General features: G+C 67.8%; 215 protein-coding genes and 3 riboswitches (2 of these 218 running past the window's edge). Of the genes, 120 read left to right on the forward strand and 95 right to left on the reverse strand.

All coding sequences use genetic code 11. From position 1 onward, the window contains the following. A protein-coding gene (locus tag FOE78_RS10630; RefSeq protein WP_168207468.1) for a M16 family metallopeptidase crosses the window boundary here: on the forward strand, positions 1-179 show its 3' end. The gene continues 1,114 nt to the left of window position 1, outside the view; the window shows 179 of its 1,293 coding nt (coding positions 1,115-1,293); its start codon lies beyond the left edge, outside the window; it ends in the stop codon at positions 177-179. A 19-nt stretch (positions 180-198) separates the two neighbouring features. On the opposite strand, the gene FOE78_RS10635 is transcribed toward FOE78_RS10630, so the two are convergent. The 5 genes from FOE78_RS10635 to FOE78_RS10655 form a co-directional block, all read right to left on the reverse strand. Beyond that, positions 199-1,152 carry a hypothetical protein gene (locus tag FOE78_RS10635; RefSeq protein ID WP_143986260.1) on the reverse strand — a complete coding sequence of 318 codons (954 nt, stop codon included), beginning with the start codon at positions 1,150-1,152 and terminating at the stop codon, positions 199-201. 82 nt (positions 1,153-1,234) lie between these two features. Next, positions 1,235-1,594, reverse strand: coding sequence for a PadR family transcriptional regulator (locus FOE78_RS10640; RefSeq protein WP_228266148.1), 360 nt, complete (start codon positions 1,592-1,594; stop codon positions 1,235-1,237). Positions 1,595-1,618: 24 nt separating this feature from the next. After that, on the reverse strand, positions 1,619-2,002 hold the full coding sequence (locus FOE78_RS10645; protein ID WP_143986261.1) for a VOC family protein: 384 nt from the start codon (positions 2,000-2,002) through the stop codon (positions 1,619-1,621). A 381-nt stretch (positions 2,003-2,383) separates the two neighbouring features. Then, complete coding sequence (locus FOE78_RS10650; protein ID WP_168207469.1) at positions 2,384-3,622, reverse strand: MFS transporter; 1,239 nt, start codon at positions 3,620-3,622, stop codon at positions 2,384-2,386. Next, positions 3,619-4,263: a winged helix-turn-helix domain-containing protein gene (locus tag FOE78_RS10655; protein WP_168207470.1), complete on the reverse strand. Its 645-nt coding sequence runs from the start codon at positions 4,261-4,263 to the stop codon at positions 3,619-3,621. The genes FOE78_RS10650 and FOE78_RS10655 overlap by 4 nt, the downstream gene beginning before the upstream one ends. Before the next feature lie 184 nt (positions 4,264-4,447). Here FOE78_RS10655 and dapB point away from each other — a divergent pair, with 184 nt between their 5' ends. Together dapB and FOE78_RS10665 are read left to right on the forward strand one after the other, a co-directional pair. Then, positions 4,448-5,188, forward strand: coding sequence for a 4-hydroxy-tetrahydrodipicolinate reductase (dapB, locus tag FOE78_RS10660; protein WP_143986264.1), 741 nt, complete (start codon positions 4,448-4,450; stop codon positions 5,186-5,188). After that, positions 5,188-6,117, forward strand: a complete 930-nt coding sequence (locus tag FOE78_RS10665) for an LmeA family phospholipid-binding protein (RefSeq protein ID WP_143986265.1) — start codon at positions 5,188-5,190, stop codon at positions 6,115-6,117. Before dapB ends, FOE78_RS10665 begins: the two co-directional genes overlap by 1 nt. A 7-nt stretch (positions 6,118-6,124) precedes the next feature. Here the strand turns inward: FOE78_RS10665 and FOE78_RS10670 are convergent, their stop codons facing one another. Further along, positions 6,125-6,688, reverse strand: a complete 564-nt coding sequence (locus FOE78_RS10670; protein ID WP_228266149.1) for a GNAT family N-acetyltransferase — start codon at positions 6,686-6,688, stop codon at positions 6,125-6,127. Positions 6,689-7,096: 408 nt separating this feature from the next. Between FOE78_RS10670 and FOE78_RS10675 the strand changes: the two genes are divergently transcribed. Continuing rightward, positions 7,097-8,782, forward strand: a complete 1,686-nt coding sequence (locus FOE78_RS10675) for a ribonuclease J (protein WP_143986267.1) — start codon at positions 7,097-7,099, stop codon at positions 8,780-8,782. Between the two features lie 299 nt (positions 8,783-9,081). Here FOE78_RS10675 and rpmB read toward each other — a convergent pair whose 3' ends face one another. The 6 genes from rpmB to FOE78_RS10705 all read right to left on the reverse strand — a co-directional run bounded on the left by rpmB (position 9,082) and on the right by FOE78_RS10705 (position 13,695). Continuing rightward, the gene (gene rpmB / locus FOE78_RS10680) at positions 9,082-9,267 is read right to left on the reverse strand and encodes a 50S ribosomal protein L28 (RefSeq protein ID WP_143986268.1); all 186 of its coding nucleotides are present in this window, start codon (positions 9,265-9,267) and stop codon (positions 9,082-9,084) included. Positions 9,268-9,421: 154 nt separating this feature from the next. Beyond that, on the reverse strand, positions 9,422-10,162 hold the full coding sequence (locus FOE78_RS10685) for a TenA family protein (RefSeq protein WP_143986269.1): 741 nt from the start codon (positions 10,160-10,162) through the stop codon (positions 9,422-9,424). Further along, positions 10,159-10,968 (reverse strand): bifunctional hydroxymethylpyrimidine kinase/phosphomethylpyrimidine kinase, encoded by an 810-nt coding sequence (gene thiD, locus FOE78_RS10690; RefSeq protein ID WP_210414920.1) that lies wholly within the window; start codon positions 10,966-10,968, stop codon positions 10,159-10,161. Before thiD ends, FOE78_RS10685 begins: the two co-directional genes overlap by 4 nt. Before the next feature lie 2 nt (positions 10,969-10,970). After that, a complete protein-coding gene (gene thiE, locus FOE78_RS10695; RefSeq protein WP_228266201.1) occupies positions 10,971-11,633 on the reverse strand; it encodes a thiamine phosphate synthase in 663 nt (220 codons plus the stop codon). A gap of 2 nt (positions 11,634-11,635) precedes the next feature. Next, the gene (gene thiM / locus FOE78_RS10700; protein ID WP_143986271.1) at positions 11,636-12,466 is read right to left on the reverse strand and encodes a hydroxyethylthiazole kinase; all 831 of its coding nucleotides are present in this window, start codon (positions 12,464-12,466) and stop codon (positions 11,636-11,638) included. After that, positions 12,455-12,552: riboswitch (TPP riboswitch) on the reverse strand. It overlaps the preceding gene by 12 nt. 87 nt (positions 12,553-12,639) lie before the next feature. Further along, the gene (locus FOE78_RS10705) at positions 12,640-13,695 is read right to left on the reverse strand and encodes an NYN domain-containing protein (protein WP_143986272.1); all 1,056 of its coding nucleotides are present in this window, start codon (positions 13,693-13,695) and stop codon (positions 12,640-12,642) included. Positions 13,696-13,773: 78 nt separating this feature from the next. Here FOE78_RS10705 and FOE78_RS10710 point away from each other — a divergent pair, with 78 nt between their 5' ends. From FOE78_RS10710 to mutM, 8 genes are all read left to right on the forward strand, one after another. Next, positions 13,774-16,017: an ATP-dependent DNA helicase RecG gene (locus tag FOE78_RS10710; RefSeq protein ID WP_228266150.1), complete on the forward strand. Its 2,244-nt coding sequence runs from the start codon at positions 13,774-13,776 to the stop codon at positions 16,015-16,017. Further along, on the forward strand, positions 16,014-16,592 hold the full coding sequence (gene rsmD, locus FOE78_RS10715; protein ID WP_143986274.1) for a 16S rRNA (guanine(966)-N(2))-methyltransferase RsmD: 579 nt from the start codon (positions 16,014-16,016) through the stop codon (positions 16,590-16,592). The genes FOE78_RS10710 and rsmD overlap by 4 nt, the downstream gene beginning before the upstream one ends. Next, a complete protein-coding gene (gene coaD / locus FOE78_RS10720) occupies positions 16,589-17,149 on the forward strand; it encodes a pantetheine-phosphate adenylyltransferase (RefSeq protein WP_228266151.1) in 561 nt (186 codons plus the stop codon). The genes rsmD and coaD overlap by 4 nt, the downstream gene beginning before the upstream one ends. A 103-nt stretch (positions 17,150-17,252) precedes the next feature. Then, a complete protein-coding gene (locus FOE78_RS10725; protein WP_143986275.1) occupies positions 17,253-17,768 on the forward strand; it encodes a hypothetical protein in 516 nt (171 codons plus the stop codon). Positions 17,769-17,879: 111 nt separating this feature from the next. Further along, positions 17,880-18,440, forward strand: a complete 561-nt coding sequence (locus tag FOE78_RS10730) for a YceD family protein (protein ID WP_210414921.1) — start codon at positions 17,880-17,882, stop codon at positions 18,438-18,440. A gap of 66 nt (positions 18,441-18,506) precedes the next feature. Next, positions 18,507-18,695 carry a 50S ribosomal protein L32 gene (rpmF, locus tag FOE78_RS10735; protein WP_143986276.1) on the forward strand — a complete coding sequence of 63 codons (189 nt, stop codon included), beginning with the start codon at positions 18,507-18,509 and terminating at the stop codon, positions 18,693-18,695. Positions 18,696-18,731: 36 nt separating this feature from the next. Beyond that, positions 18,732-19,487 carry a ribonuclease III gene (gene rnc / locus FOE78_RS10740; RefSeq protein ID WP_210414922.1) on the forward strand — a complete coding sequence of 252 codons (756 nt, stop codon included), beginning with the start codon at positions 18,732-18,734 and terminating at the stop codon, positions 19,485-19,487. Further along, the gene (gene mutM / locus FOE78_RS10745) at positions 19,471-20,325 is read left to right on the forward strand and encodes a bifunctional DNA-formamidopyrimidine glycosylase/DNA-(apurinic or apyrimidinic site) lyase (RefSeq protein WP_143986277.1); all 855 of its coding nucleotides are present in this window, start codon (positions 19,471-19,473) and stop codon (positions 20,323-20,325) included. Before rnc ends, mutM begins: the two co-directional genes overlap by 17 nt. A gap of 3 nt (positions 20,326-20,328) precedes the next feature. Here mutM and FOE78_RS10750 read toward each other — a convergent pair whose 3' ends face one another. Next, positions 20,329-20,667 carry a carboxymuconolactone decarboxylase family protein gene (locus FOE78_RS10750; protein WP_143986278.1) on the reverse strand — a complete coding sequence of 113 codons (339 nt, stop codon included), beginning with the start codon at positions 20,665-20,667 and terminating at the stop codon, positions 20,329-20,331. A gap of 159 nt (positions 20,668-20,826) precedes the next feature. Here FOE78_RS10750 and FOE78_RS10755 point away from each other — a divergent pair, with 159 nt between their 5' ends. From FOE78_RS10755 to FOE78_RS10765, 3 genes are all read left to right on the forward strand, one after another. After that, positions 20,827-21,261 carry a cupin domain-containing protein gene (locus tag FOE78_RS10755; RefSeq protein WP_143986279.1) on the forward strand — a complete coding sequence of 145 codons (435 nt, stop codon included), beginning with the start codon at positions 20,827-20,829 and terminating at the stop codon, positions 21,259-21,261. Continuing rightward, entirely contained in the window at positions 21,258-22,115 is an 858-nt protein-coding gene (locus FOE78_RS10760) for an aldo/keto reductase (protein ID WP_143986280.1), read from the forward strand. Before FOE78_RS10755 ends, FOE78_RS10760 begins: the two co-directional genes overlap by 4 nt. Positions 22,116-22,191: 76 nt before the next feature. Next, positions 22,192-23,115 (forward strand): YwqG family protein, encoded by a 924-nt coding sequence (locus FOE78_RS10765; protein WP_143986281.1) that lies wholly within the window; start codon positions 22,192-22,194, stop codon positions 23,113-23,115. A 133-nt stretch (positions 23,116-23,248) separates the two neighbouring features. On the opposite strand, the gene FOE78_RS10770 is transcribed toward FOE78_RS10765, so the two are convergent. Further along, positions 23,249-24,064, reverse strand: coding sequence for an endonuclease domain-containing protein (locus FOE78_RS10770; RefSeq protein WP_143986282.1), 816 nt, complete (start codon positions 24,062-24,064; stop codon positions 23,249-23,251). 311 nt (positions 24,065-24,375) lie between these two features. Here FOE78_RS10770 and FOE78_RS10775 point away from each other — a divergent pair, with 311 nt between their 5' ends. The 5 genes from FOE78_RS10775 to ftsY all read left to right on the forward strand — a co-directional run bounded on the left by FOE78_RS10775 (position 24,376) and on the right by ftsY (position 31,282). Further along, positions 24,376-24,900: a GNAT family N-acetyltransferase gene (locus FOE78_RS10775; RefSeq protein WP_228266152.1), complete on the forward strand. Its 525-nt coding sequence runs from the start codon at positions 24,376-24,378 to the stop codon at positions 24,898-24,900. 121 nt (positions 24,901-25,021) lie between these two features. Beyond that, positions 25,022-25,696 (forward strand): GtrA family protein, encoded by a 675-nt coding sequence (locus tag FOE78_RS10780; RefSeq protein WP_143986284.1) that lies wholly within the window; start codon positions 25,022-25,024, stop codon positions 25,694-25,696. Between the two features lie 200 nt (positions 25,697-25,896). Then, positions 25,897-29,484, forward strand: a complete 3,588-nt coding sequence (gene smc / locus FOE78_RS10785; RefSeq protein WP_143986285.1) for a chromosome segregation protein SMC — start codon at positions 25,897-25,899, stop codon at positions 29,482-29,484. Positions 29,485-29,769: 285 nt separating this feature from the next. After that, complete coding sequence (locus FOE78_RS10790; RefSeq protein WP_143986286.1) at positions 29,770-30,000, forward strand: hypothetical protein; 231 nt, start codon at positions 29,770-29,772, stop codon at positions 29,998-30,000. 61 nt (positions 30,001-30,061) lie between these two features. After that, positions 30,062-31,282 (forward strand): signal recognition particle-docking protein FtsY, encoded by a 1,221-nt coding sequence (ftsY, locus tag FOE78_RS10795; protein WP_143986287.1) that lies wholly within the window; start codon positions 30,062-30,064, stop codon positions 31,280-31,282. Positions 31,283-31,303: 21 nt separating this feature from the next. Here the strand turns inward: ftsY and FOE78_RS10800 are convergent, their stop codons facing one another. Next, on the reverse strand, positions 31,304-33,103 hold the full coding sequence (locus FOE78_RS10800) for a cation:proton antiporter (protein WP_143986288.1): 1,800 nt from the start codon (positions 33,101-33,103) through the stop codon (positions 31,304-31,306). Positions 33,104-33,327: 224 nt separating this feature from the next. On the opposite strand from FOE78_RS10800, the gene ffh reads away from it, so the two are divergent. Together ffh and FOE78_RS10810 are read left to right on the forward strand one after the other, a co-directional pair. Next, positions 33,328-34,905, forward strand: coding sequence for a signal recognition particle protein (ffh, locus tag FOE78_RS10805; protein WP_143986289.1), 1,578 nt, complete (start codon positions 33,328-33,330; stop codon positions 34,903-34,905). A gap of 951 nt (positions 34,906-35,856) precedes the next feature. Continuing rightward, a complete protein-coding gene (locus FOE78_RS10810; protein ID WP_228266202.1) occupies positions 35,857-36,975 on the forward strand; it encodes an amidohydrolase family protein in 1,119 nt (372 codons plus the stop codon). Positions 36,976-37,044: 69 nt separating this feature from the next. Here the strand turns inward: FOE78_RS10810 and FOE78_RS10815 are convergent, their stop codons facing one another. From FOE78_RS10815 to FOE78_RS10825, 3 genes are read right to left on the reverse strand one after another with little or no spacing between them, the layout of a single operon-like run. Further along, the gene (locus tag FOE78_RS10815) at positions 37,045-38,829 is read right to left on the reverse strand and encodes a type 2 periplasmic-binding domain-containing protein (protein ID WP_168207472.1); all 1,785 of its coding nucleotides are present in this window, start codon (positions 38,827-38,829) and stop codon (positions 37,045-37,047) included. A 51-nt stretch (positions 38,830-38,880) separates the two neighbouring features. Beyond that, positions 38,881-39,900, reverse strand: coding sequence for an ABC transporter permease (locus FOE78_RS10820; protein WP_228266153.1), 1,020 nt, complete (start codon positions 39,898-39,900; stop codon positions 38,881-38,883). Continuing rightward, positions 39,897-40,859 (reverse strand): carbohydrate ABC transporter permease, encoded by a 963-nt coding sequence (locus FOE78_RS10825; protein WP_228266154.1) that lies wholly within the window; start codon positions 40,857-40,859, stop codon positions 39,897-39,899. The genes FOE78_RS10820 and FOE78_RS10825 overlap by 4 nt, the downstream gene beginning before the upstream one ends. Positions 40,860-41,315: 456 nt before the next feature. On the opposite strand from FOE78_RS10825, the gene rpsP reads away from it, so the two are divergent. The 7 genes from rpsP (at position 41,316) to FOE78_RS10860 (ending at position 46,767) form a co-directional block, all read left to right on the forward strand. After that, positions 41,316-41,774: a 30S ribosomal protein S16 gene (gene rpsP, locus FOE78_RS10830; protein ID WP_143986293.1), complete on the forward strand. Its 459-nt coding sequence runs from the start codon at positions 41,316-41,318 to the stop codon at positions 41,772-41,774. 2 nt (positions 41,775-41,776) lie between these two features. Next, the gene (locus FOE78_RS10835; RefSeq protein WP_143986294.1) at positions 41,777-42,052 is read left to right on the forward strand and encodes an RNA-binding protein; all 276 of its coding nucleotides are present in this window, start codon (positions 41,777-41,779) and stop codon (positions 42,050-42,052) included. Between the two features lie 23 nt (positions 42,053-42,075). Continuing rightward, the gene (gene rimM / locus FOE78_RS10840; RefSeq protein ID WP_143986295.1) at positions 42,076-42,678 is read left to right on the forward strand and encodes a ribosome maturation factor RimM; all 603 of its coding nucleotides are present in this window, start codon (positions 42,076-42,078) and stop codon (positions 42,676-42,678) included. Then, positions 42,675-43,856 carry a tRNA (guanosine(37)-N1)-methyltransferase TrmD gene (gene trmD / locus FOE78_RS10845; protein ID WP_143986296.1) on the forward strand — a complete coding sequence of 394 codons (1,182 nt, stop codon included), beginning with the start codon at positions 42,675-42,677 and terminating at the stop codon, positions 43,854-43,856. Before rimM ends, trmD begins: the two co-directional genes overlap by 4 nt. Positions 43,857-43,886: 30 nt before the next feature. Continuing rightward, positions 43,887-44,873, forward strand: coding sequence for an NAD-dependent epimerase/dehydratase family protein (locus FOE78_RS10850; RefSeq protein WP_143986297.1), 987 nt, complete (start codon positions 43,887-43,889; stop codon positions 44,871-44,873). A gap of 107 nt (positions 44,874-44,980) precedes the next feature. Continuing rightward, entirely contained in the window at positions 44,981-45,937 is a 957-nt protein-coding gene (locus FOE78_RS10855; protein WP_143986298.1) for an ATP-binding cassette domain-containing protein, read from the forward strand. Then, positions 45,934-46,767 (forward strand): ABC transporter permease, encoded by an 834-nt coding sequence (locus tag FOE78_RS10860; protein ID WP_143986299.1) that lies wholly within the window; start codon positions 45,934-45,936, stop codon positions 46,765-46,767. Before FOE78_RS10855 ends, FOE78_RS10860 begins: the two co-directional genes overlap by 4 nt. Here FOE78_RS10860 and FOE78_RS10865 read toward each other — a convergent pair. After that, positions 46,764-50,132, reverse strand: a complete 3,369-nt coding sequence (locus FOE78_RS10865; RefSeq protein WP_168207473.1) for a BTAD domain-containing putative transcriptional regulator — start codon at positions 50,130-50,132, stop codon at positions 46,764-46,766. The genes FOE78_RS10860 and FOE78_RS10865 overlap by 4 nt on opposite strands. Positions 50,133-50,352: 220 nt before the next feature. On the opposite strand from FOE78_RS10865, the gene FOE78_RS10870 reads away from it, so the two are divergent. After that, positions 50,353-51,870 (forward strand): sensor histidine kinase, encoded by a 1,518-nt coding sequence (locus FOE78_RS10870; RefSeq protein ID WP_143986301.1) that lies wholly within the window; start codon positions 50,353-50,355, stop codon positions 51,868-51,870. Here FOE78_RS10870 and FOE78_RS10875 read toward each other — a convergent pair. Then, complete coding sequence (locus FOE78_RS10875) at positions 51,765-52,520, reverse strand: response regulator transcription factor (protein ID WP_143986302.1); 756 nt, start codon at positions 52,518-52,520, stop codon at positions 51,765-51,767. The two genes, FOE78_RS10870 and FOE78_RS10875, sit on opposite strands and share 106 nt — an antisense overlap. 354 nt (positions 52,521-52,874) lie before the next feature. On the opposite strand from FOE78_RS10875, the gene FOE78_RS10880 reads away from it, so the two are divergent. From FOE78_RS10880 to FOE78_RS10915, 8 genes are all read left to right on the forward strand, one after another. Beyond that, complete coding sequence (locus FOE78_RS10880) at positions 52,875-53,804, forward strand: DUF559 domain-containing protein (RefSeq protein WP_143986303.1); 930 nt, start codon at positions 52,875-52,877, stop codon at positions 53,802-53,804. A 295-nt stretch (positions 53,805-54,099) separates the two neighbouring features. Beyond that, the gene (frdA, locus tag FOE78_RS10885; protein ID WP_228266155.1) at positions 54,100-55,854 is read left to right on the forward strand and encodes a fumarate reductase (quinol) flavoprotein subunit; all 1,755 of its coding nucleotides are present in this window, start codon (positions 54,100-54,102) and stop codon (positions 55,852-55,854) included. A gap of 3 nt (positions 55,855-55,857) precedes the next feature. Continuing rightward, entirely contained in the window at positions 55,858-56,610 is a 753-nt protein-coding gene (gene sdhB / locus FOE78_RS10890; protein ID WP_143986304.1) for a succinate dehydrogenase iron-sulfur subunit, read from the forward strand. A gap of 49 nt (positions 56,611-56,659) precedes the next feature. Further along, positions 56,660-57,067, forward strand: a complete 408-nt coding sequence (locus FOE78_RS10895) for a fumarate reductase subunit C (RefSeq protein WP_143986305.1) — start codon at positions 56,660-56,662, stop codon at positions 57,065-57,067. Further along, positions 57,060-57,446 (forward strand): fumarate reductase subunit FrdD, encoded by a 387-nt coding sequence (frdD, locus tag FOE78_RS10900; RefSeq protein WP_143986306.1) that lies wholly within the window; start codon positions 57,060-57,062, stop codon positions 57,444-57,446. The genes FOE78_RS10895 and frdD overlap by 8 nt, the downstream gene beginning before the upstream one ends. A gap of 110 nt (positions 57,447-57,556) precedes the next feature. Continuing rightward, positions 57,557-58,306 carry a succinate dehydrogenase cytochrome b subunit gene (locus tag FOE78_RS10905; RefSeq protein ID WP_143986307.1) on the forward strand — a complete coding sequence of 250 codons (750 nt, stop codon included), beginning with the start codon at positions 57,557-57,559 and terminating at the stop codon, positions 58,304-58,306. Between the two features lie 21 nt (positions 58,307-58,327). Beyond that, a complete protein-coding gene (locus FOE78_RS10910) occupies positions 58,328-60,352 on the forward strand; it encodes a fumarate reductase/succinate dehydrogenase flavoprotein subunit (RefSeq protein ID WP_143986308.1) in 2,025 nt (674 codons plus the stop codon). A gap of 55 nt (positions 60,353-60,407) precedes the next feature. Next, positions 60,408-61,163, forward strand: coding sequence for a succinate dehydrogenase/fumarate reductase iron-sulfur subunit (locus FOE78_RS10915; RefSeq protein WP_143986309.1), 756 nt, complete (start codon positions 60,408-60,410; stop codon positions 61,161-61,163). 599 nt (positions 61,164-61,762) lie between these two features. Here FOE78_RS10915 and FOE78_RS10920 read toward each other — a convergent pair. Continuing rightward, a complete protein-coding gene (locus tag FOE78_RS10920; RefSeq protein WP_143986310.1) occupies positions 61,763-62,926 on the reverse strand; it encodes an ROK family transcriptional regulator in 1,164 nt (387 codons plus the stop codon). 179 nt (positions 62,927-63,105) lie between these two features. Here FOE78_RS10920 and FOE78_RS10925 point away from each other — a divergent pair, with 179 nt between their 5' ends. From FOE78_RS10925 to FOE78_RS10955, 7 genes are all read left to right on the forward strand, one after another. Further along, on the forward strand, positions 63,106-64,815 hold the full coding sequence (locus FOE78_RS10925) for an ABC transporter substrate-binding protein (protein WP_143986311.1): 1,710 nt from the start codon (positions 63,106-63,108) through the stop codon (positions 64,813-64,815). Between the two features lie 43 nt (positions 64,816-64,858). Then, a complete protein-coding gene (locus tag FOE78_RS10930; protein ID WP_143986312.1) occupies positions 64,859-65,845 on the forward strand; it encodes an ABC transporter permease in 987 nt (328 codons plus the stop codon). A gap of 8 nt (positions 65,846-65,853) precedes the next feature. Then, positions 65,854-66,747: an ABC transporter permease gene (locus tag FOE78_RS10935; protein ID WP_143986313.1), complete on the forward strand. Its 894-nt coding sequence runs from the start codon at positions 65,854-65,856 to the stop codon at positions 66,745-66,747. Further along, on the forward strand, positions 66,744-67,706 hold the full coding sequence (locus FOE78_RS10940) for an ABC transporter ATP-binding protein (protein WP_143986314.1): 963 nt from the start codon (positions 66,744-66,746) through the stop codon (positions 67,704-67,706). The genes FOE78_RS10935 and FOE78_RS10940 overlap by 4 nt, the downstream gene beginning before the upstream one ends. Next, positions 67,703-68,557 (forward strand): ABC transporter ATP-binding protein, encoded by an 855-nt coding sequence (locus FOE78_RS10945; RefSeq protein WP_143986315.1) that lies wholly within the window; start codon positions 67,703-67,705, stop codon positions 68,555-68,557. The genes FOE78_RS10940 and FOE78_RS10945 overlap by 4 nt, the downstream gene beginning before the upstream one ends. A 10-nt stretch (positions 68,558-68,567) precedes the next feature. Further along, complete coding sequence (locus FOE78_RS10950; protein WP_143986316.1) at positions 68,568-69,383, forward strand: LacI family DNA-binding transcriptional regulator; 816 nt, start codon at positions 68,568-68,570, stop codon at positions 69,381-69,383. A 74-nt stretch (positions 69,384-69,457) separates the two neighbouring features. Further along, positions 69,458-70,447: a Rossmann-fold NAD(P)-binding domain-containing protein gene (locus tag FOE78_RS10955; RefSeq protein WP_143986317.1), complete on the forward strand. Its 990-nt coding sequence runs from the start codon at positions 69,458-69,460 to the stop codon at positions 70,445-70,447. Here FOE78_RS10955 and FOE78_RS10960 read toward each other — a convergent pair whose 3' ends face one another. Beyond that, a complete protein-coding gene (locus tag FOE78_RS10960; RefSeq protein ID WP_143986318.1) occupies positions 70,448-70,999 on the reverse strand; it encodes a DUF4232 domain-containing protein in 552 nt (183 codons plus the stop codon). A 241-nt stretch (positions 71,000-71,240) separates the two neighbouring features. Between FOE78_RS10960 and FOE78_RS10965 the strand changes: the two genes are divergently transcribed. After that, the gene (locus FOE78_RS10965; protein ID WP_143986319.1) at positions 71,241-72,917 is read left to right on the forward strand and encodes an ABC-F family ATP-binding cassette domain-containing protein; all 1,677 of its coding nucleotides are present in this window, start codon (positions 71,241-71,243) and stop codon (positions 72,915-72,917) included. Positions 72,918-72,924: 7 nt separating this feature from the next. Here the strand turns inward: FOE78_RS10965 and FOE78_RS10970 are convergent, their stop codons facing one another. Beyond that, on the reverse strand, positions 72,925-73,347 hold the full coding sequence (locus tag FOE78_RS10970) for an NUDIX domain-containing protein (RefSeq protein WP_143986320.1): 423 nt from the start codon (positions 73,345-73,347) through the stop codon (positions 72,925-72,927). A gap of 176 nt (positions 73,348-73,523) precedes the next feature. Between FOE78_RS10970 and rplS the strand changes: the two genes are divergently transcribed. The 4 genes from rplS to FOE78_RS10990 all read left to right on the forward strand — a co-directional run bounded on the left by rplS (position 73,524) and on the right by FOE78_RS10990 (position 75,849). After that, on the forward strand, positions 73,524-73,889 hold the full coding sequence (gene rplS / locus FOE78_RS10975) for a 50S ribosomal protein L19 (RefSeq protein WP_143988737.1): 366 nt from the start codon (positions 73,524-73,526) through the stop codon (positions 73,887-73,889). 127 nt (positions 73,890-74,016) lie between these two features. Next, complete coding sequence (gene lepB / locus FOE78_RS10980; protein WP_228266156.1) at positions 74,017-74,790, forward strand: signal peptidase I; 774 nt, start codon at positions 74,017-74,019, stop codon at positions 74,788-74,790. Then, positions 74,790-75,545: a ribonuclease HII gene (locus FOE78_RS10985; RefSeq protein WP_143986321.1), complete on the forward strand. Its 756-nt coding sequence runs from the start codon at positions 74,790-74,792 to the stop codon at positions 75,543-75,545. Before lepB ends, FOE78_RS10985 begins: the two co-directional genes overlap by 1 nt. After that, complete coding sequence (locus FOE78_RS10990; protein WP_143986322.1) at positions 75,526-75,849, forward strand: DUF2469 domain-containing protein; 324 nt, start codon at positions 75,526-75,528, stop codon at positions 75,847-75,849. Before FOE78_RS10985 ends, FOE78_RS10990 begins: the two co-directional genes overlap by 20 nt. Here the strand turns inward: FOE78_RS10990 and FOE78_RS10995 are convergent, their stop codons facing one another. From FOE78_RS10995 to FOE78_RS11010, 4 genes are all read right to left on the reverse strand, one after another. Then, positions 75,850-76,971: a phosphotransferase enzyme family protein gene (locus FOE78_RS10995; RefSeq protein ID WP_143986323.1), complete on the reverse strand. Its 1,122-nt coding sequence runs from the start codon at positions 76,969-76,971 to the stop codon at positions 75,850-75,852. It abuts the gene before it with no gap. Positions 76,972-77,183: 212 nt separating this feature from the next. After that, entirely contained in the window at positions 77,184-77,417 is a 234-nt protein-coding gene (locus tag FOE78_RS11000; RefSeq protein ID WP_228266157.1) for a hypothetical protein, read from the reverse strand. 37 nt (positions 77,418-77,454) lie between these two features. Beyond that, a complete protein-coding gene (gene gdhA / locus FOE78_RS11005) occupies positions 77,455-78,795 on the reverse strand; it encodes an NADP-specific glutamate dehydrogenase (RefSeq protein ID WP_210415002.1) in 1,341 nt (446 codons plus the stop codon). 38 nt (positions 78,796-78,833) lie between these two features. After that, complete coding sequence (locus FOE78_RS11010) at positions 78,834-79,874, reverse strand: aldo/keto reductase (RefSeq protein WP_143986325.1); 1,041 nt, start codon at positions 79,872-79,874, stop codon at positions 78,834-78,836. Between the two features lie 222 nt (positions 79,875-80,096). Here FOE78_RS11010 and FOE78_RS11015 point away from each other — a divergent pair, with 222 nt between their 5' ends. Genes FOE78_RS11015 through FOE78_RS11035 form a run of 5 tightly spaced genes read left to right on the forward strand, consistent with a single transcriptional unit; the run spans position 80,097 to position 85,449 of the window. Beyond that, positions 80,097-80,522 (forward strand): YraN family protein, encoded by a 426-nt coding sequence (locus FOE78_RS11015; RefSeq protein ID WP_143986326.1) that lies wholly within the window; start codon positions 80,097-80,099, stop codon positions 80,520-80,522. Further along, positions 80,519-82,078 (forward strand): YifB family Mg chelatase-like AAA ATPase, encoded by a 1,560-nt coding sequence (locus FOE78_RS11020; RefSeq protein WP_143986327.1) that lies wholly within the window; start codon positions 80,519-80,521, stop codon positions 82,076-82,078. Before FOE78_RS11015 ends, FOE78_RS11020 begins: the two co-directional genes overlap by 4 nt. 1 nt (position 82,079) lies before the next feature. Further along, positions 82,080-83,216 (forward strand): DNA-processing protein DprA, encoded by a 1,137-nt coding sequence (dprA, locus tag FOE78_RS11025; RefSeq protein ID WP_143986328.1) that lies wholly within the window; start codon positions 82,080-82,082, stop codon positions 83,214-83,216. Positions 83,217-83,258: 42 nt separating this feature from the next. After that, positions 83,259-84,590: an ABC transporter substrate-binding protein gene (locus FOE78_RS11030; RefSeq protein ID WP_143986329.1), complete on the forward strand. Its 1,332-nt coding sequence runs from the start codon at positions 83,259-83,261 to the stop codon at positions 84,588-84,590. Between the two features lie 55 nt (positions 84,591-84,645). Beyond that, positions 84,646-85,449 (forward strand): 2-keto-4-pentenoate hydratase, encoded by an 804-nt coding sequence (locus FOE78_RS11035; protein WP_143986330.1) that lies wholly within the window; start codon positions 84,646-84,648, stop codon positions 85,447-85,449. Positions 85,450-85,476: 27 nt separating this feature from the next. On the opposite strand, the gene FOE78_RS11040 is transcribed toward FOE78_RS11035, so the two are convergent. From FOE78_RS11040 to eda, 4 genes are read right to left on the reverse strand one after another with little or no spacing between them, the layout of a single operon-like run. Beyond that, the gene (locus tag FOE78_RS11040; RefSeq protein WP_143986331.1) at positions 85,477-86,097 is read right to left on the reverse strand and encodes a bifunctional 4-hydroxy-2-oxoglutarate aldolase/2-dehydro-3-deoxy-phosphogluconate aldolase; all 621 of its coding nucleotides are present in this window, start codon (positions 86,095-86,097) and stop codon (positions 85,477-85,479) included. 40 nt (positions 86,098-86,137) lie between these two features. Continuing rightward, positions 86,138-87,106, reverse strand: a complete 969-nt coding sequence (locus FOE78_RS11045) for a sugar kinase (protein ID WP_143986332.1) — start codon at positions 87,104-87,106, stop codon at positions 86,138-86,140. Positions 87,107-87,114: 8 nt separating this feature from the next. Next, positions 87,115-88,215: a sugar kinase gene (locus FOE78_RS11050; protein WP_143986333.1), complete on the reverse strand. Its 1,101-nt coding sequence runs from the start codon at positions 88,213-88,215 to the stop codon at positions 87,115-87,117. 58 nt (positions 88,216-88,273) lie between these two features. Next, entirely contained in the window at positions 88,274-88,912 is a 639-nt protein-coding gene (eda, locus tag FOE78_RS11055) for a bifunctional 4-hydroxy-2-oxoglutarate aldolase/2-dehydro-3-deoxy-phosphogluconate aldolase (protein ID WP_143986334.1), read from the reverse strand. 131 nt (positions 88,913-89,043) lie between these two features. Here eda and FOE78_RS11060 point away from each other — a divergent pair, with 131 nt between their 5' ends. Further along, a complete protein-coding gene (locus tag FOE78_RS11060) occupies positions 89,044-90,024 on the forward strand; it encodes a LacI family DNA-binding transcriptional regulator (RefSeq protein ID WP_143986335.1) in 981 nt (326 codons plus the stop codon). A gap of 21 nt (positions 90,025-90,045) precedes the next feature. On the opposite strand, the gene FOE78_RS11065 is transcribed toward FOE78_RS11060, so the two are convergent. Next, on the reverse strand, positions 90,046-92,016 hold the full coding sequence (locus FOE78_RS11065) for a penicillin-binding transpeptidase domain-containing protein (RefSeq protein ID WP_228266158.1): 1,971 nt from the start codon (positions 92,014-92,016) through the stop codon (positions 90,046-90,048). Beyond that, positions 92,013-92,798 (reverse strand): methyltransferase domain-containing protein, encoded by a 786-nt coding sequence (locus FOE78_RS11070; RefSeq protein ID WP_143986336.1) that lies wholly within the window; start codon positions 92,796-92,798, stop codon positions 92,013-92,015. Before FOE78_RS11070 ends, FOE78_RS11065 begins: the two co-directional genes overlap by 4 nt. 474 nt (positions 92,799-93,272) lie before the next feature. Here FOE78_RS11070 and mtrA point away from each other — a divergent pair, with 474 nt between their 5' ends. From mtrA to FOE78_RS11090, 4 genes are all read left to right on the forward strand, one after another. After that, positions 93,273-93,914: an MtrAB system response regulator MtrA gene (mtrA, locus tag FOE78_RS11075; RefSeq protein WP_210415003.1), complete on the forward strand. Its 642-nt coding sequence runs from the start codon at positions 93,273-93,275 to the stop codon at positions 93,912-93,914. 10 nt (positions 93,915-93,924) lie between these two features. Next, a complete protein-coding gene (mtrB, locus tag FOE78_RS11080) occupies positions 93,925-95,706 on the forward strand; it encodes an MtrAB system histidine kinase MtrB (protein ID WP_228266159.1) in 1,782 nt (593 codons plus the stop codon). After that, on the forward strand, positions 95,703-97,475 hold the full coding sequence (locus FOE78_RS11085; protein ID WP_143986337.1) for an LpqB family beta-propeller domain-containing protein: 1,773 nt from the start codon (positions 95,703-95,705) through the stop codon (positions 97,473-97,475). The genes mtrB and FOE78_RS11085 overlap by 4 nt, the downstream gene beginning before the upstream one ends. Before the next feature lie 63 nt (positions 97,476-97,538). Beyond that, a complete protein-coding gene (locus FOE78_RS11090; protein ID WP_168207474.1) occupies positions 97,539-98,285 on the forward strand; it encodes a ComF family protein in 747 nt (248 codons plus the stop codon). Here FOE78_RS11090 and FOE78_RS11095 read toward each other — a convergent pair. From FOE78_RS11095 to FOE78_RS11105, 3 genes are read right to left on the reverse strand one after another with little or no spacing between them, the layout of a single operon-like run. Continuing rightward, positions 98,255-99,643: an ABC transporter substrate-binding protein gene (locus tag FOE78_RS11095; RefSeq protein ID WP_143986339.1), complete on the reverse strand. Its 1,389-nt coding sequence runs from the start codon at positions 99,641-99,643 to the stop codon at positions 98,255-98,257. The genes FOE78_RS11090 and FOE78_RS11095 overlap by 31 nt on opposite strands. Beyond that, entirely contained in the window at positions 99,640-100,545 is a 906-nt protein-coding gene (locus FOE78_RS11100; protein WP_143986340.1) for a carbohydrate ABC transporter permease, read from the reverse strand. Before FOE78_RS11100 ends, FOE78_RS11095 begins: the two co-directional genes overlap by 4 nt. After that, entirely contained in the window at positions 100,542-101,486 is a 945-nt protein-coding gene (locus tag FOE78_RS11105; protein ID WP_143986341.1) for a carbohydrate ABC transporter permease, read from the reverse strand. Before FOE78_RS11105 ends, FOE78_RS11100 begins: the two co-directional genes overlap by 4 nt. Positions 101,487-101,740: 254 nt before the next feature. Between FOE78_RS11105 and FOE78_RS11110 the strand changes: the two genes are divergently transcribed. After that, on the forward strand, positions 101,741-103,015 hold the full coding sequence (locus FOE78_RS11110; protein WP_210414923.1) for an MFS transporter: 1,275 nt from the start codon (positions 101,741-101,743) through the stop codon (positions 103,013-103,015). Between the two features lie 11 nt (positions 103,016-103,026). Beyond that, positions 103,027-103,665 (forward strand): GntR family transcriptional regulator, encoded by a 639-nt coding sequence (locus FOE78_RS11115; protein WP_143986343.1) that lies wholly within the window; start codon positions 103,027-103,029, stop codon positions 103,663-103,665. Between the two features lie 5 nt (positions 103,666-103,670). On the opposite strand, the gene FOE78_RS11120 is transcribed toward FOE78_RS11115, so the two are convergent. Continuing rightward, positions 103,671-105,176 (reverse strand): ankyrin repeat domain-containing protein, encoded by a 1,506-nt coding sequence (locus tag FOE78_RS11120; protein ID WP_143986344.1) that lies wholly within the window; start codon positions 105,174-105,176, stop codon positions 103,671-103,673. Between the two features lie 178 nt (positions 105,177-105,354). On the opposite strand from FOE78_RS11120, the gene FOE78_RS11125 reads away from it, so the two are divergent. Both FOE78_RS11125 and FOE78_RS11130 read left to right on the forward strand, forming a co-directional pair. After that, positions 105,355-105,708, forward strand: coding sequence for an ArsR/SmtB family transcription factor (locus FOE78_RS11125; protein WP_143986345.1), 354 nt, complete (start codon positions 105,355-105,357; stop codon positions 105,706-105,708). Next, on the forward strand, positions 105,705-106,127 hold the full coding sequence (locus FOE78_RS11130) for an SRPBCC family protein (protein ID WP_143986346.1): 423 nt from the start codon (positions 105,705-105,707) through the stop codon (positions 106,125-106,127). Before FOE78_RS11125 ends, FOE78_RS11130 begins: the two co-directional genes overlap by 4 nt. Before the next feature lie 36 nt (positions 106,128-106,163). Here the strand turns inward: FOE78_RS11130 and FOE78_RS11135 are convergent, their stop codons facing one another. Both FOE78_RS11135 and FOE78_RS11140 read right to left on the reverse strand, forming a co-directional pair. Next, positions 106,164-107,597: an MFS transporter gene (locus FOE78_RS11135; RefSeq protein ID WP_228266160.1), complete on the reverse strand. Its 1,434-nt coding sequence runs from the start codon at positions 107,595-107,597 to the stop codon at positions 106,164-106,166. A 44-nt stretch (positions 107,598-107,641) separates the two neighbouring features. Then, complete coding sequence (locus FOE78_RS11140; protein ID WP_266095013.1) at positions 107,642-107,818, reverse strand: VOC family protein; 177 nt, start codon at positions 107,816-107,818, stop codon at positions 107,642-107,644. A gap of 29 nt (positions 107,819-107,847) precedes the next feature. On the opposite strand from FOE78_RS11140, the gene FOE78_RS11145 reads away from it, so the two are divergent. Further along, positions 107,848-108,270, forward strand: a complete 423-nt coding sequence (locus FOE78_RS11145; RefSeq protein ID WP_168207475.1) for a TetR/AcrR family transcriptional regulator C-terminal domain-containing protein — start codon at positions 107,848-107,850, stop codon at positions 108,268-108,270. Between the two features lie 256 nt (positions 108,271-108,526). Beyond that, positions 108,527-109,159, forward strand: a complete 633-nt coding sequence (gene hpf / locus FOE78_RS11150; RefSeq protein ID WP_143986349.1) for a ribosome hibernation-promoting factor, HPF/YfiA family — start codon at positions 108,527-108,529, stop codon at positions 109,157-109,159. Between the two features lie 18 nt (positions 109,160-109,177). Here hpf and FOE78_RS11155 read toward each other — a convergent pair whose 3' ends face one another. Continuing rightward, positions 109,178-110,017, reverse strand: a complete 840-nt coding sequence (locus FOE78_RS11155) for a MerR family transcriptional regulator (RefSeq protein ID WP_228266204.1) — start codon at positions 110,015-110,017, stop codon at positions 109,178-109,180. 32 nt (positions 110,018-110,049) lie between these two features. Here FOE78_RS11155 and FOE78_RS11160 point away from each other — a divergent pair, with 32 nt between their 5' ends. From FOE78_RS11160 to secA, 5 genes are all read left to right on the forward strand, one after another. Further along, a complete protein-coding gene (locus tag FOE78_RS11160; RefSeq protein WP_143986351.1) occupies positions 110,050-111,066 on the forward strand; it encodes a GNAT family N-acetyltransferase in 1,017 nt (338 codons plus the stop codon). Positions 111,067-111,076: 10 nt separating this feature from the next. Then, positions 111,077-112,354, forward strand: coding sequence for a winged helix-turn-helix domain-containing protein (locus tag FOE78_RS11165; RefSeq protein WP_143986352.1), 1,278 nt, complete (start codon positions 111,077-111,079; stop codon positions 112,352-112,354). Between the two features lie 26 nt (positions 112,355-112,380). Beyond that, positions 112,381-113,313 carry a hypothetical protein gene (locus tag FOE78_RS11170; RefSeq protein WP_143986353.1) on the forward strand — a complete coding sequence of 311 codons (933 nt, stop codon included), beginning with the start codon at positions 112,381-112,383 and terminating at the stop codon, positions 113,311-113,313. Between the two features lie 9 nt (positions 113,314-113,322). Beyond that, on the forward strand, positions 113,323-114,504 hold the full coding sequence (locus tag FOE78_RS11175; RefSeq protein ID WP_143986354.1) for a WD40 repeat domain-containing protein: 1,182 nt from the start codon (positions 113,323-113,325) through the stop codon (positions 114,502-114,504). Between the two features lie 72 nt (positions 114,505-114,576). Continuing rightward, positions 114,577-117,456 carry a preprotein translocase subunit SecA gene (gene secA / locus FOE78_RS11180; protein WP_456082784.1) on the forward strand — a complete coding sequence of 960 codons (2,880 nt, stop codon included), beginning with the start codon at positions 114,577-114,579 and terminating at the stop codon, positions 117,454-117,456. A 12-nt stretch (positions 117,457-117,468) separates the two neighbouring features. On the opposite strand, the gene helR is transcribed toward secA, so the two are convergent. Then, on the reverse strand, positions 117,469-119,634 hold the full coding sequence (helR, locus tag FOE78_RS11185; RefSeq protein WP_143986355.1) for an RNA polymerase recycling motor ATPase HelR: 2,166 nt from the start codon (positions 119,632-119,634) through the stop codon (positions 117,469-117,471). A 99-nt stretch (positions 119,635-119,733) separates the two neighbouring features. Between helR and FOE78_RS11190 the strand changes: the two genes are divergently transcribed. After that, positions 119,734-120,747, forward strand: a complete 1,014-nt coding sequence (locus FOE78_RS11190) for a Gfo/Idh/MocA family protein (RefSeq protein ID WP_168207476.1) — start codon at positions 119,734-119,736, stop codon at positions 120,745-120,747. On the opposite strand, the gene FOE78_RS11195 is transcribed toward FOE78_RS11190, so the two are convergent. Both FOE78_RS11195 and kdgD read right to left on the reverse strand, forming a co-directional pair. Continuing rightward, entirely contained in the window at positions 120,737-121,867 is a 1,131-nt protein-coding gene (locus tag FOE78_RS11195; protein ID WP_143986357.1) for an L-talarate/galactarate dehydratase, read from the reverse strand. The genes FOE78_RS11190 and FOE78_RS11195 overlap by 11 nt on opposite strands. A 2-nt stretch (positions 121,868-121,869) precedes the next feature. Next, the gene (gene kdgD / locus FOE78_RS11200) at positions 121,870-122,784 is read right to left on the reverse strand and encodes a 5-dehydro-4-deoxyglucarate dehydratase (RefSeq protein ID WP_143986358.1); all 915 of its coding nucleotides are present in this window, start codon (positions 122,782-122,784) and stop codon (positions 121,870-121,872) included. Between the two features lie 126 nt (positions 122,785-122,910). Here kdgD and FOE78_RS11205 point away from each other — a divergent pair, with 126 nt between their 5' ends. Then, positions 122,911-123,927: a DUF3048 domain-containing protein gene (locus FOE78_RS11205; RefSeq protein WP_143986359.1), complete on the forward strand. Its 1,017-nt coding sequence runs from the start codon at positions 122,911-122,913 to the stop codon at positions 123,925-123,927. Here the strand turns inward: FOE78_RS11205 and FOE78_RS11210 are convergent. After that, a complete protein-coding gene (locus FOE78_RS11210) occupies positions 123,911-124,549 on the reverse strand; it encodes an Rv3235 family protein (protein WP_143986360.1) in 639 nt (212 codons plus the stop codon). The genes FOE78_RS11205 and FOE78_RS11210 overlap by 17 nt on opposite strands. Positions 124,550-124,602: 53 nt before the next feature. Between FOE78_RS11210 and FOE78_RS11215 the strand changes: the two genes are divergently transcribed. Next, entirely contained in the window at positions 124,603-125,097 is a 495-nt protein-coding gene (locus FOE78_RS11215) for a phosphoribosyltransferase (protein WP_143988745.1), read from the forward strand. Between the two features lie 2 nt (positions 125,098-125,099). Continuing rightward, positions 125,100-125,882: a polyprenol monophosphomannose synthase gene (locus FOE78_RS11220; protein WP_143986361.1), complete on the forward strand. Its 783-nt coding sequence runs from the start codon at positions 125,100-125,102 to the stop codon at positions 125,880-125,882. On the opposite strand, the gene FOE78_RS11225 is transcribed toward FOE78_RS11220, so the two are convergent. Beyond that, on the reverse strand, positions 125,857-126,369 hold the full coding sequence (locus tag FOE78_RS11225; RefSeq protein WP_143986362.1) for a MarR family winged helix-turn-helix transcriptional regulator: 513 nt from the start codon (positions 126,367-126,369) through the stop codon (positions 125,857-125,859). The two genes, FOE78_RS11220 and FOE78_RS11225, sit on opposite strands and share 26 nt — an antisense overlap. A gap of 44 nt (positions 126,370-126,413) precedes the next feature. Then, a riboswitch (cobalamin riboswitch) is annotated at positions 126,414-126,617 on the forward strand. A 43-nt stretch (positions 126,618-126,660) separates the two neighbouring features. Between FOE78_RS11225 and metE the strand changes: the two genes are divergently transcribed. After that, complete coding sequence (gene metE, locus FOE78_RS11230; RefSeq protein ID WP_143986363.1) at positions 126,661-128,958, forward strand: 5-methyltetrahydropteroyltriglutamate--homocysteine S-methyltransferase; 2,298 nt, start codon at positions 126,661-126,663, stop codon at positions 128,956-128,958. Between the two features lie 53 nt (positions 128,959-129,011). On the opposite strand, the gene FOE78_RS11235 is transcribed toward metE, so the two are convergent. The 3 genes from FOE78_RS11235 to FOE78_RS11245 form a co-directional block, all read right to left on the reverse strand. Beyond that, positions 129,012-130,001, reverse strand: coding sequence for a ribonucleotide-diphosphate reductase subunit beta (locus FOE78_RS11235; RefSeq protein WP_143986364.1), 990 nt, complete (start codon positions 129,999-130,001; stop codon positions 129,012-129,014). Positions 130,002-130,057: 56 nt separating this feature from the next. Further along, complete coding sequence (locus tag FOE78_RS11240; RefSeq protein ID WP_143986365.1) at positions 130,058-132,676, reverse strand: ribonucleoside-diphosphate reductase subunit alpha; 2,619 nt, start codon at positions 132,674-132,676, stop codon at positions 130,058-130,060. 138 nt (positions 132,677-132,814) lie between these two features. Next, positions 132,815-133,041: riboswitch (cobalamin riboswitch) on the reverse strand. Positions 133,042-133,142: 101 nt separating this feature from the next. Beyond that, positions 133,143-135,113: a hypothetical protein gene (locus tag FOE78_RS11245; protein WP_143986366.1), complete on the reverse strand. Its 1,971-nt coding sequence runs from the start codon at positions 135,111-135,113 to the stop codon at positions 133,143-133,145. Positions 135,114-135,372: 259 nt separating this feature from the next. Between FOE78_RS11245 and FOE78_RS11250 the strand changes: the two genes are divergently transcribed. Both FOE78_RS11250 and FOE78_RS11255 read left to right on the forward strand, forming a co-directional pair. After that, the gene (locus tag FOE78_RS11250) at positions 135,373-135,873 is read left to right on the forward strand and encodes a 2'-5' RNA ligase family protein (protein WP_143986367.1); all 501 of its coding nucleotides are present in this window, start codon (positions 135,373-135,375) and stop codon (positions 135,871-135,873) included. A gap of 15 nt (positions 135,874-135,888) precedes the next feature. Next, positions 135,889-137,424 (forward strand): S53 family peptidase, encoded by a 1,536-nt coding sequence (locus FOE78_RS11255; protein ID WP_143986368.1) that lies wholly within the window; start codon positions 135,889-135,891, stop codon positions 137,422-137,424. Between the two features lie 27 nt (positions 137,425-137,451). Here FOE78_RS11255 and FOE78_RS11260 read toward each other — a convergent pair whose 3' ends face one another. Further along, a complete protein-coding gene (locus tag FOE78_RS11260; protein ID WP_143986369.1) occupies positions 137,452-138,039 on the reverse strand; it encodes an AAA family ATPase in 588 nt (195 codons plus the stop codon). Positions 138,040-138,062: 23 nt separating this feature from the next. Between FOE78_RS11260 and FOE78_RS23600 the strand changes: the two genes are divergently transcribed. Further along, positions 138,063-138,200, forward strand: a complete 138-nt coding sequence (locus FOE78_RS23600; protein ID WP_168207477.1) for a hypothetical protein — start codon at positions 138,063-138,065, stop codon at positions 138,198-138,200. A 25-nt stretch (positions 138,201-138,225) separates the two neighbouring features. Here FOE78_RS23600 and FOE78_RS11265 read toward each other — a convergent pair whose 3' ends face one another. Both FOE78_RS11265 and FOE78_RS11270 read right to left on the reverse strand, forming a co-directional pair. Then, complete coding sequence (locus tag FOE78_RS11265; protein WP_143986370.1) at positions 138,226-138,867, reverse strand: response regulator; 642 nt, start codon at positions 138,865-138,867, stop codon at positions 138,226-138,228. Continuing rightward, complete coding sequence (locus FOE78_RS11270; protein WP_168207478.1) at positions 138,858-140,027, reverse strand: sensor histidine kinase; 1,170 nt, start codon at positions 140,025-140,027, stop codon at positions 138,858-138,860. The genes FOE78_RS11265 and FOE78_RS11270 overlap by 10 nt, the downstream gene beginning before the upstream one ends. An 87-nt stretch (positions 140,028-140,114) precedes the next feature. On the opposite strand from FOE78_RS11270, the gene FOE78_RS11275 reads away from it, so the two are divergent. Next, on the forward strand, positions 140,115-140,771 hold the full coding sequence (locus tag FOE78_RS11275; protein WP_143986372.1) for a DedA family protein: 657 nt from the start codon (positions 140,115-140,117) through the stop codon (positions 140,769-140,771). On the opposite strand, the gene FOE78_RS11280 is transcribed toward FOE78_RS11275, so the two are convergent. After that, positions 140,758-141,930, reverse strand: a complete 1,173-nt coding sequence (locus FOE78_RS11280) for a Gfo/Idh/MocA family protein (protein WP_228266161.1) — start codon at positions 141,928-141,930, stop codon at positions 140,758-140,760. The two genes, FOE78_RS11275 and FOE78_RS11280, sit on opposite strands and share 14 nt — an antisense overlap. Positions 141,931-141,995: 65 nt before the next feature. Between FOE78_RS11280 and FOE78_RS11285 the strand changes: the two genes are divergently transcribed. From FOE78_RS11285 to pruA, 5 genes are all read left to right on the forward strand, one after another. Further along, positions 141,996-142,235, forward strand: coding sequence for a hypothetical protein (locus tag FOE78_RS11285; RefSeq protein ID WP_143986374.1), 240 nt, complete (start codon positions 141,996-141,998; stop codon positions 142,233-142,235). Positions 142,236-142,301: 66 nt separating this feature from the next. Then, complete coding sequence (locus FOE78_RS11290; protein ID WP_143986375.1) at positions 142,302-143,720, forward strand: wax ester/triacylglycerol synthase family O-acyltransferase; 1,419 nt, start codon at positions 142,302-142,304, stop codon at positions 143,718-143,720. 2 nt (positions 143,721-143,722) lie between these two features. After that, positions 143,723-144,220 (forward strand): DUF6912 family protein, encoded by a 498-nt coding sequence (locus FOE78_RS11295; protein ID WP_143986376.1) that lies wholly within the window; start codon positions 143,723-143,725, stop codon positions 144,218-144,220. A 59-nt stretch (positions 144,221-144,279) separates the two neighbouring features. Next, positions 144,280-145,098 carry a non-homologous end joining protein Ku gene (gene ku / locus FOE78_RS11300; protein WP_143986377.1) on the forward strand — a complete coding sequence of 273 codons (819 nt, stop codon included), beginning with the start codon at positions 144,280-144,282 and terminating at the stop codon, positions 145,096-145,098. Positions 145,099-145,139: 41 nt separating this feature from the next. Then, positions 145,140-146,765 carry an L-glutamate gamma-semialdehyde dehydrogenase gene (gene pruA / locus FOE78_RS11305; RefSeq protein ID WP_143986378.1) on the forward strand — a complete coding sequence of 542 codons (1,626 nt, stop codon included), beginning with the start codon at positions 145,140-145,142 and terminating at the stop codon, positions 146,763-146,765. 12 nt (positions 146,766-146,777) lie between these two features. Here pruA and vapC read toward each other — a convergent pair whose 3' ends face one another. The 3 genes from vapC to FOE78_RS11320 are packed head-to-tail and all read right to left on the reverse strand — an operon-like array spanning position 146,778 to position 147,928. Further along, positions 146,778-147,188, reverse strand: a complete 411-nt coding sequence (gene vapC, locus FOE78_RS11310; RefSeq protein WP_168207479.1) for a type II toxin-antitoxin system VapC family toxin — start codon at positions 147,186-147,188, stop codon at positions 146,778-146,780. A 1-nt stretch (position 147,189) separates the two neighbouring features. Further along, positions 147,190-147,402: a type II toxin-antitoxin system VapB family antitoxin gene (locus FOE78_RS11315; protein WP_168207480.1), complete on the reverse strand. Its 213-nt coding sequence runs from the start codon at positions 147,400-147,402 to the stop codon at positions 147,190-147,192. 55 nt (positions 147,403-147,457) lie between these two features. Then, positions 147,458-147,928, reverse strand: a complete 471-nt coding sequence (locus FOE78_RS11320; protein ID WP_168207481.1) for a DUF2505 domain-containing protein — start codon at positions 147,926-147,928, stop codon at positions 147,458-147,460. A 204-nt stretch (positions 147,929-148,132) separates the two neighbouring features. Between FOE78_RS11320 and FOE78_RS11325 the strand changes: the two genes are divergently transcribed. Further along, positions 148,133-152,968, forward strand: coding sequence for an NAD-glutamate dehydrogenase (locus FOE78_RS11325; protein ID WP_143986381.1), 4,836 nt, complete (start codon positions 148,133-148,135; stop codon positions 152,966-152,968). On the opposite strand, the gene FOE78_RS11330 is transcribed toward FOE78_RS11325, so the two are convergent. Next, on the reverse strand, positions 152,965-153,861 hold the full coding sequence (locus tag FOE78_RS11330; RefSeq protein WP_168207482.1) for a MerR family transcriptional regulator: 897 nt from the start codon (positions 153,859-153,861) through the stop codon (positions 152,965-152,967). The genes FOE78_RS11325 and FOE78_RS11330 overlap by 4 nt on opposite strands. Before the next feature lie 90 nt (positions 153,862-153,951). On the opposite strand from FOE78_RS11330, the gene FOE78_RS11335 reads away from it, so the two are divergent. Continuing rightward, positions 153,952-155,364 carry an MFS transporter gene (locus FOE78_RS11335; protein ID WP_143986383.1) on the forward strand — a complete coding sequence of 471 codons (1,413 nt, stop codon included), beginning with the start codon at positions 153,952-153,954 and terminating at the stop codon, positions 155,362-155,364. A gap of 21 nt (positions 155,365-155,385) precedes the next feature. Here the strand turns inward: FOE78_RS11335 and FOE78_RS24790 are convergent, their stop codons facing one another. From FOE78_RS24790 to FOE78_RS11355, 5 genes are read right to left on the reverse strand one after another with little or no spacing between them, the layout of a single operon-like run. Beyond that, a complete protein-coding gene (locus FOE78_RS24790) occupies positions 155,386-155,514 on the reverse strand; it encodes a nuclear transport factor 2 family protein (protein WP_210415004.1) in 129 nt (42 codons plus the stop codon). A gap of 9 nt (positions 155,515-155,523) precedes the next feature. Beyond that, the gene (locus FOE78_RS11340; protein WP_210414926.1) at positions 155,524-155,784 is read right to left on the reverse strand and encodes a hypothetical protein; all 261 of its coding nucleotides are present in this window, start codon (positions 155,782-155,784) and stop codon (positions 155,524-155,526) included. A 49-nt stretch (positions 155,785-155,833) separates the two neighbouring features. Then, positions 155,834-157,432: a copper resistance CopC/CopD family protein gene (locus FOE78_RS11345; protein ID WP_143986384.1), complete on the reverse strand. Its 1,599-nt coding sequence runs from the start codon at positions 157,430-157,432 to the stop codon at positions 155,834-155,836. A 10-nt stretch (positions 157,433-157,442) separates the two neighbouring features. Then, on the reverse strand, positions 157,443-158,108 hold the full coding sequence (locus tag FOE78_RS11350) for a YcnI family copper-binding membrane protein (protein ID WP_210414927.1): 666 nt from the start codon (positions 158,106-158,108) through the stop codon (positions 157,443-157,445). Positions 158,109-158,140: 32 nt separating this feature from the next. After that, complete coding sequence (locus FOE78_RS11355; RefSeq protein ID WP_168207483.1) at positions 158,141-158,806, reverse strand: DUF5134 domain-containing protein; 666 nt, start codon at positions 158,804-158,806, stop codon at positions 158,141-158,143. A gap of 151 nt (positions 158,807-158,957) precedes the next feature. Between FOE78_RS11355 and FOE78_RS11360 the strand changes: the two genes are divergently transcribed. The 4 genes from FOE78_RS11360 (at position 158,958) to FOE78_RS11370 (ending at position 161,433) form a co-directional block, all read left to right on the forward strand. Continuing rightward, positions 158,958-159,812 (forward strand): PHP domain-containing protein, encoded by an 855-nt coding sequence (locus tag FOE78_RS11360; RefSeq protein ID WP_143986387.1) that lies wholly within the window; start codon positions 158,958-158,960, stop codon positions 159,810-159,812. 245 nt (positions 159,813-160,057) lie between these two features. After that, positions 160,058-160,264, forward strand: a complete 207-nt coding sequence (locus FOE78_RS23605; protein ID WP_168207484.1) for a hypothetical protein — start codon at positions 160,058-160,060, stop codon at positions 160,262-160,264. Positions 160,265-160,380: 116 nt separating this feature from the next. Beyond that, complete coding sequence (locus FOE78_RS24415; RefSeq protein ID WP_266095014.1) at positions 160,381-160,503, forward strand: hypothetical protein; 123 nt, start codon at positions 160,381-160,383, stop codon at positions 160,501-160,503. Positions 160,504-160,554: 51 nt separating this feature from the next. Further along, positions 160,555-161,433, forward strand: a complete 879-nt coding sequence (locus FOE78_RS11370; protein ID WP_210414928.1) for a helix-turn-helix transcriptional regulator — start codon at positions 160,555-160,557, stop codon at positions 161,431-161,433. On the opposite strand, the gene FOE78_RS11375 is transcribed toward FOE78_RS11370, so the two are convergent. Continuing rightward, complete coding sequence (locus tag FOE78_RS11375; RefSeq protein WP_407662654.1) at positions 161,357-162,916, reverse strand: DEAD/DEAH box helicase; 1,560 nt, start codon at positions 162,914-162,916, stop codon at positions 161,357-161,359. The genes FOE78_RS11370 and FOE78_RS11375 overlap by 77 nt on opposite strands. 236 nt (positions 162,917-163,152) lie before the next feature. On the opposite strand from FOE78_RS11375, the gene FOE78_RS11380 reads away from it, so the two are divergent. Further along, a complete protein-coding gene (locus FOE78_RS11380) occupies positions 163,153-163,803 on the forward strand; it encodes a ferritin-like fold-containing protein (protein WP_143986390.1) in 651 nt (216 codons plus the stop codon). A gap of 33 nt (positions 163,804-163,836) precedes the next feature. Here the strand turns inward: FOE78_RS11380 and FOE78_RS11385 are convergent, their stop codons facing one another. From FOE78_RS11385 to FOE78_RS11405, 5 genes are read right to left on the reverse strand one after another with little or no spacing between them, the layout of a single operon-like run. Continuing rightward, positions 163,837-164,073, reverse strand: a complete 237-nt coding sequence (locus tag FOE78_RS11385; protein ID WP_143986391.1) for a DUF3107 domain-containing protein — start codon at positions 164,071-164,073, stop codon at positions 163,837-163,839. Positions 164,074-164,131: 58 nt separating this feature from the next. Next, complete coding sequence (locus FOE78_RS11390; protein WP_143986392.1) at positions 164,132-164,599, reverse strand: FHA domain-containing protein; 468 nt, start codon at positions 164,597-164,599, stop codon at positions 164,132-164,134. Then, entirely contained in the window at positions 164,596-165,276 is a 681-nt protein-coding gene (locus tag FOE78_RS11395) for a TetR/AcrR family transcriptional regulator (protein WP_228266162.1), read from the reverse strand. Before FOE78_RS11395 ends, FOE78_RS11390 begins: the two co-directional genes overlap by 4 nt. 28 nt (positions 165,277-165,304) lie before the next feature. Continuing rightward, a complete protein-coding gene (locus FOE78_RS11400; protein ID WP_143986393.1) occupies positions 165,305-165,736 on the reverse strand; it encodes a type II toxin-antitoxin system VapC family toxin in 432 nt (143 codons plus the stop codon). Next, positions 165,733-165,999 (reverse strand): type II toxin-antitoxin system VapB family antitoxin, encoded by a 267-nt coding sequence (locus tag FOE78_RS11405; protein WP_143986394.1) that lies wholly within the window; start codon positions 165,997-165,999, stop codon positions 165,733-165,735. Before FOE78_RS11405 ends, FOE78_RS11400 begins: the two co-directional genes overlap by 4 nt. A gap of 149 nt (positions 166,000-166,148) precedes the next feature. Between FOE78_RS11405 and moeZ the strand changes: the two genes are divergently transcribed. The 4 genes from moeZ (at position 166,149) to FOE78_RS11425 (ending at position 168,652) form a co-directional block, all read left to right on the forward strand. Further along, positions 166,149-167,324, forward strand: coding sequence for an adenylyltransferase/sulfurtransferase MoeZ (moeZ, locus tag FOE78_RS11410; RefSeq protein ID WP_228266206.1), 1,176 nt, complete (start codon positions 166,149-166,151; stop codon positions 167,322-167,324). A 117-nt stretch (positions 167,325-167,441) separates the two neighbouring features. Beyond that, positions 167,442-167,660 carry a type II toxin-antitoxin system VapB family antitoxin gene (locus FOE78_RS11415; protein WP_143986395.1) on the forward strand — a complete coding sequence of 73 codons (219 nt, stop codon included), beginning with the start codon at positions 167,442-167,444 and terminating at the stop codon, positions 167,658-167,660. 8 nt (positions 167,661-167,668) lie between these two features. Continuing rightward, positions 167,669-168,085 (forward strand): PIN domain-containing protein, encoded by a 417-nt coding sequence (locus tag FOE78_RS11420; protein WP_210414929.1) that lies wholly within the window; start codon positions 167,669-167,671, stop codon positions 168,083-168,085. 69 nt (positions 168,086-168,154) lie between these two features. Continuing rightward, a complete protein-coding gene (locus tag FOE78_RS11425) occupies positions 168,155-168,652 on the forward strand; it encodes a CAP domain-containing protein (protein WP_143986397.1) in 498 nt (165 codons plus the stop codon). Between the two features lie 31 nt (positions 168,653-168,683). On the opposite strand, the gene FOE78_RS11430 is transcribed toward FOE78_RS11425, so the two are convergent. Genes FOE78_RS11430 through FOE78_RS11445 form a run of 4 tightly spaced genes read right to left on the reverse strand, consistent with a single transcriptional unit; the run spans position 168,684 to position 172,540 of the window. Next, positions 168,684-169,439, reverse strand: coding sequence for an SDR family NAD(P)-dependent oxidoreductase (locus tag FOE78_RS11430; protein WP_143986398.1), 756 nt, complete (start codon positions 169,437-169,439; stop codon positions 168,684-168,686). 11 nt (positions 169,440-169,450) lie between these two features. Beyond that, the gene (locus FOE78_RS11435) at positions 169,451-170,317 is read right to left on the reverse strand and encodes a phosphogluconate dehydrogenase C-terminal domain-containing protein (RefSeq protein ID WP_143986399.1); all 867 of its coding nucleotides are present in this window, start codon (positions 170,315-170,317) and stop codon (positions 169,451-169,453) included. Continuing rightward, positions 170,310-171,110: a sugar phosphate isomerase/epimerase family protein gene (locus tag FOE78_RS11440; RefSeq protein ID WP_143986400.1), complete on the reverse strand. Its 801-nt coding sequence runs from the start codon at positions 171,108-171,110 to the stop codon at positions 170,310-170,312. The genes FOE78_RS11435 and FOE78_RS11440 overlap by 8 nt, the downstream gene beginning before the upstream one ends. Next, a complete protein-coding gene (locus FOE78_RS11445) occupies positions 171,107-172,540 on the reverse strand; it encodes an MFS transporter (protein WP_143986401.1) in 1,434 nt (477 codons plus the stop codon). Before FOE78_RS11445 ends, FOE78_RS11440 begins: the two co-directional genes overlap by 4 nt. A 112-nt stretch (positions 172,541-172,652) precedes the next feature. Between FOE78_RS11445 and FOE78_RS11450 the strand changes: the two genes are divergently transcribed. Genes FOE78_RS11450 through FOE78_RS11460 form a run of 3 tightly spaced genes read left to right on the forward strand, consistent with a single transcriptional unit; the run spans position 172,653 to position 176,160 of the window. Next, entirely contained in the window at positions 172,653-173,570 is a 918-nt protein-coding gene (locus FOE78_RS11450; RefSeq protein ID WP_228266163.1) for a nucleoside hydrolase, read from the forward strand. 5 nt (positions 173,571-173,575) lie between these two features. After that, entirely contained in the window at positions 173,576-174,316 is a 741-nt protein-coding gene (locus tag FOE78_RS11455; RefSeq protein ID WP_143986403.1) for a FadR/GntR family transcriptional regulator, read from the forward strand. Continuing rightward, positions 174,313-176,160, forward strand: coding sequence for a hypothetical protein (locus FOE78_RS11460; protein ID WP_143986404.1), 1,848 nt, complete (start codon positions 174,313-174,315; stop codon positions 176,158-176,160). Before FOE78_RS11455 ends, FOE78_RS11460 begins: the two co-directional genes overlap by 4 nt. Positions 176,161-176,223: 63 nt before the next feature. Here FOE78_RS11460 and FOE78_RS11465 read toward each other — a convergent pair whose 3' ends face one another. Both FOE78_RS11465 and FOE78_RS24155 read right to left on the reverse strand, forming a co-directional pair. Continuing rightward, positions 176,224-176,427 carry a cold-shock protein gene (locus FOE78_RS11465; RefSeq protein ID WP_091413209.1) on the reverse strand — a complete coding sequence of 68 codons (204 nt, stop codon included), beginning with the start codon at positions 176,425-176,427 and terminating at the stop codon, positions 176,224-176,226. 194 nt (positions 176,428-176,621) lie between these two features. Next, positions 176,622-176,936, reverse strand: coding sequence for an MGMT family protein (locus FOE78_RS24155; protein ID WP_228266164.1), 315 nt, complete (start codon positions 176,934-176,936; stop codon positions 176,622-176,624). A 64-nt stretch (positions 176,937-177,000) separates the two neighbouring features. Here FOE78_RS24155 and serB point away from each other — a divergent pair, with 64 nt between their 5' ends. The 9 genes from serB to FOE78_RS11515 all read left to right on the forward strand — a co-directional run bounded on the left by serB (position 177,001) and on the right by FOE78_RS11515 (position 189,487). After that, on the forward strand, positions 177,001-178,212 hold the full coding sequence (gene serB / locus FOE78_RS11475) for a phosphoserine phosphatase SerB (protein WP_228266165.1): 1,212 nt from the start codon (positions 177,001-177,003) through the stop codon (positions 178,210-178,212). A gap of 2 nt (positions 178,213-178,214) precedes the next feature. Further along, positions 178,215-179,024: a carbon-nitrogen hydrolase family protein gene (locus FOE78_RS11480; protein WP_143986407.1), complete on the forward strand. Its 810-nt coding sequence runs from the start codon at positions 178,215-178,217 to the stop codon at positions 179,022-179,024. A gap of 35 nt (positions 179,025-179,059) precedes the next feature. Then, on the forward strand, positions 179,060-179,512 hold the full coding sequence (locus FOE78_RS11485; RefSeq protein WP_143986408.1) for an NUDIX hydrolase: 453 nt from the start codon (positions 179,060-179,062) through the stop codon (positions 179,510-179,512). A gap of 54 nt (positions 179,513-179,566) precedes the next feature. Next, entirely contained in the window at positions 179,567-182,908 is a 3,342-nt protein-coding gene (locus FOE78_RS11490) for an ATP-dependent helicase (RefSeq protein ID WP_143986409.1), read from the forward strand. Then, the gene (locus FOE78_RS11495; protein ID WP_143986410.1) at positions 182,905-186,297 is read left to right on the forward strand and encodes an ATP-dependent DNA helicase; all 3,393 of its coding nucleotides are present in this window, start codon (positions 182,905-182,907) and stop codon (positions 186,295-186,297) included. Before FOE78_RS11490 ends, FOE78_RS11495 begins: the two co-directional genes overlap by 4 nt. 5 nt (positions 186,298-186,302) lie before the next feature. Further along, on the forward strand, positions 186,303-187,226 hold the full coding sequence (gene nudC, locus FOE78_RS11500) for an NAD(+) diphosphatase (protein WP_168207485.1): 924 nt from the start codon (positions 186,303-186,305) through the stop codon (positions 187,224-187,226). Between the two features lie 5 nt (positions 187,227-187,231). Next, a complete protein-coding gene (locus FOE78_RS11505; RefSeq protein WP_143986412.1) occupies positions 187,232-188,014 on the forward strand; it encodes a DUF4111 domain-containing protein in 783 nt (260 codons plus the stop codon). 7 nt (positions 188,015-188,021) lie between these two features. Then, on the forward strand, positions 188,022-188,594 hold the full coding sequence (locus tag FOE78_RS11510; protein ID WP_168207486.1) for a uridine kinase family protein: 573 nt from the start codon (positions 188,022-188,024) through the stop codon (positions 188,592-188,594). Between the two features lie 86 nt (positions 188,595-188,680). Continuing rightward, positions 188,681-189,487, forward strand: a complete 807-nt coding sequence (locus FOE78_RS11515) for a nucleotidyltransferase family protein (protein ID WP_143986414.1) — start codon at positions 188,681-188,683, stop codon at positions 189,485-189,487. 16 nt (positions 189,488-189,503) lie between these two features. Here FOE78_RS11515 and FOE78_RS11520 read toward each other — a convergent pair whose 3' ends face one another. The 7 genes from FOE78_RS11520 to FOE78_RS11550 are packed head-to-tail and all read right to left on the reverse strand — an operon-like array spanning position 189,504 to position 201,651. Continuing rightward, entirely contained in the window at positions 189,504-190,598 is a 1,095-nt protein-coding gene (locus tag FOE78_RS11520; RefSeq protein ID WP_143986415.1) for a HoxN/HupN/NixA family nickel/cobalt transporter, read from the reverse strand. A 38-nt stretch (positions 190,599-190,636) separates the two neighbouring features. After that, entirely contained in the window at positions 190,637-192,640 is a 2,004-nt protein-coding gene (gene recD / locus FOE78_RS11525; protein ID WP_143986416.1) for an exodeoxyribonuclease V subunit alpha, read from the reverse strand. Then, positions 192,637-196,233, reverse strand: coding sequence for a UvrD-helicase domain-containing protein (locus FOE78_RS11530; protein WP_143988748.1), 3,597 nt, complete (start codon positions 196,231-196,233; stop codon positions 192,637-192,639). Before FOE78_RS11530 ends, recD begins: the two co-directional genes overlap by 4 nt. A gap of 2 nt (positions 196,234-196,235) precedes the next feature. Next, positions 196,236-199,688 carry an exodeoxyribonuclease V subunit gamma gene (gene recC / locus FOE78_RS11535; protein WP_143986417.1) on the reverse strand — a complete coding sequence of 1,151 codons (3,453 nt, stop codon included), beginning with the start codon at positions 199,686-199,688 and terminating at the stop codon, positions 196,236-196,238. 38 nt (positions 199,689-199,726) lie between these two features. Continuing rightward, positions 199,727-200,671: an aminoglycoside phosphotransferase family protein gene (locus FOE78_RS11540; protein WP_143986418.1), complete on the reverse strand. Its 945-nt coding sequence runs from the start codon at positions 200,669-200,671 to the stop codon at positions 199,727-199,729. A 4-nt stretch (positions 200,672-200,675) separates the two neighbouring features. Next, positions 200,676-201,362 (reverse strand): HAD family hydrolase, encoded by a 687-nt coding sequence (locus FOE78_RS11545; protein WP_168207487.1) that lies wholly within the window; start codon positions 201,360-201,362, stop codon positions 200,676-200,678. Positions 201,363-201,408: 46 nt separating this feature from the next. Then, a complete protein-coding gene (locus FOE78_RS11550; protein ID WP_143986420.1) occupies positions 201,409-201,651 on the reverse strand; it encodes a mycoredoxin in 243 nt (80 codons plus the stop codon). Positions 201,652-201,738: 87 nt separating this feature from the next. Here FOE78_RS11550 and FOE78_RS11555 point away from each other — a divergent pair, with 87 nt between their 5' ends. From FOE78_RS11555 to FOE78_RS24165, 4 genes are all read left to right on the forward strand, one after another. Continuing rightward, complete coding sequence (locus FOE78_RS11555) at positions 201,739-203,859, forward strand: ATP-dependent DNA helicase UvrD2 (RefSeq protein WP_210414537.1); 2,121 nt, start codon at positions 201,739-201,741, stop codon at positions 203,857-203,859. 255 nt (positions 203,860-204,114) lie between these two features. Then, entirely contained in the window at positions 204,115-204,456 is a 342-nt protein-coding gene (locus tag FOE78_RS11560) for a hypothetical protein (RefSeq protein ID WP_143986421.1), read from the forward strand. A gap of 144 nt (positions 204,457-204,600) precedes the next feature. Next, the gene (locus tag FOE78_RS24900) at positions 204,601-205,053 is read left to right on the forward strand and encodes a WhiB family transcriptional regulator (protein ID WP_143986422.1); all 453 of its coding nucleotides are present in this window, start codon (positions 204,601-204,603) and stop codon (positions 205,051-205,053) included. Next, positions 205,050-205,163: a DNA recombination/repair protein RecA gene (locus tag FOE78_RS24165; RefSeq protein WP_143986423.1), complete on the forward strand. Its 114-nt coding sequence runs from the start codon at positions 205,050-205,052 to the stop codon at positions 205,161-205,163. The genes FOE78_RS24900 and FOE78_RS24165 overlap by 4 nt, the downstream gene beginning before the upstream one ends. 119 nt (positions 205,164-205,282) lie before the next feature. On the opposite strand, the gene FOE78_RS11575 is transcribed toward FOE78_RS24165, so the two are convergent. From FOE78_RS11575 to FOE78_RS11590, 4 genes are all read right to left on the reverse strand, one after another. Continuing rightward, on the reverse strand, positions 205,283-205,660 hold the full coding sequence (locus tag FOE78_RS11575; RefSeq protein WP_143986424.1) for a VOC family protein: 378 nt from the start codon (positions 205,658-205,660) through the stop codon (positions 205,283-205,285). Positions 205,661-205,730: 70 nt separating this feature from the next. After that, positions 205,731-207,053 carry an ABC1 kinase family protein gene (locus FOE78_RS11580; protein WP_143986425.1) on the reverse strand — a complete coding sequence of 441 codons (1,323 nt, stop codon included), beginning with the start codon at positions 207,051-207,053 and terminating at the stop codon, positions 205,731-205,733. A gap of 99 nt (positions 207,054-207,152) precedes the next feature. Then, positions 207,153-208,148: a ThiF family adenylyltransferase gene (locus tag FOE78_RS11585; protein ID WP_143986426.1), complete on the reverse strand. Its 996-nt coding sequence runs from the start codon at positions 208,146-208,148 to the stop codon at positions 207,153-207,155. A 200-nt stretch (positions 208,149-208,348) separates the two neighbouring features. After that, positions 208,349-208,510: a DUF5679 domain-containing protein gene (locus FOE78_RS11590; RefSeq protein WP_228265796.1), complete on the reverse strand. Its 162-nt coding sequence runs from the start codon at positions 208,508-208,510 to the stop codon at positions 208,349-208,351. 973 nt (positions 208,511-209,483) lie between these two features. Between FOE78_RS11590 and FOE78_RS11595 the strand changes: the two genes are divergently transcribed. Both FOE78_RS11595 and FOE78_RS11600 read left to right on the forward strand, forming a co-directional pair. Next, positions 209,484-210,215, forward strand: coding sequence for a M48 metallopeptidase family protein (locus FOE78_RS11595; RefSeq protein WP_228265797.1), 732 nt, complete (start codon positions 209,484-209,486; stop codon positions 210,213-210,215). Continuing rightward, the gene (locus FOE78_RS11600) at positions 210,212-210,844 is read left to right on the forward strand and encodes a hypothetical protein (RefSeq protein WP_143986428.1); all 633 of its coding nucleotides are present in this window, start codon (positions 210,212-210,214) and stop codon (positions 210,842-210,844) included. Before FOE78_RS11595 ends, FOE78_RS11600 begins: the two co-directional genes overlap by 4 nt. Before the next feature lie 31 nt (positions 210,845-210,875). On the opposite strand, the gene FOE78_RS11605 is transcribed toward FOE78_RS11600, so the two are convergent. The 5 genes from FOE78_RS11605 to FOE78_RS11625 all read right to left on the reverse strand — a co-directional run bounded on the left by FOE78_RS11605 (position 210,876) and on the right by FOE78_RS11625 (position 216,031). Beyond that, complete coding sequence (locus FOE78_RS11605) at positions 210,876-211,433, reverse strand: NUDIX hydrolase (RefSeq protein WP_228265798.1); 558 nt, start codon at positions 211,431-211,433, stop codon at positions 210,876-210,878. Further along, positions 211,430-212,299 carry an oxidoreductase gene (locus FOE78_RS11610; protein ID WP_143986429.1) on the reverse strand — a complete coding sequence of 290 codons (870 nt, stop codon included), beginning with the start codon at positions 212,297-212,299 and terminating at the stop codon, positions 211,430-211,432. Before FOE78_RS11610 ends, FOE78_RS11605 begins: the two co-directional genes overlap by 4 nt. Then, a complete protein-coding gene (locus FOE78_RS11615; protein WP_143986430.1) occupies positions 212,296-213,867 on the reverse strand; it encodes a zinc-dependent metalloprotease in 1,572 nt (523 codons plus the stop codon). The genes FOE78_RS11610 and FOE78_RS11615 overlap by 4 nt, the downstream gene beginning before the upstream one ends. Before the next feature lie 154 nt (positions 213,868-214,021). Then, positions 214,022-215,335, reverse strand: a complete 1,314-nt coding sequence (locus FOE78_RS11620) for an ABC transporter substrate-binding protein (protein WP_143986431.1) — start codon at positions 215,333-215,335, stop codon at positions 214,022-214,024. 210 nt (positions 215,336-215,545) lie between these two features. Beyond that, complete coding sequence (locus FOE78_RS11625) at positions 215,546-216,031, reverse strand: DUF1269 domain-containing protein (protein WP_143986432.1); 486 nt, start codon at positions 216,029-216,031, stop codon at positions 215,546-215,548. A gap of 213 nt (positions 216,032-216,244) precedes the next feature. On the opposite strand from FOE78_RS11625, the gene FOE78_RS11630 reads away from it, so the two are divergent. The 5 genes from FOE78_RS11630 to FOE78_RS11650 all read left to right on the forward strand — a co-directional run bounded on the left by FOE78_RS11630 (position 216,245) and on the right by FOE78_RS11650 (position 221,688). Then, positions 216,245-216,685 carry a molybdenum cofactor biosynthesis protein MoaE gene (locus FOE78_RS11630; RefSeq protein ID WP_143986433.1) on the forward strand — a complete coding sequence of 147 codons (441 nt, stop codon included), beginning with the start codon at positions 216,245-216,247 and terminating at the stop codon, positions 216,683-216,685. Beyond that, positions 216,682-217,728, forward strand: a complete 1,047-nt coding sequence (locus FOE78_RS11635; RefSeq protein WP_143986434.1) for a YlbL family protein — start codon at positions 216,682-216,684, stop codon at positions 217,726-217,728. The genes FOE78_RS11630 and FOE78_RS11635 overlap by 4 nt, the downstream gene beginning before the upstream one ends. A gap of 203 nt (positions 217,729-217,931) precedes the next feature. After that, a complete protein-coding gene (locus tag FOE78_RS11640; RefSeq protein WP_228266207.1) occupies positions 217,932-218,456 on the forward strand; it encodes a PPA1309 family protein in 525 nt (174 codons plus the stop codon). 21 nt (positions 218,457-218,477) lie between these two features. Further along, positions 218,478-221,339, forward strand: a complete 2,862-nt coding sequence (locus FOE78_RS11645) for a UPF0182 family membrane protein (RefSeq protein ID WP_143988753.1) — start codon at positions 218,478-218,480, stop codon at positions 221,337-221,339. Positions 221,340-221,412: 73 nt separating this feature from the next. Further along, positions 221,413-221,688: an SGNH/GDSL hydrolase family protein gene (locus FOE78_RS11650; RefSeq protein WP_143986435.1), complete on the forward strand. Its 276-nt coding sequence runs from the start codon at positions 221,413-221,415 to the stop codon at positions 221,686-221,688. A gap of 166 nt (positions 221,689-221,854) precedes the next feature. Here the strand turns inward: FOE78_RS11650 and FOE78_RS11655 are convergent, their stop codons facing one another. The 5 genes from FOE78_RS11655 to FOE78_RS11675 all read right to left on the reverse strand — a co-directional run bounded on the left by FOE78_RS11655 (position 221,855) and on the right by FOE78_RS11675 (position 226,940). Then, entirely contained in the window at positions 221,855-222,751 is an 897-nt protein-coding gene (locus tag FOE78_RS11655; protein ID WP_143984784.1) for an IS3 family transposase, read from the reverse strand. Next, entirely contained in the window at positions 222,748-223,038 is a 291-nt protein-coding gene (locus FOE78_RS11660; RefSeq protein ID WP_143984785.1) for a transposase, read from the reverse strand. Before FOE78_RS11660 ends, FOE78_RS11655 begins: the two co-directional genes overlap by 4 nt. Positions 223,039-223,650: 612 nt before the next feature. Continuing rightward, positions 223,651-225,018, reverse strand: coding sequence for a M16 family metallopeptidase (locus FOE78_RS11665; protein WP_143986436.1), 1,368 nt, complete (start codon positions 225,016-225,018; stop codon positions 223,651-223,653). After that, a complete protein-coding gene (locus FOE78_RS11670; protein WP_143986437.1) occupies positions 225,015-226,343 on the reverse strand; it encodes a M16 family metallopeptidase in 1,329 nt (442 codons plus the stop codon). The genes FOE78_RS11665 and FOE78_RS11670 overlap by 4 nt, the downstream gene beginning before the upstream one ends. 18 nt (positions 226,344-226,361) lie before the next feature. Beyond that, positions 226,362-226,940 (reverse strand): mismatch-specific DNA-glycosylase, encoded by a 579-nt coding sequence (locus FOE78_RS11675; RefSeq protein ID WP_143986438.1) that lies wholly within the window; start codon positions 226,938-226,940, stop codon positions 226,362-226,364. Between the two features lie 155 nt (positions 226,941-227,095). Here FOE78_RS11675 and FOE78_RS11680 point away from each other — a divergent pair, with 155 nt between their 5' ends. Continuing rightward, complete coding sequence (locus tag FOE78_RS11680; protein ID WP_143986439.1) at positions 227,096-230,554, forward strand: proline dehydrogenase family protein; 3,459 nt, start codon at positions 227,096-227,098, stop codon at positions 230,552-230,554. On the opposite strand, the gene FOE78_RS11685 is transcribed toward FOE78_RS11680, so the two are convergent. After that, positions 230,555-230,686 carry the 3' end of a class I SAM-dependent methyltransferase gene (locus FOE78_RS11685; RefSeq protein WP_143986440.1) on the reverse strand. 552 nt of this gene lie beyond the right edge of the window, so 132 of the gene's 684 nt are visible here — the last part of the coding sequence; the start codon falls outside the window, past its right edge — the gene reads right to left on this strand; the stop codon is at positions 230,555-230,557.

Genomic DNA, 230,686 nt, shown 5'->3' on the forward strand with positions numbered 1-230,686 from the left:
TGGGCACCGCCGAGCTGACCGGCGACAATCGTACGGTGTCGCAGATCCTGGACACCTACGATCATGTGGACACGGCCGAGATCGGCCGCATCGCAGCCACCTTGCTGACCCGCCCTGCGGTCCTCGGCCTGGTCGGTCCGAAGCGCCCCACCAAGCGACTGGAGAAGTTGATCAACTGAGATTGTCGGGCGGGCCGGATCAGCGGGCGGGTGCCGGACGGCGGAGCAGGATCCGTCGCTGGGCGATCTTGATCACCGCGAGGTTGATCGCGAGGCAGAGCGCCGGCCAGACCCAAACGGTCAGGGGATTCGACTCGACCGTCACCGCACTGGCATGCAGGACGGTGACCACTTGCGCGCCGAGCATGATCAACAAGAGACCGCCGATCCGGTGGCGGCGAACCGCTGCGTACACGGCAGTTGTGATGGCGATCAGGATCACCGCTGCGATTACCGCATAGCTCACCAGGGCCGCGGTCAGCGACAGTGTGCCCGGTAGCGGCAGCCAGCCCGGAGTGCCGGTGATCACCGCCGACAGCACCAGACCCGTCCCGCCGAGAACGATCACGATCAGTCCCGCCAGGCGACGAAACAGTCGTGCGCGGCGGTCGCCGGGATCGAGCCCGGTCAGGCCGACGATGCCGAGAACGGCCAGCACGCCGGTGTAGGCGGCCGGCGGTTGGGGATAGGGCAGGAGACCGGTCGGCACGGTCATCCACAGCGCCAGGATCGTGGTGGCAAGCAGCGTGACCCGTGCCCACTGAATTCGACCGGAGACCAGGATCGCCATGGTCAGCATGAATCCGATGTCGATGCCGACACCGATGGTCAGGAACGGCCCGCTGATGAACATGACCTGATACGGCGGGACGGCCGGGCGGTGCAGCGCGCCCGACACCTCGCCGGCGAACATGATCATCGAGGCCGCAGTGGCGATGGTCAGGGCGATCAGGCCGGGAACCGCTCGCGCAGCGCCCGGCAGCCGACCCAGCAGTGGTGCTGCCGCCGTGTCCAGCCGCGCCATGATCGCCTGCAGCACAAGGTCTGTGCTGTCGGCCCAGCTGATTCGGCCGTCGCGGTCCCGGGCGCGCTCAACCAGGATCGCTCGGGCCTCCTCGCCGTGGCGGTTGCGCCAGGACCGCGGATACAGCATCAGCAGCAGCTGGTAGGTCGCCTCGGTCCGATCCAGCAGCGTCGTCCGCCCCCGACCTTGATCTGGCGCCGACGTGCCCGCCTCATGCCGACGCCTCGTTCGCGCGGAACCTGCGCAGTCCGGCCTCGGCTCGGGAGGCGTTGGCCCGCATCCGCTGCACCTCGGCCGCCAACCGCTCGACGCCGAGCGAGGTCAGCGCGTAGTACTGGCGCGCTCGACCGTCCACGACCTCCTCGCCGGCCCCACGGATGAGCCCGGCGTCGGCCAGCCGATCCAGAGTCGCGTACAAGCTGCCCGGTCGCAGCCGGACGGCTCCGTCCGACAGATCCTCGACCGACTTCATCACCGCGTAGCCGTGCTGGCGGCCGTCGGCCAGCGCGGTCAAGATCAGGAACGACGGCTCCCGCATTCCGTAGAACACCATGACCGGGACAATACTCACCTAAGGTGAGTATGGGAACAGTCGTCAGCCGGCCATCGCGATCGGAGTGCTGACCTCGACCGTTGTCCCGGCCGGATCGCGAGTAACGAAGCGACGTTGCCCGTACGGCTCGTCGCGCAGTTCGATGATCAGCTCCAGCCCGCGTCGGCCGGCCTCGGCGTACAGCTGGTCGACGTCGTCGACCACGACGTCGATCATCACACCCTGCGGCTGCCCGGCCAGGCCCGGCGGCACCAGGTCATGATCGGCGCGCCAGATCCCGATCTCGAGCAACGGCTCCTCCGAGGCCTGAAGGTCGATGAACCAGTCGCTGTCGAACACCGCCACGAACCCGAGGAAGTCGACATAGAACTGCTTCACCGCTTCGAGATCGTCGGCGGCGATGATCGGAAACGTCCTCTTGATCACGGTTCCTCCTTATCCAGGCTTAGCCAGGCTCAGGTCGCGATTCCCTGACGACGCTAGCGGTTCACGCCCGCCGTTGGTAGCCGGTGTCGCACGCGTGGCGCAGGCGCCGGTGCGAGGCAGGTGTGGCGCGGCGGTCCGGGGCCCGACGTCGTTCGGTAACCGGCGCTGCTATCCATCGGGTCGCGCGTGGCTGCCGAGCCGCTGCGCAGCACGGGGTCGGGGAGATGGCGCCGCCGTGGGGTGGAGCGCCGTACGCTTCTCAACCGGAGTGGGGTTCGGCGCCGCCGTCGCGGGAAGCCGCTCACGTTTCCCAACCCTGGTTGGGAAACGTACGCCCGGAGCGCGGGCCACCCGATCAAAGACGTCCACCGAAGACCCGAGTCATTCCAGAGTGCGGATTTCGCGGCGGGTGGCGACGATCAGGCAGAGCAGGGACATCGCGGCACCGCAGGCGACGGTGGCTGCCAGCACACTGCTGGCGCCGGCGACGAGACCGAACAGCGGGGTCATCATCGGGGTGATGGCCAGATCACCGAGCCGGGTCAGTGACGACACCCGACCCAGATAGTCCGGGCTGATCTCCCGCTGGAACACGCCGGAGATCCATACCGACGCCAACCCCGCAGTCAGCCCGACCAAGATCATCCCGCCGACCAGCGACGGCAACGCCGGGACACCGACGAGGGTCAGCCCGGCGCCCTGCAGCACCAGCACCCAGAAACCGCGCCGGGCCAGATGCGTTCCCCGCCAGCGGATCGCGATCATGCTGCCGACGATCGCGCCGATCGCCAGCGACGCCTCACTGACGCCGACCCAGGTCGCGCTCCAGCCGGAGTGCGACACCCGCAACGAGACACCGATCGCGGTGACCGGCGTGATGAACACGTTCAGCGAGCAGATGCCCAGCGTGAGGGTACGTTGCCGGCGGTGCCGTGCGAGGTGGCTGAAGCCGTCGCGCAGATTGCTCCAGGCCGATCCCTGCCGCTGCCGGGGCAGCCGGTAGCGGAACCGGATCACCACGATCAACACCAGCGCGATCAGCAGGAAGGTGCCGGCGTCGATCAGCATCGCCATGGTCAGACCAGCGGTGGCCACCACGATCGCGCCGGCCGGCGCGCCACCGAGCACGGCCAGTCGGCCGCCGATCTGCATCCATCCGCTGACCTCGACCAGGTCGTCGGGCCGCACCAATTGCCGTACCAGGGTCGAACGAGCGGGCGCACTCAACCCGACCGCGATTCCGAACAGCAACTCGACCATGATCAACAACGTCGCGGTGTGCAGCCCCGCCTGCCAGCAGATCGCCGCACCGAGCAGCACGGCGGCTCGGAAGAACTCGCCGATGATCATGATCCTTCGGGTGTCCAACCGATCGGCGATCACGCCACCGAACAACATCAACAGCGCCTGCGGCACCATGCCGATCGCCACCACCAGACCTGCCATGCCCGGGTGCAACTCACGGACCGCGGTCCAGGCCAACGCCACGCTGAAGACCGAGTCGCCGAACCCGGAGACGGTGGCGAAGATCACCCAGCACCAGGTCACCGGGTCGCGCCGAATCGGCGGCGGTTCGGCGCCGACCAGTTGCACCTCACTGGCCGATGCCGGGGCACTCATGCGGCCCCCGGGTCGCTGGGGAAGGCCCGGCAGACGATCCGGACCGGCATCCGCTCGACATCCGGGTGGTCCTCGGCGTCGGTGCGGCAGCGTTCCTGCCACCGGGACAGCAGGTCCCCAAGCTCTTGCTCCAGCTCGGCGAACTGATCCGGGGTGACTCGGTCCAGGCCGTCCTGGGAAAAGCCGAGTTCGTTCCACGGCGCGGGATAGCCGGAGCGGTCGCGCATCCATGCCGCGGTGGTCCGGGTGTGATGCTCGAGGTTGTTGCGTTCGGCGACGTCGGCGATGTCCCGAGAGATGCTGCCGGGCAGGAAGTCGTCGGCCGACCAGGCCAGCCGGCGGCGTACGCCCCGCCACCAGGACTGCCGAGTGTCCTGTGCCAGCTCGGGTGCGGGCAGCACGAAGCCGGCTCGATGCAACCGCTTGAGATGGTGGCTGACCGAACCGACCGCCATGCCGGTGCGCTGGGCCAACTGGCCCACGTTGGCCGGGCCGTCGACGGCGAGAATCTCGTACAGCCGCCGCCGGGCCGGGTGGTGGACGGCGATCAGGGCGTCGATCAGGTCGCCGCCCGACGGTGGCCAGTCCTGGTCGGCCGGGGCCGAGTCGAGGTGCCGTTCGGCGGCTGGTTTTCGGGTCACCTGCAGCAGTCTGGACGGTGCGTGCAGTATCTACAAGACTTCTTGTATAACTCGCACCCGAGAGTCCCGCGTCCTCCTGCCCCGGGTGCGACGCGATGGGGGAGACTGTCGCTTGACTCGGCGGTTCGGTGCCGATTCCGAAACGATGGCCGAAGCCCGAACGATGATCAACAGGAGGACGCGGATGGCGATCAAGGTGGCGGTGCTGGGATCCCGAGGCCGGATGGGCTCGGAGACCTGTCGGGCGGTCGAGGCCGCCGACGGACTCGACCTGATCGCCGGCATCGGCTCCGATGATGATCTTGATCGGGCCGCCGCGGCGGACGTGGTGGTCGACTTCACTCGGCCGGCCGTGGTGATGGACAACCTGCGCTGGTGCATCGACCACCGGATCCATGCAGTGGTCGGCACCACCGGATTCACCCCGGAGCGTCTGGATTCCCTGCGTGACTTGCTGAAGGGGACCGACGTCGGTGTCCTGATCGCGGCCAACTTCTCCATCGGTGCGGCGCTCACGATGCACTTCGCCCAGCAGGCCGCAGCCTTCTACGAGAGTGCCGAGATCGTCGAGTTGCATCACCCCGACAAGGCCGACGCTCCCTCCGGTACGGCGGTGGCCACGGCCGGCAAGATCGCGGCCGCCCGCGCGGAGGCCGGCCTCGGCGACGTACCGGATGCCACCAGCAGTGGGCTCGATGGTGCCCGCGGTGCGGTGGTGGACGGCATCCACATCCACGGCGTACGACTCCGCGGGCTGGTGGCGCACCAGGAGGTGCTCTTCGGGGCAGAGGGAGAGACCCTGACCATCCGGCACGACTCGCTGGACCGGGCCTCGTTCATGCCCGGCGTGATCGCAGCCGTACGTGCCGTCGGCGATCGGCCGGGACTGACCGTGGGCATCGAAGAGATCCTGGGGATCGGCTGATGTCCGATCCGACCGGTCCGGAAGATTCCAGCCCCTGGCGGCCCGCCGATCCGCCGGGCGAGGGCATGGGGCAGCCGGCCGGGCCGAGCTTCCAGCACGGCCAACCCGCGGCCCCGCCGCCCGGCGGTCCGGGCATCGAGGGTCCGGCCAGCCAAGCCACCGCGCCGATCCACTGGGCACAGCCGCCGGACGGGCCGTCCACCCCGGTCGAGCCCACCATGGTGGTGCCGATCGGGCCGCCGCCCGCGGCCAAGGTGCCGCAGCGACGCCGGCGCGGCCTGGTGATCGGCATCGTGGTGGTCGTAGTTCTCGCGGCCCTGGTGGCCGCCGACCGGATCACCCCGATCGTGCTCGGCCGTTCCGTCGGCCACAGCCTGCAATCCGAGCTCGGCACCAGCACGGCGCCACAGGTCCGCTTCGACGGATTCCCGTTCCTGAACCAGCTGGCCACCAAGAACTTCCGCGAGGTCGAGGTCACCGCCCACGACGTGACCAGCCAGCAACTGCCCGGCGCCATCACCGTCCGTACGGTGACTGCCGACCTGCACGGCGTGACGGTGTCCGACAACCAGATCAAGATCGACTCCGCCGACGGTTCGGCACTGCTGGACTACCAGGCCGTCTCGACCCTGGTCGGGCACACGGTCAGCTACGCCGGCGACAACAAGATCAAGATCAACCTGCTGGCCGGGGTCGCCATCACCGCATCGGTCGGAGTTGATCAACAAGAGCAGCAGGTCGTGCTGAGCGACGTGAAGCTGGACTCCGCGAACACCCCCGGATTCGCCAACCAGCTGGTCGAACGCATCGTCAACTCGTTGCTGCCCGCGCTCAGTCTGCCGACCGGTATCAGGCTGACCGGCATCCAGGTCGGCGACGACGGAGTCCGCGTTCAGGGCACCGGCGAGAACCTCACCATGCCCCGTTGAACCGTGATCAGCTCTCGGTGATGTCGGTGTGCAGCCGGATCTGCTTGATCCGATGGCTGCCGTCCTCGGTGCCGATCTCGCGGTGGGCTCCGTCGGGTGCCCAGCCGGCCTCTTGCAGGAACCGGCGGGTGATGTCGTCGGTCGAGACAAGCCACCAGCGTGCGTGGGTGAAGCCGTCGGCGCGCAGCGTGTCGGCGCAGGCGTTGAGCAGTCGCGATCCGTGCCCCTGACGCTGCGCCGGACGGTCGATCACGAACTCGTCGATCGCACCGTCGGTCTGCGGATGCGCGTCGGTGTCCGGGCTCGGAGTGGTGGTGGCGAACCCGACCAGCTGCTCGTTGCCGATGGCCACCAGGACTCGGTAGCGCGCCTGCGGCGGCCGGCTGATGGCCTGTTCCCACAGCTCGGCCATCTGCTCCAGGTCCGCTTGGCCGAGCAACTGCTCGCTGACGGGTTCCGGCAGCCGCTCCGGCCAGCTGCGCCGCTGGATCGCGGCGATGGCCGCCGCCTCGGCGGGTAGTGCCAGCCGTACGGAGTCGGCGATCGGATGCGGATCGGAGTGCGCGGTCACGGCAGGCGATGTTACCCGTGATGCAATTGTGATCCATTTCACAGAGACGGGGTGGCGGTGAGTGGCCTCCATCCGCCATGATGAACACGAAGTCCGTGGTTACCTGAACCCCCGAGCAGGCAACCACGGACTTCGTTTATCTGGGGGCCCGAGCCCCCAAGCCCCCACGTTCCTACCGTGTCGAGTTGGGCTCTCGTACGATTTTCTGGCGATTTTCGGCGCCGCGGGCGCCGAAAACCACGCTGCCGCTGCGGATAGCGAGGTCTCGGGGACCAGGGCATTTGAGCGGTGATCTGTTCGGTTGGCACTCACTCGACCGGGGTCCTGAGCTTGTCGAAGGATCGGGACGGCGGCTGGGCGAGAATGTGCAGGTCGGGGGATTCTCTGGGGCACCGATAGGATCGGCGGGTGGCTGCCTCTCGACTGCAAACCCCGCCCAAGCTTCGGCACGGAACGTTGCGGGTGATTCCGCTCGGCGGGCTGGGGGACATCGGCCGCAACATGGCGGCGCTGGAGATCAACGGGCAGCTGCTGCTGATCGACTGCGGGGTGCTGTTTCCCGAGGACGACCATCCCGGGGTCGACCTGATCCTGCCGGGCTTCGACGCGATCGCGGATCGACTTGACGACGTGGTGGGGCTGGTGCTCACCCACGGTCACGAGGATCACATCGGCGGCGTCCCGTACCTGTTGCGGCAACGGTCCGACATCCCGATCATCGGCTCCCGGCTGACCCTTGCGCTGGTCGCCGAGAAGGTCAAGGAACATCGCTTGTCCGGGGTCCAGCCACGACCCGTGGCCGAGGGCGACCGAGTCGAGCTGGGCGAATTCGATCTCGAGTTCGTCGCGGTCAACCACTCCATCCCGGACGGGCTGGCCGTCTTCGTACGCACTGCCGGCGGGACCGTGCTGCACACCGGCGACTTCAAGATGGACCAACTGCCGCTGGACGGCCGACTGACCGACCTGCGCGCCCTGGCCCGGCTCGGTGAGGAGGGCGTCGATCTGCTGATGATCGACTCCACCAACGCCGAGGTGCCCGGCTTCACCACGCCGGAGAAAGACATCCTGCCGGCGCTGCAGCGGGTCTTCGCGACCAGCAAACAGCGGCTGATCGTGACCAGCTTCGCCTCCCACGTACACCGGGTACAGCAGGTGCTCGACACCGCCGTCGCGTACAGCAGGAAGGTCGCCTACGTCGGCCGGTCGATGGTCCGCAACATGAACATCGCCAGGGATCTCGGCTACCTGAAGGTGCCGGAGAACACCGTGATCGAGCTGCGCGAGCTGGACAACTACCGACCCGACCAGGTGGTGCTCGTCTCCACCGGTTCCCAGGGCGAGCCGCTGTCCGCCCTGGCCCGGATCGCCAACCGCGAGCATCCGGCCATCCAACTGGAGCCCGGCGACACCGTACTGCTGGCCAGTTCACTGGTCCCGGGCAACGAGAACGCGGTCTACCGGGTGATCAACGGGCTGACCCGGTTGGGAGCTCGGGTGGTCCATCGCGGCAACGCGCTGGTGCACGTGTCCGGCCATGCCAGTGCCGGCGAGCTGCTCTACGTCTACAACCTGCTCAAGCCGGCCAACGTGATGCCGGTACACGGCGAATCCCGGCACCTGATCGCCAACGCCGACCTGGCGGTGTCCACCGGCGTGCCGCGCGATCACACGATCATCGCCGAGGACGGCACCGTGGTGGACCTGAAGGATCACCGGGCGAAGGCGGTCGGCCAGATCGAGTGCGACTACATCTTCGTCGACGGTTCCACCGTGGGCGACATCAGCCAGAGTTCACTGACCGACCGGCGGATCCTCGGCGAGGAGGGCTTCATCTCCGTGGTCGCGGTGGTGAACCTGCGCTCCAAGAAGGTGCTCAGCGGCCCGGACATCCACGACCGCGGATTCCTGGAGGATCCGAGCATCTACGAACCGGTACGGGAACGGATCGCCCAAGCGCTGACCGATGCGTTGGAGGACGGTGTCGACGACACTCACCGGCTGCAGCAGGTGATCCGCCGCCAGATCGGCAAGTGGGTCAGCGACACCTACCGCCGCCGCCCGATGATCATCCCCGTCGTCGTCGCCGTCTGACCCATCAGCCGCACCCGAAACCTGCCGCCGCACCCGAATCCAGCCCGGAACCCATCAGCCGCACCCGAAACCTGCCGCCGCACTCGAAACCGGCCCGGGACCCATCAGCCGCACCCGAAATCTGCCGCCGCACTCGAAATTCCGGGTGCGGGAGAAGGTTTCGCGCGCGGCTGTTGCGGCTGTGGGCGGTATCGGGTGCGGGAGAGGGTTTCGCGCGCGGCTGTTGCGGCTGTGGGAATGGCTCCGGGCATGACAAAGGGCCCACCCGCGCAGGATGGGCCCCGTCGAAAGCTGAAGGGTTAGCGGGAGACCTTGCCGGCCTTCAGGCAGGAGGTGCAGACATTCAGCCGCTTCGGCGAGCCGTTGACGACGGCGCGAACGCGCTGGATGTTCGGGTTCCAACGCCGCAGGGTCTTCTTCTTCGACCACGGGTTGTTGTGGCCGAAGCTCGGACGCTTGGCGCAGATATCACACACGGCAGCCACTGGAGTTACTCCTGGTTGAGGTACGTCGTACAGAATCGGGCGGGACATCCCGGCACCGAGGCGCCCGGACCCAGCCCGAGCAACCTCGACAGAATATCCGATCCGTGGCGGCGTTGGCGAATCGGCCGCCGCGTCCCCGTCGGACCCCATCAGGTCAGGGCTGGGGCCAGCGCTGATCCTGCCAGGCCGCGTCCCAGAACATGTATTCGTACCGGGTCGCCCGCCGGTACGCCGCAAGCATCGCCGCGCGTTCGTCGGCACCGGCCCGAACCGCCAGCCGGTCGGCGTACGCCTCGGCGGCACCGACCGCTGCGGCGAACGCCGGATCGGCGTAGGTGTCGATCCAGGTCCGGTACGGATGGTCCGGACGGCTGTCACCAGTGTTGGCGACGATCCACGACCCGACCTCCGCATAGACCCGGAAGCAGGGCAGCACCGCGGCCATCCCGACACCGAGCGGTTCCAGCACCGAGGCTGCCCGCAGGCTCTCGACGTAACCGACGCAGGTCGGCGACGGCTCGGCGACAGCCTTCGGGTCCGGTGAGCTGGGCGCGTCCGGATCGATGTTGCGCGGCAGCAGAAACTGCCGATGCATCGAACGCTCGGCCTCGATCGCCGAGGCGGCCGATGCCGCCAGCATCAACCTTGCTTCGGGGTCACCGGAGCGGGCCGACAACGACGCCAGCGCCGATGCATAGCCCTTCAGGTAGTGCGCGTCGTCCAGCAGGTAGCGGGCGAACACCACCTCCGGCAACGATCCGTCGGCCAGTTGGCGGATGAACGGATGCTCGGTGATGGCCGCGAACCAGCCGGCCACCGCCTGCCAGGCCGTGGCCGAGAACCCGTCCGGCGTGTGCTCGTCGTCGATCAGGTCGAGCCGTGCGGAGACGCTCATCGGCTCTGCTCCCGCCACAGATGGTCGACCGGTCCGGAACCCGAACCGATTCTCCGGTCGGCGCCGGCCCGCAACGCACCGGTCAGATAGTTCTTGGCCGCCTCGACCGCCGGTCGCAGCCGACGCCCGGACGCCAGCTCGGAGGCGATCGCCGAGGACAGTGTGCAGCCGGTGCCGTGGGTGTTCGCGGTCGGCACGTACGGGCCGGAGAAGTTGATCACGCCGTCGGCGTCGGCCAGCACGTCGGTGATCGTCTCCGACCGGCCGAGATGGCCGCCCTTGACCAGAGCCGCGGCAGAGCCCTGGGTACGAAGTTCCTGTGCTGCAAGCGACATCTCGGCGACCGTGGTCGGTGGTTCATGATCAAGAAGCGTGCCGGTCTCGGGCAGATTCGGGGTGATCACGGTGGCCAGCGTCAACAACTCGTCCTTGATCACCGCAGTCACCTCGGGCGTCACCAGTCGATCACCGGAGGTGGCGATCACCACCGGATCGAGCACGATCGCCGGACCTGGACGGGCCCGCAACACCTCGGCCACCGCGGCTGCGATCTCGGCCGTCGCCAGCATGCCGATCTTGATCGCCGCCACCTCGAGATCTGTCAGCACGGCAACGATCTGGTCGGCGACGAAGCCGGCCGGCACCGGATGGATCCCGGTCACCCCGCGCGTGTTCTGCACGGTCAGTGAGGTGATCGCTGCGGCGCCGTAGACGCCGAGGGCGGTAGCGGTCTTCAGGTCGGCCTGGATGCCTGCGCCACCGGACGGGTCGGAGCCGGCGATGCTCAACATGATCGGACGGTTCATGATCAACTCCTGGTTGCGGTGGCCGCGGCAACCACCGACAGCAGGTCGGCGGCTGCCCCCGCCGGATCGGCGGCGGCGCAGATCGCCGACACCACCGCGACGCCGTCCGCGCCCGCCTCGATCACCGAGCCGGCGTTGCCGGCATGGATACCGCCGATGCCGACCAACGGCAGCGCCGGCGGGAGCATGGCCCGCAGGCGGCGTACACCCTCCGGACCCAACGGGGCCGTGGTGTCGATCTTGGTCGGCGTCGGCCACACCGGGCTGGCCGCGACATAGTCGCTGGCGGCCAGCGCGGACTTGTCCCGCAGTTGATCAAGGTCATGGATGGACCAGCCGATGCACACCCGATCGCCCAGCCGGCGGCGTACCTCGGCCGGGTGATCGTCATCGGGTCCGACGTGGACGCCGACGCCCGGAACCGCAACGGCGGCAGCAAGATCGTCGTTCACCAGCAAGATCACCTCCGGAGGAAGTTGATCTTGCAGCGTACGCAGCAGGGCGACCCGCTCGGCGGTGGTGCCGTTCTTGTCCCGCAGCTGGACGACACGTACGCCACCGGACACCGCCGCCATGATCAACTCGACGGTGGAGTCGTCGGCGGGTTCGGCCGTCACCAGGTAGACGCCGAGCTTGTCCCGCAGCGATGCCGAGGAGCGGTTCATGATCACGAACGCACCGTGACCGCGGCCACCTGGTCGGCGGTCAGGGTGGACAGCTCGTCCAGCAGTCGCCAGCGCAACGAGCCCGGACCGTCGGCCCGTGCGCCGGCCCGTCCGATCCCGGCGGTGATCATGGCCAGCGCACCGGCCGCCCCGTACAGCGGATCGTCACAGGCGGCGCAACAGGCCGCGACCAACGCGGTGGCCGCACAGCCCAGCGCGGTGATCATCGGCGCCCGCGGGTCGCCGCCGTCGATGATCAACGCTCGGGTGCCGTCGGTGACCAGATCCGACGATCCGGTGACGGCCACCACGCAGCCGAGTTCGGCGGCCAGCGCCGCCGCCCGGTCCGCCACGTCGTCCACGCCGGCCGCACTGTCCACACCGCGACTGGCGCCCGAGATCCCTGCCAGGGCAAGGATCTCGCCGGCGTTGCCGCGGATCACGGTCGGCCGATGTTCCAGTAGCCGGCCGGCCAGTTCGTGGCGGTAGCCGGTGGCGCCGACGGCCACCGGGTCCAGCACCCAGCAGCTGCCGCGGTCGTGCGCGGTCGACGCCGCCGCGAGCATGCCGTCGGCCCAACGCGGCGACGGGGTGCCGATGTTGGCCACCACGGCGTCGGCCAGCCCGGCGAACTCGGCCGCCTCCTGCGGATCGTGCACCATCGCCGGTGACGCGCCCGCTGCGTTGAGCAGATTCGCCGCCAGGTCCATCGAGACGAAGTTGGTGATGACCTGCACCAGCGGTCGCTTGGCCCGCATCGCGGTCACGACGTCAGCGACACGGGCCGAGTCGGTGGCCGTCGAGGTGGACAGGTCTGGACGCGACGATGTCATCGGGCTCCCTTTCGCCGGCATGACCCGGATCAGGTTCGGCGGGTGTGATCTCAGCGCGAACCCCTCGCGCACCCCGGCCACTGGTGTGCCACGTCGGCACACGACGAACGCTACTCGATGGCTGGAGCCGATCAGCTTCCGGCTACCGCCGTTCAGCTTCCGGCTACCGCCGTTCAGCTCCCCGTCGCGGCCTCGCCGACCCGTTCGGACTTGGCCGCCTCGAAGGCGTCCGACTCGGCCACCTGATGCCAGAACCGCTCCCGCAACGCGAACCGGCGTGCGTCGCTCAGGTCGTACTCGCCGAGAGCGTCGGACAGGTCGATCAACAGCGCCTTGTCGATGTCGCGGGGGATCGACGGCCGTCCGGCCAGCAGGGTCCGCCGCTGGTCGGAGGTCGCACTGCTCAGCCAGGTGTGCAGCACCCGGCGGGCAACACCGTCGATCACCTCCGCCGCGTCCTTGCCGTCGTCGTCCGGATGCCGCGGATGCTCGCTGTCGGTGCGGTAGGCCAGCGTGGCGCTCGAACGTCCGCCGACCGGTGCCGACGGGGTCACCGCTGCCGTGCCGGTCGCCGGCGCGACGCCGTCGCTGCGATGGACTCCGGCCAGCAGCGCCGGCGAAGGGGCGTTGTGGTTCTTGTGCTGATTCGATTCGATCGGCACCGGCGCCGGAACGGTCGGAGCGACCGCACGACCGATGGCCGAGGTGATCAACTCGGCGTCCAGCAGCACCAGATCGTCGGCGGCACGACGCAGGTGCCGGCTGACACCGTGCGGCAGACCGTTGCTGTCCGGCACGCCGACGATGATCACCTGGACGCCGTGCAGCTGCGCCTCCTCGACCGCCTCGCTCAGATCGTCGTCACCGGAGATCAGGAACATCACCTCCACCGCGCCGTTGCGGGCGTGGGTGATCAGATCGAGTCCGAGCCGCAGGTCGACGCCCTTCTGCTCGCCGGCATAGCCGATCCGGCCCAGCCGCAGCTTGACCCTGGGCAGCATCGCGATCCGTTCCTGCTCCGGATCGGGCAGGGCGTGGCGCGCGGAGTCGTACCAGTTGGCCCGCAGCAGCGGCAGTCCGGACTGCGTCTCCACCTGTTGGATCAGGTTGCTGATCAACTTCGGATAGTCGACGGTGATCCCCGATCTCAGCGAGGTACCGGTCAGCCGCGTGGCGGCGGCCGCCAACAGGTATCCGGCATCGACGTACAGGGCACAGCGTGATCGCACGATGATCGACCTCCCGGGTCGTAGGGGGTCACCCGAACCTACCGCGAGCTGTCGGAGGCCATCGTTAGGCTGACGCCCGTGAGTGCGACCGTCACCCGCTGGCGTACCGAGGCGTACGCCCGGCTGCATGCCAGGCTGTCGGCCGTGGTGGGCGACAAGACCGCCAAGGCCTTCGGCAAGCTCGGCATCGCCACCGTCGGCGATCTGCTACAGCATGTGCCGCGTCGCTACATGGCGGGCACCGAGCTGAGTGACCTGAGTGGGCTGCGCGAGGGCGAGGAGATCGCGGTGCTGGCCGAGGTGGCCGGGACCAAGGAGCACTCGATGCCCGGCGGGCGTGGTCGGCTGGAGGCGTGGATAACCGACGGCCGCGGCCGGCTCGGGCTGGCCTTCTTCGGTCGGGCCCCGTTGATCAAGTACTGGCAAAGTCAACTGGCGAAGGGTTCCCGCGGCATCTTCGCCGGCAAGGTCGGCGTCTTCCGGGACGAGCCGCAGCTGTCCCATCCCGACTTCGTGATGCTCGACGAGTACGGGAAGTACGCCGGCGGTTCGAAGGCCAACGAGGTGCTGGCCCAGGTGACCCAGACCTCGGACCTGATCGGCATCTATCCGGCGACGGCCAAGTTGCGCACCTGGAACATCGCCGAGTCCGCCAACCTCGCCCTGGACTACCTCGGCGAGGTCACCGACCCGCTGCCGGAGACGGTCCGAGAGCGGGCCGGCGTGCTGGGTCTGACCGAGGCGTACCGCGCGGTCCATCAGCCACGGGACCGGGCCGAGGCCGCCCGCGGGCTGGAACGGCTGAAGTTCGACGAGGCGTTCGCGATCGGGTTGGCGATGGCCCGGCGCAAGGCGATCGCCCGCAGCCATCCGGCGGTGCCGCGGACGCGTCGCCCCGGCGGCATCCTGGACGCCTTCGACGCGACCCTGCCGTTCGCGCTGACCGCCGGCCAGCAGCTGGTGTCGGAGCAGATCTTCGCCGACCTTGAGCAACAGCATCCGATGCAGCGGCTGCTGCAGGGCGAGGTCGGCTCCGGCAAGACGGTGGTCGCGGTCCGGGCCATGCTCGACGTGGTCGACGCCGGCGGACAGGCCGCGTTCCTGGCGCCGACCGAGGTGCTGGCCACCCAGCATTTCCAGACCATCACCCGGATGCTCGGCGAGCTCGCCGCCGGCGGCACCCTGGACGCCGCCGAGCACGCGACCCAGGTGGTGCTGATCACCGGCTCGATGCCGGCCGCCCGCCGCCGCGAGGCCCTGCTGGCCGCCGCCGGCGGTGAGGCCGGGATCGTAATCGGGACCCATGCGCTGCTCAACGATCAGGTCCAGTTCGCCGACCTCGGTCTGGTGGTGGTCGACGAGCAGCACCGGTTCGGGGTGGAGCAGCGGGCCGCGCTCGGCGCCAAGGCCGAGAGCCGGCCGCACCTGTTGGTGATGACCGCGACACCGATCCCGCGGACGGTCGCGATGACCAGCTTCGGCGACCTGGAGACCTCGGTGCTGCGGGAGATTCCCGCTGGCCGGGCCGAGGTCAGCACCGTGGTGGTCGACGTGATCAAGAATCAGAGCTGGGTGCCGCGGGCCTGGGAGCGGATCGTCGAGGAGGTCGCCGCGGGCCGGCAGGCGTACGTGGTCTGCTCGCGGATCAGCTCTGCCGACGACTCGTCGGCCGGCGACGACGGGTTCGCGGAATCGGTCGAGGAGGGCGAGGAGCCCCGAGAGCCGGCGGTCGCGGTCGAGGACCTGTACGCCGAGCTCAGCACCGGCCCACTGTCCCGGCTGCGGACGGCGATGCTGCACGGGCGGATGCCGCCGGAGGAGAAGGACGAGGTGATGCGCCGACTCGCCGCGGGTGAGTTGGACGTGTTGGTCTCCACCACCGTGATCGAGGTCGGCGTCGACGTGCCGAACGCCTCCATGATGGTGATCTGCGACGCGGACCGGTTCGGCATCTCGCAGCTGCATCAGCTGCGCGGCCGGATCGGACGGGGCGCGCATCCGGGTGTCTGTCTGCTGATGAGTTCCAGCCCGACCGAGAGCGACGCGACCACCAGGCTGCACGAGGTGGCGGCCACCCGGGACGGTTTCCGGCTGGCCGAGGCCGACCTGCGGCTGCGCCGGGAGGGCGACGTGCTCGGCGCCGAGCAGTCCGGCCGCCGGTCGAGCCTGCGGCTGCTGCGGGTGCTGCGTGATCAGGAGTTGATCAGTCGGGCGCGGGAGATGGCCGACGACTGCTTGGTGGCCGATCCCGAGCTCGCCGATCCCGGCCTGGCCGACATCGTGGACAAGATCGAAGCACCCGAATGGTTGGAGCGCGCATGAGCCGCATCATCGCCGGCAGCAGGCGCGGCCGCCGACTGTCCACACCGCCGGGCGGCCGGACCCGGCCGACCACCGATCGGGTCCGCGAGGCCCTGTTCGCCGGCCTCGCCTCCTGGGCCGGGACGGCCGGCTCCGGGGCCGACGAATCCCTTGCCGGTTTGGCTTTTCTCGATCTGTACGCCGGTTCCGGTGCGGTCGGCCTGGAGGCCGCCAGCAGGGGAGCGGCCCGGGTGATGTTGGTCGAGTCGGATCGGCGTACGGCGCGGATCATCGGCGACAACGCCCGCGAACTTGACCTGCCGGTGCAGGTGCGGACCGGACGGGTGGAGGACGTGATCGGGGTGCCGCCACCGGGACCGTACGACGTGGTCTTCGCCGATCCTCCGTACGACGTGACCTCGGCGGTGCTCAGCCGTCAGCTCGCGGTCCTGCTGGCCCAGGGCTGGCTGACCGATGACGCGTTGGTGATCGTCGAGCGGTCGTCACGGACCGAGGAGTTGAGCTGGCCGGAGGACCCGGCCGACGTGTGGAGCAAGGACTACGGCGAGACCGTGCTGTGGTTCTGGCAGCGGTGAGGCTTCAACAAGATCTACTCGAACAAGATCAACTCGCACAAGATCAACTCGACCGAGCGAGCCGAGAAGGAGGAGCGATGCGGCGAGCGGCCTGTCCGGGCTCGTACGATCCGCCGACCCGCGGGCACCTGGACATCATCGCCAGGACCGCGCGCCAGTTCGACCAGGTGCAGGTGCTGGTCGGCAACAACCGGAGCAAGACCGGCCTCTTCACTCCGCCGGAGCGGGTCGAGCTGCTGGCCGAGGCCTGCGCGGACCTGCCGGGAGTCGAGGTGCAGCTCTTCGACGGACTGCTGGTCGACTACTGCCGCGAGCACTCGATCGACTGTGTGGTCAAGGGCATCCGGGTGGCCGCCGACTTCGACTACGAGATGCAGATGGCGCAGATGAACCATCGAATGACCGGCATCGAGACCGTGTTCATGCCGGCCGCGGCGCAGTGGGCCTACGTCTCGTCCAGCCTGGTCCGCGACATCGCCCGCTTCGGCGGCGAATTCGACCAGTTCGTCACCCCCGAGATCGCGGCCCGGACCCGACAGAAGCTCACCAAGGACTGAGGACGCCGACCGGGGGCGAGTTCTGCTGCAGGTCAAGTTTGTGTAACGGTGCGGACGGACTAGATTTCTCTCGCCGAACGACCGGGGACGAGAGGACGAAGCGATGAGCCAGGAGCTGACGACCGAGGAGCGGTTGGAGCAGCTGCGAGAGCTGATCGCGTCCGCGCGGGCGATGCCGATGTCGGCCTCCTGCGTGGTCAACCGGGCGGAGGTGCTGAAGGTGATCGACGAGATCACCGCCACCCTGCCCGGCGAGCTCGCCGAGGCTCGTACGGTGATCGAGCAGCAGTCGACCAAGGTCGCCGACGGCGAGGCCGAGGCCGCCCAGATCATCGCCTCGGCTCACCAGCACGCCCTGCAGCAGGCCACGCACAGCGCCCAGGTCAAGGTTGCCGAGGAGCACGCCGCCAAGATCGTCGCCGACGCCGAGCACGAGGCCGAGGCACTGCGCCGCGAGGTCGACGTGTTCATCGATTCGCGGATGGCCGGCTTCGAGTCGGTACTGGCCAAGACCTCCAGCCAGGTCCGGACCGCTCGCAAGCGGCTGGCCGAACGCAACAGTGTTGAGCCGGACGAGCGCCGGCAGCGGGCGACCGAACTACCGACGCTGGACGACTGAGCTCCCGACGGCGGACAACAAGCAGGGCGGTTTGGCCCTGGCCTGAGGACACCGCTAGAGTTGGGCGTCGGTCATGACGATGTCTGACCGCTGCGCTGAAGGGAACTGCTTGTGGATACGGCAGCTCGCCCCCTGGATGCCCGTTCGGATCTGGTGATCGACACCGTGGATCTCGGCCGTGGTGCGGGGCGAATGATGCAGGTCCGCCGGACCGTGGAGGCGCCAGCGGAGCTGGGGATCGAAGTGATCGGGGTGCCTCAAGGCTCACCGGTCGAGTTGGATCTGCGACTGGAGTCGGTGGTCGAGGGGGTGCTGCTGACCGGCACGGCGGAAGTCCGGATGGCGGGGCAGTGCGTTCGGTGCCTGGTGGACCTGACCGATGACGAGGTCGTGGACTTCCAGGAGCTGTACGTCTATCCCGACAACGCGGAGGCGGACGCCGAGACCGAGGACGAGATCAGGCACCTGCAGGGTGATCTGCTCGACCTGGAGCCGGTGCTGCGCGACGCGGTCGTGCTGGATCTGCCGTTCCAGCCGTTGTGTCGGCCGGACTGCCGAGGTCTGTGTCCCGAGTGCGGGGCGGACCTCAACGCCGATCCGGAGCACGGCCACGACGCCCCGATCGATCCGCGGTGGTCGGGACTCACCTCATGGCCGGAAGAAGAGTCCTGAGGCAACGCAGGGCGCAAGACAGTGATCCGGGTCGGACGATCCGGTGAAGAGTTCGAGGAGAGAATCGTGGCCGTTCCGAAGCGTCGGATGTCCCGCAGCAACACCCGGCACCGCCGGTCCCAGTGGAAGACGTCCGCTCCGACTTTGGTCGTCTGCGCCAACCCGGCCTGCCGGCAGAAGCATCTGCCGCACACCGCCTGCCCGGCCTGCGGTCAGTACGGTCCCCGTGGAGCGCGCCGCCAGGTGACGGCCTGATCCGTCTTGGACGATTCGGGCTTGGACGATTCAGCCTTGGATGACCCAGGGCGCTCCGGCGCGTTCGCGGTGCTGGACCAACTCGGGATCAGGATCGATCCCGAGTTGATGGAACGTGCCCTGACCCATCGTTCGTACGCCTATGAGCAGGGTGGTCTGCCCACCAACGAACGGCTGGAATTCCTCGGCGACTCGGTGCTCGGTCTGGTGGTGACCGAGCACCTTTTCACGTCCTACCCGGACATGAGCGAGGGCCAGCTGGCCAAGCTGCGTGCAGCGGTGGTCAACTCGCGGGCACTCGCCGAGGTCGCCCGCAGTCTCGACCTCGGCGCGCTGATCAAGCTCGGCCGCGGCGAGGAGACCACCGGCGGCCGAGACAAGTCGTCCATCCTGGCCGACACCACCGAGGCGGTCATTGGCGCGGTCTTCGTCGCCGAGGGCGTCGAGAGCGCCCGCCGCTTCGTGCATCATCTGTTCGATCCGGTGATGGCCGAGGTCGCCACCCTGGGCGCAGGACTGGACTGGAAGACCAGCCTGCAGGAGCTCTGTTCGCTGAACGGGCTGCCGGCTCCGCAGTACGCAGTCACCGAGTCCGGGCCCGACCACGCGAAGACGTTCACCGCCCAGGTCATACTGCATGATCAAGAAAACGGCGATCAGCAGTACGGGCCCGGCGTCGGCCGGAACAAGAAGGAAGCCGAACAGAAGGCCGCGGCGAGCGCGTTCAAGGCGTTGCGAGCCGAAGTGACCCGCAGCCTGGATCCGGCCGACTCCGGTGCCGGAGCTTCCTGAGGTCGAGGTCGTCCGGCGCGGGCTGGCCGAGGCGTTGACCGGCAGGACCGTTGCCGCGGTCGAGATCCTGCACCCCCGCCCGGTGCGTCGTCACCTCGCCGGACCGGACGATTTCGCCAGCACGTTGGTCGGCCGGACGTTCGCCGAACCGCGTCGCCGGGGCAAGTATCTGTGGCTGCCGCTGGCCGACGGCGACGCGATCCTGGCTCATCTCGGCATGAGCGGTCAGTTCCTGGTCTGCGATCCGGAACTGCCGGATGCTCGCAACACCCGGATCCGGTTCGGCTTCACCGACGGCGGCCCACAAGTCAGGTTTGTGGATCAGCGGATGTTCGGCGGGCTGTCGATGTCGTACGGCGGTGCCGAGTTGCCCGCCGAGATCGCCCACATCGCCTTGGACCCCTTCGATCCGGCGTTCTCGTTCATCGACGTCGCCACCCGGCTGCGTGGCAAGCGGACCGGGATCAAACGCGCGCTGCTGGATCAGACGGTTGTCTCCGGCATCGGCAACATCTACGCCGACGAGGCGCTCTGGCAGGCCCGGGTGCACTACGCCAAGGCCGCCGATGCGATGACCCGCAAGCAATTGGTCGAACTGTTGCAGGCGGCCCGCGCCGTGATGGCCGCGGCTCTCGGCCAGGGCGGTACCAGTTTCGACGAGCTCTACGTCAACGTGAACGGCAACAGCGGCTACTTCGACCGCTCGCTCAACGTGTACGGGCAAGAGGATCGGCCGTGCCCGCGGTGCGGTCACGCGATCCGCCGCGAACCCTTCATGAACCGGTCCTCGTACCGCTGTCCGTACTGCCAACGGACACCCCGCCAGCCGCGCTGGTGACCGTCAGTCCTCGCCCTCGACGATGCCCTTCAGTACGCCGGTCGCGCCGATGCCGTTGGGCCAGCCGGCGTAGAACGCCAGGTGCAGCAGGGCCTCCTTCAGCTCCTCGTCGGTGACACCGTTCTGCCGGGCGAAGCCGAGGTGGAACTTCAGCTGATCGGTCCTACCCATCGCGGTCAGCGCCGCCACGGTGACCAGGCTGCGGTCGCGCTTGGACAGGCCCTCGCGCTCCCAGACCTCGTCGAACAACACCCGATCGGTGTAATGGACCATGCCTGGGGCGAAGTCGCCCAGCGCGTTCTTCCCGCCGCTCCAGCCGCCGCTCTGCTCGTCGTTGCTCATGATCACTCCTGTTCTGATCGCTGTCTCCCGGCCCATGCAACCCCCATGTCCGCCGCGGCGGGAGTCCCTCCTGGGAGGGGGTACCAACGGGGCCTGGCCCGGACCCGGCAACGGGCCTAGCGTCGACGCATCAGGATCCGCAGCACGAGGAGCACGACGGTGAACCAGGACAACTTCGACGAGATCTTCCCGCTCGGGGACAAGAACGACGCCTACGCGCAGTACTTCATCGGCCAGAGCTACCTGGCGCCGCTCGCTGCTGGGAGCGTGCCGGTCAGCAACGTCTCCTTCGAGCCGGGCTGCCGCAACAACTGGCACATCCATCACGGCACCGACGGCGGTGGCGACCAGATCCTGCTCTGTACGGCGGGCAGCGGCTGGTTCCAGGCCGAGGGCGAGGACCCGGTCAGCCTGCAGCCGGGGTCGGTGATTCGAGTTCCGGCGGGCACGAAGCACTGGCACGGCGCGAAGGCCGACTCGTGGTTCTCCCACCTCGCCTTCATCACGCCCGGCCCGGACGTCAGCAACGAGTGGCTCGAGCCGGTCACCGACGAGGTGTACGAGGCACTGCCGAAGAACGGAGACAACACATGAGCATCCTGGACGAGACCTACACACTGTCGAACGGCGTGGCCATCCCCAAGCTGGGACTGGGCACCTGGTTCATCGACGACGACCAGGCCGCTGCCGCCGTCCAGGCGGCCATCGCGATCGGCTACCGCAACATCGACACTGCGCAGGCCTACGGCAACGAGCGCGGCGTCGGCGAAGGCGTACGGAGCAGCGGCGTCGCCCGCGGTGACCTGTTCGTCTCCACAAAGCTGGCCGCCGAGATCAAGGACTACGACGCCGCGGTCGCCGCGATCGACGGCTCCCTGCAGACGCTCGGCCTGGACTACATCGACCTGATGCTCATCCACAGTCCGCAGCCGTGGGACGACTTCCGCGGCGGTGATTACGCCGAGGGCAACCGGCAGGCCTGGCGCGCGCTGGAGGACGCGCACAAGGCGGGCAAGCTCCGTACCATCGGCGTCTCCAATTTCGAGCAGCAGGACCTGGAGAACATCCTGTCCGGCAGCACGGTCACGCCGCACGTGAACCAGCTGCTCGTGCACGCCGGCAACACCCCGGCCGAGTTGCTGGACTACTGCCGGAGCCGGCAGATCCTGGTCGAGGCGTACTCGCCGATCGGCCACGGCGCGATTCTGCAGAACTCCGCCGTCCAGGCGTTGGCGGGCAAGTACGGCGTGTCCGTGCCGCAGCTGTGCATCCGTTACACCCTCCAGCTCGGCACGGTGTCGTTGCCGAAGACGGCGAACCCCGAGCACCTGCGAGCCAACGCCGAGGTGGACTTCGAGATCTCGGATGCAGACATGTCTGTGTTGCGTGACCTGCGCGACGTGGATTACGGCGAGCACAGCGCGTTCCCCGTCTACAGCGGTAAGTAGCGGAGGCGTCGGACACCTCGGCATCCTGATCGGTGACATCCGGGCGCGGAACCTCGGAGCACCGTAACTTGGAGGCGTGAACGCGTTCTGGAATCGCTGGCGCAAGCAACTGGCGTGGGAATCAGTGCCGGCCGGCACTGTCGAGGGAAGGGCCGATCGTGATCCGGCCGTCGGGCCGGCGCTGACCGATGAACTGGAGCGGGTCCTCACGCCGGTGATGCGGCCCTGTGCCGGGATCGCGCTGGCCGGTGCCGCCGAATCGCCGATCCACAGCTTCCTGACCGGCCATCCCTACCTTCCTGCCGGCACAACCTGGCCGGAGGGAGCCGCCGGCCCGCAGATCTTCGTCGGCCAGATCAACTTCGCCGAGGTGGCCTCGGTCGGTGCTTTGCCCGGCTTCCCGCGTACGGGGTTGCTGCAGTGGTTCGTCGACGCCGACGACACCTACGGGTTGACCTTCGACCGAAGTGCCGGCACCGCCGGCTTCAGCACGCGGTGGTACGCCGACCCGTCGACCGCTGCGGGCAGTCCGCAGCCGGACGCCCCGACCCCGACCGACACCGTGGACGATCTGCCGATGGAGTTCGTCGGTCCCACCGCGCTGCAGTTCCGACACTCGATCAGCATCCCGGACTGGTCCGGTCTGCCGGCCCAGCACCGCAGTGATCCGATCTGGGAACGGCTTGCGGCCGCGCTGGGGGAGCGCCGAGCCGATCCGGAGTTCGTCTACGAGGAGTACGTCCGCGGCGGATCGTCGTTGCTGGACCAACTTCGGACCGCTAGCAAGGTCGGCGGCTACCCGTCCTTCACCCAGGACGATCCGCGCGGCACCGGCAGCTACCCGGCCGCAGACTCCGGGCAGGCGGAGTTGATCATCGAACTCGACTCGATCGACGTCGGCGGCTGGGGCGACTCCGGTGTCGCCCACCTCTTCGGTGATCCCGCCGCGCTCGCCACCGGTGGCCTCACCTCGATCCGCTACCACTGGGACTGCCTCTGAAGAGACCGGAATCCTGAGATTGCGGACGCAGTTGCCGAATCCGGGCTCGCCGAGGCCGAAATCACCCACTGCGTCCGCAATATCAGGATCGTGGCGGTCGACGTCGATGGTCGGCCGCGGGGTCGTAGCTCGCTCACGGGCGGGCCGCCCGCTGCTGCGCGCGCCGGGCCATCGCCAACGCAGCACGGATCTGAGCTATCACGACCTGAGGATGGTCGCGGAGATCGACCCAGCTGAAGCGGAGGACGATCCAACCCGCCAGCACCAACGCATTCTGCCGCTGCCGATCGGACACGAACCGGGAAAGATCGGTCTGATGCTCCAGGCCGTCGATTTCCACAGCGACCTTCAGTGATCGAAAACAGACGTCGATGTAGTAGGTCAGTCCATTGATCAGCACCTTGCCGTTGCCGGTCCAACCTCGGATTCCGGCCCGGTGCAGAAGTTCGTGAGCATGCCGTTCCAACTCTCCCCAGGGCGAGTCGCGAGAGTCATCGAGCATTCGGCGACGGCGCGCATTCCCGGGGCGGCCGGGAGTGGCCGCGAGAGCGAGCTCGAGATCCGCCAGCGAGACCATGCGGCTGCGCAGCGCCTCGGCGATCACCTTGCCGCCGAGCTCGGGGACCAGATCGATCGCCGTCATGGCCGGAGCGCACAGACGTAGAGTCCGCTCGCCGAAGAACGGCAGCTCGATCACCCAATCCGGATCGGGCCCACGTCGCGCGAATCTGTAACCCGACGCCATCGGTGCCCGGCCGCACCCGTGTGCCACCTCGATCTGCGGAACCGCGAGATCTGGCCAGAATGTCATCGACGCCGCCGCGCGTCCGACCACCACCGCGTCCGGTGACCAGGCCGGCACCGCCGCCAGCCGGGTTTCGAGCGACGTCGCGGCCTCGATCGGCGCATAGACCCCGGGTAGTAGCCGAGACAAGTGACCGGATCGCATCAGGTGATCGATGCTCGAGCGCAGCCGCGGCCAATCCTGTCTGCGGATCAGGCCCCGGCGTCGGAGGATGTCGTTGACTTCGAGAGTCGCTGTAGTCGTCACGTCCTACAATTCCGCCGTTTGCGCCGGAGTGACCGCCCCCCCACCGACACATCTGTGGACAACCTCGGGCACGGATCGGGCTGTGGATAACCGACAAACCCTGAAACTGCGGACGCAGTCGTCGATTTTGGGGCGGTGATGGCGACCTGGCGCGACTGTGTCCGCAGAATCAGGGTTCGGTGCGGATGCCCGGCGTCTACCGTGTTCCGGTGGCTGATCTTGTCCCGGCGGATGTCCGGTTCCACCGGTCCTTCATCGAGGCGGCTCGGGAGGAACCCGGCGCAGCGAGTTACCTCTTCACCGGTGATGAGAGCACCCTGGCCGATCCCGACGTCTTCGCCGACTACGTGGCCATGCTGCGGGCCGACGAGCTGGAAACCTCACCGCGACCGGACCTCTACGTCCCCGGCACGAACCTGTGGTGGGTCGAGGGCGACCGGTTCATCGGCCGGCTGGCGATCCGGCATCGGCTGAACGAGCGGCTACGGACCGGCGGCGGCCACATCGGCTACTGGATCCGGCCGTCGGAACGCCGCAGGGGCCACGCCGGCGCCGCCTTCCGCGCCGCGCTGCCGCGAGCCCACCGGCTCGGCATCGATCCGGCACTGGTCAGCTGCGACGCCGACAACGTCGGCTCCCGCAAGATCATCGAGAGCACCGGTGGAGTCTTCGAACGCCAGCTGGGCGAGCTGAGGCTCTACTGGGTGCCGACCGGGTCGGATCCGAGCCTCTGAGCGGCAGCTGGCAGCAGTCGGAGCACAGCCTGACCCGTACGCGATTCTCCTCACACCCGCAGCGGGGCCGCCGTGTCAGCGGCGTCGGATGCCCGGTCACGACAGGTAAGCTCGGGCGATCGTGAGACGTCTCGGGCACTTCATCTTCGTCCGGCATCGCCACAACTGGGCCCAGCTGATCCGGTTTGCGATTGTCGGCGGTTCCGGCGCGCTCGTGAACATGCTCGTGGTGGTGATCCTGAAGCGGGTCGGGCCGAACTATCGAGACGTCTTCTTCGACCTGCCGTTCACCGACTTCAACGTCCGCTGGTACCACGTCATCGTCACCATCGCCTTCCTGGTGGCCAATCTGTGGAACTTCGTCATCAACCGGCGTTGGACGTTCCGCACCACGCACCATTCGGCCTGGTACAGCGAATATCCGCCGTTCCTGGCGGTCGGTGCGATCGGCCAGGTGCTCAGCCTCGCCCTGGTCACCGCGCTGATCCATTCCGGATCGCCGATCTCGCTGCCGGACAGCGTCTTCGACGACTCCACCGGCCTGCGGACCAAGCTCTACTGGGCGCAGCTGATCTCGATCGTGGTGGTCACTCCGGTCACCTTCCTGATCAACAAGTTCTGGACCTTCTCCGCGGCCCGGCACGGCAAGCAGTCGAAGCTGATGCCGATCGACCCGGAGATGGCCGAGGCCGAGGACAACGTCGCCGCCCTGCCGGATCGGACGGCCGCCACCGCGGCAGCCCCGTCGTCACCGGGCACCCCGGCCGCCACCTCGGACAGCCGCGCTGCCGGCTGAGGCGCCGGGACTCGCCGCGATCTCGGGGGCTTGCCTGGCCAGGAATGTCGGCGCCGCCGTTTAGAGTGAAACGACCTTCCCCACGGGACCCGACGACCATCGGGTTGCCGGCGTCATCTCGATTGCTGGCAAGCTATGGCCTCGGTCCGCAGTTGCAGGACCCACGAGCAAAGTATTGACCAGATATGGGGAGCGTCGGCGTGTACCTCAAGAGCCTGACCCTCAAGGGCTTCAAGTCGTTCGCTTCGGCGACCACGCTGAATTTCGAGCCCGGCATCACCTGTGTTGTCGGCCCGAACGGCTCCGGCAAGTCCAACGTCGTCGACGCCCTCAGCTGGGTGATGGGTGAGCAAGGCGCCAAGTCGTTGCGCGGCGGCAAGATGGAGGACGTCATCTTCGCCGGCACCTCCGGCCGGGCCCCGCTGGGACGGGCCGAGGTGGTGCTCACGATCGACAACACCGACGGCGCACTGCCGATCGACTACTCCGAGGTCACCATCAGCCGGACGATGTTCCGCAACGGCGGCTCCGAGTACGAGATCAACGGCAACAAGGCCCGGCTGCTGGACGTGCAGGAGCTGCTCAGCGATTCCGGCATCGGTCGGGAGATGCACGTCATCGTCGGCCAGGGCCAGCTGGACACCATCCTGCAGGCGACGCCGGAGATCCGCCGCGGCTTCATCGAGGAGGCCGCCGGCGTCCTGAAACACCGCAAGCGCAAGGAAAAGGCGCTGCGCAAGCTGGACGCCACCGAGACCAACGTGAACCGGATCAACGATCTCGTCGCCGAGGTACGACGCCAGCTCAAGCCGCTCGGCCGGCAGGCCGAGGTCGCCCGCAAGGCGGCCGTGATCCAGGCCGAGGCCCGCGACGCCAAATCCCGGCTGCTGGCCGACGACCTGGTCCAGGCCACCCTGTCGTTGGAGAGCGATCTGGCCGACGAGGCGCAGTTGAAGGAGCGCCGGCAGAGCCTGGAGGAGCGGCTGGATGCCGCCCGGTCGACCGAGATCGAGGCCGAGGAGATCGTTCGCGCCCAGGTGCCGCGGCTGAATGCCGCCTCCGACGTCTGGTATTCGCTGGCCGGGCTGCGGGAGCGGGTGGCCTCCACGATCTCGATCGCGGCCGAACGGGTCCGCAACGCCGAGAATGACTCCGACGAGGAGCGCCCGGGTCGCGATCCGGAGCAGCTCGACGCCGAGGCCGAAGAGGTCCAGGCGCAGGAGGATGCACTGGAGACCGAGGTCGAGCTGAAGGCCGAAGCGCTGAGCGCGGCCACCGAGCAACGCACCGAGACCGAGGAGGCACACGCTGCCGAGGAGCAGCGGCTGGCCGCGCTGATCCGGGCCGCGGCCGACCGTCGCGAGGGTCTGGCCCGGCTCGGCGGACAGGTCAACTCGATGCGCAGCCGGGCCGAGGCTGCGGCGGACGAGATCGGCCGACTGACCGCTGCACTGGAGCAGGCCGAGCAACGTGCCGAGACCGCGGCCCGCGAGTTCACCGCGCTGGAGACCAAGGTTGCTTCGCTCGACGACGGCGAGTCCGACCTGGACGAGCAGCACGAGACGGCGAGTCGGCGACTGGACGAATTCGAGACCCAACTCGGCCGGCTGCGTACCGAGGAGGCGGCGGCCACCTCCGAGCGGGGAGCGCTGGCGGCCCGCCTCGAGGCACTCCAACTCGGGCTCAAACGCAAGGACGGTGCGGCCGCGCTGATGGCCGCCGACGAACAACTGGACGCACTGCTCGGTACGGTGGCAGCGCTGGTCAGCGTCGAACCGGGGTACGAGGCAGCAGTCTCGGCCGCCTTCGGTGCCGCCGCGGACGCGGTCGCGGTGACCGGACTGGATGCCGCCATCTCCGCCTTCGATCACCTGCGTGCCGATGACCTCGGCCGGGCCGGACTGCTGCTGGCGGGCGGGCCGCAGACCGAATCTCCGGCCGACTGGCCGACGCTGCCGGACGGGGTCCGGTACGCCGCCGAGGTGGTGAGCTGCCGCGACGATCTGCGCCCGGCCGTCAATCGGGTGCTGCGCAAGGTCGCCGTCACCGACTCGCTGGCCCGCGCCCGCGAACTGGTCCGGGCGCTGCCCGACCTGACCGCGGTGACCCAGGACGCAGACCTATTGTCGGCCCACTTCGCGGCCGGCGGGTCGACCGCCCAGCCCAGCCTGATCGAGGTCCAGGCTGCGGTGGACGAGGCCGAGCAGAAACTCGCCGAGGTCACCCACACCTGCGAGCGGCTGAAATTCGCCCAGTCCGAGCTGACCGAGCAGTACGCCGATGCCGAGCAGCAGGTGGAGTACGCACTGGCCCGGCTGCACGAGTCCGACGCCCAGATGGCCGCGCTGGCCGAGGAGCTCGGCCAGCTCAATTCGGCTGCCCGATCCTCCCGGGACGAGGCGAATCGGCTGCAGAAGTCGATCGCCGAGGCGGAGCGGGCCCGGGAGGAGACGGCCGCCAAGCTTGAGGAGTTGGAGGCGCGGCTGGAGGCGGCCGGCGACGAGGACCTGGACGAGGAGCCCGATCCGGCAACCCGGGATCGGCTGGCCGAGGAGGCCCGGCTGGCCCGGGCCGCCGAGATGGAGGCCCGGCTCGCGCTGCGCACGGTGGAGGAGCGGGCCAGGGCGTTGTCCGGCCGGGCCGACGCCCTCCGGCGAGCCGCTGAGAACGAGCGTGCCGCCCGGGCGCGGGCGCAGGCCCGGCGCGAGCGGATGATCCGCGAGGCGAAGGTGGCGGCGGCGGTGCATCAGGCGGCGACCTATCTGGCCGGTCGGGTGGAGAGCTCGATCGCGCTGGCCGCCGAGGAGCGGAGCGAGGCCGAGGCCGCCCGGGCCGAGGCGGAGGAGTCGCTGACCTCGGCCCGCCGGTCGGTCCGGGAGCTGGGGGCCGAGCTGGAGAAATTGGTCGACACCGTGCATCGCGACGAGATGGCCCGCGCGGAGCGGCGGATGCGGATCGAGACGCTGGCCGAGAAGGCGATGACCGAGTTGGGGGTCGAGGCCGAGACGCTGATGCGTGACTTCGGTCCCGAGGTGCCGGTGCCGGTGCTGACCGATGCCGACGGGAACGCGCTCGATCTGGAGAGTCTGCCCGCCGATCAGCGGCCCGAACCGGTCCCGTACGTGCGTGACGAGCAGGAGAAGCGGCTGCGCAAGGCGGGCCGCGCGCTCAACCAGCTGGGCAAGATCAACCCGCTGGCGTTGGAGGAGTATGCCGCGATGGAGGAGCGGCACGCGTTCCTGGCCGAGCAGGCCGAGGATCTGCGCAAGACCCGGGAGGACCTGCTGGCGATCATCGCCGACGTGGACGCCCGGGTGGAGCAGGTCTTCGCCGAGGCGTACGCCGATGTCGAGCGGGCGTTCAACCGCGTCTTCGCCCGGCTCTTCCCCGGCGGCGAGGGCAGCCTGGTGCTGACCGAGCCGGGCAACTGGCTGACCACCGGTGTCGACGTCAAGGCCCGGCCGGCCGGCAAGAAGGTCAGCCGGCTGTCGCTGCTGTCCGGCGGTGAGCGGTCGTTGGTGGCGGTCGCGTTCCTGGTGTCGTTGTTCATCGCCCGGCCGAGCCCGTTCTACATCCTGGACGAGGTCGAGGCGGCGCTGGACGACACCAACCTGGGCCGGCTGCTGGAGATCTACGAGGAGCTGCGGGAAAATTCTCAGCTGCTGGTGATCACCCACCACAAACGGACCATGGAGGTCGCCGACGCTCTCTACGGCGTGACCATGCGCGGCGACGGCGTCTCCGCGGTGATCAGTCAGCGGCTGCGTGATCAGGAGTCCGTCGCCTGATCCGGCGGTCCGATCCGGGCCCCTGCTCACCGCCGAGCCGCTGAGCCGAGCCGGACCTTGCCGGTCTCGACCGGGCCGGCACTCCACCCGGCCGCCGCGACGTTCGCCCACTGTGGCCGACACGACAGCCGGTCCACGACCGAGTTCACCGTGTTCTTCGGCGACGGCTGGAAGAATCCTGACGTGCGGTCGGTGAGCGCAACGAACCGATCGCGGGCAGTACCTTCCCCCAACGCTCTGTGCTTGTCCCAACGACTCGCGTTGACTGTCTGAAAGGCCCCTGCAGTGATCGTTTACGTCCTCGCCATGATCGCGATTCTCGCGGTCGCCGCTGCTGTTGTCGGCCTGGTCATGGTCGGCATGGAAGGCCGCGGTCAGGATCGCGTACCACCGTGGCTCACCGCCAAACTCAACCGCGCCGCCAAGCATCTCAACGGTGAGGTCGAGCCGCCCGAAGCCTTCACTCGGGTGATGGAGCGCCGGCACCACCGCGACCGCACTCCGGCCGGCCGCTGACCCTGCCGCAACCGTCCGCCGTGATGCGTCGGCGAGCTGAGGTCGCCGTTAGGCTGTCGCGGTGGATGCAACGATTCTCACCCTGCTGATCGCCGGAATCATCGTCGTCGTCGGCCTGGTCGCCGGCCTCGCGGTCGGGACCCGGCGGCGTACCCTGGGCAAGGCCCGTCGGACCGATGAACTGGATGCCGGCACCGATTCGACCGCCTCCGGTGCTGGCACGTCGGTGGTCGAGGCCGACGAGGCAGCGGCCGATGCGGGAGGCACCGCGACCCTCGAGCCGGAGGTCGCCGAGGGTGAGGTGGTCACCGAACAGGCCGTTCCGCCGGCCGAACCGGTGCCGACGATCGAGAAGCCGGAGGCGCCGGAGAGCCGGTTGGTCCGGCTGCGCCGCCGGCTCAGCGGTTCCAACAACGCGCTCAGCCGTGGTCTGCTCACCCTGTTGTCCCGGGACAAGATCGACGAGGACACCTGGGAGGAGTTCGAGGACACCCTGCTCACCTCCGACCTCGGGGTGAAGCCGACCATGGAGTTGGTCGAGGCACTGCGCGCACGCCTCCGGGTGGAGGGGATCTCCGATCCGTCGAAGGCGCGCGGGGCGCTTCGCGAGGAGTTGATCAAGCTCGTCGATCCGAGCCTGAACCGGACGCTGGGGACCACTCGGTCGCAGACTCCGGCGGTGGTGATGGTGGTCGGCGTGAACGGCACCGGCAAGACCACCACGGTGGGCAAGCTGGCCCGGGTGCTGGTGGCCGAGGACAAGGACGTGATGCTGGGCGCCGTCGACACCTTCCGCGCGGCGGCCGCCGATCAGCTGGAGACCTGGGGCAGCCGGGTGGGGGTGCCGACCATTCGTGGCGCCGAGGGGGCCGATCCGGCGAGTGTCGCCTTCGAGGCGGTGAAGGCCGGTATCGAGGCCGAGGCCGACGTGGTGCTGGTGGACACGGCCGGCCGGCTGCACACCAAGACCGGGCTGATGGACGAGCTGGGCAAGGTCAAGCGGGTGATCGAGCGGCAGGCTCCGGTCACCGAGGTGCTGCTGGTGCTGGACGCCACTACCGGCCAGAACGGCATGACCCAGGCCCGGATCTTCGCCGAGGTGGTGGACATCACCGGCGTCGTGCTGACCAAGCTGGACGGTTCGGCCAAGGGCGGCATCGTGATCCAGGTCCAGCGCGAACTCGGCGTCCCGGTCAAGCTGGTCGGGCTCGGTGAGGGCGTCGACGACCTCGCCCCGTTCGACGCCGAGCAGTTCGTGGACGCCCTGCTGTCGACCGACTGAGCCATGCTGCCGAGCCGGTCCTCACAACCGGCTGGCCATCCGGGTGCTGATCGCGGCCTCGTCGTAGTCGAGTTCCTTGATCATCTCCCGGTACGTGTCGTCGTCCAGTCGCCAGGCATCACGCTCGGCGCGCAACGCGTCCCGCTGGGCGGAGATCATGTCCAGCCTGACCTGGCTGAACTTCTGCCAGATCGCCGACCGGTCGGTGTCGCCGCGCTCGGAGTCCTCGGCCTGCTGCTGCAGCTGTTGCCGGTTCTGCTGGAATCGTTGCAGCTGACTGGTCATCGCCGACAACATCACCGGGTCGGTGCCGTCGTCGTTCTTCAGCGCGTTCTTCATCACCGACGCCGCGGCGCGCTGGGTGATCTCGTTGGCCCGCCGGTGCTGCTGACGCTCGTACTCCTCCTCGGATTCGGTCCGGATCTTCAGCGCCTTGATCAACAACGGCAGGGTCGAGCCTTGGATCAGCAGGGTGCCGACCGCGACCACGAACGCGATCACCTGCAGCACCGCCCGGCCGGGGAACGGCTGGCCCGCCGCCAGCACCGGGATACCGGCCGCCGCCGCCAGCGTGACCATGCCGCGCATGCCGGACCAGGAGATCACCAGCTCGTGCTTGAGCGGCAGCACCGTCGCCTCACGCCGTACGACGGTGACGTCCGGCCCGTGCTGGGCCGCCCGTCGGCCGGCCGACCGGTGATCGACGTCGGCGCGGGCCGCCCGACGCTTCTGCAACCGCGCCCGGCGCAACTCGTACTGCTGTCTGCGGCGTTCCTCCCGCCGGGCGAAGCGTTCCGGATGAGCGGCGCGACGATTCCGGTAGATCGCCCGCATGCCGACCAGCCGGGCATGGTTGATCAACACGTACGCCGGCCGGATGAGCAACACCACCAGCAGCACCGCGCCGGCCGCGATCAGCACCTCCTTCAGCGAGTGACCGGTGTCGATCACCTCGGTGAAGATGAACTTCATCTGCATCCCCATGTAGGCGAAGACGAATGCCTCCAGCAGCACGTCGAGGGAATGCCAGACCTGACGTTCCTGGATCCGGGCCGCGAATCCGGCCCGGCCGGAGTTGTGCCCGATCACGAAGCCGGCGGTGACGACCGCGATCACCCCGGAGGCGCCCGCCTCCTCCGCAGCCAGATAGCCGGTGAACGGCACGATCAGACCCAGTACGGTCTCCAGTCCGGGATTGTCCAGCCGGCGTTGGATCGCCCGGACGATCGCCGCCAGGACGCCGCCGATCGCGATCCCGACCACCACCCCGTACCCGAAGAACAGCACCGGCGAAGAGATCAGGGTGTGTTCGCCGGTCACCGCGACCGTGGTGATGGTGAACAGGGTCAGCGCGGCGGCGTCGTTGATCAGACTCTCGCCGGTCAGGATCGTCATCACTCGTTTGGGCAGTCCGACTCGGCGCCCGATCGCCTCTGCGGTGACCGCATCGGACGGCGCCACCACGGCGCCGAGCACCAGGGCCACCATCAGCGAATTGATCTCCGGCACCAGCCGCAGCGTGGTGAAGCCGGCGGCGAAGGCGGTCAGGAAGACCAGCACCACGCCCAGCCCGACGATCGGCCACAGGTTGCGCATGAAGTGAACGAAGGAGAACTCCAGCGCGGTGGAGTAGAGCAGTGGCGGCAGCACGACGCCGAGAATGATCTCGGGCTCGATTTCCAACCGGGGCAGGCCGGGGATGAACGAGACCGCCAGGCCGAGCGCGGTCAGGACGAGGGGAGCCTGCAGGCCGCGCTTCTGGGCCAGCGCGCTGACCGCAATCGCGGCGATCACCACCAGCAACAGTTCGACGCCGTTCATGGCGGTAACAATAGGGATCGCCCGCGGAGCAGACTTGGACGTCCCACCTCGACGACCCTGCTCCACGCCGGTGCTCGAGGCCGTGCCGGCGAACTCTGGGCTGCCGAACCTCGGACGGTAGGCTTACACGACGTCCGCGGTCCCGCCGATCCTTCATCGGTGCCGGCGCTCAGTCGCAACCGGCCGCGTACGACCCGATCAAGACATGTGAGTGAAGAGGTTCGATGTTCGACACCCTGCAAGACCGGCTCGCGGCGACGTTCAAGAGCCTGCGCGGCAAGGGTCGGCTCTCCGATGCCGATATCGACGCCACCGCCCGGGAGATCCGGATCGCACTCCTCGAGGCGGACGTCAACCTGCAGGTGGTCCGGGAGTTCATCGCCGCCGTCAAGGAACGGGCCAAGGGCACCGAGCTCACCGGCGCGCTGAACCCGGCGCAGCAGGTGATCAAGATCGTCAACGAGGAGCTGATCGGCATCCTCGGCGGCGAGACCAGGGTGCTGCGGTTCGCCAAGCGACCGCCGACGGTGATCATGCTCGCCGGTCTGCAGGGTGCAGGTAAGACCACCCTGGCCGGCAAATTGGCGCTCTGGCTGAAGGAGCAGGGCCATTCGCCGTTGCTGGTCGCGGCCGACCTGCAACGGCCGAACGCTGTCACCCAGCTGCAGATCGTCGGCGAACGCGCCGGAGTGCACACCTTCGCGCCCGAACCGGGGAACGGTGTGGGGGATCCGGTTCAGGTGGCGCGGGCCTCGATCGAGGAAGCAAACCGCAAGCTGTACGACGTGGTGATCGTCGACACCGCCGGCCGGTTGGGCATCGACGCCGAGCTGATGCAGCAGGCCGCCGACATCCGTACCGCGACCAAGCCGGACGAGGTGCTGTTCGTCGTCAACGCGATGATCGGCCAGGACGCGGTGAACACCGCGAACGCGTTCGCCGAAGGGGTCGGCTTCGACGGCGTCGTGCTGACCCAGCTGGACGGTGACGCCCGCGGTGGTGCGGCGCTGTCGATCGCCCGGGTCACCGGCAAGCCGATCATGTTCGCCTCCAACGGCGAGAAGCTGACCGACTTCGACGTCTTCCATCCCGACCGGATGGCCAGCCGGATCCTCGGCATGGGCGACATGCTCACCCTGATCGAGCAGGCGGAGAAGACCTTCGACGCCGAACAGTCCGCCAAGGCCGCGGCCAAGCTGGCCAGCAAGGACGGCGGCGACTTCGGCCTGGCCGACTTCCTGCAGCAGATGCAGGCCGTACGCAAGATGGGTCCGCTGTCCAAGGTCTTCGGCATGCTGCCCGGAATGGGTGAACTGAAGGACCAGATCGCCGGCATCGATGAGAAGGAGATCGATCGGATCGAGGCGATCATCCAGTCGATGACGCCGGCAGAACGCGACGATCCCAAGATCCTGAACGGATCCCGCCGGGCCCGGATCGCCAAGGGCGCCGGTGTCGAGGTGTCGGCGGTGAACAACCTGGTGAACAAGTTCTTCGACGCCCGCAAGATGATGAGCGCGATGGCCGGCGGCCGGATGCCGAACATCCCGGGGATGCCGGCGATGCCCGGAATGGGTGGTGCCCTGCCTGGCGCCCGCAGGGCCAAGCAGCAGCAGAAGAAGAAACCCAAGAACAAGCGCGGCGTCTCCGGCAACCCGGCCAAGCGCAACGGCCAGCAGCCGGCCCAGCCCGCCGCCGGCAGCAACGGCTCGGCCTTCGGTGCTCCCAGCCAGGAGGACCTGGCCAAGCAGATGCAGGACTTCGATCTGCCTCCTGAGCTCAAGAAGATGCTCAAGAAATAACGTCCGCTCCGGTGCCGCTGCCGCCCGGTGGGTGCTGTCGGTCGCGCTTCCGGGGAGGGCCCCGGACCCCCACCTTGGTCGGGTTGGGTGCGCGGCTTCCGTCGTCACCTCCACTTCGCTCGGTGCCGGTCTCGCGCTGGCGCGCTCGACGGGTATTCATGCAGTCTGGCTCGTGCCGGGCGTTCGTTTCCCGCCACGGTTGGGTTGTGCATCCGGATTCGTGGTCGGGGGTGTTCGTTTCCCGCCACGGTTGGGTTGTGCATCCGGATTCGTGGTCGGGGGTGTTCGTTTCCTGCCACGGTTGGGTTGTGCATCCGGATTCGTGGTCGGGGAGTTCGTTTTCCAACCGCGGTGGGGATTGGGTGGTCTGATTCCCGGCCGGGGCGTTCGTTTTGCATCCGCGGTTGGATTTCGTCCGCTTTGTCCGAGGTTTCCGCGTTTTCGCCGAGCCAGACCATCAGGATCTTCACGGATCGGCGTTGTTAGCTCGGCGAAGTTGGCGGAACCTCGGACAAACCTCGGAGCCTCGGACAGAACCGGTCCTGCTGCGGCCGTTCCGGCCTCGGACTTCAGGAGCTTCGGGTCGCTTGGGAGCGCGGCATGGGTGCCGTAGCTCCTCCGATTCAGCGATCGTGACCGGGCATCAGTGAGAAGTGGCGACCGGGAGCTCGGGGTGTTCGTTTCCAACCACGGTTGGGTTCCGCGTCCTAAATCGTGCGTGCCACCCGGCATTCTTTTTCCAACTGTGGGCGGAAAACGTACGGGCCGCAGCGTACGGTGACCAGCTTGCTGCAACCCCCTCCCCGGATTCCAGGAGGTTCTGGTCGCTCGGACGCCTCTGTGGGTGCAGTAGCTCCTTCGATTTCCGGGAACCTGTGTGAACGGGACCGGATCCGCAGGAGCCAAGCGGGGTGTCGCTGGGATTCCCGGGCGGGCAGAATGCCGAACGTGGTGATCGGCGAGCAGCGACTGCATCTGGACGGGATCGTGCTGCCGACCGGGGAGCGGCGCGAGTTGTGGATTGCCGACGGGCTGGTCCGTACCGAACCCGTACGAGATGCGGCGGACCTGACCGGCGGCTGGATCATGCCCGGCCTGGTCGACGCCCACTGTCATGTCGGTCTGGACGCGCACGGCGCGGTGTCGGCCCAGCAGGCCGAGGATCAGGCGCTCGCCGACCGGGCGGCCGGCGCCCTGCTGTTGCGCAGCCCGGGGTCGCCGACCGATACCCGCTGGATGGACGACCGGGACGACCTTCCGCGGCTGATCCGGGCCGGCCGCCACATCGCCAGGCCCAAGCGCTACATCCGCGGCTACGGGGACGAGGTCGGCGGGGACGAGGTCGAGCCGGCCGATCTGATTGCCGCCGTCGACACGCAACTTCCCCGTTCGGACGGCTGGATCAAGCTGGTGGGGGACTGGATCGACCGCGACCTCGGTGATCTTGCTCCGCTGTGGCCGGTCGAGGTCGCCCGAGCCGCGATCGACCATGCCCACGGGCTCGGGCTGAAGGTGACCGCACACGTCTTCGGCGAACAGGCGGCCGCCGAGCTGGTCGAAGCCGGCATCGACGGCATCGAACACGGGACCGGCATCACCGATGACATGATCGCGATGATGGCCGAGCGTCAAGTGTCGCTGGTGCCGACGATGATCCAGCTGGAGAATTTCGAGTCCTTCGCCGCCGCCGGCGAAGCGAAGTTCCCCAGCTACGCCAGACACATGCGTTCGCTCTACGCCACCCGGCTGGATCGCTTCACCGCCGCGTACGAGGCCGGGGTGCCGATCTATGCCGGCACCGACGCCGGTGGTTACCAGCCGCACGGCCGGATCGCCGACGAGGTGGTCGAGCTGGCCCGGCTGTTCGGCAACGAGTACGCCCTGGGCGCGGCATCCTGGCGGGCCCGCCGCTGGCTCGGCCGGCCGGATGCGCTGGCGGAGGGCAGCCCCGCCGACCTGGTGATCTACGCCGAGGACCCGCGCAAGGACCTGACCGCCCTGGCCCGGCCGCAACACGTGGTGCTGCGCGGCACCGTCGTCGAGCATCAGCACCATCACCACCGGGCATGAACACACAGAACGGGCCGCCGATGAAGATCATCGACGGCCCGTCCGGAATCGAGCGCTACCAGCAGAGACTCACTTCGGACGCTTGTCGTACGCCTCCTGAGCCTGCTTGACGTACGCCGGCAGGCCCATCTTGTCCAACGTGGAGGTGTAGTTCTTCCAGGCGGTGTCGCTGTTGATGTCCAGTTCCGCGGTGGCGAACTTGGCCATGTTGATCGACACCTGCTTGGTCAGGTTGGCCTCGGTGTCGCCACGCTGAGCCGTGACCGACGGGTCGAAGAGCAGCGACGGCAGGAACTGGTCCTCCGGCTGGGCATGCGGCTGGTAGACCTTCTCCGCGATCAGGTCCAGGTTGGGGACCGTCGGATCGGTGACGCCGGCCGCACGGTAGTCGGCCGAGCGGTACATGATCCCGTACTGATTCCAGGTGGTCCCCGCCGGTGCGCCCTCGGACTTGGTGCCCGGACCGTAGATCGCCTGCTTGCGGGTCTCGCCCAGTTCGCCCTTCTCGGCCCAGCGCCAGTCCCTCGGCTGATCGCCGCGGTAGGACTGCTGGATCCGCAGCAGATCGAGCTGGGCGTCGGCCCACTGGACCAGTTGCTCGGGGTTCTTGCAGTTCTTGGTGATCACCAGCGAGGTGGTGAACGGGTTGGCGCCGTAGGTCCAGCTGGCGACCTGGACGCCCTGCGGACCCTTCAACGGCGTCATCGGGATGTAGTCCTCCCACGGCTGGTTGTCGCCCGGGGTCATGGTGATCCAGGCGGCCCAGTTGAACGCGCGGCAGACGCCGATCAGCCCGTTGTTGCCGAGCTTGGTCAGGTCGTCGCCCTTGATCGTGAAGGTCTGCTTGGTCAGCGTGCCGTCGTCGTAGAGCTGCCGCATGAAACGCAGCCCCTCACGCCATTCGTCGGTGTTCGCCACGAACTGGACCTGGCCGTTGTTCAGCTTCAGGTAGGCCTGGCCCGCGACCGCGCCGGGGTTGTAGATGAACGGGCCCATCATGAACAGGTCGACCGGGTCGTAGGTGACGTCGCCGCCCATGAAGGGCAGGAAGCCCGGCTTGCCGCTGGGGTTCTTCTTCTTGAACAGCTGCAGCAGCGAACGGAATTCCTCGGTCGTGGTCGGCATGTCCGCGCCGACCTTCTCCAGGTACTTCTTGTTCACGAAGGCGCGGGCGCCGGCGCTGCGGCAGTGGAAGCAGTCGTTCACACCGCCGAAGTTGTAGATGTGGCCGTCCTGGGCCAGGTTGGCCTGCTTGATGTCGGGATTCTGCTCGTACATCTCCCGCATGCCCGGGGCGTACACCCGGATCAGGTCCTCCAGCGGGGTGAACAACCCCTGCTGGCCGTACAGCGAGATCTGATCCCGGGACAGCCCGACACTCATGAACGCGTCCGGCAGGTCGCCCGAGGCGATCATCGCGTTGATCTTGGTCAGGTCGGAGCTGCCGTCCGGGGTGGTGACGAGCACCGCGTCGTACTGGACCTTGACGCCGGTGGTGTCCTCCATGATCTGGGAGAACTTGTTCTTGTTCCAGTCGCCGACCACGGTCGCGTCCTGCGGTACGACGACCCGGAACGACGTGCTGCCGTCGGCGAACTTCGGCAGCGTGCGCGCCTTCGGACCCTTGTACGGCGACGGGTAGAGGATGCCCTCGGTCTCGGCGCCGAACTCGACCGGCTTGGCCTTGTCCAGGTCCTTGGGCAGATTGCTGCCGCCGGACGGGCTCTTGGTTTTGTCGCCGCCGCTGCAGGCCGTCAGCGCGGACGGCAGGGCGATCGCCGAGGCGGCGACCGCGGCGCCGGTCAGCAGGCTCCGGCGGGACAGCCGTGCCTTGGGAGTGAATGGTGATGACATGATCATCCGTCCTTCGGGGAATGGATCGATACCGATCAGGAATCAGCGGAATCAGAAGAGGCTGTTGCTGCGGCTGACCCGGCGAGCCAGCCAGTTCGCCAGCAGCAGCAGGATCAGCGCGAACACCGAGCGGAACAGCCCGATCGCTGTGGCATAAGAGAATTGCGGGACCGTCGAGGCCAGACCCACCCGATAGGTGTAGGTGTCGAGCACCTCGGAGGCGGACAGGTTCAGCGGTGTCTGCATCAGCAGCACCTTCTCGAACCCGCTGGACAGCATCGAACCCATGTTCAAGATCAACAAGGTGATGGTGACCGGGATGACGGCCGGGAAGTCGATGTGCCAGATCCGGCGCAGGATGTTGGCACCGTCCATCTTCGCCGCTTCGTGCAGCTGCGGGTCGACGCCGGCCAACGCGGCCAGGTAGATGATCGCCGACCAGCCCAGCGTCTGCCACGCGCCGGACCAGACGTACATGTTGCGGAAGATCGTCGGGCTGGCGAAGAAGTCGACCGAACTGTGGCCGAGCAGACCGATGCCCTGGTTGACGATGCCGCCGTTGGGCGAGAACAACATCACCATCATGCCGACCAGCACCACGGTGGAGATGAAGTGCGGTGCGTACGTGATCAGCTGCACGCCGCGGCGGTACGCGGCATTGCGGACGCTGTTCAGCAGCAGCGCCAGGATGACCGGCAGCGGGAACAGCGCGAACAGCTCGTAGATGTTCAGGATCAGGGTGTTTTTCAGCACCGGCCAGAACTGGTACGAGGTGACGAACTGCTGGAGGTACTGCAGTCCGACCCACGGGCTGCCGGTGATGCCGTCGACGATGTTGTAGTTGCGGAAGGCGATCTGCAGGCCGTACAGCGGCCAGTAGAGGAAGACCACCGCGTACGCGATCGGCGGGATCAGCATCAGGTAGAGCTGCCAGTTCTCGGCGATCCGCTTCAGCGGCGAGCGGCGCCGGTGCTCCGAACCGGCGGTACGCGTCGTTGCCCGAGCCTGCTCCAATTCGACGGCGGCCCGCTGCGGCTCGGTCAGCTCGCTGCCGACGCTCTCGGCGGTCACTTGAGGGATCCGATCAACGCGCCCTTGACGAAGTGTCGTTGGACGAACGGGTAGGCGATCAGCGGCGGCAGCATCGCGACCACGATCAACGCGTACCGCAGCTTGTTGAAGAGGTCCTGCCGGTGGGCGAACTCGGCCGCGCTCATGCTGCCGACCTGATCGGGATTGACCGAGCCCAGGGTCAGCACCTCACGCAGCACCAACTGCAACGGGTAGAGATCGGTGTTGGTCAGGTAGATCATCGCCGAGAACCAGCTGTTCCACTGACCGACCGCGTAGAACAGCATGTTCACCGCGATGATCGGCTTGGACAACGGCAGCGCGATGCTCAGGAAGAAGCGCAGGTTGCTGGCCCCGTCGACCTTGCCCGCCTCCAACAGCTCGTCCGGGATGTTCAGCTGGTAGAAGGTCCGGGTGATGATCACGTTGAAGACCGTCATCGCCGCCGGCAACACGATCGCCCAGCGGGTGTTGAGCAGACCGAGCTGCTGAACCACCACGTAGTTGGGGATGATGCCGGCCGAGAACAGCGTCGGGATCAGCAGGAAGAACATCAACGGGCGGCGTCCGTAGAGGTCTTTGCGGGAGAGCGGGTAGGCCGCCAGGATGGTCAGTGCGGTGCCGATCATGGCGCCGACGACGGCGTAGAAGATCGAGTTGCCCAGCCCGATCAGGATGTGCGGAGAGCTGAAGATCGTCTTGTACGCCTCGAAGTTGAGACCTACCGGCCACAGAACGACCTTCCCGCTGGCGATCGCGTAGCCGCTGCTGACCGAACTGCTGAAGACGTAGATCAGCGGGTACAGCACGGCGACGGTGAAGAAACCGAGGACGCAGTAGTTGACGACCTGGTAGCCACGGTCGACTGCCGGATCCTTGATCCGGCGCGCCTTCGGTATCCGAGGCGTTTTCGGCGGTCGGCGAGATCGCGTGGCCGATCTGGCAACGGTGAGAGCCACAGGCACTCCTTCCGGAAGAGTTCGGCGCTGAACGTTCATCTGTGCGCGTTCATGGATGAACCGAGCAGATATGAACTTCGCGTGTCGGATCGTTCATCAGAGATCCGATGATTGTCAAATTCGAGCGGCGGGTTTGCCGTCTCTTGGGGGCAACCTGGGCTAATGCCCGGCCAAAGATCGGAGCAGTACGTCGCGTACGGGTGCGACTCACGGCCGAGCGCCGGCGACTCACGGCCGAGCAATGGCGGCTCACGGCCGGGCGGCGGCTCAGTTCGCGTCCTGTCCGGGTGATCTGGCAGAATGTGGGGCGCGTCTGCGCGCGCTCGGTGCCCTCTCATCACCGGCGTGTGCCGTCCACCGACTCTCCGCCCGGTGCCCCACGCCGGAGCTGGTGATTCACCCGTTCTCCGGCCGGGCCGTTCCCGGTCGGCTTCCAAACAGGAGTAACCACCCACCGTGGCTGTCAAGATTCGTCTGAAGCGTCTGGGCAAGATCCGGACGCCGCATTACCGCATCGTCGTCGCCGATTCCCGGACCAAGCGGGACGGGCGTGCGATCGAGGAGATCGGTCAGTACCACCCGAAGAACGATCCGTCGATCATCAAGGTCGACTCCGAGCGTGCGCAGTACTGGCTGTCCGTTGGCGCCCAGCCGACCGAGGCCGTCGTCGCGCTGCTGAAGCGGACCGGTGACTGGCAGAAGTTCTCCGGCGACACCAGCCCGTCCGGCATCGATCCGCAGCCGGAGAAGAAGGACAAGCTGGCCGCCTTCAACGCCGCGCTGGCCGAGAAGGGCAGCGAGCCGGTCTCCAAGGCGATCACCGAGGACAAGAAGTCCGACGCCGCCGACGCAAAGGCCGAGGACGCGGCCGCCGCCGATTCCTCCGCCGAGGCCGACGCCGGCAGCGAGTCCTGATCATGCTCGCCGACGCACTCGATCATCTGGTTCGCGGCATCGTCAGCAACCCCGACGATGTGCAGGTCCGGGACAAGGACCTGCGTCGCGGCCGCCTGCTCGAGGTCCGAGTGCACCCGTCCGACATCGGCAAGGTGATCGGCCGGAACGGGCGGACGGCGTCCGCGCTGCGGACCGTGATCGGCGCGCTGGCCGGACGCGAGCAGGTGCGGGTCGACTTCGTCGATCTCGAGCACCGTGGCGGCGGCCGGAGCGGCCGTTCGCGGGCGCGTCGCTGACCAGAGCAACACCGAACGCAGGCATGGACCTCACCGAGATCGTCGTGGGCGTGATCACTCGCGCCCACGGCGTACGCGGTGAGGTCGCTGTGTCTCTGCGTACCGACGAACCGGAACGGCGTTTCGCCGTCGGGCAGGTGCTGCGCGCCGAGCCCGGCAGCGGTCGAACCGGAGGAGCGCCCGGCAACTTCACGCCCAACACCTTCACGCCCAACACCTTCACGGTGGTGCGGACCCGCGACCATCAGGGACGCTGGCTGGTCACGTTCGCCGAACTGACCGACCGCAACGCGGCCGAGGCCGCCCGCGGCATCCGGCTGGTTGCCGACGTCCCCGCCGACGAGCGCCCGGCCGACGACGAGGAGTACTACGACCGCCAGCTGGTCGGGCTGTCGGTCCGGCTGCAGGGGGTCGACGGACCCATCGGCACGGTGAAGTCCGTACTGCACCTGCCCGCCCAGGACGTACTGGAGATCCGTACCGATCACGGCATCCGGATGGTCCCGTTCGTCTCCGAACTGGTGCCCGAGATTGATCTTGAAACAGGCCGGGTGCTGGTCGCCGATGTGGCCGGGCTGCTCGATGATGATCTTGACGAGGCGGACGATCAGGAGCAGCAACGATGAAGATCGACGTCGTCTCGATCTTCCCTGACTACCTGCAACCGCTGCGACTTTCCCTTGTGGGCAAGGCGATCGAGAACGGCATCGTCGATCTCGACGTTCATGATCTCCGCCACTGGACGCATGATCGACATCGCACCGTCGACGACACTCCGTACGGTGGTGGCGCCGGGATGGTGATGAGACCCGAGCCGTGGGGCGAGGCGCTGGACGACCTCGCACCCGAGACCGGAGCCGGGACGCCGCGATTGTTGATCATGACCCCGGCCGGCCGGCCGTTCAGCCAGGCGATGGCCGAGGAACTCGCCGGTGAAGATCATCTGATCTTCGCCTGCGGCCGCTACGAGGGCGTCGACGCCCGGGTCGGCGTCGACGCGGGCAAGAGGATGCGTACCGACGAGATCAGCATCGGTGACTACGTCCTGAACGGTGGCGAGGTGGCCAGCCTGGTGATCATCGAAGCGGTGGTCCGGCTGCTGCCCGGAGTGATCGGCAATCCGGAGTCGCTGACCGAGGAGTCGCACGCCACCGGCCAGGATCATCTGCTCGAATACCCGATCTACACCAAGCCGCCGACCTGGCGCGGCCTGGACGTGCCCGAGATCCTGTTCTCCGGCCACCACGCCAAGATCGCCGACTGGCGACGCCAACGCGCCGAGGAGTTGACCCGGGAACGACGGCCCGACCTGCTGCCACCGGTCCCGGCCGCGAGCACGATCACCATCGAGCGCGCCACCGCCGCCGACGCCGGCCAGATCCTCACCGTGCAGCGCGCCGCATTCGTGTCCGAGGCGCTGGTCAACCAGACCCTGGCGCTGCCGGCGTTCACCCAGAGCGTCGAGGAACTGACCGAGAGCATGAGCCGCGCGGTGGTGCTGGTGGCCCGCCAGGACGCCCGGGTGATCGGCTCGGTGCTCGGCCGACCGGATGAGGACGGCAATTGGTACATCGGCCGGCTGGTGGTGGCTCCGGACCGGCAGGGCGAGGGCATCGGCAGCAGGCTGCTGCGGGAGGTCGAGGCGGCCGCGCCGTCCGGCAGCGCCCGGTTCCGCCTGGTGACCGGAGCGGCCGGCCCGAACATCGCGTTCTACGGCCGGCACGGCTATCACGTCGCCGCCCACGGCACCCATGAAGGTTCGCCGATCGTGCAGCTGGAGAAGGAGTTGGTGTCCGCCGGATAGGTTGATCCTCGGAATCGACCAGGAGGATCAATGGCGGACATCTTGTTCATCGGCGGGACCGGCATCATCAGTGCGGCCGCCGTGCGGCGCGCTTTCGGGGTCGGGCACAACGTCACCGTGCTGAATCGGGGACAGTCCTCGATCCGGCCGCTGCCGGACCAGGTCGAGCAGGTGCAGGCCGACATCCGCGAGCCGGACACCGTACGGGAGGCGCTCGGCGACCGCAGCTTCGACACCGTACTGGACTTCGTCGCGTTCGTCCCCGAGCACGTCGACACCGACGCGGAGCTCTTCGCCGGACGCGCCGGGCAGTACGTCTTCATCAGCTCCGCCTCGGCCTATCAGACCCCGCCCGGACCGATGCCGGTGACCGAGCAGATGCCGCTGGACAACCCGTTCTGGCAGTACTCGCGGGACAAGATCGCTTGTGAGCAAAGGATCCGAGCGTTCGACGGTCTGGACTGGACGATTGTCCGCCCGTCGCACACGTACGACCGGACGGCGTTGCCGATCGAGGGCCGGTGGACAGCGATCGACCGGATGCGGCGTGGCCTGCCCGTCGTCGTCCACGGCGACGGCACCTCACTGTGGACGATCACCCACACCGACGACTTCGCCGTCGGCCTGGTCGGCCTGCTGGGCAACTCGGGCGCGCTCGGGCAGGCGATCCACATCACCAACGAGTGGCCGATCGCCTGGAACGAGATCTACACCCAGCTGGCGCGGGCGGCCGGTGTCGCCGAGCCCGAGCTGGTCCACGTCGCCTCCCAGACGATCGCAGCGGTGCATCCCGACTGGGGCCCGGGACTGGTCGGCGACAAGGCCCACACGATGATCTTCGACAACAGCCTGCTCCGCTCGCTGGTGCCCGAGTACGCGCCCAGGATCAACTTCGCCGAGGGCGCGGCCGAAATCATCGACTGGTACGACGCCGACCCGGCCCGGCGCCAGGTCGATCCCGAGATCGACGCCGTGATCGACAAACTCTGCGCCATCCCTGACTCCTTCATCGGCTGACACGGCCGCGCACGCCGTGTCAGTGTCGTGTGCGGGCCGTGCCAGCGCGACCGAGCATCCTCATCGTGTCGGACCGAACAGGTCCGGCTCCGACATGAGGAGTAAGCATGAGCGCAATCATCGAGGCCTCCGGACTACGGAAGCGCTTCGGCACCACCCAGGCCCTGGACGGCGTCGACCTGTCCGCCGAACAGGGCAGCGTGCTCGGTGTCCTCGGCCCGAACGGCGCCGGCAAGACGACCGCGGTCCGGATCCTGGCCACCCTGCTGCAGCCCGACCAGGGCACCGCCCGGATCGACGGGTACGACGTCGTCAACCAACCGCAGAAGGTCCGCGAGGCGGTCGGCCTGACCGGTCAGTACGCCTCTGTGGACGAGGATCTGACCGGCACCGAGAACCTGGTGATGATCGGTCAGCTGCTCAACCTGAGCGGTTTCCAGGCGCGGGCTCGGGCCAAGGAACTGCTGAGCTGGTTCGATCTCAGCGAGGCCGCCGGCAAACCGGCGAAGAAGTACTCCGGCGGCATGCGTCGCCGTCTCGATCTTGCCGCCAGCCTGGTCGGCCGGCCGGCGGTGATCTTCCTGGATGAACCGACCACCGGTCTCGATCCGGCCAAGCGGGAGGACATGTGGGACGTCATCCGCGACCTGGTCTCGGAAGGTTCGACGGTGCTGCTGACCACGCAGTACCTGGACGAGGCCGACGCGCTGGCCGACCGGATCTCGGTCATCGATCAGGGCCGAGTGATCGCCAACGACACCGCCGACGGTCTGAAGCGGGTGATCGGCGGACACCGGATCAAGGTCCGGCCGTCGGATGCCGACCAGCTCGGCGCCGTACGGGAGTTGCTGGGTCGGATCGGCACCGGCGAGGTCGAAGTGACCGGACGGAACACGCTGACCGTACCGGTTGCCGACGAGTCGCTGCTGCCGGTCGTGGTCAGTCAACTGGCCGATCGCCGGATCGGCGTCACCGAACTTTCGCTGCACCTGCCGACGCTGGACGAGGTCTTCCTCACCCTGACCGGCAAGAAGGCAACCGACGATGAGGAGGAAGCAGCATGAGCACCATCACCGCCACCCGACCGAACCCCACCGACCAGCAACTGGAACCGGTCCGGGAACGATCCGCGATCGTCAGGTACCTGACACATTGTCTGGTGCTGGCCAAACGCAGCTTGATCAAGACCATGCGGACACCGGAGGCGCTGGTCGACGTGACCATCCAGCCGGTGATCTTCCTCGGCCTGTTCACCTACATCTTCGGCGGCGCGATCGCCGGCGGCTCGCAGAGTGACTATCTGCAGTTCCTGCTGCCCGGCATCCTCGGCCAGACCATCGCGATGGCCGGGATCAGCCTGGGATCGAATCTGAACAGCGACATCGAGAAGGGCGTCTTCGACCGCTTCCGGGCGTTGCCGATCGGCCGGGCGGTGCCGCTGGTCGGCGCGGTGATGGCCGACGTGGTCCGCTATCTGATCTTGGTCCTGGTGACCGTCGGGGTCGGTACGATCATGGGATTTCGCTTCCAGGGAAGCGTTGCCGGGGCCATCGGCGGGATTGCGCTGGCGATCGGCTTCGCCCTCTGCTTCGTCTGGGTGTCGGTGTTCATCGGGATGAAGGCCCGTACCTCGGGCGCTGTCACCGGCCTGAGCATGTTGATCGTGATGCCGCTGAGCTTCGGCAGCAACGTGTTCGTCCCGACCGGCACCATGCCCGGCTGGCTGCAGACCTTCGTCAAGGTCAACCCGATGACCCATCTGGTGTCGGCAATGCGGGAGCTGTTCACCGGCCAACCCTGGACCACCGACGTGCTTTGGACGCTGGCCTGGATGGCGCTGCTGCTGATCGTCTTCGTCCCGCTGGCCGTGCGCGCCTACCGGCGCCGGGTCTAGACGAGTCGAAGGTCCTGGAGTCCGAGCTCGGTGATCAAACCGTCCGGCTCCAGGGCCTTCATCGCGTCCGGCCGAGCCAGCCGCTTGCCCGACTCGAAGTGTTCGCGGAAGGTCGCGTCGTCCAACAGGGGATTGATCACCCGCAGGACGTTGGCCCGGCGGCCCTGCTGAAAGTTGTCGACGCCGATGAAGCCCGCGCCGATTCCGAGCAGGTACGCCGCCCGCTCGGGCCGGCCCGCCGTTGCGGCCAGATCCGCCAGCACCGTACTGAATTCGCTGATCAGCGGGATGTCCTGGGTGATCATGGTGGCGCGGAACCCGGACCGGATGTCCGCGACGGCCTGGGCGAGGTGACGAAGTCCGTCCTCGGTCCCGGTGCCGGCCAGCCTGGCCGCGCCGCACTCGGCCACGGCGATCGCACCGGTGCAGATCGCGGTGCGATGGCTGGCGAACCGGTTCGGATGATCATCATCGGCGATCTTGGCGCGCAGTTCGGCGGCCAACGCCAGCGCTCCGTCATGATCATCTTCCTGCCAGCGCAACTCCACCTCGACGGCGTCGGCGAACAGCCGCCGCTCCACCTCCATGGCGGAATGACCGGCCTCTCGCAAGGCGTCCAGATGCCGTCGCGCACTCGCGAGGTCCGAAGTCTGCATCGCCAACGCTGCCAGCCGCAGGTGGATGATCAAGGTGTCACCGTCGGCGCCCATCAGCGGCGACAGCACGAGAGCTTTCTCCAGCAGTTCGATCGCCTCCGGTATGTCACCGCGCAGGGTGAGGACCTGCGCTCGGAAGTTCATCGTCGACGACAATCCCCAGCGGTCACCGCAGACCTCGAACTCCTCCGCGGCCCGGGCCGAGTAGCGATCCATCGCGGGCAGGTCGCCGGCGTTCTCGGCGATGCTGGCCACGATCATGAAGACCAGGCCGCGCACCCACGGATCGCCCGACTGCTCGGCATCACGTACGAGGCCGGTCACCAACTCGCCGGAGACCAGCGGCGGAGCCGGCCACGGATGTCCGCCGTCGGTGCCATCCTCGAGTTGCTCGGAACCCTCGGCGAGATTCAGATAGACCGGCAGCATCAACCGGAGCGCATTCAGACTGGCGAACGGCGGTTCCGGGCTGCTCTCGAGTCGCGGCATGATGTCGGCGACCTTGCTCCGCAGCTGTGTCCATTTGACGTCCGGTGAGCCGGTGGCGTTCGCCAGCGCAGCGGCCAAACGACCGTAATCCAGCAGCGAGTCCGGTTGATCATCACCGGGCTCGCGCTCCATCGCCGCGATCGACTGCTCCAGCCAGTAGCCCAGCTCGTTCTCATGATCACGCACCTGGAACAACCACAACATCGCCAAGATCATCAACAGTCCGTCCCGGGCTCGCTGATTGTCCAGCAGGTAACGGACTGCGGCGAAGATGTTGTCCCGCTCCAGGTCCAGCGTCCTGCGCGCTTCCAGCTGACGGCGGTCCCGCAACGCCGGCTCGAGCTGCTGGACAAGCTCAAGAAAGTAGTCGGCCAGCCGGTCCCGGGTCGCCAACAGTCCGCCCGTCTCGGTCAGCCGCTCGATCCCGTACTCGCGAATGGTCTCCAGCATCCGGTAACGGACCGGACTGGTCGCGGAGCGCTGCAGCAGTGACTTGTCGCTGAGCGTGATCAACAACTCGCTGATCGACGATGCCGGAAGTTGATCATCGGCACAGATCGCGGTGGCGGTGTCGATGCCAACCCCGGCAGGGAAAACGGCCAGCCGCATGGCGAGCAGACGTTCGGCTTCGGTGAGCAGGTCCCAGCTCCACTCGACCACCGCGCGCAGTGTGCGGTGGCGCGGCAGGCTGGTCCGGCTGCCGCCGGTGAGCAGCCGGAATCGGTCCGACAGCAGCCGGGCGATGTCGGCCACCGGCAGGGCGCGCAGCCGGGCGGCGGCCAGTTCGATCGCCAGTGGCAGCCCGTCCAACCGACGCACGATCTCCAACACCGGCGACAGCGTCTGCTCGCCCAGCCGGAAGCCGGGATCGATCGCGGTGGCCCGATCCAGCCAGAGTCGTACGGCGGCGAAGTCGGCGGCCCGGTCCAACGGGCAGTCCAGCGGCGGCAGATTCAGCGGCGGCAGCCCGCACAGCACCTCGCCGGTGATCGCCAGCGGCTCTCGGCTCGTCGCCAGCACTCGCAGGTTCGGCACTTGGGCGAGCACGTCCTCGGCGAACTTGGCCGCACCGTCGATCAGATGCTCGCAGTTGTCCAGCACCAGCAGGCAGGGTTGCTGGCGCAGCTGGTCGAGCAACCGCTCGGTCTCGTCGACCGACACCGCCCGTTCGTTGCGCTCCAGCAGCCGCGGATCCATCAGCCCGAGCGCGCCCAGCACGGCTCCGGGGATGTTCTCGCCGGCGCCGACCGGGGCCAGCTCGACCAGCCAGGCCGGGTGCCCGGTCCGGGCCAGCCAGCGAGTCGCCGCCTCGGTCGCGGTCCGAGTCTTGCCCGCGCCGCCCGGCCCGACCACGGTGACCAGCCGGCTGCTCGCCAGGCTCTGCGCCAGCAGCGCCATCTCCGCCTCCCGGCCGACGAAGCTGGTCAGCCCCGGCCGCAGATTGGTACGAGGTCCGGCGGCTGCCCCGGCCGGTGTCGTGGCCGGCTGCAACTCCCCGCGCAGCAGCGCCAGGTGCAACTCCTGCAACTCGGGGCCGGGGTCGCTGCCGAACTGCTCGGCCAGGTAGTTGCGGCAGCGTTCGTAGGCGGCCAGTGCCTCGCTGGTCCGCCCGGCAGCGGCCAGTGCACGCAGCTGCTGGGCGGCGAATCCCTCGCGCAGCGGATGCGCGCGGACCAGCTGCTCCAGCTCGGTGATCAGCTCCGTCGCACGGCCGAGGCCGAGCAGGATGTCGATCCGGGTACCGAACAGGTCAAGCTGCTGATTGCGGTAGGCCGTCGCCACCGGCACCGCGTACTCGGCGTTGCCGGCATCGGCCAGCGGATCGCCCCGCCACAGCACCAACGCGTCGGTGCAGGCCGCCAGAGCCTCATCCAGACGCCCCTCCCGATGCAGCCGACGTGCCTGGTCGGCGAGCTGCTCGAAGCGGCGCAGATCGACCGCGTCCCGCTCGACCTGAAGCCGATAGCCGATCGGCTCGGCCCGGACGAGGTCGCCGTCACCGAGCGCGCGCCGCAGCCGGGACACCAACGACTGCAGGGCGTTCGCGGCGTCGGCCGGCGGTTCCTCGCCCCAGACCGCGTCGACCAGTTCGGCGGACGGGACCGGCTTGGGCGCATCAACGGCCAGCCGGACCAGCAGTGACCGCAACCGCGACCCGGTCACCGCGATCGGTCGGCCGGCCACGGTGATCTCGAGCGAGCCGAGGAGCGCGATCTGCATGGGCACCATCTTCGCCGACCGGGGTGTTCCCGCGCAGGTCGGGCGCTCCCGCGCAGCCGCGGCGCTCCCGCGCAAGTTCGTACGTAGTTCGTACGTCCGCGGCTGCGCCAACGGTGCGCGGGAACGTTCGCGGCTGCGACGGATTCATCCGAACGCTCCTAAACTCGCCTCGGTGGGACGAGGGACCTCGGGCGCAGAGCCGGGGCCCGAAGGAGACGGCATGGGGCTTCGGCGGAGTTCGGTGGTCAGCGCGGTGATCGTGGTCGGTGCCGCCCTGATCGCCGGTGGCGCGTTGCTCCTGGTGCTGCTGCAGTCGGCACTGATCAACACCACCAAGGTGGCGTTGGAGGAACGCGGCCGCGATGTCTCCCAGCTGGTGCTGCAGAGCGGCACCGACGGCATCAACCTGGAGTTGACCGCCGACCTCGAACATGGCGAACGGATCCAGTTGATCAACGCGCACGGCACCGTGCTGCAGAGTTCCGACGATCGGCTGACCACCCCGATGGCCCCGGGCTTGCTGCCCGAGCCGGGGCACAGCCAGAGCCGGCGGCTGGGCGAGGTGCCGGCGCTGGGCAGCGACGAGGACGTGCTGGTCGCGGCGTACGGGTTCACCGATCACGGGCATCGGCTGGTGGTGCAGGTCGGCCGCCCGATCCAGATCCAGTCCGACACCATCCGAACGGTCGGCTGGTTCCTGCTCGGCGGCGGTCCGTTGCTGTTGGGAGTGGTCGCGGTCTCGGTCTGGGTGCTGGTCGGCCGTTCGCTGCGTACGGTGGACCGGATCACCACCCAGGTCGGCCAGATCGGTGCCCAGAGTCTGGACGAACGGGTCGACGTGCCGCCCACTGCGGACGAGATCGAGCATCTGGCCCGGACGATGAACTCGATGCTGGATCGCTTGCAGGCTTCGGATCGCGCCCAGCGGGCCTTCGTCTCCGATGCCAGCCACGAGTTGCGCAGCCCGCTGTCGACCCTGGTGGTGACCTCCGAGATCGCCTCCGCGGATCCGACCGGGCGGACCTGGCTGGAGATGGGGGATCTGGTCGATTCCGAGGTCCGCCGGATGCAGGGCCTGGTGGACGATCTGCTCACCCTGGCCAAGGTCGACGCCAACGGACTGATCCTGCATCGTCAGGAAGTCGATCTGGACGACCTGTTGCAGACCGAGTTGCGGCGGCTGCGTACGGCGTCGACGGTCGAGGTGACCGCCCGAATCGAGCCGGTGCGGGTGGACGGAGATCCGGACCGGCTGGCGCAGGTGATTCGCAACATCGTCGACAACGCTCGGACCCACAGCCGGGGCCGGGTGGCGATCACGCTGGCCCGGGTGCAGGACTACGCGCAGATCATGATCGACAACGACGGCCCGGTGGTGCCGCCGCAGGACCGGCAACGGATCTTCGAACGCTTCGTACGACTGGACGACGATCGGTCACGCGACAGCGGCGGCAGCGGGCTCGGACTGGCGATCAGCGCGGCGATCATGGCCGGGCACGGCGGCAGCATCACGGTCGGAGAAGATGATCATGGCTGGTGCCGATTCGTGATCGAGTTGCCGGTGCAGCCGGGATCCGACCAAGATCACGAACTGCTGGAGGAACAGTCCGAGGTGGACGATGAATCGGACGGTCAGGACGCGCCGTCGGCCGACGCGCCGGCGCTGGCCGATTCGGCCGCGTTGACGGACGCACCGACCGACGCCTCCTCGTCCGGCTGGTCGGCCATCAACCGATAGCCCATTCCACGGACGGTCACCAGCGTGTGCAGGCCGAACGGGATGTCGATCTTCTTGCGCAGGTAGCTGATGTAGACCTCGACCACGTTCTCGCTGCCGTCGAAGCTGGAATCCCAGACGTTGTCCAGGATCTCGCTCTTGGTGACGATGTCGCCGGCGTGGCGCATCAGGTAGGACAACAACCCGTACTCGCGAGCGGTGAGGGTGATCTCGTGCTCACCGCGATGCACCCGCCGCTTGGCCGGATCCAGCCGCAGGCTGCCGACCGAGACGATGTTCGGCCGCTCCGGGGTGCCGCGCCGGATCAGCGCCCGCAGTCGCGCGACCAGCACGATGAAGCTGAACGGCTTGGTCAGGTAGTCGTCGGCGCCGAGATCGAAGGCGTCGGTCTGGTCGTAGTCGCCGTCCTTGGCGGTCAGCATCAGCACCGGCGTCCAGATCTTGCGTCGGCGGATCTCCTTCAGCACGTCGTACCCGTTCAGCCGGGGCAACATGATGTCCAGCACGATCGCGTCGTAGCTGTTCTCGGTCGCCGACCACAGTCCGCTGATGCCGTCATTGCAGACATCGACGACGAAGTCCTCCTGGCGCAGCCCGACCCTGATCGACTCGGCGAGCTTCTTCTCGTCCTCGACCACGAGCACCCGCATCGGTCCACCTTTCCCAAGCTCCACCGGTCACGGGATCTTCCACCGCGGCCCCGACCTATTCTTGCCCGCTCATCCTGAGTCTCAGCCTAGGAGCCTCCGACCAGGTCCGCGCCGGACGCCGGACCTCGCGAACACAATCGCCCGCGCATTGATCGACAACGCGGGTTCGAGGCCGATATCGGCCAATCGGCGGGTGGTTCTGTTCGCGGGAATCGTCGCCCCGGTGGCGCCCACCGTGTCCGGGGCACACTCCGGGACAGTGGCCACCTCGGTTATCCACAGCTGCGCGGGTGGTTCGAAGCGGCATCCACAGCCCCCCGGCCGGCTTCGGCACAAAAGTCGCAATGTCGAGGTATGAGAGCGAGCCACAATCAGCACCTGATCCATGAGGTTCTGCAGTGGAATGGCGTGATCGCCCGCCGAGCCCACCTGGACCTGTCCCAGACGATCGGCCGGATGCTGCGGGCCGGCGAACTCGTCGCGTTGCTCCCCGGTGTCTACACCTGGGCGCGCTGGGCGGGCGACCCGACCGTCCGCCTGCTGGCTGTCGCGGCCTGGTCCCCGGACGCCGTCGTCTGCCGGCTCGCCGCCGCCCGACTCACTTTCTGGCCCGAGGTGGATCATGGCGAGCTGGATCTGGCCGTCAGCGATCGACGCTGCTCCGCGAAGGGATTTCGGCTGCACCGCCGGCGACTTCCGCCCGAGCACATCGTCGGCTGGCCGCTGCTGGGGGAGGACGCCGCGACCGACGGCCGAGGGATCGTACCGATCACGGGCCCGGCGCTGACGGCGGTCGATCTCTGCGCCGAGCTGGGCGGGGAACCCATCGACCGGGTCTTGCGCAGCCGTCAAGCCCGGCTCGCGGATCTGCGTGGGGCGTTGGAGTGCACGGCGCACCGGTCCGGAAACCGCGACCGCCGCCGCGTACTCGTCGAATCCCGTGCCGAGCCATGGTCCGCCGCGGAGCGGAAGGGGCACCGGCTGCTGTTCGAGGCCGGAATCGGTGGTTGGTTCGCGAACTTCGAGGTTGCCGTCGGCGGGAAGACCTACTACCTCGACATTGCGTTTCCGCACCTCAAGTTGGCCGTCGAGATCGATGGCCGATTTCATGAGGACGATCCGGACCAGTTCCAATCCGACCGGGAACGACAGAATGCGGTGCAACTCGCCGGATGGTTCGTGCTGCGCTTCACCTGGTACGACCTGGTGGATCGCCCGAAGGTCGTGATCGCCCAGATCCGTGCCGCCCTTGCGCGCTGCCGGAAACTGGCGGGTATTCGCTGACCGATGCCGCGCCGGATCCCGGACCTCGCGAACACGATCGCCCGCGCATTGATCGAAATCGGGCGTTCGGAGCCAATCTTGATCAATCAGCGGGTGATTCTGTTCGCGGGCACCGCTGACCCGGGGACCGGTAGCCACGACACGTTCACTCCCGCCCCTGGCACCACAACAATCCCAGGTCGCTGCGTTACCGTGAGCGGCGTCGCTGTGACGCAGGCCACGTTCACAAACTGCGCCCGGCGGGGCAGACTCAGGACAACATCGGGCAACAGCGGAGTTGATCGAGGTGATACGCGTGGGCGATCAGATGGTGACCGCCGCGCACGATGTGCTGTTGATCGGCGGCGGCGCCGCGGGACTGCGGGCCGCGATCGCCATCTCGGAGTCCGATGCCGACCTTGACGTGGCGGTCATCTCCAAGGTCTATCCGATGCGCAGCCACACGGTGTCGGCCGAGGGCGGTGCGGCCGGCGCGATCGCCGAGGACGACAGCATCGAGGAGCACATCTACGACACCATCTCCGGCAGCGACTGGCTCGGCGACCAGGACGCGATCGAGACGTTCGTCAACGATGCACCGCGGCAACTGCTGCAACTGGAGCACTGGGGCTGCCCGTGGAGCCGGCAGCCGAGCGGCAAGATCGCGGTCCGCCCGTTCGGCGGGATGAAGAAGAAACGGACCTGGTACGCCGCCGACAAGACCGGCTTCCACCTGCTGCACACCCTCTTCCAGACTTCGCTCAAGTACGGCGCGCTGACCCGCTACGACGAGTGGTTCGTGACCAAACTGCTGGTCGACGAGGGCCGGGCGTACGGGGTGGTGGCGATCGAGCTGAGCACCGGCAAGATCCACACCATCACCGCCAAATCGCTGGTGCTGGCCACGGGCGGCTGCGGCAAGGTGTTCCCGTTCACCACCAACGCCAACATCAACACCGGCGACGGGATGGCGCTGGCCTACCGCGCGGGCGCGCCGCTGAAGGACATGGAGTTCGTCCAGTACCACCCGACCGGTTTGCCGTTCACCGGGATCCTGATCACCGAGGCCGCCCGGGCCGAGGGCGGCTGGCTGATCAACAAGGACGGCTACCGGTTCCTGCAGGACTACGACCTCGGCAAGCCGACACCGGAGCCGCAACTGCGGAGCATGGAGCTGGGACCCAGGGACCGGGTGTCCCAGGCGATCGTCGGCGAGATCCAGAAAGGGCGGGCGATCGAGACCCCGTACGGGCAGGTCGTTCACCTGGACCTGCGTCACCTGGGGGAGAAGAAGATCGAGGAACGGATCCCGTTCGTCCGTGAACTCTGCCTGAAGTACGAACGGATCGACCCGGTCACCGAGTTGATCCCGGTCCGGCCGGTGGTGCACTACATGATGGGCGGCGTCCACACCGACCTCGACGGGCTGACCGGCATCGAGGGTCTGTACGCGGCCGGCGAGACCGCCTGCGTCAGCATCAACGGCGCGAACCGGTTGGGTTCCAATTCGCTGCCGGAGTGCCTGGTCTTCGGCGCTCGCGCCGGGCGGTCGGCGGCGCAGTTCGCCACCGCGCACCCGGACACGACGCTGCCCGCCGCGATCAGCGCCCAGGCCGCCGACGAGACCCGCCGGCTGACCGAGCTGATCGGTCGTGACGGCAGTGAACAGGTGTCGCAGATCCGCGAGCAGATGCAGCACACGATGGAGGGCGCGGCCGGCATCTACCGCAACGCCGACGACCTGGGCAAGGGGATGGAGGTGCTGGCCGAGCTGCAGGAGCGGATGGCCAAGACCGGCGTCGCCGACGCCGGCGGCCCGTTCAACACCGAGCTGACCGCGGCGCTGGAGCTGGCCAATCTGCTGGACATCGCCCAGACCATGTTGCACTCGGCGATGGAGCGGACGGAGTCCCGCGGCGCCCATCAGCGAACCGACTTCCCGGCTCGCGACGACGATCGGTTCCTCACCCATCAGCTGGTGTATCGCGAGCCGGACGGCAGCTCTCGGCTGGAACAGCTGCCGGTGACGATCACCCGGTGGCCGCCGGGAGAACGGGTCTACGGGAGGTAGCAGATGCCCAATTCCGATCCGCACGGCTCGATCACCCTCAAGGTCTCCCGCTTCGCCGCGGGCGAGGAGGAGCCGACCTGGCAGGAGTACGAGGTCCCGCTGCGGGACGACTGGACGGTCCTGGACGGGCTGAACTACGTGAAGGACCGGCTCGATCCGACGTTGGCCTACCGGTGGTCCTGCCGGATGGGCGTCTGCGGCAGTTGCGGGATGAACATCGCTGAACAACCCCGGCTGAGCTGCGGCACCTTCTTGTCCGACTTCGCCCCCGGCCCGGTCCGGGTCGAACCCCTGGCCCACTTCCCGGTGGTCCGCGACCTGGTGGTGGACATCGGCGACTTCATGCAGAAGCTGCCCAAGGTCAAGCCGTGGATCATCCGCGACGAGGAGCCACTCGAGGACGGCGAGTATCTGCAGACGCCGGACGAGTTGGACGCGTACCGGCAGTTCAGCGGCTGCATCAACTGCATGCTCTGCTACGCCGCCTGCCCGGTGTACGGGCTGGATCCGGACTTCGCCGGTCCGGCCGCGATCGCGCTGGCCGAACGGTACGACCTGGACTCCCGCGACCGCGGCGCCCGGGAACGGCTGGACGTACTGATCGAGAAGGAGGGGGTCTGGGGCTGCACCTTCGTCGGCGAATGCACCCGGGTCTGCCCCAAGCACGTCGATCCGGCCTCGGCGATCCAGCGCTACAAGCTGAAGGCCGCCACCGAGAACCTGAAGGCCATCCTGCTGCCCCGGGGTGCCCGATGAACCGGCGGTGCCCGATGAACCGGCGGTGCCCGATGAACAGGGGCGCCCGATGACCGTCCGTGATCCGGCCGCCCAGACCGGCTATCGGCGGCCGATGTCGACCTGGTGGTGGACCAAGAAGGGCACCTACTTCCTGTTCGTGATGCGCGAGCTGAGCAGCCTGTTCGTCGGCTGGTTCGTGCTCTATCTGCTGTTGCTGTTCACCGCGCTGGCCCGCGGCGAGTCCGCCTTCGGAAACTTCGTGGACTGGGCCGGGCAGCCATGGGTGGTGATCATCAACGTGATCAGTTTCCTGTTCGCGGCGCTGCACACGGTCACCTGGTTCCTGCTCACCCCACGCGCCATGGTGATCAAGCTCGGCAGCGCCCGGGTCAGTGCCGCGGCCATCGTCGCCGGGCAGTACGTGGTGCTGGTCGCGGTGTCGATCTTCGTCTGGTGGTTGGTGGTCCATGACTGAGCTCTCGGCCCGCCGTGCGGGTCGCCCCAAGGTCCATGCCGAACCCGTTCTCTGGTTGGGATTCAGCGCCGGTGGGGTGGTGGTGTCGTTGCTGCTGCCGGTGTTGATCTTGCTCTTCGGGCTGGCGCTGCCGCTGGGTTGGGTGGACATCGACTATCGGCATCTGCTCGCGGTGGTGGGCAATCCGGTAACTGTGGTGCTGACCGCACTGGCGCTGATCGCGATGCTCGTCCACGCCGGACACCGATTCCGCTACACCCTCTACGACGGGCTGCAGTTGAAGCACCGCGGCCTGATCGCGGTGATCTGTTACGGGTTGGCGATCATCGGTTCGATCGCCGCCGTTGTGATCTTGATCATGGTCGCGGTGGCTTCCTGACCGCGGGACAAGCCGGCGGTGTGGTGCCGGTCACTCGGCCGATGAGGTGTTGGCCACACACGCCCGTACGGGTTTAATGCCACCCGCGCCAAAGGTCTAGTGTTGGCCGCGTGGCGACGACGACACCCACTCAAAAGACAGCACCAGCGCGCAAACAGCTGACCGCCAAGCAGAAGGCCTGGCGGTCATCGGTCGCGCTCAAGGCGCTGATGGCCGTCACCGGTCTGATCTTCGTGCTGTTCCTGCTGGCACACATGTACGGCAACCTGATGGCCTTCGGCGGCGAGAACACGTTCAACACGTACTCAAGCCACCTGCACACCCTGGGCGAGCCGATCCTTCCCTACGACGGGTTCTTCTGGATCCTGCGGGTGGTCCTGCTGGCCGCGTTGTTCGGCCACGTCTACTCCGCGATCGTGATCACCCGGCGTGACGTGAAGGCGCGGACCGGGATGAAGAAGCGCTACCAGACCAACAAGGGACGGCGCGGTGTGCAACGCACCTACGCGTCGTTCACGTTGCGCTGGGGCGGGGTGGTGATCTTCCTGTACGTGATCTTCCACATCCTGAACCTGACCACCGGAAACATCCATCCGGGCGGTGCGTCGCCGAGCCCGTACGACCGACTGCTGAACAGCATGAGCGTCTGGTGGGTGGTGGCGGTCTACACGCTGGCCATCCTGGCGGTCGGCTTCCACGTCCGGCACGGTGTCTGGAGCGGGCTGACCACGCTCGGCGCCAACACCAGCCAGGTCGTCCGCCGCCGACTCAACATCATCGCCTACGTCGTGGCCGGTCTGATCACCGTCGGCTTCCTGCTGGTGCCGTGGTCGATCGTCGCCGGCGTGATCACCCGCTGACCCCCGAGCGCGAGGAATCTCATGTCTGACAACGAATCCCCGGTGACCGAGTCTTCAGTTGCTCTCGGAGTCGACGCCGACGATCTCTACTCGCTCGGCGACCCGATCGCCGACACCAAGGCGCCGGACAGCCCGATCCAGGACATGTGGGATCAGCGGATCTTCACCGCCAAGCTGGTGAACCCGAGCAACCGCCGCAAGCTCAGCGTGATCGTGATCGGCACCGGCCTGGCGGGTGCCTCGGCAGCGGCCACCCTCGGTGAGTCCGGACTGCACGTGAAGAGCTTCTGCTATCAGGACAGTCCGCGGCGGGCGCACTCGATCGCGGCTCAGGGCGGCATCAACGCGGCCAAGAACTACCGCAACGACGGTGACTCGGTCTACCGGCTGTTCTACGACACCGTCAAGGGCGGCGACTACCGCTCCCGGGAGACCAACACCTACCGGCTGGCCCAGGTCAGCACTCAGATCATCGACCAGTGCGTGTCCCAGGGCGTCCCGTTCGCCCGCGAATACGGCGGCATGCTGGACAACCGGTCCTTCGGCGGCGTGCAGGTGTCGCGGACGTTCTACGCCCGCGGGCAGACCGGCCAGCAGTTGCTGCTCGGCGCCTACCAGGCGTTGGAGCGGCAGATCGCGGCCGGCACCGTGACCGCGTACACCCGGCACGACATGCAGGAGTTGATCATCGTCGACGGCCGCGCCCGCGGCATCGTCGCCCGGAACATGATCACCGGTGAGTTGGAGACCCACTTCGCCGATGCGGTGGTGCTGGCCTCCGGCGGCTACGGCAACGTGTACTACCTGTCCACCAACGCGATGGGCTCCAACGTGACCGCCGCCTGGCGGGCGCACCGCAAGGGTGCGCTGATGGCAAACCCTTGCTACACACAGATCCATCCGACCTGCATCCCGGTCTCCGGTGACTATCAGTCCAAGCTCACCTTGATGAGCGAGTCGCTGCGCAACGACGGCCGGATCTGGGTGCCGAAGCGGGCCGAGGACTGCGAAAAGGATCCGCGGGACATCCCGGAGGAGGATCGCGACTACTACCTGGAGCGGATCTATCCCTCCTTCGGCAACCTAGTACCGCGAGATATCGCCTCCAGGGCAGCGAAGTACGTCTGCGACGAGGGTCGCGGTGTCGGGCCGAAGGTCGGCGATTTCCGCCGTGGCGTCTACCTCGACTTCTCCGAGGCGATGTCGCGGATGACCCAGCATCAGATCGCGGAGAAGTACGGCAACCTGTTCGACATGTACGAGCGGATCACCGGTGAGTCGCCGTACCGGGTGCCGATGCGGATCTATCCGGCGGTGCACTACGTGATGGGTGGACTGTGGGTGGATTACGACCTGCAGTCGACCATCCCCGGCCTGTACGTGGCCGGCGAGGCCAACTTCTCCGATCATGGTGCGAACCGCCTGGGCGCCAGCGCTCTGATGCAGGGGCTGGCCGACGGCTACTTCGTGCTGCCGAACACGATCAACGACTATCTGGCCGGCGGACCGTACGAGAAGATCGACGAGAACCATCCCGCCGCGGTGGAGGCGGTGGCCGCGGTCCGGCAGCGGATCGACAAGCTCTTGTCGATCAACGGCGAACGCACCGTCGACTCCTTCCACCGGGAACTCGGCAACATCATGTGGGAATACTGCGGGATGGAGCGGACCGAGGAAGGGCTGCGGAAGGCGATCGGTCAGATTCGCGAACTGCGGCAGGAATTCTGGACCAACGTCAGGGTGCTGGGCACGAACGAGGAGTTCAACCAGGCTCTGGAGCGGGCCAACCGAGTCGCCGACTTCCTGGAGCTGGGCGAGCTGATGTGCATCGACGCGCTGCATCGGCGGGAGTCCTGCGGGGCGCACTTCCGGGCCGAGAGCCAGACCGAGGACGGCGAGGCGCTGCGTGACGATGACGACTACACCTATGTCGCGGCCTGGGAGTTCGGTGGCACGTCGGCGCCGGGCGAGGTCGGCAAACCCGTGCTGCACAAGGAAGACCTGACTTACAAGTTCATCGAATTGAAGCAGCGCAGCTACAAGTGATCATGATCGGGCAGCGGAAGATGATCATGGTCGAGGAAGAGATGAGGACGAACGCGTGAAGATCACCGTACGGGTGTGGCGGCAGCCGAACGCTCAGGCCGAGGGCCGGATGGTCAGCTATGACGTCGACGAGGTCAGCACCGACATGTCCTTCCTGGAGATGCTGGACGTGCTGAACGAGCGGTTGACCTTGCGGGGCGAGGATCCGATCGCGTTCGACAGCGACTGTCGCGAGGGCATCTGCGGCATGTGCGGTGTGGTGATCAACGGTGAGGCACACGGCCCGGTGCAGACGACGACCTGCCAGTTGCAGATGCGTTCCTTCTCCGACGGCGACGTGATCGACATCGAGCCGTGGCGGGCGGATGCATTTCCGGTGGTCAAGGATCTGGTGGTCGACCGGAGTGCGTTCGACCGGATCATCCAGTCCGGCGGCTACATCAGCGCGCCGACCGGCGCGGCGCCGGACAGCCACGCGATGCCGATCCCGAAGGACGACGCCGACACCGCGTTCGACGCCGCGACCTGCATCGGCTGCGGCGCTTGCGTTGCGGCCTGCCCGAACGGTTCGGCGATGCTGTTCACCGGCGCCAAGATCACCCACCTCGGGCTGATGCCGCAGGGCCAGCCTGAGCGTGATTCACGGGTGATCGGGATGGTCTCCGCCCACGACGAGGAGGGCTTCGGCGGCTGCACGAACATCGGTGAGTGTGCCGCGGTGTGCCCGAAGGAGATCCCGCTGCAGGTGATCTCCCGGCTCAACCGCGACATGCTGCACGCCCTCTCCCGCTGCAGCAACGTGTCGGACTGACCTTTACGCGGTCGAGTCAGTGCCTGCTGCCGCGATCTGGTCCGGCGGCTTGCGTTCGGGACGACCCCCTCGCCCCGGGCGTGGTCGCGTCCACGGATTCGTCGCCGCGTGCCCTCCACTTCGGGTGGCCGATCGGGGTGGCACACCACCCAAAGTCGCGACAACACGAGTTCGGGCGGCTGATCAGGGGTCGCAGACCGCCCAAAGTCGCGTTGTCGCGAGTTCCGGCGGTCGGGGTGGTTGGGCCACTTTGGCCCCGAGCGCGCTGACGTTCTCCTCACGACGCCGGGCTTATGGGCATGTGTCGGTTAACAGGCCGGCGAAGTGGCCGACCGGCTTCGGCCCGGCGTCTGCGTTGTCGAGCTCCAAGATCAACTTATCTGCCGGACTCTCGCACGATCGTGCGTCAGTCGTGACTTGTCCGAGGTTCGGCGAACTTTGCCGAGCCAATGCGCCGTGCAAACTCGGCGAAACCGCAGCAACCTCGGACAAACGCAACGGAAGATCCGAGAACTCAATGGCTCGGCGCCCGGGCCGCCGCGCCCCGCCGGTGCACTGACATAACCCTCACTCGAACTTAAGTAAATAAACGAAGTGGCTCAGGCGGTTCGGCCGGCCGCGACCGTCGACGACTGAAGCACCAAGGTCGCCGCGCCGATCGCGGCGGCCTCTAGATCCAGCGTGGAGAGGGTCACCTTCACCGGTGGCGTCCCCTTGCGGTGGACCAAGGCGAGCCGGTCGGTGATCACTCGTTGGTAGATCCCGCCGGAGTCGGCGAAGCCGGGACCGGTGAGGAAGACCTGATCCAAACCGAGCACGGTGACCAGGTTGGCGATGCCGACGGCCAATGCCGAGGCGGCGTCGGTGATCGCGGCCAGGCAGGTCCGGTCGCCGTGCACCGCCGCGCGGGCGATCTTGCTGAAGTCGGCGGCCCGGGTGCCGGGCACACCGGCCAGCCCGAGTCGTACGGCATGAGCTCCGTTGGTCAGCACGTGCGCTACCACCGCCGCCGGCGAGGCCAGCACGTCGACACAACCCCGCGCGCCGCACGGACACGGCGGTCCGTCCAGGTCGATCGACATGTGGCCGAGGCTGCCGCGCGGTTCGGTGTCGTGCGCGCGCCCGTTCAGCACCAGTCCGGCGGTGATCTGATCCGACATGTAGACGGTGGCGAAACAGGCGGTCTCCGAGGTCGAGCCGGTCCACAGCTCGCCGAGCGCGGCGCAGGTCGCCTCGTCCCGGATCAGCACCGGGCCGCCCACGGTGTCGCTGATCCGCCGGATCGTGTCACTGCTGAGCACAGGTTCACTGACCGCCGCCGGCAGCCAGGGCGTGGCGTTGCTGACCGGATCGGCCAGCCCGATCCCGGCCACCTCGGCCGGTGCGACGCCGAGCGCGGTCAGCGTCTTGCGAATGGCCTCGTCCAGCGACAGCCCGTCCGACGGCATCGCGGTGACCGCCTGGCCGACCAGTCCGCCGGCGAAATCGGTCAGCGCAACCGTCAGCCGGACCCGGTCGAAACTCAGGCCGAGCGCATACCGCGAAGCCGGATTCAGCCGCAGCAGCGTACGGCGTTTGCCACCGGTCGACGCGGAATGCCCGTGCTCGACCAGCAGCTGGTCGGCCAACAGCCGCTTGACCACGTTGGTGATGGTTGCCGGAGTGACGCCGAGGTTCTCGGCCAACTCCAGTCGGGTCACCACCCCGCGCTGACGGGTGAGGTCCAGCACCGCACCGTCCAGTGCGCGTCGAGAACGGCCCATGATCACTCCTTCGGGAGGTCGACACGTCGACGTGTCCTGCTCAACTGTGGCCCGATCACAGATCCGCCATTGACAACACCCGGTTACGCACTGCAAACTACCGCAAGTTTGTTCATTTGGTTAAGGAAGTGTCCGAGGACTTCGGACACCTCCTGGTTCATCGACGCACTGGGGGCCGGATGTCACGCACCACTTTTCTGACCAAGGGGCTGGTCGCTCTCGCGGCGGCCGCGACCTTGGCCGTAGCCGGCTGCAACGCCGGCTCGAATCTCAACAACGACAACAGCGCGGGCAACTCGTCCAGCGAGTCCGCCAAGAAGTCCGACGCGATCATCACCATCGGTGGTGGCGCCGGTCCGTTCCAGGAGAACTTCAACCCGTTCTCGCCGAACGTGCTCAGCCTGTCGCAGGGCGTCATCTACGAGCCGCTGTTCTACTTCAACCCGTTGAAGGCTCTGGATCAGAAGCCGGTCAACGTGCTGGGGGACAGCTACTCCTGGAACGACGACGGCACCAAGCTGACGATCAAGGTGCACTCCGGCGTGAAGTGGAGCGACGGCGAGCCGTTCAGCGCCAAGGATGTCGCGTTCACGTTCAACCTGATCCAGAAGACCAAGGAGCTCAACACCACCGGGCACTCGCCCAAGGCGACGCTGGTCGACGACAACACCGTCGAGCTGACCTACGATCAGCCGTCCTACGCCGACGGCGTCAACGCCCTCGGCCGGACCTACATCGTGCCCGAGCACCTCTGGTCCAAGATCGACAACCCGGTCACCTACGAGAACAAGAAGCCGGTCGGCACCGGTGCCTTCGAGCTCAGCGAGTTCACCCAGCAGTCCTACCTGCTGAAGGCCAATCCGAACTACTGGCAGCAGGGCAAGCCGGCGATCGGCGGCGTTCGCTACATCGCGTTGTCCGGCAACCAGGCGGCGACCGACAAGTACATGGCCGGCGAGATCGACTACCAGAGCGCCTCCATCCCGAACCTGGACAAGTTGATCAAGAACAAGCCGCAGCTGTCGTACGTGAACACCGGCACCGCGCAGGCGTCGCTGTTCACCTGCGCCAACACAAAGCTGGGTTGTGAGGGGCCGCAGACCGATCTCGCCGTCCGCAAGGCGATGTACCTCGGAATGGATCGTGAGCAGCTGAACAAGCTGGCCTTCTACGGCCTGGGCAAGCCGGTGACCCCGGCGTACGCGTTGCCCGACCGGGACAAGGACTTCATCGATCCCGGCATCAAGGAGGCGCCGCAGACGGCCGACGTCGCGGCGGCCAAGAAGGTGCTGGAGGATGCCGGCTACACCATGAAGAACGGCGTCTACACCAAGGACGGTCAGCCGTTGAAGCTGACGGTGAAGGTGGTCTCGGGGTGGACCGACTACATCACCGCGATCGACCTGCTCAAGCAGCAGTTCAACAAGATCGGCATCCAACTGGTGCCGCAGCAGGTGAGCGTGAACGAGTGGAACGCGGCGAAGACCAACGGCAAGTTCGAGCTGGTGATCGACTCGCTCGGCCAGGGCCCGGCGCCCGATCCGTACTACCTGTACAACACGTTCTTCTCCAACACGGTTGCGGTGGGCAAGAACGGCAACCCGTACGGCAACTCGTCGCGATTCTCCAACCCACAGGTCGATGCAGCGTTGAAGTCGGCGGCCGGCACCAACGACGTGGAGACCAAGAAGCAGGCGTACTTCAAGATCCAGAAGATCATCTCCGCCGATCTGCCGTACATCCCGATCATCATCGGCTCGACGTTGACCGAGTACAACACCAGCAAGGCAACCGGGTTCCCGACCGACTCCGACATGTACGCCTACCCGCCGGCCTGGTCCGCACCGGACAACGCCCAGGTGCTGATGAATCTCAAGCCCGCCAAGTGATCATCACGTCACCAACCGGTCTCCAGGAGGACAGGATCTCGTCGTGTACGTGATCAGAAAACTCGCCTTCTACCTGGTGGCTGCCTGGGCAGCGATCACGCTGAATTTCTTCATTCCGCGTGCGCTGCCCGGCAGCCCGGTGGATGCGATGCTGGCCAAGCTCGCGTTGCGAGGGCCGGTCAGCGCGAGCACCCGCAAGTCGATCGAACTGATGCTCGGCACCGACACCCATCAGTCGCTCGGCGCTCAGTACGTCAGCTACCTGAAAGGCCTGCTGTCCGGCGATCTCGGGGTCAGCGTGACCTATTTCCCCGAGCACGTCAGCACGGTCATCGCCGACTCGATCCCGTGGACGTTGTGGCTGGTCGGCATGTCGACGGTGATCACGTTCATCCTCGGGGTCGGGCTCGGCATGCTGGCCGGCTGGAAGCGGGGCAGCTGGCTGGACGCGATCATCCCGTCCACCACCATGCTGCAGTCGATCCCGTACTTCTGGCTGGCGTTGATCTTCGTCTACATCTTCGCGGTCAACCTGGGCTGGTTCCCGATCAGCGGCGGCTACGATCCGAACCTGGTCCGGCCGGCCTGGGACTGGCCGTTCATTGCCAACGCCACCTATTACGCGATCCTGCCGGCGATCACGATCGTGATCTCCTCCATCGGCGGCTGGCTGCTGGGCATGCGCAACATGATGGTGTCCACGCTCAGCGAGGATTACGTGCTGACGTCGGAGGCCAAGGGCCTGTCACCGATGCGGATCATGATCACCTACGCCGCCCGCAACGCGGTGCTGCCGAGTATCAGCGGATTCGCCATCTCGCTGGGATTCGTGGTCTCCGGTTCGATCGTGGTGGAGACGGTGTTCAGCTATCCCGGCATCGGGTTCACCATGCTGCAGGCGGTACAGAACAACGACTATGCGTTGATGCAGGGACTCTTCCTGGTGATCACCCTGTCCGTGCTGTGTGCGAACCTGCTGGTCGACCTGCTGTACGGCTTCATCGACCCGCGTACCCGGGTCTCGAGTTAGGACCGCCGATGCTCCGTCGCTATCTCACCGCCAAGTCCGTCGTCGGCCTCTCGATCGTGCTGGCGATCTTCCTGTTCGGCATCATCGGCCCGTTCGTGGTCCAGGATCCGTTGGCGATCTCCGACATCGGGATGGCTCCGCCGAGTGCGGACCACATCTTCGGCACCACGCAGACCGGCCAGGACGTCTTTGCCCAACTGTCCTGGGCCACCCGCGGCTCCTTGATCATCGGCCTGCTGGTCGGCGGGATGGCAACGTTCCTGTCCCTGCTGTTCGGTGTCCTCGGCGGCTACGCCGGCAGTTGGCTGGACGAACTGTTCTCGCTGTTCACCAACGTGGTGTTGATCTTGCCCGGTCTGCCCCTGATGATCGTGATCGGATCGTACGTGCAGCAGAAGGGAATTCTGCTGATCTCGCTGGTGCTGGCGATCACCTCCTGGGCCGCCGGTGCCCGCGTGCTGCGTGCCCAGACGCTGTCCATCCGCAATCGTGATTACGTCCAGGCCGCCAAGGTGGCCGGGGAAGGTCCGCTGCGGATCATCGCGGTCGAGATCCTGCCCAATCTGTTGCCGGTGATGTCGTCCGGCTTCGTGTTCGCGATGATCTGGGCGATCCTCGGCGAGGCGGGCCTGGCCTTCATCGGGCTGGGCGTGGTCGGCACCCAGACCTGGGGATCGATGCTCTACTACGCGCAGAACGGTCAGGCGCTGACCCTCGGCGGATGGTGGTGGTTCGTGCCGCCGGGTGCGATGATCGCCTTGCTGGGCACGGGTCTGGCCTTGATCAACTTCGCCATCGACGAGGTGATCAACCCGCGGCTGCGGACGCAGCACCTGCATCGGACCAAGAAGGCGGAGGCGCGGATCGAACGCGCCGCCGAGCAGAAGGAGGCGGCGGCGTGACCGCATTCCCGAGCGAGCCGGTGATCCAGGCCGAGCCGGAGCCGGTCGCCGAGGACGACGCCTCGGCCTTGGCCGAACTGACCAACACCCTGGATCGTGGCCGGCCCGACATCGGCGAGCCGGTGCTCACCGTCACCGAGCTGAGCATCGACTACGAGGTCGCAGAACCTGTGCACGCGGTCAAGTCGGCGTCGTTCGAGTTGCGTCGCGGCGAGATCCTCGGGCTGGCGGGGGAGTCCGGTTGCGGCAAGACCACGCTGGCCTACGGACTGAACCAGTTGCATCGGCCGCCGGCGGTGATCACCGGCGGTTCGGTGATCTTCCACGACGCGACCACGAACCAGGACCTCGACGTTCTTTCCCTGCAGGGCAAGGAACTTCGCCGGTTCCGCTGGTCGAAGGTGTCGATGGTCTTCCAGGGGGCGATGAATTCGCTCAACCCGGTGATCAGCGTACGAGCTCAGCTGGCCGACGTGTTCGCCACCCATGCCCCGTCGATGAGCCGGGACGAGAGGCTGCAGCGCAGCCAGGACCTGCTGGAATTGGTCGGAGTGGAGCGACGGCGGATCAACTCGTTCGCGCACGAACTCTCCGGCGGCATGCGGCAGCGGGTGATGATCGCGATGGCGCTCGCCCTGGATCCGCAATTGATGATCATGGACGAGCCGACCACCGCCCTGGACGTGGTGGTCCAACGCGAGATCCTGCAGGAGATCCTGCGGCTGCGTACCGAACTGGGCTTCGCGGTCATCTTCATCACCCACGATCTGCCGCTGCTGCTGGAGATCGCCGACCGGGTCGCGGTGATGCGGGACGGCAACATCGTCGAACTGGCCACCGCCGAGGATCTCTACTTCGAGCCGCAGCACGACTACACCAAGAAGCTGCTGGGCTCCTTCCCGTCGCTGACCGGCGATGCGGGGGACTTCGTCCGAGCCGGCTATCAGGAGCGACGATGACCACATTGGCGGTTCGCGAGCTGTGCAAGAGATTCCGGCTGCGCAACGGGCTGAAGACCAGCACCCTGAACGCGGTCACCGACGTCTCGTTCGAGTTGGCCGAAGGCAGGACCCTGGCGCTGGTCGGTCAGTCCGGATCGGGCAAGTCCACCGTCGCGCGGATGATCGCGCAGCTGGAACGCCCGACCTCCGGTGAGATCTGGCTCGGCGACCTCCCGATCGCGCGTCGGGGCGGGGGCCTGAAGATGTACCGGAACCGGGTCCAGATGGTCTTCCAGGACCCGTTCGCCTCGCTGAATCCCTTCCACAGCGTGGGTCATCACATCGAACGACCGCTGCGGATCAGCGGCCTGGCCAAGTCCGACGACGAGGCAGGGAAGAAGGTGCTCGAGCTGCTCGAGCGGGTGAACCTCACCCCGGCCGACCGGTTCGTTGACCGGCACCCGCACGAGTTGTCCGGGGGGCAGCGGCAGCGGGTCGCGATCGCCCGGGCGTTGGCGCCGTCACCGAGCGTGCTGATCGCCGACGAACCGGTGTCCATGCTGGACGTGTCGATCCGGCTGGAGGTGCTGAATCTGCTGGCCCGGATCCAGCAGGAGGAAAAGCTGGCGATGCTCTACATCACCCACGACCTGGCCACCGCCCGGCACTTCTCCGACGAGATCCTGGTGATGTATCGCGGCAAGGTGGTGGAGCGTGGCTCGGCCGACGAGGTGATCTTGAACCCGCAGGCGGAGTTCACCAAGGCCCTGCGGACGGCGTCCCCGGAGCCGGCGATGAGTCAGCGGTTCATCGACGAGGCGCGCCGTCGTGGCGTGCCTATGCCCGATCACGTGAACCGCGCAGGGTAGAACTCTGACTATGTCCACTTTCGGCCTGACCATGGAGCGCAACAGCTGGTCGCCGCGCAGCGAGGAGTTCTACAACCAGTTGCTGGTCGGGCTCGGCGACGAGGTGATCGGCCAGGGTCACATGGTGATCGTGGAGATCGTCGCGGATCGGGACGAGGAACTGGCCACCTACGCCCGCTGGGCCCGCGACGGCTCGGTGGATGCCGTGCTGTGCAAGGACATCGGCGTCGGCGACGACCTGGAGGACCGAGTTGATCAACTCGGCCTGGCCCATGTCGTGCTCGGTGACACGCACCAGCCGGTGACGGCCAACGCGGTGGCCGTGGACAACGCCGGCGGACTGCGCGAGGCGCTGGACTACCTGCGTGCGGCCGGACATCGGCGGATCGACTGGATCACCGGACCGCCGGCCCAGTTCCACACCCACGTACGGATGCAGGCGTTCTCCGACTACCTCGCGGACGGGCTGATCGAGGGCGTCGCCGCGCCTGCGAACTACGACCCCGAACGTTGCCGCGAGATGCTGGCCGCTGCGCTGCGTCGTGATCATCCACCGACGGCGTTCCTGGTCGACGGCGACTTCCTGGCCACGGTCGTCGAGGATTTCGTCCGACACAGCGGCCGGGTCGTGCCCACCGACGTGTCGGTGATGTCCTGGGACGACACCCTGACCTGCCAACGCGCGGATCCGCCGATCTCCGCCCTGGAACATCACATCGCCGATCTTGGTCACGCGGTCGGCCGCTGCCTGGTCGCCGCGGTCGAGGGTCGCCAGCTGCGTGAGGTCGGTCCGCGACCCCAGTTGGTGATCCGGGCGTCAACCTGACCGGGCCGATCTGCTGACGGCAGATCGGCGCCGGAACGGTCGCGTCCGGGCGACCGGACTGACATCATCGGCAGATGAAGATCTTGATCTTGGGCGGCACGGCGTTCCTGTCCGCGGCGACCGCGCGGCAGGCAGTGGGCCGGGGACATCAGGTGACCTGCCTGGCGCGCGGGACCAGTAGCCGGCCACCGGAGGGCACCGCATGGGTGCACGCCGATCGTGACCTTGGAATCGACGCCTACGCGGGGGTGGCGGGCGAGTGGGACGCGGTGATCGACGTCAGTCGCCAGCCCGGACAGGTCCGCGACGCGCTGCAGACGCTGGGAGAGCGGGCGGGCCTCTGGACGTTCGTATCCACCGTCTCGGTCTACACCGACGACGCGACACCGGGCCAGGACGAGTCGGCGGCACTGCACCCACCACTGCAGGCCGACACGTACACCGATCCGGAGCAGTACGGACCGGCCAAGGTTGCTTGCGAAGCTGCGGTGATCGAGTCGGTCGGTGACCGCGCGCACATCAGCAGAGCCGGCTTGATCGTCGGACCCGGCGACGTCAGCGATCGGTTCGGCTACTGGCCGGCACGGTTCGCCCGCGGCGGCCGAGTGCTGGTTCCCGACACGCCCGACGCCCTCACCCAGGTCATCGACGTCGATGATCTCGCCGGCTGGTTGCTGGACTCCGCCGAGAACCGAACTGCCGGGATCCTCAACGCAGTAGGCGATCCGCTGCCCTTGAGTCAGCTACTTGACATGGTGGCTCAGGTTGCCGGGGACCATGATCAACAGGTTCGGATCGATCCCGCCTTCCTGGTCGAGCACGGCGTCGAATACTGGGCCGGGCCGCGATCGTTGCCGCTGTGGCTGCCGGCCGAGTACCGCGGTTTCGGCTGCCGATCCAACGCGGCCGCCGGAGCTGCCGGGATGCAGTTGCGGCCGCTGGTCGAGACCGCGCAGCGTTCGCTGAGCTACGAGCGGCAGCTCGGTCTGGACCGTGACCGGCGGGCCGGGCTCAGTGTCGACGACGAACTCGAGCTCCTGTCGGAGTGGTCGAAACGATCTTGATCACGGGATCTTCGCACCCACCGGTTCGACCGCCAACTGGCGGACGTGCCGGGTGGTCGCCCGGGTCTTGTACGGGACGAACACCGCCGCGCGAGAGTCGGGGATGTAGACGCGGAAGCCGTCGGTCCTCACGGTCCTGCCGCCGTAGACGCCGGCGTCGGTGATGGTGACCAGTTCCTTGGTCTTCGCGCCGGGCGCCAGCACGACCCGGTGCGGCCGTCGGTTGTGTTCCCAGCCGGTCGGCAGGCCTACTTGGGTGCCGTTGCCGTACGCGACGAACGAGACGCCCGAGTAGCCGTACATCGACACCCGATGATGGGAGGTGTTCTTGAAGGTGAGCCAGACGTAGTAGTGACCGGCGCTGCTGTTGTCGATCGGCTTCACGCCGACGTGCAGATCGCGCACGGTGGCCGGCGGCGCGGTGGCCTCGGCGGAGGCGTCGGCGGCGGGCAGGGTCGCTGCGGAGGCGGCGGTGACACCGATCCCGGCCAGGGCCAGGACCGACGACGCCGCCAGCAAGCGACCGAAGTTGATCTTGCTGTGTTCACGCATACGGCGAATCTAGGCAGCCCCGATCACCGAGGTGTCCCGGCGATGTCACGGTCCGGTCAGGGGCCGGGCCCGGTTGCGTTCGTCGATCGTTCGAGCGGGCGTTTGAGTCCGGCCGGAGCGCTCGTTACACTGCTGCCCGTCCTGTTGTCTGCGGAAGGCCCACCAGTGGATCTCTGAAGTCCGACCCAGTTGCACCCAGCCGATCCGGCCGGTGCTTCTTCTCGACTTCAGGAGTTCGCAGATGTCTGCCGTGTTGGTCTGTCACGACCTTTCCTTCTCTTTCCCCACCGGCGAGACCGTGCTCGACGGGCTCGACTGCACCTTCACCGAGGGTTTCACCGGTCTGGTCGGCCGCAACGGTGCCGGCAAGTCGACCTTGATCAAATTGCTGGCCGGTGATCTGTCACCCACCTCGGGGCAGTTGAGCCGGCCGGACCGGGTCGGCTACCTGCCGCAGGATCTCGTCCTGGACGGAGATCGCAGCGTCGCATCCGTCCTCGGCATCGAGGCGATCATCGCCGCACTGGCGAAGGTCGACGCCGGCAACGGTGAGCTCGACGACTTCGAGATCATCGGCGACAACTGGGACATCGAGGAACGCGTCGGCGCCGAGTTGGCGGCCTTCGGCTTCGCCGATCTTGATCTTGCTCGGCCGATCGGGACGCTGTCCGGCGGTCAGGTGGTATTGCTGGCGCTGGCCGGTCTCTTCCTGAGCCGCCCGGACGTGCTGTTGCTGGACGAGCCGACCAACAATCTTGATCATGCGGCGAGGGATCGCCTCTACGCCGCGGTACGCCGCTGGCCGGGGCCGGTGATCGCGGTCAGCCATGATCGCGAACTCTTGATGCTGTGTGATCAGATCGCCGAGTTGCGAGACTCCGAGATCGCCTTCTACGGTGGGAATTTCGCCGACTACACCGAGGCGGTCGCGATCGAGCAGGAGGCGGCGGCTCGGGCCGTACGCACCGCCGAGGCCAACCTGAAACGGCAGAAGCGGGAGTTGATCGAGGCGCAGACCAAGATCGACCGGCGCAACCGCTACGGCAAGGCGTACGCAGAGAAGAGCGGTATGCCGAAGATCCTCGCCGGGGCGATGAAACGCAAGGCGGAGGTGTCCAACGGCAAGCTGCGCAACGGATTGGAGTCCGACGTCGACGACGCCAGGAAGCAATTGGACGAGGCCGAGGAGCGGGTGCGCGACGATGATCAAGTACGCGTCGATCTGAGCAACACGTCGTTGCCGGCCGGCCGCGACGTCGTGATCAGCCACGACCTGGTGCTGCGCAACGGGGTTGCCGTCGACCTGCACATCCGCGGCCCGGAACGGCTCGCGCTGACCGGCGGCAACGGCACCGGCAAGACCACCCTGATCGACACCCTCACCGGTGCGATTCCGGCGTTGTCCGGTTCGATCGAGGTCCGGGTGCCGTACCGGGTGCTGCCACAACGGCTGCAGATCCTGGACGACGATCTGCCGGTGCTCACTTCGGTGTCCCGGTTGGCGCCCGGCGCCGACGACAACACGCTGCGGGCTCGGCTGGCCCGGTTCCTGCTCGGCGCCGATGAGATCACCCGGCCCGCTCGTACGCTGTCCGGCGGCGAGCTGTTCCGGGCCAGCCTGGCAGCCCTGCTGCTGGCCGAGCCGCCGCCGCAGTTGTTGATCCTGGACGAGCCGACCAACAACCTGGACCTGAGCACCGTCGCCGCGCTGACCTCGGCGCTGCGGCAGTATCAGGGCGCCCTGTTGGTGATCAGCCACGACCGCCCGTTCCTGGACGAGATCGGGCTGACCGGTGAGCTGACCTTCACCGACGAGCCCGAGCCGGGACGGTTCGCCCGGGTCGAGACCATCGGCACAGAGACCGTCGAAACGGCAGCCATCGAGACAGGGCCTATCGGCGCGAAGGCGGTGGGCTGATCGCGGTTCAGTCGAGCATCTCCTCGTACCACCGGCGCTCGACGAGCAGGCGATGCAGTGTTGCCGGCAGCCAACCCAGGATCGGATCGGGCAGCTCGGTCAGACCGAACCAGCCGACCCGGTCGCACTCGGTGACCGGGCTCGGTTCACCGGCGTAGCGGTCGGCGCGGAAGAACAGATCGAGTCCGGCCACGTCGCCGTCGATGTAACGGGACATCCCGAGCGGCGTCAGGTCGGCCGGGTCGACCCGGATTCCGACCTCCTCGGCGGCCTCTCGCGCAGCCGCCTGGGCCAGCGTCTCGCCGTCCTCGACGTGTCCGCCGGGCAGCCCCCAGCAGCCGTTGCCGTAGCCGACGCCGGCCCGGCGGGCCAGCAGCAGCCGGCCGTCGACGTACAACACCAGCCAACCGACGAGGTGGAAGTCGGTCATGGCATCGTCCTCTCCGCCGCGCGATTTCCTCCGACCGGTACCGCTGTGGCAAGATTGCTCGCTGTTGTCCTCGTGATCGCGCGGCTCCTGCCACAGGGGGTTCGTCCGCGCCGCGGGGACGGATTCAGAACATTCACCGCTAACGGTGACCTGTGGCACCGGGCAAGGACACCATCATGGCCAACACGGTCTCTTCCCAGCTGATCGACGCGCTCGATGCGGATTCGCTGCGCGACGACGTTCCCGACTTCCGCCCCGGCGACACCGTCAAGGTGCACGTCCGCGTGGTCGAGGGCAACCGTTCCCGCGTTCAGCTCTTCACCGGTGTCGTCATTGCCCGGTCCGGCGGCGGCGTCCGCGAGTCCTTCACCGTACGCAAGGTCAGCTTCGGTGTCGGCGTCGAGCGGACCTTCCCGGTGCACAGCCCGATCATCGACAAGATCGAGGTCGATCGCCGCGGTGACGTCCGCCGCGCGAAGCTCTACTACCTGCGCGGTCTGCGCGGCAAGGCCGCCAAGATCAAGGAGAAGCGCGAGGCCTGAGCCTCGGCTTGGCCGCCATCGGCGCTGCAGCCCCGGGATCGCTCCGGTCCTGGGGAATAATGACCGACGTGTCGAGAGAACCCGCCATGGCAAGGATGAACACCGTCTCCCGACCGGACGTACACCGTTGAACGCCAAGGCGGGGTCGGAGGACAATCCTCGTACCGTCGGCGACAAGATCGGCAGCTTGATCAAGGAGCTGCTGATCGTCGTCATCGGTGCCCTGATCATCGCCGCGCTGATCCGCGCCTTCGTCGGTCAGATGTTCCTGGTGCCGTCCGGTTCGATGGAGCACACGCTGAACATCGGCGACCGGATCGCGGTGCAGAAGATCACCCACTTCAAGCGTGGCGACGTGGTCGTGTTCAAGGACCCCAACCACTGGCTGGGCGACGAGCCGACGGCCCCGGAGCGGGGTCCGATCGGCAAGGGACTCGAGTGGGTCGGCATCCTGCCCAACACCGACAGCGAATACCTGGTCAAGCGGGTGATCGGGCTGCCCGGTGATCACGTCAAGTGCTGCGACACCCAGGGCCGGATCACCGTCAACGGGCAGCCGCTGAACGAGCAGAGCTACCTCTACACCGAGGGTGGGCTGCAGAGCAAGCCGTCGGAGTTCCCGTTCGACGTGGTCGTGCCGGCGGATCGGATCTGGGTGATGGGCGATCATCGCGACGACAGTGCCGACTCCCGGTGTCATCTGCAGGACGAGGATCCCGACGGCAAGTACATGGGTGCCTTCGTCCCGGTCGACGACGTCGTCGGCCCGGTGTTCGCGGTGGTGGCGCCGCTGCGCGACGCCCGGTTCTTGAAACGTCCGCCGACCTTCGACGCCGTACCGGCCGGTGAGTCGCCGGCCCCTGCCCAACCGGTGGTGAAGACGCCTAACGTGAGGTGTTGATGAGCACCTTCACGTCCGGCATCGGGATACCTCGAGTGCAGGTACGCCGCGACAGCGGCCTGTACGGCTACGAGCGTGCGCTGCAGCGGGTCGGGTTGGCGCCGGTGGCCGGCGCGGACGAGGCCGGACGCGGTGCCTGCGCCGGACCGCTGGTGGCCGGTGCGGTGATCCTCTCCGACGCCAAGTCCAAACAGATCAGCGGCCTGCGGGACTCCAAGCTGCTGACGGCTGCGGCCCGGGAACGTTGCTACGACCAGATCGTGGACAAGGCGCTGGCCTGGTCGGTGGTCGCGGTCGAGCCCGAGGAGTGCGACCGGCTCGGCATGCACGTGGCCAACCTGGAGGCGCTACGCCGGGCGTTGCTGCGGCTGGACATCGCGCCGACGTACGTGCTGACCGACGGGTTCAGCGTGGACGGTCTCGGGGTGCCGGGACTGTCGATCTGGAAGGGGGACCGGGTCGCTGCCTGCGTGGCGGCGGCGTCGGTGATCGCCAAGGTCACCCGGGACCGGATCATGGTCGAACTCGACGCCGTCTATCCGGAGTACGAGTTCGCCGTCCACAAGGGGTATTGCACGCCGCTGCACCAGGGCCACCTGGACCGGCTGGGGCCGACGCCGACCCACCGGATGCGATTCGACAATGTCGCTCGCACGGTCCGGCCGGGCCAGGTCGTACGGTCATTTCCTGGGCTCCACGTCGGGGAGTCCTGCGGTCACGAGGAAAGCGAGTCGGATGAGCGCCGAGGATCTTGAGCAGTACGAGAGCGACCTCGAGCTGCAGCTCTATCGCGAATACAAGGACGTCGTCGGCATCTTCACCTACGCGGTGGAGACCGAGCGCCGGTTCTATCTCTGCAACGCGGTCGACCTGAAGGTCCGCACCGAAGGCGGCGACGTCTACTACGAGGTCTCGATGGCCGACGCCTGGGTCTGGGACATGTACCGGCCGTCCCGGTTCGTCAAGAGCGCCAAGGTGCTCACCTTCCGCGACGTGTCGATCGAGGAGATCGTGCACAGCGACCTGGAAGTCCCCAAGGACGTCGCCGGCAACAACTGACTAGCGACGGGCTGCTGCGGCCGCCTGGGTCGCCAGTCGTTCGGCGAACGTCACACTGGCCGGCTGCATCCAGCCCTCGTCCAGTTGCGGAGGCCGGCCGTCGTTGAGGGCCATCCGGAAGCCAAGACACTCCAGCCACAAGGGCCTCAGGTTGAGGATCGACGGAAGCCGGTCGAATTCCTCATCGGTCAGTCGAATGTGCCGGGAGTACCCGCGCATCACCGCGTCGACATTGGCGTCGCCGTTGCGTTCGGCGGCGGTACGCAGCAGCCAAGCCAGGGCGGGCAGCCGGGGCCCGCGTCCCGATCCCGCCCAGCCGACGATCGCGATGTCGCCGGGGGTGCCGACGGCAGCCCACGGATGGTAGTTGCCGTGGGTCAGCGCCTCGGGCAGTCCCTCGGCATCGTCGGCGTTCTCGACCTGATCGCGTAACCACTCGAACTTCTCCGCCGAGGCGTCGTCGACCTTGTTCTCGACGCTGACCAGGAAGCTCATGGAAGCCGCCAGGTCCTCCTTCGGCCGTCCCACATGAAAGCCACCGTCGTGCTCTTCGGCACCGCCGTCCCGTGCGACGGCGCCGTCGGCCGCGGGCAGCGTGTGCAACCGCGCCAGCAGCTCTGCCATCTCGAACCAGAGCGCCGGGGAACTGGCGCTCGGGCGTCCACCCTCGATGAACCGGGTGACGATCATGCCCTTGCCATCGAGCACCGTCACCGGGTCGTCGTGGGCGATCCGTTCGGCCGGGAAATCGTGGGTTGCCAGGAATCGCAGTATCTCGGCGTCACCCTGTACGCGGCTGACCAGGTCGGCCGATGAGGAGAAGATCCGCACGATCCACGGCTGACCGCCGTTGTGTTTGACGACCAGTGTCGAGGGATAGTGACCGGGCCACGAACCGTTCGGGCGAGTAGCCGGATCGTCGTCGATCGGCAGGATCGAGCTGATCTTGATCCGGTAATGCTCCTCGAGATGGGCCTTCAGCGCCACTTGCTCGAACGGGCGGGAGTGGATGAACTCCTGGCGATTGGCCAACTCCAGATCGGCCCGCGCCTGGGTGTACCGCTGTCCGGTTGCGCGGGCCCGCTCACGTGCCACGCGCTTGAAACTGCTCTGCTTCGTCATGACAAGCCTCCTCGACGTGTCGGCGCTCCCCAGCAACGTGACACTCGAACAGGCCTGAATTGATCGCGACCGTGAGGGCAGATTCCCCTTCGCCGTACCGAGGTCCCGGCTGGGGCAGGTCCTCGCAGACTCGGCGTCGATCAACGCCAGGATCGATCATGGTTGAGATTTCCACGCCGTGTCAACCACCTGATCCGGCGCAGTCGCATGAGTCAAACCTCGCTGGTGTCGCGGTCGCCGATGAAACCGAGCAGCGACGGTTCGGAGCTGGAGAACCGCTCCACCTCCTCGCCGCCGTCGCAGCGGCACAGCGATATCGTCAGCTGATCGGGGTGCCGGTCGAGCACCCGCCAGATCCCACCGAGGTCCTCCCAGCGGCGGACCCGGCCGAGTCCGGACCGTCCGTCCGTGGGTGACGGATCCGGGTTGATGTCGCCAGCGCTCACCGCACCATCATCGCCTCAGACAGCGGACCCGGACCGATCAGATGACCCCGAGCGCGAGCATCGCGTCGGCGACCTGGGTGAAGCCGGAAATGTTGGCACCGGCGACGTAGTTGCCGGGCAGCCCGTACTCCTCGGCCGTGCTCACACAACGGTCGTGGATGCTGCGCATGATGTCGGCCAACCGGGCTTCGGTGTGTTCGAAGCCCCACGAGTCGCGGGACGCGTTCTGCTGCATCTCCAGCGCGCTGGTGGCGACGCCGCCGGCGTTGGCCGCCTTGCCCGGCGCGAACGCGACTCCGGCCGAGGCGAACAGCCGGACCGCCTCCGGCGTGCACGGCATGTTGGCGCCCTCGGCGACGGCGATGCAGCCGTTGTTGATCAACGCCTTCGCGTCGTCGGCGTTGAGCTCGTTCTGGGTGGCGCAGGGCAGCGCGATGTCGCAGGCCTGCTGCCAGATGCTGCCGTCGGTGACGTAGCCGGCGCTGCCGCCGCGCAACTCGGCGTACTCGCTGATCCGGCCGCGGCGGACCTCCTTGATCTCTCGCAGCAGGTCCAGATCGATGCCCTTCTCGTCGACCACGTAGCCGCCGGAGTCGGAGCACGCGATCACCCGGCCGCCCAGCTGCTCGACCTTCTGGATGGCATAGATGGCGACGTTGCCGGAGCCGGACACCAGCACGGTCTTGCCGTCGAAGCTGCTGCCGCGGGTGCGCAACATCTCGTCGGTGAAGAAGACGGTGCCGTAGCCGGTGGCCTCGGTGCGCACCTGGGAACCGCCCCAGGTCAGACCCTTGCCGGTCAGCACGCCGGACTCGTACCGGTTGGTGATCCGCTTGTACTGCCCGAACAGGTAGCCGATCTCGCGGCCGCCGACGCCGATGTCACCGGCCGGGACGTCGGTGTATTCGCCGATGTGACGGTAGAGCTCGGTCATGAACGACTGGCAGAAACGCATGATCTCGCCGTCGGAGTGACCCTTCGGATCGAAGTCGCTGCCGCCCTTGCCGCCGCCGATCGGCAGCCCGGTGAGCGAGTTCTTGAAGATCTGTTCGAAGCCGAGGAACTTGACGATGCCCAGGTAGACGCTGGGGTGGAAGCGCAAGCCGCCCTTGTACGGGCCGAGCGAGGAGTTGAACTCGACCCGGAAACCGCGATTGATCTGGACCCGGCCGTCGTCGTCCACCCACGGCACCCGGAAGATGATCTGTCGCTCCGGCTCGCACAGCCGGCGAATCACGGCGCCGTCGGCATAGTCGGGCTGCTTGGCGACGACCGGGCCGAGGCTGTCCAGCACCTCGTGCACGGCTTGGTGGAACTCCACCTCGCCGGGATTGCGGCGCAGCACCTCGTCGTAGATCGGGTGCAACTTCTCGTTCAGGCTGGGCAAGCGTCTCTCCTCATATTCGTACTGTGCTGTCAGTCGGTGAAGATGTCGTGCAGCGCGGCTTGTTGATCTTGGTCCAACGTGATCGTGCCGGCCCGCGCGTTGTCGGCCAGCTGGTCGGTGTTGGAACTGGACGGGATCTGCGTGCCCATCCCGGGCAGCGTCAGGATGTAGGCCAGCGTCAGGGTGCTGATCTTGAGGTCCCACTGCCGGGCCAGCTCGCCGAGCTTGCGGACCTTCGCGAACCGCCGCTGATCGATGCCCTCCAGGGCGCCCTCGTCGTAGAGCCGATCGCCCGGTCCGGCCTTCGCCGGGTCGAGATACCGATCGGTCAGCAGTCCCTTGGCCAGCGGGGAGTACGGCACGAACGCCAGCCCCTCGGAGGCACACAGCGACAACACACCGGGCAGCGACTCGCCGTTCAACGGATCGAAGCGGTTCTGCACCGCGATCGGCCGGCTGCGCCGCGACAGCCGGTCGCTGATCAGCAGGCACGACTCCAGCTGTTCGGCGTTGAAGTTGGACACCGCCAGGTAGTGCACCAGTCCTCGACTGACCAGATCCTCGATCGTCTCCAGGCTCTCCTCCAACGGCACCCGATCGTCGAACTGGTGGAACCACAGCACGTCGATCCAGTCGGTCTGCAGCCGGGCCAACGACGCCTTCACCGACTCGGTGATCTGCAGCCGGGACAGCCCGGAGTGATTGGGCGTCCAGCCGTCCATCCCGCCGCGGGTCTTGGTCGCCAGCACCACGTCACGGCGGCGCTGCGGATGCTCGGCCAGCCACTGGCCGATGATCCGCTCGGAGTTTCCGGAGGCGGCGTTGTAGCGGTTGGCGGTGTCCCAGAACATCACGCCCAACTCGGCCGCGCGATCCAGGATCCGGAACGCCAGTTCGGGCGCGATCCGGGCGCCGTCGCCGGTGTCGGGATAGCCGAACTTCCAGGTGCCCAGGCCGATCGCGGGCGCCTGCAGTCCGCTGGCTCCCAGGAACCGGTACGGCATGCCTTGGTAGTCGGTCGCCTGCGGGGTCGCGTTGTACACCTCGCGGTTGGGCGTGAGCGGGTCCACGTGAGCCTCCTGTCCCGGGTGTGATGCGGCGGGTCGTCCGCCGACGATCGGGGGCAGCCTATCGGCCCTCGCCGACAACGCCTGCTGCAGCGGTTGCCTGGTGGACTCCGTACGAGGCCGAGGCAGGCGAGTTGTCCACAGCCGCGAACGCGTCTCGAAGCTCTGTCCACAGGCCCCGGCCACCTCGGCCGATTTGGCGGAATGTAGCCAGTGGAGGTGGCCATGGCAAACAGCAGACGACCAGCGACCGGCAGCACCCGAGTGACCCGGCCGCGGACCGCCGGGCGGAGCGAGCTCGGCCGACGAGGCGAGGAAGTGGCGGCGGACTATCTGAGCGGTCTGGGCTATCAGATCGTGGCTCGGAACTGGCGCTGCCGGTGGGGCGAGATCGATCTGATCGCCCGGATCCGGCACTCCGGCCGGAGCAAGATCATCTTCTGCGAGGTGAAGACCCGAGCCGGTCTGGGCTGGGGCGACCCGTTGGAGGCGATCACCTACCAGAAGGGCCGGCGGCTGCGGCAGCTGGCGGGGCAGTGGTTGGCCGAGACCGGCGACCACGCCGACGACCTGCGCATCGACGGCATCGGAGTGGTGCTGCTGCGCGGGCAGGCACCCCAGCTCAAACACGTACCGGGGATCGACGGATGACTCTGGCGAGCGCGTTCTCGGTGGCCCTGGTCGGGCTGGAGGGGCAGATGGTGGAGATCGAGGCCAATCTCGGGCCGGGGCTGCCGCGGACCGTCCTGGTCGGCTTGCCGGACACCGCGTTGTACGAGTCCCGTGACCGGTGCAAGGCGGCGCTGGGCAACTCCGGCCGGACCTGGCCGGAGCGATTGGTGACCATCAACCTGAGCCCGGCCAGCCTGCCCAAGGCCGGAGCGCATTACGACCTGGGCATCGTGGCGGCGGTGCTGGCCGCCGACGGCGCCTTCGGCACCTCGCAGCTCGGCGACACCGTCTTCCTCGGCGAGCTCGGGTTGGACGGCAGGGTCCGGCCGGTCCGCGGCCTGTTGCCGGCGCTGCTGGCGGCCAGTCAGAGCGGGTTCCGCCGAGCTGTGGTGCCGAAGAGACAGGCGGGTGAGGCCCGGCTGGTCGAGGATCTGGAGATCTTCGGGGTGGCCACGCTGGAGCAACTGATCGCGCTGATGCGTGACGACCCGATGCCTGAGGATCCACCGCCCGACGAGCATGACACCGAGACCCGGCCGGCGGTGCAGCAGCGGCGGCTGGACCTGTCCGAGGTGGCGGGGCAGTTGGACGCGAAGTGGGCGATCGAGGTGGCTGCGGCCGGTGGCCACCATCTGCTGATGTCCGGCCCGCCCGGGGTCGGCAAGACGATGCTGGCCGAGCGGCTGCCGGGTCTGCTGCCCGATCTGGCCCTTGCCGAGGCGCTCGAGGTGTCGGCGATCCACTCGCTGGCCGGCTTCGCCCTGGAGGACGGGCTGATCCTGCGGCCGCCGTATTCGGCCCCGCATCACTCGGCGTCGGTGCCGAGCATGGTCGGTGGCGGCTATCGGATCGCCAAACCGGGCGCCATCTCCCGTGCGCATCGCGGGGTCCTGTTCCTGGACGAGGCGCCCGAGTTCTCCGTCCGGGCGTTGGAGGCGCTGCGGACGCCGCTGGAGTCCGGGGTGGTGACGATCGGCCGGAGCGAGGCCGAGGCCAGTTATCCGGCCCGCTTCCAACTGGTCCTCGCGGCCAATCCATGCCCGTGTGGACTGGCCGGTTCGCCCGGCGGACGCTGCACCTGTACGCCGTACCTGATCCGCCGCTACGCCGAGCGGTTGTCGGGGCCCATTCGTGATCGGATCGACCTGCATCAGCGTCTGCTGCCGATGAAGAAGACCTACTTGAAGGCGGCATTGGCCCGCAGTGAATCGACGGCGGTGGTCGCCGAACGGGTGGCCGAGGCTCGGCGACGGCAGGCTTTCCGGTTGAGCGGGACCGGTTGGCACTGCAACAGCGAGGTGTCCGGGGCGTATCTGCGGCGTCGGCTGCCGCTGCCGGACGGGATCGAGCTGCTTGATCGGGCCGTCTCCACCGGGACGCTGAGTCCGCGCGGCGTCGACAAGACGTTGCGGCTGGCCTGGACGGTGGCCGACCTCGCCGGACTCGACCATCCGGGCAGTCAGGAATTGCAGATCGCGTTGGCCATGCGGCGGGGCGAGCTGGGCCCGGCCGCCGTCGAGACGAAGGTCGGCTGAGATGAGCGCGGAACGGGGAGTCGTCGATCGCCGCGACGAGCGGGAGCGGAGTGCCCGGATGGCGCTGAGCTGCATCGCCGATGCCGGCGATCCGGCGATCAGCGTCGAGGTGGCCCGGATCGGAGCGATCGAGGTGCTGCGGGCGGTCGTCGCCGGTGATCACGGCCCGGCTCTGGCGGAGCGGGCCCGGCGGCTCGATCTGACCGATCTGCAGGCGGCGATCGGTGCCGGCCGATTCCGGTTCGTGGTGCCGGGCGACGAGGAATGGCCGTCGCGGTTGGCCGACCTGGAGGGTCAGGGGCCGATCCAGCAGCGTGCCGGGGTGCCGTACGGGTTGTGGTTGCGTGGGCCGCGATGTCTTAGCGAGGTGGTGGATCGTTCGGTGGCGATCGTCGGGTCGCGGGCCGCCACCGAGTACGGCAACCAGGTCGCCGCCGAGCTGGGCTACGACCTCAGCGAGGCCGGCTGGGCGGTGGTCTCCGGTGGCGCGTTCGGGATCGACGCGGCGGCGCACCGGGGAGCGTTGTCGGGCACCGGGTCGACGGTGGCGGTGCTCGCTTGCGGGGTCGACGTCTGTTATCCGGCCGGCAACGCCGACCTGCTGAACCAGATCGGCCAAGATCATCTACTGGTTTCAGAACTGCCGCCGGGTGCTCACCCGACCCGGGTGAGATTTCTGGCCCGCAACCGGCTGATCGCGGCCCTGACGGTGGGCACCGTCGTGGTCGAGGCGGCGATCCGCTCCGGTGCCCGCAACACCGCCAACTGGGCCGCCACCTGCAACCGGCGGCTGATGGCGGTGCCCGGGTCGGTGTTCTCCGGTCTGTCGGAGACACCGCACCTGCTGGTCCGTGACGGCCAGGCGATGTTGATCAGCAACGCCGCCGAGGCGTTGGAGTTGTTGGCGGCGGCAGGGGAGTTCATGGCGCCCCGGCAGGTCGGAAGGGCGCGGCCGACCGACGCCATGGACGCGTCCCGGCTGGCGGTGTTCGAGGCGGTGCCGCGCAACCGCTACCGGCCGCCGGAGGAGATCGCCATCCGGGCAAACCTGTCCATCCCGCACTGCCTGGCCGAGTTGGCAGCGCTGGCCGACGGCGGACTGGTGCAGTCCGGGCCTTCGGGTTGGAGATTGAGATGACGTCTCGACAAACCAGAAAAGTTTCGGAATGATTGCGAAACTATGACAGGACGTGATGGGCGACCCGACCGGCGACGTTCGGCCGGCGGGCGACTGCTGGCCCTCCTGCTGGCGGTGTCGCTGGGGTTGGTGTTGGCGGCGTGTTCGGGTTCGGGCGACTCGGGGAGCAAGGCCGACAAGCAGACGATCCGGTTCGCCTGGTGGGGTGATTCGGCACGCCAGGCCACCACGCGGAAGGTGCTCGACGCCTTCCAGCAGGAGAATCCGGGCATCACCGTCGAGATCGAGACCACCGGCGACACCGATGCGTACTTCACCAAGCTCGCCACCGAGATGTCGGCCAACGACGCCCCGGACGTGATGACGCTCGGCGGCGCCTACCCGCGCGAATACAGCGACCGCGGCGCGCTGCTCGACCTGGGCAAGGTCTCCGGTCAGCTGGATCTGTCTAAATTCCCCGACAGCACGCTGGCGGCCTCGAAGTTCGGCGGTGCGATCTACGGCGTACCGACCGGCGGTAACGCGATCGGGATGATGATCAACCCGAAGATCTTCGCCGCGGCTCGGGTGCCGTTGCCGGACACCTCGACCTGGACCTGGTCGGAGTTCGTCAAGGTTGCCGGTCAGCTCAGCGCCCACAGCCCGAAGGGGACGTACGGGTTCGAGCCGCGAGTCAACGACACTCTCGGCGTCTACGCCCAACAGCGTGGCAAGCCGATCTTCGACGCCCAGGGCAAGTTGGCCGTCGCGCCCGAGACGATCGCCGACTACTGGCGGATGGAGCAGCAACTGATCGAGAACTTGGGGATGCCGTCGGCAGCTGCCGTGCAGGAGTTGGCGAACGTGTCACCCGAACAGACCCTGATGGGACAGGGCAAGGCGGCGATGACGATCGGCTACTCCAACCTGCTCGGCACCTACGCGCAGGCGTCAGGCGCCGACCTGAAGCTGGTCACCATCCCGGGTGCTCACGAATACCAGTACGCCGGGCCGACGGTGCTGCCGTCGCAGTACTACGCGATCTCGGCCCGATCCAAGCACACCGAAGCCGCAGCCAAGCTGCTCAGCTTCATGGTCAATTCGCCCACCGCCGCAAAGTTGATCTTGGACAACCGGGGGATGCCGTTCCAGACCGAGGTGGCGAAGGCGATCGAGCCCGAACTTGACCAGTACGGCAAGGCCAACGCCGCCTACCTGACCGAGGTCGCCAAGAACGGGACCCCGACCGCACCGATCCCGCCCGCCGGCGGCTCGGCGCTCAACGACATCACCTCAAAGGAGGACTCCGACGTGCTGTTCGGCCGAGCCACCCCGGATGCCGCAGCCGAACAATGGCAGACCCAACTGCAACAGGCTCTGGCCGAGTCCAAGTAGCCCCCGATGCAATCCGCTGAATCCGCGCGGGACACCCGCCAGTAGGGTGCGGCGGGTGAACGCAACGCAGCTTGCCCAGGTGTTGGTGGACGCACGCCGGAGCGCGACCGGATTGACCGACTACCCGGGGCGGATGCCGACCGACCTCGACCAGGCCTACGCCATCCAGGATGCGGCGATGTCCCTGTGGCCGGACGAGCCCGTCGGCTGGAAGGCCGGTCTGATCGCGCCGCAGTTCCGGACTCCTGGCGGCGACGAACGATTGATCGGCCCGATCTGGAGCCGCTCGGTTCGATTGGTCGGCGACGCCGACTCGGACACTGCGTCCGCGACCGAACTCGAGTTGCCCGTCTACGCCGACGGTTTCGCGGCGGTGGAGGCCGAATTCGTGGTCCGGCTGGACGCGCCGGCGCCAGCAGGCGGATGGAACGCCGACGAGGTCGCGGCCCTGCCGCACACCGTCTTCGCCGGGATCGAGATCGCCAGCAGCCCGTTCCCGGGCATCAACGATCACGGTCCGGCGGTCACCGCCTCGGACTTCGGCAACAACGCCGGGCTGGTGGTCGGAGCTCAGTTGCCGGCCGATGCGGACCCGTCGATGATCGGCGTGCGGACCGAGTTGGACGGCGAGGAGGTCGGTCACCAGACCGGTGCGGCCATTCCAGGTGGCGTGCTGACCTCGGTCGCGCAGACGTTGAGCATCCTGGGCCGGCGTGGCCGGTCGGTGCCCGCCGGCACCTGGTTCGCCACCGGCGCGGTGACCGGAGTGCATGTCGCGCGAGTCGGCCAGTCGGCGAGGATCAGCTTCGGTGAGCTGCCGGCGCTGCGCTGCCGGTTGGTGCCCGCGGACGCCGCTTGACCGACGCCCACCGACGGAGGGGACCGGTCAGCCGCGGGCGGATCGCAGCGACTCGAGCAGTTGCGCCACCGTCGCCGACGGATCGTCCCCCTTGGTCAGGCCGGAGCCGAGTCCGACCGCGACCGCGCCGGCCCGGATCCAGTCCGCAGCCTGTTCCGGTGCGATGCCGCCGGTGGGCACACAGCGCAGTTGGGGCAGTGCCTGCAGCACGTCGGCCAACGTCTTCGGCGTCCACTGACTCGCCGGGAACACCTTCACCAGGTCGGCGCCCAGGGTCTGCGCCCGCACCATCTCGGTCGGCGTCGCTGTCCCGATCACGGTGGCGGCGCCGTACCGCTGAGCGGTGCTGATCACGCCCTCGTCCAGGGTCGGGGTGACCAGCAGCCGGGCACCGGCCAGGATCGCCATGCGGGCGGTAGCGGCATCGAGCACCGTGCCGGCGCCGAGCACGCATCCATCCGGAACCTCGGCCGCAAGTTCGGCGATCGCGTCGATCCCGTTGGGGGTGGTCAACGCGATCTCGACCACCGGTGTGCCGGCCGACCACAGCCGGCGCGCCAGCTCGACGGCGGGTTTCGCCCCGTCGGCGCGGACGATGGCGACGATCCCGGAATCGGTGATCGCACGGACGACCTCGTGTGGGCTCATGATCAACTTCGTCCCTCCTGCGACAACAGTTCGGTTGGTGTCAGCGGTCCACGTCGGCGCCGCGGCCGAGCACCCGGTCCAGTGTCGGCCGATTCGGCAGCCCCGGAGTGTCCCCGCGGGTGGCCACGACCATGGACGCGACGACTGACCCCGTGTGCAGCCTCAGTTCGGCGTCGGCCGCGGTGGTCGTTGCCGCGCCGGACAGCCAGGACGAGATCCATCCGGTGTTGAACGCGTCGCCGGCACCCACCGAATCCACCGCCGACACCGTCCGAACCCCGCCATGAACCGACTGCCCGGTGGCGCAGTGATACTCGGTCGAGCCGTTGCCGCCGTCCTTGACCACGACGATCTCCGCACCGCGGTCGGCATACCAACGCTGTGCCGGGATGCCGGGTGAGATCAACTCCGACTCGTCACGACCGGTCAGGATGATCTTGGCGTACCCGGCGAGCCGGCCGACGATCGTCGACCAACGATCCGCCTCGGCCAGCCGGAGGCGTACGTTCGGGTCGAGAGAGACCGTCGCCCCGGCCTCGGCGGCGATCGTCATGGCTGTGATCGTGGCCGCCAGCGCCGACTCCGACAACACCGCCGTGATGCCGGTGACGTGCAGCCACCGGGTAGCGGTGAGCAGGTCGACGGGAAGATCGTCGGGGGACAGCGCGGTCGCCGCGCTTGCGGCGCGCCGATACTCCACGGTGATCGGCGCTGCCTGCGGACTGTCTCGGATCAGCAGGCCCGTCGGTCGCTCCGGGTCGCTGATCAAGGCGGAGACGTCGATACCTTCGGCCCGCAATTCCCGGCGGATCCGTTCGCCGAAATTGTCGGCGCCGACGCGCCCGAAGTAGCCGACCCGGTGTCCGAGTCGAGCCAGACCGGTGGCGAGGTTGGACTCCGCGCCGGCGACCTGAAGGACGAAGTCGCGCGCGTTCGGCAGCGGTACGTCCCCGCCCGCCAGCAGCAGTGCCATCGGCTCCCCGAACGTCACCAGATCGAATTCGGGCATCGGCTCGGTTACCGGTCGACCCGGGCGCTGCCGCCGCCGGCGAGCTTGAGCACCTCGGCCTTGGTCACCATGGTCGTGTCGCCCGGTGTGGTCATCGCCAAGGCTCCGTGCGCGGCCCCGTACTCCACCGCGGTCTGCACCGGCTCGCCTTCCAGCAGTCCGTAGATCAGACCGGAGGCGAAGGAGTCGCCACCACCCACTCGATCCAGGATCTCCAGGTGCTCGCGGTGGGTGGCCACCGCGAAACCGTCGTCGCGGGACCAGGCGATCGCACCCCAGTCGTTGTCCGAGGCCGAATGCACCGTACGCAGGGTGGTTCCGATCACCTGGAAGTTCGGGTAGGTCCGCGCCGCCTCGGTGATCATCGACTTGAAGCTGTCGACCTGGAGGTTCTCCAGGTTGTCTCCGGCGTCGGCGACCTCGAAGCCCAGCGAGGCGGTGAAGTCCTCCTCGTTGCCGATCATCACGTCGATGTGCGGGGCGATCGCGGTGTTCACCTGCTGCGCCTTGGCCTGCCCGCCGATGGTCTTCCACAGGCTCGGCCGGTAGTTCAGGTCGTACGAGACGACGGTGCCGTGCTGCTTGGCCGCGGCGACCGCCTCGATCACCACCTCGGCGGTGGACTCGGACAGTGCGGCGAAGATGCCGCCGGTGTGCAGCCAGCGGACGCCGAGCTCGCCGAACAGGTGATCCCAGTCGACCTGACCGGGCCGGAGCTGGCTGATCGCGGTGTTGCCGCGATCGGAGACACCCACTGCGCCTCGTACGCCGAAACCGCGTTCGGTGAAGTTCAGGCCGTTGCGGACCTCGCGGCCGATGCCGTCGTAGGGCACCCAGTTGATGAACGAGGTGTCGACCCCGCCGGTGAGCATGAAGTCCTCGACCAGGCGACCGACCTCGTTGTCCGCCAGCGCGGTGACCGCCACTGCGCGTTGGGAGAACGCGCGCCGCAGGCCGCGGGCGACGTTGTATTCGCCGCCGCCCTCCCAGACCTTGAAGTTCCGGGCGGTGCGGATGCGTCCCTCGCCCGGATCCAGGCGAAGCATGATCTCGCCCAGGGAGGCGATGTCGTAGCGGCAATCGGCGGCGGGACGGATGGACAGTGACATGGAGTTCCTCGTCGAATTCGGGGTGGATCGAGATCGGGGGGTCAAGGTGGAGGCGGGGTCAGGCGCTGACGAGGGAGACGGCGTCGGCGGTGAGCCGGCTGACCTTGTCGAAGTCGCCGGCCGCGATCGCGTCGCGGGGCACCATCCAGGACCCGCCGACGGCAAGCACCGCGCTGACGGCGGTGTATTCGGCCAGGTTGGCCGGGCCGATGCCACCGGTGGGGACGAACCGCAGTCCGGCGAACGGGGCCGACAGCGCCTTGATCGCCTTGGCGCCGCCGGAGGTCTCGGCCGGGAAGAACTTCACCACCTGCAGACCTGCGGCCAGCGCCGCCTGCACCTCGGTGGCGGTGACCGCGCCGGGTAGCGGGAGCACACCTCGCTCGTTGCAGCGGCGGACCACGGCCGGGTCGAAGCCGGGGGACACGACGTAGCTGGCGCCGGCGTCGACGGCTGCATCCACCTGTTCGGCGGTCAGGACGGTGCCGGCTCCGACGAGCAGGTCGCCGCGGGCACTCATCGTCTTGATCGACTCCACCGCGGCCGTCGTACGGAAGGTCACCTCGGCCACCGGCAGCCCGCCGGCCACCAGTGCCTCGGCCAGGGGCGCTGCGGAGGTGGCGTCGTCGAGAACGACGACGGGCACCAGGCGCGCCGCCCCGATGCGCTCGAGCAATTCGCCTGACGGCCCTGTCATTGTTCTCCTCGTGGTCGCTTCACAAACGCTTTCATGTCCGGTATCACCGAGGACGCTAACATCCAACCATCATGCTGACAACGTTTGTGGAAGCGTTTGCACAGTGATACTCGGAAACCGGGAGGACGGGAATGGCCACCACACTGCGCGAGGTCGCTGCGGCCGCGGGCGTGTCAATGGCGACGGCCTCGCGCGCCCTGGCCGGATCGCCGACCGTGGCAGCCGGCACCCGGGATCGGGTGCGGCGGGCCGCGACCGAGTTGGGATATCAACCCAACCGAGCAGCCCGGCAGCTGGCGACCGGACGTGGCCAGGCCATCGGTCTGGTCGTCCCGGATCTGCAGAACGCCTTCTATGCCTCGGTCGCCACCGGCATTCATCGGCGAGTTCGTGACGCGGGGTTGACCGCGGTCATCGCCGACACCGACGAGGACCCGGCGCGCGAGCTCGAGGTGCTCGGCCAGCTGGCGATGGTGACCGACGGTGCCGTGCTCGCCTCCCCGCGGAGCACCGACGCCGAGTTGGCCGAGGCGGCCGAGCGGTCCCGTTTCGTCCTGGTCAACCGGATGCTGGACGGGGTACCGGCGGTCGTCGGTGACAACGTCGAAGGCATCATCCAGGCGGTACGTCACCTCACCGCCCTCGGTCACGACCGGATCGGCTATGCCGGCGGGCCGGCAGCCTCGTGGTCGGACGCACGTCGGCGCGACGGCCTGGCCGAGGCGGTGCGTCGTGGTCTGGTGGGTCCCCGGAGCGTCGTCGACCTCGGGGCGTTCCGGCCCGGCCCGGCCGGCGGCATCGATGCGGCCGACCAGGCGGTTGCGGCCGGGGTGACGGCGATCCTCGCCTTCAACGACCAGCTCGCGCTGGGGATCCTGGGCCGGCTGATCGATCGCGGCGTGGCGGTGCCGGGACGGATGAGCGTGGTCGGCTTCGACGACGTCCCGGTCGCCCGGCTGCTGGCACCGCCGTTGACGACGGTGGCGGTGCCGGCGATGGAGATCGGCCGGACCGCCGTGGAGATCCTGCTGAACGAGACCGAAGCGTCGAACCGCATCCTGCCGGTGGAACTCCAGGTTCGCCGGTCGACGGCGGAGCCGCCGCGACGCTGAGTCAGCCGGCATCCTGAAGGATCAGCCGGCGTCCTGAAGGAACTGTTTCAGCAGCGGCCCGGCCACCCCGGATCCGCTGTCGCCCTCGCCGACGAAGACCGCGACCGCGAGATCTCCCTGTCCGGCCACCATCCAGGCGTGCGTGTCCGGCGGCGTCTTGGTGCCGTACTCCGCGGTGCCGGTCTTGGCGATGATCGACGGCGGCTGCAGCGAGGCCAGCATCGCGCCGGAACCCTCGGTTACCACCGCGTGCATCAGCTCTCGCAGCTGCTTGACCTCCGACGAGGTCAGCGGCTTGCCCTTCGAGGTCGCTGATTTGCCGGACACCAGTTGCGGGATCACGGTCTTGCCGGCCTGGACCGAGGCGGTCACGGCCGCCATCGCCATCGGCGAGGCCTGCACCCGGCCCTGGCCGATCATCTCCGCGGCCCGTTCGGTCTCCGACTCCGGCTTCGGGATGGAGCCGAAGTAGGCCGGGAAGCCGACGTCGTAGTCGGTGCCCATGCCGAGCGAGGCCGCGGCCGCGTTCAGGTCGTCGGAGTCCACCTTGTCGCGCAGCCCGATGAAGGCGGTGTTGCAGGAGTTGGCGAACGCCGTACGGAGGCTGACCGAGCCCAACTTCGAGGACGGATAGTCGTTGTAGTTCTTGAACTTGCGGCCGTTCACCGTGATCGTGGCCGGACAGTTCACCGTGTCCGTCGGCTTCATGCCCTGACGGATCAGTGCCAGCGCGTCGATGATCTTGAAGGTCGAGCCCGGCGGGTACTGGCCGTAGGTGGCGATGTTCTGATTGTCGGCGCCCTGACCGTTCGCGGCGGCCACGATCTCGCCGGTGGACGGCTTGATCGCCACCAGCGCGCTGGCCGGCTTGGTGTCGGCCAGCGCGTCCTCCGCCGCGGTCTGCAGTTTGCTGTCCAGGCTGATCTTCAGGCTCTTGCCGGCCTTGCCGTCCTCGTGGAACACCTGGGTGGTGTGCGTGATCGGTGACGCACTGCCCGACGTTCCTGCCGACGGCGAGGGGGACGGTGAGGCCGACGACTGCTGCGGTGGCACGACCCGTACCGAGATGTCCGGGGTTCCGCGCAGCTGCTCGTCGTAGCGAGCCTCCAGGCCGCTCAGCCCGACCTGATCACCGGCCGCGATCTGGCCGTCGGACTTGTCCACGATCTCCTTGGTGGCCTCACCGACGGTGCCCAGGACGGGCGCGGCGAACGTCTTGCTAGGACCCAGCACAGCGGTGTCGTCCAGGCCGACGGCACCGTCGATGGCGCTGATCTTGGCGTCGCTGGGCAGGTCCGGATCGTTCGCCCGGAACACGATCGCCTCCACGAACGCCTTGCTGCCGGCCGCCTTCACCTCGTCGGTGTAATTGCCGGCGTCGATGCCGACCAGTTCGGCCAACTCCGTCGCCGACTTGGCCGCCTGGCTCGCCGACACCCGGGACTTGTCCAGGCCGACCCGGACGACCGCGCGCTGCTTCATCAGCGCGGTGCCGTCGCCACCGATGATGTTGCCGCGCTTGCTCTGCTCCCGCGACATCGACAGCTGGGATCCGTTGACCAGGTCCGGCTGCACCAGCGACGGTTTCCACACGGTCTGCCAGGTCTGATCCGGCTTGGTCAGCTCCGCGCTCACCGTGTACGCCCACGGCTTGCTCGCGCCCGGCAGTTGCCAGCTCATCGTGATCTTGCCGGTGGCGTGGTCGCCGTCGACCTGCGGATCGCCGCTCGCGGTGGCGGTCAGCTTGGCCGAGCCGAGCGGATCGATCAGGCTCTGGAAGGCCTTGTTCGCGGCCGCGGCGTCGGTGCTGAAGGCCACCGTCGACAGGTCCTCCTTGGACAGCGCCGTGGCGAGCTTCTGGGTCGCCGACCGGGCGCCGCTGACGTCGTCCTTGCCCGGCAACGAGACCTTGCCGCTGCAGCCGACGAGGCCGGTGATCATGATCGGTACGAGGGCCAGACCGGCCGCGAAGCGTTGGTGGCGTGAGGTCACGGTCGACCATTCTTACGTGCCACGGCAAAGATCCTGCGGAACGGCAGCACCGTGCCGTACGGCCGGCTCGGATACGCCTGGCGCAGCCGCTGCTGGTATTCGGCGACGAACACCGGCCGCTGCACCTCGGACAGCGCCTGCAGGTAGGGCCGGGCACCGGTGCCGGAGATCCACTCGAAGACAGCGTCCTCGCCGGTCAGCAGATGCAGGTAGGTCGTCTCCCAGGCGTCCACGGTGCAGCCGAGTCCGGTCAGGTCGTCCAGGTAGGCGGCCGCCGGCGGCATCACCCGGCGGTCGATGCCGCCGGTGGCCGCGGCGAAGCGAGGATCCGAACCCAGCTCGTGCAGCAGGGTGTGGCTCGGTTCGTTCTGGTTGCCCGGCACCTGGAAGGCCAGCCAGCCACCTGGTGCCAGCACGTCGACCAGGCCGGGCAGTACGGCCCGGTGATCGTCGACCCACTGCAGGGTGGCGTTGCTGACGATCACGTCCGGCGCGGGTTGCTGGCCATCCCGTACGAACTCCTGCAGATCCTGCACCTCGAACCGCAGCCGATCGCCGGCGTACGCCGAGGCCGCCGCGATCATCTCCGGTGACGAGTCCAGCCCCAGCACCTGGGCATCCGGCCAGCGCTGGGCCAGGGTCGCGGTCAACTGTCCCGGCCCGCAGCCGAGGTCGACGACACTGCGCGGATGCTCGGCGCCGACCCGGGCCAACAACTCGTGGAACGGCCGGGACCGTTCGTCGGCGTACTTGAGGTAATGCATCGGATCCCAGGTCGGCATCGCTACTCCTCGAGTGGTGACTGCGGGAATTATCTTGACGTCAAGATACATCTTTCGCGTCTCGGCGTGGCGACACGCGGCTGCACCGCCGCACTTGGCCCGCCGATTAGGATGGCTCCCGATTAGGGTGGTGGAGCCTCGGTCGTGGCCGCCGTCTTGTGGCGGTGGTGTTCGGGTGGTACAAGCCTCGGGCGATACGGGTTTCTCAACAGACCGGGGCAGACCGATCAAAGGAGTACGTGGGTGTCGGACATCAGGCCGGACGTCGGCCCCTCAGCCGTTGACCCCGGCGCGACCTCTGTCGACGCGCCGACCAACGGCTCGACCCTGACGACGCAAGCAACCGGGATCACGGAGACCTCCAGTACGGACGAGACGACGAGTGCCGCCGAACCCGCCGACTTCGGGCACGGCGAGGAAGCCCGGGGCCGGACTCGCATCCTGGTCGTCGACGACGACGCCGCCCTGGCCGAGATGTTGTCGATCGTGCTCCGCAACGAGGGTTTCGATCCGATCTGGTGCGCGCACGGCAACAAGGCGCTGGCCGCGTTCCACGACTCCCGGCCCGATCTCGTCCTGCTCGACCTGATGCTGCCCGGCCGCGACGGAGTGGACGTCTGTCGGGACCTGCGGGCCGAGTCCGGGGTGCCGATCGTGATGCTCACCGCCAAGTCCGACACCATCGACGTGGTCAACGGCCTGGAGGCCGGCGCCGACGACTACGTCGCCAAGCCGTTCAAGGCCAAGGAACTGGTCGCCCGGATCCGGACCCGGCTGCGCCGGTTGCCGGAGGAGAGCGAGTTGGAGACGCTGCGGATCGGCGACCTGGTGATCAGCGTCGACGGACATTCGGTCAAGCGTGGCGGGCAGTCCATCCAACTCACCCCGCTGGAGTTCGATCTGCTGCTGGCCCTGGCCCGGCGGCCGTGGCAGGTGTTCAGCCGCGAGGTGCTGCTGGAGCAGGTCTGGGGGTACCGGCACGCCGCCGACACCCGGCTGGTCAACGTGCATGTGCAGCGGCTGCGTTCCAAGATCGAGAGGGATCCCGAGCATCCCGAGATCGTGATCACCGTGCGCGGGGTCGGCTACAAGGCCGGCGAGACGTCATCGCCGTGAAGACCCGAGTGTGACCGAAGGACTGCAGACCGAGATCGCCGACCCACTCCGCCCCCGGCGGTGGTGGCGGCTGCCCGTCGACGCCTGGCAACGGTCGCTGCCGTTGCGGGTGGTGTCCACCACGTTCGTCGCCTCGGTGATCGTGATGGTGCTCGGCGGCGTGCTGCTGATGCAGCAGGCGGCGATCGGGGTGCTGAACGCCAAGCTCAGCGCTGCCACCATCCAGGCTTCCCAGGCCGCCCGCAGTGCCCAATCCCGGCTGGACGCGCTGAACATCGACAGCGACACCAACATCAACGACACCCTGGCCGGCATCCTCACCGACATCTCGGACAAGAGCGGCAGCACCGGCGGCTACTTCGTCATCGTCGAGTCCCAGCTCGGTACCCAGAAGTCCAGCGACGACATCCTGGAGAGCAGCGTCCCGCAGAACCTGCGCGATCAGGTCAAGTCCCATCCCGGCGACACCACCCTGCTCACCGCACCGACCGAGGTGCACACCCTGAGCGGACCCGACGTACCGGGTCGCGCGTTCGGCACCACCCTGCAGGTGCCCGGCGCGGAGGGGCCGCAGGTCTACATCATCTTCCCGATGGCGCAGGAGGCCGAGACGCTGCGCTATCTGCAGCGGGCGGTGCTGATCACCGGCGCGGTGCTGGTCTTCCTGCTCACGTTCATCGCCGGCATGGTCAGCCGGCAGGTGGTGTCGCCGATCCGGGCTGCCCGCCGGGCCGCCGAGCGGTTGGCCGCCGGCAACCTGGAGGATCGGATGCTGGTCAAGGGCAAGGACGACCTCGCTCGGCTGGCGATCTCGATGAACTACATGGCGTCCGAGTTGCAGAAGCAGATCACCCAGCTGGAGGAACTGTCCCGGGTTCAGCAACGCTTCGTCACCGACGTGTCGCACGAACTGCGGACCCCGCTGACCACCGTACGGATGGCCGCGGAGATGCTGTACGAGGCCCGCGAGGACTTCGACCCGGTTGCCTCCCGATCCGCCGAGTTGCTGCAGGTCGAGCTGGATCGCTTCGAGTCGCTGCTCACCGACCTGCTGGAGATCTCCCGGTTCGACGCCGGGGCGGCCGTGCTGGCGCCGGCCGAGACCGACGTCAGTGAACTGGTCGAGCGGGTGGTGGCCGCCAACGCGTCGGTGGCCGAGGCAAACCACACCGAGGTACGAGTTCACACGCCGGGCCCGATCATGGCCGAGATCGACCGGCGGCGGATCGAGCGGGTGCTGCGCAATCTGCTGGTGAATGCGCTGGAGCACGGCGAGCACCGGCCGATCGACATCCACGTCGCCGCCGACGAGGACGCGGTCGCCATCGCCGTACGTGATCACGGCGTCGGTTTCCAGGCCGCGCAGGCCAAGCAGGTGTTCCATCGGTTCTGGCGGGCCGACCCGTCCCGGGAGCGCAAGATCGGCGGCACCGGACTCGGCCTGTCGATCTCGATGGAGGACACCCGGCTGCACGGCGGCTGGCTGAACGCCTGGGGCCGGCCGGGCCGGGGCGCCCAGTTCCGGGTGACGCTGCCCCGGCAGGCCGGCGCGATCCTGCAGCAGTCGCCGCTGCCGCTGGTGCCCCGGGACCTGATCTCGCCGCTGCCTGCGGCACCGTTCGAGGACGAGTCACCGACGGCCTTACCTTCCGGAGTCGACGGGCCGGGCGCCCCGGGCGGGCACGCCCAGACCCGGGACAGCCTGACCCGGGAGGATCTGACCCGGGACATGCTGGCCGGGGACAACCTGGCCGGAACCGGCAGCCGGACCGATCACCAGGAGCCGCGATGAGCACCCGATCCGGCCGGCCGGCCAGGCTGCTGCTGATCATCGGCGTGCTGTTCGGCTCGATGATCATGGCCGGCTGCGTCTCGGTGCCCACCTCGGGCAAGGTCGAGCAGGCCAACCAGGGCAGCAAGGTGAACGACACCCGGCCGGAGGCGGTGCCGAAGCCGCCGGTGGCCAACGCGTCCCCGCGGGTGATCGTCGACGGTTTCCTGTTCGCGATGAGCCGCTATCAGGCCAACTACCAGGTTGCGCGGCAGTTCCTCACCACGGACGCCCGGGACAGCTGGCGGCCGGAGGACAAGATCACGGTCTACACCAGTCCGAAGTACGACACCACCGATAACAACGTGGTGCTGTCGGTCACCCGAGTCGGGCAGGTGGGTCCGGACGGCAGCTACACCGCGACCTCCGGCACCCAGGTGCAGGACTTCCGGATGCAGAAGAACGACAGCGGGCAGTGGCGGATCAGCAACCCGCCGGACGGGTTGTTGATCAGCGACAGCAGCTTCAGCGCCACCTACGCCTCGTACAACCTGTATTTCTTCGACACCCAGTTCCGCACGCTGGTGCCGGATCCGATCTATCTGCCGACCGACGGTCAGACCGAGACCGGGCTGGTGCAGGCGCTGTTGCGGGGTCCGACCTCGTGGCTGAAGTCGGCGGTCAACTCCGAGTTCCCGGCGCGGACAGCGCTGGTCGGCGACTCGGTGCCGATCTCCAACGACCTGGCCCAGATATCCCTCAGCCCGACGGTTTCGGGGATGAACGACCAGCAGAAGACGCGGATGGCCGCCCAGTTGGCGTGGACGCTCGGCCAGACCGATTCGGACCTGCGCGGCTTCCAGATCAGCGTGAAGGGGGATCGGCTGCAGATCCCCGGGCAGGTCGGCGAGGGGGAGAACGCCTACGTCCCGATCTCCTACGGCGGCGATTTCGCTCCGGTGTCCGACGACGTCAGCGAGGCGTTGATCGGCATCCACGACGGGGCGGTGGTGAGCATCGGCAACGACGGTGCCTCGCTGGCACCGCTGGCCGGATCGCTCGGCCGCAAGGGCTACGACCTGGATACGCTGGCACTGTCCAACGACGGCCGGACGGTGGCCGCGGTCACTGACCACGGCACCAAGTTGATCACTCAGACCTCCGACCAGACGCCGCGGACGCAGTTGCCGGACCAGACCAAGTTGCTGCGTCCCGACTTCACCCGCAATGACGAGCTGTGGGCGATCAGCGGCCGCTCCGGCCAGCAAGTCATCCAGATCCTCAAGGACGGCCGGCAGGCAGGCGTGTCGGCGCCGTGGCTGGACAAGATCACCGTGACCAACTTCAGCATCTCGCCGGACGGGTCCCGGATGGCGCTGATCGGACGCAGCGGCAAGAAGGACGTGCTGGCGGTGGTGCCGATCATTCGCGGCGACAAGACGACCACTCTGGGCACGGTCCGGTTCATCTCGATGATGGACACCACCTCGGCCCAGGTGAAGCGGATCGCCGACCTCGGCTGGGTCTCGCCCACCCGGTTGTTGATCTTGGGCGCGGCCAATGCCGGCGCCAGCTTCGAGCCGTACGGGCTGGAGATCGACGGATCCCAGTTCGAACGGGTCGGCACCTCCGACAACTGGGGCGCCGACGCGCTGGCCACCCGGGCCGACAGTGGCGGCTCCTTCCAGGCCGTGGTGGCCGGTCGGAACTCGAAGGCCTGGTCCTACCGCAGCGGCGACGAATGGGGCCTGCTGTCGAACGACCTCAAGTCCCCCGCCTACGCGGGCTAGGGGTTATCCACAGATCTGCTCGGATCCGCGATGGTTGTGGGTGCCGGCGGGCATAGTGAGCTGATGCACGTGCTGCGTCGGTGGGGGTCGGTGACGGCCGAGCTGTTCCTCGGGGCGGCGTGTCCGGGGTGTGAGGCGCCCGGGCCAGGACTGTGTCCGGCCTGCCGGGTGCGATTGGATGAGCCGGAGCCGCGGCAGGTGCGGCCCACCCCGTGTCCGGCCGGCTTTCCGACCACGTACGCCGGCGGACCGTACGACGAACTGGTGCGGCGGCTGATCTCGGCCCACAAGGAACGGCAGGCCTGGCTGCTGACCGGGGTCCTCGGTGATCGGCTGGCCCGATCGGTCGGCGCACTGCTCGCCGGCCGATCCGCGGCCGAAACGGTGTTTCTGGTGCCGATCCCGTCGTCGCCGGCCGCCGTACGCAGCCGCGGCCGGGACTCGACGGCGGCCCTGACTCGGCGAGCGGTCCGCCGGCTGGGCATCGGGCGCGACCGGCCGATGATCATGAAACCGCTGCTGCGTCCGACCCGGCGGCTGGCCGACCAGTCCGCCCTCGACGAGAACGAGCGGCGGCAGAATCTGGCCGGCGCCTATGCGGTGCGTCGGCTCGGCGGTCGGCAGCCGCCCGACGGGGCGGCGATCATCGTCGACGATCTGGTCACCACCGGGTCCAGCCTGACCGAGGCTCGCCGCGCCCTGACCTCGGCCGGTGTGCCGGTGCTCGGGGCGGCGGTGATCGCCGCCACGGTGCGGCGGTACCGTCCCGGGGCGGACGCTCAGGTCTCGGAGGCCGACGCGATCCGGTGATTACCGACCCGCTGGGCCGAGGCGAGCGCGTTCGGGATCGTCTCGGTGCCGTAGAACATCGGGCCCAGCCGGGTGGTGATGTCCTGCACCGCCTCGCCCATCCCGAGCGTGACGGGGTAGTTGACGGTCTGGCCGCGGGCGGCGACCAGGAAGGCCGCGACGTCGACATTCTTGCTCTTCCAGAAGTTGAGGAACAGCGGGTCGAGGCTCTTGATCGCCGGCCAGATGTAGCCGCCGGAGCCCATGATCGCCTGCGACTTCGCACCGCCCAGCCACTTGGCCAACTCCCAGGACTCGTCGGGGTGCGGGGTGTCGCTGTTGATCGCATCGGTCAGACCGTTGAACACCGAGTAGTTGCCCTTGGGCCCGGCCGGCAGCCGGATGGTGCCGATCCGGTAGCCGGTGCCGAGCTGGCTGAGCGCGTTGGTGTTCCAGTCGCCGGCCATGTAGAGCGAGATCCGGCCCTGGGCGAACAGCACCTGCGCGGTGTTGCCGCTGGCGTTGGTGCCCATCTCACCCGCCGGCACCAGCACGTGCTCGGAGTCAAGATCATCGAGCAGGAACTTGAAGGTGGCTTGATTCTGAGGCGAGTCGAGGATGAAGTGATCCGCATACGGCTTGGGGATGACGTTGCCGCCGTTGTCCGGCAGCCAGCTGCCGTAGCCGCTCTGCGGATCGTTGGCGACGGCGAAGCCGTAGGTGTCGATGTTGCCGGCGTCGAATCCCGGCTGATCGGCGGACTTGCCGTTGTGATCGATGGTGATCTTGCGCAGGAACGGCAGGAACGATCCGCCGTTGTCGGGGTTCCAGTCCAGCTCGTGCGGCGGCTGCACGCCGAGCTTCGCGAACTGGGTGCGGTTGTAGTAGAAGGTGATCGTGTCCCAGTCTTTCGGCAGCCCGTAGAGCCGGCCGTCTCGCTGATGCAGTTGCACCAGTTGCGGGTAGTAGATGGACAGGTCGATGTTGTCGGCCCTGACCCGCTCGGTGACGTCGGTGACCATGCCCTGATGGATCCAGTCCGCCAGGAACGGCGTGTTCACCCAGAACAGGTCCGGTGCACTGCCGGAGATGAACGACGCGGTGATCTTGGGCTGGTAGTTCCCGTACGGGATCTGCTCGATCGTCACCGAGATGTGCGGATTGGCCTTGGTGAACTCGTCGATCGACTTCTGATAGCCGACCTGCTCGTAGCCGTCCCACAACGCGTAGGTCAGATGCACCGTCGAGGTGTCGGCGTTGCCGGAGAAACCCCAGCGGGCCGCCATGTCCGAGCAACCGGACAGCGCGGTCGCGCCGGCCGCGGCACCGACCGCCTGCAGCAGTCTGCGCCGCGACATCGTCACCGGACGGGTGCTCACTTGTTCACCCCGGACAGCGAGATGGAGTTGACGATCTGCTTCTGGAAGATCACGAACAAGATCACCAACGGGATCAGCGCCACCATCGATCCGGCCAGGATCAGATTCCACTGGGTGCCGAAGCTGGAGTTGAAGTTGGCCAGCGCCACCGTCATCACCTGCAGGTTGTTGGAGTTCGTCACGATCAACGGCCAGAGGAAGTTGTTCCAGCCGAACACGAACGCGATGATCGTCGCGGTGGTGATGATCGGCCGGGCCAACGGCACCAGCACGCTCCACAGGATCCGTCGTTCGGAGCAGCCGTCGAGCCGGGCCGCCTCGATGATCGACTGCGGAATGGTCAGGAAGAACTGCCGCATCAGGAACACCGCATACGGGGTGCCGAGCACGTACGGCAGGAACAGTGCCCAGTAGGTGTTCAGCAGGTGGGCGTACTGCATCATCACGTACAGCGGAATCATGGTGACGACGTTGGGCACCATCATCATCGCCAGGTAGAGCCAGAAAAGCCCTTCTCTGCCAGGGAAGCGAAGCCGGGCGAACGCGTACGCCCCCATCATCGAGAAGATCACCTGGCCGATGGTCAGGATGACCGTGACCAGCACCGTGTTGCCCAGGAAGACGAGGAACTGGTGGTCGACGAACAAGGACTTGTAGTTGCCTGCGTTCAGCGACTTCGCCGGCACCCAGGCCTTCTCGGCCAGGATGTCCGCCAGCGGTTTGAACGATGCGTTCAGGCTGAACAGGTACGGCGTGATGAAGATCGCCAGGATGGCCAGCAGGACGAGATAGAAGATCACCAGCCGCACCACGTGACCCGGCGTCGGGCGGTGATGACGGGTGGCAGGCACCGTGCCGACGGTGGCCGTCGGCTCGGCCGGGTTGGCAGTCGTGGCGGTCATGTCATCTCATACGTGGTGCGCTTGTTGAAGTAGGCGAACTGCAGGATGGTGACCGCGAGGATCACGATGAACAGCACCACCGACATCGCCGACGCCTCGCCAATCCGGAAGCCGACGAAGGCGGTCTTGTAGATCAACGGATTCACCACCTCTGTGGCGTTGCCGGGGCCGCCGTTGGTCATCACATAAACCGTGTCGAAGACCTGGAAGGAGCCGATCACGCCGGTGACCAGGACGAACAGCAACGTCGGCCGGAGCAGCGGCAGGGTGATCGAGAAGAACTTCTTGAAGCTGCCGGCGCCATCGATCGAGGCGGCCTCGTAGAGGTCGTGCGGCACCGCCTGCAGACCGGCCATGAAGAAGAGCATGTTGTAGCCGACGTACTGCCAGATGTTGGCCCAGGCGACCACCGGCATCGCCCAACCCTGGGAGGACAGCCAGGCCGGACCGGTGATGCCGAACATGCCGAGCACGGTGTTGATCACCCCGGTGGTCGGGTCGAAGAACCAGTTCCAGACCAGTGCCATGGCCACCGGGGTGGCGAGATAGGGCAGTACCGCGATCACCCGGATGAAACCGGTGGCGGGGAGTTTGCGGTTGAGCAGCATCGCCAGCAACAGCGCGAAGACGGTCTGCGCCGGGATGTTCAAGATCACGTAGTAGCAGGTGACCAGCAGCGCGTGGCCCATCCCGTCGTACTTGAAGATGTCGACGTAGTTGGACCCGCCGACGAATCGTGCCGGGTTGAGCAGGTTCCAGTGAAAGAAGCTCAGGATCACCACGACGACGATCGGGATGGCAAGGAACAGCAGCACCCCGATCAGGCTCGGCAGCAGATACAGCAACGCCGAGATGGATTCCTTGCGCGAGGCCCGGCCCCGCTCGCCGGGTGCGGTGCCGGCAACACCCGCGGCCGTCAGGCCGGTGGCCGCGGCGGTCATCTCGCCACTCGCTCACCGTGACGTGGGCTTCCGCGACGGAGAGCTCGGGATCTGTCCGCTTCGATCATCCACATGAGCGCCCCGATTCGGCGGCGGATGGCACCGTCAAGTAGTCGTTACTCAGGAAACTAGAAGCGGGATTCCTTACTGTCAACGGATCCCGGTCGGTCGATACAGCCCCGCTTCAGGCGGCGCCGGTCGGCCTCGACCGTCGCGAATGCGACTTTGATGCAACTTGTATCTATGATGTGCGCGTGAGTCGTACGACGTTGCCTCTGCCGTCCCGGTTGGTGCGCTGGATCGGTGTGGCACTGGCCTTGTTCGCGGTCGCCTGGGGCGGGAATCAGTTCACCCCGCTGCTGGTGATGTATCGCCAGCACTCGGGTTTCTCCGGCCAGGCGGTCACCCTGCTGTTGGCCGCGTACGTGCTCGGGATCATTCCGGCCCTGCTGTTGGGCGGTCCGCTGTCCGACCGGTACGGCCGCCGGCCGCTGGTCTGCCCGGCGCCGGTGATCGCGGCGTTCGGCAGCGGACTGCTCGCGGTCGGTGCCGGGTCGGAGCTGCTGCTGTTCGGCGGCCGGGTGCTCTGCGGAGTCGCGCTCGGTCTGGGCATGGCCGCCGGGTCGAGCTGGCTGAAGGAACTGGTCGAGCTCGCCGAACCGGGCTCGGGACGGGGTGCCGGGCGGGCGGCGATGTCGCTCTCGGCCGGGTTCGCACTGGGTGCGGCGGCCGCCGCGGCGCTGGCGCAATACGCGCCCTGGCCGACCGTGCTGCCTTACCTGGTGCAGATCGCGATGGCCGGGCTCGCCATGGGCGCGCTGATCGGCACGGCCGAGACCCGGGCACCGCAGGTTTGCCGCAGCGGCGGTCTGCTGTCGGATCTGGTGGTGCCGGCCGCTCGCCAACGGCGCTTCCTGACCGTGGTGCTGCCGACCGCTCCGTGGATCTTCGGGCTGGCAGGGAGCGCCTACGCGGTCCTGCCGATGCTGGCCGGCCGGTGGGTGGGCGGCATCGAGACCGCCTGGTCCGGTTTGCACTGCCTGATCGCGCTCGGCTGCGGGATCGCGGTCCAGCCGGTCGGGCGGTGGCTCGGGCGATTCGGCACCGTGGTGGCGCCGGCGGTCGGGATGGTCACCGGCCTGGCGGGGTTGCTGCTGGGCGCGATCGAGATCACGGCGCCGGGCCCCGCCGGCTTCCTGATCTGTGCCGCCGTGCTCGGTTGCGGCTACGGGCTGCTGCTCACCGCGGGACTGCAGGAGGTGCAACGGCTGGCCGGCCCCGACGATCTTGCCAAACTGACCGCGGTCTTCTACACGCTGGCCTACCTCGGCTTCTTCGTGCCGATGCTGCTGGCCGAGCTCAGTGCGTGGATCGGCTATCCGGTGATGTTCGCCGCCGGCGCCGGGCTCGCACTGGCCTGTCTGCTGGTGGTGCTGATCGGCGGCCGGGACCGGCGTGCCGTCGTCGATCCGGAGCCGGAGTCGGCGGCTGCTCTGTCGCTGACGGTCGCCGAGCGGACACGCGGTTAGGCTCTGCGGTCATGGCTGGAAGATCATCGGCGTCGGCATCGCAACGGGTCTACACGCACGTCAAGGAGCTGATCCTGTCCGGTGAACTGGACGGCGGCGAGTTGATCACCGAAGGCGAGATCGCCGATCGCCTGAAGGTCAGCCGGACTCCCGTCCGAGAAGGATTCCTTCGGCTGCAGGCCGAGGGCTGGATGCGGCTGTACCCGAAGCGGGGCGCGCTGATCACCCCGGTCCGGCCGCAGGAGGCCGAGGAGGTGATGCAGGCGCGGGTGCTGCTGGAAACCCATGCAGTACGAGCGATCGCTGCCGACAAGGCGGCTCGCGAACGGCTCGCCGATGAGCTGGCGGCGATCACCGAACGGCAGCAGCGAGCCACCGCCGGCGATGATCTTGGTGCCTTCGCGATCGCCGACGCCGACTTCCACACCGCCATCGTCCGCGCCGGCGACAACGATCTGTTGATCAACTTCTATGCCGGGCTGCGGGACCGGCAACGCCGGATGACCCGGGATTCGGTGCAGGGCCGGGTCGAGGTGCAGTTGATGATCTTGGAGCAGCACCGTCGGCTGGCCGGACTGGTCGCCGCCGGAGATGCCGATTCCTTCGAGACCGAGATCACCGGACACCTGCACGACACCCACCGCCGCTGACGGGCTCAGTGCTGCTCCGCGGCCCGCAGCCGTCGCGCCAGGTCCGGGTGACCTCCGTGTTCGGCCCAACCCGACGGCCGGGCGTGAAATCGGTCCTCGAGCTGGGTCGGGTCGGCGCCGTGCGCCAGCAGCAGCGTGACCAGGTCGGCGCGGCCGTCGTGCGCAGCCTGATGCAGCGCGGTGGTGTGGAAGCGTCCCGGCACGTTCGGGTCGAAGCCCAGCTCGAGCAGCAGCCGGACGCCGTCGATCCGGCCCTTGTCGGCGGCGCGCCAGATCGCGTCGGGCCAGCGATCGTGGACCTGCTGGACGGACGTCGGGTGCTGCCGGGTGAGCGATCGCACCGCGTCGGCGTCGCCGGCCAGACAGGCTCCCAGCAGGAGGTCGGCCGGTCCGATCGAGCGGGTGTCGGCGCCCCGATCTGCCAGCAGATCGGCGAGCTGCAGGTTTCCGGCCCGCACCGCCAACTGGTACGGAGTCTGGTCGCCGAAGATCGGATGGTAGCCGCGGCCGTCCACGTCGACTCCGTGATCGAGCAGCAGACGGGCCCGTTCGAGCATCCCGGCGTCGGCGGCCCAGCGCAGCTGCTCGGTGATCATCTGCGTCACCGACGGATAGTGATCGCCGAGTCGTCGCCGCCACGGACCGTCGACCGCGGTGCCCAGACCGTAATCGAAGAGCAGCCGAAGATGATCATCGGATCGCCGGAAGCTGCGGTTGTACAAGGCCTGGTTGTCGTTCGGGTCGGCGCCGGCTTCGAGCAGCAGCCGCGCCAGCGCCTCGGCGTGCCGATGCGGCGGCTGATCTTGTTCGCCGCCGCCGAAGACGCCGGTCAGTGCGGTGAACGGCGACGGCATCCCGTGCCAGAGGAAACCGGCATTGGGGTCCGCGCCGGCATCCAGAAGTACTTGTGCAGCACGAATTGCGGAGCGACCGGCGACGTCGCCGAGCCGGCCGTAACACAGGTAGAGCAGGGGTGGCCAGCCGAACGGGCCGCCGTCGATGTCGACCGACTCAGGGGAGTGGCGCAGCGCTTCGGCCAGTTCGTCGGCGGCCCCGGTCGCCGCCATGGTGTAGACGTCGGCGCCGGCCAGCTCGGGGCGGCGCGCGAGCAAGTCTCGCGCCGCGCCGCCGGCGCCGACGTGATCTTGGGTGTAGTTGAGGGTGGCCAGCCGCAGGAATCGATCGACCAAGATCACCGGGTCGTCCGACTCGTCCGACTCGTCCGCCGAGGCGGCAGGTTCGGGGAATCGGGTGTAGTCGTTGATGATCTTGACGTGCTCTCGCAACCGGGACCAGCCGGGGAAGCCGTAGCTGCGGGCGATCACGCGCTGGGCCGAGGTGAGTGCGAAGTCGGCGGCGGTTTCGGCTGCACGATCGAACTGTCGGACCAGGGCGACGGCATCCGGGTCTGCAGCCCGGACTCCGCGCTGCAGACTCTTCGCCTGCCCCTTCAGATGATCAAGATCGGGTTGATCGGGGAGCCGGCGGACGGCGGGCGCATCGGTAGGCATCGTGGCCTCCTTCTCTGCTGCTCGACGTCCGCGTGTCCGAGCGAAAAGGAGGTTGCCTGCGAAGTCTTTCCGCACAGGTGGGCTGAGCCCTTTCCGCGGACCGGATGCGTCCTGAGTCGCATGCCGAACCCTACGCCGAAAACCTGTCCATCGCCACGGGACTGCTATAGTTCGCCGTATGGCGAAGTATTTGCGGGTGCGCCGGGAGGCTGCCGCGCTGGCCAGCGAGAGCAGGCTGCGGATGATCGACCGGCTGCAGCGAGGATCCGCCAGCAGCAGCGAGCTGACCACCGCTGCCGGCGTCGGACTGCCGGCCCTGCACAAGCATCTGGAAGTGCTGCGGGAAGCGAAGCTGATCACCTCCAGCAAGACCGGCCGGGTCGTGACTCACCGACTGCGGCCGGGCGGACTGGAGGCGCTGAGCAGCTGGATCGACACCCGGAAGGCCTTCTGGCGCAGCGGTTTCGCCACCCTGGATGCCGCACTCGCGGCCGATGATCATGCGGCCGATGATCATGAGGAGCAACAGTGAGCCCGTACACCCTGCAACTCGAGCACGAATTCGCGGCCTCGCCGGACCGGATCTGGCGGGCCTGGACCACCGAGGACGGTCTCGCCGCCTGGTGGTGGCCGACCTGGTCGCCGACGATCAGCATCGATCTGCGGGTCGGTGGCGGCTACCGGATCGAGGCCGCGGATCCGAAGATCATCGTCGAGGGGCGGTACGTGATCATCGAACCGGTCAGCCACCTGCGGATGACGTGGATCTGGACCGATCCGGACGGTGCCGGGCCCGAGGAAGAGGTCGACGTGACCTTCGCGCCCGAGGGTGTTGGCACCCTGATCCGGCTGCAGCACACCGGACCCTGGACCTCCGCCGAACCCGCCGACAACTACCGTCAAGGCTGGACCTCGGTGTTGGACAATCTTCTCCGAGTCGTCAGTCTGTAGTTTGCCTATGGCCACACCACCGACTGACAAGTCGGCTCAGTGACCATGGGCGACCTCGTGACCGGCGTGCCGATGCAGGCCGAAGACCCCTTCCAGTACGGGGTAGAGCATGATCAACGCCAGGACGAAGAAGGCGATCTGGAAGCCCGCTTGCGGGCCGGCGTCGGGGGCCGCTGACACCAGGAGTTGATCGGCGCCGCGCAGGATCAGCGCACCGAACGCGACCCCGAGGCCGGCGGCGATCTGCTGGATGGTCGAGGACAGCGTGTTCGCGTCGGCCATCTGATCGATCTCGATATCGGCGAACTGCAGCGAGTTGTAGCCGCTGAATCCGATCGACCGGAACACGCCACTGGCGAAGAGCAGGCCGACGATCAGCCAGGTCGGTGAGTCGGCGGTGATCAGTCCGCAGGCGGCGAACACCAACGCGCCGCCCAGCGAGCTGCCGACCACCACCGTACGGAAGCCGAATCGCCGGATCAGTGGTGAGGTGGCGGGCTTGATCATCACGTTGCCGGCAAAGAGTGCCATCACGAACAGACCGGCGCGTGCCGCACTCCAGCCGTACCCGATCTGGAACATCAACGGCAGCAGAAAGGGCGCCGCGGAAATCGCCATCCGGTAGACCATTCCGCTGGAGTTCACCACTCGGAAGGTCGGCACCCGCATCGCGGTCAGATCCAGCAGCGGATTGGGACGCCGCCGAAGACCCCGCCAGCACAGCACACCGAGCGCGAAGGCGATGATCAACAACGCGATCGATACGGCAAGATCAACACCGCGACGGCCGTCGCCGATCCTCTCCATCCCGAGCAGCAACGCGGCCAGACTTCCACCGCAGAGCAGGAATCCGATCCAATCCAGTGGTGGCACGCTCGCGGCGGGACGATCATGAACCAGCCGGACCGCCGCGATGAAACACGCGATTCCGATCGGAATGTTGATCAAGAAGATCCAGTGCCAGGAGGCGTAACTGCTCAACCAGCCGCCGAGGGTCGGGGCGATCACCGGTGCCAGCAAGGCCGGCCAGGTCAGATAGGCGGTGGCCGCCAGCAGGTCCTTCTTGGCCGTGTTGCGCAAGACCACCAACCGGCCGACCGGCACCATCATCGAGCCGCCGACGCCCTGCAGGATCCGGACCAGGCAGAGCATCGGCAGGTTGACGCTGACCGCGCAGAGCAGCGAGGCCAGGGTGAACAACGCGATGGCGATCAGGAAGACTCGGCGCGCGCCGAACCGATCGGTCAGCCAACCCGAGACCGGGATGCCCACCGCCAGGGTGACCAGGTAGCTGGTCATCGCGGCGTTGATCGCGACCGGCTGGGTGCCGAGGTCAGCCGCGATCGCCGGCGCCGCGGTGGCGATGATGGTGCCGTCCAGGTTCTCCATGAAGAACGTGACGGCGGCCAGGACGGCCAGCGGCCGGTTCAGGCCGATTCCGGCCGTGGTCTGCTGGCTGGCCGGCGTCACGGGGCATCTCCAAGGGCAAGGCGGGGCGATGGTGCAGCAGCAAGCTATCGCGTCTGCTGCTCCACCCAGCCGACCACCTGCAGGATGAGACCGTTGGGATCCTCGACCTGGAAATAGCGCTCCCCCCACGGCTCGGTCTCGATCGGTGTCACCACCGGCGCACCCGCAGCCACGATCCGCTCGTACTCCGCGTCCACGTCGGCGACCGTGAAAGCGATCAACAACCCTCGCCGAGCTGATGATCGACTCGGTGCATGCGGAGCTCTTCGACGGCAAGATCCGCAGCTTCCGGTACGGGCCGCGCAGCCGCCCACCGGCAGACCCGCGGCGGAGCTGGCAGCGGGCCGCGCGGACGGTCGCGGACGCCAATCTTGATCTTGTTCGACGGCATCCCTGGTTGATCACCCGGCCGAACGAACGGCCGGTGCTGGGGCCGCACAGCACCGCCAAGTACGAGGCCGAGCTGGCCGCCTTCGATCGGACAGGTCTGTCCGCTGCCGAGGTGGATCTCGCACTGTGGCAGGTGCTCAACCACGTCCGCGGGGTCGCCGGGGATCTGTTGGCCGGACAGTCCAGTCCGGAGTCGACAGCGGACTGGTGGCAGGCCCGCTACAAGTTCGGCCTGTCCCGGATCCTGGACGGCCTGCAGGTGCTGATCGATCGGCGCGGTTGACCGGCCGGGTACGGCAATCCGGCGCCGCCCGACCGACCGCTTTCGCATCCCCCTGGAAAATGTCCGCGGACAGGGCTAACGTCTCGTTATGGCGATCCGAACCACCGCCCCGAAGGCGATGTGATGCACGCGTCAGGGCCAGGCCGCAGCTCCATTCGGAGTGTGCGGCCTTTTGCGTTCTGGGACGGATCTGCCCAGCTCTCGGTTGAGACCGGGCCCACCGTCGCGTGGGGTACCTACAGTTGGAGGGTTTGACATGGATGTTGTCGTCAAGAGTCGGCACTGCGCGCTTCCCGAGTCGTTTCGCAGCTATGTCGAGGAGAAGATCACCAAGCTGGAGAAGCTGAACGGCCGGGTGATCCGAGTCGAGGTGGAGGTTTCCGCCGAACGCAACAGGCGACAACTTGATCATGGCAGCAAGGTCGAGATCACCTTGCACACAAAGGGTCCGGTGGTCCGGGCCGAGGCAGCGGCCGAGCACAAGACGGCGGCCTTCGACCTCGCCCTGGAGAAGCTGATGACCCAGTTGCGCAAGGCGGCCGACCGTCGCCGGGTGCATCGCGGACAACGTACGCCGCGTTCGCTGGCCGAGGCGTCGGCCGGGTGGCCGGCCGAGGACGCCCAGGTCAGCCTGGACGGACAAGACGGTCAGCGGCACAACGTCGCCGGCATCCAGGTCGAGGGCGACGGCCCGCTGGTGGTTCGGGAGAAGACGCACCAGGCGTCGCCGATGACACTGGCCGAGGCGCTGGACGCGATGGAGCTGGTCGGCCACGACTTCTATCTGTTCATCGACAAGGAGGCGCAGGCGCCGAGCGTGGTCTACCGGCGGGTCGGCTACGACTACGGAGTGATCAGGCTCGAGAACGTCGAGGCCCTCGTTCACTGATCGGCCCTGGTTGACTGATCAACTCCTGTGGGTCACCGGCTGCTGCAGGTCGGTGACCCACGTCTCCTGCGGTTCGCTCCCCGGGGTTCGATAGAGCTCGCGGCAGACACCACTGGGCTGGTAGCCGTTGCGGTCGGCCCAGTCCATCAAGGCGTGCCAGGACTGGTCGATGCTGGCCACCGATCCGTGGTGGACCGCCACGGCGGCCTGCTCGATCGCGGGCAGAGTGGTGACGTCGAATCCGTCGGCCGATCGCACCGTGTGATCGACGACGTAGGCCGCGGTCACCCGGACCCGGTCGCTGTCGACGCCCGCAGATCCGTCGGCCTGGTAGATCGCGATCGCGGGCCCGAACTGTGCCACTCCGGCGGCCTCGAGCCGGTCGGCGACGTGCCCGAGCAGCGGTCCGATCACCGGCGTGATGTTGATCGGACCCCAACCGGCCGCGGCCGCGGTGGCGAAGGCGACCCGCTGCGGTTCGATCCTGGTGAGCTCGACCGGGATCGTCGGTTCCGGAGTTTCTCCTTGTGTGCTGCGAAGATAGCCGTCGAGCCGGTCCAGCCTGATCCGGTTCTGCTCGATCTCCAACTGCAGCGCATCGCGGGCACCGACCAGCAGTGCCTGCTCGCCGGTGCGGTCCAGACGACCGTTGATGATCTTGGTGATGTCGTCCAGCTTCAGCCCGAAGTCGCGCAACTGCAGGATCCTGGTCAGCGTTGAGGCCTGCTCCGGCTCGTACCAGCGATAGCCCGAGACCGGATCGACCCGGGCCGGGGCGAGCAGCCCGATCTGGTCGTAGTAACGCAACAGCCGGACCGTCACCCGGCCGATCGACGCGAACTCCCCGATCGTGTACACGAGGGTCAAGCAAACCATGTCAGGATCGGCGGATGAGCCTGTCCGTCCGACAGTTGACCGACCCGAACAGCCCCGACCTGGAGACCTATCAGGACCTGTACGTCCGCGCCGAGCGGGCCATCCGGCCGGACGCCGCCGTGCACTCGCTCGGTGAACTGCGGGCGGTCCTCGGTCCGACCTCGGTCGGCATGTGGTTCGGAGCCCTGGCCGCCGAGGACGACGACGACATGGTCGGGGCCGCCTGGCTCTCGGGCTCGCTGACCGACAACCTGCACGCCGGATCGCTGGGCGTGTGGGTGCCACCCGAACGGGCAGGTCGTGGAGTCGGTTCGGCGCTGCTGGCCGAGGCCGAGCGGCGGATGATCCTGGACGGCCGCCGCGAGGTCACCGCTCGGATCATCCTCGACGGCAACGGTTCGGCCGCCCATCGCGGCTTCGCCGAGGCCCGCGGCTTCCGATGCGTCTACAGCGAGGTCGAGCGGCGACTGTCGCTGCCGCTTCCCGAGGCGAGGCTGGCAGAACTCGAATCCCGGGTGCTGCCGTACCGCGACGGGTATCGGATCGAGGCGTTCGCCGGTCCGATTCCGGAACGCTGGGCCCAGGGTTACTGCGACGTCAGCAACCGGCTGGTGCTCGACGCACCGCACGGTGATCTCGAGGTCGAGGAACGACGTCGTACGCCGGAAATCCTGGTCGGGCAGGAGCTGGAGATCACCTCGTCCGGGCGACGCCGGGTGACGGCGCTGGCGCTGGCCGCGGACGGATCGGTGGTCGGACTGTGCAGTTGTGTGCTGCCGGAACCGGGCAGTGAGGAGGTCGATCAGTGGGGGACCGTCGTCGATCGGGATCACCGCGGCCATCGGCTCGGACTGTCGGTCAAGCTGGCCTGTTACCGGCTGATCCAGGAGTTGCCCGGTGATCACCGGCTGATCCGCACCGGCAACGCCGAGACGAACCGGTGGATGATCGCGATCAACGAGGCGCTCGGCTTCGAGGTGTACACCCGGACCGGCGTCTTCGGCAAACGTCTTGTCGGTGGCTGCCCGTAGGGTCGGCCACGTGTCCCGCCCATCGAAGGCCCGCTCGGATCTCTCCCGCGCCCAGGCCCGCCGGATCGCGCTGGCCGCACAGGGTTTCGCCGGCCGAAACGACTCCGACCGGGGCGGCCAGCGGCCCGACCGTCAGCCGACCATGCGGGACGTCCAGGCCGTGATCAACCGACTCGGCCAGTTCCAGATCGACACCATCAACATCGTCGCGCGGGCACACTACTTGCCGCTGTTCAGTCGGCTCGGCGCCTACGACGTGGCGCTGCTGGACCGCGCCGCGAGCAAGGCTCCGCGCCGGCTGTTCGAATACTGGGGCCACGCCGCGAGCATGATCGACGTGACCCTGCAGCCGGCGCTGAGGCATCGGATGCAGTCCTGGTCCGAGCGGGAGATGTGGGGGTCGATGGCGCGGATCAACACCGAGCGCCCCGGGCTGGTGGAGTGGGTGCAGCAGCAGGTTGTTGATCATGGTCCGATCGGCGCCCGCGGGATCGAGCTGATCGCCGAACAGGAGCGCGATGATCATCACGGATCGCGCAGCCGGGACAACTGGGGCTGGAACTGGTCGGACGTGAAGACGGCCTGTGAGTATCTGTTCGTCACCGGCCGGATCACCGCCGCTCGCCGGAACGGGCAGTTCGAGCGGCTGTACGCGATCCCGGAGCGGGTACTGCCGACGGCGGTCGCGCAGGCGCCGACCCCCGACGAGCCGGAGGCGATGCGGATCCTGGTGCGCCGGGCCGCCGCAGCGCTCGGCGTGGCTTCGGAGTACGACCTGCGCGACTACTTCCGGACCAGCCAGGCGCTCACCCGGCCCGCGATCGACGACCTGGTCGACTCCGGCGAGCTGCTGCCGGTGACGGTCGAGGGCTGGAAACGGGACGGCTACCTGTGGCATCGAGCCAGGCAGCCACGCAGCATCCAGGCGCGAGCGCTGATCAGCCCGTTCGACTCGGTGATGTTCGAGCGGGACCGGCTGGAGGCGCTGTTCGAGTTCTTCTACCGGATCGAGATCTACGTGCCCGCGCCGAAGCGGGTGCACGGCTACTACGTCTACCCGTTCCTGCTCGGCGACCGGTTCGTCGCCCGGGTCGATCTGAAGTCCGATCGGGCTGCCGGGGTGCTGCGGGTCAACGGTGCCTTCGCCGAGGAGCACGCGGATCCGGACGAGATCGCACCCCAGTTGACGGCAGAGCTCGAGCTGATGGCCGGTTGGCTCGGCCTGGACGGCGTACGCGTGGAAGGCCGTGGTGATCTTGCCCCACACCTGATCGCTCACGGACGGTGACCCGCTGTGCTCAATAGGGTGTGCCGGTGACCAGCTCGCTGCCGGCAACGGCCCAATCGCCGTCCATGATCAGCAACCGGACACGGTCCGGCTGGTGGTATTTCGGCGGTGGCGTCCTCGCCGCGGTGATCGGTCTGCTGCCGTGGCTGATCACCGGCCTGCGGTTGCCGCTGCAGAATCTGTGGGCCGTCGAGACGCCCGCCGAGCGGATGCCGATCGCGTTGCTGCCGTTCAGCCAGTACAAGCTGTCCTTGATGCTGGCCCTGATCATCTTCGGCTCGGCGCTGGCCGGGCTGTTCGCTCGGACGGCGCCGGCCGGCGTCCGCGGACGAGCGTCACTCTCGTCCCTGGCCGGCGTGTTGTTGATCTTCGTCGGTGCCGGTGTGCAGTCGACAGTGGTGGTCTATCGGGGGCTGGCCGACGATCCGCGGTCCACCATCTACCTGGGTGCGGTGATCGGGGTGATCGTGGTCGGCATCGTCGTCGGGTTGATCGTGCTGGCCCTGCTGGCCATGGCGCCTCGGGCTGGAGCGTCGATCGGTGGCACCCTCGCTGCGATCGCCGCCGGACTCTGGCTGGGCTCGGTGATCTTCGCCGATCACCAGTCCGGATCCGTGTTGATCAACCGCTGGCTCGGCTATTCGAGCTGGCTGCCCGGGATCCTGACCGGATTGACGCTCGCCTGGTGCGGGCTGCACAGTGTCGGCCGCGCGGTCGCCTGGTTCTTCGATCTGTTGCTGCTCTGGATCATCCCGGCCGGCCTGACCGCGATGTCGTACGGCGCCGGTTCTCGGGTGCTGGCCCAGGACCCGGCCGAGATGGTGAGCGCCAGCCTCCAGGTGTTCCGGATGGCCCTCGGCACGGACGGGATATCGCTGCGGCTGGCCGGGCTGGCCTTCGTGATCGGTCTGATCGGCGTCGGGCTGCGATCGCTGCGGCAACGCGGTCGCTCTCGATAGGTTCGACCCATGAGCGACGAGCCGCCGCCTTCGCCCGAGGACGTCGACGTCCTCGACTCCGGCCAGGGCGGACCGCGCCGGCCGAGCCTGGTCGGCGCGATCGTCGCGGCCTGCTGTCTGATCGTGGTCGCGGTGGCCGTGGTCCGTGCCTACGGCGATCGCGATCCGGCATCGGCGCCTCCGAACTCGCCGTCGCCGTCGGCACCGTCCGAACCGGCGGTGCCGAGGCCCACCGTCGTGCCCTCGTTCGAGGACGTTCTGACCAGGACGGTCGAGCTGTCCTGGCTCGGAGCCGGCACCGACTACTCCGTCTTCGTCCGCACCGGCGCCGCCCTGTCCGACGGCGACAGCGGTGTCTACCAACTGGATCCGCGCCACGACCGGGTCGTCAGTCACCGGGTGCCGGCGCTGGCCAGCACCGGTCCGCTGTCCTTCGTGCCGGTGAGTGGCGGCGTGCTTGTCCGGCCGATCGACCAGGTGCCGGGCTATTTCGTGCCCGACGACGCGCCCGTGATGGGCACCGGCAACGTAGGCGGGATCGTGCTGCCGGGCCCGGACGACCGGCACGTCTGGATCCCGACGGCCAACGGCTCGCACCTCGACCTAGTCGGCGCCGTCGACCATCACTCCACCGGGACCACCATCACCGTCCCCAGCGGCATGTACCCGATGCAGCTGACGCCCGACGGGCACGGGTATCTCCTCGGTCCGCGTGACGACGGTCTCTACGACCTCCGCCCGCAGGGCGCGGTCCGGGTTGCCGACGGCGCCCTGATCGCGGTCGGCCCCACCCGCGTGCTGGCGGCGAACTGCTCCGACCAGGAGGACTGCGCCCCGGTGCTGCTGAACAGCAACTTCACCCCCGTCGCACCGCAGCCACCGCTCCGCTCGCAGGGGTCCGTATCGTCCAACGGCGTGATCTCGCCGGATGGCAAAGTCGCTGCCCTTCTCGGTGCCCAAGGAGGACCGATTGTCTTGGTTGACCTCGCCACCGGTGGGCTGCGGTACCTCAAAGTGCAGGTAGCCGGGTACATGTCGGCGCAGGTCGCGTTCTCGCCCGACAGCAAGTGGCTGTTCGTGGTCGGCGCCGACCACCGTGCGTACGCGGCCGAGGTGGCCACCCGTCAGGTGCGGCCGCTGCTGCCCGGGGTGCGCGGTGTGGCCCAGCTCACGGTCCGGCCCGCAGCGTGAACCGGCGTTACCCCTGATGGCCTAGCATGAACGCTGGACCGGAACACCCCGAGCAGGGAAGAAGAGCAACTCGTGGCTTTGATGGACAGGCTGTCCCGCCTCGGTGAGGGCAAGACGCTCAAGAAGCTGAAGGCGGTGGCCGATCGGGCCAACGCCATCGAGGAGGACTTCGTCGCGATGAGCGACGAGGAGCTCCGCGCCCAGACAGCGGAATTCAAGAAGCGGTACGCCGACGGCGAGTCGCTCGACGACCTGATGTACGAGGCGTTCGCCACCGTTCGCGAGGCCAGCAAGCGGGTGCTCGGCAAGCGGCACTACGACGTCCAGTTGATGGGCGGGGCCGCGCTGCACTGGAACAACATCGCTGAGATGAAGACCGGTGAAGGCAAGACCCAGACCGCGCTGCTGCCGTCCTACCTGAACGCGCTCAGCGGCAAGGGCGTGCACATCGTCACCGTCAACGACTACCTGGCCAAGTACCAGTCCGAGCAGATGGGCCGGGTGCTGCACTTCCTCGGCCTCACCGTCGGCGTGATTCTGACCGACATGACACCGGAACAGCGCCGGGACGCCTACGCCGCCGACATCACCTACGGCACCAACAACGAATTCGGCTTCGACTACCTGCGCGACAACATGGCGCTCAGCATCGACGACTGTGTGCAACGCGGCCATCACTACGCCATCGTCGACGAGGTCGACTCGATCCTGATCGACGAGGCCCGGACCCCGTTGATCATCTCCGGCCCGGCCGAGGACAACCAGCGTTGGTATCCGACCTTCGCCCAACTGGTGCAGCGGATGAAGCGCGACGTCGACTACGAGGTGGACGAGAAGAAGAAGACGGTCTCGATCCTGGAAGCCGGCATCGACAAGGTCGAGGACCGGCTCGGCATCGACAACCTGTACGAGTCGGCGAACACGCCGCTGATCTCGTACCTGAACAACGCGATCAAGGCCAAGGAACTCTTCAAGCGGGACAAGGATTACGTGGTCACGCCCGAATCCGAGGTCGTGATCGTGGACGAGCACACCGGTCGTACGTTGGCCGGGCGCCGCTACAACGAGGGGCTGCACCAGGCCATCGAGGCCAAGGAGAAGGTGGAGATCAAGGACGAGTATCAGACGCTCGCCACGATCACCCTGCAGAACTTCTTCCGGATGTACGACAAGCTGGCCGGGATGACCGGTACGGCCATGACCGAGGCCTCGGAGTTCCAGAAGATCTACGGCATGGGCGTGATCCCGATCCCGACCAACGAGCCGATGATCCGGATCGATCAGAAGGATCTGATCTATCGCACCGAGGAAGCCAAGTTCACCGCGATCGTCGAGGACGTGGCCGAGCGGCAGGAAGCCGGTCAGCCGGTGCTGATCGGTACCGCCAGCGTGGCCAAGAGCGAGATCCTGTCGGCGATGCTGAAGAAGGCGGGCGTCAAGCACGACGTACTGAACGCGAAGCAGCATGAGCGTGAGGCCGCGATCGTGGCGATGGCCGGTGTCAAGGGTGCGGTCACCGTGGCCACCAACATGGCCGGTCGTGGTACCGACATCATGCTCGGCGGCAACCCGGAATTCCTTGCCGACAAGGCGGTGCAGGCCAAGGGCATCGACCCGGTCGACCAGCCCGAGGAGTACGAGGCCGCCTACCACAAGGTGCTGGCTGAGCTCGAGGAGCAGACCAAGACCGATCACGACGAGGTGACCGAGCTCGGCGGCCTGTATGTGATCGGGTCCGAACGGCACGAGTCGCGGCGGATCGACAACCAGCTGCGTGGTCGTTCCGGTCGTCAGGGTGACCCGGGGGAGAGCCGGTTCTTCCTGTCTTTGGGCGACGATCTGATGCGGCTGTTCAAGTCCGACATCGTCGAGTGGGTGCTGACTGCGCTGAAGGTGCCGGACGATCAGCCGATCGAGAACAAGCGGGTGAGCTCGTCGATCGCGAGCGCGCAGACCCAGGTCGAGGCGCAGAACTTCGACATCCGCAAGAACATCCTCAAATACGACGACGTGATGAACCGGCAGCGGCACCGGATCTACGGTGACCGGCGGCGGGTGCTGGAGGGCGCCGACGTCTCCGATCAGCTCCGGGAGACGGTCGCCGGCGTGGTCGAGCAGTATGTGCTGTCCACCACCGAGGGATTCAGCGAGGACTGGGATCTGGAGCAGCTGTGGACCCAGATGAGGACGCTCTACCCGGTCACCCTGAAGCGGTCCGAGTACGAGGGTGTCGAGGATCTTGATCGCGAGGAGTTGATCAACGACTTCAAAGAGGACGCCGGCGCGGCCTACGACGCCCGGGAGGAGTCCCTGGGCAGCGACGTGATGCGGGAGCTCGAGCGTCAGGTGATGCTGACGGTGCTGGACCGCAAGTGGCGCGAACACCTGTACGAGATGGACTATCTGCGCGAGGGCATCGGCCTGCGCGCGATGGCGCAGAAGGATCCGCTGGTCGAGTACCAGCGCGAGGGCGGCGCCATGTACAGCCAAATGATGGAAGCCTTCAAGGAAGAAGTCGTCGGCTACCTCTTCCATCTCGAGGTGGAGGTGCAGCGACAGCCCGCGGTCGGCGTGGTCGCCGATGATCATGGACGGCCGGTTCAGGTCGGGGCAGCGCGGAGCCAGGCTCAGGCCGGTCACGGTCGCCGGCCGCTGATCGAGTCCGGACCCGATCTGGACACGTCCGGGGTCGAGGTCATCGAAGTCGATCAAGAACCGGAAGATGATCTTGAACCGGTCGGTGCCGCGGTCGGTGAATCCCGTCCGCAGCTGCGTAGCAAGGGATTGCAGCAGACCAAGCCGCGGCAGGTCTCGTACAACTCCGGCGACGGCGAGGTCAAGACGGGTGCGGTGAAGAAGGACAAGAACGACCCGTACGCAGGAGTCGGCCGCAACGCCCCGTGCCCGTGCGGCTCGGGCAAGAAGTACAAGATGTGCCACGGTCGCGCCTGAGCTGAACGCGGCTCAGGTCAAGATCACCAACTGCTGGGTGGCCCGGGTCATCGCGACGTAATGATCAACGGCGCCCTCGATCCCGGTGCCGAAGCTGTCCGGGTCGACGAGCACGACCAGGTCGAACTCCATCCCCTTGGACTCCAGGGCGCTCAGCGATCGGACCCGCGGCCCACCCTCGTACGACGGATCGCCGATCACGCAGGCGATCCCGTCGTCGTGAGTGTTCAGCCACTCCTCGATGATCGAACCGAGCTCCGACCTGCGCCCGGAACGGACCGGGGCGCCGCCGGAGCGGATCGAGATCGGCACGTTCGCATCCGGCAGCACCGCCCTGATCACCGGCTCGGCCACGGTCATCACCTCCGCCGGTGTGCGGTAGTTGATGGTCAGCGTGGCATCGCTGACCGCATCGAAGCCGACCCGGCGTAGCCGTTCCTGCCAGGTCTCGGTGAAGCCGTGCCGGGCCTGGGCCCGGTCACCGACGACGGTGAAACTGCGAGACGGACAGCGCCGCACCAGCATCTGCCACTCGGCGTCGGTCAGTTCCTGCGCCTCGTCCACGATCACATGCGCGAACGGCCCGGCCAGCCGGTCCGGCGATCGGCTGGGCAGCCCGTCCTGGTCGACCAGTGCCTGCCGCAGATCCTCACCGCGCAACATGTACATCGTGGTCTCGGGGTTGTCGTCGGCCTCGATGATCTCGTCGATCACGCGATCCATCTGCTCCCGTTCGGCGGCCAGGGCGGCCTCCCGCCGGCGGGCGCGTCGAGGTGCGTCCGGGTCGCCGAGCCGCTGCCGGGCCGCATCCAGCAGCGGCAGGTCGGAGATCGTCCAGGCTTTGGCAGGTTCGCGCTGCAGCAGTCGTACTTGTTCATCGGTCAGGCTCGGCGCGCAGCGGCGCAGATAGGCCGGCACCGACCACAGGTCGGAAACAAGATCATCGGCGTCGATCAGAGTCCATGCGCGCGTGAACGTACGAGTCAGACTCTCGTTGCCCAGCAGCGATCTACCCAGTTGATCAACGGTCACGTCCTGCTCGTCGAGCTCCTCGGCGAGCCGGTCGAACAAGATCGACACCAGCGCTTCCCATACCTGATCGCGGACCTCGTTGTGCGCGGAGCCCGGTTCGGCTGCGGCGAAGGCCTCGGCCCAGTCGCCGGCCCGGAGCGGGAGATCGCCCCAGTCGGTCTCGACCAGCATCGCCTTCGTCGGCGGTTCCTCGTACAATCCGACCGCGGGCTCGATCGCGGCCACCAGTTCGGCTTGTGCCTTCAGCCGAGCCACCTCGGGATCGGTCTCCGCAACCGCCGTGTCGCCCTCGGCGACCAGATCGCGCAGCGTACAGATCTGCACGCCCTCCTCACCCAGGCTGGGCAGCACGTCGGCGACGTAGGCAAGGTACGGACGATGCGGGCCGACGAACAACACACCGCCGCGGCCCTCGCCCACCCGCGGATCGGAGTAGAGCAGGTACGCCGCCCGGTGCAGCGCGACCACCGTCTTGCCGGTGCCGGGACCGCCGTCGACCACCAGCGCGCCGCGCGAGCCGGCTCGGATGATCGCGTCCTGGTCGGCCTGGATGGTGCTCAGCACGTCCCGCATCTGCTGCGTACGGCTGCTGCCGAGGCTGGCGATGAATGCCGAGTCGGGATCCAGCGCCGGGTCCTGCAGCAGAGCCTCGGAGGTGAGGGCGTCAGGGCTCAGAGCCTCGTCCCAGTAGTCGGTGATCCTGCCCTGCGTCCAGCGATAGCGGCGGCGGCTGACCAGGCCCATCGGTTCGGCCAGGGTCGCGGCGAAGTACGGCTCGGCCGCCGGCGTACGCCAGTCGATCAGCAGCCGGGACCCGTTCCGGCCGGTCAGTCCGATCCGTCCGACATAGGTCGGCTCGCCCTCGCCGTCGACCATCCGGCCCAGGCAGACATCCAGGCCGAAGCGGCGCAGCAGCCGCAGCCGGGCCGACAGTCGATGGATCTCCAGGTCCCGATCGGCTGCGGCGCGCCCCTTGCCACCGGGTGATCGGCGCAGCACGTCGATCCGCTCGGTCAGTTCGGCGACCAGTTGATCAAGGCTTTCGCGGATGGCCGCGAAGTGTTCCTCGTCGGCAGTGATCAGAGCAGGATCCGCCTTGGCCACAAGGCGTTTCGGCAGGTCGAAGACCTTTCCGGAGATAGTCACGAGCGCCGATTCTGCACCCGCGACCGGGTCTTGCGGCAAGCCCACGGGTCCGCTATATGTTGGAAATGCGGGGGAAGCGGCATGGCAATATATGCAGCCATGCGCATCGTTCAGGTCGGTCTGGGCGGCTTCGGCCGCAACTGGGCCCAGGAGATGATTCCTCAAGTCACCGAGGTCCAGTTGGTCGGCAGTGCCGACGTCTCGGAAGAGTCCCGCACGGCGGCGATCGCCGCCGGGGTCGCCGATCCGGACCGCTGCTTCGCCACCGCCGAACAGGTGATCGAGGCCTGTGATCCGGATGCGGTGCTGGTCACCGCCAGCCTGGTCGGCCACGTGCCGGCGATCCGGGCCGCGTTGAAGGCGGGCAAGCACGTGATGACCGAGAAGCCGTTCGCGCCGTCGGTCGAGGACGCGCGCGAGCTGGTCGAGCTGGCCGAATCGCAGGATCTGGTGCTGGCGGTCAGCCAGAACTACCGCTTCTTCCCGGCGGTCCGGGCGGTCCAGCAGATCGTCCGCAGCGGCGAACTCGGTGCCCTGCACGCGGTCGAACTCGACTTCCGCCGCTTCTCCGGCGCCGAGGGTGTCCGCGGCCCGCATCACTACCTGGACGAGCCGCTGCTGGTGGACATGTCGATCCACCACTTCGACCTGCTGCGTACGGTGCTCGGCCGCGACGCGACCGGAATCACCTGCCGCACCTGGGATCCGGACTGGTCGCTGTTCGCCGGTCCGTCCGAGGGTGTCGCCCTGATCGACTTCGACGATCTGACCGCGAGCTACCGCGGCAGTTGGGTCAGCCACGGCGCGCCGACCGCCTGGGCCGGCGAGTGGCGGATGGATTTCGCCGACGGCGAGGTCGACTGGACCAGCCGCGGCGACGGAAAGGACGGCTGGAAGGTCGACGTGGTCTCCGTACGACGCAACGGCGAGGACAAGCGGGTCGAGCTGCCGCGGGTCCCGCGGACCGACCGGGCCGGCAGCCTGACCGAATTCGCCCGGGCCATCGCCGAGGGCCGGCAGCCGGAGAACTCCGGCCGGGACAACCTCGGCACCCTGGCGCTGACCTACGCCGCCGTCGAGTCCGCCACGAACAACAGCACCGTCACACTCTGAATTCGGCCCGGGCCGCGGTCCAGGCTCGGGCCCGATCGGTCAGGGTGATGCCCAGGCCGGGGCGGTCGGAGATCCACATCCGGCCGTCCCGGGTCTCCAGCTGCTCGGTGAACAGCGGGTCGAGCCAGTCGAAGTGCTCCACCCACGGCTCGATCGGGTAGTGCGCGGCCAGGTGCAGATGGATCTCCATCGCGAAGTGCGGGGCGATCTCCAACTGCTCGGCCTCGGCCAGCGTCGCCAGCTTGAGGAACTGGGTGATGCCACCGATCCGCGGCGCGTCCGGTTGCAGGATGTCCGCGGCGCCGGCCTTGATCAGCGCGACGTGTTCGCCGACGCTGGCCAGCATCTCGCCGGTGGCGATCGGCGTGTCCAGCGTGCGGGTCAGCCGGGCGTGGCCCTCGGCGTCGTACGCGTCCAGCGGCTCCTCGATCCAGACCAGGCCGAATTCGGCGAAGATCCGGCCCATCCGCAACGCGGTCGCCCGATCCCATTGCTGGTTGGCGTCGACCATCAGCGGCACGTCGTCGCCGAGGGCTTCCCGGACGGCGGTCACCCGGGCCACGTCGGTGCGCCAGTCCGGCTGGCCGACCTTGAGCTTGATCCCGCCGATCCCACGGGCCAGCGCGGCCCGGGCGTTTTCGATCACCTGCTCGATCGGGGTGTGCAGGAAGCCGCCGGAGGTGTTGTAGGTGCGGACGCCGTCGCGGTGGCTGCCAAGCAGTTTGGCCAGCGGCAGGCCGGCCCGCTTGGCCTTCAGATCCCACAGCGCCACGTCGAAGGCGGCGATCGCCTGGGTGGCCAGCCCGCTGCGGCCGACCGAGGCGCCGGCCCAGCACAGTTTGGTCCACAGTTTGCCGATGTCGTTGGGATCCTCGCCGAGCGCGGCCTCGGCGATCTCGCAGGCGTGCGCGTACTGGCCCGGCCCGCCGGCCCGCTTGGAGTAGGAGAAGCCGATCCCTTCGTGGCCGTCGGCGGTGGTGACCTCGACGAACAGAAACACCACCTCGGACATCGGCTTCTGCCGGCCGGTGAGCACCTTCGCATCGCTGATCGGGGTGCTCAGCGGCAGCACCACCGAGGACAGCCGCAGCTTGCTGATCTTGTCCGTGGACGTGTCCATGATCAATTCACCTTGTTGATCAACTCGGCCAGCCGGCGAAGTTGATCTTGGTCGAGGTCGGTCAGCGGCGGCCGGACCGGGCCGGCCGAACGGCCGATGATCTTCATCCCGGCCTTGATGATGCTGACCGCGTAGCCGACGCCCTCGTTGCGCAGATCGCTGTAGGGAATGACGAAATCGTTCAGCGCGGCGAACACTCGATCATGATCACCGCCGCGGACCGCAGCATAGAAGCTCAGCGCGAACCGGGGGACGAAGTTGAAGATCGCCGACGAGTAGGTGGTCAGCCCGAGGCTGAGGTAGGGCAGCGCGTACAACTCGGCGGTCGGCAGCCCGCCGACGTAGAGCAGCCGGTCACCGAGCCGGGAGTAGATCCGGGTCAGCTGCTCGATGTTGCCGGCGCCGTCCTTGAAGCCGATCAAGTTGGGGCAGTCCTCGGCCAGCCGGGCGACAGTGTCGGCGGCGTAGATCGCGTTGGCCCGGTTGTAGATGATCACGCCCAGGTCGGTGGCGGCACAGATCGTCCGGACGTGCTCGGCCAGACCGTCCTGGCCCGCCTCTGTCAGGTACGGCGGAAACAGCAGGATGCCGTGCGCCCCGGCCCGTTCGGCCGCCCGGACCAGCTCGAGCGCGGTCGCCGTACCGCCGCCGGACGGCGCGATGATCGGCAACCCGTCGGGCGCAGCGCCGACCGCCACCGAGACGACCCGTTCGACCTCGCCGGGCGTCAGGGAGAAGAACTCGCCGGTGCCGCCGGCCGCGAACAGGCCCGCCGGACGATGCTCGGACAGCCACGCGATGTGATCCCGGTAGCCGGCCTCGTCGAACTCCTGTCGATCGTCGAAATGCGTGACAGGGAAGGACAACAGGCCGGAGCCGAGGATTCCGGCGACGTCCACAGGCGATAGGTCGGTCATGGTCGGTGAGCCTAGGAACCCGGATTGATCGCTGTCCAACACCGATTCGGGATCATTCGATGCACGGCCGGTATGACACGCGGGCGACCAGGGCTTGTGGGCGAACATCGTCTAGGGTCGTGGCCCGTGAGACGTACCCAGATCCGCGCAGCGGCCGTCGGCACGACGCTGCTGCTCGCGCTCGGCGCCGCGGCCTGCAGCGGCGGCGACAAGACGGGCGACGGCGCGACCTCGACCCCGTCGGCCAGCAGCGCGGCTCCGAGGTCGGCGTCGCCGACCCCCACCCCGAGTCCGACGCCCAGCCCCACCAAGGCGGCGAACTACGACCCGATCACCGGCGCCAAGAAGAGCGACAACGTGGTGGCCGCGGTCAAGATCGACAATGTCGCCGCGGCGCGGCCCCAGGTCGGCCTCGATCAGGCCGACATGATCGTGGTGGAACGCGTCGAGGGCAACCTGACCCGGATGGTGGCCATCTACCATTCGAAGTTCGCCGACCGGGTCGAACCGGTCCGCAGCGCCCGCAACACCGACGTCCAGTTCCTGCCGATGTTCGGCAAGCCGGCACTGGTCTTCTCCGGCGCCAACCGCAAGGTGCTGAAGCAGGTGCGGCAGAGTCCGTACCTGCGTCCGGTGCCGCGTTCGCGGCGCGACCCCGCCCGGGTCGCACCGCACAACGTGGTCGTCAACACGGCCGAGATCGCCAGGCTGCCCGGCATCGGCAAGGCACAGCCGATCGGCTACACGTTCGGCTCGGGTGCGCAGTGGAAGTCGGCGACCGCGGCAGCGAAGGTCAAGATCAAGGTCGGCGTCGACACCTTCGGCTTCGACTACACCGGCGGCCGTTACCGCACCAGCTGGAACGGACGGGCGAACACCGACGGCGCCAGCGGCAAGCCGGTTCTCACCGACAACATCGTCCGGCTGTCGGTCAAGTCTCACAAGGACACCAACACCACCTCCGAGTTGTCCAACGTGGCCGAGACGATCGGCACCGGCACGGTGACGATCTACTCCCAGGGCAAGCAGGTCGGCGGCACCTGGAAGCGGACGAAGCTGAACGGTCCGATGACGCTGCGGGACGCGCACGGCAAGGACATCCCGCTCAAACCCGGCCGGACCTGGATCATCCTCGACGGTTGAGCGCCCGGGTGTCCAGCCGGGTACACATCCAGCGGTCCGGACGCGCCTCCAACCGGAAGGCCAGAGCCGCGAACGCTGATCCGCCGTCGCCGGCAGGGTCGGTGCGCGCCCATCCGAACACGGCGACCGCCTCGACCGCGTCCGCGGAAGACCGGCTGACGTGGACGCTGCGCAGGACCGCGTGCTCGGCGGATCGTCGGCGGACGCGAGCATTCAGCTGGGTCAACGCCACCGGATCCAGCCAGCGGTTGAGCTGCGTCACCGGACGCAGCCCGTGCACGGCCTCCAGCAGGGCCGACGCCAGTCGAACACACCACGGGCCCGGATCCGGCAGCCCCGGCGGTAGTCCTGGTGCCCAGCTGTCACCGAACCGCAGGATGCGCACCTGCGGTTGCGAACGATGCTGGACGGATCGGTCCCAGCCGGCGCGATGCTGCTCGGCGGTCGTCGCCCACGGCAGCGGCTGCTGCTCCAGCGGCGGCGCGATCGCCTCCCGGGGCCAGGCCACGGCGGCGGGCACCGAGTCCGGCACCGGCAGCATCGCAACGTCGATCAGTTCAGCGGTCATCGCGACCTCCATCGGCCAGATCTGCTTGGTGTCGCAGATCCTGACACGAACCACCGACAATGCTGCTCCGGTTATGCACAACCCCAACCGGTATCGTTCGCGTCGTGATGGCCGCACACGAGCGATTCAGCTGGGCCGAGTTCGGTGAGGCCTGCCGCGAGCTGTCTCGCCAGGTCGTCGACAGCGGCTTTCGTCCCGACGTGCTGCTGGGCATCGCCCGCGGTGGGCTGCTGCCGGCGGGCGCGATGGCCTACGCGCTGGACTGCAAGAACCTGTTCACGATCAACGTCGAGTTCTACACCGGGGAGGATGCCCGTCTGGACGTGCCGGTGATGCTGCCGCCGGTGCTGAACGCCGCGGACCTGGACAACCTCGAGGTGCTGATCGTCGACGACGTCGCCGACACCGGAAAGACGCTGGAGTTGGTCGAGGCGTTCTGCGCGGACCACGTCGCCCAGACCCGGACCGCGGTGCTCTATCACAAGCCGCGATCGATCATCCGGCCTGATTACAGCTGGCGGCAGACCGAGCTGTGGATCGACTTTCCGTGGTCGTCCGAACCCCCGATCACCCGACCGTCCGACCGAACTGCAGGAGCCTGAGCTTGAACGTCCCCGCCGAACCGACCCAACCGGCAGCCGATCGCAACCCACCGTCACCTCGAGTGGTCGTGGTCACCCCGACCTACAACGAGCGGGAGAATCTGCCGATCCTGGCCGACCGACTGGCCGACCTCGGGATCGAGAATCTGCAGCTGCTGGTGGTCGACGACAACTCGCCCGACGGCACCGGTGAGGTCGCCGACCAGCTGGCCGAGAAGCATCCGGACCGGGTCGCGGTGCTGCATCGTACGGAGAAGAACGGGCTCGGCCGCGCCTACGTCGCGGGCATCTCGCGGGCGCTCGACGAGGGCGCCGACGTCGTCATCCAGATGGACGCCGATCTGTCCCACCCGACCGAGGTGGTTCCCGAGATGCTGCGGCTGCTGCGCGACACCGACGCCGGTGTGGTGCTCGGATCGCGGTACGTGGCCGGTGGCTCGGCGGCCGGCGAGTGGGCCTGGTATCGGCGGCTGCTCTCGGCCTGGGCCAACGCGTACGTCAATGTGATCCTGCGGCTGCACGTCAAGGACGCGACCGCCGGCTTCAAGGCCTGGAAGGCCGACACCCTGCGGAGCATCGACGTGGCCACCATCCGCAGCAACGGCTACGCGTTCCAGGTGGAGATGAACTACCGCGCGGTGCGGCAGGGTTTCAAGATCACCGAGACGCCGATCCGGTTCTCCGAACGCAACGAGGGCCAGTCCAAGATGACCCTGGCGGTGCAGTTGGAATCGGCGCTGATGCCGTGGCGGCTGCTGTTCAGTCGCCGAGCATCGCGTCCCTGAGCGCCCGCAGACCGCGTTCCAGATCGGCCAGGTCGGCGGCGCTCAGCCGGGTGGTGAAGATGTCGTGCAGATCGTCCAGGTGGGTGTCGAGGGCCCGATCGAGTTCGGCCCGGCCGGTGTCAGTCACCTCGGCGTAGACGACCCGGCGGTCCGCGGTGCTCGGGGTACGGCGGACCAGGCCGTCGCGCTCCAGGCGCTCCATCATCCGGGTGGTGCCGCCGGTGGTGATGTCCAGATGATGGCTGAGCTCGGACATCCGCAGCCGACCCTGCGGTGACCGGGACAGCCGGAGCAGCACCTCGAACGCCTCGGGCGCGATGCCGACCTCGTCCCGCAGTGTCGCCGAGACCCGATTCCGGACCGCGCTGCCGGCCTCGAACAGCAAACCGGCCAGGGTGATCAGTTCGTGGTCGCGTTCGGATTTGCCCGAGCTGGCGGTCCGAGCGGGCGAGACTGCCAGGGTGTGCGCGTCATTCACTTCAGACATCCTGCCACTCGGTCAGACCGCTTCCCACCGCCGAGGCACGGGTTAGGGTTCCTCACGCAACAGATTCAGGGAACCCGGTGTGAATCCGGGACTGCCCCGCAGCGGTGAGTGGAAACGACCGCCGTCTCCTCCTGACCGGGAGGACCAGCACTGGGTCAGCCGACCCGGGAAGCGACGGCCAGTAGTGGGCCGGCAACACGCCGGCCGTGTCCGCGAGTCCGAATACCTGCCCGTTGTGTGCGGGCGCAGCCGCGTACCGCAGACACCTCTTGGGCTCGCGAAGGAGAGACCATGATCAACAAGAACAGTGGGATCAGCAGGAGCACCATCCTCGGCTATCCACGACTGGGCGCAGAACGTCAACTGAAGAAGGCCACCGAGGCCTACTGGGCACACAAGATCACGGCCGAGGATCTGCTGCAGGTCGCGCGTCAGCTGCGGTTGGATCGCTGGGCCGAACAGCGGCAGGCCGGCCTGGATGAGCTGCCCAGCAACGATTTCTCGCTGTACGACCAGATGCTCGACGCGGCCTGGATGCTGGGAGCGATCCCGGATCGGCATCGTGGGCATGCCGGCCTTGACCGCTACTTCGCGATGGCGCGCGGCACCGACGAGGCCGAGCCGCTGGAGATGACCAAGTGGTTCGACACCAACTACCACTACCTGGTGCCCGAGCTCGGTCCGGACACCGAGTTCCGGCTCGACCCGACCAAGCCGCTGGCCGAATTCGACGAGGCGCTGCGGGCCGGGTATCTGACCCGGCCGGTGATCATCGGACCGGTCAGCTTCCTGCTGCTTTCCAAGCCTGCTTGGGAAGGCGGTGACTTCCAGCCGTTGGAGCTGCTGGATCGACTCGTGCCGCTGTATGCCGAATTGCTGTCCCGGTTGGCCGAACGCGGCGTCGAGTGGGTGCAGGTGGACGAGCCGTGCCTGGTCACCAACCAGCCGGATTCCGTACTGCAGCAGGTGGATTCGGTCTATCGGCTCCTCGCTGCTGTTCGGCAGCGTCCCAAGATCATCATCGCCAGTTACTTCGGCCGGCTCGGCGCGGCGCTGCCGGTGTTGGCCGGAACGCCGATCGACGGCCTGGCCCTGGACCTGACCGGTGCCGGGGCGGCGAACCTGGATGATCTCGAGCGGCTCGGCGGACTGCCCGGGCGGCGCTTGATCGCCGGGGTGATCGACGGGCGCAACATCTGGGCGGCCGACCTGCCGCGCACCTTCGAGTCGGCGCAGCGGGCGGCTCGGCTGGCCGGCGAGGTCGCCGTCGCGGCCTCGTGTTCGCTGTTGCACGTGCCGCTGGACGTGACGCGTGATTCGGGCCTTGCGGCCTCGTACCCGGGCTGGTTCTCCTTTGCCCGGCAGAAGCTCTCCGAGATCGTCATCCTGGCCCGTGGACTGAACGAAGGGGCAGCGGCGATCGCGGCGGAACTCGGGGCCAGCACGGATGCCCGGCAGGCCCGGCTCAACTCGCCGCTGGTCGTCAACCCTGCGGTACGCCGGCGTGCTGCTGCCGTCGGCGCTGCCGATCTCGACCGAGGTTCCGGCTACCCGGAACGCCGGGACGAGCAACGGGCGCAGCTGGGGTTGCCGGACGTGCCGACCACGACCATCGGCTCGTTCCCGCAGACCCGCGGATTGCGGCGAGCCCGGGCGAAGTTGCGGTGCGGCGAGTTGTCGCCGGCGGCCTACGACGAGGTGATGCGGGACGAGGTCCGTTCGGTGATCACCGAACAGGAACACCTCGGGCTGGATGTCTTGGTGCACGGGGAGCCCGAACGCAACGACATGGTGCAGTACTTCGCCGAACAACTGGACGGCTACGTGGCCACCGAGCAGGGCTGGGTGCAGTCGTACGGGACCCGGTACGTCCGGCCGCCGATCCTGCTCGGCGACGTGTCCCGGCCGGCGCCGATGACGGTGGAGTGGGCACGGTTTGCGCAGAGCCTGACCGATCGGCCGGTGAAGGGGATGTTGACCGGTCCGGTGACGATGCTGGCCTGGTCGTTCGTCCGTGATGATCAACCGCCGGCGGAGACGGCTCGGCAGGTGGCGTTGGCGCTGCGGGACGAGGTGACCGATCTGGAAGCGGCCGGGATCAAGATCATCCAGGTGGACGAGCCGGCGTTGCGAGAGACGCTTCCGTTGCGGGCGGCGGATCGCGCCGAGTATCTGCGCTGGGCGGTCGAGTCGTTCCGGCTGACCGTCGGCGGTGTCGCGAACCGGACGCAGATCCACACCCACATGTGTTACGCGGAGTTCGGTGATGTGTTGGACGCGATCATCGCGATGGACGCGGACGTGATCAGTCTGGAGGCGGCGCGGTCGAAGATGGCGATCGTTGCTGATCTTGCTGCTGCCGGTTATCCGAACGAGGTCGGTCCGGGCGTGTGGGACATCCATTCGCCGCGGGTTCCCGATACCGACGAGATCGTTGATCATCTTCGAACCGCGCTGGCCGCCTTCGGTGATCGCGTCTGGGCCAATCCCGACTGCGGCCTGAAGACCCGTGGATACCCGGAAGCGCGATCCAGTCTCGCCAATCTGGTGGCGGCCGCAGAGCAGGTCCGGCAGGACTCTGCCGGCTGAGCCAGAGGGTCCTGAGCAAGGCGTGCGGACCGCCCCTTCGACAAGCTCAGGGATCAGTGCGCGCGGGCGTCAACCTCGTACGACGTGTTGATCGACTCGAAGAAGTTGACCAACTGCAGGGTGTCGTTGGCAGTCGCCATCCACTTGGCCGGGTTGGCGACGCCGAAGGCCGCCTCGAAGCCGAGCTCCTCGAGGCGCCGATCGGCCATGTACTTCACGTACTGGTTGACGTAGTCGGCGTTCATGCCGAGGATCCCGCGGGGCAACAGGTCGGCGTTGTAGGCGACCTCCATCTGCACCGCGTCGATGATCATCTGCCGGATCTCGTCGGCGAACTCCGGAGTCTGCAGATCCTCGTTCTCGTCCAGTACGGTCAAGATCAGGTTGATGCCGAACTTCAGGTGCAGGCTCTCGTCGCGGACGATCCAGTCGATCAAGGAACCGAAGTTGCGCAGCAGATTGCGCTGCCGGAAGCTGAGCGCCACCATGAAGCCGGAGTAGAACCAGATCCCTTCCAGAATCACGTTGTAAGCAACGAGATTTCGGACGAAGTCGCGTTTTCCCTCGGTGGTGCCGATGTCCAGACTCTGCTCGGCCATTTGCTTGATGTACTTGACCTCGAAGGCCTCCTTGGCCGCCATCGAACCCACGTTGACGTGCGACTCGTACGCGGCGGCTCGGTCGATCGGGAACGTCTCCAGCACGTACTCGAAAGCCATGCAGTGGTTGGCCTCCTCCCACATCTGCTTGGCCAGGTAGAGATGGCACTCGGCGGCGTTGAGATACGGGTAGACGCCGAACGCCAGCGACTTGTTGACCAGCAGTTCGTTCGGGTTGAAGTAGCTCATCAGGTGGGTGAGCGCGTGCCGCTCCTCGTCGGTCATCCTGGCGAAGTCGCCGAGATCCTCGCCGAGCTGGATCTCGTGCGGGAACCAGGTGTTGGCCACCGCCTGGTTGTAGAGCTCGTACGCCCACGGGTAGGTGACCGGCTTGAGAAGCAGTCCCTCGCTGATCCCGGTGCCGAGAATTCCCTTGCTGGACATGAAAAGGTCACTCCTTAGTATCGAAATGGACGTGCCGTGAACTGGACCGTGAACGCCTACTGGCAGGACTCACACTGCAGGCGTTCCTGGGGGTCGATCGGGCAGTAGGCGCCGTCGACCTCTTCGGTGTCGTAGCCCTCGTGTTGGGTGACCCGTTCGGCGTCGGTATCGATCACCGGCAGCACCGTGCTGTCTGCCTGTGGCTCGGGTGACCGCGGCGAGCTGGGCCGAGCGAACCCGCCGAAGCCCCGTCTGCCGCCCGACGAGGAGCGGGAGGTCGATGCCGATTCCTGGCTGCGCAGTTGTTCCGCCTTGTTGATCTTGACCGTGCTCTGCTCGGCGGTGTGCCGGGGCATCATGTGCAGGTAGTAGGTGGTCTTCACGCCCATCTTCCAGGCGGCGCTGTAGAGGTCGACCATCTCGCCGATGTCGCGGCCGGCCAGGTAGATGTTCCGGCTGATCGCCTGATCGATCCACTTCTGCGCCCGCGCGGCGACGTTCAGATAGGCGTAGGGGGAGAGCTGGAAGGAGGTCCGATAGGTCTCCTTCAAATCCCATGGCACCGAGTTGATCTTGGACAGGTCGCCTTGGGTGCGCAACAACTCGTCCTTGACCTCGTCCCAGAGGCCGCGTTCGACCAGGTCGGCGACCAGGTTGCGATTGACCTCGAGGAACTTCCCGGCCGAGGTGGCCCGGCTGAAGATCTGGCTGAACTGCGGATCCAGCCCAGGCGTCGTCCCGGCGACCAGTCCGATGGACGCGGTCGGCGCTATCGCCATCAGGGTCGCGTTTCGCATCCCGCCCTTGACCTTTGCCCGCAACCCGTCCCAGTCCAGCCGGGTGGCCCGGTCGACCTCGACCGGGATACCGCGATCGGACTCCAGCGCATCCAGGGTGTCGATCGGAACCAGCCCCTGCGACCAGCGGGAGCCGGCGAAGTTCGCGTAGCTGCCGCGCATCCGAGCAAGATCAGCGCTGGCGTCGATCGCGTGGTAGCTGATGAACTCGGTCAACTCGTCGATCAGCTCGTACGCCTGCTCGCTCTCGTAGCTCAAGCCGAGCCGCTCGGTCAGATCGGTGAAGCCCATCAGCCCGAGACCGACGGCACGGTTGAGCTCGTTGGAGCGCTCGGATTCCGGCACCGAGGAGATGGTGATGTCGACCAGGTTGTCCAGCTGGCGAACCGCCAATCGAACCGATTCGGCCAGCCGCTTCCAGTCGATCCGGGCCTGCTGCTTGGCGCCGATCAGGTGCCGGGAGAGGTTGATCGAGGCCAGGTTGCAGACGCTGATGTTGTCGCGGTCCTGCGGCAGGCAGATTTCCGTGCACAGGTTGGACAGATGGATGGTGCCGGTGTTGTTGTTCAGCGCCCGCGTGTTGATCGTGTCCTTCCAGGTCAGCCACGGATGCGAGGTGGTCTGTAGGGAGATCAAGATCGACCGGTACTGCTCGCGGGCTCTGACCTTGGCGAAGCGCTGGATCTCGCCGCGCTCGGCCATCGCGACATATTCGTTGTAGCGTTGGGAGAACGCGGCTCCGGACAGCTCGACCAGATCGGCGACCTCGAGCGGATCGAACAGATACCAGTCGTCGTCGCGCTCGACCCGCTTCATGAATTCGTCGGAGATCCAGACTGCGGTGTTGGCGGTGCGGGCGCGTCGGTAGGGGTCGCCGGAGTTCTGTCGCAGGTCGAGGAACTGGGCGAAGTCCAGATGCCAGTTCTCCATGTAGAAACACAATGCGCCGAACTTCTTGCCGCCGCGGGAAACCGCGCGCAGGGTCGAGTCGATGGTGTGCATGAACGGGATCGGTCCGGTCGAGGTGGTGTTGTTGGACCGGATCGGGGAGCCCTCGCTGCGGAGCTTGGTCACCGAGAAGCCGATGCCGCCGGTGCCCTTGGTGATCCACATGACGTCCCGGATCGACTTGGCGATGTGTTCGATGTCGTCCTCGGCCTGCATCACGAAGCAGTTGGAGAGCTGGGCGTACGCGGTGCCGGCGTTGACCAGCGTCGAGCCGGCGGCGAGGTACTCCAGGCGGGACATCCTGTCGTACAAGGAGATTGCGACGCTCGTCGGGTCGTCCTCGTTGAGCGAAAGGCCCATCGCCACCCGCATCCAGAAGAACTGCGGCACCTCGAGCGGCTGTCCGTCGTGGGTGCTGGTCATGTAGCGGGTGCGCAGAGTTTGGGCGCCGATGTAACGGAGCAGGTCATCGCGGTCCGGATCGAGTGCGGCGGCGAGACGGTCAAGATCAAAAAGCTCGGTCAGCCGATGATCAAGAAGGCCACTGTCGACGCTCTGCTGCAGATAGCCGGCGAAGTGGCTGCGATGGCGTTCGCGAAGATCATCTCGACTGATGCCGTCACCGAGGACAGCCTTGTAGAAGGTCTTGATCAACAGCCGCGCCGCGATGGTGTCGAATGCCGGATCGTCCTTCACGTTGCCGAGGGCCACCTGGATGACGGCCTCGTCCAGTTGCCGGCTGGTGATGCCGTCGAACAGCGTGATCTCCAGTTCGGAGGCGATCTGGGTGGCGCGGGTGACCGAGTCGTCGAGGCCACGGCTGGCCTCCTCGATCGATCGCGCGATCTCGTACCCGTCGTACGGGGCCCGAGTGCCGTCGCGCTTGATCACGGTGATCTCGGTGGGGTTGATCTCTGAAGTGCTCGTCATCTGTCCATCCCTCGTGAAGTGACTGGCCGCGGTACCTGCCCGCTGGGCCGAGAGGGGAGCCTGGGAACTGATCGATTCTGGCAGCGGCATGCACGCATGCCGGCAACGACGATCAGGTACCAACGCCGTCCCTCGCGGCTGCGGACCACACAGTTGGCAGGTCTTCGGACTCGTGGGCACGAGCACCCGTGGTTCGGGTGCGTTTCCTACTGGTCGTCGCTTCCCAAGATCTCGCGTTGACCTCAGTGCTTGATGACGACGTTCGTTCCCTCTCACCGCTGCGGGGCAGTTCCGGTCTTGCACCGGATTCCCTGTTGCCTCCGCCGACCTGGATGGCCGGAAGAACCAGCTGCGAAGACCACTATATATGGAAACCACACCGATGTAACTACCCAGATCTGGGTGTCGGTGTGTTTCGGGCACGTCGCCCGCGCCGACAGCCGGGCCTGACATCCCCACCGTCAGCTCAGGCGACCTCGAGCTTCCGCAGCATGGCCCATTCCAGGTCGCTGCGGCGCGGTCGGTCATCACCCACGTTGGCACTGGGATCCCCGCGGGCTGCCAGGGCGGCGTGCCAGACGGCGGTTGCGAACCTGTTGTTGCCGAGGTCGTGGCTACCGGAGTCGTTGACGATCAGCACCCGCCCGTAGCGGGTTCGCCACACGTAGGTGCCCGGCACGGGCTGCCGCGCCGACCAGCCACCGTGGGTCTTGATCCGGTGCTCGGTCTGGCCCAGCGGTCCCAGATTGTGCAGCCCGGTCTGACCCGGCGGGGCGTTGCCTCCGGGCCCGCCGGTTCGTCGGTAGGCGATGGTGTGGTCGGCCTGCATCGATCTGCTGCGGTTGGCCGAATTGGGAAAGCAGCTCGCCGGGGTCCTGGCCAACAGCGCGTTACGCATCGCATCCGGCACTTCGTAGGCGTCCACCGGGTGGATGTCGGCGTAGTCGACGATGGGTTGTAGCCGGATCCTGCAGCGGGCACCGAGCCAGTCCCGGATCTGGGAGGCGAGCATCGGGCCGATGCCTTCGACTCGGGCGACGCCGGGGCCGATGGTGGCGGTGTCGGCGGAGATGTGCACGTGCAACACCACTTTGGGAAGCAGTTTGCTGGGGTTGATCCGGGCCAGCCAGAACGCGGTGTCTCGGCTCAGCCTCTGGTCGGGGTCGACGGGTATCGGGACCCGGCGCAGGTCACCATGATCAACTTCGTAACCGATCGTCCCGCATCCATTCGGGCTGCTCGACTCGTGATCGTTCCTCGACGCGTGTTCACCGGTCGCGGCCAGGTCCTGATCATGATCACTCGTCGAGCCGCGATCGTCGGAGAAGGAGGTCTCACGATCTCCCGGCGCCGTGGCAGTGGGTGTCAGGTGATTGCTGCGCGCGGCTTCATGGTTGTCGTTGCTTTGTCGGCCGCGCCGGTTCTGACGGGCAGGTTGGTGATCTTCCGGCCGCGGTGGATGATCCCGGTCCTCGGCATGCGGATGGCCGCCGTCTGTGGTTCCAGCAGTATCGCCAGTCGGCGCTTCATCGTGGCCGCGGTTATCGGGTTCGTGATCATGGCCGTTCTGATCATGCTCGTTCTGATCATGGCGGGTCTGCTTCGGGTTGTCTGGTTGCCTGTCGTCGGTGAACAGGTCGGGGTGTTGTGCCTGGGCCAGCAGCCGGGTGGACAGCAAGGGCAGTCCCATCAGCCCAAATGCTTGGGCTTGGAACTCCTGCGGCTCTTCGCAGTGTCGGTCTCCGACCTCGGCCGGCAGCCCGGTCGGGCCGGTGATCGCCTTGGTGATGGTGTCGATGGTGGCCTGCATCCAGACCGCGTAATCGGCATCGATCCGGGCCGTCACTGACCGGGTCCCGTACCGGGTCCGGCGCGAGATCTTCACAAACCGGCCATCCCGCGCCCGCCGGGCCAACCGCTCGGCCCGGGCCGGGTCGGCCCGCAGGATCGCCGCATCGACCTCGTCGAACAGGCGACCCCACGACGAGATGCTGTGCACATAGCCGACAACCTCACCATCCACCACCCGCGCCGCCTCCGGCGCCAGGGCCCGGGTGCGGCGGGCGATCTCCCGCACCCGCTCCACCGGCGCGATCCCGCGTAGCACCAACTCCCACAACCGCGGGAGCCGATGCCGCAGATCCAACGTGTCGGCGATCAGCTCCCGGGCCTGCCGATCCGGCAGGCCGAGCGCGGCGCCGAGCTCGACTGCGCAGAACTCGGTCACGGCCGGCGTCCCCTCGCCACCCAGCCGGATCGCCCGTTCCATCCCGCGCACCACCGGCCGACCCTCCAACAACTCCGGCGGGTGCAGATCGGCGTAATGCGCGACCACGATCAGGTCGTCACACTCACTGCGACGCCGCGCCGCCCGCGAGGTCGACAACAAGGTCAGGGACTCCCTCGCCCCCAGCCCTGCCACCGACGATTCGCTCATACAGACGAATCTAAACCAGGCTTCCGACAGTTCATCTCGACAGCCGCCGTGCGGGATGACAACGGATGAGATTCCCGCCCATGTCTACTGCGCGCAGCGGGCAAGGGCCTGCTCCTCGGTCGCACGCGAGCCATCGCGCCAGCAGCCTCTCCAGTGCCCCGCTCGCTTCCACGATTCGGTGCGAGCAGTCCCGTAGACAAGGCCGCACAACCAATCCGGCAGACGCAACCCGATACCGACAATCGACTAATCTGCGACCGTGGCTGAGTTGGTGATCATCGCTCCGCTCTCCCCGATGAAGATCGGCGACGAGTTCGAGCAGGGCGGCGTGCCCCTTCACCTGACCGCACTTCCTACCATCCGGGTGCCGCCCAACCAGCTACAACCAGTGCTTGTGGCGATCGGTGAGGTTGCGATGTCCAACGGACCGGTTGAGGTTCAGGCGGTGGGCTACGAGCAGTTCGGCGACGCTCAGGACGTCTCCGTCACGATCATCGATCCGTCTCCGCAGCTCCGACAACTCCACCTCGAGTTGCTGGAAGCGGCACGGATGGCCGGCGCGCGGCCGCGACGCTACGACTACAACGCCGACGGATACCGACCGCACATCAGCCACACCCATGACGCTCAGGCCGTACGCCCCGGCGAATCGGTGACTCTTACCGCACTCGCCGTTCTCGACTGCAGCGAGCCGACGCGTCGGATCTCGGCGATCTGTCCGCTCAGCGATGATTCGCTGCCGGCCGAACGTACCGAATGAGCGCAGGATGGAGGCATGGCAGCACAACGGCAGTTCCTTGCGGGCAGCGCTCGGCCTCCGGTCACCGGCGCCCAGTTGGTCGGTCCGGCACCGGAGCAGGACGTGGTCGAGGCGACGCTGGTGTTCCGGCGCCGCGCCGAACCCGAATCGGTGACCGACGTGCTGACTCGCGACGAGCTCGCCGAGCGCTACGGCGCTCACCCCGACGACCTTGCTGTCGCGCGACGGTTGCTGACCGACGCCGGTCTCGCCGTGCTGGAGGAGGACCCGGCGTCCCGACGGATCCGAGTGCAAGGCAGTGTCGCGGCGATGAACGCGATGTTCGGAGTCTCGCTGCAGAGCTACCGGCTGCCGGATGCCGTCGGCGGTGGCCGGGTACGGCATCACGCCGACGACCTCAGCCTGCCCGACGAGCTTTCCGGCATCGTCACCGCCGTGCTCGGCCTGGACGACCGACCGCAGGCGAGACCGCACAGCCGACGCGCAGCGGCCGGTGCGGTCAGCTACACCCCGATCCAGGTCGGCGAGGCCTACCAGTTCCCCGCAGACACTGATGGGACCGGTCAAACACTCGCCCTGATCGAGCTCGGTGGGGGTTTCTCCGAAGCCGATCTGGCGACCTACTTCGGCGGACTCGGCGTACCGAGTCCCACCGTGACGGCAGAGAGTGTCGACGGCGCCCAGAACAGCCCGGGGAACGCCAACGACGACGGCGAGGTGATGCTGGACATCGAGATCGCCGGCGCGTTGGCCCCGGCCGCGAAGATCCCGGTGTACTTCGCGCCGAACACCGACGCCGGTTTCCTGGACGCGATTTCCCAGGCCGCGCACGCCGCCCCGGCACCGACCGTGATCAGCATCAGCTGGGGGCAGAGCGAGGACCAGTGGAGCGCCCAGTCCCGGACCGCGATGGACGACGCGCTCAACGACGCCGCGCTGCTGGGCGTCACGGTGACCGTCGCCGCCGGCGACGACGGCAGCGCCGACAGACAGGACGACGGCGCCGCGCACGTGGACTTCCCGGCGTCGAGTCCGCATGCGCTCGGCTGCGGCGGGACGACGTTGCACGCCACCGGCAGCACCGTGGACAGTGAGACCACCTGGAACGGCGGCGCAAACGGCGGCGCCACCGGTGGCGGCGTCAGCGACGTGTTCCCGACGCCCAGCTGGCAGGGAGAGGTCGGCGTCCCGGACCGCTCCGGCAGCAGCAACTCCGGACGCGGCGTGCCCGATGTGGCCGGGAACGCAGATCCACAAACGGGATACCAGGTGCTGGTCGACGGCAAGCAGGCGGTGTACGGCGGGACAAGTGCCGTTGCACCGCTCTGGGCAGCGCTGCTGTGCCGATTGGCGCAGAGCGCCGGTCGTCCGTTCGGACTGTTGCAACCTTCCTTGTACGCAAAGGCAACATCAGGTACGACGCCGCCCGGCTTCCGCGACATCACCACCGGCGACAACGGTGCCTATCAGGCCGGTCCCGGCTGGGATCCGTGCACCGGCCTCGGCGTCCCGGTCGGCTCGCAGTTGCTCAGCGTCCTGCACACCGACTGAGGTGCCACGCTTCGATGTCGTCGATGATCAACTGTTGACGAAGTCGACGATCGCGTCCAGTCCCGGCCGGTATTCGTCGGTGGTGTCGACGTCGAGTGTGGGAACGCCGAGATGGATGGCATCCCAAGCAGGCAAGCGATCCCGAGAAGTCTGGGGGTGCAGGATCTCGGAGTCGGCGTGCGCCGACCGGGTCGCCACCTCGGCCAGTCGCCGGTGCCGCCGCTCCACCAGCACCTCGTCGGGCGTACCACAGCGGACCACGCGCAGCTCGGCGAACTCCCGCAGCGGACTCAGTCCCTGCACCCACAAGGTGTGCTGGAAGGCGGCCTCGGCGACGACCGTCACGCCGCCGGCCAGCAGCAGCCGTACGCAGTCGAAGAACAGCGGGAAGGTCCGCATGGTCAGCGGATCGGAGGTCGCGGCGACAAACCCGGCCCCGTACGCATGCACCATGCCTTCCTTGATCTCGTCCCGGCAGATCGCCGGGCAGCCGATCGCGGCGGCGAGCCGGTGCGCCAGCGTGGTCTTGCCGGAACCGGCCTGACCGCTGACGACGATCAAGGTCGGATGAAGCTCGACGTCGTCGGATGGCTGCACCTCGGAGCTCTCCGTCATTCGGCCAGCATAGGGTTTGCGGCATGAGCATGCGGTTCGTGATCACGGGAGCGCGGCGCGGCAACGGGCGGTTGGTGGCCGACACAGTTCTGTACGCGTTGTTGTTGCCGAGCGACGCTGTGATCACCGACGTCGTGCTGCGGCCCCGTCCTCGACGCTGAACGACTAGGGCGTAACAGGCACGCCCTAGCTCCCCAGGAATCGCAACACAGCAAGGATTCGACGGCTGTAGCCGCCGCTGGCCGACAGTCCGAGCTTGTCGAAGATCGCGTTCGCGTGTTTCTCCACCGCTGACGGCGAGATGTAGAGCCGGCGCGCGATCCCGGCGTTGGTGCGGCCCTGTGCCATCTGCTCCAGAACCTCCCGTTCACGATCGGTGAGCCGGGCCAGCGGATCGGTCTGGGTGGTGCGCTCCAGCAGTTGCCGCACGACTTCCGGGTCGAGCACCAGATCGCCACTGTGCACCCGCTCCAGCGCATCGAGGAAGTGATCGACGCCCATCACTCGATCTTTCAGCAGGTAGCCCAGGGCGTGCCCCTCGGACATCAGCCGAGTGCTGAATTCGGGTTCCACGTACTGGGACAGCACGATGATCCCGATCTCGGGCCAACGTCGGCGAATCTCCAACGCTGCTTGGATTCCCTCATCGGTGTGCGTCGGCGGCATCCGTACGTCGATGATCACCAGGTCCGGTTGTTCGGCCGCCACCGCCGGAAGCAGCTGCTGTCCGTCGCCGACCGCGGCCGGCACCTGATGCCCTTCGTCGAGCAGCAGACTGCGGATGCCTTCACGCAGCAGTGCCGAGTCCTCGGCGATGATCACTCGCATACCGGCTCCGTCGCGGGCAGCGGCAGCACGGTCGTGATCATGGTCGGTCCGCCGGCCGGACTGTGGATCGTGACCGTGCCGTTCAAGGCGGCGAGGCGGCCCGTGAGTCCGGCCAACCCGTGTCCGGCACGTGGCTCGGCGCCGCCGACACCGTCATCGGTGATGATCACGGTGACACGTTGATCATCGGCGCTGATCTCGACGTCGACCCGGGTCGCGGCCGAGTGCCTGCCGGCGTTGGTCAGACACTCGGAGACGACGTAGTAGATGCAGGTCTCGTGCGCGGCCGGCAGTCGCACCGGATCGGGCCAGTTGATCTTGACCGGGGGAGTGGAACGGTCCGCCAGTTGGGCCAAGGTGGCGGCGAGGCCGATGGCTTCGAGCGTGCTCGGTCTGACCCGCCACGCGACCTCGCGAAGATCGTCGAGCATGCCGGCAGCTTCGATGCCGGCCCGGTCGAGCAGGTCGGACGCGGGCTGACCGGTGCCGAGTCGGCGGCGGGCGCGATTGATCAACAGGCCCAGGGCGACCGCCCGCTGTTGCACACCGTCATGCAGATCGCGTTCGATCCGAGCTCGTTCGGCGTCGATCGCCGCGACCAGGTCGGAGCGACTCAGTCGAAGCTCGTCAACCTCCTGCTGCAGGACGTCGTTGCGACTGGGGCGCAGCCAGCGGTCGGCAGCCATCCGATCGAGCGCGGCTACGCCGGAGACGCCCATCAGGTTGAGGAAGAGCAGCAGCGCACCGGGCAAGATCAACCCGAGCACCGTTGCCGTGCCGATCCGACCGTCGCCGACGGAGTCGAGCACGGTTACTCGGACTCCGAACAGCCAGGACAGCAACACCGCGGCCACCGACCAGATCCCGTACGCGAGCAAGCCGAGGACCGCCATGGCGAGGATCCCGATCGACGCTCGTACGCCGAGATAGGCAGGGGCGCGCCGATCGGTGACTTCGCCGCGATCGGCCCAGCGCAGCCAACGGGTGAGGCGGCGGCGATGCCAGCCGACCATGATCATCGCCGGACGCCGTCCTCGACCGGCCAGTCGTGCAACCGCCGTGGCGATCAGCGCAACGAGGTCGATCGGCCAGCTGATCGCGCCGAGCAGGACTCCGAACAGTAGGCGACCGCCCCTGGAGAGATCGCGCGTCCGGTTCACGGCGCCGAGACTACCTAGCCCGGGCTGTGGCCGAATTGCGGTTTTCCGCAGTGTGCCGGCTGGATTTCGGCTCATAACCTCGACGCCATGATCGAGAACGTGCTGTCGGCCATCAACGACTTCGTGCTGTGGATCATGGAGCAGTTGGGAGCGCTGGGTGCCGGGATTGCCGTCGCCTTGGAGAACCTGTTCCCGCCGATCCCCAGTGAGCTGATTCTGCCCTTGGCCGGATTCACCGCCGGACAAGGAAAGCTTGTGCTCTGGCAGGCGCTGATCTGGACCACGATCGGGTCGGTCGTCGGAGCGCTGATCCTGTACGGGATCGGTACCGCGCTCGGCGAACGACGGCTACGCCGGTTGGTGGACAAGCTGCCGTTGATGAGCGTGGAGGACCTGGACAAGGCCGAAGCCTGGTTCGATCGTCACGGCAGCAAGGCGGTCCTGATCGGCCGGCTGGTTCCGATCGTACGGAGTCTGATCTCCGTCCCGGCCGGTGTGCGCAGGATGCCGATCCTGCAGTTCGCCCTGCTCACCGCGATCGGCAGCGGGATCTGGAACACGGTGCTGGTGGGGCTGGGTTTCCTGCTCGGCAGTCAATGGCATCTGGTCGAGGACGGGGTCGGAGTGTTCCAGAAGGTCGTCGTCGCCGCCGCGGTGGCCGCGATCGTGCTGTTGCTGGTGCTGGCCATCCGTCGTTGGCGCGCGGCTGCAGCGGGGCGACAGGACGCACTCAGCAGAGAGTGATCCAGCGGCGTTCGAGTGCCGAGGTCTGCATCGCCTCCACCGCTTCGGCGGCGATCACCGCATCGTCCAGCGTCGGGCCTACCGCCCGGCCGGTGGCGATCGCGGTGATCAACTGCGCCGCCTCGATCACCTTCAGGTCGTCGAAGCTCATCGCCACCCCGGAACCGGGCTGGAAGCTGCCGAGCTCTCCGTCGCCGGGCCGGACGAAGTGCGTGACGTAGCCGGCGTCCACGTAGTCGTCCCCGCGGCAGATCTGCAGCTCACCCATCCGCCGGAAGTCCCAGGCGACCGCACCTTGATCACCATGCACCTCGAAGCCGTACGTGCACTGCTCGCCGACCGCGACCCGACTCGACTCCAACGTGCCGCGGACACCGCCGGCGAATCTCAGCAGGGCATGGGTGTAGTCCTCGTTCTCCACCTCGGCCAGCGGACCGGTGCCGTGCGCGCTCCGGTCCGCGGTCACCGCGCCGCGCTGGCGCTGCGGGATGAAGGTCGCCTGATCACTGATCAACTCGGTGATCTCGCCGACCAGATAGCGAGCAAGATCAACTCCGTGACTGACCAGGTCGCCGAGCACGCCCGAACCGGCCCGTGCTTGCTCGAATCGCCACGACAGCAGGGCTCTCGGATCGGCGGCGTAGTCGGCGAGCAGTCGCACGGTGATGTGTTCGAGGGTGCCGAGCCGGCCGGATTCGATCATGGACTTGGCCAGCTGCACGGCCGGGGGATGCCGATAGTTGAAGCCGGCCGCGGAGTGCCGACCGGCCGCGGCGACCGCGTCCCTGATCTCGCGTGTCTCGGCGGCGCTCCGGCCGGCCGGCTTCTCGATCCAGACGTGCTTGCCCGCTCGCGCGGCAGCGATCCCGACCTCGTGATGCAGGAAGTTCGGTGCGGTGATGCTGACCAGGTCGATGTCGTCGCGGGCGATCAACTCCCGCCAGTCGGTGTAGGTGTCGGCAAACCCGTACGCCTCGACGGCGCGCCGCAGTCGATCATCCGATGCACTGTCGGCCACCGCCACCAGTTCGGGCCGCAGTCCAAGATCGGGATAGTGCTGCCCGACCCGGAGATAGGACCGCGAATGCAGTTGTCCCATCCAACCGAACCCGACCACGCCGACCCGCAACCGCTGTTTGTCCCCGTCCTCGGTGATCACCCGGCCGAGCCTATTGGGGCGAAACGTGCTTGCCGCACCGGGCATCGTTTCGTACGTTCTGGGTCATGGCTGCCGCCGAGGGATTCGAGTACGTGGTGCGTGGGGGTGAGGTCGTGATCACCCATCACGGGATCAAGGCGACGGTGCTGCGGGGGCGCCGGGCGGCCGACTTCATCGAGGATGTCGAGTCCGAGGACGCGCAACTTCTGATGGCCCGGCTGACCGGCAACTATCGGCGCGGCAACGAACGGACGGCGCGCCGGCATCTCCGCAACTCCCGCCGAGGTGCACAGCGCCCCGAGTAGCCTGAGCAGTCGTCGTAGCCTGAGCAGTCGTCGTGGGAACGACGAGCGATCGGAGTGAGGAGTGGGATGCCGGAGCGCTTGACCGCAGCGGAGCAGGCCACGCTGACTCTGGACGGGGCACGCACCCCGGCGGCTGTCGGCACGGTGGCGGTGTTCAGCTCCGGGCCGTCCGGATTCGACTTCGACCGGCTGATCGACCTGATCCGCGATCGGATCCGCTACGTCCCGCGTTATCGGCAACGGATTCTCAGCGTTCCCGGCCGGCTGGCGGAGCCGGTCTGGGTCGATGACGGCGACTTCGACCTGACCTTTCACGTCCGTCGTGCGGCGGTGCCGCGGCCGGGAAACCCGCAGCAACTTCGTGAGTTCGCTGAACGGGTGCTGTCCAGACGGATGGACCGGTCGCGGCCGCTCTGGGAGCTCTATCTGGTCGAGCGGCTCGAACATGATCAATTCGCGCTGGTGGCCAAGACCCATCCCAGCGTCGTCGACGGCATCGACACCGTCGACCTCGTCCAGGTCCTGCTGGAGGACGCTCCGTCGACCGAGATCGCGCCGGAGGAGAGCTGGCATCCGTTGCCCGCACCGACGACGATCGAGTTGGTCGTCGGAGCGCTGAACAAGAGCGTGCAGAACCCGGCCGGCACCGTGAGCAATCTGCAGAACGCCCTGACCGACGCCTACGGCACCGCGGTTTCGATCGGCGAGGCCGTCGGCCGGGGTGAGCCGTTCGGTGATCTTGTCGCCGACGCGCTGCGTGGGGCCCGAACACAGCCGCAGACTCCGTTGACCGGCTCGGTCGGTGATCAACGCCGGATCGAGGTCGTACCGCTCGAGCTCGATGATCTTCGCGCAATCGGCACCGACCATGATCAAGACCTTCACGACGTGTTGCTGGCGGTGATCACCGGGGGCTTTAGGACCTGGCTGATGACGCGCGGAGAGATCGTCACCGCGGACTCCACGCTGACCGCGCTGGTCCCGATCAGTGTCGTCGAGGACGACGCGTCGGGCGTCACCTCGCTCGGTAGTCGCGTCGTCGGGCGGTTGACCACCCTGCCGATCGGTGAGCCGAACGCGTCGGCCCGGCTGCAACAGCTCGGCCGAGAAACTCAGCCCTGCAAGGAATCCGGACAGCCGGTGTCGGCCCGAGAGCTCGCCGAGCTCGCCGGTTTCGCGCCGCCCACCCTGCACGCACTCGGGACCCGGTCGGCCGCAGCGCCGACCAGCCAGCCGTACGACGTGTTGATCAGCAACGCGCCCGGCCCGCAGGCACCGGTCTATCTCGGCGTAGCGGAGCTGTCGGAGAGCTACCCGGTGCTGCCGCTGACCGACGGTCATCTGCTGGCGATCGGCATCACCTCGTACCAGGGCAAGATCATGATCGGACTGAACGCCGACCGGGACGCGTTCGATGATCTTGAGGTACTGGCCCAATGCATCACCGATGCCTTGGAAGACCTTCGACCGGAAGACGATCGGTGATCATGAGCGCCCAGCCGCCTCGGATGATGATCTTCATCCCGCTGACCCACGCCGCCGCGCGAGCGATCCGCACGGCCGGCAACACCGATGACGAACTGCCCGGCTTCGCCGCCACCGGTCAGCTGATCAAGGCCCACGACTATCGTCCGGACGAGCGCGAGGATGCCGACTACGCCGCGCAGGTCTATGCCTCGGTGGCCGGACTGGCCGAGGGCGACGACGATCGCCGGCTGGTGCTGGCCGCCGACGTGCCGATCTCCCGAGTCGCCGACGGACGCGCCGACGTCGACTACGGCTCGATACAGGTGCGCGGCCTGGCCTGGCAGGACGTGACCGCCGTCTTCGTCGACGAACCCGCAGCCGCCGTCGCGGTCGCCGCCGCCCGCAAGGCGATCATGGCCGGCGAAGATCAACAACTGGCCGCGATCCTCGAGTTGCCTGCCGTCAAGGCCCTCGATGATCACGAACTCCTCTGGCACACCCCCGACGAGAACTGGTGATCAGCGTCCGGACGGCTTAACAGCTGAGAAATGTCCGCATCCTCGGGCAGACTAGGCCCATGCCTCGTTCTATCTGGAAGGGCGCCATCTCGTTCGGCTTGGTCACCATCCCGATCAAGCTGTTCTCGGCGACCGAAGAAAAGGACGTCAGCTTCCGTCAGGTACATCCTGAGGACGGCGGCCGGATCAAGTACAAGCGGGTCTGCGAGAAGTGCGGCAACGAGATCCCGTACGGCGAGATCGCCAAGGGCTATGAGCTGTCCGACGGCCGGATGGTGATCTTGGACAACGAGGACATGGCCTCGCTGCCGCTGCCGACCACCAAGGCGGTCGAGGTGGTGCAGTTCGTGGGCGAGGAGGACATCGATCCCACCTACTTCGCCCGCACCTACTTCCTGGAGGCGGAGACTGCCGGCACCAAGCCGTACGTGTTGCTTCGGGACGCGCTGATCAAGACCGAGCGGTGTGCCCTGGTCAAGGTGGCGCTGCGATCCCGTGAATCACTGGCGCTGATCCGGCCCAAGGACGGCATGCTGCTGATGCACACCATGCTCTGGCCGGACGAACTGCGCGACGGCAGTTTCGCCGCCCCGTCGGCCGACGTGTCGGTCTCCGACGCGGAGGTGGCGATGGCGCAGAACTTCATCGAGGCGCTGGCCGGCGACTTCAACCCCGACGAATACACCGACAGCTATCGGCAGGCGGTCGAGACGTTGGTTCAGTCCAAACTGGAGGGCGCCGAACTGCCCGAGGAGGAGGCGCCGCAGGAGGCCGAGGTGGTCGACCTGGTGGCCGCGCTGCGTGCCTCCGTCGAGGCCGCGAAGAAGCGTCGGGAGGAGTCCGGCGAGTCGACCAAGAAGTCGAAGAAGGCGGTCTGATCGCACAGCGACATTGGTTCCGGCGGCGTTAGTTTGGGGGCGTGGATGCGCAGACTGTCGTTCCGGATCCGGTCAACGAAAAGGTCCTCGGCTATGCCCCCGGTAGCGCCGAGCGAGCGAGCCTGGAGGCCAAACTCAAGGAGTTGGCGGGCGATCAGGTCGAGCTGACCGCCACCATCGGAGGCGAGCAGCGGATGGCCGGCGGTGCCTCGTTCGAGGTCACCATGCCATCGGACCACCATCACGTCCTCGGACGATCCGCGGCGGCGAGCACCGCCGACGCGCGGGCCGCGATCGAGGCAGCCCTGGCGGCGGCTCCGGCCTGGGCTGCGACCACCTTCGACGAGCGAGCGGCGATCTTCCTGCGCGCGGCCGAGCTGTTGTCCGGGCCGTGGCGCGACACCCTGAACGCGGCCACCATGCTGGGCCAGGGCAAGACCGTGCAGCAGGCCGAGATCGACGCCGCCTGCGAGCTGATCGACTTCCTCCGCTTCAACGTCGGCTACGCAAGCAGGATCCGCGCCGAGCAGCCGATCTCGCCGGCGGGCGTGTGGAATCGGGTCGAGTACCGCCCGTTGGAGGGGTTCGTCTACGCGATCACCCCGTTCAACTTCACCGCGATCGCCGGCAACCTGCCAACGGCGCCGGCGCTGATGGGCAACGTGGTGGTGTGGAAGCCCAGCCCGACCCAGCAGCTCGCCGCTCACTTCACCATGCGGCTGCTGGAGGCGGCCGGGCTGCCAGCCGGGGTGATCAACCTGCTGCCCGGCGACGGCATCGACCTGTCCGCGGTCGCGCTGGCGCATCCGGCGCTGGCCGGCATTCATTTCACCGGCTCGACCCGCACCTTCCAGCATCTGTGGAGCACCGTGGGCGCCAACATCGGCGCGCTCCGCGGCTATCCGCGGATCGTGGGGGAGACCGGCGGGAAGGACTTCGTCGTGGCGCACCCCAGTGCCGAACCGGCGCCGCTGGTCACCGCCCTGGTCCGCGGCGCCTTCGAATACTGCGGGCAGAAGTGCTCGGCCGTCTCCCGTGCCTACCTGCCGCAGAGTCTGTGGGACAGGATCAAGGACGAGTTCCTGGACACCGCGGCCGCGCTGCCGGTCGGCGACGTACGCGACTTCGGCAACTTCACCTCGGCGGTGATCGATCGGCGGGCCTTCGACAAACACAGCCAGCTGTTCTCCAGGCTCCGCGACGCCGCCGACGTCGACATCCTGGTCGGCGGCGGCACTGACGACAGCGTCGGCTGGTTCGTCCGGCCGACGGTGATCAGCTCACCGAACCCGAAGCACGAGGTCTTCTCCGACGAGTACTTCGGCCCGATTCTGAGCGTGTACGCCTATCCGGACGATCAGTACGAGCAGACCCTCGACCTCGTCGACAGCTCGGCCCCGTACGGACTGACCGGCGCGGTCTTCGCCACCGACCGGTCCGCGATCGACCTCGCGCATCGGCGGCTGCGGTTCGCGGCCGGCAACTTCTACGTCAACGACCGGCCGACCGGTTCGATCGTCGGCCAGCAGCCGTTCGGCGGCTCCCGGGCCTCCGGCACCAACGACAAGGCCGGCTCGATCTGGCATCTGATCCGCTGGGCCAGTCCGCGTTCGGTCAAGGAAACCCTGGTGCCGCCGACGGACCATCGCTATCCGCACATGGGCTGATCGGTCATCGCTTCAATCCTGGAGCAAACTCAACGTGGCAAGGTTCGGTCGAACAGCTTGGATGCGGATGTAGTCGATGTCCGCGTGGACCAGCCTCACGCTGGATCGCTCCGCCAAAGCTGCGATCAGACAGTCGACCATCGACCGGACCGTGTGGCCCGAGCTGCGGACATCCCGAAATATCTCGGCGGCACTGTCGAAGTCTTCGTCCATGACGTGGACGGAATCGAGTTGGTCGTAGATCGCGAGAGTGCGCCGCCGCGTCATCTCTTCCGACGGCACGCTCAGCTCCATGCGCACCGGCGGACAGCCGAGCAGATCCTCGGGTCGGGCGGTCAGCACCTCGGTCAAGTGTGCCGTCGCGGCTGATGGCAGGTTACGCAGATAGTCGATCCAAACCGACGAGTCGACCAGTTCGGCCATCTCACCAGTCCTTGGGTTCGGAGAGGCCCTCGATCTCATCGTTCGACATCGGGAATCCGATGCCTCTCAGTGCGAGAAACTCTTCCGTGGTCGGCATTCTCCGTACCGTTCTGCGCAGCGCGAAGTCGACGGCTTCCCGCTTGGTCTTGAGGTGATTCTGTTTCATCACCGTCTCGACCAGCTCATCGTCGATGTCGATGTTGGTGCGCGTCATACACACACGCTACACCTTGATCAACTTCGACGATGAGCCAACGTCGCAACGGTGGTCAGCGGGCGAGATAGTCGGCGCCGAGCTGCTCCTGGGTCTTGAAACCCGCCAGCACGGCCGGGGCCGCAGACTCTTCCAACTTCTTGCCGAGCAGCGGCACGTTCACCTTCAGCACGCCGGTCAGGCTGAGCCGGCTGCCGGAACCGCCGGCCGCCAGCTGGTACTTGCCGTTGAACGACACCGGCTGTCCGGGCACCTTCATGGTGACCGCGCCGCTGCGGCCGCCGTCTGCGCCCGCCTCGGCCCAGGTGATCTCCTCGACCACGGTCAGCTTGTCGCCGGTGAACGGGCGGGCGGCGTCGGGCGCGGGCAGGTCCCGGCTGGTCTTGACGTTCGAGCCGTCGACGATCACGTCGTACGAGGTGGCGTGCGTCCGCTCGCAGACCTTCTCCAGAAAAGACTTGTCGGTGAGCATGTCGAAGACGCGGGCCGGATCGGCGGCGAAATCGGCGTGGGAATCGATATCCATGCGGCCCATCATGTCCTACCTCCGAAACACGGCCGGACCTGCCACAGCTCCTGGGGTGAGGGGCTAGGGTCGGCCGTAGGAGAGCGGTCAGCCCTCTCCGAGGGCGCACAGCGTAGTGCGCCCGCCTCACAACAAGTCCTCACCGATCGGCTGCGGGCGATCCTCGCGGGATCGGGGTGGGCACGGTGACAGGGATGGTCGGGGTTGCACACAACAGAAGCCGAAATCGAACGAGAGAAACTCGCCAAGATCAAGTCGGTGGCCTCGCAGGGTGCGGCGATCGCGCGCCGATTCGGGCACGATCCCGAACTGGTGAAGGAGTTTCTCGGGCACTACTTCCGACACGTGGACGCCGACGACATCGGCATTCGCACCGAGTCCGACCTGCTCGGCCTGGTGGTCAGCCACTTCCAGCTGGCGCAGGACCGACCGCCCGCACGGGGCGCGGTGCGGGTGTTCACGCCCGGTCAGGACACCGATCACTGGAGCGTCGGCGGCGCGACCGTGGTGCAGATCGTCACCGATGATCAACCGTTCCTGGTCGACTCGGTCACCATGGAGGTGGTCCGCCAGGGCTGGAGCATCCGCGAGGTCTTCCATCCCCAGTTCTTCGTCCGGCGCGAGCTCGACGGGCATCTGCAGACCGTGGTGCACAGCTCCGAGGCGGGTGCCGGCGGCGTGGTCGCCGAATCCTGGATGCACCTGGAGATCAGCCCGCCCGCGGATCCGGCCGACGACGCCGCAGCCCGGCTGGAGGCCGGCCTGCGCGAGGTGCTGCGGAGCGTGGCCGAGGCGGTCGCCGACTGGGACAAGATGCGCCAGATGGCCCGGGACGCGGCCGGCGAGTTGCGGCCGGGGCCGGGCAATCATCCCGACGAGGTGCACATCGCCCGCGACCTGCTGGAGTGGGTGACCCGGGACAACTTCACCTTCCTGGGCTACCGCGAGTTCACCGTCGACGATCAGATGCATCCGGTGCCGGGCACCGGTCTGGGCATCCTGCGGTCCGATCAAGCGGCCGATCACGCGTTCGCCGCGGTTCCGCTGCCGGGGCCGGGGACGCCGTCGCTGTTGGTGATCACCAAGGACAACGTCCGCGCCCGAGTGCATCGGCCGAGCTATCTGGACTACATCGGCGTCCGCAGTTTTGATGATGAAGGTCGGGTGATCGGCGAGCGGCGCTTCGTCGGCCTGTTCGCCTCCACCGCGTACACCGATTCGGTGGTACGGATTCCGGTGCTCGCCCAGCGGACCGAAGGCATCCTGCACCGCTCCGGCTACGACCCGAGCAGCCACGGTGCGAAGGCGATCCTGGACGTACTCAACAGCTATCCCCGCGACGAGCTGTTCCAGGCGAGTGTCCGTGAGCTGGCGCCCACCATCGAACGGATCTCCCGACTCAAGGAACGCCGGCAGGTCCGGGTCTTCGCCCGCCGCGACCCGTACGGCAGATTCCTGTCCTGCTTGGTGTATTTCCCGCGGGACCGCTACACCACCGAGGTACGCGTTCGGATGGAACGGGTGCTGATGGACGAGCTCGGTGGCAGCTCGGTCAGCTACACCACCCGGGTCTCGGAGTCGGTGCTGGCCCGGTTGCACTTCGTGGTCCGGATGCCCGACGGGAAGGCGCTGCAGGACTTCGACGTTCAGCAGCTGGAGAGCCGGCTGACCGCCGCAACCCGATCCTGGGACGACGATCTTGCCGATCTGGTCGCCGGTGCCCCGGATGCCGATCAGCTGACCCGTGCTGCGCGCAACCTGCCGGAGGGGTACAAGGAGGACTTCACTCCCAAGCAGGTGATCAAGGACCTGGAGGCGTTGTCCGGTCTGAACGACGAGTCGGAGATGGCGATGGCGATGTACCGGCCGGACAGTGCGGAGGATCAGGCGAATCTTCGGTTGAAGATCTTCCGGTTGACCACGCCGATGCGGCTGTCCCAGGTGCTGCCGCATCTGAGCCTGCTCGGCGTCGACGTGGTCGACGAGCACCCGTACGAACTCCCGCTCGGGCTGGGCCGGGTCGGTCACGTGTACGAGTTCGGGTTCCGGGTGCCCGGTGGCGAAGCCGCGGTGCACAAGAGGTGGGACCAGGCCGCCCGGCAGCTGTTCATGTCCGCCTTCCATGCCTCGTACATCGGCGACAGCGAGTCCGATCCGTACAACGCGCTGGTGATGGGCGCCGATCTCGAGTGGCACCATGTCAGCTTGCTGCGCGCCATCGGCCACTACCTGCGGCAGGGCCGGGCCAGCTACAGCCAGACCTACATCGCCCAGGCGCTGGCCGCCAACGTGGAGATCAGCAGAATGCTGGTCTCCTTGTTCGATTCCAAGTTCGATCCCGATCTTGATCTTGGTCCCGAGGTACGCAAGGAGCGGACCGAGGAGATCGTCGCGCAGATCAGGACCGCGTTGGACGAGGTGGCCAGTCTTGATCATGATCGAATCATCCGGTCCTACATCGCGGTGATCAACGCCGCGGTCCGGACGAACTTCTACCGGTCCGATCGGGACGCGATCGCGATCAAGCTGTTGCCGCGGAAGATGCCGGAGCTGCCGGAACCCCGGCCGGCGTACGAGATCTACGTCTACTCGCCGCGGATCGAGGGCGTGCATCTGCGCTTCGGCCCGGTGGCCCGCGGCGGGCTGCGCTGGTCGGATCGGTCCGAGGACTTCCGCACCGAGGTGCTCGGCCTGGTCAAGGCGCAGATGGTGAAGAACACGGTGATCGTGCCGGTCGGCGCCAAGGGCGGTTTCTACTGCAAGAAGTTGCCGGATCCCAGTGTGGACAGGGATTCCTGGATGGCCGAGGGTAAGGCGTGCTACCGGATCTTCGTCGGCGCCATGCTGGACGTGACCGACAACATCGTCCGCGGTGACGTGGTCCGGCCGGATCGGGTGGTCTGTTACGACGGCAACGACGCCTATCTGGTGGTGGCCGCGGACAAGGGCACGGCGACCTTCTCCGACCTGGCCAACCAGGTGGCGGTCGACCGCGGGTTCTGGCTCGGCGACGCGTTCGCCTCCGGCGGCTCGGCGGGCTACGACCACAAGGGCATGGGCATCACCGCCCGGGGCGCCTGGGAGTCGGTCAAACGGCACTTCCGCGAACTCGGCTTGGACACCCAGAGCCAGGACTTCACCGTGGTCGGCATCGGCGACATGAGCGGCGACGTGTTCGGCAACGGGATGCTGCTCAGCCGGCACATCAAGCTGGTGGCCGCCTTCGATCATCGGCACGTCTTCATCGATCCGGATCCCGACGCCGAGACGAGCTGGCAGGAACGCAAACGACTGTTCGAGCTGCCGCGCTCGAGTTGGGCCGACTACGACAAGTCGCTGATCTCCGAGGGTGGCGGCATCTTCGCCAGGCAGCTGAAGGCGATCAAGATCACCGACCAGATGCGCAAGGTGTTCGACATTCCTGCCGACGTGATCAAGCTGTCGCCGGCCGAGATGATCAACACCGTACTGAAGGCGCCGGTCGACCTGCTGTTCAACGGCGGTGTCGGCACCTACGTCAAAGCGTCCCGCGAGTCCAACGCCGACGTCGGTGACAAGGCGAACGACTACGTACGGGTGAACGGATCCGAGATCCGCGCCCGGGCCGTGGGGGAGGGCGGCAACCTCGGCTGCACGCAGCTCGGCCGGGTCGAGTACGCGATGGCCGGCGGCAAGATCAACACCGACTTCATCGACAACTCGGCCGGCGTGGACACCTCCGATCACGAGGTCAACATCAAGATCCTGTTGGCCGACGAGGTTTCCGAGGGACGGCTGTCCGGTACCGCGCGGGACGACCTGCTGGCGGCGATGACCGATGAGGTCGCCGAGAAGGTGCTGGCCAACAATGCCCAGCAGAATCTGGCCCTGGCCAACAGCGAATTCCAGACCGCCTCGATGGCCGGTGTGCACGAGGACTGGATGGAACGATTGAGCGAACAGCGGCTGCTGGACCGCGAGCTGGAATTCCTGCCGACGACCGCGGAGATGGCCGAGCGTCGCGAGGACGGGCGAGGGCTGACCACGCCGGAGCTGGCCACGCTGATGGCGTACACCAAGATCGTCCTGGAACGCGAGTTGGTGCAGTCGGATCTGCCCGACGACGAGAATCTGCAGCATCTGTTGATCGACTACTTCCCGCGGCTGCTCCGCGAGCGGTACGCCGATCGGATGCCGTCGCATCAACTGCATCGCGAGATCATCGCCACCGCCGCGGTCAATCAGTTCGTCAACCAGTCCGGAATCACCTGCTACCACAGGCTTTCGGCAGAGACCGGTGCGACCTCGGCGGAGTTGATCAGGGCGCAGGTGGTCGCCCGCAAACTGTTCGGCGCTGATGATCTTGAAGCTCGGATCCGCGGTCTTGATCATCAGGTCGACGCGGCCGCGCAGACCCGGTTGCGGCTCGAGGTGCGAACGCTGGTGGAACGGACCACCCGCTGGCTGATCGTGAACAGGCGGTCGCCGATCGACATCGCGGCCGTGGTCGACCAGCTCGGCGGCGGGATCGCGACGGTGGTGCAGGCGCTGCCCGGGGTGTTGTCGGGTCGCGATCTGGAGGCGTACGACCGCCGCCGGACCCGGTTCGAGATGGCCGGGGTGGATGCCGAGCTGGCGGCCGCGATCGCGATCCTGCCGCACGCCTACGCCGCGCTGACCGTGGTTCAGACGGCCGTGCGTGATGATCTTGATCCGGTCCGGGTCGCCGACGTGCACTTCACCGCCGGCCAGCAGCTCGGGCTGGACCGGCTGTTGAACAAGATCATCGGGCTGCCGCGGACGGATCGCTGGCAGACCATGGCGCGGGCGGCGCTACGGGACGATCTGCACAACGTGCACGCCCAGCTGACCGCGGAGATGCTGCCGCTCGGCGACGCTTCGACACCGGTGGCCGAGCTGGTCGACCGCTGGCGGGAGTCGATCGGCGCCGGCGGTGATCGGGCGATCGCCACCATCGCCGAGATCTGCGACGCCGAACCGGACCTGGCCCGGATGTCGGTCGGCCTGCGCACCGTACGGAGTCTGTTGGGCACCAACTAACCCGACACCGGCAGGATCGGCCAGGCCACCTCGGTACGTAGTCGGTCGGGCGGGGTGCCGACCGGATCGAGGTGGTGCTCGCGGATCGGTCCGGCGACGCCGATCTCACGTCCGATCACGTAGCTGCCGAGCTGTGCGTACGTTCTGTCGATCTCGTCGCCGGCACCGGCGTTCACGGTGACCGCGACGTCCACCGCTGGCAACTCGTACGGACGCAGATCGGCGGCCAGCCCGGCATCGGTCAGCCGTCGGCGATCGGGCGGCTCGGCGACCGGGACGTAGACGACGATCTCGGCGCGGTCGATGTCGGCGTACTCCCGGAACCCTGCCTGGGTGAAGAACTCGGTGAAGAACAGGGTCCCGTCCGGACCGGTCCGCCGCAGGCCGGCGGTCGTGATCGCTTCCTGCAGCCGACGGCGGGCGTCGCCCAGCCAGGGCGCCAACTCGGCCATCGAGGACTCCGTGCTGCAGGCCATGGCCCAGGTCGGCTCCAGATGTCGGTGCTGGATCGCGGCGGATCGCGTGTTGTCGGCGGCAGTCGTGTGGACGGAGAGGATGTGCCGCAGCGACGCGACCGTGGCCCGGGTCTGCTCCAGTTGCCGTTCCATCCGCTCCAAGTGGCTGATGATGGTCCGGTTGCGCTCGGCCAAGTCAGGCGCGCCGAGCACCTCCTTGATCTCATCCAGCGGCATGCCGAAACCACGCAGCCTCAAGATCACCTGCGCCTGCGGCAGCTGATCGGTGCTGTACCGCCGATATCCGGAGGACGGATCGATCCGGGCAGGAACCAGCAGACCGAGATCGTGATAGTGACGCAGGGTCTTGACACTCAGGAACGTCATCCGGGAGAAGTCCCCGATGCTCAACAGGGTCGGGCTCAACAGGTCTGCCATGCCGGCCATTCTGCTGTCTCCCCCTACCGGAGAGTCCAGAGGTTTCGTGACGCTTGACTCTCCCGTCACCGGAGGGTCGAGAACTGATGCATGACAACGACGACCTCTCTCGGACCGGCACCGGTCGAAGACACCGGCAACCGCTGGACGCCGATGGTGGCGCTGATGATCAGCGTCACCCTGGGAATTCTCGACTTCTTCATCGTGAACGTGGCGCTACCGGACATCCAACGCAGCTTCGGGGCCAGTGGCTCGGCAGTGGAGTGGCTGGTGGCCGGCTACGGTCTGACCTTCGCGGTCTTCCTGATCGCCGGCGGCAGGGTGGCGGATCGGATCGGTCGTCGGCGGGTGCTGGCCTTCGGCATCGCAATCTTCGGTGTCGCCTCGCTGCTGTGTGGCATCGCCTCCGCCGCGCAGCTGCTGATCGCGGCGCGCTTCCTGCAGGGATTCGGCGCAGCGCTGGTCTCACCGACCGTGCTCAGCATCATCGGCGTGCTGTATCAGGGCACGGACCGGCGACGGGCGCTCGGCATCTTCGGACTGGTGATGGGCCTGGCCGCGGTCGGCGGCCAGCTGGTCGGCGGCTTGTTGATCAAGGCCGACCTGTTCGGCCTCGGCTGGCGGACCATCTTCTTGATCAACTTGCCGCTGGCGGCGATCGTGTTGATCTTGCTTCCGGGTACGGTGCCCGAGACCCGGTCACCGGTCCGGCAACGGGTCGACATCGTCGGCCTGGTAGGGATCGCGCTCGGGCTGGGTGCACTGCTGCTGCCGCTGGTGGAGGGTCGCCAGCAGGGGTGGCCGCTGTGGTCCTGGATCTGTTTGGCCGCTTCGGTGTTGATCTTCATCGGAGTTGGCGTCCAGCAGAGCCGACTCGGTCTGCGTGGTGGGGCAGCGCTCTTCCCACCGGCCGCGTTCGCAGCGCGTCCGGTCCGGGTCGGCCTGCTCTGCATGTTGATCTACGTCTGCAATCAGGCGCCGCTGTTCCTGTTCCTGGCGCTGTATCTGCAGCAGGGAAGGGGAATGAGCCCGATCGCGTCGGGGCTCACCTTCAGCATCCTGGCCGGGGGCTACCTGGCGACCTCGCTGAAGGCGCCGCAGTTGGTGCATCGGTTCGGGCGGCCGGTGGTGACGGTCTCGGCCGCCCTGCTGGTGATCGGCTACCTGTTGTTGGGCTGGCAACTGCTGGCCCACGGTGTCGGCGGGCCGGTGCTCGCGCTGGCGCCAGGGTTGTTGCTGGTCGGACTCGGGCAGGGGATCGGCCTGAACGCGATCACCACCCTGGTGCTGTCCGGTGCCGAACCGGAGCATGTCGGCGCAGTGTCCGGGGTGATGGCCACCGTGCAGCAGGTCGGGTCGGCGATCGGCGTCGCCGTGATCGGCTTGATCTTCTTCGGTCTGGCCGATCACGGCCTGGCGGTGGCGTTGACCGTGACGGTGCTGACGCTGGCTGGGTTGATGGTGATCATGGCCGGCCTGGCGAGGCTGCTGCCGCGACCGTGAGCGCGCCGGTCGCTTCGGCGATCACATCGGTGGCACGCTGCCGTGGCGGTGTGCCACCTTCCATGCGCCGTCCTCTCGGCGATAGATCTGCGTTGCGCGCAGGGTGCTGGTGGACGGTCGGCCGTCGACGGATGCGGAGATGTGTTCCAGTGCGACGGTCTAGGCGGCATCACCGATCACCTCGGCCGCCACCAACTCCAACTCGTAGCCGGTGCAGTCGGAGAAGCTGTCGGCGAGGTGGCTGAACAGTTCGTCCAACTCTGCCTGGCCGACGGCGTTGCGCCACGCGCCGAGCACGGTGACCGGTTCGTTCCGCGACCAGCTGGCCCGTCGCGGTGACGCGTCTCCGTTGTGCAGCGCCCGCTCAGCATCGGTGAGCGTTGTCCGCACCCACGCCACGAAGTCCTCCTGGTCGCTCATCTGTTCATCATGCGCCGCCGGATCCCGATCCACCGGCGGTTCGACCACTTCACCAGACGCGGTAGTCGAGGGCGGTGACGTACGCCTTGGCGCCGGGTGGGCGGGCGACGAGTTGCAGGGTCCAGACGCCGGGCAGTGGGGCGGTCGCGTCGGTGCTCTGCCAGTGATCGCCGGACGGTACGAAGTGCACGTCGATGGCGGACACGCCGGCATCTGCGGAGGAGAGCCGACCGGAGAGTGCGGCCAGCCGGGCAGGATCGCCCGATGCCGACTCGGCGGTCACCGTGATCTGTTGCGGGCCGCGCCGGGTCGGGTCGATCGAGACCTGCAGTTCCCCCGTCGGGTAACTGATCACCGACGTGGTCGGCGGGCCGTAGGTGTCGCGGGCCGGCGGGGTCGCGCTCAGCACGGTCGCGGCGGCGATGATCAACACCGTGGTCGCCACCTCGACCCCGAGCAGCAACCGGACTCGCGCACCCGATCGCACCCGTCCCGCGTACCGGCTGGTCAGTCGGCCGAGCACGAGAGCGACCGCGATCAGTCCGAGCTTGATCAACAAGATCACCCCGAACGGCGTCCGCCACAGTGCCTCGATCGGCTGGATCTGCCGCCAGGCCAGCAATTCCCCGGAGATGATCAAGATCGCCACGCAGCCGAACGCGAACCGCGACCAGCCGCGGATGGTCCGTCCTGCCGCCGCCGGGTGAGCCCGCAGCCGAGGCAGCACGACCAAGATCAACACCGACAATCCGCCCAGCCAGCCGGACATCCCGATCAGATGGCCCGTGGTGGCGACCAAGGTCAGCAGCCGGTCCGAGCCGGTCAGCGCATGCCCGTGCGCCGCGATGATGACCACCAGGCCGACGGCGACCGCACCCCAGACACCGAGGAGCCAACCGTTGCTGCGGACGCGGTTGCGGGCCCGGGTCAGCAACTCCAGACTCAGCGGCAGCAGGGCCAGCGCGATGATCATCCGCGGGATCAGCAGCCGGCCCACCCCGGACAACACCGCCGCCAGGCTCTCCAATTCGACCGCCTCGGTCGCCAGTTCGACGATGCCGCCGGCCACGATCGCCGCGGTGCCGCCGATGATCAGCGGGATCAGCCGACGGGACCGCAACGCGGAGGGCCACAGCAGCAGACCGGCCGCCAACGATCCCAGGGCGGCCACCAGACCGGCGTAGCCGAGCCCGGTGCCGAAGCCGGCGATGATCGCGGCAGACCGCCCGCCGCTCCCGCCGCCTGGTGCGGGCGCGGGCTCGCGACCGACGCCGAAGCGCAGCGAACCGTTCACTGGATGGGAATCTGCCGACACCACCTGCCAGCTGACCAGGTAGCTGGCGGGATGACCGATCGGGTCGCGGCGCAGACCGATGATCACCGTGTGTCCCTGGTCGGTGAGTTGGGGATCGCCATCGTCGACGCGTTCGCCGCTGCCGGTGATCACTCGGGCCGCGTCGGGCGCGATCTGAACGGGTTCGTCGAACCGCAGCACCACCTGCCGCGGCAGCCGATCCAGCCGGGCGCCGTCTCGCGGCGTGCTGTCGACCAGCACCGCATGGGCCGAGGCGGTTGTCGGCACACCGATGATCACCGCCACGGCCAGCAGGGCGGCCGGCAGCAGCGAGCGCAGCAGAGTCTTGAGCATCCGTCGAAGGTCAGTCGCGACGCCGGCTGCGCAGCAGCGCGATGGCCGAGATGATCACCGCGACCGCTGCCAGGCCGACCGCGATCGATGACAGCCAGTCGGTGTTGTTGTCCGAAGGTTGGTCGGTCGGCTGCGGCGATGAAGTTGCGGTCGGAGTCGCCCCCGACGACAAGGTGATCGTCGGCGCCGGGTGCTCCGGTTCGGCGCTCGAGCCGGAGGCGATCTCGTCCCAGGCCACCGAACTGCCGTCGCTGTAGCGCTGCACGGTCGGGAAGGCGATGCTCGCGGTCTTCGGCAGCGGCCCGGCCGAGATGCTGAACTGGCCGAACTCGCCCGGCTTGATGCCGTAGCGCGGCGCGTCGGCCTTCCAGGTGATCTTGCTGATGTAGCTGTCGATCTCGCCGTCGTCGGTCGTGATCGGCTGAGTGAGTTTCTTCACCGTACGGGTGGCGGTCCAGCCGGGCACCGGTTGGGTGGACACGGAGCTGATCGGGGTGTCCGACGGCAGCGTGATGATCAATCCCACCGTGGAGGCGGTGTCCGACTCCGTCGGCACCCGGAAGGTCAGCACTCCGTACCCGCCTTGGACGGCGTCGGTGCTGCTCACCCGCACGTGTGCGGAGGCCGGCACCGCCGAGGCGAAGCCGATCGTCAGGGCCAGCAGGATCGCGGCCACGGTTCGGAATCTCAATCTGGCACGAGAACGCGTCATGTCATGTCCACCAGGAAGGTCAGGGCCATGCCGGCCGCCATCAGGGCGGCCGACGCCAGATCGGTCAGCCGGCGTACGTCACCGGCGCCGGTGATCGGGCGGGTGCCGGCGAATCGGACGAAGCGTGCGACGTACCACAGTGCCGCCGCGGCGAAGCCGATGCCGATCATGATCGACAACGGAGCTGCCCAAGTATGCAAGGGAATCTGGGCAGGCAAGGGTGGCGGGGATGAACTGCCCGCGCCATGTGTGTGACCGGGCATCGTCATGCTCATCGCGCCGGCGGTCGGCACCGGCGCCATGATCACTGCCATCCCGGCCATCGCCAGCATCATCGCGGCGTGATAGATCAATCGTGGCCGACCGGAGTGATGGCTCGGGTCGGCGCCGGCGGTGTCGCCGACCAGCACGTGGACCGCGTACGGCCGGAACATCGCCAGGTAGACGTACCACAAGGCGAATCCGGTGAAGACGGTCAGCAACAGCACCGCGGGGATGCGCTCCGACCAGCCGACCGACATCATGATCATCACCGCCGACATCACCAGATGACTGGCATCGAAGATCCGGTCGGGCCCGCTGCCCGCGGTGATCATCCGGACCGCATAGAAGAGACCGCAGAGCACGAACAGGCCGATGATCGCCACCGTGGTCGGTGTCACGAACGCTCCTTCCTGCCGGGTCGGTGCTGCTGCTGATCGTGGGAACGGGCGGCCGCTGGGCGGCGCCGGGCTGATTCTACATATCGTAGAAATCCGCCGTGGCGGTCGGCCCCGAGCTCGCCCGGACAGCTCGGTCGGACAGAATGACCGTATGTCCATCGACCTGCACACCCACTCGAACGTCAGCGACGGCACCGACACCCCGGCCGAGCTCGTCCGCAATGCGAAAGCCGCCGGGCTGAGCACGGTCGCCCTGACCGATCATGACACCTTCGACGGGTTGGACGAGGCCGTCGCGGAAGGTCGGCGGATCGGCGTCGAGGTGCTGCGCGGGATGGAGCTGTCCTGCCAGAACCGCGCGGCCGGACCCGGAAAGGGGATGAGCATCCATCTGCTGATGTACGGCGGAGACGAGCACTTCGTCGAGCTGCACCAGGAGATGGCCAAGGTGCGCGAGGGGCGTACCAACCGACTCCGGCCGGTGTTGGACAAGCTTGCCGAGCTGGGCGTGCCGGTGACCGAGGAGGCCGTGCTGGCCAAGGTCGGCGACAGCCCGTCGGTCGGTCGCCCGCACATCGCCGACGCCCTCGTCGAGGCCGGCCACGTACGCGACCGGACCGAGGCGTTCGACCGCTATCTCGCCGACGGCGGTCCGGCCCACGTCGAGCGCTACACGATCGACGTCGCGCGCGGCATCGACCTGGTCAACGCCGCCGGTGGGGTGGCTGTGATCGCCCATCCGTGGGGGCGCGGCCGGGAGGCGGCGTTGCCGCCGGACTACCTGAAGCTGCTGGTCTCCGATCATGGTCTGGCCGGATTCGAAGCTGATCACCAGGATCACGATCCGGCGACCCGGCAGCGGTTACGCGAACTGGCCGACGAGCTCGGTGTGCTCGCCACCGGATCCAGCGACTATCACGGCACCGGCAAGGTCGATCATGATCTCGGCGTGAACACCACCGCGCCCGAGGTGCTGGCCGAGATCAAGTGGCGCATGCGAGCTTGATCACAGAGCGTGGTTGGCGATGATCATCCGATCCGGATCGACCTTGTCCCGTAATACCTGCAACCGCGCCACATCGCTGTGCTCGTAGGCTTCTGCGACCTCGTCGGGCCGTAGCGGATCGAAGCTGAAGTTGAGGCTGCGGCCGATGATCGACGGCCGCCACGGGTCGAGAACGGCGCGGTGGACGGCGGTGATCCGATCGTCGGCATCCGACGCGGACGAGTCCGGCTCGCAGGGGGATAGGCGTGCGGCCGGTCCGGTTCGGCGAAGACGCGGTCGGAGGCTGCGTACGGCAGTTCGGTGACGGTGTCCTGCAGCGGCGTACCGAGACCGCGCAGCGCCCAGAACAACTCGGCATCGTGGTCCGCGGTCACCCGACGCATGCGCCCGTCCGGGGTCACCAGTTCGACGGCACGGACTCGATCGGCGGCGTAGCCTACCGCGGCGAGTAGCTGGAAGCCGACGGCAGCGGGGTCGAGACGAGTGGGATCGAGGTCGACTGCTGGATGGTCATGGCTCGACGCTAGGGGCCCTTTGTGGACACAACAGGTCCGCATTGATCGCGAGGATGGACTCATGGCTGATGTCGAGATTTCGGAGCGCAGCCGGCGCGATGCCGGCACGACTGCTGCGACTGCTCACGTTGCTGCAGGGTCGGCCGCGCTGGTCGGCCGCCGAGTTGACCGAGTGACTGGGCATCACGGATCGGACGCTGCGCCGGGATCTCGATCGGCTGCGCGGGTTGGACTATCCGGTCGAAAGCCTGACCGGCCGGGCCGGCGGCTACCGGCTGGTGGCCGGGGTGAATCTGCCGCCGCTGGTGCTCGACGACGACGAGGCCGTCGCGGTGGCGATGTCCCTGATCGCGATCGGCGGCCAGTTGCCGTCGCTGGCCGAGGCGGCCGGCCGAGTCCGGGTGAAGCTTGATCAACTTCTACCGGCAGCGCTGCGCAGCCGGGTGGGGGCGCTCGGCGGCACCGTCGTCGCTTCGCCCGGCTCGTCCGGCGGTGGACGGATCGATCCGGAGTTGTTGATCATGATCGGCGAGTGTTGTCGTGATCACCGGGTGCTGTCCTTCGACTACGCCGACCGGTCCGGCAGGACGTCGCGGCGGCGTACCGAGCCGCAGCAGTTGATCATGGTGCCGGTGCACGGCTACTGGTATCTGATCGCCCACGATCAAGATCGGCAGGACTGGCGTACGTTTCGGGTGGACCGGATCCGGCTGGCCCGGCCCGCTCATGATCATTTCCGGCCGCGTGATCTTGACGCCGCGACGTTCCTGGCGGATCGCTGCGCCGAAGCCGTCTACGCCCACACCGCGATCCTTCGCGTCGGATTGTCCGCCGAACGACTACGCCAACGGATCTGGGGCCCGATCCCCGGTGCGGTTGTTGATCTTGATGATCGGCAGTGTGAGGTCCGGCTGACCGCCGACTCGGTCGACCTGGTGGTGCAGTACGCCGCGGCGGTGCTCAGCCTGGATGTCGAAATGACGTTGATCATCGCCGATCCGCCGGTCGCGGATCGGCCGCGATCGTTGATCAATCCTGCGCGGCAGGCTGCTCTGCAGAGCCCGAACGGCGGCGGCGCCGACGACGCGGTTTCTTCGACTCGGTAGCGCTGTCGGCCGACACGTCCTGCGTCTCGCCGGTCTTCTCGGCCGGTACGGCCTGATTCTCGCCCGACTTCTCCTCGCCCACCGGCACACCGTTGCGCAGCCGGACCCGGCTCCGATTCCGCTTCGGCTTGGTACGCTCCCGCTTCCGTTCGTGATCATGATCATCACGCGGCTTCTCGGGCACCAACCGGCCCTTCGCGGATCGATCGATGCCCTGATCATGGAACAAGTGCTCGGAGGTGGAGTAGGTCTCCTGCGGTTCCTCGAACGGCAGCCCGAGCGCGTTGTTGATCACCTTCCACCGGGTCAGATCGGCCCAGTCGACGAAGGTGATCGCCACTCCGGAGGCGCCGGCGCGTCCGGTCCGGCCGATCCGGTGCACGTAGGTGCTGTCGTCGTCGGGGCACTCGTAGTTGATCACGTGGCTGACGCCGGTGACGTCGATGCCGCGGGCGGCGACGTCGGTGGCCACCAGGGTGTCGACCTTGCCCTCGCGGAAGCGACTGAGCGCCTTCTCCCGTACCACCTGGGAAAGATCACCGTGGATCGCCGACGCGGAGAATCCGCGTTCCTTCAGATCGTCGGCGACCCGCTGGGTGGTCCGCTTGGTCCGGCAGAAGATCATCACCCGGTCGCGGGACTCGGCCTGCAGGATCCGGGCGATCACCTCCGGCTTGTCCAGGTCGTGGGCCTGATAGACGAACTGGGCGGTGGTCGGCACCGTCGATTCCTCGCCGGCGGACTCGGCGCGGATGTTCAGCGGATGCCGCAGATGGGTGCGGGCCAGCGAGACGATCGCCGACGGCATGGTGGCGGAGAACAGCATGGTCTGCCGCAGCTCCGGCGTCTTGGCCAGGATCCGTTCGACGTCGGGCAGGAAGCCCAGGTCGAGCATCTCGTCGGCCTCGTCCAGCACCAGCACCTTGATGTGACCGAGATCGAGCTTGCCTCGGCTGGCCAGGTCGAGCAGACGGCCCGGGGTGCCGACGACGACGTCCACGCCCGCCTCCAGGGCTGCGAGCTGATCCTCGTACGGGGTGCCGCCGTAGATGGTCAGCACCCGGGCCTTGCGCCGGGTCGAGGCGGTCTGCAGATCCTTGCCGACCTGACTGGCCAGCTCACGCGTCGGGGTGACGACCAGGCCCTGCGGCTTGCCCGGCGCGGCGAGGAAGTCGTAGTCCGGATCGGACGGCACGACGATCCGCTGCAGCAGGGTGGTGCCGAAGGCCAGCGTCTTGCCGGTGCCGGTCCGGGCCTGGCCGATCAGGTCGGCGCCGGTGAGCGCGACCGGGATCGCCATCTGCTGGATCGGGAACGGGTGCACGATGCCCACGTCGGCCAGCGCGGCGGCGATGTCAGGCTGGATGCCCAGATCGGCGAAGGTCGGCTTGGTCTGTGCCGGTGCGGCGACGGGGGACTCGTCGGCGGCGTCGGTGCCGCCGGGGGTGGTGGCGGTTTCGCTGTGGATGCTGTCGGTAGTCAGGATCTTGCCTTCTCGAATCGGCTCATGTCTGAGGTGCCTGTTGGCGGTGCACGGCCGGCGCGGATACCCGAGATGTATCTCCGGCACGACAGCGACCGGGGTCGCGGTGCCTGGGGAGACAGGTGCACACGCACGCATCGAGCGAAGGGCGCAGCCGTACTGTTCGATCGCATTCTAGCTGCAAGCGGCGTATCCGCCGATTCGCGCTGCGCCGGGGAGTGTCTACGCTGTCGCTCATGGCTGACGCGGAGGGTGCCCTGGAGTTGCTCGGCGCGGTCGCGTACGGCGAATTGGCCGCCTTCGATCGGCTGGCCGCCGACGCCCGACTGGCTCCGGAGCTGACCGATCGAGTTCAGATGACCGAGATGGCCGCCGCCCAGTTCACCCACTTCGGACTGGTCCGGGATCGGATCAGCGAACTGGGCGCCGACGTGCTGGAGCAGATGCAGCCCTACCATCGCCCGTTCGACGAGTTCCATCAGCTGACCCAGCCGAAGACCTGGCACGAGGGCCTGCTCAAGGCGTACATCTCCGACGGGATGGCCGCCGACTTCTATCGCGAGGTGTCCGAGCTGGTCGACGACCGGACCCGCGAGGTCGTGCACGAGGTGCTGGCCGAGCAGGCCTACGCCGACTTCGCGGTCGACCGGGTCCGGGCCGCGATCGAGGCGGACCCGGACATCGCCGGTCGGCTGGCGTTGTGGGGCCGGCGGCTGGTCGGGGAGGCGCTGAGCCAGGCGCAACGCGTGGCCACCGAGCGTCCGGCGCTGACCGAGTTGCTGACCGCGCAGACCCAGGAGGAGCCGTTGGTGCTGATCAGCCGGCTCACCTCGCAGCTGGTCAGCAACCACACCGCCCGGATGCGCCGGCTCGGCCTCAGCTCCTGATCGACCTGTGTTCTCGGTCGACCGGGGTCGGACTCAGACGGCGCCGAAGCCGACCCGGCGGCCGTTCTCCTCGCCGATGTCGATGTAGGCGATCTTGTCCGACGGGATGAGCACCTTGCGGCCGTGCTCGTCGGTCAGGCTGAGCACGGCGAGCTTCGGGTCGGTCGCCTCCAGCGCCTTGGACACCGCCTTCTCGATGTCGGCCGAGGACTCGTTGACCTCCAGCACGACCTCGCGATTGACATGCTGGATGCCGACTTTGATCTCCACCTGCTACCTCCTGTGTGGTGTTGGCCGCGTCATCGGGCCAGGCTCAGCCTAGACGGGGCTACACCGCGTCCGGGGTCCGGCCGTCCATCGGCGGCAGCAGGGTCAGCCGGGTCCAGCCGCCGAGGTAGACCCGGTCGTACGGGCCGAGCGGATGCCGGGTGCCGACCTCGATCGGATTGTCCGGGAATCCGGCGCCGGCCTCCTGCTGCTCCAGGGTGCTGACGTAGGTGCCGTTGACCGAGCCGAGATCCTCGATCCACCAGCCCTTGCCGTCGCTGGACAACTGCGCCTGCCGGCGGCTCACTCCGCCGTCGTCGCCACAGTCGATCTCCGGGGTCGGATTCTGACTCGGGGAGCGGCGGCCGACCAGCGCCGACGGTTCACGGAGCGCGATCAATTGCGGTTCCTGCTCGGCGGGCAGCGGTGCGGTGGGTTCCTGTTCGGCGTACCACTGGCGGTCGATCGCCAGTTCGACGACCCAGATGCTCGCCTCGGCGAGGGCCCGGGCCACGGGGCTGTCGGTCATGCTGGACTCCTGTGATCATCGGCCGGGCTCGGGTTGACGCCGGTGACATGGCGCCCGGCCTGATGGGCGTGCTCTGCCTCCTCGGTCAGCGGGAATCCGCTGATCCCGCGCCAGGCGAGATTACTGACCAGCCGCTTGGCCTCGTCCACCGCGACCGGGCCGGCGGTGACCCAGTAGCGGGCGCTGACGTGGCCGATGCCGACCAGCGAGATGGCCAGCAGCTTGGACTGTTCGGTACCGAGCGCGGTGTCCTCGGCGATCACCGCCGCGATCCGGTCGGCGATGTCGTTGTTGACCTGCCAGATCCGTTCCTCCACGGCCGCTTCGCCGGTCAGATCGGACTCGAAGATCAGCCGGAATTCGGCGCGTTCGCTGGAGACCAGGTCGTAGAAGGCGGTCATCGTGGCGACCACTCGCTCGGAGTTGTCGTCGGTGGAGGCCAGCGCCTCGGAGACCTTGGCGACCAGTCGCTGGCAGGCCTGATCCAACAACGCCAGGTAGAGGTCGAGCTTGGAGCCGAAGTGCTGGTAGAGCACCGGCTTGGTGACGCCCGCCTCCTCGGCGATGTCGTCCATCGCGGCCGCGTGATAACCCTTCGCGGTGAACACCACGCTGGCCGCCTCCAGGAGTTGGGTACGGCGCTGCTCACGGGGCATCCGGGTGATGTTGCTGGCCACCCGCGGAGTTTAAACCTGAACAGTTGACTCAGCGTCGGAAGATGCGGACGTCGGTGTGGTCGAAGTCGGTGCCCTTGTAGAGCAGCGGCTGGTCGGTGTCCTTGGCCAGGGCGTAGGAGAAGCAGTCGCCGAAGTTGAGCCTGGCCGGACTGCCGGAGCCGGCGCCGTAGAGCCGATGAGCGGTACGGGCCAGATCGGCCTGCTCACGGGTGACCGGGGAGATCAAGATGTCGAGATCTGTGACGATTCGGTCGACAGCTCGACGAGTGTAGGCCCGAAGATCCGAGGGATTGACCGGACGACGAAACCTGTCCGTCGTCGCCCGATCAGTCACTACCGAGCATTCGACATAGCTCGCTGCCGACATGACGGCACGCTCGGAGGCGAGATGATCGAAGAACTCATCAGCCTCCGGCTCGAAGAACAGGATCGCGATCACCGCTGATGTGTCGACGATCACTTCGGAACTCCGTACGCGTCGTACAGGAAGTCTCCGCGTGGGTCCCAGTCCTCTGATTCCTCGATGGGCCCGAACTCGTCGCGCGCCTTCTTCAGATCGGCGAGCAGTCGCTCGATCCGCTCTTCGCGATCCGCTTCCCCGCGCAGTTCCTCGAGTCGGCGCCGTACCGCATCCTCCACTGCCGAGGTCTGGCTCTGTCCGGTCAGCTCGGCCAGTTCACGGACCAAGGCGTGGGTGCGCTCGTTCTTGATGTTGAGGCTCACCGCATTCGCCTTTCTACCATTTACGGCCCGGATTCTACCCTCGTGGGCGGCGGTCCGGATGGCGGAATAGGGTCTCGGTGTTGTCTGTTGGCACCGAAGATCGGAACGTCGGCCGGACTCGGTCGGCGCGGATGCGGAATGCAGGAGGAATGGTGGCCCTACCGCCGCTGGTGGAACCCGCCGCAGAGCTGACCCAGGAAGAGGTGCAGCGCTACAGCCGGCACCTGATCATCCCCGACGTCGGGATGGACGGTCAGAAGCGGCTGAAGAACGCGAAGGTCCTGATCATCGGGGCCGGTGGTTTGGGTAGCCCGGCGCTGCTCTATCTGGCTGCGGCCGGTGTCGGCACCCTGGGCATCATCGACTTCGACACGGTCGACGAATCCAATCTGCAGCGGCAGGTGATTCACGGCCAGTCCGACATCGGCAAGTCGAAGGCGCAGTCGGCCAAGGAGTCGATCGCGGAGGTGAACCCGCTGATCAACGTGGTCACCCACGACGTCCGGCTGGACAACGACAACGTGCTGGAGATCTTCAGCCAGTACGACCTGATCCTGGACGGCACCGACAACTTCGCCACCCGGTATCTGGTCAACGATGCCGCGGTGCTGCTCGGCAAGCCGTACGTGTGGGGCTCGATCTTCCGGTTCGAGGGCCAGGTCTCGGTGTTCTGGGAGAAGCACGGCCCCAACTACCGCGATCTCTACCCGGTCCCGCCGCCGCCGGGGATGGTGCCGTCCTGCGCTGAGGGCGGCGTGCTCGGCGTGCTGTGTGCCTCCATCGGTTCGATCATGGTCACCGAGGCGATCAAGTTGATCACCGGCATCGGTGAGCCGTTGATCGGCCGGCTGATGGTCTACGACGCGTTGGAGATGAGCTACAAGACGCTCAAGCTGCGCAAGGATCCCGAGGGTCAGCCGATCGAGAAGTTGATCGACTACGACGCCTTCTGCGGTGACCTGACCCCGGAGGCCGCGGAGGCCGTCTCCGGCAGCACGATCAGCGTGCAGACGCTGAAGGAGTGGCTGGACGAGCGCGAACGCGGCGAGCGCGACTTCGAGTTGATCGACGTCCGCGAGCCGGTGGAGCGGGAGATCAACAACATCCCGGGTTCGATCCTGCTGTCCAAGGGCGACTTCCAGAACGGCAGCGCGCTGGGTCAGTTGCCGCAGGACAAGCAGGTGGTGCTCTACTGCAAGGTCGGCGGCCGGTCGGCCGAGGTGCTGGCGCTGGTGCACGGCGCCGGGCTGAAGGACGCCGTCCACGTCGGCGGCGGGGTCGCCGCCTGGGTCTCCCAGATCGACCCGAGCCAGGCCGCGTACTGATCACGCACGACTGAACTCCGCCGAAGCCCGGGCATCACCCAGATGCCTGGGCTTTGTCGTGTCCGGCCCGAAATCTCTGTATGCTTCGTACGTAGATTGCATACATCGGAGGGGCAGATGGCGTCGACACAGATCGACATCGACGACGACGCACTGGACGCCGCGATGCGCCTGGCGGGAGTGCGAACCAAGAAGGAAATGGTCAACCTCGCGCTACGAGAGTACGCACAGCGGCGTGCCCGAAGCGAGGCGCGGTTACGGTACTTCGCCCAAGCCCAATCGTGGGACGACGAGGACTTCTGGCGCCGCCACGAGGCGGAGAAGGATCCGGAGTGATTCGCTACTTGCTCGATTCGACCGCGATCTGGCGCATCCAACGAAGCCGTGAGTTGTCCGACGGCTGGGCCGACGAGGCCGATGTCGGAGCTCTGGGGTCTTGCCTGCCGCAGCGGTTGGAATTTCGGCGATCCGCGCGGAATCTGGACGAGTTCGAGCAGATGTCCGGCATGTTCTCCGAACTCTACCCGGACGTTCCGGTACCGAAAGTTGCCTGGTCCTGGGTGGATTCAGCGCAATTCCGGCTGGCCTCGCGGGGACGACATCAAGCCCTGTCGGTGGTGGACTGGCTGGTCTGCGCGACGGCCGCACATCACGATCTCGTAGTTCTCCACGACGACCGGGATTTCCACACGGCCTCCGAGTTACTGCCCGACCTGCGCGAGCACAACGTCCACGATCTCCCGCCAGCAGGCGACAGGTAGCAGCCGCTGGCCGGGACTTGACACCGGTCGCAGCAGCGAGGATCGTGGCCGGACCCGAGGAGGCAAGCCATGACTCGATCGTCCCGATTCGCTTCGGCCGGTGCCGGCCGCAAGGTCGTCGTCGGATTCGTCACCACCGTGCTGATGGGTGCCACGGCCGTGCTCGGCGGTCCGCTCGCACCGGCCGAGGCCGCCTCGATGGGGCACGACTACGAGCAGTCGGTCGCCCGGCTCACCAATCACGAACGGACCAAGCGCGGCCTGGTGAAGCTCAGCTGGGGCTCCTGCCTGGACCGTTACGCCGAGGCTCAGGCGACCTGGATGGCCAAGCACCAGAAGCTGCACCATCAGGATCTGCACCCGATCCTGCGCGCCTGCGACCTGACCTGGGTGGGCGAGAACATCGCTGTGGGCTACCCGACCCCGGCCGCCGTCACCAAGGCCTGGATGAAGTCGCCGGGACACCGGGAGAACATTCTGCGCAAGCAGTACCGCCGCTACGGGCTCGGTGCCTACAAGGACAGCCACGGCCGGTGGTGGGTCTCGCACGTGTTCGGCCGGCACTGATCCCTTCGCGCCGGCTGCAGCACCCGGCGACCTACAGCGCGGTCATCCCGCCGTCCACCCGGAAGATCGACCCGGTGGCGTACGAAGACTCGTCGCTGGCCAGGAAGACCATCACGCCGACCACGTCCTCGGCCCGGCCCGGACGGCCCAGCGGGATCCGTGAGGTGATCGCCGCACGTTCGGCCGGATCGCCTGAGATCGCTGTCACCAAAGGGGTTTCAGTGTACCCGGGGACCACCGTGTTGACTCGGATGCCCCGATCGGCGTACGCGGCCGCGACGGCCCGGCCGAGGCCGTGGATGCCGGCCTTGGACGAGCTGTACGCGGTGAAGTCCCTGCCCTCACCGTTCAGCCCGGTCGGGCTGCCGGTGAGGATGATCGAGCCACCGCCACGAGGCAGCATGGTGCGGACCGCCTGCCGTACGGTCAGGAAGGTGCCGGTCAGGTTGATGTCGATGGTCTTTCGCCAGATCTCCAGCGACGCGTCGGCGATCGGCGCGTCCTGGCCGAACAGTTGCACCCCGGCGTTGGCCACCACCACATCGGGCGCCCAGCCATCGTTGATCAACTTCTCGAAACCCTCGACCACGCTGGCTTCGTCGCTGATGTCCAATGCGAGGTTGCGGGCCCGATCATGATCACCGGCCGCAGTGGTGGCGGCCTGATGATCACGATCGGAGTAGACCACCCGAGCACCCTCGGTGACGAACCGATCGGCGATAGCTCGGCCGATGCCCGAACCCGCTCCGGTGACCAGGATTGTCTTGTGCTGCAGGCGATCCGTCATGGCAGTCGACCTTACCGACGGACCGCGTCGATCTTGAGCATCTTGGCGATCACCGAGTCCAGCTCGCTGTCGTCGAAGATCTTCTTCCAGTCGTCCTTGATGATCGACTCGCGGCCGTAGCCCATCGCGATATGGCAGGCGTCGGAGAACGGATTCGATCCGCGCAGCCCGTTGGTCAGCGCGATCCAGGTGTGGCCCCACAGGATCGCCCGGGCGGCCTCGCGGGGAACGCCGACGGTGTTGACCGTTTCCTCCAGTGCCTCGTGCAGGAAGTCGCCGATCATGCAGGCGATGGTCTCGACCAGGGTCGGCTCCAACACCGCGAGCTGCTTCACGGTGACCCAGTGCACCGCGATCACCGGCGCGTAGATCGTGGAGATGACGGCCTCGGCGATCGCCCGGATCTCGTCGTCGTCCTCCTCCAGGGCGGCGACAACCTCTTGTGGGGCGGCGATTCCGCCGAAGGTGTCGTCCCACTCCTCCTTGCTGGTCCGCTCCAGGAACACCGACGGATGACACGGGTGGGCAACGGCGTAATGCACGTCGTCGCGCTGCGCCAGCAGACCGGCATAGGCGGCCGCCGGATCCAGGGTGAGCAGGATCGCGCCCGACTTCAGCCGCGGCACGACCGCCTCGGATACCTTGCCCAGAACGACATCCGGCACTGCCAGGATGACCACGTCGGCGGCCTGCACCGCCTGGTCGGTCGGGGTGATCTCCCGGCCGAGCGCCTTGATCGCTTCCTGGCCGGCAGCCGAGTTCTCGCTGTAGAGAGTGTGGTAATCGCTCTTGGCCAGGTTGTTGGAGACCCGGGTGCCCATCTTGCCGCCGGCGCCGATCACGGCGACGGTGAGTGCTGGGGCGGTGGTGTCAGTCATGCTGCTTGCTCCTCAGATAGGTGATGGTGTCGTTGGTCCAGGTTTCTTCGGTCCGTACGGTGGCTGCGGGATCTCCCTGCCAGGGCAGCCAGAACTCGATGATCTGGTTGATCCTGCGCCGGTCGGGTTCGATCAGCTCTCGGATGCCGTCGTAGTCCAGGCGGCCGGTGCCGATCGGGACGCCGGAGTAGTGGAAGCCGACCCAGCCGGGGGATCGGGTGAAGTCGAAATCCTTGACGTGCCAGTTCCTCACGTACGGTGCGCAGCGTCGGGTGACGTCGTCGGGCAGTTCGAGGTTGGCCACCGTGTTGGCGGGATCGAGCACGATCCCCAGCGACGGTGAGTCGATCTTCTCGATCACCTCGATCAGCGCCGCAGTGGGGACCTGTTCGTAGGTCTCCAACGCCAGCGTGACGCCGGCTTTTTCGTAGGCCGGCAGCACCGCCCGCAGCCGGCGTTCGGTCTCCGCCGCGTCGGGTCGATCGTCGCCTGCGGTCCACATCGAACGGACAAGTTTCGCCTCCAGCCGGGTTGCGATCTGCAGGTGGCGGTGCAGCTGATCTTCGTCGGTGCCCTTGGTGCCGACCTCGAGCTCGATGCCGAGATCTGTTGCCAGCTTGAGGATCTCGTCCAGTCGTTGATCGGTCGCGGTGGTCAGCGGATCGTGATCGCAGATCTGGAACAGATGCAGGTCGTGTGCCGCCGTGTCCCGCAATGCGTCGTCCAACGAGATCGGCTGGTCGACCTGATCCGACATCCGCCAGAAGTAGGCGTAGGTTCCGGTTCCGATCATGAGCCGAGCTCCTCGGCCGTGGACGGCGCCGACTGCGGCGCCTGCTGGGCCTGCGGTGTCCGGCGAGCCAGCAGGGTGATCAGGACCGCCGACAACACCATGAAGAAGCCGACGATGATCATCGGCACCTGGTAGCCGCCGGTCCAATCATGCACACCACCGGTGACGTACGGGGCGGCGAAGCCGGCGATGTTGCCGACAGTGTTGATCAAGGCGACCCCAGCGGCGGCGCCGGCACCGGACAGGAACCGGGTCGGCAGCGTCCAGAAGTTCGGCAGTGCGGCGAAGATCGACATCGCCGTGATCGAGATCACCGCGACGGTCGCGGCCAAGGAGCCGGCGAACAGGGCCAGCGGGATGCTGACGCCGCCGACCAGGGCCGGGATTGCGATGTGCCAGGTGCGCAGTCCGCGCCGGGTGGCGTCCCGAGTCCAGAACCACAAGGCGATCGCGGCCGGCACGTACGGGATGGCGGTGATCAGTCCCTGGGTCAGGGTGCCGATCTCGACGTGGTACTGATCCTGGAAGCCGTTGATGATCGTCGGCAGGAAGAACGACAGCGCGTACAGGCCGTAGATGAAACCGAAGTAGACCAGGCAGAGCACCCAGACCCGGCCGGACCCGAACGCGGCCCGCAGGCCGCCCTTGGCCTTCTGCTCCGGCTGTTTGGCGGCCTCCTCGCGGGCCAGCGACTGCTCCAGCCAGGACCGTTCCGGGCCGGTGAGCCAGCCGGCGTCGGCGGGCTTGTCCTTGAGGTAGAACCAGCACACCACACCGATGATGATCGCCGGGATCGAGACGCCGAGGAACATGAATCGCCAGCCGGCCAGGCCGAGTGCCCCGTGTTGCTGCAGCAGCAGTCCGGCCAACGGAGCGCCGATCACGCTGGTCAGCGGCTGGGCCAGATAGAACAACGCCAGGATGCGACCGCGGTAGGCCGCCGGCACCCAGCTGGACAGGAACAGGATCGCGCCGGGGAAGAAACCGGCCTCGGCCACGCCGAGCAGGAATCGCAGTGCGACCAGCTGCGGGAAGTTCTGCACCCAGACGAACAGCAGCGACACGATGCCCCAGGAGACCATGATCCGGGCCAGCCAGCGGCGCGCTCCGTAGCGATGCAGAGCGAGGTTGGAGGGGACCTCCAAGATGATGTAGCCGATGAAGAAGACACCGGAGGCGAGGCCGAACTGAGCCGCGGTCAGCCCGAGGTCCTGCTCCATCCCGTTCGGTGCCGCGAAGGAGATCGCGGTCCGGTCGAGGAAGTTGATGAAGAACATCAGCGCGACGAACGGCACGATCCGGATCGAGATCTTGCGGATGGCGCTGCGCTCGGGGGACGGACGGCCCGGAGGCGGGATGGTGTCCACGACGACTCCTGGGAATTGATGCTTGGCGACCGGCGATCCGTACGGATCGCCGGTGCGATTCATCCTGCACCCGTCGCCCTGAAGCTGTCAACCGGTTGACCAATTCGTATCCGCCCAACCGGTTGACCAATGCTAGGGTTGCGGCCATCACAGGCCCCCCGACAGGAGCATGGCTGTGGCTGCCGAGAGCTGGAATGCACCGTCGCGACGCCGGCGCGTGATCATCAACACCGACGCCAAGAACGAGGCGGATGATCAGTTCGCCATCGTGCACGGGGTGTTGACGCCGATGTTCGATCTGCGCGGCCTGATCGCCGCCCACTTCGGCACCCGGCGGACCGACCGCAGCATGCAGGAGTCGCGGGCGGAGATCGATCTGCTGCTCGAGTTGCTCGGCCGTACGGGCCAGGTGCCGGTCGCCGACGGCGCGCCCTCGGCCATCCCTGATGAGTCCACGCCGGCCGAATCACCCGGCGCCCGGATGATCATCGAGGAGAGCAAGCTGGCCGGTCCCGGCGATCCGCTGTACGTGGCCTTTCTCGGCCCGTTGACCGACCTGGCCTCGGCGATCCTGCTCGATCCCGAGCTGCGACAGCGGAACGTGGTGGTGATCTGGATCGGCGGGTTCGGCTATCGCGAGCAGCCGTCGGGCGACCGGATCGAGTTCAACCTGTCCAACGACATCGCCGCGGCCAACGTGGTCTTCGATTCGGGCATCACCGTCTGGCAGGTGCCGTCCTCGGTCTACACCAAGGTCTCGGTCGGGTACGCGGAGTTGTCCGAACGCATCGGCGGCACCAGCAAACTCGCCGACTACTTGATCACGCAACTGGTGGAGTGGAACGCGACGCACCACGCCGAGCCGATCGAATCCCGCTCGCTCGGGGACTCGCCGGCGATCGGCCTGATGATGTTCCCGCTGAGCGGCCAGTTCCGCACCGTGCCGGCGCCACGGTTCGGATCCAACGGCGCCTATCTGGCCGGCTCCGGCCACCCCGTCAAGGTCTGCGAATTCGTGGACGTTCGCTTCCTGCTCGAAGACATGTTCGCCAAGATCCGTCGCTTCGGACGCGAGCACGACCCCCTAATCTGAGCGTCATGTCTCCCGCATTCTCCGACGACGATCCGGCCGGCATCCAGCTGGAGTTGAACGCCGTACCCGCCGGTTCACCGTCGGCCGTGGTGGCCCGTCAACTGTTGGAGTTGCTGACCTCCGGCGATCTTGCGCCCGGCTCCCGGCTGCCACCCGAGCGGACGCTGGCCGAACGGCTCGGAGTCGGACGCTCGGCAGTCCGTGAAGCCCTTGCCTCATTGGAGATTCTCGGCATCGTCCAGGTCCGGCCGGGGTCCGGCACCTACCTGCAGGGCGGTGCGTCGGAGCTGCTGCCCAAGACGCTGAGCTGGGGGCTGATGCTGGCCGCCTCGCGGACCGATGACCTGCTCGAGTTGCGTTCCAGCCTGGAGGCCACGGCGGCCGAGTCGGCAGCCGCCCGGGCAAGCCAGGATGATCTTCAGGCCCAGGCGAAGTATCTGGACCGGATGAAGGCGAATCTTGACTCGCCGGACGACTTCATCGAGGCCGACATCCGATTCCATGCCTCCATCGCGCACGCCGCCGGCAACGAGGTCCTGGCCGACCTGCTGCAGACCATCCGATCCCTGCTGCAGTTGTGGACCCGGCGCGGACTGTCCACCCGGGACCAGGCCGAGGACGCCTACCGCGAGCACTTGATCATCCATCAGGCGATCGAGAGCGGGAGTGCCCGCAAGGCCGCAGCCGCGATGCGCAAACACATGTTGACCGCCAGCCGGCGGGTGCGCTCGACGGAGGACGCGTGATCGGAAACCCCAAGATCAACATCGGCCCGGTCGGCGAGGACCTGAGCCGGCTCTGGCGGGATGATCAACCAGCCGATCGCCCGGTCAGCTGTGGCCAGTGGCAATTGGCCCTGCGGGGCAGCGAACTGGCCGACCTCCGTTTTTCCGGCCGGACCGTGCTGCGGGCGATTCGATTCGTCATCCGAGATCACGACTGGCGCACCGCCGACGACGGCTCGGTCAGCGTCGCTTCTGCCGGCGACAACACGCTGGTTCTCAACGTACGCAGCCGTTTCGGCCGACGCGACGTGATGGACTGGACCCTCACCGCGACCTTCGAGGAAGCGACCCTTCGGGTGCACGCCGCCGCAACCGCGTTGGTGCCGTTCCGGCGGAACCGGATCGGTCTGATCATGCTGCAGCAGCCGTCACAGGCCGGCAGCGCGTTGGAGATCATCCATCCCGACGACACCACGACCGAGACCCAGTTCCCGTCCCAGGTCGCGCCACATCAGCCGGCCCGCGACGTCACCGGATATCGCTGGCAGGCAGCCGGGATCGACTGCTCGGCACAGTTCGCCGGCGACGTCTTCGAGATGGAGGATCAGCGGAACTGGACCGACGCCTCGTACAAGACCTACTCAACCCCGCTGGATCAGCCGTTCCCGGTGGACCTGCCGGCGGGTGCGCGCGTGGAGCAGGCACTCCAGCTGCACTGCACGGCGACGGGCGCCGTGGAAGAGTCCGCTGATCGGTTGTTGATCATGCCCACGACCACGACGCTGCCGACGCTGCAGCTCGGTGCCTGCACTGCGCCGACCGTGCCCACGGTTGCGGGGATGCCCGTGCTGGTGGAGATCCCGGCGGACGAGCCGCGGTGGCGCGATGTCCTGCGGCGAGCTGCTGCCGAAGCGGATGACGGAACACTGGACATCCGGATCGTGGCGGCGGAGGCGTCGCAGATCCGGCCGGTGGTCGAGGAGTTGGCCCGCAATCCTGCGATGGCCGGCGTGGCCAGGATCGGCGTCTACTCCCGAGCCACGAGCCTCAGTGATGCGCCGCTGATCGAGGAACTGCGCGGCGCCCTGAATGATCAAGGTCAGGCCGTCGAGCTGGTCGGCGGGACCAGGGCCCACTTCACCGAACTGAATCGGCATGTGGAGGAGTTCGACGATCTGCTCGGCGCGCTCACCTTCAGCGTGACTCCGCAGATGCACGATCGCAGCCGCGCACAGGTGTTGGAATCCCTGCCGGTACAGCGAATCGTTGCCGAGCAGGCCGTGCGTCTCGCCGGCGACCGCGGTGTTCACATCGGACCGGTGACGTTGCGCCCCCGGTTCAACGCCGTCGCCAGCACACCCTTCGTACCCGATGATCATGAAACCGCCGACGACGGATACGGACCGCAGACCGTGCCGGAGGCCACCGATCCGCGGCAGGACTCGATTGCACTGGCCGGCTGGACGATCGCGAGCATCGCCGCACTGGCGATTCCCGGCGTGCTGAGCCTGACGCTGTACGAGACCGCGGGCCCGCGCGGGATCCGCCGTGACGACGGATCCCTGACGCCCGCCGGTCAGGTGATCGACTGGCTGAGCCGGGCCGGTGTGCTACAGGACCCGATGGGGTTGCAGTTGATCACCGGCCGGTGCGGCGTGATTGCGCAGCAGTACGAAGCCGGTGTCCAATTCGTGATCGGCAACCTCACCGCCGAGCAGGCCGTGATCAACATCGGCGATGCCCGCGCCCGGCTTGTTGATCATCTCGGGCCGGCGTCGCAGACCATGATCACCGACGGCGTCGAACTGCGGATCGATGGTTATGGCAGCGTCCGGGTGATCATTGACCGACCGATCATGGAGTGATCATGCGCAGAAACCCCGGCACCGTGACGATGCCGGGGTTTCTGGTGAAGCGGGAGATCAAGATCAGATCGCGTGAACTTGATCAGCCTGCGGACCCTTCGGGCCCTGGGTGGTCTGGAACTCCACCCGCTGGCCCTCGTCGAGGGTCCGGAATCCGGTGGACTCGATCGCGCTGTAGTGCACGAATACGTCCGGGCCGCCGCCGTCCACGGCAATGAAGCCGTAGCCCTTTTCGGCATTGAACCACTTGACGGTTCCCTGCGCCATGAACACATCTCCTAGCATCTTGCATCTGAAACCGCACCTCACGGCTCCAGCGCTGCCGGACGCTCGCCGCGCCCACGCAAAAGTCACCGGGCGTAGCACTTACCACGACACAGAGCACTTGCAACAGCACGCCTAGCCTGTCACAAGTTGGCAGAGCTGGGAACCCCGGACCAGGATGCGTATCCCGACGGTGATCATTCGCCGGATCCGTCGGATGCACTCGGTCCGCGCCAGCGTGCTCGTTTCATGATCACCCGATCGCCGCGGATCGGCGCTCCCTCGGCGCGTAACTGTTGCAGAGCGCGAACCTCCAGCCCGTCGGCCGGTCGCCCGTCGGCCCGGACGACCCGCCACCAGCAGACGGCGCCGCCGTAGTGCGACATCACGCTGCCGATCTGGCGAGGTCCGCCGCTGCCCACGTACTCGGCCAGGTCGCCGTAGCTGGCCACCTGGCCGGGCGGAATCAACTCGACCGCGCTGAGCACGGCCTCGACGAAGTCCTCACGCACCGGCCTATCCTCGCATCGGGTGCGGCAGAAGGGACCACTGATCGCTCGTCTAGATTGGTGCGACGTGGGAGAAGGTTTGAGCACGCAGTCCGCGGCGCCGTTGCTGATCAGGGTGACCGGCCGGGACCGGCCGCGGGTGGTGCACGACCTGCTCGGGCTGCTGGACGGCGCCGGCGCCGCGGTCGAGGACATGGAGCAGCTGGTCGTTCGCGAACAACTCACCCTGGATGTGCTGGCCCGGCTGGACCGCGCCGACTCCGGCCTGATCCGCGACATCCTCTACTGGGGTCACACCGAGGGCTTGTCGGTCGATTTCGAGCAGGTCGAGGCCACCTCGCAGCGGGCCCGGTTGCCGCGGCATGCGGTCACCGTGCTCGGCGAGCAGCTCACCCCGGCCGGCCTGGCCGCGGTGTCCGGCGTGGTGGCAGACACCGGCGGCAATATCGACCGGATCGTCCGGCTGGCGACCGAGCCGGTGATCGCGTACGACTTCTCGGTGATCGCCGGCGACGTGGCCGAACTGAGGCGCCGGCTGCTGCAGGTGGCCCGTGATCATCAGGTCGACATCGCCGTCCAGGCAGGCGGACTGGAACGCCGTGCCAAGCGGCTGGTGGTGATGGACGTCGACTCGACCTTGATCAGGAACGAGATGATCGATCTGCTGGCCGAGGAGGCCGGCTGCTCGGATCAGGTGGGCGCGATCACCGAACGGGCCATGCGGGGTGAACTCGACTTCGAGGGTTCGCTGCGGGAGCGGGTCCGTTTGCTGAAAGGGCTCGACGGCGAGGCGATCGAGCGCGTCCGCGGCCGGATCCGGCTCACCCCGGGAGCCCGAACCTTCGTACGTACGTTGAAAAGGCTCGGCTACGCGGTCGCCATCGTCAGCGGCGGCTTCACCGTCTTCACCGACTGGCTGCAAGATCAACTCGATCTTGATCACGCCTACGCCAACACCATCGAGATCGTCGACGGACGGCTCACCGGTGAGATCATCGGAGCCGTCGTCGACCGCGCCGGCAAGGCCGAGCTACTGGGCCGGATCGCCGCTGCCGAAGGGGTTCCGCTGTCGCAGACGGTGGCCATCGGCGACGGCGCCAATGATCTTGACATGCTCTCGGTGGCGGGGATGGGGATCGCATTCAACGCCAAACCCGCGGTTCGCGATCAGGCCGAGGTGACCGTCTCGGTGCCGTATCTGGATGCGATCCTGTTCATGCTCGGGCTACGCGGCAGCGATGTCGATCATGGCGAACTCGCCGCCGGGACACGGGAGTGACGATGCGACTCGCACTGGCACAGGTGATCAGCTCCGGCGACAAGTCCGCCAACTTGGCGATGGTCGAAGATCAGCTCGGCCGGGCTGCCGACGCCGGAGCCGAGTTGGTGATCTTCCCCGAGGCGACGATGTGTGCGTTCGGGAACCGGCTGGACACCATCGCCGAGCCGTTGGACGGGCCGTGGGTGACCGGGCTGACCCGGGTGGCGAATCGGCATCGGCTCACCGCTGTGGCGGGCGTCTTCACACCCGGCGGAGAACGTGGACCGGACGGCCGCCAGAAGGTGATCAACACTCTGGTGGCGACGGGTCCCGGCGGCGTTTCCTGCTATCGCAAGATCCACCTGTTCGACGCGTTCGGATTCGCCGAGTCGGACAGCGTCGTGCCGGGCCGTGACCCGGTGATCATCGACGTCGGTGGCGTCCGGGTCGGACTGACGATCTGTTACGACGTGCGTTTCCCGGGGCTCTACACCACGCTGGCCGAGCGCGGTGCCGAATTGATCGTGGTCTCCGCATCCTGGGGTGCCGGACCGACCAAGATCGAACAGTGGCAGCTGCTCACCCAGGCCCGCGCGCTGGACAGCACCTGCTTCGTCGCCGCCGTCGGCCAGGCCGATCCGGCCACCCGCGGGATCAGACCCCGAGGCAGTGCACCGACCGGCGTCGGTTACAGCGCGGTGATCGACCCGACCGGTTCGGCGATCGCCGGCGCCGGCGCCGAACCGGAACTGCTGGTGGCCGACATCGATCCGTCCCGCGTGCCCGAGGTCCGCAAGAGCATTCCGGTGCTGGCGAATCGCAAATTCTGAGTCTCGGCGGTAGCTGCCCCGATAGGGTCGGGCGGGTGCACTTCTCCGACTACGACACCCGGTTGGCCGCGTACGCGGTGATCGTCGACGATTCGACCGGCACCGATCGGATCCTGCTCAGCTGGTTCAACGGCGGCAGGAACGGCCGGGCCCGGCAATGCTGGTCGTTGCCCGGCGGCGGAGTCGAGTACGAGGAGAGCATCGAGCAGGCCATCGTGCGTGAGGCCAAGGAGGAGACCGGCTACGACGTCGAGCTCGGTCTGCCGTTGACCACCAGCACCTTCACCACCCGGGATCCCGGCCGGCGGCCGTACAAGGCGGTTCGGATCCTCTACACCGCAGCCGTGACCGGCGGCACCGTGGGCACGCTGGAGGTCGGCGGCACCACCGATCGAGCCGATTGGCTGCCGATCGACAAGGTCGTCGACGAACCACACGCCGACATCGTCGCGATCGGCATCGACGCCTGGCAACAGCTCGCGCGCTGACCCGGGCCGGTGGTCGGCGCCCCGACTGTCGGTGGCGGATGTTGCAATAGCCCCATGACCGCGACCGGCACCGAGGAGACCAGCAGCGACCTCGCCTCCAGCAGCGACACGAGCGTGTCCGCGACCGGCGGTTACGACCTGATCCGGCGGCCGCTGCGGGAGCGGCCGATCCGGCTGGACCCGGCCCAGCAGCGGGTCGTCGACCATCCCGGCGGACCGCTGCTGGTGATCGCCGGACCCGGCACCGGCAAGACCAGCACCCTGATCGAGACGGCGGTGGACCGGATCGCGGTCCGCGGACTGGGCGCGGATCGGGTGCTGGCGCTGACCTTCTCGCGCCGGGCCGCGGCCGACCTGCGGGTCCGGATCGCCGCCCGGCTGGGCAGATCGGTCGCCAGTCCGCGAGCGATGACCGTGCATGCCTTCTGTTATGCGCTGATCCGCCGCTTCACGCCGATCGAGGGTGGCGCAGCCGAGCGGATCGGGCCGCGCCTGCTGACCGGTCCGGAGCAGGAGTTCCGGGTCCGCGAGGTGCTGCAGGGCAGTCTCGACTCCGGCAAGGTGCGCTGGCCGGAATCGGTCGGCCGCGCGTTCGGCACCCGCGGTTTCGCCGGCGAGGTCCGAGCCGTGCTCGCCAAGGCACGTCAGCTCGGGATGGATCCGGAGGATGTGATCGACGCTGGTCGACAGGCTGGTCGGCCGGAATGGGTCAGCGTCGGCGAATTCTTCGACGAGTATCTCGACGTGCTCGACGCCGAGGAGGTGATCGACTACGCCGAGCTGGTGCACCGGTGCCGGATCCTGCTCGCCGATTTCGACATCCTGGCCACCCTCCGCGGCGAGATCGGCTGCGTGCTGATCGACGAGTACCAGGACACCGACCCGGCCCAGATCCGGCTGTTGCAGGCGCTGGCCGGCGACGGCCGGGAGGTGATCGCCTTCGGTGACCCGGACCAGTCGATCTTCGGATTTCGCGGCGCCGAGGCCCGGGGCATCCTCGACTTCCCCGACCGGTTCCTCGTCGGCGCGGACGGCTCCGGGCAGCGCAGCCCAGCCCCGGTGATCGCGCTGCCCACCAATCACCGCAGTGGTGTCGCCCTGCAAGGAGCCAGCCGTGGTCTGGCCGATCGGCTCGGCATCCAGCGGGCGTTGCCGCCGAAGGTGTTGGCCGGGTTCCGCAGGCCGGAGTCGGCCGCGGAGCTGCCGCGGGGGCGGGTGGAGGCCTACACCTGCGTCAGCGCCGGAGCCGAGGCCGACCAGATCGCCGATCTGCTCCGCCGGGCGCATCTGCTGGACGGACTGGACTGGTCGCAGATGGCCGTGCTGGTGCGGCACGGCCGGCAGCGGATCCCGGGGCTCACCCGGGCGTTGACCGCCGCCGGGGTTCCGGTCGAGGTTGCCGGCGACGAGATCCCGCTGGCCGCGGAGTTGGCCACCCGGCCGCTGTTGCTCGGGCTGCGGGTGGCCGCGGCGGTCGGTTCGTTGCAGGCCGACGAGGCGCAGTTGCTGCTGGCCTCTCCGCTCGGCGGACTGGACAGCATGGCGATCCGCCGCCTGGGCCGGATGCTCCGGCATGCCGAGCGGACCGAGCTGGCGGGTGCGGCACTGCCGCGGCGCTCGCCGGAGTTGATCAAGGAAGCGATCACCGATCCGTCCCGGCTGGACGAGCTGCCGCAGACGTTCGAGGTGGCGGCGACCCGGCGGGTGGCCGAGTTGGTCGCCCGGGTGCAGAAGTTGATCACCGCCGGGGCGACCGCCGAGGAGGCGCTCTGGGAGCTGTGGACGGGCACGGACTGGCCCGAGCGACTGCGCAGCGACGCGCGGCTCGGCGGCGACATCGGGATGCGGTCCAATCGTGACCTCGATGCGGTGGTGGCGCTGTTCGACGTCGCCGGTCGCTCGGAGGAGGTCTCCGGGCTGCGGGGGGTCACCGGTTTCCTGGCCGAGGTGGAGGCCCAGCAGATTCCGGCCGACACCCGCAGTGAGGCGGCCGTCCGCGGCTCGGCGGTCCGTGTGCTCACTGCACATCGGGCCAAGGGTTTGCAGTGGCCGCTGGTGGTGGTCGCCTCGGTGCAGGAAGGCAGCTGGCCGGATATTCGCCGTCGCGGGTCACTGCTGGAGGCCGACAGGCTGAGCCGGCACGGGGTGGCCGAGGCCGAACCGCCGGCCGCTCGGATCGCCGAGGAGCGGCGGCTGTTCTACGTCGCCTGCACCCGAGCCGGCCGGCGGCTGGTGGTGACCGCGGTGGAGGGCACCGACGGCGAGAACGATCAACCGTCCCGGTTCATCAGTGAACTCGGGGTGCAGGTGCGCCGGCTCGCCGGTCGGCCGGCGCGTCCGCTCTCGTTGCCGGCGCTGATCGGTGATCTTCGCCGGGTCGGCGTCGATCCGCAGGCGCCGCCGGGTCTGCGGAGCGCCGCCGCGGTCCGGTTGGCGCGGTTGGCCGATGCCGTTGATGATCACGGCCGTCCGTTGGCGGCAGCCGCTCGACCGGGGCGCTGGTGGGGGATGCGGGGTCCCAGCGAGGCGACCGGCCCCGTACAGCATCCGGGGGCGCCGGTGCAGCTGTCCGGCAGTCAGCTCGCCTCCGTGCTGGACTGCCCGCGACAGTGGTTCCTGTCCCGGAAGGCCCGGGCCGAGTCGGTACGAGGGACCGCCGCCAGCTTCGGCTCGGTGGTGCACGTGCTGGCCCAGTACGGTGCGACGCAGTACGGCGCCGGCCGGCAGCTGGACGCGGACGCGATCTCCGGTCATCTGGACTCGATCTGGGACCAGCTCGATTTCGACGCCAACTGGCTGTCGGCGACCGAACGGATCGAGGCCGAATCCGCGCTGGAACGGTTTGCCCTGTGGCAAGTCGCGCGAGGTGACCGGGAGTTGCTGGGGACCGAGGTGCCGTTCAGCTGCGAAGTTGATCTTGGGAAGGATCGGGTCAAGCTGACCGGAACCGCCGACCGGGTCGAACGAGACGCCCAGGGCCGGATCCGGATCGTCGATTTCAAGACCGGCCGTCGACCGCCGACCGCGGCGGACATGGCGGTCCAAGATCAACTGGGGGTCTACCAGCTGGCGGTGGCCGAGGGTGCGTTGGCCGAGGTGACCGGCCCCGACGCCCGGACCGGAGGCGCCGAGCTGGTCTATCTGCGGCTGCCCGAGGGCAAGGGGCCGTTGCCGAAGGTGCTGGAGCAGGCGTCCCTGCAGGACGTACCGTTCCCGATCGCGCCGCCGGCCGACGCCGAGGCGGCGTATCCGACCTGGGTCCATCAACGCCTGGCCGACGCGGCCCAGATCATCCGCTCCGAACGGTTCGATGCTCGGACCGGCGCGCCCTGCCGGTATTGCCCCTTCCGCAGCAGCTGCCCGGCGCAGTCCGAGGGTCGGCAGGTGGTCTCATGATCAACCCCGTCGCGTTCAACTCAGGGCCGCGTCGATTCGAGTCCACGGATGATCTGATCGAAGCCCTCGGCATTCAGTTCTCCCTGCAACAGTTGGCCGCGATCACCGCGCCGCTGGAGCCGGGCGTGATCATCGCCGGTGCCGGCTCCGGCAAGACCACGGTGATGGCGGCCCGGGTGGTGTGGTTGGTCGGCATCGGAGCGGTCCGGCCGGAGGAGGTGCTCGGGCTGACCTTTACCCGCAAGGCAGCGGCCGAACTGTCCGGCCGGGTGCGGTCCGCGCTGCTGAAGGCGGGCGTGATCGACGAGCAGGGCGTGGACGAGGCCGGCGAACAGTTGATCATGACCTACGATGCGTTCGCGGCCCGGCTGGTGGCGGAGCAGGGGCTGCGGCTGGGCGTGGAGTCGGAGAGCGCGATGATCACCGGCGCGGCACGGTTCCGGCTGGCCTCCCGGGTGGTCGAGCAGGCCTCCGGACCGTTCGAGCAGATCTCCCGGCTGCGGCCGCAGACGGTGACCGAGCGGGTGCTGCAACTGGATTCGGATCTGCAGCAGCATCTGGTCCCGACGAACGCGCTCGACCAGCATGCGCGTCGGTGGCGACTGGCCTTCCAGGCGGCGCCGGTGAACAACCGCGGCAACGTGTATGCCGACGTCAAGAAGGCGTTGTCCGCGATCGACGAGCGGCTGGAACTGGCCAGCCTGGTCGACAGCTATCAAGGCTTGAAGCAACGCCTCGACGTAGTGGAATTCGCCGATCAGATGGCCGTCGCAGCTCGGCTGGCGACCGAGCTGCCGGAGGTGTCGCAGGCACTCCGGGACGAGTTCAAGGTGGTCCTGCTGGACGAGTACCAGGACACCTCGGCGGCTCAGGCGATCATGCTCCGCGGGCTGTTCTCCGGCGACGAGGAACGGTCCGGGCGGGGCCATCCGGTGACCGCGGTCGGTGACCCGTTCCAGGCGATCTACGGCTGGCGGGGCGCCGCGGCGAGCAACATCCTCCGCTTCGCGTCCTCCTTCCCGCGCGCCGACGGGCGCCCGAGCCGCCGGTTCGCCCTGACCGTGAACCGGCGCAGCGGCCAGACCATCCTCGACGTCGCGAACGTGCTCTCCGAGCCGCTGCGCGCCGACGAGTCGATGCTGCTCAAGGGCCCCGAGCATCTCGAAATGCCGGGAGCGTTGTCGGACGGCCCTGGGCCTGTCGAAGGGCTGGGGTTGTTGCAGGCACCGCCGAGCTCCGGCCCGGGTGAGGTACGTGCCGCCACGTTCCAGACCTGGGGCGAGGAGGTGTCCTGGCTGGCCGACCAGGTGGCCGCCGCTCGAGAAAGCCAGACCGTCACCGGCTGGTCCGAGGTCGCGGTGCTGACCAGACGCAACGCCGACATCGGCCCGATCTATGCCGAGCTGACGGCCCGCGACGTACCGACCGAGATCGTCGGCCTCGGCGGCCTGCTCAGCCTGCCCGAGGTGATGGATGTGGTGTCCACGCTGCGGCTGATCGACGACGTCACCGCCAATCCGGATCTGATCCGGCTGCTCGGCGGTCCGCGCTGGAACATCGGTCCCCGCGACCTGGCCCAACTCGGCCGACGGGCGCGTGAGCTGGCACAGGCCGGACCCGACGGTTCTGATCCCGACGGGTCCGATGATCACGGGGTCGGCGGATTGCTGGGTGCGCTCGAGCAGGCCGTCGGTGAGCTGGACCCGACCGAGGTGATCAGCCTGCTGGACGCCCTGGAGGATCCGGGCGACGGCTTCAGCGAGGAGACCCGGCAGCGGTTCGGGCAACTGGCGGCCGAGCTGGGCTATCTGCGCCGGCACAGTGATGAGCCGCTGCTCGACCTGTGCCGCCGGGTGGTGTCGGTGCTGGGACTGGACGTCGAGTTGCTGGCCACGCCGGACTTCGGCCGGACCCAACGTCGTGATCAGCTGGGCGCCTTCCTGGATGCGGTGGCCGACTACGCCGATGTCGACGGCCAGGCCTCGCTGTCCGGCCTGCTCAGCTTCCTGCGCGCCGAATCCGAGCACGGCAACGGGCTCGATCAGGCGGTTCCGTCGGATCGGGACTCGGTGAAGCTGCTCACCATGCACAAGGCCAAGGGCCTGGAATGGGACGTGGTGTTCCTGCCGGCGCTGATGAAGGGCACCTTCCCCAGTGATCGGGTGACCGACAACTGGGTGACCGCGGCCGGCGTGCTGCCGGCCGACCTGCGCGGCGACGCCGACTCGATTCCGCAGCTGTCCGAAGCTGCCGGGCCGGCCATCGCCGACTACAAGCAGCGGCTGAAGGATCAGCAGATCCTGGCCGAGGACCGGCTCGCCTACGTCGCCGCGACCCGAGCCCGGCGGGTGCTGATCGGCAGCGGCCACAACTGGCGGCCGGAGTTGATCAAGCCCCGGCAGCCGTCCCGCTACCTGCAGGTGATCATCGCCGAGGCGAATCGGCAGGATCGGTTGCTGCAGCAGGCGCCGCCGGCGGGGGAGATCAACCCGCACGACGCCGAGGCGCCGCCGGTGCCGTGGCCGCGGCCGCTGGATCCCGAGGCTCTGGACCGCCGACGCCATGCCGCTGAGCTGGTTCGGACCGCTCGACGGCGGCACGCGGCCGAGGGCCGCTACGACGGACCGCCGGGCGCCACCGAGCCGCTGTTGCTGGACGACGAGGAGACGGTCGCGGCGTGGGACGCCGACCTCGAACGGCTGCTGGCCGAGAGCATCGCGGCGCGCCGCGGATCGGCCGCGGTGGTGCTGCCGGAGTCCCTGTCGGCGACCGAGTTGATCAAGCTTCGAGCCGACTCCGGTGCGTACGCGGGTGATCTCGCGCGACCGATGCCGCGCCGGCCGTCCCGCCGGCAACGCTTCGGCACCCGATTCCATCAATGGATCGAACGTCGGCTGGGTGCCCGGATGATCACCGACGGCGCCTGGGGACAGCCGCAACTGGTCGACCCGGACGAGCTGGCCGACCGAGCCGACCTGGACGTGGACGGTGAGGCCGAGTTCCGCGAGCTGTGTGAACGGTTCGCTGCGGGCCGGTTCGGCGACTCGCGTCCGGTGGCGTTGGAGGCACCCTTCACCCTGGTGCTCGGCGGCCGGGTGATCCGGGGCCGGATCGACGCGGTGTATCGAATCGACGAAGGGCCACTGCGCTATCGGATCGTCGACTGGAAGACCTCACCGGGGCAGAGTCACGACCCGTTGCAGTTGGCGATCTATCGCACGGCGTGGGCCGAGTTGTCCGGAGTCGAGACCGACCAGGTGGACGCGGTCTTCTACTCGGTGCCCGAGGATCGGATCCTCGCGCCGTCCCGGTTGGCGTCCCGGCCGGAGCTGGAACGGATCCTCACCGCGGTGCCGGAAGCAGTAGCCGCGGCGGGGCGTCTAGCCTGAGACCCGTGACTGACACTGCTGGGACGGCCGGACCGCCGGCGTACGACTGGTCGGCCCCGCCGGAATGGGCCACCCCGAGCCGGCTGATCCGGGTCGAGGAGCATCAGACGTCCAACGAGTGGGTGCCGAAGTTGTGGCAGTCACCGGACGCCCGATTGTTGATCGTCGACGCGACGCGCGGCGTGGTCCCGGTTGACGAGCGCGGTGAGCGGCTGCGCTTCGTCGCCCCGGTGGAGGAGTACGACAGTGCGCGGCACTATCTGCTCGGCACCGTCGACGCGGTCCCGTACTTCGTCATGCTGGGCGATCCGGACGAGTCGGTGCCCGGTCCGTCCGGCACCGTACGGCAGCTCACGGTCAGCCTTGATGATCTTGACCGAGAGATCGCGATCACCGCGGTCGCGCTGATCAACTGGCACCGCAACGAGTCGTTCTGCGGACGGTGCGGCACGACCAGCGAGGTCCGCAAGGCAGGCTTCATGCGGGTCTGCCCGAACTGCGGCAACGAATACTTCCCGCGCACCGATCCGGCGGTGATCGTGGCGATCCTCGATGACGAGGACCGGTTGCTGCTCGGCAGCCAGGCCGACTGGGGCAATCGGGTGTCGGTGTTCGCCGGTTTCGTCGAAGCCGGCGAGTCGGCCGAACAGGCAGTGCACCGCGAGATCGCCGAGGAGGTCGGCCTGTCGCTGCGCGACATCCGCTACTACGGCAGCCAACCCTGGCCGTTCCCGCGTTCGCTCATGCTCGGCTTCGTCGCCCGTGCCGCCGGCACCGAGATCAACATCGACAATGCGGAGATCAGCTACGCCGACTGGTTCACCCGGGACCGGCTGGCCCGGGACATGGCGGACGGGACCATCGCTCGCCCGTCGTCGAACTCGATCGCATTCCGGCTGATCACGGCCTGGCGTCAGGGGCGGCTCTGACCGCGATGCTTCCGCCGCAGGTGCAGCGGCTGTGCGATCAGTTCCTGCGGCAGTCGCCGCCCGGGTTGATCACCGGGCTCTACCTGCGCGGCGGAATCGGCTTCGGCGAATGGATCGAGGGCGTCTCCGACGTTGACTTCGTCGCCACCGTGGCGCATCGACCGACGCCGGCCGAAATTGATCAACTTCGCGACGTTCATCGCGGCCTGCGCGAGCAGTCGCCGACCGACTTCTCCGGGATTCACATCCTCGCCGATGATCTTGCCCGCGATCCGCGGGAGTGCCCGGAGGTGCCGACGGTGCTGGACGGCGACTTCCGAGTCGGACCGCCGCTGGACGGGATGATCTGCTGGCATGAGCTGGCGCGTCGCGGCGTCACCGTGACGGGCACGCCGCACACCGAGCGGCCGATCTGGACCTCCCAGCCGGACCTGATCTCCTTCACCCGAGGCAATCTGGACGGCTACTGGCGCAACTGGGCCGATCGACTGGCCGCGGTCGAGCCGGACAAGATCACCGACCGGGTCTGCGCCTGGTGTGTCCTCGGTGTCACTCGGTTGCATCATCTGTTGATCACCGGTGAGATGACCAGCAAGTCGGGCGCCGGCCGCTGGGGGCCGACCTTCTACGACGAACCCTGGCACCGCGTCCTGGCCGAAGGGCTGCGCTGTCGTGAGGGCGGGCCGCCGCAGTACGCCGCCGAACCTGAGCTGCGTGCGGCCGAGGTTTCCGCCTTCGTCGCGATGGTGGTCCAGTCGGGGACGGCCGGTCCTGATCGGGCCGGGTGAGGTGGCGGTGCGGGACGAGTCCGTACGCGGCGTTGTTGATCTTGTCCGGCAACGCCCCGACGACGTCGTGATCATCGCCGTCGACGGGCACAGCGCGGCCGGCAAGTCGACCTTCGCCCGGGCCGTGGCTGCCGAGTTGGATGCGGCCCTCGTGCACGGCGACGACTTCTATCGCGTGATGGATGAGGACGAACGCGCGGCCCTCACACCGGAACAGGGTGCCGATCAGTACTACGACTGCCAACGGCTGCGGAGCGAGGTGCTGATTCCCTTACGTCGTGGACGATCCGTGCAGTTCCGGCCGTACGACTGGGCGGCCAACCGGCTCGCCACCGACATCACGACGATCCCGCCGGCGCGACGGGTAGTGGTCGAAGGACTCTTCGTCTCTCGGCCCGAGTTGGCCGACGTTGTTGATCTTGCCGTGCTGGTCACTGCCGACGCCGCATTGCGCCGACGTCGCCAACTCGCGCGGGCCGACGCCTCGCCGGAGTGGCTGGCCCGCTGGGATGCAGCCGAACGCTGGTACTTCGACCAGGTCCGAGAGCCCGACTCCTACGATCTGGTGATCAGCACCTGACGAGCCCGGCCGCCGCCTGCGTGTGCGGAGCCTCCTGCTGCCACTATCGACTCGCATCCGGAGATCTGTTCTGAAACGCTCGCACCATGACGACAGATCGCCCCGCCGACGTCCTCGATGAGCTGCCGCCCGCGCACGCCGAACTCGTCACCCGGCTGGCGGCGCTGCCCGGAGTCGAGGCGATCGCCCTGGGTGGGTCGCGGGCGCAGGGGACGGCTGGTCCGGACAGCGACTGGGACTTCGGCATCTACTACCGGACCGGGTTCGATCCCGCCGAGGTACGAGCACTCGGTTACGACGGCACCGTGGTCGAGATCGGCGAGTGGGGCGGCGGTGTGTTCAACGGCGGTGCCTGGCTGCAGGTCGACGGCCACAAGACCGACTTGTTGTGGCGAGATCTCGATGTGGTCGAGCACGAGATCGCCGAGGCACGGGCCGGTCGGTGGCGGGTCGAGCCGCTGAGGTTCCACCTGACCGGAATTCCGACCTACCTCCTGCTGGCCGAGTTGGCGGCGAACCGGGCGCTGGTCGGCCGCCTGCCGCGGCCCGGCTACCCGGAGGCGTTGAGAGAGTCGGCCGCCCGGGGCTGGGCCCGCGGGGCCGAACTCACCCTCGACTTCGCCCGCACCGCTCATGCCCGGCAAGGCCGGGTGACCACCTGTTTCGGGGCACTGGCCGTCGGCGCGGCCGAGTTCGCCCACGCCGTGGCCGCCGCTTCCGGCCGCTGGGTGACCAACGACAAGACCCTGCTGTCGATCGGAGGTATGAGCGCTGTGGACGACATCGTCCGCGTGGCCGGCCGGGATCCGAGTCCGGCGGCTCTGATCGCCGCGGTGGACGCGACCGTCGAACTCGGCCGCAGCACGTTGGCGGCGGCTCGGGCCGATCGGTGACCGGCGGCGCGGACGGTCAGCTCACCGCGCGCCGGGTACGCCGCCACAGCAACGCGGCGACGATGCCGATCACCGCAAAACCGGCGGCCAGCAGGTAACCGGCGGCACTGGTGTCGATGGACGCGATCGCGGTGATCGGGGAGAAGTCGACGCCGAACACCTCGGACAACAACGTCGCGGCGGCGATGGTGCCGACCAGCAGGGCCGAACAGATGCTGATGCCGGTGATCAACAGGTTGAAGTTGATCTTGCGGGCCGGATCGTCGGCCGCGGATTCGTACATCTTCAACATCATCAGGCCGTTCGAGGTGTCACCCAAGGTCATCGCGGCGGCGAACAGGAACGGCAGCGACAGCGTGGCCAGCGGCGCCGCACCGGCCAGCCCGGCGGCCCCGGTCAACATCAACAAGCCGATCTGGCTGGAGGTGTCGAACCCCAACGAGAACAGGAATCCGATGCCGTAGATGTGATGCGGGTGCCGGACTCGACGCAACGGCGCGGTCATGATCATCGCCGCCGGACCGCGCGGTGTGAGAGCCTGCGGCGGCACTTCCAGACCGGGATCGCGCCGCAGCCGCAGGCGCAGCCTCCAGGCCGTGATGAAGGCGGCCAGATTGGAGATCGCGACCAGCAACAGATACAGCCCGGACACCGACAGGCCGATGATGCCGAGCGCCTGAGCCGCGGTCGACTCGCCGTCCAGCGCGTGCCGAACCGCGCCCAACCCGGCCACCAGCGCGACCCCGGTCAAGATCACCACGGTGGAGTGCCCGGTGGAGAAGGCCAGCCCTACCGACGCGGGCCGCCTGCCCTCGGAGATGAATTTGCGGGTCGAGTTGTCGATCATGGAAATGTGATCGAAGTCGAAGGAGTGCATCAGCCCGCGCAGGTAGGCCAGCACCGCGAGCGGCACGGTCACCACCTTGCCCTGCCCGGGCAGCAGCGTGGTGGCCAGCAGCGTGAGACCGATCAGGTGCAACCCGCCGATCACCACGTACGACGCGGTCACCCGGGTCCGGAACGGTCGTGCCTCCCGGCCGGCCGGGGTCAGCAGCGAGCGCAGCGTCGTCGGCTCGGCAACCGGACTGGTCGACGTACGCTGCGGAGTCACGGTGTGATCCTGCCATGATCGCTGCGACCGCGCTTCGGTCAGAGGCGGTTGCGCAGCCCGCTGGCTCGGTTGGCGGGCCGCAGGGTGGCACGCCGGATCGCATCCTCGGCGCCGATCACGATCACTCGTTCGGTGGCCCGGGTGACGGCGGTGTAGAGCAGCTCGCGGGTCAGCAGCGGGGAGTCCGGTGGCGGCACCACGAAGGACACGGTCCGAAACTGGCTGCCCTGAGCTCGGTGCACCGTCATCGCATGCACCGACTGGACGGCGTCCAGCCGGACCGGGGAGATCATGGTCGCCTCGCCGCCGCGAGCGAACGCGGCCCGGATCCCGTTCGCGGTCTGCACCACCACGCCGGTGTCGCCGTTGTAGAGCGACATCTCGTAGTCATTGGCGGTGATCAACAACGGGCGGCCCGGATACCACTCGCCGGCGGTGGCGTAGCCGGGCAGCGAATCTCCCAACCAGCGCAGGATCTCCCGGGTCCAGTGCGTCACCCCGTACGGCCCGCGTCGGTGGGCGCAGAGCAGGCGATGGCGTTCCAGTCCGGCCAACGCCGCGGACACGTCGCCGGCTTCGGCGGCGACCTTGATCGCTCGCGCCGTGTCGACCACCTCGGTCCGAAGCAGCACCAGTGCGCCCGGCTCGAAGGCGGCATCTCCGGCGACCGCGGGGTCGCCGATCGGCTCGGTGAAGATCAGACTCTCGTCGCCGGACCGCAGCACCTCCATCACCCGGTCTGGATCACTGGCCCGGATCGCCCGGGCCAATTGATCGATCGCTCCACCGAACCGCCAGGTGTGCTGAAGCCGGACCACGGCTCGTGCCGGTTGTTGATCGTCGACGGTCCGATCACCAGCCGGCGGCTGGTCCGGCAACACCTGTTCGAGCGACTCCTGCAGACCGGGTACGGCACCCCCGGCCGCACCGACGATGTCGGCCAGCACCGCGCCGGCCTCCACCGAGGACAGCTGATCGGGGTCGCCGACCAGGATCAGCCGAGCATCGGGGCGCACGGCATCGAGCAGCCGCGCCATCAGGGTGAGCGACACCATCGACATCTCGTCCACCACCACCACGTCGTAGGGCAGGTGGTTGCGGGCGTGATGGCGGAATCGGCTGCGGCTCTCCGGCACCCAGCCCAGCAACCGATGCAGGGTGGAGGCGGTCAGCTCGCCGAGCCGGCCGCGGTCGCTCGTCGGCAGCCGGCCGGACGCCTCCCGCACAGCCTCCTCCAGCCGGGCCGCCGCCTTTCCGGTCGGGGCGGCCAACGCGATCCGCAACGGCCGATATCGGGCGCCCGAGTCCGCGGCAGCCAATTGTTGATCTTGCAGCAACGCCAGCAGTTTCGCCACCGTGGTGGTCTTGCCGGTGCCCGGACCGCCGGCCAGCACGCTCACCCAACGCAGCACGCTGATCGCGGCCGCCCGCTGCTGCAGGTCCGGTTCGCCCGGCGCCAAACCTGCCGAGTCGAAGATCCGCTGCAGCCCGGAACGGAGCCGATCAAGATCGACAACCGGCGGCGGCGCGGCGGCCCGCAGCTGGAGCTGGCGCCGTACCGTCTCCTCCTGCCGCCAATAACGTTCGAGGTAGAGCAGGCCGCCGGCCATCCGCAGTGGCCGCCCGTCCGGTTCGCCCTCGGCCGCGATCAGCGGGCTGTCCGAGCAGTCGGCGAACCAGGATTCCGGCTCCGGCCACGCCAACGCGGACACGTCCAGTTGCTGGCTCGCGTCCTCGGCGGTGGTGTCGGCGAACACGGCATCGGCGATGGTCCGCAGGTCGATGCAGACCGACCCGGCCCGCAACGCCCGCACCGCCAGAGCAATCGCGAGCTGCACCTGGGGACGGGTCTCGCCGCCGATCCGGCCGATCGCCCGGGCGGCATGCACGTCGGCGACGCCGAGCACCCCGGCTCGGTTGAACTCCCCGAGCAAACCCGGCACCCCGTGGGCCAGCTGCACGTCGTCGCGATCGGCAGCCGCGGTCGTCGCGACGGCGGCCGGTGCTGTAGCCGACAGAGGGTCCAGGCCGATCGAGGTCATCGTGGCTGACCCCCGTGATCGAGCAACTCGGACAATTGCGTGATCAACTCCGCGGGCGGCCGCCAGGAGAACACCCCGCAGGGCACCCCGTCCTCCCGCGGCGTGTCCGGTCCACCCATGCCGCGGACGAAGAGATACAGCACCCCGCCGAGATGATCTTCGGGCCGGTAGCCGGGCTGCCGCCAACGCAGGTAGCGATGCAGTGCGGCGGAGTAGAGCAGCGCCTGCAGCGGATAGTGCGCCCGCATCATCGCCTCCGGCAACCGGGACGGGCTGTAGGCGGTCAGCCGCAGCGGACGCTGATCAAGATCACCGAGCCAGTTCGTCTTGTAGTCCACGACCAGATACCGCGGCCGGTCGCCGCCGATCCGCAGCACCGCGTCGATGCTGCCGTTCAGATAGCCGCGCAGCGGTTGCTCGGCCAGTACGGGATCGGTCAGCAGAGCCGGATACCGCGCCAGCGGCCCGTCGGCGAGGTGGCGTTCCAGCAGCGGCGCCAGATCGGCGAGCCGGACCTCGGCTCGTGGCCGGTCGCCGCCGGCCAACGGCAGCTCGAAGGTGAGCTCGGCGAGCCTGTCCTCGACGCCGATGTCGGACAGCCGCAGCCCGTCGGCCAGCGGTCCCAACGGCGTCAGCATCGCCGGCAGAATCCCGTCCGCGAGCGCCTCGGCAGTCATCGGCTGGGCGGGCAGCTTGGCCAACTCGTCGGCAGCCAGCTCGCGCAACGCGGTACGAACTCGGTCGGCACGGTCGACGTCTTCGGAATCAGGGTGACCGGCTTGGGGGTCGACCCGTTCCAGGATGGCGTGCACCAGCGTGCCGAACGCGGCACCCAGCGGCAGCGCGTCCATCGGCGAGACGTCCCCGGCCACCGCCGGCCCCCCGCCTGGTCCGCCGGTCGTGAGTGCGCCGACGCCGATCTCGCCGGTTGCGATCTCGGTCAGCGACTGCGTGGCAGCGGTCTCGTCGTCCTCCTTGGTCACATCGACCTCGCTGCCGACCCCGGCCGCCGCGAGTTCGCTGCCGTGTGCCGCCGCGGTCAGCGACGAGTACGAGGTGCGTCGCCAGTCCAGGTCGAGGGCACGGTCGAACCGCCGACGGCCCAGCATCGGCGGCGCCGGAAGCTCGGGCTGCCAGCTGACGACCGGCCGGGTCTCGATCGGCTCGACGGAGAACAGTGGGGCGCCGTCCTCGGACCGTGCGGCGGGGCCGAGCAGCGGCAACGTACCGGGATCGGTGTTCAGCGGATACCGATCGGCCGGCTCGGCCGCACCGGACTCGCGGGAGCGGAAGAGGAATCGCTGCAGGCCCGATCCGGGAGTGTTTCGGCCGGACGGCATCCACCAGGAGATCAGCTGGACCTGCGCTCGGGTGAAGGCGACATAGGCGAGCCGGAGATCCTCCCCGGCGTCCTCCTGCCGGCATCGAGCCAGCCGTTCGGCCCGGCCGGCTCCGCCGAGCCCGCCCACGTCGAGCACCAGATCGCCGCCCGGACGCGGATCGTCACCCGGCGCGGGCGCTGTCGTGCCGCCGCGGTCGTGCAGCCGCAGCAGCCGGCCGTCGTCCTCGTCCCGGACGAATCGATCCCACGCCTCCGGCAGGTAGACGATCGGGAACTGCAGTCCCTTGCTCCGATGCACGGTGAGGATCTGCACCGCCTCGGCATCGGTCTCCAACCGGCGGCTCTGCTCGTCGAGACCGGCGCCCTGAGCCTCGTCGATCCGTTGCCGCAGCCAGTCGATCAGGGCGCCGACGCCCAGTCGGCCGCCGACCATCGCCGCATGCAGGCTCTGCCCGATGTGACGCAGGTCGGTGAGCCGGCGTTCACCGCCGACCGAGCCCAGCAGCCGTCGGCCGAGCTCGGTCTCGGCGGTGATCACCTCCATCAGCCCGGCCACGCCGCGATGGTTCAGTGTGCGGCTCCAGCGCCGGATCATCGCCGACAGTTCGGTGAGTTGATCTTCGTCCGCGGTCGCCAGTCGGCGCATCGTCCAGCCGACGAACGGGGTCAGCGCGACGGCCCGGACATGGGCCTGGCGTGGTTGTTCGAGCGCGGTCAGCAGGGTCAGCCAGTGGGTGCCCAACTCGCCGGAGTAGACGCTGTTGGCACCCAGCACCACCGCCGGGATGCCGGCCGCGGTCAGCGCGGTCCGGATCTCCTCGGCACGTTCGTTGCGGCGGACCAGGACGGCGATGTCGCCGGGCCGAATCGGTCGACCGCCGGGTTCGTCGATGCACAGCAGGGGTTTGGCCGCCAGCAGCGCGGCAACATCGGCAACGAGATCGCGCGTCACCGTACGCCGCAATCCACGCACCCACTGCTGATCCTCGGGATCGTAAGCCTGGTAGCGGATCCGGATCGGGGCACAGAGATCCGGCGCCGATTCGGTCAGCCCGAGTTGATCTTGGGCCGGTCGCAGCCTGCGTCGCCGATGATGCGCCCGAACCGGACGTACGGCGATCCGCGGATCGCCCAGCGTCGACTCGCCCATCAGCCGGTCCATCGCGGTCACCAGCGCCGTGTCACTGCGCCAGTTCACGCCGAGTGTGCCAACCTGCCCGGCCTCGGCAACGGCATCGAGATAGGAGTAGACGTCGGCTCCGCGGAAGGCGTAGATGGCCTGCTTCGGGTCGCCGATCAAGATCAACGTCGCCCCGTCACCACGACCGGACGGCCCGACGAACGCCGTACGCAGGATGTCCCACTGCACCGGATCGGTGTCCTGGAATTCGTCCACCAGCACGACCGAGTAGCGCTGCCGCAGCCGGTTCGCGGCCCGTTCGCCGAGCTGCGGATCATGCAGCGTGTCACGCAGCCGGGTCAACATGTCGGAGTAGCTGTAGAGCCGCCGGCGGGACTTGCGGACGCGCAGCGCCCGGCGGACGTCCTGGGCGAAGCCGTACCGCTGAGCCGGAGCCGATCGGTTCTGGTCGGCCTCGGGCACCGGCACCAGCGGGACGGATTCGTCCCGGATCACGTCGGTGGCGATCCGGATCGCCTCGGCGAAGTCGAAGGGTGGTGCGGCGGCATCGGCGGCGAACCGTTGCAGGTAGCAGTCGCCGGCGACCTCGTGGGTCAGATCGGTCAGGCTGTCGGTGAACGTCGCATCGGGTTCATGATCGCCGAGCACGCCGAGCTCGTCCAGCATGGTCTGGCAGAACTCGTGGGTGGTGGCGATCGTGGCCGCGTCGAACTCCGCCAGCGCGGCCCGGATCCGGCGGTGACGCAGGCGTAGTTCGGATCGTCGGCCGGTGATCAACAACCGCGTGACGTCGTCGGGATGATCAACTTCGATCTCTTGATCATCGTCGACCTCGCGGGACAGCGCCACGGCCAGCGCTTGTTCGACGTCGACCAGTCGCTCACGCACCCGCATCCGCAGCTCGTTGGTGGCCATCCGGCCGAAGGTGATCACCATCAGCTCGGGCAGCTCGGCCACGCCTTCGGCGAGGTAGCGGGCAGCGAGGGCGGCGATGGTGTAGGTCTTGCCGGTGCCGGCGCTGGCCTCCAGCACGGTGGTGCCGGTGGGCAGCTCGCCGCAGACGTCGAAGGAGGTCGGCTCGGTCCGGGTCGCGTACGGGGTCTGGGTCATGATCAACTCAGCTCCTCGGCCAGCAGGAGCGGATGCCAGACCCGGCGGGCCAGAGTGCCGAATCGGCTCGGCTCGCCGAGGCTGCCGCGAGCCTCGGTGTCGATCGCCGGCACCTTGATCAACTCCTGGTAGCCGAATTCGTCGCCGAAGAAGGCACGGTAGGCGGCATCGCGATCCCACTGTTCGAAGAGTTTGGCGAGCTTGCCCTGCAGATTGCGGATCGGCAGATCCGGTTTGGTCTGCCGGATCCGGGCGTACTCGGCGGCCGTCTGCATCGGCAGTGCCAGTGGTTCGCCCAGACCGGTGCGGTAGAGATCGACCAGATCTGCCAGCACCAGCCGGGCGAACTGCGGCGAGACCGGGCCGAGCACCGAGGTCGGCGGATTCCAGGCGTTGCCCCGTCCGATGGTGATCGCCTGCCACGGCCTCGGATCGCCGGCGGTGACGGCCAGCAGCTTGATCCACGACTGCAACCGATGCTTGGGTCCGAGCCGCGAATACTGCACAGTGATCAACTGGTCGCCGTACACACCGGCGACCGTGCCGACCAGCGCGTGCTCGGTGTAGCCGCCCGCCCCGTCGGTGACCTCCAGCTGGGCGCTGACGTCGGCCGTACGCGGCTCGGCCGTCAGCAGCGGCCGGGCGCGTTCGGCGACTTCGGCGACGTTGTCGGCAACCGGCGCCAAGGCCCGCTGACCGATGGCTCGCGGCGGGACCTCGCCCCGCCGCCACTCCGCACCGACCAGTTGGTCGAGCTCGACTCCGGACAATCGCCGGCGCAACATCCGATCCCCGATCGCCCACGCCTGCAAGGGATCCAGCTCGATCGGCATGGTGTCCAGGTCCGCCGGCTCGTCCTCGTACAGACTCAGGCCGGCTCGGCATCTGACCAGGAACCGAAGGGGATGGTTGTAGAAGTTGATCAGGTCGGTCAGTTGGATCAGTTCCGGCAGCCGGTAGCGGGGCAGCGGCCGGATGTCGAACACCGGCTCGGCGGGCTCCCGCGGCCGCACCAGAGCACGGGCACCGGCCAGCGCGTCCGGGTCGAAACTGAACGCCCGGGGAGAAGTGAAATTGCGGGGGTCGAACGGTTGCAGCGGATGCCGATGCAGGATCTGGGTGCGGACCGGTCCGCCGTCGGCAGCGGATGCGGTCTGATCCAGCACGTCGAGCAGCTCGCCCAACGGCACCGACGGCGGCTTCTCGGCGTTCGTCCGCGGGTCGGCGCCGGAGTAGATGATCATCAACCGGTCGGTGCTGGACATGATCGCGTCCAGCAGCAGTTGCCGGTCCTCGCTGCGCCGGTCCCGGTCGCCGATCCAGGGATCGGCGGCGAGCAGGTCGTCGCCGTCCAGCCGTCCGGCGCGGGGGAAGACGCCGTCGTCCAGCCCGAGCAGGCAGACCACCCGGTGCGGCACCGAGCGCATCGGCATCATGGTCGCCACCGTCAGGGTGCCGGTACGGAAGTTGGCTCGGCTCGGTCGGCCGGCGAAGAGGTCGGCCAGCACGGCCCGCGCCTCCCGTCTGGTCAGCGGCAGCTCGTCGCGATCGGCCGCGGACTCGGCGATCCGGGCCAGCTCGCCGTACGCCTGGCCGACCTGCCAGTTGTCCGACGTCGACACCGCTGTCATCAGCTCGAGCGCCTGCCGGCAGGCCTGGATCCAGGACCGCAGCGGCTGCGGCCGGGCGAAGGAGTCGATCACCGCGCGCAGCCGTCGGACCACCTCGGTCAGCCGGCCGACCAGGTCCACGTCGCCGGCGTCGATGTCGTCCATCGGCAGGGTGGTGCCGAGGAAATGCTCGCCGTCCTCGTCCATGGCGACCCCGAGCAGTATCCGATCCAGCCCGGCAGCCCAGGTGTTCTGCGCGAATCCGTCCATCCCGAAGCGCTGCCGGTCGGCAGTGTCCAGGCCCCATCGCACACCCGACCGCTCGACCAACTCGCGCAGTCGGTGCAGGTCGTCGTCGGTGAAGTCGAACTTGGTCGCGACCGGAGCTGTTGCGCACAGGTCGGCCACCACCGACGCCTCGACCCGGGACTCCGCCAGATCGAACAGCTCGGCCAGCACCTGAAGCAGGGGATTGAGCTGTCGCAACGAGCGGTCGGCCAACCGGACCCGCAGCTGATGGCCCGGATGCCCGGCGAATGCGGTGTCGTCCTCGTCGGTCAGCTGGGCGCCGAATGCGGCCGAGATCAGCGGAGCGTAGGTCTCGATGTCCGGGCACATCACGATGATGTCCCGAGGCTCCAGCGTCGGTTCCTCGGCCAGCAGCCCCAGCAGCAGTTCGCGCAGCACCTCGACCTGCCGGTCCGGACCGTGCGCCGCATGCACCGAGATGCTGTCGTCGTCGGCCCCGATGCGATCGGCCGCAGCAGGCGTACTCAGTGGCCGGTCGGCCGCCAGATCGGACTGCAACCGGGACAGCAACGTCGCCGGCGGTTGATCGGCATCATCCAGAGGATGATCTTGAACGTCCGCCGGCAACCCGGCCAGGCTGAGCTGGAACTCGCGGGAATCCCGGCCGAGGTAGCCGAGCAGTCTGTTCTGCGGAATGGTCGCGGTCGGGTCCGCGGCCCGACGTCCCGCCGCCGCCGGCAACATCGCGTCGCGCTCGAGGTCGTGACCGAACCCGTCCCGGTCGTCGAGTGCGTGCGCGATCGCCGCCCACAGCGCGGGGGAGGCGTGCGGCAACCAGAGGTGGATCTGCCGATGCCGGGCCAGCGCGGAGAGCACCGCAAGCGTCGCGTACGGCAATCGGGTCGGGCCGAAGACCGAGACCCGGCCCGGCAGGTCGGAACACTCCGGCTCCATGATCAACTTCTGACAGGCCGTACGGAGCCGCTCGGCCGGGCTGGGCGAACCGATCTCGGCCCGCAACCGCCGCCACAACTCCGCCTGCCAGCCCCACTCGGACGGCAGCGCGTTGCCGTTGCCGTCAACGTCGCGGCCGGCGATCCAGTGCTCGATCATCTGCGGTCGGTTGGCCGCGTAGCTGTCCAGCAGCTCGGCCAGATGCCGGGTGGTCGCGAACCGTCGACCGGCGCCCGAGTCATCGGCGGCGGGGGAGTCGGCGGAGCGGGCCAGGTAGCGCCACAGCGGCTCGGCCCAGCGCTGCTGCCGGGCCGAGTCCACCACCGAGAGCAGTGGCCAGACCGCCCGGCGCGGATGCCACGGATCTTCTCTCGGGTCGACGCCGGTGACACCGAAGAGTGCCTGGCCGACCATCCGCTCCGGGGAAGGGAAGTCGATGCCGGCACAGACGCCGTCGCCGGCTGCCTCGCCGGCGGCACCCAGCACGTGGGACAGCGATTGGGCCAGCCAGCGCTCGACCCCGCGGGTGGGCACCGCGACGATCTCGGTCGCGAACGGATCGGGTAGCGGGGTCCGCAGGACGGCGCCGAGTCCGGTGACCAACCGGTCGGCTCGTCGTGCCCGATGTAGCTGAATTCCCATGGCGTCCGCCACTCTAAAGTGCGCCACCGACAGTGTGGTCAGGAGCGGCCCAGCAGCACGTCGGCGATCACCCGATCGGCGGCGGAGAGACCGCCGCCGCTGTCGTCGTTCTCGATGTCCCAGACCACGTTCTGCAGCACCCGGGCCAAGGTCCAGGCGGTGGCCCGATCCCGATCCAGATCCAGCACCTCGGTCATCAGATCGAACCGCCGCCGCAGCGCCCCGGCCACCTCGCCCCGGGCGATCACGTCGGACCAGCGGTTGTGCAGGGCCGGCAGCAGTTCGAAGCCGGGATCGCCGGCCAGCGGCTTCGGGTCGATCGCCAGCCAAGGCTCCCGGCCCGTGTCGGGCAGGCTGCCGAGCACGTTCTGATAGTGAAGATCCCAATGCAGCAGCCGATCTCCGGACTCCGGCAGCACTTCGCCGAGTGCGGCTGCGCAACTGTTGATCATGGTCCGCAACGGATCGTTGCCGATCTTGGCCAGGGTGGGCGGCACTCGTTGCAGCAACCGTTCGCCGATGTCGGACAACCGGCGCAGCTGCGGTGGTGCCGGCCATCGGCTGAGCCTGGCCAGCAGTTCGGACAGCAGCTGGAGCGCGGCAAGATCATCTTCGATCACGTCCAGACTGCGTTCGGCATCCGCGCGTTCCAGCAGCAGACTCCCGGTCTGTTGATCATGGTCGAGCAACCGGATTGCGCCGTCGCCGTGCCATGCTTGCAGGGCTACGGGTTCGCCGACGGTCTCGTCGTCGATCGGCTGCAGCTTCAGCACCGCCGGACCATGATCAACACTGCGCACCGGCAGCACCCAGGCCACCGCACCGTGTCCGCTCGGACCGTCCGGAGTGAGTTGCCACTGCTGCAACAGTTCGGCGGCGATCCTCGGAGCCTCGGACACCCACCGGAGCCCGGCCTCGCCGAAATATCTTCGATGCGAGTCGACCAGCTCCGGCGGCACTCGGAGCCCTGCGAAGTTGATCATCACATCAACCGCGCACCTCGGCCAGCAATCGCTCAGCGGCCGCGGGCAACTCGTCCGGGCGGTCGATGATCACGTCCGGATCGCTGGCCAGCAACTCGTCGCGACTGCCGTAGCCCCAGCTGACCGCGATCGTACGCAGTCCTTCGGCACGGCCGCCGGAGATGTCGGAGTGTCGATCGCCGACCATGATCATCTTTTCCGCGGGTGGTTCGCCGAGAGCGATCCGGGTGGCCTTGATGATTGCCGGCTTGTCGACGACACCGTCCTGCGCGCCGCCGATCACCTCGAAACGTCCGGCGACGCCATGGTGCTGCAGAAACGGGATGGCAGTGGTGATCAACTTCATCGTCGCGGTGGCCAGCCGATAGTGCGGCCGCAGCAGGTCGAGCAACTCGGCGACGCCGGGGAACAGGGCCGCGTTACGGATGCCCCGACCGAGATAGTGCCGGCGATAGGCCTCGACCGCCGGCGTGATCAACTCCTCCGGCAGTCCGATCCGGGCGAAGATCACCGCCGGTGGCGGACCGAGATCACTGAGCAACTCCGCCTCGTCCGGCGGTTCGAATCCGACGTCGCGCAACGCCTGCTGCTGGGCCGCGACAATGCCGGGAGCCGAGTCCAGCACCGTACCGTCGAGATCGAACAAGATCACCGGGCGGTCGTCGGCAACATCTGCAGGCTGAACGGACACGTACGGCATCTCATCACAGTCCCGGCGGACGCCGCGAAGCGGTCGCTCAGAGCGACGCGAGCTTGGCGGTCACCTCGCGCACCGACGGGTTCGTCAGCGCGGAACCGTCGGAGAACACCAGCGTCGGCACGGTCTGATTGCCGTGATTCACCGACGCCACCAGCTCAGCGGCCGCCGGCTGTTGCTCGATGTCCACCTCGTCGAAGTCGATCTGCTCGCGCTTCAGTTGCTGCTTCAGCCGGAAGCAATATCCGCACCAGGGGGTGGTGTACATGGTGAACGTGCTCATGCCGACAGCCAACCGGATCGCCGGACGAACTATTCCGCGGGATGCTCGCCGGCCGCGTTGTCGGTACGCCGGTCTAGGGTCGTCGGCATGACGATCTCGGCCAGTCCTGCGGCAGTCCCCGACGCGGACCAGCTGCTGGATCGGCTGGATCCGGAGCAGCGGGCGGTGGCCACCAGCCTGGGCGGGCCGGTGGCGGTGATCGCCGGCGCCGGCACCGGCAAGACCCGGGCGATCACCCACCGGATCGCCTACGCCGTGGCGACCGGGGTGTATGCGCCGACCTCGGTGCTTGCCGTCACCTTCACCACCCGGGCCGCCGGCGAGATGCGAGGCCGGCTGCAACGGCTGGGCATCGCTGGGGTGCAGGCCCGGACGTTCCACTCGGCCGCGTTGCGGCAGGCGCAGTACTTCTGGCCCAAGGCGTACGGGTCGGATCTGCCGCCCGTGCTGGACAACCGGTACGGGGTGATCGCCGAGGCCGCTTCTCGGCTGCGGCTGCCCACCGCGGCGCCGGGCCTGCGGGACCTGATGAGCGAAATCAGCTGGGCCAAGGTCAGCAACGTCACCCCCGACAGCTACCTTGAGCTGGCCGGATCACGCGGTCGCGAGCTCGCTTCCTTCGACGCCGAGACGGTGGCCCGCGCCTTCGCGGCGTACGAGGAGGTCAAGCGGGAGCGGCAGCGGATCGACTTCGAGGACATCCTGCTCTGCACCGCGGCGATGATCGCCGAGCACGATCGGGTCGCCACCGAGATCCGCCGCACCTACCGGCATCTGGTGGTCGACGAGTATCAGGACGTCAGCCCGCTGCAGCAGGCGTTGCTCGACCTGTGGCGCGGCGACTCGCAGGATCTCTGTGTGGTCGGCGATCCGGCGCAGACGATTCACTCCTTCGCCGGCGCACAGGCCGGCTTCCTGACCGGTTTCGCCAAACGCCACCCGGGCAGCACCGTGATCCGGCTGATTCGCGACTACCGCTCCACCCCGCAGGTCGTCCGGGTCGCCAATCGGGTGCTGCAACGGGCCCGCCCCGCCGACGGTGGTCAGCTCGGTTCGGTCCAGTTGGAGGCCCAGCGCGAGTCCGGCCCGGAGCCGGTGTTCGCCGACGCAGCCGACGAAGCGTCCGAAGCCGCCGACGTCGCGGACTGGCTGGCCTCGCTGCACAAGGGCGGTATCGAGTACCGCGAGATGGCCGTGCTGTTCCGGGTGAACGCCCAGTCACCCGCCTTCGAGCAGGCGCTGGCCGATCGCGACGTGCCCTACCTGGTCCGCGGCGGCGAGCGCTTCTACGAGCGGCCGGAGGTCCGGCAGGCGTTGATCACCTTGCGCACGCAGGCCCGGATCGCGGCCTCCGGCGAATCCACCGAACCCGACTCGCGGTCTGCGGCCGAGCAGGTGAAGCTGCTGCTCGGCAGCATGGGCTGGACCGACCAGCCACCTTCCGGCACCGGTGCGGTGCGGGAGCGGTGGGAGTCGCTGGCGGCCCTGGTCTCGGTGGCCGACGACCTGGTCCGGCAACAACCGGGTTGCACGCTGGCCGATGTCGTGGTCGAGCTGCAACGTCGAGCCGACGCCCAACACGTGCCGAGCGCCGACGGTGTCACGGTGTCCACCCTGCACTCGGCCAAGGGGCTGGAGTGGGAGGCCGTTGCCGTCGTCGGCGTCAGCGAGGGATCACTGCCGTTCGTGCTGGCTACCACGCCGGACGAGGTCGAGGAGGAGCGGCGGCTGTTCTATGTCGGCGTCACGCGGGCCAAGACCCGGCTGCGGATCTCCTGGGCCCGGACCCGGAACGGATCCGGCGAGCGGCGGCCGTCGCGCTTCATCGACGGTGTCCGGCCGGGCAGCGGTGCGACCCGGCCGAACGGACCGGTCCGGTCTGCTCGGCGAACGTCCACCGCGCTGGCGGCAACCTGCCGATCCTGCGGCCGGCACCTGAACGATGCGGCCGAGCGCAAGCTCGGACGTCACGCCGGCTGCCCGGCCAGCTACGACGAGCCGACCCTGGAGCGGTTGCGGACCTGGCGCAAGTCCCAGGCCGAGACCGAGCGGGTGCCGGCCTACTGCGTCTTCACCGACGCAACGCTGCTGGCGATCGCGGAGGCCCGGCCTCGTACCGCGCGCGAGTTGATCAAGGTCACCGGAGTCGGCGCGACCAAGATCAGCAAGTACGGTGCCGACCTGTTGGAGGTCGTCAATGACAGTTGAAATCTGCAGCATTCGCTTCGGACGATGTGGTGTCGGAGTGCGGCTCGGCGACTTACTCGTACCTTAGGTTCTGCGCCGATCGAGCATCTGAGGTGGCCATCGGGAAAATAAGTCACCGAAACGGGCTAAATCGGTTGCCACGCAGCCCATGTGGCCATAGTGTTTCCGATGCGGCAATCATCCGGCCGCAAAATCCACCGGACATCGAGTCAGGAGTCTGACGATGTTGATCATGCGCCGAGAGGAGGCAGTGACATGGCGACGTTGACCCGCAGCATCAGCACGCGGTCCACCGTGATCATCCCAGCATCGCGCCCACGGCTGACGATGTCGCTGTCGCGTGCTCTCGGCACGATCATGCCCGCCGGTGGCCGTTATTCCGCCTCCGTCCGCCCGACGGCCGGCATCGCGCTTCATCAGGACCTGCTGTCGCAGATCAATGACCACAAGTCCATCACCACCGACGTCACCGTGCAGCTCGACTCGAGCAAGCCGTGCGCTGCCGTCATCGACCAGGGTGCTCAGGGTATGAGCCGCAACGCCAAGGGCGCCTTTGTCACCAGTCTGGGGTCCAGACCTCCGAGTCCACCGGTGTAGATCAACACCGAGCCGACTCAAGGCCGTGAACCCGAGGCAATCCGGGATTCACGGCCTTCGTGTTTCCCGGCCCAAACCGAGGGCGGTTCCGCCCGGCGTAAACCAACGCCGTAGCGGGCCACCCGAGAAGAGAAGTTGGCCGACATGTTTGATGCAGTCAGTAACCAGTCCCTGGCCACCCAACTGCTCGCGCCTGTCGTGGGGGAGATCTTCGATCCGATGTTCGCCGCGGACGACACTCCGTGTCGTCTCGTCGATCCGGAGGTGTTCTTTGCCGAGCAGCCCGCGGATGTGGAGTACGCGAAGTCGCTGTGCCGCGATTGCCCGGTGCAGGATGCCTGCCTCGCCGGCGCCCTGCAGCGGCACGAGCCGTGGGGTGTCTGGGGCGGACAGTTGCTGGTCCAGGGTGAGGTTGTGGCTCGGAAGCGCCCGCGAGGGCGTCCACGGAAGCATCCGTTGCCCGAGCAGACCGAGGTAGCTCCCTCCGTGGTGCGCCGGTGGGCCCTGGAGCCGCAGCACAAGGACCGCCGGGTTGCCGTCGGTGCGCAGCAGGGTCCGGGGCGCGGGTCCGAGGACCGTCCGGAGCGAGCGGCATGACCGCCGAGCCGGTCGGCAGGATCTTCGGCGGACCGAGCACCCTCGGCGGGGGTCGGGCGAGCCGGATGTTCCACGCCGTCCGGCTCTGGCTCGGTCGCGCCCTGTCCTGATGACCTGGGGTAGCTGTCCTGATCGCCTGGGGTAGCAGGTCAGAAACGCCCGCCGCCCGGCAACTTCGGTTGCCGGGCGGCGGGCGTCTTGTCTGCTGATGCGTTACGGCAGCGGGTGATCAGTCGTCGAGCTCGGCCGTGTGGCATACCGCCTCGATGTTGTTTCCCTCGGTGTCGCGGACGAAGACGGCGAAGTAGTGCTCGTGGTATTCGGGCCAGATCCGCGGCTCGTGCAGGATCTCCGCGCCGAGATCGGTCGCGGCCTGACCGAACGCCCGGACCGTGGCCGCGTCCGGCGCGGTGAAGGCCACGTGCACCTCGCGGTTGGCGCCGACACCCTCGAAGGTGGAGATCCAGAACTGCGGCTGTTCGGTGCCGTAGCCGACGGCGACGCCGAAGTCCATCAACCGGCGATGTCCGAGCACCCCCAGGACCTTGTCGTAGAAGGCGCTCGCGGTGGCCATGTCACTGACGTTGATGCCGAAATGATCAATCATGGCTCGATCCTTGCCGAAGCCACCGACACTCGCTGCCGAAGCGATCGATCCGATCTCGCCGAATCCGCTGTCAGGCCGGTTCGACCGCGAACCCGGGCAGAAACTCGTCCAGCACGGCCCGGAAACCGGCCGTGATGCCGAGCTGGGAGAGCACCGCGATGCCGCCCATCCAGACCCGGTGGATCAGCAGGTAGTCGGTCGGCAGGTTGAACGCCTTGCCGAATTCGCGGGCAGCGATCGAGTCGGCGTTGGCCTGCCGGTAGATGTCCTGCATCCAGGCCCGGTTGAAGGTGAACTGCTCCTCGGCGGCCGGTTCGACGAACGGTGCCAGGTAGTCCATCACCAGTTGCGGATCCACCTCGCGGGTGAGGAATCCCTCCTGCTGCAGCAGCGCCACCGCCGCATGATCATCGCCGGTCATCGCGATCCGCAACGTCCGGCCGATCTCGTACGGCAGGCCGTCGGGAAGCCGAGCCACCAGGCCGAAGTCGACGACGCCGAGCCGCCCGTCGGCCAGCACCTTGAAGTTGCCGGGATGCGGGTCGGCATGCAGCATCTGGACCCGGCTCGGGCCGGCGAACAGGAAGCGTACGTACTTCAGGCCGATGGTGTTGCGTTCGTCGTCCGGCCGGTCGGCGATGCCGGTCAGCGGCTCGCCGTCGATCCAGTCGCTGACCATCACCCGCTGGGTGTGCGCCAGCACGTTCGGTACGACGAACTCGGGATCGTCGGCGAAGGCGTCGGCGAACGCCTGCTGGGACCGTGCCTCGAGGTTGTAGTCGAGTTCCTCGTCGATTCGGGCCGCGAACTCCTCGGCCACCGCCTTGACGTCCATCCCACCGGCCAGCGGGCCGGCGATGGAGGCGAGCCGGCCCAACTGCTTCAGGTCCGATCGCAGCGCCTCGTCGGCGCCGGGGTACTGCACCTTCACCGCCACCGTCCGGCCGTCGGACCAGACCGCGCGATGCACCTGGCCGATCGAGGCGGCCGCGGCCGGCCGCGACTCGAAGCTGCGGAAGTGATCCCGCCAGTGCGGGCCGAGTTCACGCGCGAGCACCGCGTGCACGCGCGAGGTCGGCATCGGCGGCGCGGAATCGCGCAGCATCGACAGCTTCTCCCGGTACGGGGCAGCCACCTCGTCGGGCAGGAACGACTCGAACAGGCTCATCGCCTGGCCGACCTTCATCGCCCCGCCCTTCAGCTCACCCAGCACCCGGAACAGCTGATCGGCCGCCCGCGCCTGCAGCTGCTCGTTCACGGTCTCCGCGGGCGTCCCGCCCAGCCGCTTGCCCAGGCCGAGGGTGGCCCGGCCGGCATAGCCGATCGGCAGCGAGGCGAGTTTGGCACCGCGCCGGAACGCGGAGCGGGCCAGCGAGTCGTCGTCTGAACTCATGCGGCCATTCTTGCTCAGCAGCAATCCGGTCCGGCTCGGCCCAGACGTGGCCCTCGTCACGCGGCCCGTGATCACGCGTCCTGATCCGGATGTGCCTGGTCACGCGTACCAGGCGCAGCCGCAGGACGGGTGCATCGGCCAGCTGCGATAGCGCAGCTCGCACTCGGGCGCGACCAGCTCCAGCGTGCCCGAGGCGGTGCTCGGTACGCCGCCGGCCAGATGATGGGCGAGCTGGCCGACCGCGGTGGTACCGGCCCACGTCGCCAGCAGCGGCAGCACCGGCAGTCGGGTGCGGCACAGCTGGGCGAGCAGCAGCGGCCAGGCTTCGTCGGCGTCGCGGCGGGTCAGATCGGTGCAGCGCAGACACGGGCCGCGACCCGGTCGGACGAACGGACCGACCAGCACGCCGTCGAGAAGCGGTCGGACGAAGAGGTGCGGGTGGTCGATCCGGGTGTAGTCCTCGCCGATCGCGCGGTCCGGTTCGGCTCGGTCGGTCGCGATCACGGTCAGATCGGGACTGAGATGTTCGGGCTTGGTCCAGTGGCCGACGACCCGGACCTCGGTAGCGCACGGCAGCCCGTCGGTGTGGTCACGATCGGGCAGGTGTTGCAGCACGGACTGCAGTGCCTGCGCGGCCGAGGACGCGAGCCCCGGCCGCGGGTACACGGCCGGGTCGATCGGATCGCCGTCGACCAGGAAGAGGCTGCCGACCTGAGCCTCCAGCAGTGCGGTGGCGACCGCACGTCCGAGCCGGCCGGCGCCGACCAGTCGGATCCGCTGCCGGGACAGGTCGATGGCGGCGGCGGGGGCCGAGGTGTTGTCGATCAACAGGCCGGCGGAGGACAGTGAGCGCAGGATCCGGTCGATCAGTTCGGGCTCGATGTCCGAGCGTCGGGCCGCGGCCAGGATCTGCGACCGGCCGTGGTTGCCGTCGACCAGCGCGAGCACGGCGCGCAGGCCGGTCGGTGCACCGGAGAGCACCAGCCCCGCGTCCGGTCCGAGGCCGATCTGGAGTTGGCCCGGGCCGCGCTCCAGCACGGGCATACCGGGCACCAGACGAGGTCGTTCCTCGGTGGCGCGATCGACAGCTGGCATGAGTCGATTCTGGGGCCACGGCGGCCCCGGACCCGGGCGGTTGTCCACAGGTACGGGTACAGACCGCGCGGCGGATCGAGTTGCGTCGTCCTCGGAAAGGGCGTCCTGCGGAGACGACGATGGGGCGACACCGAATCGCGGTGTCGCCCCATTCGCAGTCGTCAGGTCCGGCAGACGCCGGGCACTTCAAAGTCTTCGGGTCAGGCCTTCCCGAGGATGCGGTTCAGGTTGGTGCCGCACACCGGGCACTTCGCCTTGGCCATCCGGGTGCCCTTCTCGTTGACCTTGACCTCGCCGGTGGCCTCACGCTTCTCCTTGCACTTGACACAGTAAAACTCACCACTGTAGGTCTCTGCAGCCACGTTCTCTCCTCGCTCGTACATGGGCGCTCATCTCCGTGGCCGGGTTTCCGGCACGGACCCGGGGGTCAGCCTGGCCGACAAGCGCTCACTCGCCGGTAACTCTAGGTGAGTATGCCGCAAACCCACTGCGCGTGCGGATTGCCGCCCGGTGTGTCGGCCGGGGCCGGGAAGGACGAAACCTCCAGGAACATCGGATCGCTTGCCTTCCCCTGCGAGCGTGCCGACCATCCGGAGGTTTCGTGACCTGCACGTTATGGGTAAATCTCCCACCCGTCAAACGCCGAGATCTCCACTTCGGTGGATAACTCTGTGGACGATGTGTGTACGCCCGGACTCGGCGTGTGGACACCCGTCCGTCGCCGACCGGTCACGCTGCGGTAGCCCTGTGGACACGTCCGGTTCGCGGGTTTCTCAAATTCGTGTCCGGAGGTGAGACGACCATCCCGAATCGGACCCGACCGACCGTCCCGTCCGGAGGAGGTTCTGAACGGTCGGCACGCGTTCGGAAACCCGTGCTGCCGTCCGCACATCGAGGCGTACATTTTCCAGCCGGCGTTGGCATCGGCCGTGCCCGACCGCTATCAGCGTGTGCGTTTTCCCACCGGAGCTGAGTTCGTGCCAATCCATGCGGTCCGGGTCGAAATCCAGCCATGCGGTCCGGGGTCGAAATCCAGCCCATGCGGTCGGGGGTCGAAATCCAGCCATGCGGTCCGGGGTCGAAATCCAGCCATGCGGTCCGGGGTCGAAATCCAGCCGGAGCCGGGTTTTGATCTCCTCAAGCCGCGTGTCCCGGCCGCAGAACCCGCACGTGCTGGAAAGTGACCGCCCGGACCGGACCCAGGGCGTCGGCACGCGACCAAACCAGTGCGTACGTGATGAGAAGCGTCGGTGCTGACGGCTAACGTTGGTCTCGCTGGAAATGACCAGCTCGGGAGCCCGGGTTCGGGCCCGGTCGCCGGCGGAGGAGGGGCTGATGGCACGACGTAGTCGGCGTCCTGCTGCCGACCAGCCGGCGTTGCTCGGCCCTGATCATCCGAAGCGGGCGGAGGATCAACCCGAGGCGGAGCGTTCGACTCCGTTGATGGCGCGCGACGAGTCGACCCGACAGTCCGCGGATGATCGTTCCGGACGAGATCCGCAGGTCGCCGAGGCGCCGAGGGTGGTCGTTCGCCGCAGCGCACGGCGCAAGCGCACCGTGACCGCCTATCGGGACGCCGACACCATCGTGGTGCTGATTCCGCAGCGGATGACCAAGGCCGACGAGCGGGTCTACGTCGAGGACATGGTCGCCAAGGTGCTGGCCCGGGAGTCGCGCAGCGCCGCGCCGCGCGGCGACACCGCGTTGGCCGACCGAGCCCGTGAGTTGTCCGAGCGCTATCTGGAGCCGCAGCTCGGCTACGCGCCGGAGCCGTCCTCGGTGAACTGGGTGACCAATCAGAATCACCGCTGGGGCTCGTGTACGCCCAGTGCTGCGACGATCCGGTTGTCCGACCGGATGCTGCCGATGCCGTCCTGGGTCGTCGATTACGTGCTGCTGCACGAGCTCGCGCACCTGGTCGAGGCAGGCCACACCCGGCGGTTCTGGCGGCTGGTCAACGTCTACCCGGATGCGGACAAGGCGCAGGGCTACCTGGAGGGATTCCAGGCCGCAGCCACTCTCGGCCGCGGCAGTGAAACACCGGCCCTCAACGGTGCCAGCCAGTGAGTGAAGCAGCCGCCGACAGCCGCTGGGTGATCGTGCTGTCGGACTATCGTGCAGTGGCGCCACCCGGCGTCGACGCGGCGACCTTCGCAGAAGCGTGCCTGACCGACAGTTACGAAGCGATCGCGGCGATGTCCGGCGTCCGTGCCGGTCTGGCCGGAGATTCTCCTGTCCTGGAAGAGATCCGCTGGCCCGAGGATGTGTTGATCAACTCCGACGGACGATCCGCGCTCGCCGTCGTCGACCGGCTGGCTGCCGGCGGACATGATCATCCGCCGACCGTGTTGATCATGATTCCGGCCGACGTGCCCGACCTGCCGGAGATGATCATCGCCAAGATCGCCAGGGCGCTGATCCGAGCCGACGTCGCGCTGGCCCCGCAGCTCGGTGGCGACGGGCCGGCCGTCGACGGGCTGGCCGCTGCCGGGGTACGGCTGCCGTGGCCTGACTGGCTGGACCGCGACCTCGACCTCGACCATGATCCGTACGCCGAATTGAGCGACCTGGCCCCCAGACGCAATCTGGTCGTGCACACGCCCGGCTGGCACCGTCTCCGCAGCCCCGATTCGGTGTGCCGCCTGGATCCCGGCCTGGAGGGGTGGGACAACCTCCGGTTGTTGCTGTCCGAGTGAGCCTGGACGAGTCCGAACCATGCCGGCGCAGTCAGCAGCGACGCGCGGCGGCGATCAACTCTCGTACGGTCCGGTCGATCGCCGGCAGCCGGTCGAGCGAGAACCATTGCACATCGGTGGATTCACTGCTGACCACCGGCGGTTGGGCCGGGTCGGCGGTGATCAAGTACTGGACGTCGAGATGGTAGGCCGGCCGGACCGGACCGCACGGCACCTCGTGCCGGGACAGCCGCAGGACCGGGCCGAGCGTCAGCTCAGCCAGCCCGGACTCCTCGGCGGCCTCCCGCAACGCCGCCGAACCGAGGTCGGGATCGGCGGTCTCGATGTGGCCACCGGTCTGCAACCAACGCCCGAGCTTGCGATGCAGCGTCAGCAGGACCCGATCTCGTTCCGGCGAGATGATCATGCTGCTGGCGGTCAGATGCTCGCCGACACAGTCTCGCGACCAGCCGTCCGGATGTCGCCGAAGATGATCAAGGTACGCGGTACGCAACCGTTCCTGATCCTCGTCCGGCGGCCGCCAGGCTGCGAGGACAGCTCGGCAGCCGGCCGCCAGCTCCATCGGCTTCGATCGATCGCGGCTGGTCAACCGGCGATCGCGTCCAGCTCGTTGATCACCGGGGCCGGCAACCGCAGCTCGGCTGCCGCGACATTCTGCTCCAGATGCGCCACCGAGGACGTACCCGGGATGAGCAGGATGTTCGGCGAACGCTGCAGCAGCCACGCCAGGGCGACCGCCATCGGCGTCTGGTCGAGCTCCTTGGCGATCGTGTCCAGCTGCTCCGACTGCAGCGGGTTGAAGCCGCCGAGCGGGAAGTACGGCACATACGCGATTCCCTGCTCTGCAAGGGAATCCACCAGTTCGTCGTCACGCCGGTCGGCCAGGTTGTAGAGATTCTGTACGCACACGATCGGGGCGATCGACCGGGCCTCGGCGACCTGCTCGGCATTCACCGTGCTGATCCCGATGTGCTTGATCAATCCGTCGCGCTGCAGCTCGGCCATCACCTCGACCGTGTCGGCGATCGACCCCGGTTCCGGCGCGGCGAATCCGCCCAGCCGCAGGTTGACCACCTCGATCACATCCAGCCCGAGATGATCAAGATTGTCGTGCACCTGCTGACGCAACGACTCCGGGCTCAGGTGCGGGATCCAGTTGCCCTGGTCGTCGCGTTGGGAGCCGATCTTGGTGACCAGGTGAAGATCATCGGGGTAGGGATGAAGCGCTTCCTTGATGATCTCGTTGGTCACGTACGGGCCGTAGTAGTCGGACGTGTCGATGTGGTTGATCCCCAACTCGACGGCCCGCCGCAACACCGCGACGGCTTCCGCGCGATCCGCCGGCGGACCGAAGACACCCGGCCCGGCCAGCTGCATCGCGCCGTACCCCATCCGGCCGAGGGTGAGATTCTCCGCCAGCGTGTACGAGCCGCCGGGAAGGGGTGCTTCGGTCATTCTTTTCCGTCCTCGTCTTGTTGTCCCTTGGGATTGTCCAGCAACTCGGCCAGCGCGGCGTCGAAGGCGGCGTCCTCGCTGCTGCGGGTCTCGCCCTTGGCGTAGCCGATCGGGTCGTCCAAGTCGGAGGAGGAGGGGAGCAGATCGGGGTGGGCCCAGATGGCGTCCCGGCCGTCCGCGCCGCGTTCGGCCCGGACCGCCGCCCACAGGTTGGCGGCATCGCGCAGCCGCCGCGGCCGCAACTCCAAGCCGACCAGGGTGGCGAAGGTGGCCTCGGCCGGACCGCCGGTCGCCCGCTGGCGTCGAACCATCTCGGCGATCGCCTCGGCCGACGGCATCCAGCGCGACGTCGCGACGCCGACCACGTCGTCGACCCAACCCTCGACCAGGGCCAGCATGGTCTCCAGCCGTTCCAGGGTCGCCTGCTGCGCCGGGGTCTTCTGCGGCTCGAACAGACCGCCCTCGAGCGCGGAGGACAGGTCCTCCAGGTTGCCGCCCTCGATCTCGCCGACGGCCTGCTCCAAGGCGGACGTGTCGATGGTGATGCCGCGGGCGTACTCGGCGACCAGTGCGAACATCTGCTCCCGCAGCCAGCCGGCCGAGGCGAACAACCGCTGCCTGGCCGCCTCCCGCAGCGCGAGGTAGATCACCACGTCCGAGGCCGACTGCTGCAGGCCTTCGGCGAACTTGCTGACATTGGTCGGCAGCATCGCGGCCTGGCCGGAGGGAGCCAACGGCAACCCGATGTCGGTCGTGCCGACCACCTCGCTGGCCAGATTGCCCAGCGCCTGGCCGACCTGCATGCCGAACATGCTCGCGCCCGAGCTGCGCAACATCGGCCGGAGCATCTGCTCCATGCCCTTCATCTCCGGCGGCAGACCCGGGTGATCCTCGCCACCCAGGCTGAGGGCACCCTCCATCGCGTCGGCGATGTGGGTTGCCACCGGCTCGATCAGCCGCTGCCAGGTGGGCATCGTCCGCTCGACCCAGTCGGCGCGGCTCCAGGCAGCGATCGTCCGTGCGCCCGGCGGAAACTCGGTGGCCTGGTCCAGCCAGGACTCGGCCAGTTCGAACGCGTCGCTGACCTCACGCCGCTGGGCGTCGTTGGGGGTGCGATCCTCGCCCAGCGAGGCGACGGTCTTGCGGGCGACGTCCTTGGTGACGTCCCAGTTCACGCCGCCGTCCGGCGCCGTGCCGCCGAACATGCCGCCGCCGGCTCCGCCGCTGCCGCCGAACATGGCGAACGCGTTCTGGAGTTGCTGCATCAGCGCGTTCATGTCCGGGGCCTGGCCTCCTTGGCCGCCGAACGCGGCGAACAACGCCTCCAGCGGATTCTCGCCGCCGGCCTGACCGGAGCCGCCGGGGGCGCCGGCTCCGCTGCCGCCAAAGCCGACCGGGCCGTTGCCCGGGGACGCAGGAGAGTGTTCGCCGGGCGTCGGCCCGAGCGGCCGCTGCGTCGGCCCGCCGGTGGCCGGATCGGAACCGGGGTTGGGCTGGTCCGAAGAGTCGTCCTCACCGAACGGGTCCTGGGGTAGTTCGTCGTCGCCGGGACGGCGGTCGTCGGCCATATCGCTGCTCCTCTGCCTGGGGGCTGTCGGTGCTGGGGTACGGGGTGATCAAGGACCGTGCCCTGAGTCGACCTCGCTCAAGTTCCGACAGCCCATTCAACCGCACCGGGACAACGCACCGAAGTCGACGGGTCGGCGTTCGCTCTCAGCAGAGTCAGGACTGCAGTTGCGAGCTCGCCTCGTCGACCAGCGCCTGAGAGCCGTCCCGGACGCTCGCTTTGCCGAACAGGATGTCGGTGGCGTGCCGGATCACGACCGACTCCAGCGAACTGCCGCCCGGCGGCACCTGGGCCGGGGTGTCACCCAGCTCCGACTCCGAGGTGGTGAGGAAGTCGATCACCGCCTTGCCGGCGGCATCCAGCTTCGGCTTGATCGAAGTCGCCACCTCGGTGTTCGGCGGCATCCCGCGCTCGTCCTGGATGAAACCGCCGCACTCGGTGCTGTTGACCCACCAGTTGACGAACTTGCCGACCGCTTCGGGGTTCTTGGTCCGGGCCGACGCGGACCAGAGCATGGTCGGAACCAGCCAGGACTTCCGCTGCGCCGCCTGGCCGGCGACGCTGGGGAAGCGCAGCATCTTCAGCTCGGTGCCGGCCGCCTCGGTCAGTGCGGAGAGCTGGTTGGTGGCGTACCAAGCGATGCCGAGCTTGCCCTTGACGAAGGGCGCCTGGTCGAAGTTCGTGCTTTGCTCCTCGCTGATCGCCGAGGCCGGCGGCACGCTGTTGTCCTTGGTGAACTTCATCCAGTACTCGAAGTACGGCACCAGGTCGAGGGTGTCGAAGCCCAGTTTGCGGTCGGCGGTGAACAAGTCCTTGCCGTGCTGCCGCAGCCACGCCTGCAGCGGATTCAAGGCTCCGAGTACGGCGAAGGCGCCCTGACTGCCGTACGTGCCCTTCGGGCTTTTCGCGGTCAGTTCCTTGGAGATCTCGTGGTACTGGTCCCAGGTCCAGGTCTTGTCGTCAGGGAGGTCGACGCCTGCGGCGGAGAACACCTTCGGGTTGACCATCACCCCGCAGCTGCCGACACCCATGGTGATCCCGGTCAGCTCGCCGTCGACCTTGCCGACGTCCACCGTGCCTGCAGCGAATTTGGAGGTGTCGGCGTACTGCCCCAGATCCAGCAGAGCGCCGCCGGCACTGTACTGCGCCAGGTAGGTGTTGGCCATCTGGATCACGTCCGGCGCGTTGTGGCCGGCCACTTGGGTGGCGAACTTGTCCCAGTAGGTGCCCCACTCTCCGGGAATCGGCTTCAAGGTCACCCCGGGGTTGGCCTTGTGATAGGCCGCGAGTGCCTGGTTGGTCTCCTCGTTGCGCAGCGGGTTGCCCCACCAAGTGACGCTCAGCTCGGCTTCGGTGGCCGAACCGGATTTGGCGTCGTCCTTCCCGCATCCGGTCAACCCGAATGATGTGGCCGCCAGGCTGGCCGCGCCGGCGACGCCGGCACCCAGAAGTTGACGTCGTGTGATCATCGGCAGAGTCCTTCTCAGGCTGTTGGGAACCGCTTTCCAGCGGATTGAACCGTGCCGGTGGACGCGGTGTCAAGGACATCGCGGCGCGTCGTTATGACGTTTCAACGGGTCGGGTGCGGGGCATCCAGACCTGCCGCGCGGGCGGGCACGGCAACGCCCGGCCGGGAGTGTTCTCCGGCCGGGCGTCGAGTCGATGGTGCTGCGGATGGATCAGCTGTCGAAGGCCTCGAGCAACTGGTCCCGCTCGCCTTCGGTCAGGTTGGTGCTGATCAGGCTCGCGTGTACGCCGTGAAAGCGCTCGGCGAGACGGTCGAAGTCTCCTCGCTCGGTGATCAGGAAGAGCGCCGAGGTGCCCGGGGTGATCTCCCGCTTCAGCTTCTCCAGGTCCTCGTGCTTGATGCCGACCGAGGACAGTGCTCGGCTCAACCCGCCGATGGCTGCGCCGGCGGCGGCACCGACGACCGGGAGGAAGAACAGGGTGCCGATCAGCAGACCCCACAGCGCGCCCCAGCCGCCGGCCTTGGCGCTGTCCTCGTGGGAGCCGTACGACTTCGGCTTGGACTCGCCCTCGGGCCACTCCACGATCGCATGGTCGTACAGCTTCACCAGGCCGTCGCCCTCGGCATTCTTGACGATCGAGGCGGCATGAGCCGCGCCCTGCGGATCGTCGAACTTCCAGACCGTGAAGGTCGTCATCGGGCCTCGCTCCTTAGTAGTCACGACAACTGCAGGTGGCCGGGACGTATCCGCACCCCCACCACGGGCCGGCTCATCTCGGCCCGTCGGAACCCAACCATGCCGCCGTTCCGGGCTCATCACCCATTCCGGGCGATTCAGTCTCACAGGTCGGTCCGCGACCCGGTCACGTACCCGCCGAACCCACAACTGGACCGCGTAGGGTCTGGTGCCATGGAACCGGTGCGGATCTCGCGGATCACCGAGCAGCCGTTGAGCGTCGATCGGCTGCTGGCCGCGGTGTCCGGCCCGCGGGTGGGCGGGATCGTGATCTTCGTCGGCGCTGTACGTGATCATGATCAACCGGCGGCGGCGGACGCCGAGCGAACCGTCCGGTCATTGGACTACACCGCTCATCCGCTGGCCGACCAGCGGTTGGATGAGGTGGCGAAGCAGGCGGCCGCGATCGACGGCGTGCAGACGGTCGCGGTCGAGCATCGCGTCGGGCACCTGGACATCGGTGATCTCGCGGTGGTGATCGCGGTCGGCGCCGAGCATCGCGGCGAGGCGTTCGCCGGCTGCCGGCAGTTGATCGACGAGCTCAAGGCCGGTGTGCCGATCTGGAAGGAACAGACTTTCGCCGACGGGGTCTCGGAGTGGGTCGGTCTGCCATGACCCGGCAGACCTGGACCGCCTTCGTCGCGGCCTTGGCCTTCGTGCTGGCCGCCGTGTGTCTGGTGGTGATGCCGGTTCCGTTCGTCACCTGGACTCCCGGGTCGACCACCGACACGCTCGGCAAGGTCAACGGTCAGCCGGTGATCAGTATCAGCGGCACCAGCACCTACCCGACCAGCGGTGTGTTGGAGCTGACCACGGTCTCCGAGACCCGCGCCGATTCCCGGCTGTCGCTGCCGGAGGCGCTGCTGGCCTACTTCCTTCCCGACCGGGACACCCTGCCGCGCGACATCATCTATCCGCCCGGCAAGACAGCCGCCCAGGTCAACAGCGAGCAGCGGGTGATGATGGAGACGTCCCAGGACAACGCGGTGGTCGCGGCGCTGCGATCGGCCGGCCAGCGGGTGGTGCAGCGGCCGGCGGTCGCCTCGGTCCGGGTGGGCAGCCCGGCGTACAACAAGCTGCAGCCGGGCGATCTGATCCTGACCATCAACGGCACCGACGTGACCAGCAACGATCAGGCCGAGGATTTGATCCGCAGCAGCAAGCCGGGCGGCACGCTGCTCTTCGACGTGCTGCGCGATCGCAAACACAAGCTGGTCAAGGTTTCCCAGGGGACCGACAGCGAAGGTGGCGACGATCTGGCCGGCATCACCATCGGCGACGGCTACGAGTACGCCCCCGACATCTCCTTCGATCTCGGCGAGGAGATCGGCGGTCCGAGTGCCGGGTTGGTGTTCGCGTTGGCGATTTACGACAAGATCACGCCCGGTGCGTTGCTGGACGGCCATCGGGTCGCCGGCACCGGCACCATCACCGCCGACGGCGTGGTCGGCCCGATCGGCGGAATCCAGCAGAAGATTGCCGCCGCCTCGTCCAGTGGCGCCACGATCTTCCTGGTGCCGGCCAGCAACTGCGCGGACCTGGCCGGCCTGCACACCGATCTCAACCTGATCAAGGTGGCCAGCCTGGAGGACGCGATCACCGCGATGGACGACGTGGCCGACGGGCACACCACAGCGCTGCCCCGGTGCAGCCGGTGACGGCCCGACCCGTTCCGGCGACGCCGGCAAATCCCGTACCTGCAAAACCCGACCGAAATCCGACCCGAACGGCTGAATGACTGATGAGTGAACAGACTCCCGATCCGAGCACCGAACCGCAGCACGGGGACGGTCCCGAGGACGGCATCGCCGCCGGCGGCGAGCAGATCCTGGACAGTGCCGACGCCCTGGTGGCCGCGCTGATGGAGTTGGAACGCCACGTCGGCTCGGACGGGTGGGATCAAGCGCCGCGGCTGTTCGCACTGGTCCGTACCGATGCGGTGATCGCCGCCGAGCCGGAGATGGCCGAACAACTCGGGCTGCGCGGCACCGCCGACGGCGGTCACCCGGACGCGCTGACGGCGATCGAGCAAGATCATTTCCAACCCACCAACGATCTCCTGGCCGATCTCTCGACCATCGTCTGGCCCGAGGCGGTCCAGGGGTGCGCGCTCAGCCTGGTGAGCAGCTTCCTGCCGGCCGACGCCGAGGTGGACATCCCGGACGATCCCGAGGAGGCCGCCGAGTACGTGGCCGGGCACGAACTGCAGCAGGAGATGCGGGTGGTGGTCGGTGCCGACCGCGAAGATCATCGGCACGGCGTGGCCAGGCTCCGGAGCCAGCCCGACGAGCTGCTCGGAGCCCAGGACCTGGTGCCTGGGTTGACCGAAGCGTTGGCGCATACGCTTGCCGAGCCGGAAGACCCGATCGTCGCCGACCAGGAGTAGTGAGAAGACAACGTGAGCTCGATGCAGGCGCGGATGCCGCGACGCCGAAGCGCCATCCTGCCCTTCCTGATCATCGTCGCTGCCCTGGTGGTGGTGCTGGCGATCTACACCAACATCTGGACCGACCGGCTCTGGTATCAGTCGCTCGGCTACAGCGGCGTGTTCAGCAAAATGCTGCTGACCCGGCTCGGGTTGTTCGCCGGCTTCGGATTGATCATGGCCGCGGTGGTCGCGGCCAACGTGGCGATCGCGCATCGGGTCCGTCCCCGTACTCGGCCCGGCGGCAACACCAGCCCGATGCTGGAGCGCTACCGGGTGATGCTGGAGTCCCGCTTCACCATCGTGATGGTGGTGCTGGCGGTGATCGCCGGGCTCTTCGCCGGCGGCATCTCCACCGGGCAGGCCAAGACGTATCTGGCCTGGCAGAACGCGACCCCGTTCGGTGTCAAGGATCCGAAGTTCGGTCTGGACATCTCGTTCTTCGTCTTCGCCTACCCGTGGTGGGAATACGTGCTGTCGTTCGTCTTCACCACGTTGATCTTGAGCGCGATCGCCGCCGCGATCGTGCATTACGTGATGGGTGCGATCCGGCTGAACGCGCCCCGGCGCGGTGGCACCTCGGCGGCGCAGGCGCACCTGTCGATCCTGGTCGGGCTGGCGGTGCTCGTCCGCGGCGTGCAGTACTGGTTCGATCGGTACGGGCTGCAGCTGGGTGACGGACCGCGCTTCACCGGCCTGCGCTACACCACCGATCACGCAACCCTCAACGCACAAACGATTCTGGCGGTGATCGCGCTGATCTGCGCGGCGCTGTTCTTCGCCAACGCGGTGCTGCGGCGCTGGGTGGTCCCGACCATCGGACTGGTGTTGTTGATCTTGTCCGCGATCATCCTCGGGATGGTCTACCCGGCCATCGTGCAGGGCACCATAGCGGGCCCGAACGAGGCGGACAGGGAACAGCCGTACGTCCAGCAGAACATCAATGCAACCCGTGCCGCCTACGACGTCGACAACGTGAAGATCACCAGCTACGACGCGAAGACCACGGCCACCGCAGGCCAGTTGAAGCAGGACGCCTCCGTGCTGCCCAGCATCCGGTTGATGGATCCGGCGAAGATCGGTCCGGCCTTCGAACAGTTGCAACAGGTGAAGGGCTACTACCAGTTCCCGCCCGAACTCGACGTCGATCGCTATCAGCTCGGTGATTCGAAGACCGAGACCGACACCGTGGTGTCGGTCCGCGAGCTCAATCAGGCCGGGATTCAGGACCCGAACTGGAACACCCTGCACACCGTCTACACCCACGGCTTCGGCCTGGTGGCGGCGTACGGCGGCAAGGCCAGTCCGACCGGCGAACCGGATTGGATCGTCGGTGACATCCCGCCGCAGGGGCAGATCAAGCAGAAGCAGTCGCGGATCTACTTCGGCGAGCTGAACGACAACTACTCCATCGTCGGCGCCAAGCCGGGCGGCAAGTCGCTCGAGCTGGACACGCCGACCGGTGGCCTGGACAACGGCCCGAAGACCAACACCTACTCCGGCAAGGGCGGGGTCGAGCTGAACGGTTGGCGTCGATTCCTGTACGCGTTGAAGTATTTCGACGCCAACATCGTGCTGTCGGACCGCGCCCGCGGCGACGCCAAGATCATCTACGACCGGGATCCGAAGCAGCGGGTGGAGAAGGCGGCGCCCTGGCTGACCGTCGACCGGGACGCCTATCCTGCGGTGGTCGACGGCCGGGTGGTCTGGATCGTCGACGGCTACACGACCGCCAACAGTTATCCCAACAGTCAAAGGGTTTCGCTGCAGGATGCCACCAGTGACACCCGCAGCCGGGTCGGCACCATCGGCACCCAGCCGGACACCATGATCAACTACATGCGCAACTCGGTGAAGGCCGTGGTGGACGCCTACGACGGGACGGTGAAGCTCTACGCCTGGGACGAGAGCGACCCGGTACTGAAGACGTGGGAGAAGACCTTCCCGGGCACCGTCTTGCCGAAGTCGGACATCAGCGCCGATCTGATGCAGCATCTGCGCTATCCGCAGGACCTTTACAAGGTGCAGCGGGAGATCCTCGGCAAGTACCACGTCACCAACGCGTCGGACTGGTTCAACGCGACCGATCAGTGGGCGATCCCGAACGATCCGACCGCGGCCGAGGGTGAGGACACCAAGGAACCGCCGTACTACCTGACGGTGCGGATGCCCAACCAGGACACCGCCGACTTCAGCCTGACCAGCGTGTACGTGCCGAACGGTCGGCAGAACCTAGCCGCCTACGCGGCGGTGAACTCTGACCCGACCAGCCCCAACTACGGGCAGTGGGAGATCCTGCGGGTGCCGGCCGAGAGCCAGATCGACGGTCCCGGGCAGGCCTCGAACGCGATCCGGGCCAACGACGCGGTGGCCACCGCGTTGCGACCGTTCACCCAGGGCAGTGGTACCAGCGTGACGTGGGGCAATCTGCTCACCCTGCCGCTCGGCGGCGGACTGATGTACGTCCAGCCGGTCTACACCTCGCAGCAGGGCAGTGGCGGTGGTCAGTACCCGATCCTGCGGTACGTCGTGGTGAAGTTCGGTGCCTCGGTGGGCATCGGAACCACCCTGCAGGAGGCGCTGGACCAGGTCTTCAAGGGCGACGCCGGAGCCAGCACCGGCGAGAACAATTCCGGAGGCGGCAACACCGGCTCGACCGGCGGCACGCCCGGCACCGGCAAGGTCGACGAGGCACTCGCCCGATCCGAGCTGCAGCAGGCCGAAGCAGCCTTCAAGGACGCCGACGCAGCGCTGAAGAGCGGCAACCTCGGCGAGTATCAGACCCAGACCAAGAAGGCCGAGGACGCGGTCGCCGCCGCCGTCCGCGCCCTCGGCGGCAGCTGAGCCGGTGCGCCTGGTCCTCGTTGGAGACAGCCACCTCGCGCGGACCTCTGCGCGATGTTGGGCACCGTCGAACGTGCTCAACGTCGCCAGGGGCGGGGCGTCGAGCCGCGATCTCAGTACGCAAGTCGTCGGTACGAAGATCACCGACTCCGATGTCGTCGTCCTGTCCGTCGGCACCAACGATGCGGCGCCATGGCAGCAGGTGCCCGTCGATGAGTTCGCCGAGAACCTTTCGCGGTTCTGCTCATCGCACGTCCCCCGGAACTGGATCTACCTGGCATGTCCCGGCGTTGACGAACGGTGTCTCAATCCAGTCGGAGATCGCACCAACGCGATCATCGCTCCCTAGCGCGAAGCCGCAACCGCGGTGATGCCTGGTGACGCACGGACTATCCGTACTGATCAACTGATCGCACCACTCGGCTCCGATGCGTTCATCGACGACGGCGTGCATCTCACGACGGCGGCGTACGAGCTCGTCATGAGATTTCCCCGAAATCGTGAAGGGTTTCGGTTTAGGCCGCTGCCGGTTGGTCAGCGGTGATCATCTCGTATTGGTCGGGTGGCAGCAAGGCCGCGCCGCTGTGCCGTCGTTGGACGTTGTAGAACTGGTGGCACCAGGCCAGGACGACAGCCCTGGCTTGGGCTTTGGTTTCGAAGTGGTGGCGGGACAGGACTTCGTGTTCGAGGGTGGAGAAGAACGACTCCGCTGCCGCGTTGTCGAAACAGGATCCGACCCGTCCCATCGACTGTCGGATCCCGAGTTTCTTCTTACACAGCAGGGAAAAGTCCTTCGCTGTATACGTTGATCCACGGTCGGAGTGGAAGATCACACCCTCGATGTGGTCCCGGCCACCGCGGACCGCCGCGGCGATCTTGATCGCATCACAGACCAATGGCGCGTCGGGGTGATCGCTGATCGGGCAGGCCAGCAGCTTGCGCGAGAACAAGTCGATCACCGTGGCCATGTAGAGCTTGCCCTCATCGGTCGGAATCTCAGTGATATCGCCACACCATTTGCAGTTCGGCGCCCGGGCGGAGAAGTCCCGCTGCACCAGGTCCGGGAACTTGGCCGCCTTGCGGTCCTGTTTGGTCAATCCCTTACGGTGTTTGCGTTTTCTGCCCTGCAGGCCTTGGCGGGTCATCGAGTCGGCGACCGTGTTGTGGCCCACCCTCCAGCCGGCATCGACCAGATCCCGGTGGATCCGCGGTGAGCCGTAGGTACGACCGGACGCCTCAAACATGGCCAGCACCGCAGCATCCAGCTCGCGGCGCCGCTGCTGTCGGTCGGTGACCGGGGACTTGATCCACTTGTAGAACCAGCCCACACTCAGGCCGAGGATGGCGCAGCAGACCGCGATCGGGACGCGGTAGAAGGTCCTCTGGTCGGCGATGAAGCGTGCCACGCTCACCTCATCGCCTCCTTCACCCACAGGACCACGGAACGCTTGAGAACATCACGCTCCATCCGCAGCTCGGCGTTCTCAGAGCGCAGCCGCTTCAACTCGTCAAGATCATCTTTGGACAGGCTATTGACGCCTTCACGCTGTTCACGGTCCCGGGCCACCCAGTTGCCCAGGGTGCCCTCGTTGACCCCCAGGTCACGGGCGACCTGCGCGATCGACTTGTTGGACTCGTGCACCAGCCGCACAGCGCCCTCGCGGAACTCCGCGTCGAACTTCCGTCGCTTCTCTGGCATGACAACTCCTCATAGTGCATGCCTTCACGAAAGTGGGGGATTTCCATCATCGATGCCGTGATGGCGGCAGTCAGCCCGCGCGACTTCTGATGAGAGTGCGTGCTCTCGGGTCTTACGCGGTGTCGGCTCCCTTGGCGCGTCCGGCGGTTGTCCGAGCTTGCGAGGGTTGTCCGAGCAAACGCTGCGGAGATCGGCGATCCAGGGCTGGTTAGCTCGGCAAAGTCTGCAGAAGCTCGGACAAGGGCTTGGACAGGTGGCGATTGCGCTGCAGACGGGTCAAGCGCGACCGGAATCCTGGTCTTCACTGATCCGTCTTGATCCCAGGAGGTTCAGGATCCCCTAGGCGCGTCTATGAGTGCGGTAGCTCCTTCGATTCGGGCAAAGGTGGGGATCGGGAGTGCCGGGCGTTCGTTTTCCAACCATGGTTGGGTTGTAGGTCCTGGATCGTGCTGCCCGGCATTCCTTTCCAGCCCTGGGTGAAAAACGTACGGCGGCAGAGTGCGGTGGTCAGCTTGCCGCGCTCCGTGTCCCGGATTTGAGGAGGTTCTGGTCGCTCTGAGCGCCGTATGGGTGCGGTAGCTCCTGGGATTCGTCGCAGGTGGCCCGTTTTGATCAGGTCAGGTCGATCACGGTGACGTCGTCGAAGCCGGCGGCGCGGATGGGTTCGGTGATCTTGTCGGCGTCGCCGGCGATGGCCAGGGTGAGTCCGTCGGGATCGACCAGCGAGGTGTACGCGGCCGCAGCGGACTCCGGGGTCACCTCACGCAGCGCGGCGAGCCGCTGATCGAGGTAGTCGTCGGGCAACTGAGCCAGCGCCTGCACGGCGGCCTGGTCGGCGACCCCGTCGGCGGTTGCGTACCGCAGCGGCGAGACGCCGGTGAAGTAGTTCACCGCCTCGTCCACCTCGGTCCGGGTGAACGGCTTGTCACTGATCGACAGCAGCTTCCCGGCCTCGGTCAACGCGTCGCCGATCACCTCGGTCCGGAAGGATCCCGAGACCGCGAAGGTGCCACCGGTCCGCAGCGGCTGGAAGCCCATCCGGACCCCGTACGTGTAGCCCAGTTGCTCTCGCAGCACACTGTTCAGCCGGGACAGGAACGCACCGCCCATGATGTACGACGCGATGCTGATGTCGGCCCAGCGCGGGTCCGAGCGGTCGATGCCGAAACCACCGAGCTGCAGGTCGGCCTGGACCGCACCCGGCCGGTGCACGATCACTGCACGACGAACACCTGCGATCGGCGGTTCATGATCAACACTGATTTGGTCATCAGCACGCCAGTCGCCGAAATGCTGTGCCACCAGCGAATCCACGTCGTCGGGCAGTTCGCCGGCGATGATCAACTTCGCGCCGCGCGGACCGAAATGATCATGGTGGAACTGCCGCGCCCGCTCGGCGGTGATCGCTGAGACCGTCGACGGCTCACCCTCGGTCAGCCGACTGTAGCGGCTACCGGCGGCGAACACCGAACGGCGGAAGGCGATCGCGGCGGCCTGGGTCGGGTTGGCGTGGGCCTGCTCGATCTCGGCCAGCCGCAACTGCACCTGCCGATCGACGTCCGCCTCGTTCAAGCCGGGCGTTCGTACGGCCTCGGCCAGCAGCGCCAGCGCCGGCGACAGCCGCCGGTCCGGCACGTCCAAGATCAACTGCAGTCCGGAGGAGGCGACGTCGACTCCGAAACCGGCCCCGGCACTCTCCAGCAGTTCGGCGAATTCGTCGGCGCTGTGCTCGTCCGTCCCTTCGTCCAGGGTGCGGCAGGTGATCGCGGCGATGCCTTCCAGGTCGGCCGGCTCGGCGGCCAACGGCACGTCCAGCACCAGGCTCGCGGAGACGACGTGCTGACCCGGCAGCCGGTAGCTGATCTGTTCGAGGCCGTTGTCCAGTGTCTGCCGCGTCGGGCTGGGGAAGCTCCACGGCTTCGGCGGCGCGATCTGCGGCCGCGGGCCGAACTGGGGAAGCGGGCCCATACGGTCGGTCATCGGTTCTCCTGCCGGTAGATGAGGGTGGCGCGCCGATCGGCGGTGAACCAGTCGGCGATCGCCGCGGACACCTGCTCCCCGTCGACGGCCTCGATCTCGGCAAACCTGGTGTTGATCAGGCCGGGATCGTCATGCAGGGTGGCGAATCCGCTGAGTTGATCTGCCCGCGAATCCACCCGCGCCAGTTCGTGCATCCAGTGCCGTTCGAACTGGGCCTTGGCCCGCTCCAGCTCAGCCTCGGTCGGCGGTTCACTCGCCAGCCGATCGATCTCGGTCACCAAGGCCTCCTCCAACTGCTCGGGGGAGACGCCGCTGCGAGCCCTACCGCCGACCATGCCCAGCGAGGTGCCGCCGATCAGCGCCATCGGACTGGCGAAGGCGGACTCGGCGATCTCCCGGCCGCGGACCAGGTTCTTGATCAACCGTGAGCTCTGACCCTGGCCGAGCACCCCGAAAGCAAGATCAAGAGCGTCGTAGCCGGGAGCTCGGTCGGCCGGCAGTCGCCAGCTCAGATAGACCGCGTCGGCCGGTACGTCGGCGATCTTCTCGCGTCGCGGAAGTCCATCGGGATCGTCCGCCGCCAGCGGCGGCAGCGGCTCGGTGATCAACTTCTGCGGTCGCTCACCGGCCGGGACGGGGGAGAAGTACTGCTCTGCCTTGGCAAACGCGGTGTCCGCGTCGACATCGCCGACGATCGACAACACCGCGTTGTTCGGCATGTAGAAACGGCGGAAGAAGTCGCGCGCGTCGGCAACCTCGGCCGCGTTCAGGTCGTCCATCGAGCCGATCACCGTGTGGCTGTAGGGATGTCCCTGCGGGAAGACCTGGCCGATGATCAACTCGATCACGTCGCCGTACGGAACGTTGTCGTAGCGCTGCCGCTTCTCCTCCTTGACCACCTCGCGCTGGTTCTCGAAGTTGTCCTGCGTCAGAGCGGTCTGCAGGGTGCCCATCCGGTCGGCTTCCAGCCACAGAGCAAGATCAAGTCCGCCGGCCGGCAACGCCTCGAAGTAGTTGGTCCGGTCGAACCAGGTGGTCGCGTTGACCGACGCGCCGGCCGGTTGCAGCAGACCGAAGTGCTCGGCGCTGGCGACGTTGGCCGAGCCCTGGAACATCAGATGTTCGAACAGGTGGGCGAAGCCGGTCCGTCCCGGCTCCTCGTGCCGCGACCCGACGTCGTACCAGAGATTCACCGCCACCGAACCGCCGGCATGATCGGGACTGGCGATCACCCGCAGCCCGTTGTCCAGGACCCGTTCGACAACCGGATAGCCCAGTCGCAGCGAACCGGGTGGCACCGACGGGGCGGCTTGCGGCGAAGTCATGCCGCCCATCACAGCACATCAGGAATCGTGCTGGGCGAGCACTCCGGCCGCCCGGGCCGCGGCGGCGTACGCGTCCGCCAGCGAGGCGATGGTCTCGTGCGCATTCAGGCCGGACGGATTGGGCACCACCCACAGCTCGGCGCCGGACAGGTCTTCCGGCTGTCGACCGACCCGCGCCGTACGCCGGCCGAAGGCGGTCCGGTACGCGGTGATGCCGGCCAGCGCCACCACCCGGGGCCGGTGCTCGGCGACGAACTCGGTCAGCCGCAGCGCACCGAGCCGCAACTCGTCCGGGCTCAGCTCGTCGGCGCGAGCCGTCGCGCGGGCCACCAGATTGGTGTTGCCGATGCCGCGGCCGATCAGATACTCCCGGTCCTCGTCGGTGAAGCCGCGGGCCTGGTCGATCGGCCGGTCGATGATGCCGGCCTTCAGCAGCGCCGGATAGAAGCGGTTGCCGGGATGGGCGAAGTGGGTCTGGGTGGCGGTAGTCCACAACCCCGGGTTGATGCCGACGAAGAGCAGCTTCAGCCCGGGTCCGACCAGATCGGGGACGACATGATCACGAAAGCTCTCCAGTTCCGCCCGAGTGAATCCCATGAGGGTTGACCTTAGGACCGGCGGATTCTGGGGCAGCGGGCCGCCCGGGCTACCGTTCGGCTTCCGGCGTAAGTTGAAGTCGGCGGCCGACCTTGCGGCAAAGTGGGCGGCGCACCGTAAGAATCACCGCAACCTTTCTGGAGTACGAAGACCCGATGACCGCGCCCGAACGATCCGTCACCGCCGACGACGCCCTGCTGAACGATGTCGTCACCCTGGTCCGCCGGTGGCTGGACGAGGCCCGGGAGATTCCGCGGGACGCCGGCGGCAAGCGGCTGGCCAACCTGCTGCAGCATCCGGCCGGACTGGACTTCACCCTCGGCTTCGTCGACGGGGTGATCCGCCCGGAGGACCCGGTCGCCGCCGCGGCCGAGCTGGCGGTGTTGTCGCAGCAGATGCCGGCCTCGTTCCCGGTCTGGATGCGGGGCGGCGTGTGGCTCGGTGCCAGAGCCGGGAAAGTCCTTCCCCGGTTGGTGATTCCGGTGGTCCGCCGGGTGCTGCGCTCGCTGGTCCGGCACCTGATCATCGACGCCACCGATCTCCGACTCGGCCCGGCGATCAAGCGGCTGCGCGCCGACGGCACCCGGCTCAACCTCAACCTGCTCGGTGAGGCGGTGCACGGACCCGGTGAGGCCGACCGCCGGCTGCGGGGCACCACCGAGTTGCTGGCCCGTCCCGACGTCGACTACGTGTCGATCAAGGTGTCCTCGGCGGTGCCGCCGCACGCACCCTGGGCATTCGACGCTGCGGTGGACGACGTGGTGGAGCGGCTGACCCCGCTCTACCAGCTGGCCGCACGGTCGGCGACGCCGAAGTTCATCAACCTGGACATGGAGGAGTATCACGATCTCGACCTGACCATCGCGGTGTTCACCCGGCTGTTGAACCAGCCGCAGCTGCGCGGGCTGCAGGCCGGCATCGTGCTGCAGGCCTACCTGCCGGACGCGCTCGGCGCCATGATCAAGTTGCAGGATTGGGCCCGGACACGACGCGCTGCCGGCGGGGCGCCGATCAAGGTCCGACTGGTCAAGGGTGCCAACCTGCCGATGGAGCGGGTCGACGCGTCGGTGCATGGCTGGCCGCTGGCGACCTGGGGCAGCAAGCAGGAGACCGACACCAACTACAAGCGGGTGTTGAACTGGGCGATGCAGCCGGACCGGCTGGCCAACGTACGACTCGGGGTGGCCGGGCACAACCTGTTCGACATCGCGTACGCCTGGACGCTGGCCGGGCAGCGCGGAGGCAGGGGCGACGTCGAGTTCGAGATGTTGCTCGGGATGGCGCCGGAGCAGGCCAAGATCGTCAAACGGGAGGTCGGCGGCCTGCTGCTCTACACCCCGGTCGTTCGGCCGCGCGAGTTCGACACCGCGATCGCCTACCTGGTCCGACGGCTCGAGGAGGGCGCCAGCCAGCAGAACTTCATGTCGGCCGCCTTCGACCTCGGCAGCGACGAGGCCCTGTTCGAACGTGAACGGCAGCGCTTCGCCGCCTCGCTGGAAGATCTCGACGACGAGGTGCCGACCCCGCATCGGATCCAGGACCGCAACCAGCCGGTGCCCGAAGCGGCGGCGGTCCCGGTCGACGGCGGCTTCACCAACACCGCCGACAGCGATCCGTCGCTGGCGGCCAACCGGGACTGGGCGACCAAGATCACCGCGCGGATGCCGGAGTGCGCGTTGGGCGCGGAGCTGTTGCGGCAGTCGACGGTCGAGTCGGCCGATCGACTGGACACGGTGCTGTCGGCCGGCTGCGCGGCGCAACGGGAATGGGCCGCGTTGGGAGGTGCCGGCCGGGCGGCCGTGCTGAGGATCGTGGCACGCGAACTCGAACGGTCACGTGCCGACCTGCTGCAGGTGATGGGCTCGGAGTGCGGCAAGACCCTCGATCAGAGCGATCCCGAGGTGTCGGAGGCGATCGACTTCGCCAACTGGTACGCCGCGCACGCACTGGAGCTCGATGATCTTGACGGTGCGGTTGCGGTGCCACGCCGGTTGACGGTGGTGGCACCGCCATGGAACTTCCCGGTCGCCATCCCGACCGGTTCGGTGCTGGCCGCGCTCGCATCCGGATCGTCGGTGGTGATCAAGCCGGCGCCGGAGGCTTCCCGCTGCGCCGCGGTGATGGTGCAGGCGCTGTGGCGGGCCGGCGTGCCCCGAGACGTCCTGCAACTGGTGCAGCTGGACGAAGGTTCGCTCGGGCAGCGACTGATCGCCGATCCGCGGGTCGACCAGGTGATCCTGACCGGCGGGTACGAGACCGCTGAGCTGTTCGGTTCCTTCCGGCCGGGCCTGCGGCTGTTCGCCGAGACAAGCGGCAAGAACGCGATGGTGGTGACGCCGAGCGCCGATTTCGACTTGGCCGCCCGCGACCTGGTCTACTCCGCGTTCGGCCATGCCGGGCAGAAGTGCTCAGCGGCCTCGCTGGCGATCCTGGTCGGTTCGGTGGCCGAGTCCCGACGCTTCCGCAGCCAGCTGCTGGACGCCGCCCGGGCGCTCACCGTCGGCGACCCCGCGGACCTGCGGACGCGAATGGGTCCGTTGATCACGCCGGCCTCGGGCAAGTTGCTGCACGCGCTGACCACCCAGGACGACGGGGAAAGCTGGCTGCTGCGGCCCGAACGGCTGGACGAGTCCGGTCGGTTGTGGACGCCGGGCATCAAGACCGGTGTACGCCGCCGCTCGCCGTTCCACCTGACCGAGTACTTCGGGCCGGTGCTTGGGATCATGACCGCGGACTCGATGGCCGAGGCGCTGGAGATCCAGAACGAGGTCGCCTACGGGCTGACCGCCGGACTGCACTCACTCGATCACGCCGAGATCGCCGAGTGGATCGACGGCGTCCAGGCCGGCAACCTGTACGTGAACCGGCACACGACCGGCGCTCTGGTCGGCCGCCAACCCTTCGGTGGCTGGAAGCGGTCGGCGGTCGGGGCGGGCACCAAAGCCGGCGGTCCCAGCTATCTGATCGGCCTGACCGGTTGGGCGCCGCGTCCGGCAGCCGAGTCGGGCCAGCAGCCCACCGGAGTGATCGGCCGGCTGATCGACTCGGCCCAGATCGTGACCGATCCGGCCGAGCAGGAGTCGCTGCGGCGCGCGGTCGGCAGTGACGCAGCCGCCTGGGATGCCTACTACGCCCACCCGGTCGAACTGGCCAGGTTGGAGAGTGAACGCAACGTGCTGCGGCACGTGCCGGTGCCGGTGACGATCCGGCTGGCCGAGGACGGCTCGATCGCCGACCTGGTACGGGTCGCTGCCGCCGGTCTGCGAGCCGGGTCCCGGCTGGCGATCTCGGTCCCGGGGGCGGTTCCGGCGTCGATCGCGGATGCGCTGCGCAACGTCGGCTGCGAGCTCACCCTCGAGTCGGACCAGGAGTGGTGCCGACGGTTGGCGACTCGACCGCCGGCACGGATCCGGTTGGTCGGCGGCGACGTACACGCCGTCAGCGAGGCGCTCGGCGGTCGTGGCGACGTCGCGATCTGGGACGGACCGGTGACCGAGTCCGGCCGGCTGGAGTTGCTGGGTTTCCTGCACGAGCAATCGATCAGCATCACCGAACACCGCTTCGGCAACCCGACCAGTCTGTCGGCCGGCCTGGTCGAACCGGCGGGGACGTGATCATGGGCGGTGGCATTCGATCGCGAGGATCTGCGGGAGGTCGGTCGGCGGCTCGTCGAAGTGGTCAAGGATGAAACCGGCGGCGAGGATCGAGTTCAGGTAGCTGGACAGCATCCGGTGATTCGCGCCGAC

This window comes from Microlunatus elymi, assembly GCF_007362775.1.
In the GTDB taxonomy this organism is placed as follows: Bacteria; Actinomycetota; Actinomycetes; order Propionibacteriales; family Propionibacteriaceae; genus Microlunatus; species Microlunatus elymi.

Excerpts from the sequence above, each read along its gene's own strand:
- recC (WP_143986417.1), bottom strand. The coding sequence starts at position 199,688 with ATGGGAATTCAGCTACATCGGGCACGACGAGCCGACCGGTTGGTCACC.
- FOE78_RS11260 (WP_143986369.1), bottom strand. The coding sequence starts at position 138,039 with ATGACGGAGAGCTCCGAGGTGCAGCCATCCGACGACGTCGAGCTTCAT.
- FOE78_RS11550 (WP_143986420.1), bottom strand. The coding sequence starts at position 201,651 with ATGAGCACGTTCACCATGTACACCACCCCCTGGTGCGGATATTGCTTC.
- FOE78_RS11380 (WP_143986390.1), top strand. The coding sequence starts at position 163,153 with ATGGCTGACGCGGAGGGTGCCCTGGAGTTGCTCGGCGCGGTCGCGTAC.
- FOE78_RS10970 (WP_143986320.1), bottom strand. The coding sequence starts at position 73,347 with ATGACCGACTTCCACCTCGTCGGTTGGCTGGTGTTGTACGTCGACGGC.
- FOE78_RS11265 (WP_143986370.1), bottom strand. The coding sequence starts at position 138,867 with ATGCGAGTGATCATCGCCGAGGACTCGGCACTGCTGCGTGAAGGCATC.
- FOE78_RS11575 (WP_143986424.1), bottom strand. The coding sequence starts at position 205,660 with ATGATTGATCATTTCGGCATCAACGTCAGTGACATGGCCACCGCGAGC.
- FOE78_RS24900 (WP_143986422.1), top strand. The coding sequence starts at position 204,601 with ATGTTTGATGCAGTCAGTAACCAGTCCCTGGCCACCCAACTGCTCGCG.
- FOE78_RS11455 (WP_143986403.1), top strand. The coding sequence starts at position 173,576 with ATGTCTCCCGCATTCTCCGACGACGATCCGGCCGGCATCCAGCTGGAG.
- FOE78_RS10650 (WP_168207469.1), bottom strand. The coding sequence starts at position 3,622 with ATGAGTGCCCCGGCATCGGCCAGTGAGGTGCAACTGGTCGGCGCCGAA.
- FOE78_RS11330 (WP_168207482.1), bottom strand. The coding sequence starts at position 153,861 with ATGGCAGACCTGTTGAGCCCGACCCTGTTGAGCATCGGGGACTTCTCC.
- FOE78_RS11290 (WP_143986375.1), top strand. The coding sequence starts at position 142,302 with ATGCCGGAGCGCTTGACCGCAGCGGAGCAGGCCACGCTGACTCTGGAC.
- kdgD (WP_143986358.1), bottom strand. The coding sequence starts at position 122,784 with ATGACCGACCTATCGCCTGTGGACGTCGCCGGAATCCTCGGCTCCGGC.
- FOE78_RS10850 (WP_143986297.1), top strand. The coding sequence starts at position 43,887 with ATGGCGGACATCTTGTTCATCGGCGGGACCGGCATCATCAGTGCGGCC.
- FOE78_RS10855 (WP_143986298.1), top strand. The coding sequence starts at position 44,981 with ATGAGCGCAATCATCGAGGCCTCCGGACTACGGAAGCGCTTCGGCACC.
- ku (WP_143986377.1), top strand. The coding sequence starts at position 144,280 with ATGCCTCGTTCTATCTGGAAGGGCGCCATCTCGTTCGGCTTGGTCACC.
- FOE78_RS11040 (WP_143986331.1), bottom strand. The coding sequence starts at position 86,097 with ATGAGCCCACACGAGGTCGTCCGTGCGATCACCGATTCCGGGATCGTC.
- FOE78_RS11105 (WP_143986341.1), bottom strand. The coding sequence starts at position 101,486 with ATGACCGCCGCGGCCACCGGCCTGACGGCCGCGGGTGTTGCCGGCACC.
- FOE78_RS10760 (WP_143986280.1), top strand. The coding sequence starts at position 21,258 with ATGAGCATCCTGGACGAGACCTACACACTGTCGAACGGCGTGGCCATC.
- FOE78_RS11070 (WP_143986336.1), bottom strand. The coding sequence starts at position 92,798 with ATGCCGACCTGGGATCCGATGCATTACCTCAAGTACGCCGACGAACGG.
- FOE78_RS23600 (WP_168207477.1), top strand. The coding sequence starts at position 138,063 with ATGAGCATGCGGTTCGTGATCACGGGAGCGCGGCGCGGCAACGGGCGG.
- FOE78_RS11225 (WP_143986362.1), bottom strand. The coding sequence starts at position 126,369 with ATGTCTGAAGTGAATGACGCGCACACCCTGGCAGTCTCGCCCGCTCGG.
- FOE78_RS11015 (WP_143986326.1), top strand. The coding sequence starts at position 80,097 with ATGGCAAACAGCAGACGACCAGCGACCGGCAGCACCCGAGTGACCCGG.
- FOE78_RS11125 (WP_143986345.1), top strand. The coding sequence starts at position 105,355 with ATGGCGAAGTATTTGCGGGTGCGCCGGGAGGCTGCCGCGCTGGCCAGC.
- FOE78_RS11275 (WP_143986372.1), top strand. The coding sequence starts at position 140,115 with ATGATCGAGAACGTGCTGTCGGCCATCAACGACTTCGTGCTGTGGATC.
- mtrA (WP_210415003.1), top strand. The coding sequence starts at position 93,273 with ATGTTGTCGATCGTGCTCCGCAACGAGGGTTTCGATCCGATCTGGTGC.
- rimM (WP_143986295.1), top strand. The coding sequence starts at position 42,076 with ATGGACCTCACCGAGATCGTCGTGGGCGTGATCACTCGCGCCCACGGC.
- rplS (WP_143988737.1), top strand. The coding sequence starts at position 73,524 with ATGGCCAACACGGTCTCTTCCCAGCTGATCGACGCGCTCGATGCGGAT.
- FOE78_RS11585 (WP_143986426.1), bottom strand. The coding sequence starts at position 208,148 with ATGCCAGCTGTCGATCGCGCCACCGAGGAACGACCTCGTCTGGTGCCC.
- FOE78_RS11615 (WP_143986430.1), bottom strand. The coding sequence starts at position 213,867 with ATGGCCGACGACCGCCGTCCCGGCGACGACGAACTACCCCAGGACCCG.
- FOE78_RS11530 (WP_143988748.1), bottom strand. The coding sequence starts at position 196,233 with ATGACCCAGACCCCGTACGCGACCCGGACCGAGCCGACCTCCTTCGAC.
- rsmD (WP_143986274.1), top strand. The coding sequence starts at position 16,014 with ATGAGCCGCATCATCGCCGGCAGCAGGCGCGGCCGCCGACTGTCCACA.
- FOE78_RS24415 (WP_266095014.1), top strand. The coding sequence starts at position 160,381 with ATGGACTCATGGCTGATGTCGAGATTTCGGAGCGCAGCCGGCGCGATG.
- FOE78_RS10950 (WP_143986316.1), top strand. The coding sequence starts at position 68,568 with ATGTCCACTTTCGGCCTGACCATGGAGCGCAACAGCTGGTCGCCGCGC.
- FOE78_RS11640 (WP_228266207.1), top strand. The coding sequence starts at position 217,932 with ATGGAGTTGGAACGCCACGTCGGCTCGGACGGGTGGGATCAAGCGCCG.
- FOE78_RS11345 (WP_143986384.1), bottom strand. The coding sequence starts at position 157,432 with ATGCTCAAGACTCTGCTGCGCTCGCTGCTGCCGGCCGCCCTGCTGGCC.
- FOE78_RS11660 (WP_143984785.1), bottom strand. The coding sequence starts at position 223,038 with ATGCCAGAGAAGCGACGGAAGTTCGACGCGGAGTTCCGCGAGGGCGCT.
- FOE78_RS10770 (WP_143986282.1), bottom strand. The coding sequence starts at position 24,064 with ATGCGATCCGGTCACTTGTCTCGGCTACTACCCGGGGTCTATGCGCCG.
- eda (WP_143986334.1), bottom strand. The coding sequence starts at position 88,912 with ATGACAGGGCCGTCAGGCGAATTGCTCGAGCGCATCGGGGCGGCGCGC.
- FOE78_RS11620 (WP_143986431.1), bottom strand. The coding sequence starts at position 215,335 with ATGATCACACGACGTCAACTTCTGGGTGCCGGCGTCGCCGGCGCGGCC.
- FOE78_RS10990 (WP_143986322.1), top strand. The coding sequence starts at position 75,526 with ATGAGCGCCGAGGATCTTGAGCAGTACGAGAGCGACCTCGAGCTGCAG.
- FOE78_RS11665 (WP_143986436.1), bottom strand. The coding sequence starts at position 225,018 with ATGACCGACCGTATGGGCCCGCTTCCCCAGTTCGGCCCGCGGCCGCAG.
- FOE78_RS10910 (WP_143986308.1), top strand. The coding sequence starts at position 58,328 with ATGTCTGACAACGAATCCCCGGTGACCGAGTCTTCAGTTGCTCTCGGA.
- FOE78_RS10880 (WP_143986303.1), top strand. The coding sequence starts at position 52,875 with ATGAGAGCGAGCCACAATCAGCACCTGATCCATGAGGTTCTGCAGTGG.
- FOE78_RS10935 (WP_143986313.1), top strand. The coding sequence starts at position 65,854 with ATGCTCCGTCGCTATCTCACCGCCAAGTCCGTCGTCGGCCTCTCGATC.
- FOE78_RS11635 (WP_143986434.1), top strand. The coding sequence starts at position 216,682 with ATGACCCGGCAGACCTGGACCGCCTTCGTCGCGGCCTTGGCCTTCGTG.
- FOE78_RS10875 (WP_143986302.1), bottom strand. The coding sequence starts at position 52,520 with ATGCGGGTGCTCGTGGTCGAGGACGAGAAGAAGCTCGCCGAGTCGATC.
- FOE78_RS11675 (WP_143986438.1), bottom strand. The coding sequence starts at position 226,940 with ATGGGATTCACTCGGGCGGAACTGGAGAGCTTTCGTGATCATGTCGTC.
- FOE78_RS11115 (WP_143986343.1), top strand. The coding sequence starts at position 103,027 with ATGGCTGGAAGATCATCGGCGTCGGCATCGCAACGGGTCTACACGCAC.
- FOE78_RS11680 (WP_143986439.1), top strand. The coding sequence starts at position 227,096 with ATGACCGCGCCCGAACGATCCGTCACCGCCGACGACGCCCTGCTGAAC.
- FOE78_RS11430 (WP_143986398.1), bottom strand. The coding sequence starts at position 169,439 with ATGACGGATCGCCTGCAGCACAAGACAATCCTGGTCACCGGAGCGGGT.
- FOE78_RS10985 (WP_143986321.1), top strand. The coding sequence starts at position 74,790 with ATGAGCACCTTCACGTCCGGCATCGGGATACCTCGAGTGCAGGTACGC.
- FOE78_RS10725 (WP_143986275.1), top strand. The coding sequence starts at position 17,253 with ATGAGCCAGGAGCTGACGACCGAGGAGCGGTTGGAGCAGCTGCGAGAG.
- FOE78_RS10895 (WP_143986305.1), top strand. The coding sequence starts at position 56,660 with ATGACCGTCCGTGATCCGGCCGCCCAGACCGGCTATCGGCGGCCGATG.
- FOE78_RS10860 (WP_143986299.1), top strand. The coding sequence starts at position 45,934 with ATGAGCACCATCACCGCCACCCGACCGAACCCCACCGACCAGCAACTG.
- FOE78_RS24165 (WP_143986423.1), top strand. The coding sequence starts at position 205,050 with ATGACCGCCGAGCCGGTCGGCAGGATCTTCGGCGGACCGAGCACCCTC.
- FOE78_RS11340 (WP_210414926.1), bottom strand. The coding sequence starts at position 155,784 with ATGAGCGACCAGGAGGACTTCGTGGCGTGGGTGCGGACAACGCTCACC.
- FOE78_RS10920 (WP_143986310.1), bottom strand. The coding sequence starts at position 62,926 with ATGGGCCGTTCTCGACGCGCACTGGACGGTGCGGTGCTGGACCTCACC.
- FOE78_RS11540 (WP_143986418.1), bottom strand. The coding sequence starts at position 200,671 with ATGATCAACTTCGCAGGGCTCCGAGTGCCGCCGGAGCTGGTCGACTCG.
- FOE78_RS11630 (WP_143986433.1), top strand. The coding sequence starts at position 216,245 with ATGGAACCGGTGCGGATCTCGCGGATCACCGAGCAGCCGTTGAGCGTC.
- ffh (WP_143986289.1), top strand. The coding sequence starts at position 33,328 with ATGTTCGACACCCTGCAAGACCGGCTCGCGGCGACGTTCAAGAGCCTG.
- FOE78_RS11495 (WP_143986410.1), top strand. The coding sequence starts at position 182,905 with ATGATCAACCCCGTCGCGTTCAACTCAGGGCCGCGTCGATTCGAGTCC.
- FOE78_RS11440 (WP_143986400.1), bottom strand. The coding sequence starts at position 171,110 with ATGATCGGAACCGGAACCTACGCCTACTTCTGGCGGATGTCGGATCAG.
- FOE78_RS11045 (WP_143986332.1), bottom strand. The coding sequence starts at position 87,106 with ATGCCCGAATTCGATCTGGTGACGTTCGGGGAGCCGATGGCACTGCTG.
- FOE78_RS11195 (WP_143986357.1), bottom strand. The coding sequence starts at position 121,867 with ATGGACACGTCCACGGACAAGATCAGCAAGCTGCGGCTGTCCTCGGTG.
- FOE78_RS11670 (WP_143986437.1), bottom strand. The coding sequence starts at position 226,343 with ATGACTTCGCCGCAAGCCGCCCCGTCGGTGCCACCCGGTTCGCTGCGA.
- vapC (WP_168207479.1), bottom strand. The coding sequence starts at position 147,188 with ATGGCCGAACTGGTCGACTCGTCGGTTTGGATCGACTATCTGCGTAAC.
- FOE78_RS10800 (WP_143986288.1), bottom strand. The coding sequence starts at position 33,103 with ATGAACGGCGTCGAACTGTTGCTGGTGGTGATCGCCGCGATTGCGGTC.
- FOE78_RS11415 (WP_143986395.1), top strand. The coding sequence starts at position 167,442 with ATGGCGTCGACACAGATCGACATCGACGACGACGCACTGGACGCCGCG.
- FOE78_RS11050 (WP_143986333.1), bottom strand. The coding sequence starts at position 88,215 with ATGTCACTGTCCATCCGTCCCGCCGCCGATTGCCGCTACGACATCGCC.
- FOE78_RS11315 (WP_168207480.1), bottom strand. The coding sequence starts at position 147,402 with ATGACGCGCACCAACATCGACATCGACGATGAGCTGGTCGAGACGGTG.
- FOE78_RS10635 (WP_143986260.1), bottom strand. The coding sequence starts at position 1,152 with ATGCTGTATCCGCGGTCCTGGCGCAACCGCCACGGCGAGGAGGCCCGA.
- FOE78_RS10665 (WP_143986265.1), top strand. The coding sequence starts at position 5,188 with ATGTCCGATCCGACCGGTCCGGAAGATTCCAGCCCCTGGCGGCCCGCC.
- FOE78_RS11505 (WP_143986412.1), top strand. The coding sequence starts at position 187,232 with ATGCTTCCGCCGCAGGTGCAGCGGCTGTGCGATCAGTTCCTGCGGCAG.
- FOE78_RS11595 (WP_228265797.1), top strand. The coding sequence starts at position 209,484 with ATGGCACGACGTAGTCGGCGTCCTGCTGCCGACCAGCCGGCGTTGCTC.
- FOE78_RS11555 (WP_210414537.1), top strand. The coding sequence starts at position 201,739 with ATGACGATCTCGGCCAGTCCTGCGGCAGTCCCCGACGCGGACCAGCTG.
- FOE78_RS11580 (WP_143986425.1), bottom strand. The coding sequence starts at position 207,053 with ATGAGTTCAGACGACGACTCGCTGGCCCGCTCCGCGTTCCGGCGCGGT.
- FOE78_RS11515 (WP_143986414.1), top strand. The coding sequence starts at position 188,681 with ATGACGACAGATCGCCCCGCCGACGTCCTCGATGAGCTGCCGCCCGCG.
- FOE78_RS10995 (WP_143986323.1), bottom strand. The coding sequence starts at position 76,971 with ATGACGAAGCAGAGCAGTTTCAAGCGCGTGGCACGTGAGCGGGCCCGC.
- FOE78_RS11295 (WP_143986376.1), top strand. The coding sequence starts at position 143,723 with ATGAGCGCCCAGCCGCCTCGGATGATGATCTTCATCCCGCTGACCCAC.
- FOE78_RS11625 (WP_143986432.1), bottom strand. The coding sequence starts at position 216,031 with ATGACGACCTTCACGGTCTGGAAGTTCGACGATCCGCAGGGCGCGGCT.
- FOE78_RS11235 (WP_143986364.1), bottom strand. The coding sequence starts at position 130,001 with ATGTCCAGCAAGGGAATTCTCGGCACCGGGATCAGCGAGGGACTGCTT.
- FOE78_RS11285 (WP_143986374.1), top strand. The coding sequence starts at position 141,996 with ATGGCTGCCGCCGAGGGATTCGAGTACGTGGTGCGTGGGGGTGAGGTC.
- FOE78_RS11645 (WP_143988753.1), top strand. The coding sequence starts at position 218,478 with ATGCAGGCGCGGATGCCGCGACGCCGAAGCGCCATCCTGCCCTTCCTG.
- FOE78_RS11240 (WP_143986365.1), bottom strand. The coding sequence starts at position 132,676 with ATGACGAGCACTTCAGAGATCAACCCCACCGAGATCACCGTGATCAAG.
- FOE78_RS11390 (WP_143986392.1), bottom strand. The coding sequence starts at position 164,599 with ATGACCGACAGCCCCGTGGCCCGGGCCCTCGCCGAGGCGAGCATCTGG.
- FOE78_RS11020 (WP_143986327.1), top strand. The coding sequence starts at position 80,519 with ATGACTCTGGCGAGCGCGTTCTCGGTGGCCCTGGTCGGGCTGGAGGGG.
- FOE78_RS10965 (WP_143986319.1), top strand. The coding sequence starts at position 71,241 with ATGTCTGCCGTGTTGGTCTGTCACGACCTTTCCTTCTCTTTCCCCACC.
- metE (WP_143986363.1), top strand. The coding sequence starts at position 126,661 with ATGATCAACAAGAACAGTGGGATCAGCAGGAGCACCATCCTCGGCTAT.
- FOE78_RS11560 (WP_143986421.1), top strand. The coding sequence starts at position 204,115 with ATGGCGACGTTGACCCGCAGCATCAGCACGCGGTCCACCGTGATCATC.
- FOE78_RS11490 (WP_143986409.1), top strand. The coding sequence starts at position 179,567 with ATGACCGCGACCGGCACCGAGGAGACCAGCAGCGACCTCGCCTCCAGC.
- FOE78_RS11480 (WP_143986407.1), top strand. The coding sequence starts at position 178,215 with ATGCGACTCGCACTGGCACAGGTGATCAGCTCCGGCGACAAGTCCGCC.
- thiE (WP_228266201.1), bottom strand. The coding sequence starts at position 11,633 with ATGAACCGCTCCTCGGCATCGCTGCGGGACAAGCTCGGCGTCTACCTG.
- FOE78_RS11060 (WP_143986335.1), top strand. The coding sequence starts at position 89,044 with ATGGCCACCACACTGCGCGAGGTCGCTGCGGCCGCGGGCGTGTCAATG.
- FOE78_RS11435 (WP_143986399.1), bottom strand. The coding sequence starts at position 170,317 with ATGACTGACACCACCGCCCCAGCACTCACCGTCGCCGTGATCGGCGCC.
- FOE78_RS11445 (WP_143986401.1), bottom strand. The coding sequence starts at position 172,540 with ATGAATCGCACCGGCGATCCGTACGGATCGCCGGTCGCCAAGCATCAA.
- FOE78_RS11160 (WP_143986351.1), top strand. The coding sequence starts at position 110,050 with ATGAGCCTGTCCGTCCGACAGTTGACCGACCCGAACAGCCCCGACCTG.
- FOE78_RS11190 (WP_168207476.1), top strand. The coding sequence starts at position 119,734 with ATGCGCATCGTTCAGGTCGGTCTGGGCGGCTTCGGCCGCAACTGGGCC.
- FOE78_RS11090 (WP_168207474.1), top strand. The coding sequence starts at position 97,539 with ATGCACGTGCTGCGTCGGTGGGGGTCGGTGACGGCCGAGCTGTTCCTC.
- FOE78_RS10925 (WP_143986311.1), top strand. The coding sequence starts at position 63,106 with ATGTCACGCACCACTTTTCTGACCAAGGGGCTGGTCGCTCTCGCGGCG.
- FOE78_RS10945 (WP_143986315.1), top strand. The coding sequence starts at position 67,703 with ATGACCACATTGGCGGTTCGCGAGCTGTGCAAGAGATTCCGGCTGCGC.
- FOE78_RS11320 (WP_168207481.1), bottom strand. The coding sequence starts at position 147,928 with ATGGATATCGATTCCCACGCCGATTTCGCCGCCGATCCGGCCCGCGTC.
- recD (WP_143986416.1), bottom strand. The coding sequence starts at position 192,640 with ATGACCTCGATCGGCCTGGACCCTCTGTCGGCTACAGCACCGGCCGCC.
- FOE78_RS10750 (WP_143986278.1), bottom strand. The coding sequence starts at position 20,667 with ATGAGCAACGACGAGCAGAGCGGCGGCTGGAGCGGCGGGAAGAACGCG.
- thiM (WP_143986271.1), bottom strand. The coding sequence starts at position 12,466 with ATGACATCGTCGCGTCCAGACCTGTCCACCTCGACGGCCACCGACTCG.
- FOE78_RS11610 (WP_143986429.1), bottom strand. The coding sequence starts at position 212,299 with ATGACCGAAGCACCCCTTCCCGGCGGCTCGTACACGCTGGCGGAGAAT.
- FOE78_RS11120 (WP_143986344.1), bottom strand. The coding sequence starts at position 105,176 with ATGCCTACCGATGCGCCCGCCGTCCGCCGGCTCCCCGATCAACCCGAT.
- hpf (WP_143986349.1), top strand. The coding sequence starts at position 108,527 with ATGGATGTTGTCGTCAAGAGTCGGCACTGCGCGCTTCCCGAGTCGTTT.
- trmD (WP_143986296.1), top strand. The coding sequence starts at position 42,675 with ATGAAGATCGACGTCGTCTCGATCTTCCCTGACTACCTGCAACCGCTG.
- FOE78_RS11245 (WP_143986366.1), bottom strand. The coding sequence starts at position 135,113 with ATGAGCGAATCGTCGGTGGCAGGGCTGGGGGCGAGGGAGTCCCTGACC.
- FOE78_RS11255 (WP_143986368.1), top strand. The coding sequence starts at position 135,889 with ATGGCAGCACAACGGCAGTTCCTTGCGGGCAGCGCTCGGCCTCCGGTC.
- FOE78_RS10815 (WP_168207472.1), bottom strand. The coding sequence starts at position 38,829 with ATGTCATCACCATTCACTCCCAAGGCACGGCTGTCCCGCCGGAGCCTG.
- FOE78_RS11100 (WP_143986340.1), bottom strand. The coding sequence starts at position 100,545 with ATGACCGCCACGACTGCCAACCCGGCCGAGCCGACGGCCACCGTCGGC.
- FOE78_RS11175 (WP_143986354.1), top strand. The coding sequence starts at position 113,323 with ATGAGCGACGAGCCGCCGCCTTCGCCCGAGGACGTCGACGTCCTCGAC.
- dapB (WP_143986264.1), top strand. The coding sequence starts at position 4,448 with ATGGCGATCAAGGTGGCGGTGCTGGGATCCCGAGGCCGGATGGGCTCG.
- FOE78_RS10870 (WP_143986301.1), top strand. The coding sequence starts at position 50,353 with ATGGGGCTTCGGCGGAGTTCGGTGGTCAGCGCGGTGATCGTGGTCGGT.
- frdD (WP_143986306.1), top strand. The coding sequence starts at position 57,060 with ATGACTGAGCTCTCGGCCCGCCGTGCGGGTCGCCCCAAGGTCCATGCC.
- sdhB (WP_143986304.1), top strand. The coding sequence starts at position 55,858 with ATGCCCAATTCCGATCCGCACGGCTCGATCACCCTCAAGGTCTCCCGC.
- moeZ (WP_228266206.1), top strand. The coding sequence starts at position 166,149 with ATGGTGGCCCTACCGCCGCTGGTGGAACCCGCCGCAGAGCTGACCCAG.
- FOE78_RS10685 (WP_143986269.1), bottom strand. The coding sequence starts at position 10,162 with ATGAGCGTCTCCGCACGGCTCGACCTGATCGACGACGAGCACACGCCG.
- FOE78_RS11085 (WP_143986337.1), top strand. The coding sequence starts at position 95,703 with ATGAGCACCCGATCCGGCCGGCCGGCCAGGCTGCTGCTGATCATCGGC.
- FOE78_RS11215 (WP_143988745.1), top strand. The coding sequence starts at position 124,603 with ATGGCCGCACACGAGCGATTCAGCTGGGCCGAGTTCGGTGAGGCCTGC.
- FOE78_RS10835 (WP_143986294.1), top strand. The coding sequence starts at position 41,777 with ATGCTCGCCGACGCACTCGATCATCTGGTTCGCGGCATCGTCAGCAAC.
- thiD (WP_210414920.1), bottom strand. The coding sequence starts at position 10,968 with ATGAACCGTCCGATCATGTTGAGCATCGCCGGCTCCGACCCGTCCGGT.
- FOE78_RS11465 (WP_091413209.1), bottom strand. The coding sequence starts at position 176,427 with ATGGCGCAGGGAACCGTCAAGTGGTTCAATGCCGAAAAGGGCTACGGC.
- FOE78_RS10960 (WP_143986318.1), bottom strand. The coding sequence starts at position 70,999 with ATGCGTGAACACAGCAAGATCAACTTCGGTCGCTTGCTGGCGGCGTCG.
- FOE78_RS11360 (WP_143986387.1), top strand. The coding sequence starts at position 158,958 with ATGTCCATCGACCTGCACACCCACTCGAACGTCAGCGACGGCACCGAC.
- FOE78_RS10865 (WP_168207473.1), bottom strand. The coding sequence starts at position 50,132 with ATGCAGATCGCGCTCCTCGGCTCGCTCGAGATCACCGTGGCCGGCCGA.
- FOE78_RS11030 (WP_143986329.1), top strand. The coding sequence starts at position 83,259 with ATGACAGGACGTGATGGGCGACCCGACCGGCGACGTTCGGCCGGCGGG.
- FOE78_RS11335 (WP_143986383.1), top strand. The coding sequence starts at position 153,952 with ATGACAACGACGACCTCTCTCGGACCGGCACCGGTCGAAGACACCGGC.
- dprA (WP_143986328.1), top strand. The coding sequence starts at position 82,080 with ATGAGCGCGGAACGGGGAGTCGTCGATCGCCGCGACGAGCGGGAGCGG.
- FOE78_RS11425 (WP_143986397.1), top strand. The coding sequence starts at position 168,155 with ATGACTCGATCGTCCCGATTCGCTTCGGCCGGTGCCGGCCGCAAGGTC.
- FOE78_RS10955 (WP_143986317.1), top strand. The coding sequence starts at position 69,458 with ATGAAGATCTTGATCTTGGGCGGCACGGCGTTCCTGTCCGCGGCGACC.